We start from the raw sequence: 227897 nt of genomic DNA on the forward strand, positions 1-227897 counted from the left end.
TGTCTTAACGGAAGAGCGACAGCAGCGACTGCGAGGAGGAGTTGGCGATCGACAGCGCCTGGACGCCCAGCTGCTGCTGCGTCTGCAGCGCCTTCAGGCGGGTCGACTCTTCGGTCATGTCCGCATCCACCAGCGTGCCGACACCCTTTTCGATGGAATCGCGCAGGTTGGAGACGAACTCCGACTGGATATCCATGCGGCTCTTGGCAGCGCCGAGGTTCGAGGCAGCGGTCGTCATCAGCCCGATCGCTTCGTCGACGTCCGAGATCATCGTCGAGATCGCCGCGTCGGTGGTCGCGCCGGTCAGCGCCAGCGTCGACACGACGGTGGTGCCGGTGCGTGCGCCGTCCAGGATGCCGTCGGCATTGTCGGTATCGAACAGCTTCGTCTTGGTGGTGTCGACGCCGATGGTACCGACCGAGACCGTGCCGTCAGCGGCGCGGTTGAACGAGGCAACGACATTCTTGGTGCCGGCGGTGATGCCCGTGCCGATCGACAGCCAGTTCTCGCCCGAGAACGAGGCGGAGGACGCGATCGAGGTGAGCTGGCCCTGCAGCTCCTTGATTTCGGACTGGATCTTGGTCTTGTCGACGCCCGGCTCGCGCGCGGCAACCAGCTTGGTCTTGATCTCGTCGACCACGTCGATGGCGGCGGTCATACCGGTGTAAGCGGTGTCGACCTTGGCCTGGCCGAGGCCGAGGGCGTCTTCGACGGCGCCGAGCGCCTTGTTGTCCGAGCGCATGGTCGTGGCGATCGACCAGTAGGCCGCGTTGTCCGACGCCGCACCGACGCGGTAGCCGGTCGAGATGCGGTTCTGGGTCTCGTCGAGGCTGTTGTTGATCGCCGACAGGCTCTGCAGAGCCGTCATTGCCGAAGTATTGGTATTGATCGAGGTCATTGTGTTGTCCCGTAACGCGGAATTTCAAACAGGGGACAGTCCGGGCCGGCCGGTATAACGAAGCGGCATCATGCCCGTGACCGGCGTTCCCTACGCCCGTCACCTCGCTATGACGCTACTTTGCGCCGCCGCCACCTACCCACTACTTAAATTTGATAGTTAACAACATGTGCCGATCTTCGCTTCAAAGTTCATCATGAATCAAGTGCTAAGAGGTGGACTGACCGCCCTGCCCCGAACGCAAAAACGGGCCCGGCCTTGCGGCCGGACCCGTTCGCTTCAGAATGGCTGCGTTCCGGATTAGCGGAACAGCGACATCAGCGACTGCGAGGACGAGTTGGCGATCGACAGTGCCTGGACGCCGAGCTGCTGCTGCGTCTGCAGGGCCTTCAGGCGGGTCGACTCTTCCGTCATGTCCGCATCCACCAGCGTGCCCACGCCCTTCTCGATGGAATCGCGCAGGTTGGAGACGAACTCCGACTGGATATCCATGCGGCTCTGGGCGGCGCCGAGATTGGACGCGGCGGTGGTCATGCTCTTCAGCGCCGTGTCGACATTCGAGATCATCGCGTCGATGACGGTCTCGACGGTCTCGGCGGTCGTGTAGGCGCCATCGACCGCGGCCTGGTCGAGCACCGCAGTGCTGATGTCGATGTCCATGACGTTGCCGGCGATCTGCGTGGCATCGTCACCGATCAGCGCGTCCTTGTTGAGGATGCCGTCATCGGCCGGGGTGCCGGCACCGTCGGTACCGATGAGCTTCACCGCCGATGCGTCGATGGCGATCGTCCCGACCGAGACGGCGCCGGCGCTGCTGCGGTTGAACGAGGCGACGACGTTCTTGGTGACGGCCGCGCCGTCGAAATTCAGCCAGTTCTCACCGGAAAACGAGGCCGATTCGGAGATCGACGTCAGCTGGTTCTTCAGTTCGGCAATCTCGGACTGGATCTTGTTGCGATCGACACCCGGCTCGCGCGCGGCAACCAGCTTGGTCTTGATCTCGTCGACAACGTCGATGGCGGCCTTCATGCCGGTATAGGCCGTGTCGACCTTCGCCTGGCCGAGACCGAGGGCGTCTTCGACGGCGCCGAGCGCCTTGTTGTCCGAGCGCATCGTGGTGGCGATCGACCAGTAGGCGGCGTTGTCCGACGCCGCACCGACGCGGTAGCCGGTGGAGATGCGGTTCTGCGTCTCGTCGAGGTTGTTGTTGATCATCGACAGGCTCTGCAGAGCCGTCATCGCCGACACGTTGGTATTGATCGAGGTCATGATGTGTCCCGTAACGCGGAAAAATGAACAGGGGGACAGTCCGGGTTGGCCGGCATAACGAAACGGCATCATGCCTGTGGCCGGAACTCTGGCAGACCACTTCGCTATACCGTCAGGCTGTCAGCTTATCGCTACGTTTCGCTTAAGTAGAATGGTTAACGCTTTACTTCGGGAGCTTACTGCTACCGCATGGGGAGATGGACAACGTCACGCAGGCGTCTTCCCGGGCCAAACGAAAACGGGCCCGGCCTTGCGGCCGGACCCGTCTGTCTCAGTGTCGAAGTGGCTGCTCTTAGCGGAAGAGCGACAGCAGCGACTGCGAGGAGGAGTTGGCGATGGACAGCGCCTGCACGCCCAGCTGCTGCTGCGTCTGCAGCGCCTTCAGGCGGGTCGACTCTTCGGTCATGTCCGCATCCACCAGCGTGCCGACGCCCTTCTCGATGGAGTCGCGCAGGTTGGAGACAAACTCCGACTGGATATCCATGCGGCTCTTGGCGGCACCGAGGTTCGAAGCACCGGTGGTCATCGACTGGATGGCACCGTCGACGGCCGAGATCATCTCGCTGATGTCGGTGTCGTCGATGTTCGCCGCGGTGATGTCGAGCGTGCTCACCGATACGGTGACAGCGCCGGCGCCCGTGGTGGTGAAGGCGGTGTTCAGGATGCCGTTGTTGGCACCGCCGGCGCCGACCGTGTCGTCACCGAACAGCTTCGTACCGCCGATGACGATGTCGATCGTGCCCACCGACACGGCACCGGCCGCGCTACGGTTGAACGATGCCACGACGCTCTTCGAGGTACCTGCGGCACCGTCGAAGGACAGCCAGTTCTCGCCCGAGAAGGATGCCGAGGTGGCGATCGAGCTCAGCTGACCCTGCAGTTCCTTGAGTTCCGCCTGGATCTTCGACTTGTCGACGCCCGGCTCGCGCGCTGCGACGAGCTTCGACTTCATCTCATCGACGACGTCGATGGCGGCCTTCATGCCGGTATAGGCGGTGTCGACCTTCGCCTGGCCGAGGCCGAGGGCGTCCTCGACGGCGCCGAGCGCCTTGTTGTCCGAGCGCATCGTGGTGGCGATCGACCAGTAGGCGGCGTTGTCCGACGCCGCACCAACGCGGAAGCCGGTCGAGATGCGGTTCTGGGTCTCGTCGAGATTGCTGTTGATCATCGACAGGCTCTGGAGAGCCGTCATTGCCGACACGTTGGTATTGATCGAGGTCATGTTGGTGTCCCGTAACGCGGAAAATGAACAGGGGGGACAGTCCGGGCTGGCCGGGATAGCGAAACGGCTTCATGCCCGTGGCCCAACTGGCCACCTCGCTATGCCCGCAACATGCCAGCGGCTGGCTACCAAGCGCCTAAAAAAGGTGGTTAACATATTCTTTTTCAAAACGAATTTGAAATCGTAGCGGGTTGCAACCATCCTTCCGCCGATAGCTGTCATCCCGACCGGCCCCGCCGGCCGCCCATCTGCGCATGCAAAACGGGCCCGGCCTTGCGGCCGGACCCGTCGGTCTCAGTGTCGAAGTGTCGTGTCTTAGCGGAAGAGCGACAGCAGCGACTGCGAGGAGGAGTTGGCGATCGACAGCGCCTGGACGCCCAGCTGCTGCTGCGTCTGCAGCGCCTTCAGGCGGGTCGACTCTTCGGTCATGTCCGCATCGACCAACGTGCCGACGCCCTTCTCGATGGAATCGCGCAGGTTGGAGACGAACTCCGACTGGATATCCATGCGGCTCTTGGCGGCACCAAGGTTCGAAGCGGCCGTCGTCATCCGCTGCAGGGCATCGTCGACACCGCTGATGTAGGAGTTCAGCGTCGTCACGTCGGCGGCAGCGTCCGTCAGGGCCGAGATGTCAAGGGTCGAGACCTTGAAGCCGCCGGCTGTCGTCTGATCGGCTTGGTAGACACCGGTCGCCGACGAGTACACGCCATCGAGGATGCCCGTACCCGCGGTAGCAGCATCCGTCGCGGCGTCGAACAGCTTGGTCTTCGAGGTGTCGATCTCGATCGTGCCGACCGAGACGGCGCCCGCGCTGTCACGGTTGAAGGAGGCGACGACCGACTTGGTGGCGTTGGCCGGTGCCGTGGAATCGACCGACAGCCAGTTCTCGCCCGAGAAGGATGCAGAGGTCGCGATCGAGGTCAGCTGACCCTGCAACTCGGTGATTTCGGCCTGGATCTTCGTCTTGTCGACGCCCGGCTCGCGGGCCGCGACCAGCTTCGCCTTCATCTCGTCGACGACGTCGATGGCGGCCTTCATGCCGGTGTAAGCGGTGTCGACCTTCGCCTGGCCAAGGCCGAGCGCGTCCTCGACGGCGCCGAGAGCCTTGTTGTCCGAGCGCATCGTGGTGGCGATCGACCAATAGGCGGCGTTGTCGGAGGCGGCACCGACGCGGAAGCCGGTCGAGATGCGGTTCTGGGTCTCGTCGAGATTGCTGTTGATCATCGAGAGGCTCTGGAGAGCCGTCATCGCCGACGTATTGGTGTTGATCGAGGTCATGATGGTGTCCCGTAACGCGGAAAAATGAACAGGGGGACAGTCCGGATCGGCCGGCATAACGAAACGGCATCATGCCCGTGACCAAGAACAAATGGCCACCTCGCTATTCCGTCACCATGCCAGCCGCACGCTACCAAGCCGCTAAGGAAGGTGGTTAACGCTTTCTGTTTCCTGAGAAATCCGGTTGCACGCCTGGCTGGGCCGCGTCGCATCGAGAGACGGCAGCTTCCCTGCCTGCCCGAAGGACGCGCCCTCACCAATGTAAAACGGGCCCGGCCTTGCGGCCGGACCCGTCTGTCTCAGTAGTGGTGGGTGATGTCTTAGCGGAAGAGCGCCAGCAGCGATTCCGAGGAGGAATTGGCGATGGACAGCGCCTGGACGCCCAGCTGCTGCTGCGTCTGCAGCGCCTTCAGGCGGGTCGACTCCTCGGTCATGTCCGCATCGACCAGCGTGCCGACGCCCTTCTCGATGGAGTCGCGCAGGGTCGAGACGAATTCCGACTGGATGTCGACGCGGTTCTTGGCGGCGCCGAGGTTCGAGGCGGCCGTCGTCATCGCCTGCAGCGCCTCGTCCACGTCCGAAATCATGTCGGACACCTGACCATCCGTCGTCGCAGCGGTGATCGTGAAGGTGGAGACGACGGTGCCGTTGGTGCGTCCCACGTCCAGAATGCCATCGGTGTTGTCGGTATCGAACAGCTTGGTCTTGGTGGTGTCGACGCCGATGGTGCTGACCGAAACCGAGGCGTCGGCGGCGCGGTTGAACGAGGACACGATCGTCTTGGTGCCGGCCACGATGCCGGTGCCGATCGACAGCCAGTTCTCGCCCGAGAAAGAGGCCGACGTCGCGATCGAGGTGAGCTGGCCCTGCAACTCGGTGATTTCCGCCTGGATCTTGGTCTTGTCGACGCCCGGCTCGCGGGCTGCGACCAGCTTCGCCTTGATCTCGTCGACAACGTCGATGGCGGCCTTCATGCCGGTATAGGCGGTGTCCAGCTTGGCCTGACCGAGGCCGAGGGCGTCCTCGACGGCGCCGAGCGCCTTGTTGTCCGAGCGCATGGTGGTGGCGATCGACCAGTAGGCGGCGTTGTCGGACGCTGCGTTGACGCGGTAGCCGGTCGAGATGCGGCTCTGCGTCTCGTTGAGGTTGCTGTTGATCATCGACAGGCTCTGGAGAGCCGTCATTGCCGACACATTGGTGTTGATCGAGGTCATGATGATGTCCCGTAACGCGGAAAACTGAATGGGGGGACAGTCCGGGTTGGCCGGCATAGCGAGACGGCATCATGCCCTGCGCTCTCGACCTGCAAGGTGGAACGCATCGCTATGGGGACGACTATCGCGGCAGGCTCCTTCCGAGGCGTTAACGGTAACGCCCCGTTGTCTTTCATGGTTAACGGATGCTTTCAGGCCGCCTCCCCTCGCCGCCCGGATGCACGGTCCTCCAGAACGCAAAAAGCCGCCCCAGGGGGCGGCTTTCGTTCGTCACGCCGGCCTCCCGCGAGGGGCGCCGCCGAAATGTTGCTTCGATCAGTTCTGGAAGAGCTGCAGGATCGCCTGGCTCGAGGAATTGGCGATCGACAGCGCCTGGACGCCGAGCTGCTGCTGCGTCTGCAGCGCCTTCAGCCGGGTCGATTCTTCGGTCATGTCCGCATCCACCAGCGCGCCGATGCCCGACGAAATGGAGTCGGTCAGGCTGGAGACGAAGTTCTGCTGCAGCTCGATGCGTGACTTGGCCGCGCCGAGATTGGCGGCGACATTGGTCATGTCGGTCAGAATCTTGTCCACGACGCGAACCATGGCGTTCACTTCGGCCGGGGTCGTCGCGCTATCGAGTTCGATCACCGTACCGGCCGCGGCCGTGGTCTCGCCCGGCACGTCGATCAGCCGGTAGTTCACGGGAGTGCCGGTTGGCGTGGCGAGCAGCGCGTCGGAATCATAGGTCTTGGTCAGAACGCCGGTGGTCTCGTTATCCGTTCCGATCAGGGTCATCGCCGACACGTCGACGGTGATCGTGCCGATCGAGACCGAGCCGGTGGAGTCGCGGTTGAAGGAGGCGACGATGTCCTTGGAGCCGGCGGCCGCCGCGGCGTCGTTCTGCAGCCAGTTCTCGCCGGAGAACGAGGCGGAGGACGCGATGCTCTGCAGCTGCTTCTTCAGCTCGCTGATTTCCGACTGGATCTTGGTCTTGTCGACACCCGGCTCGCTGGCCGCGACCAGCTTGGCCTTGATCTCGTCGACCACGTCGATGGCGCTTTCCAGCGCGGTATAGGCGATGTCGACCTTGGCAGCGCCGAGACCCAGCGAATCCTCGACTGCCGACAGGGCCTTGTTGTCCGAGCGCATGGTCGTGGCGATCGACCAATAGGCGGCATTGTCCTTGGCTTCGGCGACACGGTAGCCCGTCGAGATGCGGTTCTGGGTCGCATCCATCGACCGGTTGGTCGCCTGCAGCGTCTGCAAGGCCGCCATGGCCGCGATATTGGTATTGATGCTGGTCATGACACTCTACCCTCGGTGCTAACTTCGCCCGCATTCCGCTAAGGCGACGCACGGAGGCCCGCCTGCGCTCGCCCCCATTGGTCGTGAAGGTAGTTTGTTAACCTTAATGGGGAGTTAAGGCTGACGACGCGGCAGGCGGAACGCGCCCGGAAAATCGCGTCGTCAGAAGAAGGATCGGACCAGGGATCCGACCAGCATGTTCCAGCCGTCGATCAGGATGAAGAACAGGATCTTGAACGGCAGCGAGATGATGGTCGGCGGCAGCATCATCATGCCCATCGACATGGTCAGCGTGGCGACGATCATGTCGATCACCAGGAACGGCAGCACGATGAGGAAGCCGATCTCGAAGCCGCGGCGCAGCTCTGAGATCATGAAGGCCGGGATCAGCTCCCGCAGATCGACGTCGCGCTCGTCGGCAGCGCCCTGCTCTTCCGGCTCGACCCGCTCGCGGCTGGTGGCCGCCGCGATGTCGCCGAACAGCGTCAGATCTTCCGGCCGCACCTGCGTCAGCATGAAGTCCTTGAACGGCTCGCTGATCCGGTAGAACGCCTCCTCCTCGGTGATCTCGTTGTTCAGCAGCGGCTGCAGGCCGTCGTTCCAGGCCCGGTCGAAGGTCGGCGCCATGACGAAGAAGGTCATGAACAAGGACAGCGAGATCAGGATCAGGTTGGCCGGCGTCGTCTGCAGGCCGAGACCGGTGCGCAGGATCGACAGCGCGATGACGATGCGCGTGAAGGACGTGACCATGACCAGGAGGCCCGGCGCGATCGACAGGATGGTGACGATGCCGAAGAGCTGGACGATGCGGCCGGAGGCGGTCGAGTCGCCGGCCGGCAGGAGGCTGGCGAGATCGGGCAGTCCCGAGGTCTGGGCGGTCTGTGCGAGCGCCGGTCCGGCAAACAGCAGCGCCGCCAGAAAGAGGAGCGTTCTCATTCGGCGATCATCGTCTGGATGAGGTAGTCGACAACGGCGGGCGAGCGCAGCTTGGCGCGCTGGCGCAGATCCTCGCGCAGGTGCATCAGGCCGCGGGTGCCCTCGACCTGGGACAATTGCACCGAGCGCAGGAAGGCCAGCGTGTCGGCCTCGATCTGGGCGGCCAGCACCTCGGGATCGGCCGAGCCGTCGTCGCGATAGACCAGGGCCGCCTCGACGCGGAGCCAGGTCTGGGGCGGCGAATAGATGTTGGTGAGGACCGGCTTGAGCGGCATCAGCTTGAGCGGCAGCTTGTCCGCGCTCTCGGCCAGATCGCCGGCCTCGATGTCGACGATCTCGGCGCCGGGCGCCTCGGCCGGCGCCGCCGTGGCCGCTGCGGGTTCCGGCGAAGCGAGCATCATGCCCAGCACCGCGCCGCCGCCGCCGCCCACGAGCGTCAGTATCGCCACTGCGATCGCCGTGGGGATCAGGCCCCCTGCCTTTTCGGTCTCTTCGTCCGATGCGCCAATGCTGGCCATGCGCCGAACCCTTCCGCTGTTTCGTCGACGGACGGACCCTCATGGTCCAGCCCTGCCCGACGATCGAGCGTTAACGGTTCAGCCTGTCGCGAGACTTGCCTTGACGGCAGCGTCCCCTACTGGATGGCGACGGCGTCGTAGATCTGCTGTCCCCAGCCGGGCTGCTGGACGTCGGTGATCCGGCCGCGGCCGCCATAGGAAATCCGCGCCTCGGCGATCTTGTCGTAGTTGATCGTGTTGTCCGGCAGGATGTCGCGCGGCCGGATGATGCCGGCGATCGACAGCACGCGCACCTCGAAATTGACCCGCACCTCCTGCTGGCCCGAGATGAACAGATTGCCGTTCGGCAGCTTCTGGCCGACGACCGCGGCAACCGACAGGTCGATGTCCTCGGAGCGCTTGATCTTGCCCTTGCCGGTCATGTCGGAGCTGTTGTCCGAGCCGAGCTGGGCGCCCACCGTCGGCAGCGTGTACTGGCCGAGATTGCCGGCCAGATCGAGGCCGGCGGCGATGCCGGACTTGCGCGAGCGTTCGGAATTGTTGTCGATCGAGGCCTGGTCGCGGATGCGGATCTTGACGGTGACGATGTCACCCTCGCTCAGGGCCCGCGGGTCCTGGTAGAAATCGGCCCGGGCGTCGGACCACAGCGAGTGCGACGTATGCGGCTTGCTGGCCGGGAAGGACGCCGGCTGGGCGATGATCGGCGGATATTCGTAGAGCCCCGCACCGACCGGCGAGAGCGACGGCTCGCGCAGCGCGTCGTTGCCGGCTGTCGAACAGCCGGCGAGTGCCGCGACGGCGAGAAGGATCAAGGGCTTCACGTGCGCTTCTCCGCAACCTGCTCGGCGCCCTGCGTGCTGCCGGCCGACGTCTTGGCGACGATGAGCGAGGCGATCTCGGCGGCCACCTTCGGCTCCATCTCGCTGAGGATGTCGCTCGCCAGGCGCGATTTCAGGCGCACCAGCACCGAGGCGGCATCGCTGCGCGAGACGATCGCAAGCTGCGACGCGGCGGCGACGGAATCCATGTTGGTGTAGATGTCGACGACGATCTTGGAGGCGTCGTCGAGGAAGCGCTGACGCTCGGCGAGCCAGGCGTTGTAGTCCTCGCGCTTGGCCTGCAATTCGTCGATCTGCTCGGAGACCGCCGCTTCCAGTTCGGTCAGCTGCTTCTGCTCGAGGGCATAGCGCGCGTCCTGGGCCTTGTCGGCGATGCTCAGGCAATAGGCCTCGACCTCGGTCGAGGGCTTGGGCGGCGTGATCACCTCCCCCTTCGGCCCGACGACCCGCACTTCCTGCGGCGGCAGTTCGTCCGGCTGCACCGGCTTCTTGGCTTCGACCGCATGGGCGGTACCCGCGGCAAGGGAGACGGTGAGGAACAGGGCGAGGCACCGCCAGCGGGGATGGAAAGCCTGGATCATCATTGCACCACGAGTTCGGCCTGAAGGGCGCCGGCCGTCTTGATCGCCTGCAGGATCGCGATGATCCCGGTCGGCTTGAGTCCGATGCGGTTGAGGCCGCGGACGACTGTTTCGAGATCCGCGCCGCCGACGAAGGCGAAATTGCCGCCATCCTCGCGAGCGTCGATGATGGTCTCCGACGTGACGACCGTCTGGCCGTCCGAGAGCGGGGCCGGCTGCGACACCGACGGCATCTCGCTGATCCGCACCGTCAGATTGCCGTGGGTGACGGCGACGAGGGAGATCTGCACGTCCTTGCCGATGATGACGGTGCCGGTGCGCTCGTCGATCACCACGCGGGCCGGCTGGTCCGGTGCGATCCGCAATTCGCCGATCTCGGCGATGAAGCGGGTGCTGGAGACCTCGGACGGGCGCTTGAGATGCACCGTGCGGAAATCCTCCTCGCGGGCCACCGGCTGGCCCCAGCGGCTGCGGGCATAATCGTTGATCACGTCGACGACGCGAATCGAGGTGCGGAAATCGGGATTGCGCAGCTCGATCGCCAGCTTGCCGTCGTCGTTGAAGCCACCGGGCACCTCGCGCTCGACCAGCGCGCCATTGGGCACGCGGCCGGTGGTCGGCACGCCCTGGGTCAGCTTCTCGCTGTCGCCTTCCGAAGCGAAGCCGCTGACGGCGAGCGAGCCCTGTGCGACGGCATAAATCTCGCCATCGGCGCCGTAGAGCGGCGTCATCACCAGCGTGCCGCCCATCAGCGAGGTGGCGTCGCCGAGCGAGGACACGGTCACGTCGATGCGCGAGCCGGTGCCGATAAAGGCCGGCAGCTCGCTGGTCACGGTGACGGCGGCGACGTTCTTGCTGCGCGAGTTCTGCGAGCGGATGTTGACGCCCATGCGGTCGAGCATCGACTGCATCGACTGTTCGGTGAAGGGCGAGTTGCGCATGGAATCGCCGGTGCCCTGCAGGCCGATGACGAGACCGTAGCCGACGAGCTGGTTGGGGCGCACGCCGCGGATGTCGACGATGTCCTTGATGCGCACGCTGCCGCGGGCACTCGCCGCATCGCCGATGACCGGCGCCGGCAGCGACGGCACGCCGCCGCCCGAGCCCGGATAATCGGCCGCCAGGCTGCTGTTCACCAATGCGGCGACCAGGCCGGCAACGAGGATCAGACGCTTGCGGATCATCCCGATATCCTGATGCTTCCGTCCGCCGACACGATGCCGGAGACGATGATGCCGCTGTCGGCATTGCGGACGCGTATGGTCTCGCCGGCGCCGGCCGAGCGCAGCGCGGTCCCCTGGCCGGTGATGACGAGGCCCGCCTCGCTGTAGACGAGGGTGACGGCGGCTCCGGCGCGCACCAGATCCGGCTCCTTCAGGTCGGACAGGCGGATCGCCTTGCCCGGCAGAAGGGTGCGGCGGGCGACCCGGCCGATCAGCGCGCTGTCATCGACGGCATAGAGCCCGATCTTGTCGTCCTTGACGTAGAAGGCCTTGTGGTTGAGGCCCGGCGCGGTGACGCTCTGGCCGGGATAGATGACCGTCGTGGGCACCGGCAGTTCGAGTTCGGCCGCCAGGGCCCGAACCGGAACCGACAGGATGACGAGGGCCGCGAGCGCCAGCGCCACGGCGTAGAGTACGGCCATGACCCGGCCGGGATCGCGCGTACCGCCGCCCATGATTCAGCGAATCCCCTTCGAGACGACGCTCGCCATCTCGTCGGCGGCCGAGATCACCTTGGAGTTCATCTCGTAGGCGCGCTGGGCCGAGATCAGTTCGGAGATTTCCTTCACCGGATCGACGTTGGAATCTTCCAGATAACCCTGCTGGATGGTGGCGTAGCCCTCGTCGCCCGGCACGCCGGCCGTCGGGGCACCCGATGCGATGGTCTCGCGGAACAGATTGCCGCCCTGCGCGGCAAGGCCGGCGTTGTTGGCGAAGGTGGCGAGGGTCAGCTGGCCGAGCTCTTCCAGATCGGCGGCACCGCCGACGCGGGCGAAGACCTGGCCGCTCTCGTTGACGATGACCTCGCTGGTGTTGGCCGGCACGGTGATCGCCGGATCGACGAGCAGGCCGTCGAGGGTCACGAGCTGGCCGTCGCCATTGGTGTTGAAGGCACCGTCGCGGGTGTAGAGGATCTCGCCGCCCGGGCCCTGGACCTGGAACCAGCCCTCGCCGTTCAGGGCGAGATCGAGCTTGTTGCCGGTCTGGTTGAGCGTGCCCTGGATATGCAGGTTGCGGATGGCCGCGAGCCGCGTACCGAGGCCGAGCTGGGCACCCTCGGGCACCACGCCCTGACCGCCGCGAGCCGCGACGCCCTGGGCGCGCTCGACCTGGTAGAGCAGATCGGTGAACTCGGCACGGGCCCGCTTGAAGCCGGTCGTGTTGATGTTCGCGATGTTGTTGGCAATGACCTCGACATTGGTCTGCTGCGCATTCATGCCGGTCGCGGCGATCGCAAGGGCTCGCATCGGATGCTTCCTTCAGGACGGTGTACCCGGTCCCCATCGATGCGGGGCGCCGTGGAAAGTTTCAGGTGGCGGAGACCGCCGGATCAGATCGCCATCCGCGACAGTTCCATGTAGGCGCTGACCGCCTTGTCGCGGATCGAGACCGCGGTCTGCAGCGTGCGTTCGGCTTCCATGACCGCCTCGACGACGGCCTGGGTGGTCGCCTGGCCGTTGATCCCACGGATCGAGGTGGCCTCGGCGGACTGGACGGTGGTGACGGCGTCCTTGGCGATCTGCGACAGGACGGCGCTGAAATCGGCGCCGGCGCCCTGCGGGGTCGCGGTTGCGCCGGTGGTGGCGAGGCCGGCATCCACGCTGCCGGTCTGGATGCGGGGCAGGCTCGCTCCGATAGCAGGAATCATGGTCAGCTCCTCAGCAGGTCGATGGTCATGTTGATGATTTCACGCGCCTGTTTCACCACCTGGATGTTGGCTTCGTAGGAGCGGTTGGCTTCGCGCATATCGGCCATCTCGACCAGCATCCGCACATTCGGCATCTTCACGTAGCCGTCGGCATTGGCGGCCGGATTGCCGGGATCGCTTTCCAGGATGAACGGCGTGTCGTCGCGGCCGACCTTGTCGACCGAGACCATCTGGGCGCCCGAAACCCGGTCGAGTTCGCTCTGGAAGCTGACCATCTTGCGCTGATACGGGTCGCTGCCGGGCGTCGTGCCGGTGGTCTGCGCATTGGCGATGTTCTCGGAGACGATGCGCATGCGCGTCGATTGCGCCTGCAGGCCGCTGGCGGCGATCTTCAGAGACGAGAGCAGTGGATCGGCCATCGGGTTATCCCTTCGCGGACATGATGAGCATGCGGTGGAACGACTTCACCACCGAGGTGCCGAGGGCGTATTCGCGCGACACTTCGCCGGCCTTCAGCATTTCCTGCGGCAGGCTGACGGAGTTGCCCGAATGCTTGACGCTCCAGGGCATCTCGTTGACGACGTCGGAACCGCCGCCCGCACTGTCCATCGAGGCCAGATGCATGGCCTGCGACCGCGACATGCGCAGCGCCGTGGCGTCGAGCGCCTCGGTGAAGGACGAGAGATCCTTGGAGGTGTAGCCGGGCGTGTCGACATTGGCGACGTTCTCGGCGACCACCGTCTGGCGCTGGGCCAGATAGGCGGTGCGCTGCGATGCGAGCCCGAAGATGTAGAGACTATCCATGACGATCCGCGCTGAAAACTTGCGACGGGTCCAGCCTTAGGACGAGGCGCTTGTCCGAAGCTTGATGGATCGGCAGGAACGACTTGAAATGAAACGGCAGGGGGAAAGTATTGCCCGCAGGAGGCCAGAATCCCGCATCCGCGGCATGGCGCGCGGAGCGGGGCTGGTGCGGGACTTGCGGAGAGGGATCGGAGCGGTCCGCCGGACCGCCCGGATCAGGACGCGCGCGGCTTCAGATGCGCGTCGTGGATGGCGTTTTCCAGACGCTCGACGCCCTCGTCGGGGCAGGCCGGGCTGTCGAAGGAGATGTAGGTGATGTCGACGGCCGCGGTGGCGGCGCCCAGCTCGAGCTGGAAATGCGCGGTCACACCGTCATAGACGAATTCCAGCGCCAGGCAGACGATCGGCACCGTGCCCCACGACACCCGGACATGGCCGGAATTGGCGAAGCGCAGGACACCTGGCTTGAGAAACAGCTCCGCCGAGGAGGTCACGATGTCGGACAGATTGCCGTAGCGCTCCAGTCGCAGGAAGGCGATGTAATCGACCACTTCGACCAGCCGCAGCTCGGCGGCGACTTCCTTGATGCCTTCGGCGAGCGCGCGCTCCCGGGACAAGGTCCTGTGCTTGCGAATATCCAGCATGGCTACGCTGTAGCAACTCCTACCTTGGATCCCGTGCGGGAGTGGAGGAAATAGATGATCTCAGCGATCGCCTTGAAGAACTGGGGCGGAATCATCTGATCGATTTCGACATGATCGTACATCGACCTTGCCAAGAGCTTGTCTTCGATCACCGGAACATCGTTGGCTTCGGCGATTTCACGAATCTTCAACGCGACCAGATCGGCGCCCTTGGCGACGACCATCGGAGCGCCGCCCTCTTCGCGATTGTAGCGCAGCGCGATCGCGTAATGGGTCGGGTTGGCGATCACCAGGGTGGCCAGCGGCACGTCGGCCATCATGCGGCGGCGCACCCGGTCGCGACCGATCTGGCGCTGGCGCGCCTTGATCTGCGGATCGCCCTCGGCCTGCTTGTTCTCGTCCTTGATTTCCTGCTTCGACATCATCAGGTCGCGGCGCCAGTGGAACCGGGTCATGGCCAGGTCGGCGGCGACGAGGACGATGGTGGCGATCGAGATGCCCGACAAGAGCTTCATCGCCATCTGCAGGATCAGCTCGGGCACCAGCACGGGGTCCGCGAACATGGCCTGCATCATCGTCGGGAAGCTCGACACGAGCAACATGCTAACGACGACGCCGATGGTGATGAACTTGAACACCGCCTTGCCGAACTCCGTCAGCCCGCGCAGGCCGAAAATGCGCGTGAAGCCGGATGCCGGCGACACGTTCGACCATTTTGGACGAATGCGCTCGATATTGATCTGGGGCGGATTCTGCAGGACAGAAGAGATGACGCCGCCGGCGACGAAGAGCCCTGCGGCCGGCAGGATGAACCAGACGGCCTCGCGGGCCAGCATGTGCAGGACGTGTAGAGCATCGGCACTCGTATCCAAATCCCACTGGAGCGGGTTCTCGAACGTCGTCTGCAGCGACAGCAGGAGGCGCTGGACGCCCTCACGGGCCTGCAGGGCGATGAACGCCATGATGGCCAGAAGCGAGGCCAGAATAGGCGCTTCCCGCGAAACCGGAAGGTTGCCCTTCTCGACCGCGTCGCTGATCTTCTTCTCGGTCGGGAACTCTGTTTTTGAGGATTTGTCCTCGCTATCCGACACTGGCGATTAAGCTCCGCAGGTGTTGACGTTCAGTGAAGAGAACGGCTTTCCCGGCCGATGACGGGAAAGCCGTGGAGGACACGCGGCGCTTTCGCGCCGCTATGCTTCGGATTCGCCGTGCAGATCCAGCTTGCCCTGGCTCCACAGCTCGAGCGCCGTGCTGGCCACCTGGCGGCGGGCGCGATCGATGTCGGCCGCCGGCTTTTCGTCGCCGCGCTTGAACTCAGCCTCGACCATGCGCCGCGAACGGGCGCTGAGCGAGGACAGTGCGGCCTCCTTCAGCTCTTCGCTCGCGCTCACAAAGGCGGTGATGATCACCTCCGTGTCGATCGCATCGAACAGCACCATGCGGGCGCGCTTGTCGAGCGCCACGATGTCGTCGAAGGCGAAGAGCAGGTTGCGGAGCTTCTCGGCATCCTTCGGCGAGGTCTGGTCGAGCATCACGATCAGGTCGTCGGCATGGCTCTTCGACATGCGGTTGACGATGTCGGCGAGGATCGTGTGGCTGCTCTGCTGCTCGCCCCTGTCCGGCGACGCCAGATAGGCCTGCCGCAGATGGACCTCGAGCAGGCGCTGCACCGGCCGCGTCAGCGACTTCAGCGTCAGCACCCGGCGCATGACGTCATGCCGGAAGGCCGGATCGAATTCGCGGGCGACGGTCGCCGCCGTGTCGGGCCGGATCTTCGACAGGAGCACGGCCACGACATGCGGGTGTTCGCGCGACAGCCGCGGCGCGAGGATCTCGCCCTGCAGCTCGGCGACCGAATCCCAGACATTGCGGGAATCGCGCTCGGCAGCCTTCGCGCCGTCGTCGCCTTCGCCGGGCGACACCGAGAAGATCGTCTCGAATTCTTCTTCCGACAGCGATTCCTTGAGCAGATTGGTCATCTGCTGGGACGGCGCATCCAGCCCCGGCGCCTTCTTGAAGGCGTCCTGGAACTCGTCGACCAGCTCGGCGATCTGTTCGGGCGTGACCGATTGCAGACCGGCCGCGCTTTCCTTCAGAAGCTTGATCTCGCTGGCGGAGAAATGCTTGAGCAACCGGGACGTGCCGGGTGCTCCGAGGGTAAGGAGCAGAACAGCCACGCGGGCCTTGCCGCTTGCCGGCAGTTCCGGAACGTTATCCTGAAAAGCGGCGATCATCGACATGATCGTCAGGCTGCCCGCTGGTTCTTGGCGGCAATGCGCGCGCCCGGCTTGGCGACCTCGGTGAGGGTGACGCCGAAGCGCTGCTCGTCGTTGTCGAGGACGACGATCTCGCCGCGGGCGATGACACGACCGTTGATGATCACGTCGACCGGGTCGCCGACCTTGCTCTCCAGCTTGACCACCGCGCCACGACCCAGGTCGAGCACTTCGGCGACGGTCATGCTGGTCGAGCCGAGCACGATGTGCATCGTGACCTGCAGATCCTTCACCAGGTCCAGATCCATCCGGCCGGTGCCCAGGTCAGCGCTGCTGGTGGCGAAGTTGTCGTCGGTCATGGCGTTTTCGTCCTTGGGTCTTCAGCCGTCCGCATCATGCGGGGGCCGTGTCACACGGGAGTGATCAATCCGATTTAGCCGGCCAGACTGGCGTGAAGCCTGCGATCGGTCCATTCGCCTGCCGGCGGCAGGACGCGATGGACGCGGCCGGCCTCGGCACGGCGCGGCAGCGCGTCCGCCTCGACGATCAGACGCTCGAGCCGGTCGGTGGCGTCGTCGGCTTCGGTAATCCGCAATTCCAGGCGGCGCAGCGTCTCGACGCCCTCGTGCTTCAGCCCGACCACCACTTCGGCGGCGCGGGTGATCGAGGCATCGGCCTGCGCCAGCGAGGCGGAGAGCGCGCTTTCCGAGGAGCGCAGGGTCCGCAGCTCGCGCTGCATGCGGGTGCAGCGGAACGCCGTCACGACCAGCGCCACGACGAGAGCGAAATCAAGCAGATAGGATATCATCAATAAACTCCTCGGCGGGGTCGATGCGCTCTTCGATGCGGACGACGTAGGAATCGCGCGAGCGGCCCATATGGGCGCGGAACAGCGGCTGGTCCTCGCATTCGATGGCGATCAGGCTGTTGGCGCTGACATCCAGCGGAATGGTGTCGCCAACGGCGAAGCCGGCGATCGTTCCCAGGTCGATCTTCTTCTTGGTGACGATGGCACTGAGACGAAGATCGCTCTTGGCGAAGCTTTCCTTGATGGCGTTCGACCAGCTTTCCTCGCGATCCGGCGGCGGCATCTTCGGCGGCTCGCGCAGGAAGCGGAGATGCGGCGCGAAGAGCGCGCCCGGCAGCGCGAAGGTGATGGTCGTCGACAGCGAGGCGACCGTCAGATCGAAGCGGAACAGGATGAACCGGTCGGTCTCGCCGGCGAGCTGCTCGCCGAGTTCGGCCGCGTTGATGATGTTGCCCACCGACAGGCGCAACTCGCCGATCATCTCGAACACCGACAATGCGGAGTCGGCGATGGTCGCCAGCCCCAGCTTGACGATGCTGCGGTCAAGATCGGTCGGCGTGCGCGGCGGGGTTCCCGGCGGTGACGGCTCGGCGGCGAAGAGCGCGGAGATCAGGGCCTCCAGCGCCTCGTGGTCGAGCATCGCATAGCCGGGGCTGCGAAAACGCGGCGACGACAATGGCGCGTACATGGTGCCGTCGTCTTCGGCCTCGTCGAGCTCGGGACCGAAATCCGATTCCACCTCGCGAAGCGTCAGGTCGAGGCTCGCGCCGGCGATCGCGGAGATCTTGGTCGCGGCCGAGGCGGCCCAGGTCTCGGCCATGTGCTTGAGGCGCGGCAGGCGCCGGGGTTCGAATTCGGCGGCATTGCGAAGGCGTTCGCCGACATCCGCACCGCTGATCTGTTCGGTCTGGCTCATCGGATCAGGCTCCACCGCCGATGGTCTCGGTCTCGACCTGGTCGATGGACGGGCGGTCGTAGGCAGAGATGGTCTTGCGGCCGTATTCGAGGGCGACCTGCGGGATGGCGCCGTTCATGTAGGCGATCAGCGTGGAGCGCACGATGACGAAGACGCGGATGTTCTTCTCGCGCACCGACTTCACCTTGGTGGCGACCGGGCCGACCACGCCATAGGAGAAGAAGATGCCGGCGAAGGTGCCGACGAGGGCCGCGCCGATCAGGTGACCGAGCACTTCCGGCGACTGGTCGAGCGCGCCCATGGCCTTGATGACGCCGAGAACGGCGGCGACGATGCCCAGTGCCGGCAGGCCGTCGGCCATGTCCTGGAGCGCGTGCTTGGGCTTGAGCCGGTCCGAGGAGATCGTCTGGATCTCTTCTTCCATCAGCGCCTCGATCTCGTGCGGACGCGCGTTGCCGATGATGATGAGGCGGCAATAGTCGCAGATGAAGTGGACGAGCGACTCGTCCTTCATCAACTCCGGATAGGCCTGGAAGATCGGCGACTCCTTCGGCTCGTCGATATGCGCCTCGACCTCGCCGCGCGACTTGGAGCGCATCTCGCGCATCAGCTGATGCAGGAGTGCCAGCACCTTCAGATAGTCGTTCTGCGTGGGCACCTTGTTGGCGAAGGCTTCCTTGACCGCCTTGCCGGTGTCCTTGACCACCTTGGTGGGGTTGGCGACCAGGAAGGTTCCGATCGAGGACCCGAGAATGATGACGTACTCGAACGGCTGCACGAGAACGCCGAGATGGCCACCCATGGCGACGAAGCCGCCGAGAAGGCAGCTCAAGGTGACGATCAGTCCGACTACAATGCCCATGCGGCCCCCGAATGCGAATGTTGCAGACCACCGGTAGGAAGTACCGCTTGTGCGAGCCTTGCCCCCGCACCAATCCGGCGGCGCTGGCGGCCGGATCGGGCTGGAACGGCGCGTGGCGACAGGCTGGCGCAAGGGTGAGCCCGGATTTTCACGGCATACATTCTTCTACCGGAGGCCCGTATGCCGGCCGCAACCAACCGATCGACCCTCAAACGCCGCGATATGACCGGCGCCATCGTCAGCATGGCCGGACGGGCCCGCATCGAGCGCGTTCTTGACCGGTCGACCCTGTCCGCCGGTTCGGCCGCCATTTCCGGTCTCCTCCAAGACAGTCGGGATATCTGACGATGGAAACTGCTCTTCCAGTCGCCCTGTCGGCGCAGCTCGCCATGTCGAAGCGACTCGACACCATTGCCCACAACGTCGCCAATTCGCGCACGACGGGCTTTCGCGCCGAGGAGATCAAATTCGAGGAGCTGATTTCGCTCAGCGCGCCCGAGCCGGTCTCCTTCGCCTCCGAGGGCACCACCTATTTCTCCACCCGCTCCGGCGAGATGACCCAGACCGGCAATCCGCTGGACATGGCCGTGGACGGCGACGCCTTCTTCGCCTTCCAGGGGCCGAACGGGCCGGTCTACACCCGCGACGGTCGCATGCGGATCAATGCCCAGGGCATGGTCGAGACGATCAGCGGCTATCCGCTCGTCGATGTCGGCGGCGCGCCGCTGCAGGTCGATCCGAATGCTGGCCCGGTGACCATCACCCGCGACGGCATGATCACCCAGAACGGCGCCCAGGGGGGCGCCGTCGGCCTGTTCCAGCTGCCGGCCGGCGCCAAGCTGACGCGCTTCGAGAATTCCGGCCTGATCCCGGATCGCGCCGCCGTGCCGATCGTGGAATTCGCCGATGTCGGCGTGATTCAGGGTTTCCAGGAAGGCTCGAACGTCAATCCGATGCTCGAGATCAGCCGGCTGATCTCGCTGCAGCGCGCCTTCGAGAACGCGTCCAACCTCGTGCAGAGCTCGGAGCGCACGCTGGATGACGCGGTCAAGACGCTTGGGACGAACTCGTGACGGCTGCGCCGACCTCCGGTTCCGGCCAGACCCGGCTCGACGATCATTGCCTGTCGATCACCGGCCACATCATCGACGTCTCGCCGCAGGCCTTCCGCGTCGCGGGCCTGTCGCCCTTCGTGCGGCTGGGCGACCGCATTGCCTGCCCGGGCGATGATGGCGACGCCATCGGCGAAGTGGTGCGCATCGAGCAGGGCAGCCTGACCGTCAAACCCTTCGCCAACCGCTTCGTGCGCGGCGTCAAGGCGCAGGCCCGTCAGATCGGGCCCTTCATGGTCTCGCCCTCGCGCAGCTGGAAAGGCCGCGTTCTCGACGCCTTCGGCCGGCCGACCGACGGCAAGGGGCCGGTAACCGAAGGCGACGATCCGCGCCGCGCCGACGCGCCGCCGCTTCCCGCCATGCAGCGTGGCCGCACCGGCAAGCCGGTCGCCACGGGCGTGCGCGCCCTCGACATCTTCACGCCGCTGGTCCGCGGCCAGCGCATCGGCATCTTCGCCGGCTCCGGCGTCGGCAAGTCGACGCTGATGAGCATGCTGGCCCGCGCCAAGGGCTTCGACACCGTGGTGGTCGCCCTCGTCGGCGAGCGTGGCCGCGAAGTGCGCGAATTCCTCGAAGAGACCATGGCCGGCAATCTGTCCAAGGTCGTGACCATCGTCGCCACCGGCGACGAGAGCCCGATGATGCGGCGCCTGGCGCCGCGCACCGCCACCAGCGTCGCCGAATATTTCCGCGACCGGGGCGACAGCGTCCTCTTGATCGTCGACAGCGTCACCCGCCTCGCCCATGCCGCCCGCGACGTGGCCCTTGCCGCCGGCGAGCCGCCGGTTGCGCGCGGCTATCCGCCGAGCGTCTTCTCAGAACTGCCGCAGCTCCTGGAGCGCGCCGGACCGGGGCTCGAAGGCTCCGGCTCGATCACCGGCATCTTCTCGGTGCTGGTCGATGGCGACGATCACAACGATCCCATCGCCGACGCCATCCGCGGCACGCTGGATGGCCATATCGTGCTGGACCGCGCGATTGCCGAACAAGGCCGGTTCCCGGCGGTGGACGTCCTGAAATCCATCTCGCGCCTTGCCGACCGGGCCTGGAACCCGCAGGAGCGCGAGCTCGTCAGCCGCCTGCGCAGCATGATCTCGCGCTACGAGGACACGCGCGATCTGCGTCTTCTCGGCGGCTATCAGCGGGGCAGCGACCAGACGCTCGACCAGGCCGTCGATCTGGTGCCGCATGTCTACGAGCATCTCGTCCAGCATCCGGAGGAAGGGCCCTGCAAGCAGCCCTTCGAGGATCTGAGCGCGCGGCTGAAGAAGAGCTTCCAGCCTCCCGCTCCCGTCGTCCCCGCGGGTCCGGGCAAGCCCGCCGTCGGCTGATCGGCCCGCTTCTGTGACATTCAGCCATAGCTGAACGATTTGCCTGCGTTCAGTCTTGATTGAACGGCCCGGCGCACGTATCTGCGCCGGATGAACATCGTCCTCGATCCCCAGTCCGTCCCGGCCGACGACGGCAGCGCCGTGCGCGCGCATTTCGTCGACCGCATGGGCCATCATCTCGAAGTGGAAGGCCTGCCGCGGATCGCGGGCCGTCTGTTCGGCTATCTTATCCTTGCGCCCGAACCGGTGAGCTTCGGCGCGCTGGCCGAGACGCTCGGCGTCAGCCGCGGTTCGATCTCGACCAATGCCCGGCTCCTCGAGAGCAAGGGGCTGATCGAGCGGATGGCCGTGCCGGGCGAGCGCCAGGACTTCTTCCGCCTCGCCGAGCGCCCTTATGCGAACATGATGCGCGGCATCATCGCGCGGATGCAGGACATGCTCGCCACCCTTGCCGAGACCGCCGATGCCCTGCCCGGCGATGCCGCCATCGAGCGCGCCCGGCTCGACGAGGCACGCCAGTTCTTCGAAACGTCGGTCTCCGCCTTTGCCGACATCGCCGCGCGCCTCGCCGATCAGCCTGTGCCCGCGCAAACCCCGGACGACCGATGACCAGCACCGACGAAAACCGGACGCAGACACCGGCCGCCGACACCGCGCCCCCCGCCAGGGAACCGAGGTCCTATGCCGGCTGGCTGGCGACCCTCTTCGTTCTCGCCCTCGTGGCGTGGATGGGCTCGGGCTATCTCTACCCCGCCGAGGACACCGCCACGGCGCCGCAGGCGCGCCAGCAGCAGCCCTTCACCGTCGAGGCCTTCGCCTCGACCGCCAAGGCGGTGACCCAGTTCGTCGCCGCCGAGGGGCAGGTCTCGCCCGACCGCATCACCCCGGTGCGTGCCAAGGTCGGCGGCACGGTGGAAGAGGTGCTCGTCGCCAAGGGCGATTTCCTCGAGGAAGGCACACTGATCGCCCGGATCGCGCTCGACGATCGCAGCGCCCAGGTCGCCCAGGCCGAGGCCGAGCTGTCGCGCCGCCAGGGCGAGTACGACCGGGTCTCGGGCCTGGCCGATCGGGGCTATTCGACCGCCGCCGAAGTAGAGGCCGCGCAGGCCGAACTCGCCAGCGCCAAGGCGGCACTGGCAGCGATCCGGCAGACCACCGGCGATACCGAGATCCGCGCGCCGATCACCGGCGTGCTCGACGCCTTCGACCTCGATCTCGGCGAGTTTGTCGCCGCCAGCGCCGAGATCGGCCAGCAGATCGACATCGACCCCCTGACCGTGGACGTGCAGATCGCCCAGCAGAATGTCGGCAAGGTCCGGGTCGGCCAGCCGGCCGCCGTCACCTTCATCACCGGCGAGGCGCGCGAGGGCACGGTGCGCTACATCGCGGCCAATGCCGATACCGCCACCCGGACCTTCCCGGTGGAGGTTGTGGTCGAAAATCCCGACCGCGACATCCCGGCCGGCATTTCGGCGCAGGTCCGCATCCCCACCGGCGAGACGCCGGCGCATTTCATCTCCGCGGCCCTCCTGGCCCTCGGTCCGGACGGCACGCTCGGCGTCAAGGCGGTCGGCGAAGACGACGTCGTCAGCTTCCACCCGATCGAACTGGTGCGCGCCGAGACCGACGGCATCTGGGTGAGCGGACTGCCCGAAGAGCTGCGCATCATCTCGGTTGGCCAGGGTTTTGTCGCGGCCGGCGAGACCGTGCGCGTCGTAGCGCCCGAACCGGGTAAGCCTGGCGAGCCGGAGACGGCGGCGGATCCGCAGGTGGAGCTTCCCGAACCGGCCCCCGACATCGTTGGCGAGACGGTGAGCGAACAGGAACAGGGCAACGGCAGGATCGTGGCGCAGGGCGATGCCGACGCCGACATGCCGGAGGCCGCGACCACCGAAGAGAGCACGGAGACCGCGTCGATCGCCCCGCAGACTGCCGCCGAGATCGAAACGTCGCTGGAGGCCTTGCCGGTGCGGGCGCTGCAGCAGCGACTGCAGACGCTCGGCTATTCGCCCGGCACCGTCGACGGCGTTCTCGGCGCATCGACCCGTGCGGCCATCCGCGCCTATCAGCGCGACAACGGCATGGAGGTGACCGGCGAGGTGACGCCGGCGCTGGCGGGCGCGCTGCTTCTCGACGACGCCGCGGAGACGGCCCGATGAGAGCCCTCATCGACGCCGCCTTCGACCGGTCGCGCACGGTCCTTCTGTTCCTCATCCTGGTGCTGATCGCCGGTGTCGCCGGCTATCAGGCGATCCCGAAGGAATCCTCGCCCGACATCCCGATCCCGGTGATGTATGTCAGCGCGGTGCTGGAAGGCATCTCGCCGGAGGACAGCGAGCGCCTGCTGGTGCGGCCGCTGGAGACCGAGCTGTCGTCGCTCTCAGGCCTCGACGAGATGGAAGCGCACGCCTCCGAGGGCTTCGCCTCGGTGCAGCTGAAGTTCGAGGCGGGCTTCGACGCCGACGAGGCACTGACCGACGTCAAGGACGCCGTCGACCGCGCCAAGCCGAACATGCCGGCCGAGGTCGACGAGCCGGTGGTCACCGAGGTGAACACCTCGCTGTTCCCGATCCTGACCGTCGTCCTGTCGGGGCCGATCCCCGAGCGGTCGCTGGTCAACATCGCCGGCGACCTCAAGGACGATCTGGAAGCCCTGTCGGGCGTTCTGGAGATCGACATCGGCGGCGAGCGCGAAGAGCTGATGGAGGTCCTGATCGACCCCACGGTCTTCGAGACCTACAATCTCTCCTTCGACGAGCTGGTCAGCCAGATCAGCCGCAACAACCGGCTGATCGCCGCCGGCGCGCTCGACACCGGGGCCGGACGCATCGTCCTCAAGGTGCCCGGCCTGATCGAGGACGCGCAGGACGTGCTCGACCTGCCGATCAAGGTCGACGGCTCGACGGTGCTGACCTTCAAGGACGTCGCCATCGCGCGGCGCACCTTCGAGGACCCGGAGGGCTTTGCCCGCATCGACGGCGAGCCGTCGCTGGCCTTGGAAGTGAAGAAGCGCTCCGGCGCCAACATCATCGAGACGGTGGACGCCGTGCGCGAAGTGGTCGCGCGCCAGAAGGAAGCCTGGCCCGAGACGGTGAGCGTGCGCTACCTGCAGGACGAGTCCGAGCAGGTAAAGACCATGCTCGGGGACCTGGAGAACAACGTCATCTCGGCCATCGTCCTGGTGATGATCGTCATCGTCGCGGCGCTCGGCTTCCGCACTTCTGTGCTGGTCGGCCTGTCGATCCCGGGCTCCTTCCTCGCCGGCATCGCGATCCTCTGGCTCGCCGGCTACACGATGAACATCATCGTCCTGTTCTCGCTGATCCTCGTGGTCGGCATGCTGGTCGACGGGGCCATCGTCACCACCGAGCTTGCCGACCGGCGGCTTCTGGAGGGCGCCTCCCCGCGCGACGCCTATCGCCAAGCAGCCAAGCGCATGGCCTGGCCGATCATCGCCTCGACGGTGACGACGCTGGCCGTGTTCCTGCCGCTTCTGTTCTGGAGCGGGATCGTCGGCGAATTCATGAAATTCCTGCCGATCACGGTGATGATCACCCTCGCCGCGTCTTTGTTCATGGCGCTGGTCTTCATCCCCGTCCTCGGCGGTATGATCGGCAAGGCCCAGCCGATGCCGGCGCGCCAGCGCGCGGCCATCGAGGCCGCCGAGACCGGCGACATGTCGCAGATCGGCGGCTGGACCGGCACCTATCTGCGCGTCCTGCGCAGCGCCGTGAAGGCGCCCTTCGCCACGCTCGTCATCGCCACCGTCCTGCTCGTCGGCGCCTTCTACGGCTATTCGCAGCACGGCAAGGGCGTCGAGTTCTTCCCGTCGATCGAGCCGGAATTCGCCCAGGTGCAGATCCGCGCCCGCGACAATTTCTCGATCTTCGAACGCGACGCGCTGGTGCGCCGGGTCGAGAACCGGCTGCTCGGCATGGAGGAGGTGCAGACCGTCTATGCCCGCACGCTCAGCGAGGGCGGCGCCCGCCAGGTCGGCGCCGACGTCATCGGCACCGTCCAGCTCGAGCTCGACGAGTGGGACGAGCGGCGCAAGGCGACCGCGATCTTCGACGACATCCGCGCCCGGGTCGCCGATATTCCCGGCATCACCGTCCAGGTGCAGCAGGAGCAGAACGGCCCGGCCAGCGGCAAGCCGGTCAATCTCAAGCTGCTCGGTCCGTCGCTGGAGACGCTCGCCGACGGCATCGCCACGGCGCGTGGGCTGATGGAGGAGATCGGCGGCTTCACCAACGTCACCGACACACGCCCCCTGCCCGGCGTCGAATGGCAGCTGCAGGTCAACCGCGAGGAGGCCGCGCGCTACGGCGCCGACGTCTCGCTGCTCGGCCAGGCCGTCCGGCTGCTGACCGCCGGGATCGAGGTCTCCAACTATCGGCCCGAGGATGCCGGCGGCGACGGCGAGGTGCCGATCCGTGTGCGCTTCCCAGCCGGCGACCGGACGCTGGAGCGGCTGCAGGATCTGCGGATCCCCACCGCGCAGGGGCTCGTGCCGATCCGCAACTTCGTCTCCTTCAAGCCGGCGCCCAAGGTCGGCACGATCATCCGCATCGACCAGCGCCGGGTCATGGCGGTGGAGGCGGACGTCGCCGAGGGTCTGCTGGTCAACGACCAGATCGTCGCCCTGCGGCAGGCGCTGGAGCAGGCCAGCCTGCCGCCCGGTGTCGATTTCCGCTTCGGCGGCGAGGCGGAGGACCAGGCGGAAGCGATGAGCTTCCTCGCCGGCGCCTTCGGCGCGGCGATCTTCCTGATGTTCCTGGTGCTGGTGACCCAGTTCAACTCGATCTACCAGGCCATCCTGGTGATGAGCGCCATCGTGTTCTCGACGGCCGGGGTATTCTACGGACTGCTCCTCACCGGACGGCCCTTCGGCGTGGTGATGGGCGGCATCGGCGTGATCGCGCTGGCCGGCATCGTGGTCAACAACAACATCGTCCTGATCGACACCTACAACGACCTGCGGCGCTCGGGCCAGCCGCCGCTGGAAGCGCTGTTGCGCACCGGCGCCCAGCGTCTGCGGCCGGTGTTTCTGACCTCGATCACCACCGTTCTGGGGCTGATGCCGATGGTGATCGGCGTCAATATCGACTTCATCCACCGCACCATGGCGTTCGGCGCGCCCTCGACCCAGTGGTGGACGGAACTGTCGAGCGCCATCGCCGGCGGGCTGACCTTTGCCACGGTGCTGACGCTGGTGCTGACCCCGGCCATGCTGATGCTGGGCGAATGCCTGGTCGCCTGGTTCAGGCGCAAGCGCGGCGAGGACGTGCCAAGCCCGCTCATTGGCGATCCGCTGGCCAAGCACGCGCCGGCGCCGGCAAGCGCCGCGCCCGCCCCCGCCTGACGCCGCTTCACCGGTGACGACGCCGCGCGCGGTCGATCCACGCGGCTCCCAGCATGCAGAAAGGCCGGGGACATGCCCCCGGCCTTTCGCTTGTCCGTACTGACCGGCAGGCGGTCAGTCCATCTCGGCAGCCTTGTCGGTGACGACGCTGGTCCAGGCGCCCTCGGGCTCCTTGGTGATCACCGGGTCGGAGCCGCCCGACATCAGGACGCCGACGGTGTTGTCGGCCGCCGCCGTGTCGAGCGCGCCGTCGTCACCGAGGAGCTTGGCGATCTCGCCCATCATGAAGGTCTGGTGCGCCATCGTCTGGGCACCGGTCATGTCGTTGTCGAGAACGATCTCGGCCGCCTCTTCCGGGTTTTCGGCCGCATAGGACCAGCCCTTCATCGACGCCTTCACGAAGCGGGCATAGGCATCCACCATCTCCGGCTTCTGCAGATCCTCCTCGAGGACATAGAGGCCGTCCTCGAGCGTCGCGACGCCCTGGTCGGTGTAGTTGAACACCACCAGTTCCTCGGCCGGGATGCCGGCGTCCAGAACCTGGCCGTATTCGTTGTAAGTCATGGTGGAGATGCAGTCGGCCTGCTTCTGGATCAGCGGGTCGACATTGAAGCCCTGCTTGATGACGGTGACGCCCTCGTCGCCGCCTTCGGTCGACAGGCCGAGTTGCGACATCCAGGACAGGAACGGATATTCGTTGCCCGAGAACCAGACGCCGAGGGTCTTGCCCTTGAAGTCGGCAGGCTTCTCGATGCCGGTCTCCTTGCGACAGGTCAGCATCATGCCCGAGCGCTCGAAGGGCTGGGCGATGTTGACCAGCGCGACGCCCTTTTCGCGGGCGGCCAGCGCCGACGGCATCCAGTCGACGACGATGTCGGCGCCGCCGCCGGCCAGCACCTGGACCGGGGCGATGTCGGGTCCGCCCGGCTTGATGGTGACGTCGAGATCGGCCTCCTCGTAGAAGCCCTTCTCCTTGGCGACGTAATAGCCGGCGAACTGCGCCTGGGTGACCCATTTGAGCTGCAGCGTCAGCGCATCCTGCGCCATTGCAGGCATTGCCAGACCAAGACCTGCCAACGCCACCGTGGCGCCTGCCAGTAGCTTCCTCATGCGCATTCTCCTTTGCTGCTGCGTTGCGTCGCCGCCTAGCCCTTGCGGTAGGACGGATGCCAGAAAGTCGTGATCCGCTCGATGACGGACAGAATGCCATAGGTCAGCGAACCGGCGAGCGCGGCGACCGCGATCTCGGCCCAGACCATGTCGGTGTTCATCCGGCCGATCTCGGCCGAGATGCGAAAGCCCATGCCGACGATCGGCGTGCCGAAGAACTCCGCCACGATTGCACCGATCAGGGCGAGGGTCGAGTTGATCTTCAGCGCGTTGAAGATGAAGGGCATGGCCGCCGGCAGCCGCAGCTTCAGAAGGCTCTGCCAGGGGCCCGCGGCGTAGGTGCGCATCAGGTCGCGCTCCATCGCGCCGGCCGCCGAGAGGCCGGCGACGGTGTTCACCAGCATGGGGAAGAAGGTCATCACCACGACCACGGCGGCCTTGGACGGCCAGTCGAAGCCGAACCACATCACCATGATCGGCGCGACGCCGACGATGGGCAGCGCCGAGACGAGATTGCCGACCGGCAGGAGCCCGCGCTTGAGGAAGGACGAGCGATCCACCAGCACGGCCACGGCGAAGCCGCTGGCACAGCCGATGACGTAGCCCGCCACCACCGCTTTCAGGAAGGTCTGGACGAAGTCGACCCACAGGATCGGCAGCGAGTTGGCGATCCTGACACCGATGTCGGACGGGGCAGGCAGCAGCACGATCGGCACCTGTAGCGCCCGCACCACGAACTCCCAGAGGAACAGCAGCGAGACGCCGAAGACGACCGGAATGAGCACTTGGAGCGCGACGTGCCCTGCCCGCCCCCGCGGTTCGATCGCGGCGAGACTGACGGTCAGCCGCCAGGAGGCGGCCCAGAAGGCGAGGATCGCCAGGATCAGAAGCGGGCCACGCTGGTTCACGCCGAGCAGCGCCAGAGCGGCAATTGCCGCCATCGCCGCAAGGCCGCTAGTCAGGGCGATCGCGCCGGGACCGGGGCCGGCGCCGTTCCGCGCGGCGCTCATGGCCGGGCCCCCATGCGCTTGAGCGACGCCTTTTCGCCGAGCCCGATCAGCCAGACGAGGACGCCCGCCATGATCGCGGCGGCGACGAGCGCCGACCATATCTGGATGGTCTGGCCATAATAGGAGCCGGCCAGAAGCCGCGCGCCGAGACCGGCGACCGCGCCGGTCGGCAGTTCGCCGACGATGGCGCCGACGAGAGCTGCCGCCACGGCCACCTTCATGGAGGTGAACAGGAACGGCATGGAGGCCGGCCAACGCAGCTTGACCAGGGTCTGACGGCGGGTCGCCGAATAGGTGTGCATCAGGTCGATCAACATCGCGTCGGGCGAGCGCAGCCCCTTCACCATGCCGACCGCGACCGGGAAGAAGGACAAATAGGTGGAGATGATCGCCTTGGGCAGAAGGCCGGTCACGCCGACGGAATTGAGGACGACGATCACCATCGGTGCGATGGCGAGGATCGGGATGGTCTGCGAGGCAATGATCCAGGGCATCAGGCTCTTGTCGAGCGTGCGCGAATTGAGGATGCCGACGGCCAAGAGCACGCCCAGGGCGGTGCCGATGAGAAAGCCGAGCAGCGTCGAGGAGAGCGTCACCCAGGCGTGGTAGAGCAGCGAACGCGGCGAGGACGGTTTCACCCCGACCGTGGAGTTCCAGATTTCCACGACGATCTGGTGCGGCGCCGGCAGCACCGGCCGCTCGGCGGACCAGGTGGCGGCGACCGTGTCGAGGGCGCCATAGGCCTCGCCGGCGCGCTCCAGCTTCACCGTCTCGGTCGCCCAGTTCATGCCGATCGCGGCAAAATACCAGATGGCGAGGATTGCCAGGACGACGGTCAGAACCGGCACGGTCCGCCCGTCGCGCATGCGCCGGCCGAGCCGCCGCAGCGGACCGGCATAGCCGATGGCGGCGCCCGGCTCGGCGATAGGTGTCGACGGCGGCGTCATCGGCACCGCTCAGTCATAGCCGTGCCCCGCCCGCAGCCCCTCGCGCACCCGGTGGGCGATGGCGAGGAATTCCGGTGTGTCGCGGATGTCGAGGGGACGGTCCGGGCCGAGATCGCAGTCGATGATCTCGTGAATGCGACCCGGCCGCGGGCTCATCACCACGATCCGTGTCGACAGGAACACTGCCTCGGGGATCGAATGGGTCACGAAGACGACGGTCTTCCGGGTCTTGGCCCAAAGCTTCAGCAGTTCCTCGTTGAGATGGTCGCGGACGATCTCGTCGAGCGCGCCAAAGGGTTCGTCCATCAGGAGGAGGTCCGGGTCGAAGCACAGGGCGCGGGCGATCGAGGCCCGCTGCTGCATGCCGCCGGACAATTGCCAGGGATATTTGCGGCCGAAGCCGGCAAGGCCGACCAGTTCGAGATTGGCGTCGATCCGGCGTTTTCGCTCGGCCCGGTCGAAGCCCATGATTTCCAGCGGCAGTGCGACGTTCTTCTCGATGGTGCGCCAGGGATAGAGCGCCGCGGCCTGGAAGACGTAGCCATAGGCCCGCGCCTGGCGCGCCTGGTCGGGCGTCATGCCGTTGACCGAGATCGATCCGCCGGTCGGCTGCTCCAGATCAGCGATGACCCTGAGCAGCGTGGTCTTGCCGCAGCCGGACGGCCCGATGAAGGAGACGAACTCGCCGCTGTTCACGGTGAGGTCGATGCCCTTCAACGCATGAACCGGCGTGTCGGCGGTCTCGAAGACAAGGTCGAGATTGCGGGCTTCGATGACCGGCGCTGGCGCCGCGGTAGACTGTTCCACCGATCGGGACGTGGTCTGGCTCAAACTGTCAGACCCCGCTCGCCGGAATGCCGGTGCGCTCGATCCTGCGCGGCGCGGTGAGTTCCTTCCAGGTCGACAGCGCCTTGGCCGCGGGCGCGCTCGCGGGACGTTCGACGAAGCGGCCATTGCCCTTTTCGGCCCGCACGTCGCCCTCCTTGTAGGCGAGGCGGCCGCGCGAGAACGTCATCACCGGCAGGCCGGTCAGTTCGATGCCCTCGAAGACGTTGTATTCGATCACCGATTTCTGGGTCTTGGCCGAAATGGTCTTGGTGGCGGCCGGGTCGAAGATCACCAGATCGGCGTCGGCCCCGACGAGGATCGCGCCCTTCTTCGGATAGATGTTGAGGATCTTGGCGATGTTGGTGGAGGTGACGGCGACGAATTCGTTCATCGTCAGCCGGCCGGTGCCGACGCCCTTGGTCCACAGGACCGCCAGCCGGTCTTCGAGGCCGCCGGTGCCGTTGGGGATCTTGGTGAAATCGCCGAGCCCCATGCGCTTCTGCTCGTCGGTGAAGGCGCAATGGTCGGTCGCGACGACCTGCAGCGAGCCGGCGGCGAGGCCCGCCCAGAGCGAATCCTGGTTCTTCTTGTCGCGGAAGGGCGGCGACATCACCCGGCGGGCGGCGTGCTGCCAGTCGGGATGAAAATATTCGCTCTCGTCCAGCACCAGATGCTGGATCAGCGGCTCGCCATAGACCCGCATGCCCTTCTGGCGGGCCCGGCGGATCGCTTCGTGGGCCTGTTCGCAGGAGGTGTGGACCACGTAAAGTGGCACGCCGGCCTGATCGGCGATCATGATGGCGCGGTTGACCGCCTCGCCCTCGACCTCGGGCGGGCGCGAATAGGCGTGGCCCTCCGGCCCATTGTTGCCTTCGGCCAGCAGTTTCTGCTGCAGGAAGGCGACGACGTCGCCGTTCTCGGCATGGACCAGCGGCATGGCGCCAAGCTCGGCACAGCGGGTGAAGGACGCGAACATCTCGTCGTCATTCACCATCAGCGCGCCCTTGTAGGCCATGAAGTGCTTGAAGGTGTTGATGCCGGCCTCGACCACCTTGGGCATCTCGTCGAAATATTTCTGGCCCCACCAGGTCACGCCCATGTGGAAGGAATAGTCGGTGCGGGCCGGGCCGGCCTTCTGGAACCAGGTCTGCAGCGCGTCCAGCGGGCCCTGGTCGGGGGCCGGCAGGCAGAAATCGACGGTCATGGTGGTGCCGCCGGCCAGCGCCGCGGCCGAGCCGGAATCGAAATCGTCGGCCGAATGGGTGCCCATGAAGGGCATTTCCATATGGGTGTGCGGATCGATGCCGCCGGGCATGACGTAGGTGCCTGAGGCGTCGATCACCTCGTCGCCCGACAGGTCCGGTCCGATCGCCGCGATGGTGTCGCCGTCGATCAGGATGTCGGCCTTGTAGGTGAGATCGGCGGTAACGATCGTGCCGCCCTTGATGACGATGGTCATGGTGACTCCTGGCTGGACGATGGAAGAATGGATGGCGCAGCGCCGACGACGCCGGCCAGTTGCAGGAAGATCATCAGGGCCCGGTCGACCTCAGGCATGCGGTCCGGGTCGACACTGCCGATCGGCGTATAGACCTTTTCGCGCGGATAGGTCTGGAGCTTGTCGACCATCAGCTGCGACCGCTCCCGCAATCCGTTCGATGGCGCCGGCTCGACGGGAATGCGGATGGAGATGTCCTTGCCAAGATCGGTGGTGAAGGGAACGACCGTGACGCTGCCCAGATGTTCGGCGAAATGGTCGGCCTGCACGACAAGGGCCGGCCTAGCCTTGCCGTAGTCTCCCTTCCCCGAGACGAGCACGACATCCCCTCTTCTCATTGAGGAAGATCGTCCCACAGATCGGCGACCTCGTCCGACAGGCGATCGATCTCTCCCGACCGGCGATCCGCCGCATTGATCGCCCGGCAGTCCTTGTCCAACTGCGCCTGAAAGGCCGGATCGTTCCAGTTCGGCACCCAGACTTCCACGGGGCGATATCCGCGAGCCAGAAGATCGGCCCGTTCCGCTTCGGTCAGTTCCTTCGGCCTGCCCATGACGACCTCCTGGCGTAGCGCGATCCCGGTCCAGCCTACTCCACGATCCCCGCGGTCTCCACGACTGCGCGCATCAGGACGTTGGCGCCGGACGTCGCCCATTCCTTGGAAATCTCTTCCGCCTCGTTGTGGGACAGGCCGTCGACGCAGGGGCACATGACCATGGCGGTCGGCGCGACGCGGTTGATCCAGCAGGCGTCGTGGCCGGCCCCCGAGACGATGTTACGGTGGGAATAGCCGAGCGCCTCGGCGGCGTCGCGGATGGCCGTCACGCAGGTCTCGTCGAAGGTCACCGGATCGAAATGGCCGACCTCGTCGACGGACACGTCGATGTCGAGCGCGTCGGCGATCAGGTCGATGCCGTCCTCGATGCGCTCGCGCATCGTGTCGAGGGTCTCCTTGGAGGGCGAGCGAATGTCGACGGTGAAGACGCAACGGCCGGGAATGATGTTGCGGGAGTTCGGATGGACGTCGATCTGGCCGATCGTGCCGACGGCGTTCGGCTGGTAATCCATCGCCACCTCATGGACGAGCTCGATGACCCGCGCCATGCCGAGGCCGGCATTGCGCCGCTTGTACATCGGGGTCGAACCGGTGTGGCTCTCCTTGCCGGTCAGGGTGACCTCGAGCCAGTAGAGCCCCTGGCCGTGGGTGACGACGCCGATGTCGATCCCCTCGTCCTCCAGGATCGGCCCCTGCTCGATATGCAGTTCGAAGAACGCCTTCATCTTGCGGCTGCCCACCGGCTCGTCGCCCTGCCAGCCGATGCGTTCGAGTTCGGCGCCGAAGCTCTTGCCGGCAGCGTCCTTGCGGCCCTTGGCCCAGCTCTCTTCCAGAACGCCGGCGAAGACACCCGAGGCCAGCATGGCCGGGGCGAAGCGGGTGCCCTCCTCGTTCGTCCAGTTGGTGACGACGATCGGATGCCGAGTGCGGATGTTGAGGTCGTTGAGCGTGCGCACCAGTTCGAGCCCGGCCAGGACGCCGAGCACACCGTCATACTTGCCGCCGGTCGGCTGGGTATCGAGATGGCTGCCGACATAAACCGGCAGCGCATCGGGATCGGTGCCTTCGCGGCGAGCGAACATGTTGCCCATCGTGTCGAGCCCCATGGTCAGGCCGGCGGCCTCGCACCATGACTTGAACAGCGACCGCCCCTCGGCGTCCTCGTCGGTCAGGGTCTGGCGGTTGTTGCCTCCGGCGACGCCCGGGCCGATCTTCGCCATCTCCATCAGCGAATCCCAGAGGCGATCGCCGTCGATCTGGAGATTGGTGGCTGGGCTCATGGGGTCACTCTTTCGATCTGTTGCGGTGCCGTCAGGCGAGGGTCTTCAGAATGCCGCGCAGCGTCTCGACGATCTCGGCGATCTGGTCCTCGGAGATCATCAGCGGCGGCGACAGGGCGATGATATCGCCGGTGGTGCGGATCAGCAGCCCCTTTTCGTAGGCTTCCAGGAAGGCCGAGAAGGCCCGCTTGGTCGGCTCCCCGGCGATCGGCTCCAGCTCGATGGCGCCGATCAGGCCGATGGTGCGGATGTCGATCACATGGGGCTCGCCCTTCAGCGAATGGATCGCCTCGGCCCAGACCGTCTCCAGCGCCTTCGCCCGTTCGAACAGCCCGTCTTCCTTGTAGGTCTCCAGCGTTGCGAGACCCGCCGCCGCGGCGATCGGGTTGCCGGAATAGGTATAGCCGTGGGCGAATTCGATCAGATGCTCGGCACCGCCCATGAAGGCGTCGTAGATCTCGTCCTTCACATAGACCGCGCCCATCGGGATGACGCCGTTGGTCAGCCCCTTGGCGGTGACCATGATGTCCGGGGTCACGCCGAAATAATCGGCAGCGAAGGCCGTGCCCATGCGCCCGTAGCCGGTGATCACCTCGTCGAAGATGAGCAGGATGCCGTGCTGGTCGCAGATCTCGCGCAGCCGCTTCAGATAGCCCTTGGGCGGCGGCAGGACGCCGGTCGAACCGGCCACCGGCTCGACGATCACCGCGGCGATGGTCGAGGGATCGTGCAGGGTGGCGATGCGCAGGAGGTCGTCGGCCAGTTCGGCGCCATGCTCCGTCTCGCCGCTGGAATAGCCGTTGCGGACCGGATCGTGGGTGTGGCGCATGTGGTCGACGCCGGTCAGGAGCGTACCGAACATCTTGCGGTTGCCGACGATGCCACCGACCGAGATGCCGCCGAAATTGACGCCGTGATAGCCGCGCTCGCGCCCGATCAGGCGGAAACGGGCGCCGTCGCCCTTGGCCCGGTGATAGGCAAGCGCGATCTTCAGCGCGGTCTCGACCGACTCGGAGCCGGAATTGGTGAAGAACACGTGGTCGAGGCCGGACGGCGCGATCGCGGCAAGGCGCGAGGCCAGTTCGAAGGCCTTCGGATGCCCCATCTGGAAGGCCGGCGCATAGTCGAGCTCGGCCGCCTGCTTCTGGATCGCCTCGACGATCCGTGGCCGGCAATGGCCGGCATTGACGCACCACAGGCCGGCGGTGCCATCCAGTACCTGGCGCCCGTCGGACGTGGTGTAGTGCATGTCCTTGGCCGCAACGAACATGCGCGGCGTCTGCTTGAACTGCCGGTTCGCGGTGAACGGCATCCAGAAGGCTTCGAGATTGTTGGGCGCGATCGGTGCGTTCTCGTTCATCGGCTACCGCCTCAATGGGACGGTTCCGAAGCCCGGATCGTCCGAAATCTTGACTAAATGGTCAAAAGCGAGGCTAGAAGGTCGTCAGGAACCGGTCAAGCGTCCTGCTGAAGAACTGCGCAGAATATCGCAGTGCAAAATAGGCGGGCAGACTCCGGTTTGGAGAGGGCGGAACGCGTGGACCAGACAGTCGAGCATTCCGGCGCAGAGCCGCCGCATGGCGACCGCCAGCCGACCCGCATCCAGGCGATCAACCGCGAGATCATCCTGGACGCTGCGCTCGAAGTGTTTTCGGTCAACGGCTTCCGGGGATCGACCGTCGACCAGATCGCCGTGCGGGCGAAGATGTCGAAGCCGAATCTCCTCTATTATTTCCGCCGCAAGCAGGACATCTACCGGGCGGTGCTGGAGCACACGCTGGACGACTGGCTGGCACCGCTGGAAGCGATGAACGCCGACGGCGACCCGATCGAGGAACTGCGCCGCTACATCACCGCCAAGCTGGCCATGTCGGAAGACAATCCGGCCGCCTCGCGCCTGTTCGCCAACGAAGTCCTGGCCGGCGCCCCGGTGGTCGGCGACTTTCTCGCCACCCGGCTCAAGCAGCTCGTCGACGTGAAGGCACGGGTCATCCGGGACTGGGTCGATCGCCGCCAGCTCGCGCCGGTCGATCCGTACCATCTGATCTTCATGATCTGGGCGACGACCCAGCACTATGCCGATTTCGACGTGCAGGTCCGCGCGATCGTCGGCCGTCAGGTCGATGCGCCCGGCTTCCGCGAGCAGACCGCGCAGGCCGTGCTGTCGGTCGTCCTCAACGGCATCCGGCCCAGGGACTGACGCTCACTCGCTGTTGGACAATCTGCGCTCGTCCGACGTTCAGGCGGCGGTGGCGGCAGCGCTGCGCGGGTCGATCACCTCCTGGGTCAGCGCCTCGAATTCATGCGGCCAGCGGTCGGCGATCTCGACCAGCATCTTCGGCAGGTCCGAAGCGGGCCGCGGCCGCGAGAAATAATAGCCCTGCATCTCGCGGCATCCCTCGGCGTAGAGAATGCGCATCTGCTCCGGCGTCTCGATACCCTCGGCGATGACCCGCATGTCGAGGGCGTTGGACAGGCCGATGACCGAACGCACGATGGCGATGTTCTCCGGCCGCGACATGTCGCGCACGAAGGACTGGTCAATCTTGATCTTGTCGAATGGGAAGCGGTTCAGATAGCCGAGCGAGGAATAGCCGGTGCCGAAATCGTCCATTGAGATGGTCAGGCCCATCCGGCGGAATTCCGTCAGGATCGAGAGCACCTTGTCGCCCTCGTCGAGGAACAGGGATTCGGTGACCTCGATCTGCAGTCGCGACGGCTGCAGCCCGGACTTGGCCAGAACGCGCCGCACATCGGCGACGAGGGTCGGGCTCTTGAACTGCACCGCCGAGAGGTTGACCGAGATGGCGAGATCGCTGACCCAGCTCGACGCCTGCTCGCAGGCCGTTTCCAGCGCCCACAGGCCGATCTGCGTGATCAGGCCGGTTTCCTCGGCCAGCGGGATGAAGGTGGAGGGGCTGACGCGGCCGCGTTCCGGGTGGTTCCAGCGCAGCAGGGCCTCGAAGCCGCTGATCGCGCGGCGCCCGGTATCGACGAAGGGCTGGTAGAACAGCTCGAACTGGCCCTCTTCGATCGCCTTCTGCAGGTCGATCTCCAGTTCGCGGCGCTGCTGCAGCTTCTGGCGCATGCTCGGCTGGAACATGCGGTAGCTGCTGCCGGCCGACTGCTTGGCCTGGTAGAGCGCGAGGTCGCAATTCTGCAGCGCGATCGCGGCGTCGAGATCCACGGGACGCTTGCCGCCGGCAACATACAGGGCGCCGACACTGCCGGAGGCGCTGATGTGGCGACCCTCGACCTCGAAGGGCTCATCGAAGCTGGCGACCATCGACCGGGCCAGGTCCTCGGCATCGGCGGCGGAGCGGCCGCCGAGGAGGATGACGGCGAATTCGTTGCCGCCGAGGCGCGCGACCGTCGCCTTCGCGCCGGCCTTCTCGATCAGCCGCGCACCGCACTGGCGCAGGATGGCGTCACCGACGGGATGGCCATAGGTGTCGTTGATGGTCTTGAAGCCGCGAATGTCGATCACCGCGATGGTCAGCGCCTTGCGGCCCTTGCCGAGCGCCTCGTCGAGGATTTCGGCGAAGACGCCGCGATTGGGCAGTTCCGTCAGGGCGTCGTGGCCGGAGAGGTGCTGCAGGCGCCGGGCGATGGCCTCGCGCTCGGTGATGTCCTCGAAGGTGATCAGAAGGCCGTCGCCGGACATGCCGCGACGCTTCACTTCCATGATCTGACCCTCGCCGACTTCCTGGACATGCGACGCGGTGTCGTTCGGGGCGACACGGCCGGTCAGCCGCGCATCGGTGAAGAAGTCGCGGGCGTTGGTGCCGGCCGGGTGGTCGCCGAAGAGTTCGGTGAAGGTCTCGTTGCACAGGATCATGCGCTTCTGGCCGTCCAGCATGCAGAGCGCCTGGGTCATGTTGTTGAGGGCCGCGGTCAGCTGGTCCTGCTGGGTGTTGAGCCGGCCGGCCATCAGGTCGACCTTGTCGAGCATCATCGTCTCGAGCTTCTCGCAATGCTCCTGCATCTGCCGCAGGGCATTCAGAACGTCGCGCACCTCGCTCGGGCCGCGGGCCTCGATCATGTCGCACTCGATACCGCTGGCCAGGTTGCGGGCAAGGCCCGACACCCGCCGCAGCGAGGCGCCGACGGAGCGCGACAGGAAGACGGCAAAGCCCGCCATGCCGATGAGGATCGCGGCCAGGCCGGCGAAATTGCGCAACCGCGCGCTCTCGATGGCGCCGACCGCTTCGGCCTTGGTCTGCACCAGGTCGGCGTTCATCGCCGTGACCGCGCGGTCGAGAACCAGCGCAGTGCTGGCGATCTCGCGAGCCGCCATGCGGGCCGACATGTTGCCGCCTGAGGCTTCCAGCCGGCTCAACGGATACAGGAGCTCGGACAGGATGGCCTGAACCTCGGCGGAGCCGGACTGGGCGAGGGCTGTCTGCACGTCGGCCTTGATCGACGAGATGGTGCGCATCGCCGGCTCCAGCCGGACCTGCGCGTCGTCGCCGCTGGCTGTCCCCTGGGCGCCGAGGCTCTCGGCCAGCGCCACCGTCTTGCCCTTGGCGACCTGGAGCCGCCCCAGCGGATCGATCCCGCCATCGTAGAAATTCTGCGCGAAACCGAGGGACACGGACTGGGAATGATAGGAAAAGGCCGCGAACAGGAGCGCCAGCACCGCGAAGATCGAACTGCCGATAATGAGACGCAAATGGATCGACATACAGCTCATTTCCCAATCGGCTGCCATTTCGGGCAACCGCATTCTCGACGCGCACAAAGCGGTTCTGACAGAAAAATGCTTCGGCTAGGTTACTTCACGGTTACGTGACGACGGGTCGCGCGAATTATTTTTGCCGGTTTTTCAACCTGTGGCTTTGGCTGAATACCGGCCGGCCCGGCGTCCGGAGAACAGGCAGCCTCCAAGAAAGCCGCCTTCCAGTGCATTGTATCCGTGAACTCCGCCGCCGCCGAAGCCGGCGATCTCGCCGGCGGCATACAATCCGGGGATCGGGCGATCGTCCGCCGCGAGCACCCGGCCATCCAGATCCGTATGAAGACCGCCGAGAGTCTTGCGCGTCAGGACGTTCAGGCGGACAGCAATCAGCGGTCCATGGGCGGGATCGAGGATCGCATGGGGCCTGGCGGTCCGGATCAGCCGGTCGCCGAGATACCGGCGGGCGCCGCGCAGCGCGATGATCTGCGCGTCCTTGGAGAAGGGGTTGGCGATCTCGCGATCGCGCGCGACGATCTGGGCTTCCAGATGCGCCCGGTCGAGCTTGGGCTCGCCGGCAATCGCGTTCATGCCGTCCACCAGTTCGTCCAATGTGTCGGCAACGACGAAATCCTCGCCATGCCGCTTGAACGCCTCGACCGGCGGCGGTGCGTTGCGGCCGCGCCGGTTGCGCAGCACGGCGCGCCAGTCCTTGCCGGTCATGTCCGGGTTCTGTTCGGACCCGGACAGCGCGAATTCCTTCTTGATGATCGACTGGGTCAGCACGAACCAGGAATGGCAATGGCCGGTCGACAGGATCCGCTTGAGGGTCGCCAGCGTGTCGAAGCCCGGCAGCGCCGGGGGCTCCATGCGGTTGCCGTGCGCATCGAACCACAGGGACGACGGGCCGGGCAGGATGCGGATGCCGTGCATCGGCCAGATCGGGTCGTGATTGGTGACCCCCTCGGTATAGTGCCACATCCGGTCGCGGTTGATGACGCGGCCGCCGGCCGCCTCGGCGATCTCCAGCATGCGTCCGTCGACATGGGCGGGAACGCCCGAGATCATCTTCTGCGGCGCCGGTCCGAGCCGCGCGACCGGCCAGTTGCGCCGTACCATCTCGTGATTGCCGCCGACCCCGTCTGCCGTCAGCAGGATCGCGCCGGCCTCGATCTCGAAATCGCCGATCACCGCGCGCGACGAGGTTTCTCCGCGGGCCGTCGTGGCCGGCGCGAGGATCTCGCCCGCCACGCCCGTTGCGGTGCCCTCGACGATCCGCAATTCGCTGACCCGGTGGCGGCCATTCAGGATGATGCGCCCGGCGGCCATGTGCGCGCGCACGCGCCGCTCGAAGGGCGCAAGCACGCCGGGACCGGTGCCCCAGGTGATGTGAAAGCGCGGCACGGAATTGCCATGGCCGGTGGCCAGGCTGCCGCCGCGCTCGGCCCAGCCGACGACCGGAAACCAGCGCAGGCCCATCGCATGCAGCCAGGACCGCATCTCGCCGGCAGCGAAGTCCACATAGGCCTCGGCGACGATGCGCGGCCAGTGATCCTCCTCGCGGTCGAAGCCGGCCGAGCCCAGCCAGTCCTGCAGCGCCAGTTCGCGGCTGTCGCGAATGCCGAGGCGGCGCTGCTCGGGGGTGTCCACCATGAACAGGCCCCCGAGCGACCAGAAGGCCTGCCCGCCGAGATGATCGGCGCTCTCCTGATCGACGATGACGACGCGGCGTCCGGCGTCGGCCAGTTCGCTCGCCGCCACCAGTCCGGCCAGACCGGCACCCACGACGACCGCATCGGTGCGTTCGCTCAAATCGGTCCCCTCCCCCCGATGCCGCCCTCCGCCAGCCCGGACATGCCTACCGCCGCCGCCTCCGCGCGACGCCGTGTTGCGTCACTCGGCGGCGTCGGGCAGCACCACCGGCTCGGCGGCGTGCTGCTGGCGCTCCTTCGCCATCGGATTGTTCGGATGGCTCGTCCAGTTGCCGTAGGTGTCGGGGATCGGCCGCTTGGTGCGCGGATCGAAGCCGGTGATCCGCTCCATGGTGATGCAATCCTCGACCGGGCAGACGTCGACGCACAGATTGCAGCCGACGCATTCCTCGTCGATCACCTCGAACTTGCGGATGCCGTCGACCATGCTGGTGATCGCCTGATGCGAGGTGTCCTCGCAGGCGATGTGGCAGCGCCCGCAGGAGATGCACTTGTCCTGGTCGATCCGCGCCTTGGTGACGTAGTTCAGGTTGAGATACTGCCAGTCGGTGACGTTGGGTGCGGCACGGCCGCGGAAATCCTCGATCGAGGCATAGCCCTTCTCGTCCATCCAGTCGGACAGGCCGGAGCTCATCTCCTTCACCACCTTGAAGCCGTAGGTCATGGCCGCTGTGCAGACCTGCACGGTGCCGCAGCCGAGCGCGATGAACTCCGCCGCGTCGCGCCAGGTTGTGATGCCGCCGATGCCCGACATGGGCATTCCGGCCGTCTCGGGATCGCGGGCGATCTCCGCCACCATGTTGAGCGCGATCGGCTTGACCGCCGGGCCGCAATAGCCGCCATGGCTGCCCTTGCCGTCGATGGTCGGGGTCGGGGCGAAATTGTCGAGGTCGATCGAGACGATCGACGAGATGGTGTTGATCAGCGACACGGCGTCGGCGCCGCCCTTCCTGGCCGCCCGGGCCGGGAAGCGGATGTCGGTGATGTTCGGGGTCAGCTTGACGATGACCGGCAGCTTCGAGTGCTGCTTGCACCAGCGCGCGACCATCTCGATATATTCGGGCACCTGACCGACCGCCGCGCCCATGCCGCGCTCGCTCATGCCGTGCGGGCAGCCGAAATTCAGTTCCACGCCGTCGGCGCCGGTCTCCTCGACGAGGGCGAGGATCTTCTGCCAGGGCGCCTCCTCGCAGGGCACCATCAGCGACACGATCATCGCCCGGTCGGGCCAGTTGCGTTTGACCCGCGCGATTTCCTCGAGGTTCGTATCGAGCGCCCGGTCGGTGATCAGCTCGATATTGTTCAGCCCCAGCAGCCGCCGGTCGGGACCATAGATCGCGCCGTAGCGCGGGCCGTTGACATTGACCACCGGCGGGTCCTCGCCGAGGGTCTTCCAGACGACCCCGCCCCAGCCCTGCTCGAAGGCGCGCTGGACGTTGTATTCCTTGTCGGTCGGCGGCGCCGAGGCGAGCCAGAACGGGTTCGGCGAGGAGATGCCGAGAAAGTTCGTCGCGAGATTGGCCATGGCTCGTTCTCCCTAGATCCGACCGGGGGTCAGTGCTTCGACCGCATCGGACATGACACCCGCGATCCGGGCGCCGAGCCCCTTCTCCGCCGCCAGCTCCGCATGAATGCTTTCGGCCGCGACCTTGCCGTCCTCGACCGCCACGACGGTGAGGTCCTCGCCCTCGAAGATGCAGTCGCCGCCGGCCCACACGCCCTTCAGCGACGTGCGCCGCTCGGCATCGACGCGGATGCGGCCGCGCTCCAGCGCGATGCCGTCGCTCTCGTCGTCGAGACCGTCGGGCAGGAAGCTCTGGCCGATCGCCTTGAAGATCTGGTCCGCCTCGATGGTCACCGTCTCGCCGGTGCCCGTCAGCCGCCCGTTCTCGATGGTCGTGCGCTCCAGTTCGATGCCGCGGACATGGCCGCCCTCGGCGAGAATGCGCTTCGGCTGCAGATGGCAGCGGATCTGCACGCCGCGGGTCTGGGCGATCTCCTGCTCGTAGGCCGAGGCGTTCATGGCGTCCTGGCCCCGGCGATAGGCGATGGTCACCTCCTCCGCGCCGAGCGCCTTGGCCTGCACAGCCGCGTCGACAGCGGTCATGCCGCCGCCGATGACGACGACGCGGCGGCCGATCGGCAGGTTGGTGAGATCGGTGGTCTGGCGGAGATCCGCGATCCAGGCGACGGCGTCGGCCGAACCGCTGCTCGTCTCGCCCTCGGCGCCGAGGGCGTTGACGCCGGCCAGCCCGAGCCCGAGGAAGACCGCATCATAGTCGCGGCGCAGATCGGCGAGATGGATGTCGCGGCCGAGCGCCTTGCCGGTCTCCAGCGCGATGCCGCCGATGGAGAGGATGAAGTCCACTTCGCGCTGGGCGAACTGTTCCGTCGCCTTGTAGGCGGCGATGCCATATTCGTTGAGGCCGCCGGGCTTGGGCCGTGCGTCATAGAGCGTGACGTCGTGCCCGTGCAGGGCGAGGCGATGGGCGCAGGAGAGGCCCGCAGGACCGGCGCCGACGACGGCAACGGTCTTGCCGGTCGGCTCGGCGCGGGTGAAGGGATGCTCGCCCGTCTCCATCAGATGGTCGGTCGCATAGCGCTGCAGGAGGCCGATCTTCACCGGCTTGCCCTCGGCCACTTCGCGGACGCAGACCTCTTCGCACAGGGTTTCGGTCGGGCAGACCCGGGCGCACATACCGCCGAGTATGTTCGACGAGAGGATGGTCTTGGCCGCGCCGGTCGGGTTGCCGGCCTGGATCTCGCGGATGAACAGCGGGATGTCGATCGACGTCGGACAGGCCGTCATGCACGGCGCGTCGTAGCAGAAATAGCAACGATCGGCCTCGACCAGCGCCTCGTGCTGCTCGAGCGGCGGATGGATGTCAGAGAAATTGCCCGCCAGCTTGTCGGAAGCGAGGCGCCCTGCGCCGATATCGGGCCGGAACGGTCGGGTTTCGTTCATGCGTCGCATCCCCCTCGAAACCTTCCAGGGAGCCGGCGACGGCGATCTTCCGGCCTTCGACGGCTCGTGGAAGATTAGAATGATGCCAGTTTTTCAAAAGGTCAAATTTTTTATCGTCTGGTCAAAAATTGACCCGATTGCCTCTCGGGCAACAGCGATTATTGCCGCCACTGCCTAGGCAATGACCGCGATCCGATGCGCGCACGCCGAACGACACGTCGTCCCGCCGCGCGTCAGCGTTGCGCCTGGAAAGCCGAAGAGGATTGTGGCCAGGCCCTACTGGCCGGTGGCCGTCTGCAGCGTGCCGCCGAGATTGCGGCCCATATTGCCGACCTGCCGGCCGAACTCTTCGCGCCCGCGCTGGCTGATGAGCGCACCGGGGGCGGTGACCACCGCACCGGCCGCCGAGCCGACGGTCTGGGCCGTGCCGAGGGCCGCCGCGCCCAGGGTCTCGCCAAGAGAGATGCCCTCTTCGCCGATCGCCTGCCCGGCGATCAGCCGCTGGCCGATGAGCCGCACGATCTGCGGGCTCTCGGCGAATTTCGAATGATTGAGGGCCGAGCCCGACTGCAGCGCGGAGAGATCGATCACGTCGACGCCCTTGGCCTCGATGCCGCTGCGATACGGTTCCTGCGACACGTCGATGGCACCGAGGCGCTGGACGCCGCCGGCCAGCCGCCGCGACACCTGCAGGGCGCGGTCGTCGGTTGAGGCGAAGATGGTCAGCTGCGTGCGCTCGGTGTCGATCTCGTCGAGCTGGTGGGAGAAGACATCGACGTCGAGATCGGGCGAGGCGAGGATCACGTTGCGGACCTTGGCCGGCAGCTTGCCGCGGCGGATCGACAGCTGCCGCAGCGCCTCCATGGTCAGCCAGCTTCCCATCGAATGGGCCATCACCGTGACATTGCGCACGCGCGGATCGTCGGCGGCCTTCTCGATGATCTCTTCCAGCGCGTTGCGCGAGAAATTGGCGCTTTCGCGGTCGTAGAGATAGTCGAAGACGCTGCCGTGGGACGGCCAGGAAAACAGGATCGGTGCCGCCGAGGCCGCCGTGTCATGGGCGATCTGGGCAAAGCGGAAGACCGATTCCTCGTAGGTCGTGTTGAAGCCGTGGACGAAGATCAGGACGTCGCCCTGCTTGGTGCCGGCGACCCGGTCGAACCAGCGCTGCGCCGCCGCATCGTCCATCGGCGCCAGTTTCAGCACCGCGAATTCGGTCTGCGGATTGGCCGCGTTGGCGGTGGGATAGGTCAGTTCGCCGGCATTGCGATTGGCGGAGGGCGGGACCGAGACGACGATGTTGTCCACCGACAGGGTGTTGCCGCGATTGCCCGTATAAACGACGCCGGCGACCGGCGACGGCGCGCGCGTTGTGGCGACCAGCATGTCGACCGTGCTGGCGCCGGCGACGGTTCCGGCAATCGGCACCATCGTGCCCAGCGGCCGCCCTGCACAGCCCGCAACGGCGAGAAGCAGGCAGACAAGGAGCGACAGGCCGGGGCGAGGAAGGCTGCAGGTCAGGATCGAAGCCTCCGATGGGCGCGGAACGGGACAGGCCGGCGGGCAACCCGCCTCGCTGGTCATCACGGCGGCACGGCGGCCGACGGCCGGCATCGAAAAGCCGACGTTGCGTTGCCAGTGAACCGCGCCTTCGGCATAGCCGCTCCGGAGGCGAATCTCCAGTCCGGGCCGGCGTCCAGTATGGCGCCGCACTTTCGCTCGCGGAGCCGGCAAGACTGGTGTCGCCCCGGCCTTCCCGTCAAACCCGCCGGAATTTCAGACAATTTTAACGATGCCGGCCGATAGGCCGCCGGGCGCCGTGTCATCTGAACGCCCGGTTAAGAAATTTCGGCGATTTGTCGGGTTTGGGCGCCGGCGATACTGGCCGTGCCCCGACACCCTGCCGAGGCTTGCCGCATGGCATTTCGACCCACCATCACGCGCGCCCAGGCGACACTGGCGCTTCTTGCCCTGGTCACGGTGCTGGGCGCCTGCGCCGGCGGGCCGCGCCTGCGGCCGATGACGGCGCATGAATGCATGACGCGGGTGATGTATTTCGAATCCAACCGCAGCAGCGAAGAGGGCATGATCGCGGTCGGCACCGTGGTGATGAACCGGCTGGAGAGCGGCCGCTACCCCAAGACCGTCTGCGGTGTCGTCGGCCAGAAGAACCAGTTCGCGCCGGGTGTCCTCACCCGCTCGATGGAAAAGGGCAAGGATCTCGCCTCCCGGACCGCCACCAAGGTGCTGAACGGCGCCCGCCACCGCAATGTCGAGAAGGCGATGTTCTTCCACACCGCCGGCATGACCTTCCCCTACACCAACATGCACTACCTCGTCGAAGCGGGCGGCAACGTCTTCTACGAGAAACGCAAGAATGCCCGCCGGCTGAGCGACCCGCCGTTCCGCAATCCCGAGCCTTACGATCCGCGGCGCCCGGCCGCCCAGCCCTCCGCCATGACGACCATGGCCGCGTCCCGGTCGGCGGGCTCCACCAGCGCCGCGCTGGAGCCGATCAGCATCGACGACCTGATCCGCGCCGACCGCTACTGATCGCCGCCTCGCTCGCCTCACAATGGCGCGCCTTTTCCGCGACGGCCCCTTTGCGTACGGATCGCGCATGGGCCATAGCGGGGCCTTGCGTATCCACAGGGGATGCGCAGCGCCTTCTGGAGATCAGCCGTGCCGACGATCCGCTTTTCCGCCAATCTCGGATTCCTGTGGCAGGAGCTTGCCCTGCCCGACGCCATCCGGCGCGCCAGGGACGCCGGCTTCGACGCGGTCGAGTGCCACTTCCCCTATGCGGTCGATCCGGCTGCCGTGAAGGCGGCTCTCGACGAGACCGGCCTGAAGATGCTCGGCCTCAACACCAGCCGCGGCGATCGCGAGGGTGATTTCGGCCTCGCCGCCCTGCCCGACCGGGTCGAGGAAGCCCGTGCCGCCATCGACCAGGCCATCGGCTATGCCAGGGCGATCGGCGCCGGCGCGGTGCATGTCATGGCCGGCAAGTCGCAAGGCGTGGACGGCGCGCAGGCGACGTTCGAGGCCAATCTCGCCTATGCCTGCGAGGCTGCCGGCGACATGACGATCCTCATCGAGCCGATCAACCAGCGCGATGCGCCGGGCTATTTCCTGTCCTATCAGGCGCAGGCCGCCGAGATCGTTTCCCGGGTCGGCAAGCCCAATCTGAAGATCATGTTTGACTGCTATCACGCGCAGATCATCGAGGGTGACCTCCTCAAGCGTTTCGAGCAGCATCTGCCGATGATCGGCCATCTGCAGATCGCAGCCGTCCCCTCGCGCGGCGAGCCGGACGAGGGCGAGATCGCCTATGATCGCCTGCTGCCGGCCATGGCCGACCTCGGCTGGAACGGCCATGTCGGCGCGGAATATCGCCCGCGCACGACAACCGACGCGGGCCTCGGCTGGATGACCGCCTACAAGTCGGCCGCGCGCGGCTGACCTAGTCCCCAAATCACCCGGCTGCCGATTCATTCGCCGCGTGACACCGCGTCACGGGTTGGAACCGGCGCCGGGTTAATGTATACATTGCGTCAGAGGCTGCCCGCGCTGCGGATGCAACCAGAGATCGACGTTCCGGAGACCCCATGACCAACGACATCAAAGCCGGCCCGCTGCGCTCGCGCGCGTGGTTCGACAATCCTTCCAATCCGGACATGACCGCGCTGTATCTCGAGCGCTATCTGAATTTCGGCCTCAGCCAGGAAGAGCTGCAGTCGGGCAAGCCGATCATCGGCATCGCCCAGACCGGCTCCGATCTCAGCCCCTGCAACCGCCATCATCTCGAACTCGCCAAGCGGGTCCGCGAGGGCATTCGCGAGGCCGGCGGCATCGCGCTGGAGTTTCCAGTCCATCCGATCCAGGAGACCGGCAAGCGCCCGACCGCGGGCCTCGACCGCAACCTCGCCTATCTCGGCCTCGTCGAGGTGCTCTACGGCTACCCGCTCGACGGCGTCGTGCTGACCATCGGCTGCGACAAGACCACACCCGCCATGCTGATGGGCGCGGCCACCGTCAACCTGCCGTCGATCGCACTGTCGGTCGGCCCGATGCTGAACGGCTGGTTCCGTGGCGAGCGCACCGGTTCGGGCACCATCGTGTGGAAGGCCCGCGAGATGATGGCCGCCGGCGAGATCGACTATGCCGGCTTCGTCAAGCTGGTCGCCTCCTCGGCGCCGTCGACGGGCTATTGCAACACCATGGGCACGGCCTCGACGATGAACTCGCTGGCCGAAGCGCTGGGCATGCAGCTTCCGGGCTCGGCGGCGATCCCCGCGCCCTATCGCGACCGCCAGGAGGTCGCCTATCTGACCGGCAAGCGCATCGTCGAGATGGTCCATGAGGACCTGAAGCCGACCGACATCATGACCAAGGACGCCTTCATCAACGCGATCCGCGTCAATTCGGCCATCGGCGGCTCGACCAACGCGCCGATCCATCTCAACGGCCTCGCCCGTCACCTCGGCGTCGAGCTGACCATCGACGACTGGCAGACCTATGGCGAGGAAGTGCCGCTGCTGGTCAATCTGCAGCCGGCCGGCGAGTATCTGGCCGAAGACTATTACCATGCCGGCGGCGTGCCGGCGGTGGTCAACCAGCTGATGGAAAGGGGCCTGATCCACGAGGATGCTCCGACCGCCAACGGCAAGACCATCGGCGACAATTGCCGCGGCGCGATCATCGAGGACGAGAACGTCATCCGGCCGATCGACCGGCCGCTGATCGACCATGCCGGCTTCCGCGTCCTGAAGGGCAATCTCTTCGATTCCGCCATCATGAAGCTGTCGGTGATCTCCAAGGAGTTCCGCGACCGCTACCTCTCCAATGCCGAGGACCCGATGGCCTTCGAGGGCAAGGCGATCGTCTTCGACGGGCCGGAGGACTACCACCACCGGATCGACGATCCGGCGACGGCGGTGGACGAGCGCTCGGTCCTGTTCATGCGCGGCGCCGGCCCGATCGGCTATCCGGGCGCGGCGGAAGTCGTGAACATGCGGGCACCCGACTATCTCCTGAAGCGCGGCATCCACTCCCTGCCCTGCATCGGCGATGGCCGGCAGTCCGGCACGTCGGGCAGCCCGTCGATCCTCAACGCCTCGCCCGAGGCGGCGGCCGGCGGCGGTCTCGCCATCCTGAAGACCGGCGACATGGTTCGCATCGATCTGGGCCGCGGCACCGCCAACATCCTGATCTCCGACGAGGAGCTCGCCGCGCGCCACAAGGCGCTCGAGGAAGCCGGCGGTTACGCCTATCCGGCGCACCAGACGCCCTGGCAGGAGATCCAGCGCGGCATCGTCTCGCAGCTCTCCACCGGTGCGGTGCTGGAGCCGGCGATCTCGTATCAGCGCCTCGCCCAGGGCGGCATCGACGGCAAGTCCGCCCCGGTGCCGCGCGACAACCACTGATCTGACGGGGCGGACCGCGCATGACGCGGCCCGCCCTTTTCACACCATCGCCGCGCATCGCTACGCGCACCGAGAGGAACGGGACAGAGCCATGACGAAACGCCTGGACGGCAAGACCGCCGTCTGCACCGCGGCCGGCCAGGGGATCGGCCGCCAGGTGGTCGAGACCTTCCTGAAGGAAGGCGCCACCGTCTATGCAAGCGATCGCGACGCGGAGAAGCTGGAGGGCCTCGACGCCTTCGGCCCGGTCCATACCGCCGCGCTGGACGTCACCGACGGCGAGGCGGTGAAGGCGTATCTCGCCGGCGTGCCGACCCCGGACATCCTGTTCAACTGCGCCGGCTACGTTCACCACGGCACCATTCTCGACTGCGACGACGCGGCCTGGGACTTCTCCTTCGATCTCAATGTCCGCTCGATGCACCGGATGATCACCGGCCTGCTGCCGCGCATGCTCGAGGCGGGCGGCGGTTCGATCGTCAACATCTGCTCGGCCGCCGGCCCGGTCAAAGCCGCCCAGAACCGCTATGTCTACATGGCGACCAAGGCCGCGGTGGCGGGCCTCACGCGCTCGGTCGCGGTCGACTTCGTCGGCAAGGGTATCCGCTGCAACGCCATCTGCCCCGGCACGATCGAATCCCCCTCGCTGGAGGAGCGGATCGCCGATCTCGGCAAGACCATCGGCGGCACCGACAAGGCCAAGGCGATGTTCATCGAGCGCCAGCCCATGGGCCGCCTCGGCAAGCCGTCGGAGATCGCCATGCTGGCGGTCTATCTCGCCTCGGACGAGAGCGCCTTCACGACAGGAACAATGCAGGTGATCGACGGCGGCTGGACGCTCTAGGAGCGCAGCACACGCGACGACACCGAACGACAACAGGGAAGAGGACACGATGCGGATTCTGGTACTGGGCGCCGCCGGCATGGTCGGCCGGCAGCTGATCGAGGCAATCATCGCCGACGACACGCGCCTCGGCGACAAGGTCACGGAGATCGACGCCTTCGACGTCGTCAAGCCGGCCTTCGACAGCCAGGCCGGCGGCATCACCATCGAGTGCAGCGCCGGCAACATCGCCGACGAGGCGACGGTGCGTGCCCTGGTCGACAAGCGGCCCGACATGATCTTCCATCTCGCCGCGATCGTTTCCGGCGAGGCCGAGGCCGAGTTCGAGAAGGGCTACGCCATCAATCTCGACGGCACGCGCTATCTGCTGGAAGCAATCCGCCAGCAGGACGGCGTCTACCGCCCGCGTCTCGTCTTCACCTCCTCGATCGCCGTCTTCGGCGCGCCGTTCGAGGACCCGATCACCGACACCTTCCTGTCGGCCCCGCTGACCAGCTACGGCGCCCAGAAGGCGATCGGCGAGCTGCTGCTCTCGGATTACAGCCGCAAGGGCTTCGTCGACGGCGTCGGCATTCGCCTGCCGACCATCGTCGTGCGCCCGGGCAAGCCGAACAAGGCCGCGTCGGGCTTCTTCTCCGGCATCATCCGCGAGCCGCTGGCCGGCCACGAGGCGATCCTGCCGGTCGACGACAGCGTGCGCCACTGGGTTGCCAGCCCGGCTGCCGCGGTCGGCTTCCTGCTGCATGCCGCGACGATGGACACCGAGACGCTGGGCGCCCGCCGCTGCCTGACCATGCCGGGCCTGTCGATCACCATCGGCGAGATGATCGAGGCGCTGCGCGAGGTCGCCGGTGACGAGGCCGTCGCCCTGATCCGCCGCGAGCCGGACGCCACCATCGAGAAGATCGTCGCCGGCTGGCCGCGTGATTTCGACGCCTCGCGGGCGTCCAAGGTCGGCTTCGTTGCCGACGACAATTTCGCGGACATCATCCGCGCCCATATCGCCGACGAAGCGGCACGCAACGCCGCGGCCTGACCGCCGCGCAGCGCGTCCCCGGCCTTCGCGCAGGAGTGTACATGACGAACCGTCCCAGCATCGGTTTCATCGGCGTCGGCCTGATGGGCCACGGCATGGCCAAGAACATCGTCGAGGCCGGCTACACGCTGACCGTCCTCGCCCATCGCAACCGCGAGCCGATCGAGGATCTGAAGTCCCGTGGCGCCAGTGAGGCCGACAGCGTCGTCGGCGTCGCGAAGGCCGCCGAGATCATCTTCCTCTGCCTGCCGGGCAGTCCGCAGGTGGAAGCCGTCGTCGGCGAGATCCTCGCCGCGAACGGCGCCTGCAGGACGATCATCGATTGCTCGACCGCCAATCCGGTCTCGACGCGGGCGCTGGCCGAGCGCTGCAGCGAGGCCGGCGTCACGCTCATCGACGCGCCGCTGTCCCGCACGCCGAAGGAAGCCTGGGAGGGCACGCTCGACACCATGGTCGGCGCTTCCGAGGCGGATTTCGAGCGGGTGAAGCCGCTTCTGGAGACCTGGGCCGGCAAGATCGTGCGGGTCGGCGACATCGGCGCCGGGCACACGATGAAGCTGCTCAACAACTTCGTCTCGCTCGGCTATGCGGCGCTCTATTCCGAAGCGCTGGCGATCGGCGCCAAGAACGGCATCGATGCCAAGACCTTCCACGGCGTGATCAGCGGCGGCCGGATGGATTCGGGCTTCTACCAGACCTTCATGAAATACGTCGTCGACCGCGACCGCGACGCCCACAAGTTCACGATCCGCAACGCCCACAAGGACATGCGCTACGTGGTGTCGATGGCCGACCAAAGCGGTATTGCCACGCATGTTTCGGCGTCGGTAAAGAACGGCCTCGCCACGGCCGAGGCGATCGGGCGCGGCAGCGACTATCTGCCGATGCTGTCCGACATCGTCTTCGAGCTGAACGGGGTCCCGACGCCCGACGGCTCGAAGAGCTGACGAAGACGACCGGGAGAAGGATCCCCGGCAGATGAACAAGGGAGGCCGGCACTGACGAAACAGGATGCGACGAACGCACCCCATCGCCGTCCTCCCGCCAGCGGCTCGCGGCCCCGGCCGAGCATGCAGGGCGTCGCCAAGATGGCGGCACGCGAGCGGGCCTATCACGAGCTGAAGTACCGGATCCTGGAGGGTCGGCTGCCGCCCGGCACGACGCTCCTGGAGACGGAGGTCGCCAATCTTCTGTCGCTCAGCCGCACGCCGATCCGCGAGGCGCTGATCCGCCTCGAGGAGGAAGGGCTGGTCGAGGTGAAGCCGCGGCACGGGGTCACCGTCCGCGCCCAGTCCCTCGACGATCTGGCGGAAATCTACGAGGTCTTCTCGGCGCTGGAGGTGCAGGCCGCGCGCCTTGCCGCCGTGCGCGGGCTCGAGCCGAGCGAGAGCGAACGGCTGAAATCGCTGATGGACCAGATGGAGAAGGCGACGCGCAGCGACGACATCGAGCGCTGGTCGCAGTTCGACGACGCCTTCCATTCGGATATCGTCTCGCTGTGCGGCAATTCCCGCCTGCAGGCGACCCTGCGGCAATATTGGGAACAGCAGTACCGGGCCCGCATGGCGATCATTCCGCTGCGCATCAAGCCGGTCCAGTCCGACCAGGAACACCGGCAGATCGTCCAGGCGATTCTCGACCGCGACAGCGAGGAAGCCGGGCGTCTGCATCAGCTGCACCGCGACCGCACCGACCGGCAGGCGCTGGAACTGCTGCGCCGGCAGGCCGGCAAGCTCTAGCCCGCCGGGGCCCGCGCCGACGCGCCTCCGCTCGACGCTGGGGAAACCTTCAGGGCCCCGGACCCGGTTTGACCGCCGGAAGGCTTGACCTTGCGCGGCCTTGCCGCTAGTCACAAATCGCAATTCTGGGCGTGGCACTGCCGCGCCTGTTTGTTTTCGCCCATTCAGTAACCGACTGACAAGAAGACGGTCCGGGTCCCGCGGGACACGAGAACCGATCGAACGAACGGAGCTAAAATGTTCGCAGTCATTAAGACCGGTGGCAAGCAGTACCGCGTTGTCCCCAACGACAAGTTCACCATCGAGCGTCTCCCGGGCGCCGCCGGTGATCTCGTGACCTTCAACGAGGTCCTGATGGTCGGTTCGACCATCGGTGCGCCGTTCGTTCAGGGCGCTGCCGTCACGGCCGAGATCGTCGAGCAGACCCGCGGCAAGAAGGTGATCTCCTTCAAGAAGCGTCGCCGCCAGAACTCCAAGCGCACCCGTGGCCACCGTCAGGACCTGACGATGATCCGCATCGCCGAGATCCTGACCGACGGCAAGGCCCCGTCGCAGACCGCCGCCGCGCCGAAGCCGGCCAAGGTCGCTGCGCCCAAGCCGTCCGCCGAGACGACCGACGCCACGCCGGACGTGCCGATGTTCACCGCCCCGACCGGCGGCGAGCAGGACAAGCTGACCAAGATCAAGGGCATCGGCCCGGTCGCCGAGAAGCAGCTCAACGAGCAGGGCATCACCACCTATGCCCAGATCGCGGCCCTGTCCGACGAGGACGTTGCCCGCATCGACGCGAACATGCCGTTCAGCGCCGCGCAGATCGAAGACTGGCGCGCCCAGGCCGGCGAACTGGCGAAGCAGTAATTCCGGGGCCATATCCCCCGCGAGCCCTGACAGGCAAGGAGACCTACGATGGCACATAAAAAAGCAGGCGGCTCTTCGCGCAACGGTCGCGATTCGGAGTCCAAGCGCCTTGGCGTGAAGAAGTTCGGTGGCGAGTCCGTCATTCCGGGCAACATCCTGATCCGTCAGCGCGGCACGCGCTGGCATCCGGGTGCCAATGTCGGCATGGGCAAGGACCATACCCTCTTCGCGAAGGCCGAAGGCAACGTGGCGTTCCAGCACAAGGCGAACGGTCGCACCTACGTGGCCGTCATGCCGAAAGCCGAAGCCGCCGAGTGACCGGAGCTTCAGAGCGCCGGCGTTCCACCGACCCGGCACTCTGAACCCTCCGAACGATCGGACCTTCAGAGCACGACAGGGGAGATGGACCGCCATCTCCCCTTTTCGCGTCTGGAAGGAACGATGCGATGCTTGAGGACACGACCGTCGAACGGGACGGCGAGACGATCGAGACCCGCAGGCTGCTGTTGCGGCCGCTGACGATGGACGATGCCGGCGCGCTGGCGAAGCTGATCAACGACCGCGAGATCGCCCGGATGCTGGCCCGCGTGCCGCATCCCTACGGTCTTGCCGACGCCCGCGCCTTCATCAGCGACCACGCACCGGAAACGGTCTTTGCGCTCTGCCTGAAGGACGGCGGCGACCTCGTCGGCTGCTGCAGCCTGAAGCCGGAAAGCGTGCCGGGCCGGTTCGACATCGGCTACTGGGTCGGCCGCCGGTTCTGGGGCAAGGGTCTTGCCACCGAGGCAGCGCAGGCCGTGATCGATTTCGGATTTGTCGCGCTGAAGGCCGACGCCATCGCCGTCGATTGCCGCGTCGTCAACGAGGCGTCGCGCCGGGTGATCCGCAAATGCGGCTTCCACTTCACCGGCAGCGGCCTCATCGACACGATCAGTTCCGGGCGCGTGGCCAGCGAGCATTTCGTCATGGACCGGCGGTGCTGGACGTCGCTCAAGGCATGGGGTCGGGCATGAGTTGCCGGAAGATCGTCGCGCGCAGGATCGGCGGCGCCCTCACTGGGGCGCTGCTGCTGGCCGGGCTTGCGGCCTGCGGCGACGATCCAGCCGACGTGCCGCCCGCCTCCGTCGCCGACGGCCTGGCGCTGGAGGAGTTCTTCGCGGGGGCGTCCTATTCGAAGGGATCGGTCACCACGGCGCTATTCTTTACCGAGGACTTCACCGCGCGCTTTTCCGGCACGCGCCAGGATGGGCGGCTGCTGCTCGACGAGCAGTTTAGCTTTCCCGATGGCGACCGGCTGCAGCGCTGGGACCTCGGCATGACCAGCCCCGGTCTCTACACCGGCACGGTGCGGACCGAGGGCGACGACGGCGAATTGTCACCGCCGGTGGCCGTCTCCGGCAGGCTGGCGCCGAACGGTGTCGTTCTCGACTATGACGGCTACGCACCGGGCGGCGGCGACACGCTGCTGCACTTTCGCCACCGCATGACGCGACAGTCGGACGGAACGGTCGCCAACCATGTCAGCGTGTCGAAATTCGGCGTGCCGCTGGCCACGTCCGACGTGGCTTTCGCTAAGGACAAGGCTGCGCTCGACGCGCACTGACGCCGCGGGCCGACCGGGTCCGCGCACATGAACCTTCCGGATCGCCTGCCTCTTGGCCGGCGATCCGTTCACAAGTCCCGACCGGCCCGCTAGAAGGGGCCGTCCGCCATACCGACCGCATGCTCAGGAGAGCACAGAGATGAAATTCCTCGACCAGGCCAAGGTCTATGTCCGATCCGGTGACGGCGGTGCCGGCTCGGTGTCGTTCCGCCGCGAGAAATACATCGAGTTCGGCGGGCCGGACGGCGGCGACGGCGGCCGCGGCGGCGATGTGTGGGTGGAGGCCGTCGCCGGCCTCAACACGCTGATCGACTATCGCTACCAGCAGCATTTCAAGGCCAAGACCGGCGGCCACGGCATGGGCCGCAACCGCAATGGCGGCAAGGGCTCGGACATCACGCTGAAGGTGCCGGCCGGCACCCAGATCTTCGCCGAGGACAACGAGACGCTGCTGTTCGACCTGACCGATATCGGCGAGCGTCACTGCATCGCCGCCGGCGGCAATGGCGGCTTCGGCAACGCCTATTTCAAGACCTCGGTGAACCAGGCGCCGCGGCGCGCCAATCCTGGCCAGGAGGGCGAGGAGCTGACGATCTGGCTGCGGCTGAAGCTGATCGCCGATGTCGGCCTCGTCGGCCTGCCCAATGCCGGCAAGTCGACCTTCCTCGCCTCGGTGACGCGGGCCCGGCCGAAGATCGCCGACTATCCCTTCACCACGCTGCATCCCGGCCTCGGCGTTGCCAAGGTCGACGAGGCGGAATTCGTCATCGCCGACATTCCGGGCCTGATCGAGGGCGCCCATGAGGGCGTCGGCATCGGCGACCGCTTCCTCGGCCATGTCGAGCGCACCAGCGTGCTGCTGCATCTGGTCTCGTCCAGCGAGGACGACGTCGCCGGTGCCTACCGCACCGTGCGGCGCGAGCTCGAAGCCTATGAGCACGGCCTCGCGGACAAGCCCGAGCTCGTCGCCCTGTCGAAGGTCGACACGCTGACGCCGGAGGCCCGCGAGGAGAAGCTGGCGGAGCTGCAGGAGGCCGTCGGCTACGCGCCGCTCGCTCTGTCGGCGGTGAGCCGCGAGGGCATGACCGAGGCATTGCGCGAGTTGAAGAGCCGCATCAGCCGCCTCGCCCCCACGGAAGAGGAAGAGCCCGACCGCTTCGCCGTGGCCGCGGCCGAACGCGCCGAGGCGGAAGAGGCCGAGGCCGGGAAGAAGGACGCGGAGTGATGAGCAATCCCCTCCACGGCTACCGGCGGATCGTCATCAAGATCGGTTCGTCGCTGCTCGTGGACCGCGAACGCGGACTGAAGCGGACCTGGCTGGAATCGCTGGGCGAGGACATTGCGCGCCTCGTCAGCGAGGGCCGGGAGATTCTCGTCGTGTCGTCGGGCGCCATCGCGCTCGGCCGCAAGATCCTGAAGATGCCGCGCGGTCCGCTGCGGCTGGAGGAAAGCCAGGCGGCCGCCTCGGTGGGCCAGATCGCCCTGTCGCGCACCTATCTGGAGATCCTCGGCCGCCACGGCATCGAGACCGGGCAGATCCTCTTGACCCTCGGGGACACCGAAGAGCGCCGGCGCTATCTGAATGCCCGCGCCACCATCGCGACGCTGCTGGCCCTCAAGGCCGTGCCGGTCATCAACGAGAACGACACCGTCGCCACCTCCGAGATCCGCTACGGGGACAATGACCGGCTGGCCGCCCGGGTCGCCACGATGATCGACGCCGACATGCTGGTCCTGTTGTCGGATGTCGACGGGCTCTACACGGCGCCGCCGCATCTCGACCCGAACGCCGAGCACATTCCCCTGGTCGATCAGATCACGCCGCAGATCGAGGCCATGGCGGGCTCCGCCGGTTCGGAACTGTCGCGCGGCGGCATGAAGACCAAGATCGACGCGGCGCGGATCGCGACCGGTTCCGGCACCGCCATGATCATCACGGCGGGCAACCGGCTCTATCCCCTGTCGGCCATCGAGACCGGCGAGCGCGCCACGCTGTTTCGCGCGGTCGATACGCCGGTCGGCGCCCGCAAGCGCTGGATCGCCGGCCAGCTCCATGCCACCGGGCGCCTGTTCGTCGATGCCGGCGCCGTCAAGGCGCTGGTCGCTGGCCGCAGCCTGCTGCCGGCGGGCGTCAGCAAGGTCGAGGGCGAGTTTCGCAGGGGCGACACGGTGGCGGTGTACGACAACGCCCGCCGCGAGATCGCCCGTGGCCTCATCGCCTATGATTCCGACGAGGCACGGCTGGTCGCCGGCCTGCGCTCCTCCGAGATCGGTGCGGCGCTGGGCTATGAGGGCCGCGCGGCGATGATCCATCGCGACGACCTCGCCGTCGATCCGGGCGCGGCGGAGACGCCGGGCCAGCAGCTTACCTCGGCCTGAGACAGACGGCGCGAAGGCACGGCGAGAGCGCCTGCCCGTTGCCGCGACGCAGTACAGATTTCGGAGACCACACCCATGCGTGACAGCACCGAGACCGGATCGATCGACACGCTGATGGATGCCATTGGCAAGCGGGCCCGCGCAGCGGCGCGCCGCCTCGCCCTGGCGCCGACGGAGACGAAGAACGCGGCGCTTCTGGCAATGGCCGACGCGCTGGTCGCCTCCACCGACACCATCCTCGCCGAGAATGCCGCCGATCTCGACCGCGCGGCGGAGGCCGGCATGGCCGCCTCCTTCGTCGACCGGCTGACGCTGACGCCCGACCGCATCACCGCAATGGCCGAAGGCCTGCGCGCCATCGCCGCCCTGCCCGACCCGGTCGGTGCGACGGTCGCCGCCTGGGACCGGCCGAACGGCCTGTCGATCGAGCGCGTGCGCACGCCGCTCGGCGTCATCGGCGTCATCTACGAGAGCCGGCCGAACGTGACCGCCGATGCCGGGGCGCTCTGCCTGAAATCCGGCAATGCGGTGATCCTGCGCGGCGGCTCGGATTCGGTCCGCTCTTCGGCCGCGATCCACGCCGCGATGGTCGCCGGGCTCACCGCGGCCGGCTTGCCCGAGGACGCGATCCAGATCGTGCCGTCGACCGACCGCGCGGCCGTCGGCGCCATGCTGCGCGGCCTCGACGGGGCGATCGACGTCATCGTGCCGCGCGGCGGCCGTTCGCTGGTCGGCCGCGTGCAGGACGAGGCGCGGGTGCCGGTCTTCGCGCATCTCGAAGGGCTCTGCCACGTCTATGTCGACCGGGCGGCCAATCTCGACATGGCGCGGGACATCGTCGTCAATTCCAAGATGCGCCGCACCGGCATCTGCGGGTCTGCCGAAACCCTGCTGATCGACCGAACCGTTGCCGACACGCATCTGCTGCCGCTGATGGAAGCTTTGCGCGAGGCCGGCTGCGAGATCCGCGCCACCGACGAGGTGCGCGAGCGCTACCCGACCGCGGAGCCGGCCAGCGAGGCGGACTTCGTCACCGAATATCTCGACGCGATCATTTCCGTCGCGCTGGTCGACGGCGTTGCGGGCGCGATCGACCATATCGAGAGCCATTCCTCTCATCACACCGAAGCGATCGTGACCGACGACGCGGACACGGCGGAGACCTTCTTCGCCGGCATCGATTCGGCTATCCTCCTCCACAACGCCTCGACCCAGTTCGCCGACGGCGGCGAGTTCGGCATGGGCGCGGAGATCGGCATCGCCACCGGCAAGATGCATGCGCGCGGCCCGGTCGGCGTCGAGCAGTTGACCAGCTTCAACTATCGCGTCCACGGCAACGGCCAGACGCGCCCATGAGGCTGGGCGATACCGCCGCCGACGCCCTCAAGGGCGTCGATGCGGCGGCGCTGGCCATGCCACCGGCGCAGCCCGGCATGCGGATCGGCCTGTTCGGCGGCTCGTTCAACCCGCCGCATGAAGGCCATCTGCTGGTCGCCGAGACGGCACGCCGGCGGCTCGGCCTCGACCGGGTCTGGTGGATGGTGACGCCGGGCAATCCGCTGAAGGATCACGGCAAGCTGCGGCCGATCGGCGAACGCCTGGCCGCGGTCCGGGCGCTGGCGCCCGGTCCCCATTCGGTGCCCACCGCCTTCGAGGCGCGCCATCGCATCCGCTATTCGGCCGATACGGTCGCCTTGCTGCGGCGGCGCCATCCGAGCGTGCATTTCGTCTGGATCATGGGCGCCGACAGCCTTGCCAGCTTCCATCGCTGGCAGGACTGGCAGGAGATCGCGACCAGCCTGCCGATCGCCGTGGTCGACCGGCCCGGCTCGACCCTCTCCGTCCTCTCGGCGGTCACGCCCCAGGTGCTGGCACGCTTCCGCCTGCCGGAGACGGCGGCCAGGGCCCTGCCCCTGCGACGGCCACCGGCCTGGGTGTTCCTGCACGGGCCGCGCTCGACCGTCTCCTCCACCTTGCTGCGGCGGCAGAACGGCGACTGAGCCGCCGTTGACGCGTCCGGTCAGGCGTCAAGCAGGCCGTAGCGCTCGCGCAGCAGGAAACGGGCGTTGAGCAGCAGCGCCGCGGTGGACAGGCCGAAGGCCAGCCCCCACCAAAGGCCGACGCCGCCCCATCCCACCATGAAGGCGAGAACATAGGCCACCGGCATGCCGACCAGCCAATAGCTGAACAGCGCGATCAGCATCGGCGTGCGGGTATCTTTCACGCCGCGCAGGATGCCGGCAGCCACGACCTGCAGCGCATCGGCGATCTGGAAGAGCGCGGCGACCACCAGCAGCGGCACGCCATAGGCCAGCACCGCCTCGGCATTGGCGTTGCCCCGATCGAGATAGAGCCCGATCAGTTCCTGCGGCCAGAACCAGAACAGGCATGCGCCGCCGATCGAGATCAGCGTGCCGATGCCCAGCGCCACCGCCGACGCCCGGTCGAGATCGCGGCGGTCACCGCGTCCGAAGGCAAGCCCGACCCGCACCGTGGCGGCGCTCGACAGGCCAAGCGGCACCATGAAGGCGATGGAGGCGATCTGCAGCGCGATGCCATGGGCGGCCAGCGGAATGGTGCCGAGCCAGCCCATCATGATCGAGGAGGCGACGAACAGCCCGACCTCGGCAATGATCGTCGCGCCGATCGGCCAGCCGAGCCGCAGCACCTCGAAGAAGTCCGGCCAGTCCGGCCGCCAGAAGCGGGCGTAGAGCTCGTAGCGCCGCAGACTCGGCGCCATCGCCGTATAGGCGACCAGCAGGCCGGTCATCAGGAGGTTGCTGCCGAGCGTCGCCACGGCCGCGCCGACGATGCCGAGGGCCGGCGCACCAAAATGGCCGAAGATCAGCAGATAGTTCAGCCCGGCATTGACCACGGCGCCGACGAGGATCACCGCCAGGACGAGATAGGCGCGGTTGACGACGGTCAGGTAGGAGCGCAGTCCCAGGACCAGCAGCGCCGGGAACATCGACCATTGGGCGACCCGCATATAGGCCCCTGCGAGGGCCGAGATTTCCGGGTCCTGGCCGAGCGCCACCAGGATCGCCTCGGTGTACCAGAGCGGCAGCATGACGAGCGCGCTGTAGAGCATCAGCACCCAGAGGCCCATGCGGATCGAGCGGCGCACGTCGCGCACGTCTCCGCGGCCCTCCGCGCCGGCCGCCAGCGGCAGCACGGCCTGGGCGAAGCCGGCCCCGAAGATGAAGACGATGAAGAAGGTCTGGGTGGCCAGGACGCCGGCCGCCAGTTCGGTGGCGCCGAGCCAGCCGATCATCACCGTGTCGGTGACGTTCATGGTCATCTGCGCCAGCTGCGCGCCGATCAGCGGCACCGCCAGAACGACCGTCGCGACGGCGTGCTTCAGCCATGACTGCACCGGCCCACGGCCATCGGCCCCGGGCAGCGGCTGCGTTTGCGCGCCGGACCGTTCTGAAACATTCGTCTGCATGACATCACCGCCTGATGCTCGGTGGCCTAGAAGGGTGCGACGGGGAAGTCCAGCGACGCCGTCGCCGCTCGCAGGCCTCCGGCGACATGGCTGCCACGAGGGTGGCGCAGGGCTGGACCGATTATCCCGGATGTCGCCCCTTAAGCCGGGCGGTTCGGCTTTTCAGCGCCGCGGCTTTCCAGTAAGCAACGCTTAGCAAAGGCGTCGATCCCGTGAAATCCTTCAGTTCTCTCCTGACCGGCATTCTGTTGACGGTCCTTGCCGGCAGCGTCTTCGCGGGCATGGATTCCCTCGGCAAGCACCTGACGACGCTCGTACCGGTGCTGCAGGTCATCTGGGGCCGCTATTTCTTCCAGACGCTGATCCTCGGCAGCTATCTCGGCGCCACCACCGGCACCGGCTTCCTGAAAGCCCGCCACCCCTATCTGCAGCTCGTGCGCGGCATGCTGCTCCTGGCGGCGACGATCTGCATGTACAATGCCCTTGCCCGCGTGCCGCTGGCCGATGCGACGGCCGTCCTGTTCTTCACCCCGATCGTCGTCACCATCCTGTCGGTCATCGTCCTGAAGGAGAGCATCGGCATCCACCGGATCGGCGCGATCATCGCCGGCTTCTGCGGCATGCTGCTGATCCTGCGGCCGGGCTTTGCCGGCATCGAGCCGGCGCTGGGCTTCGCCCTGGCGGCATCGGGCTTCAACGCCTGCTATTTGTTGATGACCCGCCGCCTCGCCGGCACCGAGGACGCCGCTTCGACGCAGTTCAATACCACGGCGGCCGGCGCGGTGATCCTCACCCTCGTCATCATTCCCTTCTGGGAGACGCCAGCCCCGGCGACGCTGGCGCTTCTGGTCCTCAGCGGCGTTGCCGGATCGATCGGCCATTTCACCCTGGTCACGGCCTTCTCCCACGCCCCGGCCTCGCTGCTGTCGCCTTTCCTCTATTCGCAGGTGCTGGTTGCCAGCATTCTCAGCGTGGTTCTGTTCGGCGACCCGTTGCAACCGCCGATGATCCTCGGCACCGTGATCCTGGTCGCCAGCGGTCTGTACATCTGGTGGCGCGAGAACCGCTGAACCGGCACGGTTTTGACCCGCGTCGGTGCCGTGCGCGATCCGCAGTTGCTTTCCGCAACCCGTTTCGATTGTATCCAATCATGCCCATGGAGCCTCGGGACCGGCCATGACCGGAAGTCGCCATCGCAATGCCAAGCAGCGGACCGTCGACCGCGTCTATGAGGACGTGCGGGCCGACATCATCCGCGGCCAGCATCCGCCCGGATCGCGGCTGACCGAGGAAATGCTGGCCGAGCGCTACGAGGTGAGCCGCACCCCGGTCCGCGCCGCCCTGCACAAGCTCGCCAGCGACGGTTTCGTCGACATGATCCCGCGGATTGGGGCGCTGATCAAAACCCGCTCGCAGGCCGAACTCGCCGAGATCTACGGCGTCCGTGCACTGCTGGAAGGCACGGCCGCCGGCCTTGCGGCGACCCGGCGCAGCGAGGCCGACCTTGCCCGGCTGACCCATCTGGCCGAGGAAATGGAACGGATCGTCGCCGATCGCGGCCAGATCGAGCGGCTTTCCCGGCTCAACCAGGAGTTCCACCAGGTGATCGCCGCGGCAAGCGGCAACAGCACGTTGGAGGAAGCGGCCCTGCGCCTGATGGGGATCGGCCTCCTGATCCACACCTATGGCAGTTTCCGCAGCCCCGACATCCGGCGTTCCCTCGCCGAGCACCGCGTCCTCATCGACGCGCTGACCGCCGGCGACAGCGACTGGGCCACAGCGGTGATGCGCTCGCACATGCTGGCAACGCGCACGGCCCTGACGACAGCGCGCGATACGACCCTGGAAGCCCCCGAGACATCGCCACCGGCGCGCTAGCTGGTCCCTGGCCGAACGTGCCGCTTTCCGGCTCGTTGGGCCGCACCGGCCGCGCCTTGGGTGCAGTGCAAGATTGACGCATTGGATACAATAGCGATAGCGTGCCGGCGCAAGCTCGGTTCGGGCTGGCGACGGCCGCGGTGGGACGCGGCCGTGGAGGACATGCCCGGGAGGATCGATGAAAGCGCTAGACGGAATCCGTGTGCTCGAAATGGGCCAGCTCATCGCCGGTCCCTTCTGCGGGCAGCTGCTGGCGGATTTCGGCGCCGAGGTCGTGAAGATCGAGCCGCCGCGCGTCGGCGACGCCATGCGCCAGTGGGGCCGCACCGATGCCGAGGGCCATCCGCTGTGGTGGCCGGTGATCGCCCGCAACAAGAAGTCGCTGACCCTCGACCTGCGCAAGCCGGAAGCGCAGGAGCTGGTTCGCGAACTCGTCGCGTCGACCGACATCATCGTCGAGAATTTCCGCGCCGGACGCATGGAGGCCTGGGGCCTCGACTACGAGACGCTGAAGGCGATCAATCCGCGCCTGATCATGGTCCGCATCACCGGCTTCGGCCAGACCGGCCCCTACAGCAGCCGCGCCGGCTTCGCCGCCGTCTGCGAGGCGATGGGCGGCATGCGCTACATCGGCGGCTACCCCGACCGCCCGCCGGTTCGCATCGGCCTGTCGATCGGCGACACGCTGGCCGGCCAGAGCGGCTTCCAGGGCGCGCTGCTGGCGCTGCAGCACCGCCATGTCACCGGCGAAGGCCAGATGGTCGACGCCTCGATCTACGAGGCCGTCCTGTCGGTGATGGAGAGCGTCGTCACCGAATACGACCGCGGCGGCCATGTGCGCGAGCGCTCCGGCAGCTTCCTGCCGGGCATCGCGCCGTCCAACGCCTATCCCACCAAGGACGGCGACACGATCATCATCGGCGCCAATCAGGACAGCCTGTTCCGCCGGCTGACGGCCCTGATGGGCCAGCCGGAGCTCGCCGACGACGCGCGTTTCGCCAATCACCAGGCGCGTGGTCGCAACCAGGCGGAGATCGACGCGATCATCGGCGAATGGACGCAGACGCAGGAGGCGCATCCGCTGGTCGAGCTCCTCGCCGAGGCCGGCGTCCCGGCGGGCCTGACCTATCGCGCACACGACATGCTGGAGGACCCGCACTTCATCGCGCGGGAATCGATCGTGCGGGTCGAGGACGAGACGCTGGGGGCGACCGCCATGCAGAACGTCTTCCCGCGCCTCTCCGCCTCGCCCGGCGCCGTCGAGCGGACCGGGCCGAAGCTCGGCGAACACACCCGGCCCGTGCTGCGCGAATGGCTGGACTACGACGACGCGCGGATCGACGCGCTGGAAGCTGCCGAAATCATCTAGGGAATGCGACCGGACGCGCGACGCGGCAGGGAGCCGGGCGTCGCGCGAACCGGCCAGTGGGAGGAATGTCATTGCCACTCGAATTGCGGATGCCCGCGACGAAGGCTGATGCCGGCTGCCGGTCGGCCCCTGGTGCAAGGCGCACGCGGCGGCCTGCCGCGCATGGCATGGTGGCGCCGCGATGATCGAGCCCATCATCGTCGTCGTCATCCTTCTGGCGATGATCGCCATCGGGGCGCCGATCTTCCTCGCGCTGGGCGCTGCCGGCCTCACCGGCCTCTACATGGCGCGCGGGTCGATGGCCTTCTTCTTCGGCCCGACCTCGCTGTTCGGCCAGCTCAACAGCTTCGAGTTGCTGGCGCTGCCGCTCTTCGTGCTGATGGGCAATTTCCTTGCGGCGACCCCCGTCGGCAAGAACCTCTTCCACGCCGCCGTCGTCTGGCTGCAATGGCTGCGCGGCGGACTGGCGATTGCCACCGTCGGCGCCTCGGCGGTCTTCGGCGCGGTCTCCGGCGTCTCGATCGCCGGCGTCGCGGCGGTCGGCTCCATCGCCGTGCCGGAAATGCTGGCGCGCGGCTACAGCCGGTCGATCGCCGCCGGCAGCGTCGTCAGTGCCGGGGCGCTGGCCATGCTGATCCCGCCAAGCGTGCCGCTGATCATCTACGGCGCGGTCTCCGGCGTGTCGGTGGCCGACCTGTTCATCGGCGGCATCGTGCCGGGCATCGCCCTCGCCCTGGCGCTGTCGGTCTATCTCTACTTCCGGGTGCTGCTGAACCCGGCGGAAGCACCGCGCCAGGCCCATGTCGAATACAGCTGGGGCGACCGCCTGCGCGCCATCGGCGGCATCTGGCACGCCATCCTGCTGATCGCCGTCGTCCTCGGCACGATCTACACGGGTGTCGCCACTCCCTCGGAGGCCGCGGCCTTCGGCGCCGTCGGCGCCTTCCTGATCGCCGCCGTCATCTTCCGCAGTGTCGATGTCCGCGGCACGATGAAGGTGCTGGGCTCCAGCGCCCGCATCTCCGGCGCTATCCTGCTGATCATGGGCTGCGCCCGGATCTTCGGCGACTATCTCAATCTCGTGCGGGTACCCGACGCGATCACCGGCCTTCTGATCGGCACCGAGCTGCCGCCGGAGGTCATCCTCGTCCTGATCATGCTGGCCCTTGTCGGCCTCGGCATGCTGGTCGATGCGGTGTCGCTGATCGTCGTCACCACGCCGATCCTGCTGCCGCTGATCACGACGCTCGGCTACGACCCGCTGTGGTTCGGCATCATCCTGGTGATGAATTTGGAGATCGCGGTCGTCACGCCGCCGGTCGGCCTCAACCTCTACACGCTCAAGGCGGTGGCCCCGATGCTGAAGATCGAGGAGATCGTCCGCAGCGTGGTGCCCTTCGTCATGGTGCAGTTCGTGATGCTCATCATCTTCGTGCTGTTCCCCGCCATCAGCCTCTGGCTGCCCAATCTCATGCGTTGAGTTTCATCAAGGGAGGAAAAGACATGACCATCGACAGACGCAGGCTCATCACCACCACGGGCGCCGTCGCGCTGGCTTCGGCCCTGGGCCTTGGCACCACAAGGCCGGCCGCCGCCGCCCAGAAGCTGACCGGCGTCACCTACCTGCCGCCGTCCTACGCCGATCTCGCCTATGGCTCGCAGGGCCTGGTCGACCGGATCAACGAGAAGGCCGGCGAGACCGTCGCCATCGACTTCTACGATTCCGGCCGCCTGCTGTCGGCCGACGAGCAGCTGCCGGCGCTGCGGTCGGGCACCATCGACTTCATGTTCCACACCACGTCCTACGTCACCCGCTCGCTGCCGATCCTCGGCATCACCGGGCTGCCGGGCGTCGTCGGCGATCTCGCCCGCAATCCCGACCGGCTGAAGCGCGGCTCGCCGCTGTTCCAGCTCATCCAGGACGAGCTGAAGAAGAACGGCCTCACCGTCCTCAGCCTCGGCGGCGGCATCATGGAGCCGGAATATATCTGGAGTACCAAGGACGCGCCGATCCGCAATCTCGACGACATCGAGGGCAAGAAGATCCGCGTCGTCTCCTTCGAGGCGACCAAGGCGATCGAGGATCTGGGCGGCGCTTCGGTGCGCATCCCCTCTTCCGAGCTCTATCTCGCCCTGCAGCGCGGCACCGTCGACGCGGCTGTCGCCAACATCTCGACGATCAACGGCCGCAGCATCCAGGAGCAGGTCGGCCACGTCTACCGCATGCCGCTCACCGGCTTCGCCATCGGCGTGTTTGTCCAGACCGATCGCTGGGAAGCGATGGACCAGGCGGTGCGCGACGCCTTCATGGACGGCGTCGAATGGTTCGACACCCACAGTGCCCAGGTCGCCAACACCGACTATTTCGAGCAGAAGTACTGGCCGGCGTTCCGCGAGCTCGGCATCGAGGAAATCGAGCCCGACCAGGCGGCCGTGGAGCGCTTCAACGAGATCAGCGCCAATGTCCGCGAGAGCTGGGTCTCTGAGGTCGGTGAAGAGGTCGGCCGCCGCGCCATTGCGCTCGCCCACGGCGAAGACGCGTAAGGGGAACCATCATGCTCGCCGTTCCGGTCAGGCTGTTCGAACATTTCGCCAGGCTTCTGCAGGTCCTGGGCCAGGTCGTGCTCGCCTTCATGGCGCTGACGATCACCTATGACGCGACGATGCGCTACATCTTCGCGGCGCCGACCTCCTGGAGCCTGGAGATCAACGCCTTCCTGGTCGTCTATCTGGCGGTCATGACGGCGGCGGACGTGCAGCGGCGCGGCGAGCATATCGGCATCACGCTCCTGCCCGACAGCATGGGCGACAACGGGCGGCGCGTGCTGTCCGCCATCGTCGGCATCGTCGGCTGCGTGTTCTGCGCGATCATCACCTGGCGCGGCGGCCTCATGGCCTACGACGCCTGGGCCTATGGCGAACGCGTCTCGAGCGGCTTCGGCACGCCGATGTGGCTGCCCTACGGAATGCTGCCGATCGGCTTCGGCGCGCTCGGCCTGCAGTTCCTGATCAACACCCTGCAGGGCCCGCCGCCCCGCTCGGACGTGATCCACCACGTCTGAGCCCGATTTCCCTGAGCGGCGGCGGTCTCCGGATCGTCGCCGCTCAGGCCATCATGCCGCGCGCGGCGACCGGCCAGACGGCCTCGACCCAGCCGTCCCGCACCCCGACATACCAGTCGTAGCGATCGACCGTCGGGTCGCAATGCCCCGGCACCAGCCGCAGGCGCTCGCCCACAGACAGCTTCGTGCCCGCCGCACAGGCCAGCTGTCCGTGCTCGTCCGATGCACCGGCATAGGTCACGCCGGGCCGTTCGTGGACCAGCGGCAGCCCGCTCTCGATGGCGATGCCCTTGTGGCCGCAATCCACCACCGCGACACCCTCGCGCGCCGCGCTCATCACAGTCGCCGCGACGAACAGCGACTGGCGAAAGTCCGGCGCCGGGCGGTTGCGGCCGTAATCGGCATCCATGAAGGCGTAGGAGCCGGCCTGCAATTCGGTGAAGACGCCGCTCGCCGCCTCCAGCTCGAAGGTGCCGGTGCCCGCGCCGGTCACCGCCGGGCAGGCGATCCCCTTCGCGGCAAGACCGTCGACGACCGCCCGGGCGGTATCGGCCACCGAAGCGATGGCGGCGCGGCGCGCATCGAGGTCACGCAGATGCTGGGCGCCGCCGTGATAGGCCTGCAGGCCGCCGAAGATCAGTGCGTGACTGCTTGCGATGCGCTCGGCCAGGGCGATGGCGGCGGCCGGCGAGCCGACCCCGGCGCGGTTGGCGCCGACATGGATCTCGACCAGCACCGTCAACCGGCAACTCGCCGCTTCGGCGGCGGCCTCGATGAGGTCGACCACGCCCGTATCGTCGGTGCAGAGCGCGATGTTCGTCATCTTCGACAGCGCCGCGACACGCGCCAGCTTGCGCGGCGCGACGATCTCGTTGGTGATGAGAATGTCGGGAACGCCCGCCCAGGCGAGGATCTCGGCCTCGCCGACCTTCTGCACGCATTGCCCGACGGCACCGCGCTGGGCCTGCCAATGCGCGATGACCGGTGATTTATGGGTCTTGGCGTGGGGCCGCAGGCGGATGCCGGCCTTTGCCGCGAAGGCCGCCATGCGGTCGAGATTGTGTTCCAGCGCGTCGAGGTCGACGAGGAGCGCCGGGGTGTCGACCTCCTCCTCGGCCATGCCCGGCTCGGCCGGCGGGTTCTGCAGCATGCGCGGCGGTCCGTTCCTGTCATCGTCAGACGCCGGAAAGGCCGGCGTGCCTTTCCGGTATTGTCGACGCTCAGGTCGCGGCGGTCCAGTCCGTCAGGTCGAGCTGCACCTTCATCGCCCGGCTGCGGTCGCTGGCCAGATCGAAGGCTTCCACCGCCCGGCCCGCCGGCATCCGGTGGGTGATCAGCGGCGCCAGATCGACGAGCTGGCGCGAGACGAGATCTGCGGCCAGCGCGAATTCCGTGTCGAAGCGGAAAGAGCCGACCATCTCGATCTCCTTGGCGACCAGCGAGGCGAGCGGGAACTCGACCGGGCCACCATTACCGACCGCAACCAGCCGGCCGCGCGGCCGGACGCATTCGACGGCGGTGGTGACGGCGGCCGGGTTGCCCGAACATTCGAACACCACGTCAATGCGGCCCTTGTCCGCCTTCAGCGCGTCGAGCCCGCTGCGGTCGCTGCCGAGATCGATCACCGTGTCGGCGCCGAGCTTGCGGGCGGTCTCCAGCGGTTCGCCGACAACGTCGCAGGCGGTGATGTGCGCCGCCCCGGCGCGGCGGGCCGCGGCCACCGCAAGGCAGCCGATCGGCCCGCAGCCGGAGACGAGCACGCTGGCGCCGAGCAACGGACCGGCCTGACGCGCGGCGTGCAGGCAGACGGCGAAGGGCTCGGCCAGCGCGGCCAGGCCCGTATCGGTCGCCGCGCCCACTGGCACGGCCTGTGCCGCCGGCACCACCAGCACTTCGCGGAACATGCCCTCGACATGCGGGAAGCGCATGGCGCTGCCGCTGAACACCATGTCGAGACAGTGATTGCGCATGTCCCGGCGGCAGTATTCGCAGCTCTCGCAGGGCCGCGACGGATTGATCGCGACCCGGTCGCCGATGGCGAGGCCGGAGACGCCGGCGCCCAGTTCCTCGACGATGCCCGAGGCTTCGTGCCCGAGGATCATCGGCTCCTTGATGCGGATCGTGCCGAAGCCGCCGTGGTGGTAGTAATGCAGGTCGGAACCGCAGATGCCGCCCGACTGGACGCGCAGCCGCACCTCGCCCGCCCCCGGCGCGCCCGGATCGGGGCGCTCCTCGATGCGGAGGTCGTGGGGGCCGTGTGCAACGATCGCTTTCATGGTGTCTCCAGCTTTCGCGGTCTTAGAGGACCGACAGCATGCCGCCGTCGACATAGATGATCTGGCCGTTGACGTAGTCGGAGGCCGAGGATGCCAGGAAGATCGCCGTGCCGACGAGTTCCTCGGGCTGGCCCCAGCGCCCGGCCGGCGTGCGGCTCTTCACCCAGTTGTCGAAATCCTTGTTGGCGACCAGCGCCTCGTTCATGTCGGTCAGCATGTAGCCGGGTCCGATGGCATTGGCCTGGATACCGGACGCGGCCCATTCGGCGGCCATGCCCTGGGTCAGGAGCTTGATGCCGCCCTTGGCGACCGTATACGGGATCACCGTTGCACGGGCGAGCGCGCTGGTCAGCGAACCGATATTGATGATCTTGCCGCGGCCGCGCGGGACCATGCGGCGGGCGGCCTCGCGGCCGATCAGGAAGGCGCTGGTGAGATTGGTGTCGATCACCCGCTGCCAGTCGGCCAGGGCCAGTTCGAGCATCGGCTGGCGATGCTGGATGCCGGCATTGTTGATGACGATGTCGATCTCCAGGCCCTCGGCGTCGAACTTCTCGAAGGCGGCGACCACGGCGGCTTCGCCGGTGACGTCGAAGATCGCCTCGTGGACGGTATGGCCGGCGTCGCGCAGTTCCTTGGCGGCGGCAGCGACCGTCTCGGCATTGCGCCCGTTGAGGATCACCACCGCGCCGGCCTCGGCCAGTCCCTGCGCCATCGCCTTGCCGAGGCCCCGCGAGGAGCCGGTGATCAGCGCCGTGCGGCCTGTCAGGTCGAAGGATGCGGTTTCGGTCATGATGTCTTCCCCTCTAGATTTCACTGATGCGGCGCACGAGATCGGTGCGCTCGAACACGTCGGATTTCAGCTCGACGCCGAGGCCCGGCCCCTCCATCGGGTAGACGTAGCCACCCTCGGTTCTCGGCACCGCGGTCACGAGTTGCGTATACCAGCCGCGATAGAACGCCCTAACGGATTCCTGGATCAGCGTGTTGGGCTGGCTGAATGACATGTGGACGGCGGCGGCGAAGCCGACCGGCCCGATGCAGTCATGCGGCGCGAAGGGCCGGTGCCAGGTCTCGGCCAGCGCCGCGATCTTGCGGCCCTCGGTGAGGCCGCCGGACCAGCACAGATCGACCATCGCCACCGACAGGGCGTCGCGGTCCAGCATGTCCTTGTAGGGCCAGCGCGAGCCGAGGGTCTCGGAGGCGCAGACCCAAACGTCGGTCGAGCGGGCATATTCGGCGAGCGCCTGCGGCGAGTTCATGCGGATCGGATCCTCGAACCACATCGGCTTGTAAGGCTCGAGTTCCTTGGCGATCATCTTGGCGGCCGGCAGGTTCCACAGCGAGTGGAACTCCACCATGATGTCGATCCTGTCGCCGACGGCCTTGCGGATCTTCTCGAAGGGTTCGAGGCCGCGCCGCATCTGCTCTGCGGTCAAATAGAGGCCGCCGGTCTCGTTGGCGATCGGGTCGAAGGGCCAGATCTTCATGGCGTCGATGCCATTGTCGAGGAGGTCCTCGGCCAGCGCGCCGGCATCGGTCATGAAGGCGTCGAGGTCCTCGTAGGGACCGGACGTCTCGCCGAGATTCCAGTTCGACACGGGTCGGATGTTGCTCGAACTGACATAGCGGGTGCCGGCGCAGGTGTTGTAGATGCGCAGACGGTCGCGGCACAGGCCGCCCAGCATCTGGTGCACCGGCTGGTCGCAGAGCTTGCCGAAGATGTCCCACAACGCGATGTCGATCGCCGAGGCAGCGCGGTACTCGACGCCGGTCGAGGATTGCGCCATCGGCAGATGGACCATCTCCTTCGACAGCGCCTCGATGTGCAGCGGATTGCGGCCGATCAGGCGCCCGGCCAGCGTGTCGTGGATGTGGGCCGCGACGGCGCCGGCGCCGTAGAAGGTCTCGCCGAGCCCGATGATCCCCGCATCGGTGTGGACGCGCACCCAGAGGACATTGGCGAATTCCTCGGTCCGCAGCGTCTCGATGGCGGTGATCTTCATGCCGGCCGGTTCCCCCTTTGCGATTCCCCTCGCAAATCCCCGGCTCTTCTTCGGCGGGATGGACGGCCGCGGTCAAGGCGTGCGCCTGTTGCGAAGTGTGTCACGCCGGGCGGATCGCGACGGTGCCATCACCGGCATCGGCGCTCGCGTCGATCGCCACGACATCGCCGTCAGCGATGCCGGCAATGTCGCAGACGACGATGGGGCAGTCCCGGCCGTAGAGGGTGGCGGCGACCATCGCCCCGACGGTGAGGATCGGATCGGCGCGCGCCAGGAGCACTCCATCCGGCCCGGTGCCGCGCCGGATGGATTCGGCGAAGACGGAGGCTGACGACGACGAGCCGCGACCGCAGGGCATGACCAGGATGCGCCCGGTGACGCTGGCACCGCGCGCAGGGTGCGAATGATCGATGATGGCGCCGGTCTCCACGTCGATCCCGCCCCAGAAGCTGAGCGGCTCGGCAAGAACCAGCGCCGTCCCTTCCGCGCGGCCGGCGACGACGATCGTCCCCGCGCGCGTCATGTCCGCGTCCTCACGACCTTGCCGCTGGCGGCGGAGAGGATGCAGTCCTCCAGCGACCCGAAGCCGACCGAGACGCCGATATTGCCGGGTGCGTAATGCGCCCATTTGCCGGAATTGGTCATCACCGCCCCGTCGATGTCGCGCAGGATCGCGGTGACATAGGTGCAGGTGTCGACGACCGGAACGAGGCCGGAGCCCTCCAGTCCCGCCAGCGCCGCGTCGCGGCGCAGCCCGTCCAGGGTCGCGCGGCTGGTGTTGACGTAGATCGGCAGGCCGCGGTCCGGCCGGATTTCGCGCAAGAGCGGCAGCAGCCGGTCCCATTCGCCGCGGGAGAAATGCGGCGTGCCGAGGCAGACCGCGTCGATCGGCGCGCCCTCCGGCACGGTGGAGAGGCGGGCAAGCACCGCGTCGACGGAGGCCGGTGTGATCGCGACGATGCGGTCCGGCTCGTGGCCACCGAAGGCGTCCGCCTGCGTCGGGGCCTCCGGCGTGATGCCGACCGCATGGAACAGGCCGACCGCACCGGCGGAGGCGGCGGCGGCACCGAGGGCCTTCAGTTGATCCTCGTCGCGCGGCGGCGGCAGGCCCTCGATCACCGGCACAAGCTCGCCGGAGGCCGCACCGATGATCAGCCCGACCGCCACATAAAGGGCATCGTCGGGCGTGAGCGACGGCGCAAAGCCCTCGAGGCGAAACAGCACCCGGCCGCGGCGGTGCTCGTCCAGATGCAGGCCATAGGCCGGGGCCCGTCCGGTGATCGCGCAGCACAGATCGATGAAGTCGCCATAACGGTTGGTGCGCGCGCCGATCACCGAATTGGCGAAGACGATGGCATTGGATTCGCCCCAGGCCACCTGCTCGCCGAAGCGCGGCCGGAACAACATCTGATAGGGCGCGCAGGTGAAGGAGGCCTGGCAGCCCAGCGCCTCGTGGGCCTGCATGAGCCGTCGCCGCGGCTGCCGTTCGCCGGCGTCGAGGCGCACGAGCTCGGGATGGATGAGATCGAGCGAGCCGACATTGAGCGTGGTCGGCACTCTCACGCGACCGCCGCCGGCCAGCAGCCGCTCGACGAAATCGAGGCTGACGGCGCCGTGATAGAGGCAGCCATCGACATGGGCGCCGGCAATGTCGAGCAGTGCCTCGGCGCCCACCGACCGGGCGAAGCCGGTCAGGATCTGCATGGCGAAGGCCGCGGCCGCGCCCGCCTCGCCGTTCAGCAGTGCGCGGTCATGGTCGGTGAGGTGCAGGGTCATCGCCCTCCGCCCTGCAAAACGTGGACCGTGGGGGTGGCGCGGCCGATCCGGCGGCCCTTGCGGACATATTGCTTCGCCCGTCGTCCACAGCTCAGTCGCGCGGGATCGCCAGAGTTAAGGATCCGGTTACCGACCCCGTCGATATTGCGGCTCCGGATTCGCGAAGGAGAAACCATGAGTGACACGGCCATGATTGCGGGCGGACAGATCCGTTCGTTCGTCGAGCGCATCGAGCAGATCGAGAGCGAGATCCAGGACCTCAACGACGGCAAGAAGGAAGTCTTCGCCGAGGCCAAGGGCGAGGGTTTCGACGTCAAGGTGATCCGCGAGATCATCAAGCTGCGCAAGCAGGACAAGGACGAGCGGGACGAGCACGAGACGCTGCTCGACCTCTACATGCGGGCGATGGAAGAAGCCCCGTCCGCCGTCGCCGCCTGAGGCGACAAGACCCGATCATCGCAGACGGCGCCGCATCTGGGGCGCCGTCTTGCGTTTCAGGGCCGGCGCGCGGCACCGGCGCCGCCCTCACGCGGCGGCATAGTCCAGGTCGCTGACATGCTCCAGCCAGTCGATGGCGACGCCGTCCAGCGCCTCCTGGATCGACACATGGGTCATCATCGTGTCGGGACCGGCGCCGTGCCAGTGCTTCTCGCCCGGCGGGATCCAGATCACGTCGCCGGCGCGGATCGTCTCGATCGGCCCGCCCTCGGTCTGGAACCGCCCGGCCCCCGCCGTCACATAGAGCGTCTGGCCAAGCGGATGGGTGTGCCAGGCGGTGCGTGCGCCCGGTTCGAAGGTCACCAGGTTGGAGCGCACGCGTGCCGGCTCCGGTGCCTCGATGATGGGGTCCTGCCAGACCGTGCCGGTGAAATAGCTGGCCGGTCCGCGCCGTGTCGGGACCGATCCCCCGCGCCTGATGTCCATGGTCGTCTCCTCCTCGCAGGATCGTCCGGTGCCCTGCGCCGGCCGCACCATGGCACCGCCCGCGGCCCGATGCCAGCCGTCCCGCGCGCCGCGAAGGCCGGGCGCCGGCACGCGGTGAAACCCCATCGCAGCACGGCAATCCCGGACGCTGCATATGCGAACGATACCGGCAACCTTATCGCAACTGTATGTCCCTACGCTGGGTGTTTTCGTCATGGCGACGCATGGGAGACCCGGTGCAGATATTTACGAGGATCATCCGGTTTCGTCGCGAGGAGACCGGCAATGTCGCCGTCGTCTTCGGACTGACGCTGCCGGTCCTCGCGCTCTGCTTTGCGACCGCGGTGGACCTGTCGGGCATCTACGGCGCCAATCGCAGCCTGCAGCAGGCGGCCGACGTCGCCGCCCTCGCCGCCGGCCGGGAGTACGGCCGAACCCAGGACGCGGACTATCTCAAGAGCGTCTCGGAAGCCTTCTTCTTCCACAATGCCGGCGAGGAGACGCGCGGCACCACCCAGTTCAGCTATGACGGCGTGTTTCGCGAGGACGGCCTGACGATCCTCAAGGTCACCGCCCGGCGGCAATTGCCGACCTTCTTCGGCGATGCGCTGATGTGGGTCACCGGCGGCACGCTCGACTGGCGGCAGTTCCCGCTCTACGCCAAGAGCGAGATCGTCGTGCAGAACCGCTCGATCGAGCTGGCGCTGGTGCTCGACAATTCCGGCTCGATGCAGGACCGGCCACGCTCGGGCGGCACCAAGAGCAAGATCGACATCATCAAGGACGCCGCCGAGGACCTCGCCGAGCAGTTCCTGTCGGCCGACAAGGGCTCGACCGAAGAGTTTCCCGTCCAGTTCGCGGTCGTCCCGTTCTCCAGTTCGGTGAATGTCGGCCCGCAATACAAGAATGCCGACTGGATGGACACGCAGGGCCGCTCGCCGATCCATCACGAGAATCTCGACTGGGGCGGCTGGCTGTCCGGCGCGACCAGCGGCGGCTGGGAGTGGATACGGGACAGGGGCTGGGTCTACACCTCGCCCTCCAGTGGCACGCCCCTGGCGCGGTACAACGGGTCCTACTGGACGCGGATCACCACCGGCGAGCCGCTGACCCGGTTCTATGTCTATGACAATGCGCGCTACAAGAGCCAGTTCGGCACCTGGCGGGGCTGCGTCGAGGCGCGGCCGAACGGGTTGGCCGCCACCGACACCGAGCCGGTCAGTTCCAAGCCGGAGACGCTGTTCGTGCCGACCTTCGCGCCGGACGAATACGACGATTCCGCCTATGGCTGGAACGACTATCTCGACAGCGGCAGCGGATCGCCCGACTCGGCCAAGGAGGCGATGGCCGAGCAGGCCAAGGTCGCCAAGTATTTCGACAGCGGCTACTCCATCACGACGCCGAGCAGCAATCGCAGCGACTGGGGTCCGAATTCCACCTGCGCGACGACGCCGATCACGCCGCTGACCAAGACGCTCAAGACGGTGACCGACGCCATCGACGTGATGGACGCCCAGGGCGCCACCAACATTCCGCACGGCCTGGCATGGGGCTGGCGGCTGCTGACGGCGCGCCCACCCTTCACCGAGGGGCGAAGCCACGACGAGCCCGACAATCTGAAGGTGCTGGTGCTGATGACCGACGGCAACAACACCTACAATCTGAACTCCGGCGGGCGGCCGCTGGAAATTCGCGACTACAACCGCTCCACCTACGGCTCTTACGGCTATGGCGCGGCCTATTCCCATGGCAGCAGCACCCGCAAGCCGGGCCGCATCTACGACGGCACCACCGGCAACGCGAAGGATTACAGCGTCGACAGCTATGTCGCCGCCATGGACCAGAACGTCGCCAAGGTCTGCGAGAACGTGAAGGCCGATGGCCGCAAGCCGGGCGGCACGGACGGCATCCTGATCTTCACCATCGCCTTCGACCTGCGCGACGGCGAACCGGTGAAGAAGCTGATGGAAGACTGCGCCTCGAACGGCCTGATCGATGCCAGCGAAAAGCTCTATTACGACGCCCAGAGCCAGGAAGAGCTGGCCGCCGCCTTCCAGTCGATCACCGAACAGATTTCCAGCCTGCGCATCGCCCGCTGACGCGCGGGCACCAGATGGATGCCGTGGCCCGGCCGTTCGGCGGTCAGCGTTCCAGCTGATCCGGCGTTGCGCGGATCGGCACCTCATCCCGCCCGCGCCATGATCGCGGACCTCATCGTTCCTCGCCCCGGAGGCATCGACACATGCTCGCAACGACCCTCGTCCTCCTGAGCTTCGGGCTCGCCCAGCCGGTTGTCGCGCCCGGACCGGTTCCGCTCGCGTCCGGCATCGCGGCCAGCGTCGCCCCCGCCAGCGTCGCCCCGACGGACGAACCGGCCGACGCGTTCCGCCTCGTGCAGCATCGCGGCGACGGGCGTCACCACCGGCGCAGCGGCGACCGAGGCGGCCGTGACGGGATCGACCGCGGCAGTCTCGACGCCGACCGGTATCTCTACGATTTCCGGGACGCGCCGCGCTGGCGTGCCGAGGAGCGCGCACGCCATGACGGCCGCGGACGCGATGGCCGGCGCGACGATGGGCGCCGGGATGGCGACCGGCATCACGACCGCGACAGGCATGATCGCGATCATCGCGACCGGGACGAGGATCGGCGCGATTGGGACTCGGACGGCGACTGGGACTATGGCCGCGGCTTCGACAATGACCGGACCCGCGACGATCAGCGCGGCGACAGCCGCTTTCGCGAACGGCGCGAGCGCTTCGAGGAACGCCGCAAGCGCTGGTAGCCTTTCGCCCGACCGGCGTCAGTCCGGCGCCGACGCTCCGGCGAGACCGGTCTCAGCCAGGACGAAATCCGCCATGGCCGCGATGTCATCGAGGTCGAAGACCGGCAGCGCGCTGTCCGTCACCGGATGATCGGCGGCGATCGCCGCGATGCTTGGTGCGTGGTCCTGCATCGGCCGGCGATCGCGGGCCTCCTGTCGCCGGCACTCGATCTTGGGGTGCGGCTCGCGCTTGTAGCCCTCGACGAGAACCAGGTCGCAGGGCGACAGCCGCGCAACGATGTCGGCAAGGCTCGGCTCGGGCGCACCGCGCAATTCGTGCATCAGCGCCCAGCGCGTGCCGGAGACGATCGCCACCTCACCGGCGCCGGCGCTGCGGTGGCGGAAGGAATCGGTGCCCCCCCGGTCGATCTCGAAGGCATGATGGGCGTGCTTGACCGTCGCGACCCGGAAGCCGCGCGCGGTGATCTCGGTCACCAGCCGCTCCGTCAGGGTCGTCTTGCCGGAGTTCTTCCAGCCGGTGATGCCGAATATGCGCTGTTTCACCTGGCACCCGTCCCTTCGCTGCATCTGTCCCGCCCGGCGGGGTCCCCGCCCTTCTATGCGAGGAAGGAAAGCCCGGTCGAGATGCGAAGCGTCCTGCCGGTTCGCAGCGCGTGCGACGGCGAAGAGACGTTGCCGCCGCTGGACGCTTGGCGATAGATGGAGCGATGTCCGACACCGCGCCCACCTATCTGACCACCCGCGAACTCGCCGATCTCATGCGCATCAAGGAGCGCAAGGTCTACGATCTGGCGGCCAGCGGCGAGGTGCCCTGCATCCGCGTGGTCGGCAAGCTGCTGTTTCCGCGCGAGGAGGTCGCCGCCTGGATGGCCGCCGCGCGCTCCGGCCCGGTGGCGACCGAAACCCGACTGCCGATGATCCTCGCCGGCAGTCACGATCCGCTGCTGGAATGGGCGCTGCGCCAGTCGGGCAGCGGACTGGCCGCCTTCTTCGACGGCAGCTCCGACGGCATCGGCCGGGTGGCCCGGCGCGAGGCGGCGGCCTGTGCCACGCATATCCGGGAAACCGGTGGCGACTGGAATGTCGCCACGGTGCGCGACATGCTGGGCGACGCCCCGGTGGTGCTGATCGAATTCGCCCGCCGCCAATGCGGCCTGATCGTTGCCCCCGGCAATCCGCACGCGATCGAGGCGGTCACCGGTCTGGCACCGCTGCGCTTTGCGCGGCGGCAGCCCGGCGCCGGCGGACAGAAGCTGTTCGAGGCGCTGGCGACGGAAGCCGGGCTCGACCCGGCGGCGCTCGCCGGCCCGCCGGGCGTCGCCAAGACCGAGGACGACGTCGCCCGGCTGGTGCTGGACGGCAAGGCGGATGCGGGCTTCGGGCTGGCGGCGATGGCGGCCCAGTACCGGCTCGGCTTCGTGCAGCTGGCCGAGGACCGCACCGATCTTCTGGTCTGGCGGCAGGCCTTCTTCGAGCCGCCGCTGCAGGCGCTGATGCGGTTTCTGCACACGGCGGAATTCCACGACCGGGCGGCCGAGATGAGCGGCTACGATGTCGCCGCCGCAGGCACCGTGCATTACAACGCGCCCGGCCCCTGACCGGCAGCGATGAAAGCGCGCCGGCCGCTGATGGCCGGCGCGCCCGTGTCAGCTTCGATCGCCGGTCATGTCGGCATTCGGAAAGAACAGCTGCTGGCCATCGACCCTGTAGTTCGCGATGGCGGCCTGCCCCTCGTCTCCGGTCAGCCAGTCGATGAAGGCCTGCCCTGCTTCGGCCTTCACCGCCGGATGCCTGTCCGGGTTCACCAGGATCACGCCATACTGGTTGAACAGTTCCGGGTCGCCCTCGACGACGACCGTGTGATCGCCCTTGTTGCCGAAGGAGATCCAGGTCGCCCGGTCGGTCAGGACGTAGGCGCCCATGCCGATTCCGGTGTTGAGGGTGGCGCCCATGCCCGATCCGGTTTCGCGGTACCACCCGCCGGAGGCGGCGGCGAGGTCGATCCCGGCGTCCTTCCAGAGGCGCAGCTCGGCCTTGTGGGTGCCGCTGTCGTCGCCGCGCGAGGCGAAGGGCGCCTTGGCGGCGGCGATCTTCCCGAGCGCCACCTCGGCGTCCTTCATGCCCGCGACACCGGCGGGATCGGCGGCGGGGCCGACGACGACGAAATCGTTGTACATCACGTCGAAGCGTTCGACGCCGCCGCCGGCCGCGACAAACTTCTCCTCGGCCGGCTTGGCGTGAACGAGCAGCACGTCGCCATCGCCGTTCTCGGCGTTCTTGATCGCCTGGCCGGTCCCGACCGCGACGACGCGAACCTCGATGCCGGATTTTTCGGTGAAGGCCGGCAGGATGGCGTCCAGCAGCCCGGAATTCTGGGTGGAGGTCGTCGACTGGACGACGATGAAGTTCTCCTCGGCCGTCGCCGGAGCGACCATGGCGCCCAGCGCCAGCGTGGCAGCGGCGATGACCCCGATCAGTTGCGTCTTCATGCTTTCCCCTCCTTCGCCGCGAACGGCGTTACAGAACCAGCCCACCGGCGAGAAACTGCCGCGCCGGCTGTGAAACGGGCTCATCGAAAAACCGGTCGACCGGCGTTTGCTCGACGATGCGGCCGCCGTGAACGAAGACGATCTCGGCGGCGAGGCGTCGCGCCTGGCCGATGTCGTGGGTGACCATGACGATCTTGGTGCCGGCCGCCGCGACGCGGCGCAGCAGGCTCTCGATCGCCTGGGTCGCCCCCGGATCGAGGCTCGAGGTCGGCTCGTCCATGAACAGGATGTCGGGCGCGGTCGAGATGGCGCGGACCACCGCCAGACGCTGCTGCTCGCCGCCCGACAGGGTGCGCGCCGGCTGGTTTGCGCGGGCCGCCAGATCGCCCATGGCCAGGAGCGCGGCGACGCGTTCGCGGCGCGCGATGCGCGGCATGCCATGGACCTTCAGCGCGTAGTCGACATTGGCGGCGACGGAGCGGCGCAGCAGCACCGGCCGCTGGAACACCATGGCCTGACGCCGGCGCACCGCCTTGTCGAGCCCCTGACCATTGTAGCGCAACTGCCCGGACGCCGGCGTGATCAGCCCGTGCAGCAGGCGCAGGAGCAGGCTCTTGCCGGCGCCGTTCGGCCCGAGGATCAAGGTCGGACCACCGGCGGCAATGGTCAGCCCGCCAACGTCCAAGAGTGTCCGCCCGCCGGCCCGGAACACAAGGTTCTCGGCCTGCAGCGGCAGGACCGAGGCCTGGGTCGTGCCGGCGGCCGACAGCGCCCGGACCGGTGACAGGTCGGCGTCGCTCGGCTGCAGGGCGATATCGTCACGCATGGGCGGCCTGCGGGCGGCCGGCGCCGATGAGCCCGACCGACGCGTTGATGGCGATGGCGATGATCAGCAGGATCGCGCCGAGGGCGAGGGCCAGCGAGAGATTGCCCTTCGAGGTCTCCAGCGCCACCGCCGTCGTCATCACCCTGGTGACATGGTTGATGTTGCCGCCGACGATGATCACCGCGCCAACCTCCGCGATGGCCCGGCCGAAACCGGCCAGCAGCGCGGTGACCAGGCTGTGCCGCCCGTCCCAGAGCAGGGTCGGCACTGCCGCGAGACGCGAGACGCCGAAGGAGCGAAGCTGCTCGGAATATTCGGCGTCGAGATCCTCGACCACCTGGCGGGTCAAAGCGGCGATGATCGGCACCACCAGGACAACCTGCGCGATGATCATCGCGGTGGGTGTGTAGAGCAGCTGCAGCACGCCGAGCGGTCCGGCATTGGACAGCATCAGATAGACCAGCAGGCCAACCACGACCGGCGGCAGCCCCATCAGGGCGTTCAACAGCACGATGGCGACGCGTCGCAGCGGGAAACGGCCCACGGCGAGGAGCGCGCCGAGCGGCATTCCGACCGCGGCAGCGATCAGAACAGCAGTCAGGGATACCCTCAGCGACAGCAGGACGATGGCCAGCAATTCCGGATCGCCGGACAGGATCAGATGGCCTGCCAGCGCAAATGAGTTCGCGAAATCCTGCATTTTCTCCTGTTTCGTCCGTCCACTCGCGTCGTTTCGGGAGATTATGGCCGGGAACGCCGGCTTCGTCCAGCTTAAGCAATCGTTACCGCATCTGCGTTGTATTCGAACGCAGTTGCGAGACGTGCCCGGGAAGTCGTACGCAACGCAGAGTATACAAACATGAGTATAACAGTCATGTTTAAGCAAGCCGGTCGGCGACATTGCCGCAGGGCCAGAAAACCGTTGTGAATCGGACGATTTGTTGCTCTACTGGAGTGGGAGAACAGCCTTGCAGAACCACAATCTCGCTGTAACGACGGAACCGGCCGAGGCCGAGGCCTTGCGCGCCAACCTCTACAGGTTGCTTGCGCGCCTTCTGGCGCGTCCGGCCGACGAGGCGTTGCTGGCGATGCTGCAGGGCCTGTCGGGCGATGACAGCCCGCTCGGCCGGGGCATCGGCGATCTTGCCGGCGCGGCGCGCGCGATATCGCTCGCCGCCGCCCGCGAGGAATACCAGGAGCTGTTCATCGGTGTCGGGCGCGGCGAGCTCGTGCCCTACGGCTCCTATTACCTCACCGGATTTCTCAACGAAAAGCCGCTGGCGCGGCTGCGCTCCGACATGGTGCCGCTGGGCATCGCCCGCTCCGAGGACAGCCGCGATCCCGAGGATCACGCTGGCGCGCTGATGGAGATGATGGCCGGGCTGATCGACGGCAGCTTCGGGCAGATCCAGCCGCTGGCCGTCCAGAAGGATTTCTTCCGCAAGCATGTCGGCTCCTGGGCCGGGCATTTCTTTGCGGATATGGAGACCAACCGCACGGCGCGGCTCTACCGCCCGGTCGGCACGATCGGCCGGCAGTTCATGGCCATCGAGGAATCGGGCTTCGACATGTAGCCGCACAAATCGCGGGGACGGCGGCACCCCGCAAAAGGAACGAGACCAGGGCACGGCCCTTCGACCACGGAGAAACGAGATGAGCGACAAGAGCACGGGAACGAAGGGCGGCACCCAGGCCGATCGCCGGGCTTTCCTGAAGTTCGCAGGGCTGGGCGGCGTTGCCGGCGGCGCCGCGCTGGTCACCGGCGCGCCCGCCGAAGCGGCGATCACCGAGGACGACACGACGGGCGCGGGCTACCGCGAAACCGATCATGTCAGGACATTCTACAAGTCGGCACGGTTCTAACCCACCCGCCAGTCAAACGGATCGCGGGCGGCCGCACATCAAGGATCGGAGGCAGATATGCTCAGGAAAAAGGCAAACGGCGCGGCGCGGAGCAACCGGATGGCGTCGGCGCTGTCGGAGCTGGGGACGGCCGCGGTTGATCGCCGGACCTTCCTGAAGCGCTCGGGCCTGACCATCGGCGGCGCCGCGGCCGTGGCGACGCTGTCCGGCGGCATGGTGCGCCGCGCCGAGGCCGCGGGCGAGACCGCGACCGGCGAGATGGAGATCCGCAAGTCGGTCTGCACCCATTGCTCGGTCGGCTGCACGGTGCTGGCGGAAGTGTCGAACGGCGTCTGGGTCGGCCAGGAGCCGGGCTTCGATTCCCCGTTCAATCTCGGCGCCCACTGCGCCAAGGGCGCGTCGGTGCGCGAGCACGCCCATGGCGAACGCCGCCTGAAATACCCGATGAAGCTCGTCGGCGGAAAATGGCAGCGCATCAGCTGGGACGAGGCGATCAACGAGATCGGCGACAAGATGCTGGAGGTCCGCGAGGCCGCCGGTCCCGATTCCGTCTACTGGCTCGGCTCGGCCAAGCATTCCAACGAGCAGTCCTACCTGATCCGCAAGTTCGCCGCCTATTGGGGCACGAACAACATCGACCATCAGGCCCGGATCTGTCACTCCACCACGGTCGCAGGTGTTGCCAACACCTGGGGCTACGGCGCGATGACCAACTCCTACAACGACATCCACAATTCCCGGGCGATCTTCCTGATCGGCGGCAACCCGGCCGAGGCGCATCCGGTCTCGCTGCTGCATCTGTTGAAGGCCAAGGAAGAGAACAACGCCCCGCTGATCGTCTGCGACCCGCGCTTCACGCGCACCGCGGCCCATGCCGACGAGTATGTGCGGTTCCGGCCGGGCACCGACGTCGCGCTGATCTGGGGCATTCTCTACCACATCTTCGAGAATGGCTGGGAAGACAAGGAATTCATCAACAGCCGCGTCTGGGGCATGGACCAGATCCGCACCGAGGTCGCGCGCTGGACGCCCGACGAGGTTGAGCGGGTCACCGGCGTTCCGGGCTCGCAGCTCCAGCGCGTCGCGCGGACCATGGCCGAGAGCCGTCCGGCGACGCTGATCTGGTGCATGGGCGGCACCCAGCACACCAACGGCAACAACAACACCCGCGCCTACTGCATCCTGCAGCTCGCCCTTGGCAACATGGGCAAGGCTGGCGGCGGCACCAACATCTTCCGCGGCCATGACAATGTGCAGGGCGCGACCGATCTGGGCGTCCTCGCCGACACGCTGCCGGGCTATTACGGCCTGACCGCCGGCTCCTGGGCGCACTGGGCCCGGGTCTGGGAAGAGGAACTCGACTGGCTCAAGGGCCGATTTGCCGTGATGCCGGGCGCCGGCGACGAGGGCAAGGACCGCCTGATGATGAACGAGACCGGCATCCCGGTCTCGCGCTGGATCGACGGTGTTCTTGAGGCCAGGGAAAACCTCGAGCAGCCGGACAACACCAAGGTCATGGTGTTCTGGGGCCATGCGCCGAACTCGCAGACCCGCCTGCCGGAAATGCAGAAGGCGATGGGCATGCTGGAGATGCTGGTCGTCATCGACCCGTATCCGACCATGACCGCCGTCCTGCAGGACCGCACCGACGGGGTCTATCTGCTGCCGGCCTCCACGCAGTTCGAGACCTCCGGCTCGGTGACCGCATCCAACCGGTCGCTGCAGTGGCGCGAGAAGGTGGTCGAGCCGCTGTTCGAGTCCCTGCCCGACCACACGATCATGCACAAATTCGCCGAGAAGTTCGGCTTCGCGGACCGCATGTTCCGCAACATCGAGGTCAAGGACGGCGAGCCGGTCGTCGAGGACATCACCCGCGAGTTCAACCGCGGCATGTGGACGATCGGCTATACCGGCCAGTCGCCAGAGCGCCTCAAGTCCCACATGCAGAACCAGCACACCTTCGACCGCACCACGCTTCGCGGCGTCGGCGGCGCGCATGACGGCGAGTTCTACGGCATGCCCTGGCCGTGCTGGGGCACCGCCGAGATGAAGCACAGCGGCTCGGCCAATCTCTACGACACCTCGATCCCGGTGGCGCAGGGCGGCATGGGCTTCCGCGCCCGCTTCGGCGTCGAGCGTGACGGCGACAACCTCCTGGCCGAAGGCTCCTGGCCGGTCGGCTCGGAGATCGAGGACGGCTATCCCGAGTTCACCTTCGCGATGCTCAAGGAGCTCGGCTGGGACAAGGATCTGACGCCCTACGAGCGCCGCTACATCGATTATGTGGCCGGCTTTGCCGACCAGCGTCCGAGCCAGGGCGACGACGTCGGCGAGCAGTCGCAGACCGGCGAGATCGATTCCGACTACGACGAGAAGGTCGGCGGCGTGAACTGGAAGACCGACCTGTCGGGCGGCATCCAGCGCGTGGCGATCGCCCATGGCTGCGCCCCCTACGGCAACGCCAAGGCCCGCGCCGTGGTCTGGACCTTCCCCGATCCGGTGCCGATCCATCGCGAGCCGCTCTACACGCCGCGCCGCGATCTGGTGACGGATTATCCGACCTATGAGGACAAGACCTTCTGGCGCGTGCCGACGGCCTACGCGTCGATCCAGAAGAACGACTATTCCAAGGACTTCCCGATGATCATGACGTCGGGGCGTCTGGTGGAATACGAGGGCGGCGGCGACGAGACCCGCTCCAATCCGTGGCTCGCCGAGCTGCAGCAGGACATGTTCGTCGAGATCAACCCGTCGGACGCCAACGATCTCGGTCTTCGCGACCGCGACACGGTGTGGCTGCACAGCCCGGAAGGCGGCAAGATCCGCATCATGGCGATGGTCACCGAACGCGTCGGTCGCGGCGTGGTGTTCACGCCCTTCCACTTCGGCGGCTACTTCCAGGGCAACGATCTCCGCGGGAAATATCCCGATGGCGCCGATCCCTACGTGCTCGGCGAAGCCTGCAACACGGCACAGACATACGGCTACGATTCGGTGACGCAGATGCAGGAAACCAAGACCACGCTCTGCCGGATCGAACGGGCGTAAGGGAGGATCAGACCAATGGCACGAATGAAGTTCCTCTGCGACGCCGAGCGCTGCATCGAATGCAACGCCTGCGTGACCGCCTGCAAGAACGAGCACGAGGTTCCGTGGGGCGTGAACCGCCGGCGCGTCGTCACCATCAATGACGGCAAGCCGGGCGAGCGGTCGATCTCGGTCGCCTGCATGCACTGCTCGGACGCACCCTGCATGGCGGTCTGCCCGGTGGACTGCTTCTACCAGACCTCCGACGGCGTGGTTCTCCACTCCAAGGACCTGTGCATCGGCTGCGGCTATTGCTTCTACGCCTGCCCCTTCGGCGCGCCGCAATATCCGCAGGCCTCGAATTTCGGTTCGCGCGGCAAGATGGACAAGTGCACCTTCTGCGCCGGCGGTCCGGAAGAGGACAATTCGGCGGTGGAGTTCCAGAAATACGGCCGCAACCGTCTGGCCGAGGGCAAGCTGCCGCTGTGTGCCGAGATGTGCTCGACCAAGGCGCTTCTCGCCGGTGACGGCGACACGGTGTCGTCGATCTATCGCGAGCGTGTCGTGGCCCGCGGCTTCGGCGCCGGCGCCTGGGGCTGGGGCACCGCCTACGACCAGAAGCTGGGCGGCTGACTCTGCCGCGCATGCAATTCCGGCGGACGGCTCCGGCCGTCCGCCGCCCGACCATGACCGGTGGCGCTCCGCGTTGCCCATTCCCGCCGCATCTTTCACCCGAACGGGGATAGAGGACATGCCTAGCCTCAGAGCGTCTCTCGCTGTCTTGTCACGCTCCGCCCCGCTACGGCGTCTTGCAGCTCTCGTGCCGGTCCTCGCCATCGCCGTCCTGATGCTGTTCGCCGCAGCCGGCACCGGCCAGGCCCAGAGCTCGGTCCGGCCACCGGACAACGCCTCCCCGACCGGCGGCGCCGTCCCCGGCGACGCGCTCGGCACCACCTCCGACGCCGAGATCTGGCGATCGGTGCGCCAGGGCATTTCCGGCGGCGTCTCGATCCCCGACAAGAAGGCCTCGGTGCTGGTGCAGTCCGAGGGCGAGTCTTGGCGCCTGCTGCGCAACGGCCCGATGTTCGATTATCTCGGACTGGCGATGATCGGCATGCTGGTCCTGCTGGCCGTGTTCTTCGCCGTTCGCGGCCGCATCCGCGTCCAGCACGGCCTTGCCGGCGTGACCATCAAGCGCTTCGGTCTGATCGAGCGCACCGCCCATTGGGTGATGGCGCTGTCCTTCATCATCCTCGCCATCAGCGGGCTGAACATCTCCTACGGCCGCGAGCTGATCATGCCGCTGATCGGCAAGGAGCTCTTCGGCCCGATGTCCGGCTTCCTGAAGATGTCGCACAACTACGTCGCCTTCGCCTTCATGGCCGGGCTGGTGGTCGCCTTCGTCCTGTGGATCGTCCACAACCTCCCCTCGCGCGCCGACTTCGTCTGGCTGATGAAGGGCGGCGGCTTCTTCTCCAAGGGCGCGCATCCGCCAGCCTGGAAGTTCAACGCCGGACAGAAGGTCATCTTCTGGCTGGTGATGATCGGCGGCCTGTCGCTCAGCGTCTCGGGCTGGGCCCTGCTGTTCCCGTTCGAGCACGGTTTCTTCGGCGACACCTTCACCGCCCTTGCCGGCATCGGCCTCGACGTGCCGGCCTGGCTCGGCCTGCCGCAGCCGCCCTATTCGGTGATCCAGGAGCAGCAGTTCAACACCATCTGGCACGCCGTCATGGCGGTGTTCATGGTCTGCGTGATCTTCGGCCACATCTATATCGGCACGATCGGCATGGAAGGCGCCTTCGATGCCATGGGCAGCGGCGACGTCGACGTGAACTGGGCGCGCGAGCATCATGCGCTCTGGGTGGACGAGGTCCTGAAGAAGGACGGCCGCCCCGAGGCCGGGGCGCATCCCGCACCCGCGGAATAGCGGCCGGCGTGACGCGATCATGCGCCCCGCTTTGAGACTGGCGGCGCTCGCCGCCGCGGCCATCCTCGCGATGCTGTCGAACCTGGCCGGCGCAGAGGTGCTGCCGGAGCGGCTGGTCGGCCACGGCGGCCCGGTGAAGGCGGTCGCGCTGTCCGATGACGGCGCCCGCGCGCTGACCGCCTCCTTCGACTATTCGATCATCCTCTGGGACATGACCGGCCCGGATGGCACCGTCTCCGCCCGGCTCGCCGGCCACGACGCGGCGGTCAACGACGTCGCCTTCGTTCCCGGCACGGACAAGGCGGTCTCGGTCTCCGACGACGGCTCCTTCGCCATCTGGGATCTTGCGACCGGCGACCTCGAACAGCGGATCGCCGATACGCCGGTTAAGGTGCTCGACGTCGCCGTCAGCCCGGACGGCCGCTTTGCCGCCGCAGCCCGCTGGGACGGCACGGCGCGGATCTTCGACATTGCGGAGGGCCGCGAGATCGCGCGCGCCGAGGGCCATCAGGGCAATGTCAACGCGGTCGCCTTCTCGCTGGACGGACGGCAATTGTTCACAGCCGGCTATGACGGCGCGATCCGCGCATGGCCGCTCGACGACGGCCGCATCGCCGGTTCGTCGCGGGTGCTCTACACCCATGGCTGGGGCGTCAACGTCATCACCCCCCTGCCCGGCGGCACCCTGCTCGCCTTCGGCAGCCAGAACGGCGTGACCGGTCTCGTCGACCTCCCGACGCTGGAAACCGTGGAACTGGCCGCGAAAGAGAACCCGGTGCTGTCGATCGCCGCGTCACCGCGGGCCGGATGGTTTGCCACCGGCAGCGCCGACGGGCGCATCCGGGTCTTCGACATCGACACCGGCACGCTGGTCGAGGAATATGGCGACGTTTACGGCCCGGTCTGGGGCCTGTCCTTCACGCCGGACGGCAAGGAGCTGTACCGGGTCGGGCTCGACGATTTCGCCATTCGCTGGCAGGTCTCGCCGCGCCAGCGCATGGAGGCGATCCAGTCGGTCTATCCGCGGCGGTTCCAGGCGCATGGCACCGACGATCCCGGCGAAAGCGAGTTCCTGCGCAAATGCTCGGTCTGCCATACGCTGACGCCGGATGACGGCAACCGCGCCGGGCCGACGCTGTTCGGCCTGTTCGGGCGCAAGGCCGGCACCGTCGAAGGCTATGCCTATTCGGAGGCGCTGACGGAATCGGATATCGTCTGGACCGAGGACACGGTATCACAGCTGTTCGACCATGGGCCCGACGTCGTCACGCCGGGCACGAAAATGCCGGTGCAGCGGCTGAAGAGCGTCGAACGGCGCGACGCGCTGATCGCCTATCTGAAGCGGGCGACCGCAACCGACGCCGAAACGCCGCCGCCGAGCGGGCGATCGGCACCAGAACCGGGGGAGACCACACCACAATGAAGGCATTCCTGCTAAGCGTGGCCATCGTGCTGCTCATCGGGCTGGGCGTCGGCCTCCTGCTCAACACCGAGCTGGAACAATCGGCGAGCGAAGCCTATTCGACCGAGAACGTCCGGCTGCAATAGCTCCGATCGACGACGCACGCACGCACGCGTCGCGGGATGCGGCGGCACGGTGCCTTCACACGCCCGGTGCGAGACGGATCATCACGCGGAGCGCCGCCGGCGGCACCGCGACAGCAAGGAACAGGACCGATGAGCGAAGAAGCCTTCAACATGTCACTGCGCAAGTTTCTCAAGCAGGTCGGCGTGACCTCGCAGCGCGAGATCGAGGAACTGGTGCGCTCCGGCAAGGCCGGCTCCGGCCCGCTGAAGGTGCGCATGCATCTGACCGCCGAGGGTGAGCCGCTGGACCATGTCGTCGAGGGTGAAATCCAGCTGCCGTGACGCTCAGCCAGATCGACATCGCGCCCCTGGCGGACCCTGAATTCCCGCCTGCCTTCACCGGTCACCCGGTGGCTGCGGGCGTCGACCCCTTCGCGGCGGCGATCGACGCCGCTCGCGCGCAATCCCATGGCGCGGGCGACCTGTTCTGGAGCCGCGACACGGACTGCGCGGCGGCCGCGCTGATCCTGGAGCCGGACGTCGCGCTCGCCAAGGCCGCGCAGATGCTGCCGCTCCTGATGGTGGCGATCGGCGACGCGCTGGGCGGCATCGGACCGCCCAATCTGGCGCTGACCTTCCGCTGGCCCGGCACGATCCTGGCCAATGGCGCGACCGTCGGCGCCGCGCGCCTGCATGTTCCAGAACCGCGCGATCCGGCCGGGATTCCCGACCACATGGTCGTCGGCTACGCGCTGACCATCGAGGCGTCGCGGAACGGTCCCGCCGAACCGGGCCACGATCTGGCCGCGACCGCCCTGATGGAAGAAGGCTGCGGCGAACTCGACCGAACCCTCATCGTCGAGGCGGTGGCGCGGCATTTCCTGTCGTGGATCGACGGGTGGACCCATGACGGGTTCCGCGCCGCGCATCAGAGCTGGACGTCCCGCGCCGATGCGATGGGCGAAACCGTGGACATCGTCCTCGGCGCCGTCCGGCATTCCGGCACCATGATCGGCCTCGACGACGCCGGCGGGGCCCTGTTGAAGACCGATGGGCGCACGGTGCTGCTGCCCCTGACCGATGCCGCAACCGGAGCCGATTCCTGATGCAGATGCCTGCGAAACCCCTCGCGCCACAGGGCCGTGTCGTCTGGAAATCCGCCGGCCTGCATCTGACCCACAAGCTGGACAATGGCTGGCTCGCGGTCACGCCGGATTTCCTGCGCGCCTACTACACCCGGCCGGAAATCCATCCGATCGAGGAAAGCTGCGACAACGAGCATCGGCTGTTCGAGCGGCTGATGGAGACGCCCGACGCGACGGTCACCGAGGCCGATCTGGCGGCGCTCGCCGATGCCGACACGGCGGACAATTACCGCATGCTGCTGGCCTATCGCGACCATCTCCTGCGGCACGGTTCCATCGAGGCCGGCTATCTCGCCCTGTTCCGCCCGGAGGCGCCGCGCGTGCCGCCGGTCTTCATCGAACAGCTGGTGCATCTGATCCTCGGCGGGCTTCTGGCCGAGGAGACCGACCCCTTCGTCCTGCGCGCCGCCGAATTGTTCTTCCGCGACCAGATGGCGACGACCGGCGACGGCCAGCTGACGCTGGCCGACGCGGAAGTGGTCGAGATGTATTCCGAATCCGGCGGCCTTGGCGGGCTGGGTTCGCTGCTGGCCGAAGCCGGCACGCCGATGCGCGAAGTCTCGCTCGACGTGCTCAGCGAGGAGAATTGCGAGACCTATTGGGGCCGGGCCGACCAGTTCAATTTCGCCCTCGATTTCCGCTTCACCCAGCCGGGGCAGGATGCGCTGGCGCGGGTGATCGAGCGCTGGGTCGCGCATTTCCTGCACCTGCCGGTGCGGGTCCAGGCGATGCAGTCGATCACCGACCAGCACTGGTCCTGGCATGTCGGGCTCGACGCCGAGGCAACGCAGATCCTGAACGGGCTCTATGAGGGCGAAGCGGTCGACGAGGACCGCATCGGCCGGATCGCCGCGCTGTTCCGCATGGAATTCAAGGACGACAACCGGATCCTGCCGACCATGCGGGGCAAGCCGGCCTATCTCGGCGTGGCGGTGAACCCCACCGGTCTCATCCGGCTCAAGCCCCAGAACCTTCTGACCAATCTGCCCCTCACCTCCGGCGTCCAATGATCAAGGAATCGACATGACGACTTCATCACACAGCGTCGCGAACTCACCCTGGATGCGCCTCGTGGCGCTGGTCTTCGCGATCGCCCTCGCCGCCCTCGCCTTCCTCGTCTACGCCCAGACCGAAGAATGGGTGGCCGGTGTCGAGGAGCGGGGCGAGGAGCTCGGCACGCTGCGGGTCGATCCCGACGTCGCGGCCTGCGTGGACAAGCGCTTCGCCGACATCGACGGCATGGTCCAGCAGGATCTGATCACCGCCGAAGCCGCCGAGAAGTCACGCGCCGACGCGCGCTCCCTCTGCTACCAGCGCAACTGATCCTCAATCGGTCGTCAGGAAGTCGTCAACGGACAGGCCGCGCCGGCCGGCTTCCAGATAGTCGTCGGTGGTGCGGACCTTGGGCCGCTGGGCGATGGCGAAGGGGTCGCCGCCGTCGGCCGCCAGGGCTTCCAGCCGGCAGCTCTCGCACATGCTCAGAAGCGCCACCCGTTCCTCGGTCTGGAACATCCAGTGCTTGCCGCCGAGCGTTTCCCTGACCCGGTCGAGCATGCCGCGCGCGGCGAAGGGCTTGCCGCAGCAGGTGCATTCGGCCGGCTCGTCCTCGTTCAGCGTCACCGGCTGCATCACGGTCGGCGCCAGATTGTAGCGCGCATCGAGCGTGATCGCGGTTTCCGGACAGGTCGCGGCACAGATGCCGCACTGGACGCAGGCCGCTTCCACGAAGCGCAGTTCGGGCTTGCCTGGCGTGTCGCGCAGGGCGTCGGCTGGACAGGCCGAGACGCAGGCCATGCAGAGCGTGCAGCGTTCCTTGTCGACGAGAATATTGCCGTAGGGCGCCGAGGCCGGCAGGCGGATCAGATCGTCGGCCGGGCCTGAACCGGCGGCCGCGGCGATGGCGATGCCGGCGCGCGCCACCTCGCGCTTGCCGCCGACGGGCGCGAACGCCGTGCGGGCGATCTCGGCAGCTTCCTGCCGGTCGTAGAGCAGCGCCTCGACGATTTCCGGGTCGCGCTCGGCGATGATCCGCACCCGGTCGGGCGCATGGCCGAGCCCGGCGAGCAGCGCCTCGGTCAGCGCGATTTCCTCGTGCAGCGCGTGCAACTCTCCCGATTTGCGCGGATCGGCCAGGACCACCAGCGAGCGGAAGCCGGCGGCCAGCGCCGCGACAATCAGGTCGTGGCCGAGCGCCGTCGTCGAATGCATTTCCACCGGAATGACATTGGCCGGCAGGCCGCGGCCAAAGCGCGCCATGGCGTTGATCAGCGACGCGCCATGCTCGCGCTCATGCAACATCAGCACGGGCGCCTCGCCGCCGGCAGCCAGATAGGTGCGGGCCAGCGTCTGCACCCGCTCGATCGACTGGGCACGGGCCGGATAGTCGTAGGAGACCGCGCCGGTCGGGCAATGGGCGGCGCAATTGCCGCAGCCGCCGCAGATCGCCGTGTCGATCAGGATGTTGTCGCCGTCGGGCGAGATCGCGCCGGGCGGGCAATTGTCGATGCACTTGGTGCAGCCGGTCTTCTTCGACCGCTCATGGGCGCAGATCGACGCGTCGTAGCTGACATAGATCGGCTTTTCGAACTCGCCCTCGTAGCCGCTGGCGTCGAAGACGCTCCGCATGACCGCCGCCGGATCGGCGGGATCGGCGCGGAAATAGCCGTCGCGACCGGTCGGGCGGGCGAAGAGCGGCGCGTTGCCGCTCATGTCGAAGAGGACGCTGCAGGACGATTTGGCGCCGTTGCGCGGCAGCGCGAATTGAGGCTCGCCGCGCGACGACGGCAGCATGGCGGCGTAACCGTCGACGACGATGTCGAAACCGCCGAGCGTGCCGGTGGCCGAGACCACCCGGCCGCGGAAGACCGGGAAGTCGAGCACTTCGGGCAGCAGGATGTCGTCGGCATCGGTCAAGAGCAGCGTGACCGACAGCGTGCGGTTGAGCAGCGCCGCGGCGTCCAGCGCCGCCTGCCCCCGGCCGGTCACCAGGCACAGCCCGTCGCTCTCGATGGCGCGAAGGCGGGCCGGGGCCACCGGCAGCGAGGCCGCGCCGATCAGCGCCGCCATCTTCGGCGCGATCGACGCCTTGTCGGCGGTCCATCCGGCCATTTCGCGAATGTTGACGAAGGCGGAAACCTCGCGGCCCTTCTCCTCGGCGATCTCGGCGAAGAGCGGGCTCTCCTGGGTACAGGCCACGACCACGGGCGCGTCGCCCTCCATGGCGCCCTCGAAGGTGCCGATCTGGCTGCGGCACAGATGCGTGTGAACCGGCAGGTCCACGCCACCGAGGGCACGGCCGATCGCCCTGCCGTCCACCTGCATGGTCTTCTCGCAGTTGCAGACCAGAATCCGTTGGCTCGTCGCGCTCATGACTTCTCCCTTTGTCGATGAGGAATAACACGTTACGCTGTTTATGGCGGGTGAAAAACGAGCTCGCGGACTGCGAAAGGTGCGCCAATTTGGCCCGTGAACTGACGATCATGCTGGGTGTTCTGGCCGAGCGGCGCCGATCCGTCTCGCGCTGGGCGAAGGAGTACTGGATCCCGGTGGGAATCGCCCCGGCATCCGGCGGCCTGACCACCGGCGACGTGATGCTCAGCGACGACGAGCGGACGCGCTATTTCATGGGCGTGCATGCGCTCACCTGCCATGCGGCCGATACCGAGGCGTATGTGCACAATTTCAACAGCCAGGTGCCGGCGCTGTTCATCGTGCTGCGCCGCTCCCCCTCGGAGGACGGCCACCCGCTGCCGTGGTTCGTCCACAGCGTCACCGCCTCGCCCTATCTCGCGCAGGATTACGACGACAGCGGCGAGGATATCGTCGAGCGCGTCCCGATGCCGCCGGACATTACCGAGACGCTCAAGGACTTCGTGAACCGCTATCACCAGGAGGAGGAATTCAAGAAGCGCCGGCGCGACAAGCTGGATCTAGAGGACCACAAATTCGGCAAGGACCCGATCTTCCTGCAGCGCGAGAAGCCGGCCGGAGGCAATCTCGATGGCTGATGGCACGGGCGAAAACGACAGCTTCCTGTCGCGCTGGTCGCGCCGCAAGCGCGAGGTCGAGGCGGCCGAAGCCGCCGAGGCGGCGGAGGCGCAGACGCCCGACGTCGTCGATCCCGAGGCCGTTGCTCGCGAGGCCGAGGAGCTCGAACAGAACCGGCTGGCGGCGGAAACGGTCGACATCGATTCCATGAAGGCCGGCGACGATTTCGGCCTGTTCATGAAGCGCGGCGTGCCGGAGCTCCTGCGCCGCAAGGCGCTGCGCAAGCTGTGGCGGTCCAATCCGGTCTTCGCCAATCTCGACGGGCTGAACGATTACGACGAGGATTTCCGCAATCCCGCCCACAATCGCTACACCTCGCTGTGGCAGCTCGGACGCGGCTTTCTGAGCACCGAGGAGCAGAGCACCCAGCAGGCGACCGGCCGCCTGACACGGCCGGAGCCCGAAGCGGATGCCGTGTCGGCCGAGGCGGAGGATCAGGACGAAGCGGGCGCAGTCGCGGACAGTGCGGCAGATGCGCCTGAAGACGCCGCCGTGGCCGAAGACTTGGCGGCCGCGCCGCCGACCGCCGTCGCCGAAGCGGGCCCGCAGACTGCCGACGACGAGCCCCTGATCACGGAGGAGACGGGCGTGCCGATCGCCGTTGCCCCGGCTTCCGTGCCGGAGCCCGAGCCGGTCGAGAGCCCGGCAGCGCCACAGCCTCCAGCGCGGCGCGTGTCGATCCGCCAGCGCCTGCAGGGTTAGTCCGACGGCGAATCAGAGATTCGGATCGGCCAGATGATTGCGGAGCATCTCCTTGTAGGTGGCCGCCATCTCTTCGATATAGACCTCGTGATCTTCCACTTCCCGCACCTTGTTGCCGACGAAGGCGTTGTAGCGGGCCGCCGCGTAGAGAAACGCCATGTGGATGTCGGTCGCCAGAACCTTCTGGTTGGCGCGGTTGGCCACGTCGATGAAGCGGTCCGCCAGCTTCAGGAAGGCGTCCGGATCGAGCGTCGGCGGCGTGCCTGCGGCGCGGCGCTGCTTGCGGTTCCCCTGGGATTCCAAGTCGTCGGGCCTCCGTTCGCGCTGTGAGGTCCGCGCCGATCCGCTCCGGGATCGCGATTGGCCAGGAGCGGCATTTGCCGTAAGAGACGCGGGACCCAATTCATAGCAGCGAGAGACCCTTTGGCAATCGACAAGGCAGACATCCTGGAGCAGCTCAAGCGGGTGAAGGGACCGGATCTCACCGGCAACATCGTCGATCTCGGGCTGGTCTCCGACATCTTCGTCGCCGACGGCAAGGTGTTCTTCTCCCTGACCATTCCGGCCGACCGGGCGGAAGAGCTGGAGCCGCTGCGCGCCGCCGCCGAGAAGGCCGCGTCCGGCGTTCCGGGCGTCGAGAAGGCGACCGTCGCGCTGACCGCCGAAGCGACCAAATCCTCGGCTCGTCCGGTACGGCCCGCACCGAGCCCGGCGCAGGCCGCCGCCGTGCCGCCGCCGATGGCTGCGCGCGCACCGCAGCCTCCCAAGGCGCCCGAGAAGGCCGGCGTGCCGGGCATCGGCGCAATCATCGCAGTCGCCTCGGGCAAGGGCGGCGTCGGCAAGTCCACCACCTCTGTCAATCTCGCCCTCGGCCTGCAGGCGAACGGCCTGAAGGTCGGCATCATGGACGCCGACATCTACGGCCCGTCCATGCCGCGCCTCCTGCACATCTCCGGCCGTCCGCAGAACGTCTCGGGCCGGATCATCCGGCCGATGGAAGGCTACGGCCTGAAGGTCATGTCGATGGGTTTCCTCGTCGACGAGGAAACCCCGATGATCTGGCGCGGGCCGATGGTCATCTCGGCGCTGACGCAGATGCTGCGCGAGGTCGAATGGGGCGAACTCGACGTGCTCGTCGTCGACATGCCGCCGGGCACCGGCGACGCCCAGCTCACCATGGCGCAGAACGTGCCGCTGGCCGGCGCGGTCATCGTCTCGACGCCGCAGGACCTGGCGCTGATCGATGCGCGCAAGGGTCTTGCCATGTTCCGCAAGGTGGACGTGCCGATCCTCGGCATCGTCGAGAACATGAGCTATTTCGTCTGCCCCGATTGCGGCGGGCGGCACGACATCTTCGGCCATGGCGGCGCCCGCAAGGAAGCCGAGCGCATCGGCGTGCCCTTCCTCGGCGAAGTGCCGCTGGACATGCAGATCCGCTCGACCTCGGACGGTGGCACGCCCATCGTCATGTCCGAGCCGGACAGCGTGCACGCGAAGACCTATCGGGAGATCGCCCGGACCGCCTGGGAACGGGTCGGCGAGGAGCGCCGGATGGTCAGCGCGCCGTCAATCGTCTTCGAATAGGCGGCCCGTTCAGCAAGCGGCAGCCCGGTGATCAGCGCTCCGGGCCGCCGTCGATCCTGCGATCTTTGCCGTCTCAGAACAGGCTGGCATAGGGGATGAAGCCGACCGTATCGCCCGGCGCGACGGCGACGACGTCCTCGCCCAGTTCGACCAAACCGTCGGTGTCGACCAGCGACGACAGGAGGCCCGCCCCCTCGCGCGGGAACTTCTGCACCTCCAGCGTGCCGTCGGCAGCGCGGCAGAGGCTCGCGCGGACATATTCGCGCCGGCCGAGCTTCTTCCTGTAGGCGAAGGCCGCCCGCACCGGCGTCGCCACCGTGGCTTCGGGCTCCGCCCCGGCCAGCGCCAGGATCGCCGGTCGGGCGACATGGGCGAAGGTCACGAAGCTCGCCACCGGATTGCCCGGCAGGCCGATCAGCGGCGTGCCGTCGATCACCCCCATCGCCACCGGACGGCCCGGCTTGATGGCGATGCGCCAGAACACCATCCGGCCCGTGCCCTCGACCGCGTCCTTGACGAAATCCGCCTCGCCGGTCGAGACGCCGCCCGAGGTCAGGACCAGATCGTGGTCCCTCGCCGCCGCGCGCAAGGTCGCCGCGATCGCGTCGCGGTCATCCGGCAGGATGTTGAGGTCAGAGACCGCGCAGCCGAGGCGTCGCAGCATCGCCATCAGCATGAAGCGGTTGGAATCGAAGAGCTGCGACGAAGCGCGTTCGGCGCCCGGCGCGACGATCTCGTTGCCGGTGGAGAAGATCGCCACCCGCACCGGACGGCGAACCGTCAGCTCCACCTGCCCCAGCGCCGCGGCCATGGCGATGTCCTGCGGCCGCAACCGGCGCCCCGAGCGCAGCACGATGGCGCCTGTCGCGACATCCTCGCCCGCCGGCCGCATGTTGGCCCCCGGCTTCAGGCCGGCAGGCAGCAGCACCGCCCCGTCGGGCTCGACGCGCACATCCTCCTGCATGAAGACGGTATCGGCGCCGCCCGGCATCGGCGCGCCGGTGAAGATGCGCGCGGCCTCGCCGGGCGGGACGTCCTCATTGGAACGCGAGCCGGCCTGGACGCGGCCAGAGACGGAAAAGCGACGCTCGTTCTCCTGCGGCAGATCGGCGCTGCGGATGGCGTAGCCGTCGACGGCGGAGTTGGCGAAGGGCGGCAGCGGCATCGGCGCGACGAGATCGGCGGCGAGGATGCGGCCATCGGCCTCGGCCAGCGGCACGGCCTCGATGCCGGCCAGCGGCTGCAACCGGGCGGTGATCAGCGCCACGGTCTCGTCGACGGTCATCATCGACCCGCCGAATGCGAAGCAATCGTCCGAAAGTTGCGCCATCCCCGCACCCGTTCATCGCATCGTTCGCCGCGGTGACCGCGCGACCGGTCCGGTCCCTATATGAGCGCCGGATCACATTCTACCCTTGCACGACACGCCGGACGCCCGCACACCATCGGAAGCGCCGCCCCATGCACCAGCCTATCGACAGGACCCCCATGTCAGACACCGACGATCGGCCGACCGTTGCGACCATCATGCCGGAGCCCGGCAATCCGCGCCTGACCGAGCGCGTCACCGGCCTCGACCAAACCGGAGCGCAGGTGGCCGTCTCGGTGCCGGTCGAGCGGGCGCTGACGCTCTATCTCAACGCCCAGGAGATCGTCACGATGATGACGATCAACGACTATCCGGAATATCTGGCGCTCGGCTATCTCCTCAACCAGAACATGCTGAAGCCCGACGATGTCGTCACCGGCGTCGATTATGACGACGATCTCGAGGTCGTGGTGGTGCGCACCGAGCGCGGCACCAATTACGAGGAGAAGCTGAAGAAGCGGACCCTGACCTCGGGCTGCGCGCAGGGCACCGCCTTCGGCGACCTGATGGAAGCGCTGGACGAGATCGAACTGCCGGCCGCCAGCCTGCACACGTCCTGGCTCTACGAACTGGCGAAAACGATCAACACCACCCCGTCGCTCTATCTGGAAGCCGGCGCCATCCATGGCTGCGTCCTCTGCGTGAAGGGCCGGCCGCTCTGCTACATGGAGGATGTCGGCCGCCACAACGCGGTCGACAAGATCGCCGGCTGGATGTTCCGCCACGGGGTCGATCCGGCCGACAAGATCCTCTACACGACCGGCCGCCTGACCTCGGAAATGACCATCAAGACCGTGCGGATGGGCATTCCCATCCTGGTGTCGCGGTCGGGCTTCACCGCCTGGGGCGTGGCGCTGGCGCGGCAGGTCGGGCTGACGCTGATCGGCCGGGCCAAGGGCAAGCGCTTCGTGGCGTTGTCGGGCGCCGAGCGCATCGTCTTCGACCAGGATCTCGCGACGGTGGACGATGAACCGAAGCGCAACAGACGCAAGGGCGCAGACCATGACAACTGACAATGCCGCGCCGGTCGGCGTGATCCTCGCAGGTGGCCTTGCCCGGCGCATGGGCGGCGGCGATAAGCCGATGCGGACCATCGCCGGCCGACCGATCCTCGCCCATGTGATCGACCGCTTCGCGCCGCAATGCGACGGGGTGATCCTCAACGCCAATGGCGATCCGGAGCGGTTCTCCGGCTTCGACCTGCCGGTGGTGCCGGACAATGTCGAGGGCCATCCCGGCCCCCTCGCCGGCATCCTCGCGGCGCTCGACTGGACGGCGGAACACCGGCCCGATGCGGCGTGGGTCGTCAGCGTCGCCGGCGACTGCCCGTTCCTGCCGCGCGATCTGGTGGCGCGGCTCAGTGCAGCGCGCGATACCGAGGCCGCCGACCTTGCGGTCGCCGCGTCGAGCGAGCGCACCCATCCGCCCATCGGCCTGTGGAAGGTCACCCTGCGCGGCGCCCTTCGCGAGGCGCTGGTCGGCGAGGAACTGCGCAAGATCGACCGCTGGACCGCGCGCTACCGGCTGGCGACCGTCTCCTGGCCGGCCGAACCGGTCGACCCGTTCTTCAATGCCAATACGGTCGAAGATCTCGCCGACGCCGAGGCGCTGGCGCGGCAGATCGCCGACTGAGCTCAGGCCGGCCGGAAGCCGGCTTCCTCCAGCGCGTCCCGCACCGCCGGCGAGGCGAGCGCGGCAAGAAACGCCTGCACCGCGGGCCGGTCCCGCCGCGCCGTCACCAGAGCGAAATCGTAGGATTCCTCGGCCAGCGGCAGAAAGCCGAGACCGGCCGCTTTCGCCACCGGCGCGATGGTCACGCCCCAGTCCGCCCGGCCCTGCGCTACGGCCGCAGCGACCGCATTGTGGGATTTCGGCTGGTTCCAGTAACCATCCGGCCGGGCTGTGCCCAGCAGCCGGTCGATCAGGATGCGCGTGCCGGCGCCCTGGTTGCGGTTGACCATCAGGCACTCCGGATCGGCCAGCGCCGCCGCGACCGCATCCTCTGCCGAGCGGCCGGCAAAACGCGGATCGCCGTCCCGGAAGACGATGCCCTGCATGCGCCGCCAGCCGGGCACGAGTTCCAGCCCCTCGGTGAGGAAGGGCGCGTTGTAGCTGTCGGTGCGCGGGTCGAAGAGATGGATCGGCGCCAGGTCGCATTCGCCGCGCTTGGCCGCGGCGAGCCCGCCCAGACTGCCCACCGCGAGCGTACGCACCGCCCGCCCCTCGTCTGCCAGCGGCGCCAGCACCCGATCGAGCCCGGTGCAATGGCTGCCGATGATGACGAGATCGGGGATGCGCAGCGACGGGGTGAACAGGGTGACGGACGCCTCGGTCCCGGCCGGCAGATGATCGGCCAGCGCCTCGATGCGCAGGAAGCCGTCGGCCTGGGTGAAGGAGGTGATCGCACCCGAGCCCTTGCCGGTGGGATAGGCGATCAGCTCGCCCTCGCCCTGGACCAGCGACACCATGGCGAATTCGGTGCGGCCGAGTTCGGAAGCTATACGCAGCGGGACACGCGCCGTCACCTGCGTCTCGGTCCGCGGCAGCAGGCCGCCCATGCGGCGCAGGACCGGCGCGACCATGTCGTGGAAGGTGAACATCGCCGAGGTCGGAAACCCCGGCAGGATGACCACCGGCTTGCCGTCGCAGACGGCGAGGCACAGGGGTTTGCCCGGCTTCAGCGCCACGCCGTGGGCGACAATGCCCGGCGCGCCGAGGCGATCGATGATGCGGTGGCTGACATCGCCGGCGCCCTTGGAGGTGCCGCCCGACAGGACCACCATGTCATTGTCCGCAAGCGCTGCCCGCAGCACGGCCTCGAGCCCGGCCTCGTCGTCGGGAAAGGCGCCGAGACGCGCCACCTCCCCGCCATTCTCGCTGATCGCCGCCGCGACGATCGCACCATTGGTGTCGTAGACCGAGGCCGGCCCGAGCCGCTCGCCCGGCTGCACCAGTTCGTCGCCGGTCGACAGCACCGCCACGCGGACCCGGCGTGTCACCGCGATCTCGGCGATGCCGCAGGCGGCCAGCATGCCGATCTCGCGCGAGCCCATCACGGTGCCGGCGCGCAGCAGCAATTCGCCGGCGGCCATGTCCGAACCGGCATGGGAGACGAACTGGCCCGGCGCCGCCGGACGCCGGATCTCCACGCCGCTGTCGCCGTCCGGTTCGGTATGCTCGACCATCACGACCGCGTCGGCGCCGCGCGGCACGACGCCGCCGGTGGCGATCGGCGTCGCCGTGCCGGGCGCGACCGGCAGGGTCGGCGCGACGCCGCAGGCCAGTGTTTCGGCATTCAGGGAAAGCCGCACGGGCCGCCCCTGCCCGCTCGCCGCGACATCCGCGGCACGCAGGGCAAAGCCGTCGACATTCGCGCGGTCGAAGGGTGGCACGTCGATGGGCGAGAGGATGTCGGTCGCCGAGACGCGTCCCAGCGCGTCCGCCAGCGCGACGGTCTCGTACGGCAGCGGCCGCGGAAACAGCTCCGCCTCGAAGCGCTGCAACGCCTCTTCCCGCGACAGGATCGACAAGAATTGCTGCTGGTCGAGGCCCGTCGTCGCCGTCTCGGCGGCCGCGTTGCGGGGATCGGTGGTCATGGCACCTCGTGGAGGAGTGAGCCGGACAGCATGGTGCCGGCGGCATGGCCTTCGCTGGAGGCCGGCACGAGGCACCAGGCATCGGCGGCGGCCATCTCGGCGAGCGGCAGGGCGCCGCAGGCGAGCGGCGTCCAGTCATCGTCCGAGCGTTTCAGGAGAGCGAGTTCCACCATGCCGATGGCCGAGGATATCTTGTGGGTCAGCCGGCGCGCAACCGTCGGCCGCGGACGGGCACCGGCAAGGCGCGCCAGCAGCGTCTCCCCGAGCGCAAGCCACACGGCCATGGCCTGATCCGGCTGTCCCGGCAGCGCCACGACCGGCACCCGGCCGATCCGGCCAACGGCTGCGGTCCGCCCGGGGCGGAGCGCGAGCCCGTGGGCGTGAAGCGCGCCAGCTTGGGTGAGCGCCGCAGGCGTTGCGTCGTCGCGGCCGGCGCCGGTACCGCCGATGACGATTACCAGATCGGCCGCTCCCGTCATGGCGGCGGCGATGGACGCCGCGTCGCGCTCGGTCGTCACCCGCATCGTCTCGGCCCCTGCCGCCACCGCCCGTGCGGCAATCAGGTCGGCCGTTAGTCGGACGCCGTCGCAGGAGAGATCGACGAGCCGCAGGCGCGGCCGGCGGACCGGCAGGCTCGCAAGGCCGAGGGCCCGCGCACAGGCGATATCGAACGCCGAGATGCGCTGCCCCGGCAGCAACAGGCCGGCACCCGCGGCGATATCGTCGCCGGTGCGCCGCACGCCCTCGCCGGGTATGGCCTCGCAGGTCACCTGCGCGAAGGGGCCGTCCACCTCCACCCATTCGGCGTCCACGACGCAGTCGCAGCCCTCCGGCATCGGCGCGCCGACCGCGATCCGGCTCGGCGGCATGGCCAGCATCGCCGGCGCATAGGACGAAGCGCCGACGAGATCGGCGGAGGCCAGCGCCCAGCCATCCAGCGCCGCCTCGTCGCGGTCCGGCACGGCGCGCGGCGCTGGCACCGCCTTGGCCACGATCAGCCCTGACGCGTCGGCAAGCGCCATGTCGACAGGTGCAACGGCCTCCACGCCATCCAGCAGCCATGCCGTGACGGTCTCGACATCGGCCAGCGATCCGCCCGGTCCATGAACCGTCATGCGCCGTGACCGCGGGAGGCTGCGCGCAGGCCGGCCCGCGCGCGACGGCCTGTCGGCTGGCCGGCGGGCAAGCGAGTGCAGGCGCGCGTCGGCGGCGGGGTGTGGAGGGAGATCATCGGATATGGCACGTCGTTGTCATGTCGCGGCGGCCGCCGCCTGCGACGAGATTACCGTCTTTGCCGGGTCGGGCAAACCCGAGAACCGCGCGGGGCTCTGCATCTTGCACTGCACAACAGGCGGTGCGCCCCTCCCTTGTTTCCGCTATGGCGGTCGTGCAGTCTCGTCCGAAACCCATTCACGCCGCTGCCCAGCACTCGGTGCGCGCGCGTCTGTCAGCCAAGCCAGGTGACGCATGACTCCAGAAACGACCGCCGCCCTTCGTGGCACCGGTGACCGTCAGGCCGTGCGGCAGCGCTACGGCGAGGACGAGGCCATTGTGGTGAAGGATCTGGCCGCCCGGATCAGCCTGAGCGAGGCCGACCGCGCCGCCATCAGTGCCGCCGGCGCCGATATCGTCCGGCGGGTGCGCCGCGAGACCTCGCCCAGCATGATGGAGAGCTTCCTCGCCGAATACGGCCTGTCCACCGAGGAAGGCGTCGGCCTGATGTGCCTCGCCGAGGCGCTGTTGCGCGTGCCCGATGCCGAGACCGTCGACGAACTGATCCAGGACAAGATCGAGCCCTCCGACTGGGGCGCGCATCTCGGCCACTCGTCCTCCTCGCTGGTCAATGCCTCGACCTGGGCGCTGATGCTGACCGGGCGGATCCTCGACGACGATCCGAGCCGCCCTGCCGCGGCCCTGCGCGGTCTCGTGCGCCGGGTCGGCGAGCCGGTCGTGCGCCGCGCCGTCGCCCAGTCCATGCGGCTTCTGGGACGGCAGTTCGTGCTCGGCCAGACCATCGAGGAAGGCATGCGCAATGCCCGCGAGCGTGAGCGCCAGGGCTATACCTATTCCTACGACATGCTCGGCGAGGCCGCCCGGACCGAGGCCGACGCGCTGCGCTACCTCAAATCCTATTCCGATGCGATCGCCTCCATCGCCAAAGCCGCCAAGGGCGACGTGCGCTCCAATCCCGGCATCTCGGTCAAGCTGTCGGCGCTGCATCCGCGCTACGAGACCACCCACCGCGACACGGTGATGGCGACGCTGGTGCCGCGGGCGCTGGAACTCGCCCGGCAGGCGGCGAAGGCCAATATCGGCTTCAACATCGACGCGGAGGAGCAGGACCGGCTGGATCTGTCGCTCGACATCATCGAGGCGGTGCTGTCGGATGAGAGCCTGAAGGGCTGGGATGGCTTCGGCGTCGTCGTCCAGGCCTATGGCCGTCGCGCCGTGCCGGTCATCGAATATCTCGACACGCTGGCGCGCCGGCTCGACCGGCGGATCATGGTGCGGCTGGTCAAGGGCGCCTACTGGGACACCGAGATCAAGCTCGCCCAAGAGATGGGCACCCATACCTTCCCGGTCTTCACCCGCAAGGTGAACACCGATCTCAGCTACATGGCCTGCGCCCAGATGCTGCTCGACCGGCGCGACCGCATCTACCCGCAATTCGCCACCCACAACGCCCATACCTGCGCCGCCATCCTGAAGATGGCCGGCAATGATCGCGACAGCTTCGAATTCCAACGCCTGCACGGCATGGGCGAATCGCTGCACGACATCGTCCACCGCCAGAACGACACGCGCTGCCGCATCTATGCGCCGGTCGGGGCACATCGCGACCTTCTCGCCTATCTGGTGCGGCGGCTCCTGGAGAACGGCGCCAACAGCTCCTTCGTCAACCAGATCGTCAACGAGGCCATCGCGCCGGAAGACATTGCCCGCGACCCGCTGTCCGAGGTCGAGGCATTGGGCGAGGCCATCGCCAATCCGACCATCCGCACCCCGGCCGAACTCTTCGCACCCGAACGGCGGAACTCGAAGGGCTTCCGGGTCAACGAACCCGCCTCGATCACCCCGCTGATCGAGGCCCGGCAGGCCTTTGCCGACGCGGTCTGGACCGCCCGGCCGATGCTGGCCGACGATCTTCCGGTCTCCGGCGAAGGCCGCGCGGCCACCTCGCCGGCCGATCCGGGCCGCCGGGTTGGCACGGTGCATGAGGCGTGCGTCGAGGACGTCCACCGGGCGCTCGCCGCCGCCGAGGCGGGCTTTGCCGCCTGGTCGGCCGTTCCCGTGGCCGAGCGCGCCGCGACCCTGCGCGCCATCGCCGACCTCTACGAAGCCAACATCGCCGAGCTGACCGTGATCGCCACCCGCGAGGCCGGCAAGACGCTGTCCGACGGCATCGCCGAGATCCGCGAGGCGGTGGATTTCCTGCGCTATTACGCCGACGAGGCCGAGCGGCTGGAGATCGAGGAGCCCGGCACGCCGCGCGGCATCTTCGTCTGCATCAGCCCGTGGAACTTCCCGCTGGCGATCTTCACCGGCCAGATCGCAGCGGCGCTGGCCGCCGGCAACGCGGTCCTCGCCAAGCCGGCCGAGCAGACGCCGCTGATCGCCACCCGCGCGGTCGAGCTGATGCGCGAGGCCGGCCTTCCCGCCGCAGCGCTGCAATTGCTGCCCGGCGACGGTCCGAATGTCGGCGGCCCGCTGACCTCCGACAGGCGGATCGCCGGCGTCTGCTTCACCGGCTCCACCGAAGTGGCGCAGATCATCCACAAGGCGCTGGCCGCCAATGCCGGCCCCGATGCGGTGCTGATCGCCGAGACCGGCGGGCTGAACGCCATGATCGTCGATTCCACCGCCCTTACCGAACAGGCAGTGCGCGACATCTTGATCGCCTCGTTCCAGAGCGCCGGCCAGCGCTGCTCGGCGCTGCGCATGCTCTACGTGCAGGAAGACGCCCGCGACCGGCTGCTGCACATGCTGGAGGGGGCGATGGACGCCCTCCTCGTGGGCGATCCCTGGCGGATCGACACCGACGTGTCGCCGGTGATCGATGCCGACGCCCGCGACGACATCACCGGCTATATCGCAAGCCGCAAGGCCGCCGGTCAGGTACTGAAGACCCTGCCGGTGCCGCAGGACGGCCTCTACGCCGCGCCCTCGGTGGTCAGCGTCGGCGGCATCGACGACCTCGAACGCGAAGTGTTCGGGCCGGTGCTGCATGTGGCGACCTTCAAGGCCCGCGAGATCGACGGCGTCGTCGACGCCATCAATGCGCGTGGCTACGGCCTGACCTTCGGCCTGCACACGCGAATCGACGACCGGGTGCAGCAGATCGTCGAGCGTATCCAGGTCGGCAACACCTATGTGAACCGCAACCAGATCGGCGCCATCGTCGGCTCGCAGCCCTTCGGCGGCGAAGGCCTGTCGGGCACCGGGCCGAAGGCCGGCGGGCCGTTCTACGTTGCCCGCTTCCGCCGGACCGAGCCCGCCGAGGACCTGCCCGCCCCCGCAGCGCCGGCGATTCCTGCCGCGACGGTCGCCGAGGCCATCGCCAGGCTCGACGCCCGCAACTGGGCGGCCCGCGGCGACCGCGTGTCGGTGCTGCGCCGGGCGCTGTCCGGCAAGGGCGGCATCATCCGCCGCGCCTGCTCGGCGGTCGGGGCCTTCGATCCGGGTCCCTTCACCCTGCCGGGGCCGACGGGCGAGAGCAACCGGCTGAGCCTCTATCCGAGGGGCACAGTCCTCTGTCTCGGCCCGACGGCGGAGATCGCCCTGGCGCAGGCCGTCCAGGCGCTGTCCGCCGGCTGTGCAGCGATCATCGTGGCGCCCGGCGCCGAAGCCCTTGCCGGGCCGGTGATCGCCGCCGGTGCGCCGCTCGCCGTGTTCGACGGCACGCTGGCACCGGGAGACCTCGAACATCTTGACGGCATCAACGTGGTCGCCGCCGCCGGACGCTCGGACTGGACCCGCGCGCTGCGCAACGCGCTGGCCGCCCGCGCCGGGGCGATCATTCCGCTGGAGACGGCGATCATCGGCCCGAGCCGCTATGTCGTCGAACGGCATCTCTGCATCGACACGACGGCGGCCGGCGGCAATGCCAGCCTGCTCGCCGCTGCCGAATAGGTCTTTCGACGCAACCGGCGCGGCGACACCCTGTCGCCCGCCGCCCTATCTGCCCGGAACGCCCCGCCCCCCCTGTCGGCGACAGGCAGTCTCCGGTGCCATGGAACGGCCTTCGGCCGTCAGACGAGGAAATGCCCGTGAACCAGTTTTCGCCCCTGCGCCGCGCCTCCGGGCGCCTGACCTTCCGCGCTGTCGATCGCGCGTCCCAGGCCATCGGCCGGGTCCTCGATCTCGACGAGGATGTCGCCGGCCGGATCTTCACCCGCTTCGACGCCGGGCGCATCGTCGCCGAGGCCGAGGCGCTGGACCGGGACGCGGCGCGCCTCGCCGGGCCGCTGGCCGGTCTTCTCGTGGCGATCAAGGATCTCTTCGACGAGGAGGGCGAGGTCACGACCGTCGGCTCCGTCCACTTCGCGGGCAACGCTGCGGCAACGCGCGACGCCGTCGCCGTGGCGCGGCTGCGGGCCGCCGGGGCCATCGGCTGCGGGCGCACCAACATGTCGGAATTCGCCTATTCCGGCGTTGGCCTCAACCCGCATTACGGCACGCCGGGCAACAGCCACGATGCCGAGCGTATTCCGGGCGGTTCGACCTCGGGCGGCGCGATCGCGGTGGCCTTCGGCATTGCCGATTTCGCGCTGGGCTCCGACACCGGCGGTTCGGTGCGCATCCCCGCCGCCTTCAACGCGCTGGCCGGTTTCAAGCCGACCCAGGCGGCCGTCCCGCTCGACGGCGCCTCGCCGCTGTCGGGCACCTATGACAGCGTCGGCCCGCTGGCGCTCGACATCGCCACCTGCGCGGCGGTCCACGCGGTGCTGTCCGGCGAAGACCGGCCGGCCCCGTCCACAGGCGACAAGCCGCTGCGGCTCGGCGTGATGCGCACGCTCCTGACCGACGACATGGACAAGCAGGTCAAGGCCGATTTCGAGGCCGCGCTCAAGGCGCTGCGCGACGAAGGCATCGAACTGGTCGATGTGGAACTGGCCGAGATCGCCCAGGCGGGCGCGGTGAACCGCATCCTCGTCGCCAGCGAAGCCCACGCCATCCATCGCGGCTATCTCGACGCGCTGGAGACGGCCGGCGATCCCCGCGTCCTCAAGCGCATCCGGGCCGCCGAGAGCTTCGGCTCCGGCGAGGCCGCCGCGGCCCGGCAGACCCGCGCCGAGGCGATCGTCGCCTTTGCCGATCTCGCCGATGGCTTCGACGCGATCATCGCGCCGACCGTGCCCATCGTGCCGCCGCTGATCGAAGAGGTCGAGGACGATTTCGACCGGCTCAACGCGCTGGTCCTGCGCAACCCGTCGACCATCAACTTCCTCGACGGCTGCGCCGCGACGGTGCCGATGCACCGCTCCGGCGAGTTGCCGACCGGCCTGATGATCTTCGCACCCGGCGGACGCGACTGGCATGTGCTCGACGTGGCCGAAGAGGTCGAGGCCATCGTCGGCGACCGCTGAATTCGTCGCGGCGATCGGTTCGTTCCGCCCGGTCGCCGCGTCTTCAGTCGAGAACGTTGCGGATGGCGCGCAGGAAGATGCGGGCGCCGAGCCCGATCAGTTCGTCCGGGAAGTCGTATTGCGGCGTATGCAGGCCGGGATGGTCTTCGCCCGATCCCAGCAGGAACATCGCCGAACGGGCCGTCGTGCCGAACCGTCCGAAATCCTCCGAGGCGCGCATGGGCAGAAGGCTGGTGTCGTGGGGCACGCCCTCCTCGTCGAGCGCCCGGCGCAGGATGGCCGTCGCCTGGCCGTCATTGACACAATGGGCGAAGATGTCGTCGTAGCGGATCGCGACACCGAGGCCGGACCTCTCCGCAGCGCCCCGCACCAGCGCCTCGGCGCGGGCGACCAGATCGCCCATGCGGGCGTCGGTGAGGGTCCGCAATGTCGCCCAGAGCTCGGCCGAAGCCGGCGCGATGCCGGCTTCGCGTTCGCCCATCGACGCATGGGTGATCGTCACCAGCGAAAAATCCGCGTCGAGAGCGCCGCCGCGGCCGAGCGCCGTCAAGCCGGGCATGAGCTCGCAGAGCGCGGTCATCGGCGAGCGCCCCTGATCGGGCGAGGAGGCATGGGCCGTGGTGCCCGACAGCGTGACCTGCAGGCTGCGAGAGGCACAGTTCGCCGGCCCCTCGATCAGCGCCGCCCGGCCGCGGGCGATGCCCGGCATGTTGTGCAGGGCGATGGCGATGTCCGGCGCGATGGCGTCGAAGGCCGGGTCGGCCAGCACTGCCGCCGCGCCGCTACCGTCTTCCTCGGCCGGCTGGAACAGCAGGACCGCGCGCCCTTGGCCGGGACGTTGCCGGCCAAGGGCCAGCGCAACGCCGGCCAGCGTCGCCATATGGCCGTCATGGCCGCAAAGATGCGAAATTCCCGGCCGCATCGAGCGCCAGGCACGGTCCGACTTCTGCTCGATCGGCAGGGCGTCGAGCTCGGCACGCACCATCAGCGTCGGCCCCGGCCGACCGCTGTCATAGACCGCGGCGACGCCGTGGCCACCCAGCCCCGTCACCAGCCTGTCGGGCCTGGTTTCGCCGAGGAAGGCGGCCACCCGGCGCGCCGTCTCGGCTTCCTCGCCGGAGACCTCCGGTTCCCGGTGCAGCGCGTGGCGCAGGTCGCGCAGCACGCCGAGATCGGCGGCGGACAGGCGCCGCTCGGCGGCGTTCTCCATCACCCGTCCCTCAGCTGTTGCGGGCGTTGCCGCGCAGGGTCGGCAGGCCGATGCCCGTCGCCCCGAAGCCGCCGTCGACGCCGAGGATCTGGCCGGTGATGTAGCTCGCCCGTTCGCTGCAGAGGAAGAAGATCGCCTCGGCGATTTCCTCTTCGAGGCCGTAGCGGTTCAGCGGGACCGTGTCGTGGTAGTCGGCGCGGATGGCGGGGCTGTGCACCGCCTTGGCCATGGCCGTGTCGACCGGCCCCGGCGCCACCGCATTGACGCGGATGCCGAGCCCCGCCAGCTCCACCGCCTGCTGCTTGGTCAGATGGGCCAGCCCGGCCTTGCTGGTGCCGTAGGCGACGCGCAACGTCGAGGCGCGCATGCCGGAGATCGAGGTGATGTTGACGACACTGCCGCCGCCGGTCTCGGCCATGATCGGCGCGGCCTTCTGGGTGCACAGGAACGGGCCGCCGAGATTGACCGCCAGCGAGCGCTGCCAGTCCTCGAAGGAGGTCTCGAGCATCGGCTTGAAGACGGCGATACCGGCATTGTTGACGAGGGAGTCGAGCCGGCCGAAGCGCTGGATCACCGCGTCGAGCGCGGCGGCCACTTCATCGGGGTCGGCGACATCGCAGGTCACGGCGAGGGTGCGGTCCGGCTGGCCGATCTCCGCGACCGCGGCCTTGAGCGTCTCGCCGTCGATGTCGAGCAGTGCGACCTGCCAGCCTTCGGCCAGAAACCGCCTGGCGGTCGCCAGCCCGATGCCGCGTCCCGCGCCCGTGATCAACGCGACATTGTCCTGATGCTGCACGCTCTGCCCTCCCCGGATCAAAATTCCAAGGCAGACATACCGTTGCGGCGCGTCCATGGCGAGGGCTGGCGACGCCGCCCGGCCGAAACCCGCACCGCGCGCGGTTTGCGGCGTCAGCGGTCAGGAATGTTGGGTGAGAGAGGCCGCCTAGCGGCCCTGGGCCATCTGCTTGGGCCATTCGACGCGATCGCAGCCCCAGCGGGCGTCCTCGTGTTCGAGCCCGGCCTTGGCGTAGAGACTGTCGATGCTCTCGACGAGCGACTGCTCGATCGCTTCTGCTTCGGTGATGTGGCCGCGCTCCAAAGCGCTCACGATCTCGGATGCCAGCATGTCACGATCTTTCGTTTGTTACTCGTGTGCCAACGCGGCACATGCCGGCCGGTTCCGAAGAAATGCTCCGTTTGGTCATGTCACGTGCCGCTGCGGCATCCGGCCGCAGCCGGCCCCGGTTCCGACAACTCCCGGGCGAAGGCTTCAGCCAAGGCCGTAGGCCACTCCGTCGCGGCCCGGATCGGCGGCGCCCTCCAGCGTGCCGTCGGGGCGAATACCGACGGCGTGGACCCAGCCAATCGTGTGTCCGTAGGGATTGCGGATCACCTCGTAGCCCTCGCTCTCCAGTTCGCGGGCGACGGAGCGCCGGATGCGATTGGAGACGTCGATGGGATTGCCGGTCGAGGAAAAGCGCGGCGCGGCCACGGCTTCGCCCACGGACATGCCGAAATCGACGACGTTGAGGATGGTCTGCAGGACGCCCATGACGATCTGGGTGCCACCTGGCGCCCCGAGCACCAGTTCGGGCCGGTCCCCATCGAAGACGATGGTCGGGCACATGGCACTGAAGCGCGACTTGCCGGGCGCGATGCTGCCGGCCCGGCCGGGGCGCGGGTCGAAGACGCCCATGCAGCCATTGTAGAGAAAGCCCAGCCCGTCGGTGATGACGCCCGACGGCATGCCCAGCGAATGGGTCATGGAGACGCAATTGCCGTCCCCGTCGACCACCGACAGATGGGTCGTGTTGACCGGCACCGCGTTCGGCGCCTGCAGCCGCGGCACCTCGGCGCGCACGCCGGCGCGGATCTCGCCGGCCAGTTCGCGCGCATAGGCCTTGTCGGTCAGATGCCCCAGCGGCACGTTGAGGAAGCGGGGATCGCCGACATGGCGGTCCTTGTCGATGGTAGCGCGCTTCATCGCCTCGCAGACGGTGCGGATGTAGTCCGGCGAATTGTGCCCGAGCGCGGCGAGGTCAAAATTCTCCAGGATGTTCAGCATCTCCACCAGCATCACGCCGCCGCCCGGCGGCTGGTTGGTGGTGATGCGGCGGCCGCGATAGCTGGCGGTCAGCGGTGCGTTGCGCTGCGGGGCATAGTCGCTGAGATCGTCACCCGACAGCAGCGCGCCGTTGGCGGCCATGTCGGCGGCGATGCTGGCGCCGATCTCGCCGGTGTAGAAATCCTCGGCGCCGTGTTCGGCGATCCGCCGCAGGGTCGCGGCGTAGTCGGGATTGCGGATCGGCTCGCCGACCGTCAGCGGCGTGCCGTCGGGGCGGCAGTAGAGCGCGCGCCCGGTGGCGCTGAAGGCGAGGCGCTCGGCCGTCGCCGCGCGGCCCATCTTGGTGCCCTCCATGAAGAAGGTGTACATGGCCGGGCGCACGAAATAGCCGTTCTCAGCCCAGTCGATCGCCGGCTGCAGGATGGTCTCCCAGGGCAGGCGGCCATGGGCCCGGTGCACCTCTTCATAGGCGCGCAGGGCGGCCGGAACGCAGATCGCGCCATAGCCGAGATCGTTGACCCTGTCCTTCAGGACGAAGCCGAAGCCGTCGCGCGTCTCGCCTTCGACGCGGTCTTCCCACATGTCCGGGCGGGCGGCCTTCGGCGCCGGGGCATGGAAGTCGAGATATTCGTGCAGCCCCTTCCCCGGCATGTAGAGGCCGAGACTGCCGAAGCCGGCGATGCCGCACATCAGCGGATCGACGACCGTCTGGGCCAGCGCGCAGGCGATTGCCGCGTCGACGGCATTGCCGCCCCTCTCCAGCATCTCGATGCCGGATTCGGCCGCTTCGGGCTGCGGACAGACGACCATCGCCTGAGACTGCATGCTGTTGCTCCTGTCGGGGATCGGAAAGGTCAGAGACGCACGAGGTGGCGCGGCCGGCCCCATTCGCCGGCATCGGCAACCGCGCGGGAGACGTCCTCGCGCAGCATCAGCCCGTCGGCGACGAGCGCCTCTGCGGCCTGGCGGATGGCCGCGACATAGCCGTCGGCCGTGCCGTAGCGGGCGAGGACCGAGCGCCGGGGGTCGCCCGTCTGGCCGCGTTCGTCCTCACTGTCGGGAAACGGGATATAGCTGCCGGTGATGCCGACCATGGCGCCATGGCCGACGTCGCGGCGACGCACGCTCCAGCCGGTATAGGTGCCGAGCGGCGCCTGGACCATCGGCGCGCGGATGCCGGCCAGATCGTTGCCATCGCCGTCGACGGCCGGCACCTGCACCGGGTAGCACTCGCCGGCCAGGATCTCCGGCGGCTCGTTGGCGATCATCCCGGCATTGATGTCGGGTCCGAAGTCGAGCCGTTCCAGCTTGCTCGGGCCACGCGGCAGGGCGACGCCGGGAATATGCGGGAACGCCGCCCGCCACATGTCCTCGGCGACCAGCGTGCCGTCGGCGCGCGCCGGAATGCGGCTTGCCGGTGGCGGCGTGCCCTCGCTCGCCCAGGCGTCGAGATTGTCGAGCCCGGCGCGAAACAGCATCGAGGTGGCGACGACGTTGAAGCATTCCTGCGCCAGCCCCTTGGCGGGCGCGGTGACGAGGGGCGAGGCGTAGTGCTGGGAGCTCGCCCACAGATACACCCGGACATTGTCCGGCTGGGCTAAGTCGCGGCCCTTGGTGTCGGTGTGCACCAGCGAGGCCCGGCGGTGCCAGTATTCGCAGGCGGTGTCCGTATGGATGACCAGCGGATCGGTGTCCGGCCGCTTGAGGATCGCGTCCTCGCAGCCCGAATAGTGATCGGTGGACATCGCATAGGAGAAGGGAAAGCGATCGGCCGGCGAGAAATGGTTCTCGTGTTCCTGGCCCGGCAGCAGCACCAGATTGGCGAAACGGTGGTTCATCCACATCTTGCCGGCCCCGGCGACATGCGGCATCACGCCGTCGAAGACCTTGCGGTTCTGCGCGTCGGCGTTGAAGCCGAGATACAGGAAGTCGCGGATGCAGCGCCCGGTCTGGGAGCGGCCCCAGGCATAGGCCTTCTCGACCCCGATGCCGTTGTCGCGCAGGGGATTGGCCTGCCCGCTGGCGGTCGCCTCCCCGTGCTTCAGGAAGCTGACGAAGTCGCGCACGGCGACATGGCCGACGCCGAGAACCAGCGGGTCGCGGGCCTCGTAGACGATCTCGTAGATCCATCCGGTCTCGAAGCCGTCCGGCAGGAAGACATGGCTGTCGGAGGCGATGATCGCCTCTTCCATGCCCTGATTGTCGACGCCGCCGCCGCGCTCGGTGCGGGCAAACGCCCAGGCATCGGCCGGGATCTCCTCGCGCACGCTGTGGGCGTAGCGCCGGCGGGTCAGCCGCGCGGTGCGGGTGTCGAGCGAGACGGTGGGATAGCTGCGCGTCGAGACCAGCGAACTCAGGGGGAACACCCGCGTGCCGGGCTCCACCGCGATGAACTCCGAGCGGGTCCGGCCGGTGATCGGACGGCCGTTCTCGCTCGCCACCGGTGCGTCGAGCAGCATGCGGCCATTGCCCGGCAACAAATCGCCCTGCCAGGCGAGCCAGCCGACCGAATAGCCGCGCCGCATCAGGAAGCCGTTGCCGGCATCGGCGCGGCTGCGCGGGTCGTTGGTGGACGGGGCGTCGTTGAAGAACTGCAGCGCGCGCTTGTTGCCGCGATTGCCGTAGTCGAAGAACAGCCGGCGATTGCCGCGCGACAGATCGACCGGCTTGAGGATGCAGAAATCGGCCTCGAAGACCACCCGGCCCTCGGCATCGACGGGGGCAAGGCCGATATCGGTCACGACGCGCTGGGCCTCGGCCGCGGGATCGACCCGGAAGATCACCCGGCCGGACAACCGCTCGTAGGGACCTGCGGCGCCGAAGCTCTCGCCCTCGGCGAAGAGGCAGCGCTCGTCCAGCCGGTAATCGATCTCGGAATCCATATGCGGTCCCCTCAGCCTGCCGCGCGTGCGGGATGCGCCGCGGCGCCGAAATTGTTCGGGTGGTGACAGCGAAAGACCGGGTCGATGCCGGCAGGGTTCGGATCGACCTCGGCGCACAGCGCGTCGGCCTTGGGGCAGCGCGGATGGAAGGCGCAGCCGGAGGGCGGATTGACCGGGCTGGGGAACTCGGCCTCGAGGCCGAGTTCGGGCAGTCGGGCGCCGGCGCGCGGCGGCAGCACCGCCTTCAGGAGGGCATCGCTATAGGGATGGCATGGCCGCTCGAAGATGGCGTCGGCATCGCCGCGCTCGACGATCTGGCCGAGATACATCACCGCCACCTCGTCGGCGAGGTGGTGCACCACGGCCAGGTTGTGGCTGATCAGGATCATCGTCAGGTTCAATTCCTGCTTCAGCCGGTGCAGGAGATTGAGGATCTGGCTCTGCACCGAAACGTCGAGGGCCGATGTCGGCTCGTCACAGATCAGGATCTCCGGCTCGCCGATCAGCGCCCGGGCGATCGCGACGCGCTGGCGCTGGCCGCCGGAGAGCTGGCTGGGATAAGCCTCGACCAGATGCCGCGGCAGCCCGACCTCGCCGGCCATCTCGTGGACGCGCGCGCGCCGCGAGGCGGCCGTGCCCTCGCCGCGCACCTTCAGCGGCGCGCCGATGATCGCCTCGACGGACATGCGCGGATTGAGCGAGGAATAGGGATCCTGGAACACCGGCTGGATCAGCCGGGCCCGGGCAAGACGCTCGTATTCCTGGATCGGCCGGCCGGACACGAGCACGGTGCCCGCGGTCGGGTCCTCGATGCCGAGAAGGATGCGGGCGAGCGTGCTCTTGCCGCAGCCCGATTCGCCGACGAGGCCAAGCGTGCGGCCGCGGTCGACGCTGAGATCGATGCCGCGCAGGGCCCGCAGGGTCGCCTTCTTGCGGAAGGCGCCGCCGACGGCATAGTCACGCGTGACGCCGCGCATGCTGAGAACGGTCTCGCTCATGAGCTTGCCTCCGACTGCCGTGTCCAGGCTTCGGGATCGCGTCCGCTGCCGTCGGTCGGCAGGACGCAGCGCATCAGATGGCCGTCGCCGGCGTCGCGCAGCGCGATCGGCCCTTCGGCGCAGGGCGCATGGGCATAGGGACAGCGCTCCAGGAAGCCGCAGCGCGTCAGGTCGCCGGTCTGGCGTGGCACGACGCCCGGAATGAAGCCCAGCGTCTCGCCGCGCCGGGTCTCGCCCGGCACCGGGATCGAGCGCATCAGCCCCTCGGTATAGGGGTGCAGCGGGCGGGCGAGCACCTCGTCGCAGGTCCCCGCCTCGACGACCTCGCCGCCATACATGACAACAATGCGGTCGGCCATGCCGGCGACGACGCCGAGATCGTGGGTGATCAGGATCAGGCCGATACCGGTCTCGCGCTGGATGTCGCGCAACAGCCGCAGGATCTGGGCCTGGATGGTCACGTCGAGAGCGGTGGTCGGCTCGTCCGCGATGATCAGTTCGGGCTCGCACAGCAGCGCCATGGCGATCATCACGCGCTGGCGCAGGCCGCCGGAGAGCTGGTGCGGATACTGGTTCAGCCGCTCCTCGGGCGACGGGATGCCGACCTTGCGCAGGAGCTCCAGCGAGCGTTCGCGGGCGGCGCTGCGCGAGACCTTGCGGTGCTGCCTCAGGATCTCGGCCATCTGGTCGCCGATCCGGTAGCAGGGATCGAGGGCCGTCATCGGATCCTGGAAGATCATGGCGATGCGGTCACCGCGCAATTTGCGCCAGCGCCGCGGCGAGGCCTCACTCAGGGATTCGCCGTTGAGGTCGATGCGGTCGGACGTCAGCTTCGCCTGGCGCGGCAGGAGGCCCATGATGGCCAGCGCCGTCAGGCTCTTGCCGCAGCCCGATTCCCCGACGATGGCAACGGTCTCGCCCTTGGCGACGCTGATGTCGATGCCGCGGACGGGGCGCAGCACGGCGTCGCGCACGGGAATCTCGACCTTGAGGCCGGACACTTCGAGGATGGGGGCGGTCATGCTCATGCCTTGCCCTCCGGCGTCGTGACATCGCGCAGGGCATCGCCGACGAGGTTGATCGCGAAGATCAGCAGCACCAGCGCGGCGCCCGGCACGGCGATCATCCATGGGCGGAACAGGAGCTGGCTCTTGGCCTCGGCCACCATCAGCCCCCAGGACACGTTCGGCGGCTGGACGCCGAGGCCGAGGAAGGACAGCGCCGCCTCCAGAAGGATGGCGTGGGCGAGCTCGATCGAGGCGACGACGATCAGCGGCCCCATGATGTTGGGCAGGATTTCCCGGATCAGGATGCGGGTGGTGGAGCTGCCGATGGTGCGCGCCGAGGTGATGTATTCGCGCGAGGCCAGCTGCTGGGTGGCGCTGCGCATGACGATGGCGAAGCGATCCCAGAGCAGAAGCCCGATCACCATGACCAGCAGCGACAAAGAGCTGCCGACCAGCGCCACGACGACCAGCGCGACGAGGACGACCGGCAGCGTCAGGCGGATGGTGATGATGAAATTGACCACCAGATCGACCCAGCCGCCCCAGTAACCGGCGGCGACGCCCATGGCGGTGCCGATGGTGCCGGAGATGAGAATGGTCAGGAAGCCGATCATCAGCGAGATGCGCGCGCCGAACAGGAGGCGCGTGAGGTAGTCGCGGCCGAGCCCGTCGGTGCCCAGCGGATGCGCCCAGCTGCCGCCCTCGGCCCAGACCGGCGCGACGAAGCGCTGGCCGAGATCCTGGATCGACGGATCGTAGGGCGTCAGCCACGGCGCGAAGATGGCGGCCAGGAAGATGACGAGGATGATCAGCCCGCCGACCCAGAAGCTGCCATGCCGAAGGGCGCGGCCGACGGCCACGCGGGTCGGCGAGACCGCGATCTGGAGAGACGGAGCGTGGGTGACTGGGGGCATGGAACTCACGAGATGCGGATCCGCGGATCGAGGGCCGCGTTGAGGAGGTCGGCGACGAGGGTCAGGATCGCGTAGGCAACGGCGATCAGCAGCAGGATCGCCTGGATCACCTCGATGTCGGCGCGCTGGATGGACTCCCAGGCGAGATGGCCGATGCCCTTGAGGGAGAAGATCGTCTCGATGACGATCGAGCCGCCCAGCATGAAGCCGAGCTGGACCGCGGCGAGCGAGACCACCGGCACGATGGCGTGGCGCAGGCCATGGCGCACCACGACCCGCCAGGGTGTCAGGCCATAGGCACGGGCCGTGCGCACATGGTCGGCCTGCATCACGTCGAGCATGCCGGAGCGGGTCAGGCGCATGATCGCCGGCGTGGCGTAATAGCCGAGCGCGACCGAGGGCATGATGAAATGCGCCCAGGTGGAATCGCCGGAGATCGGCAGCCAGCGCAGATAGACGCCGAAGAGGTACATCAGGCCAAGCGCGAAGAGGAAAGACGGCAGCGCCTGGCCGGCGACCGCCAGCCACAGCGAGATGCGGTCGATCACCGTGTTGGGGCGCAGCGCCGCCAGAACGCCGAGCGGAATGGAGAGCGCCAGCGCGAAGGTCAGCGCCAGGACGCCCAAAGTCGCGGTGACCGGCACGTGCTCGGCCAGGACATCCACCACGTCCATGCGCAGGTAATAGGAGCGGCCGAAATCGCCCTGCAGGAGGCGACCGATCCAGTCGAGATACTGCAGGATCAGCGGTCGGTCGAAGCCGAAGAGTTCACGCACCGCCGCGATGTCGCTGGCCGAAGCCCCCTCGCCGGCCATCGCCGCCGCGGGATCGCCGGACATGTGGACGAGCAGGAAGGCGATCACCGAGGTGACCGCCACCACGAGAAACGTCACCAGCAGGCGTTTGAGAATGAAGAAGAGCATTGAGCCTCGGGTCGGTGGCCGGGGAGCCTGACGCTCCCCGGCGGACGCTGGTTATTTCCACTTGGCGAGATAGAAATGCGCCATCTCGTCGGGGGTCACCGGATAGTCCAGGTCCTTGTTGAAGGCGTAGGTCCGGCCATAGATGAAGAGCGGGATGTAATAGGCTTCATCCGCGATCTTCTTGAGCGCCTTGGAGTAGAGCGCCTTGCGGGCCTCGGTATCCGTGGTCGTTTCGGCTTCCGTCAGCCAGTCGCGTACTTCCTCGTCGCGGGCGTAGTCGTCCGGCCCGAACTGGAAGTAGTAGCCGGTCGAGGCCGAGGCATCGAGCATGCCGTTGGAACCGAAGGTCAGATGCGCGATCTGGGTCTCGTCGCCGGCGATCAGCGGACGCAGGGCCCGCCACTGCAGGAACTGCAGGTCACCCTTGATGCCGACGGCGCGCAGATAGTTCAGCACCGCTTCCGAATAGGGCCGGTCCCGATAGGCGTGGAACGGAACCTCGAAGCCATCGGGGTAGCCCGCCTCGGCCAGCAGCGCCTTGGCCTTCTCCGGATCGTAGGGGTACTGCGTGACGTCGGTCTCGCAGCCGAACTGCACCGACACGCACATGGATTTCTGAACCGTCGAGCCTTCGCCGACGAGGTTCTCGGTGATCGCCTCGCGGTCGATGGCATGGGCGATGGCCTGACGCACGCGGATGTCCGTCATCGGCGTCTCGCCGGTGCGGCCGGCAGCGTCGAGCGCCAGGAACGACATGCGCATGGTCGGCGCCGAGACGACGGTGAGGTTGTCCATGTCGTTGAGCATGCCGGCATTCTCGGGCGGCACGCCCCAGATCCAGTCGACGCCGCCGGTGACGACCTCGGCGATCTGGGTCTCCGGGTCCTTGATGGTCCGGTAGATGATCTTGCCGATGGACGGCTTGCCCTTCGGGCTGCCCTCGAAATAATCCGGGTTGAGCTCCAGGGTCAGCGACTGGCCGGCCTGGTAGTCGGTCAGCTTGTAGGGCCCGGTGCAGACCGGGTTGACGGCGCCCCAGTCGCGGCGCGTCGTGCCATCGGCACCCGGCACTTCCGGCGCGCTGTCATAATGGCCGGCCGGATAGATCGGTGAGGTGCCGGACAGATATTCGAAGGCCGCCGGCGTCGGCGCCTTGGCGTGGATGCGGACCTTGTGGTCGTCCACCACCTCGACATTGTCGATCCAGTCGACGATCACGCGGATCTTCATGTCGCTGTCGGGCGCGGCGACATGGTTCAGCGTGTCGGCCACGTCCTGGGCGTCGAAATCGGTGCCGTCGTGGAACTTGACGCCTTCGCGCAGGTCCATCTCCAGCGTCTTGTCGTCGACCCATTGCCAGCTCGTCGCCAGCAGCGGCTGGTACTCGTTGGTCTCCGGGTCGCGGTGGATGAGGCTGTCGCACTGGGCGTAGGCGGTGATCAGCGCCTCGCGCTGGTTGCCGTAATAGAGGTCGGGCGTATCCATCTCGGTGGATGTCGCCCAGACGAAGGTGTCGTTGTCCTTGCCGGCCAAGGCCGGCGAGGCCGCGAGCGTCATCGCGCAGGCGGCCATCAGGGTATTCCTCAGCGTCTTCATCGTGCTTCCCTCTCCTGGTTTCCTCATCGCGGCTGGCTCGCCGTCATCGGCAGTTCGACCAGCGACCCGCCGGTTCCGCCTCGAACGATCGTCAAAAGGGGCGGTCGCCCGTGCGGCAGCTGCACGTAATGATCGCAGTCCGCACCGGCGATCGAAAGGCGGATGCGACTTCCGGCGCCGAACGTCCACGACGTCGGCAGCAGCGCGAAGCGCATCCGCGCCGGCTTGCCGGGCACCATCGGGGCGGCGCTGGCCCGGCTGAAGTCGCGATAGGGCCAGGACCAGTCCTGATCGGCCGGTGCCGGCATCTCGTGCCGGTGCAGGGCCCGCAGCACGCCCTCGGTGACGTAGCGAACGGTGCCGTCGGCCTCGACCTCCGACAGATAGACGTGGATCACCGCATCGCCCTCGCTGGAGGCGATGGACAGGTCGACCACCGGATGGCCGGACATGCGCGCGGCGGCTTCGAGCGGCGCGCTGGTATAGGACTGCATCGCCGCGTCGCGGCCCTGCCAGTCGGCGTAATAGTCGGTGGTGTTGAGGGCGGCGAGGCGCTCATGGCGCGTGTCGTTGCCGGTGCCGACGGTATAGTCCACCTGGTAGGCGTCCTCGCCGGCGACGCCTCTTGCGGACGCCAGACGACCGCCGTCGTCCAGATGCAGGACCTGCCGCTGCTGATGCGGCGGCCATGCGTCGGCGGCCTGCCAGACTTCGTCATGCATGGAGAAATAGTGGATCGGTGCCTCGTCCTTCAGCCCGGTGTCGAGGCCCATCAGATATTCGTCGAAGAACCGCAGCACTTCGGCCAGGACGTCGAAGTCCGGAGCGGTGTGGTCGCGCCAGGGCGACACATTGGTGCGGGCGCCATGGTCCCACGGACCCAGTAGCAGATGCTGCCGGCGATTGGGGAGCGAGCGGTAGCGGGCGATGGCGCCATTGGCGAAGCCGGCCCCGTCCATCCAGCCCGAAATCGAGTAGATCGCCACGTCCGGCGCGATGTCGGCGGCGTAATGGTAGGGGCTGAAGGAGTGCGCCCCGAAGGACGGATCGTAGGGCAGCCGGTCGTCGGCGAAGGGAAACTCGCCGATGAAGTCCGGCATGTGGAAATTGCCGAGATGTTCGCGCACCGCTGCGCGGCAGAGCGTGCCGTCGCCGTCCTCGTCCACCGGCTGCGGGCCGGCGAAGTCGGGATTGTCGAAATAGGGCTGGTTCGCCAGCACGTCGCGGCGGTCATGGTCGAGCCCGACCATGATGTCGTCGTAGCTCGCCGCCAGCTTGTTCAGAAGGACGCCGCCCGGATAGAGGTGATCGACCCAGGTGTTCCAGACCGCAAAGAGCGGCGCGATCGCCTTGACCGCCGGATGGCCGGTACTGGCGAGGAAACAGGCGGCAGCGCCGAGATAGGAAATCCCGGTCGAGCCGATGGTGCCGTCCGACCAGGGCTGCGCGACGATCCAGTCGGCGATCTCGCGGAAATCCTCGCGCTCGGCGGGCGAGCGGAAACTGTCGCGGGTGCCGAAGCTGGCGCCGGTGCCGCGCACGTCGACCACCACCACCGCATAGCCGCGCGGCACGAAGGCGTCGCGGTAGCGCGCCGCGTTGGGGCTGGGCTCGGTGTCGGCGGAGGCCCCGTCGCGCAGCGCAAACCGGCGGTAATAGGGCGTCAGGATCAGGATGGTGGGGAGGCGGTCCGGCCGTCCGGGCCCTTCCGGCAGGTAGATGTCGGCGGCGATCCGGCAGCCATCGCGCATCTCGATATAGCAGGCGGCCGGCCGGGCCGGCAGCGCGAACTGCGCGGGGCGCTCGTCCCGATAGCGCGACGGCGGCTTTCGCCAGGCGTCACCTTTCGTATCGCTATCAGACATCGGAACTCCGTACGCGCCTCTCAGGGTGGTCAGCGTACGGGGCCTGTGCCATGCGTCAATTTCGATCTTCGCAAGATCTCATGCGCAAAGCGAATGGAGTGAACCGGTGAATCTGAAGGGTCTGGAAGCCTTGCGCGCCTTCATGGAGGGCGGTTCGCTGAACGGGGCCGCCGAACGTCTGCACCGCACGCAGCCCCAGGTCAGCCGGCTTCTGGCCGCGCTGGAGGACGAGGTCGGCTTCGCGCTGTTCACTCGCACGAAGCGCCGGCTGGTGCCAACCACCGAGGCGCGCGAATTCTACAGCCATGTGGAGCACGCGCTTTACAGCCTCGACGACGCCATGCATGCCGCGCAGCGGGTCAAGGCGCGCCAGCGCCGGCATGTGCGCATCCTGACCGCGCCGAACATCACCGGCGCGCTTCTGGGCGACGCCATCGCCACCATGACGGCGGAAGACCCCGGCTTCACCGCCGCCATCGATTCGCGCTCGCGCCTCGACATCGAGAAATGGCTCGGCCGCGAACAGTTCGATCTCGGCATCACCGTTCTGCCGATGGACAATGACGCCATCGACATCGAGCCGATCGCCTCGATCCGCGCCGTCGCCGTGATGCGCCACGATCACCCGCTGGCCGGACGCCGCCGGATCCATGCCGAGGATCTGCGGGACCTGCCGCTGATCGCCAACGCGCCGCGCACCGTCATGCGGCAATCGCTGGACGCCGCGTTCCGCAAGATCGACGCCACGCCGACGATCCGGCTGGAAACGCCCAACGGCATTGTCGCCTGCGAACTCGCCGGTCTCGGCGTCGGCGTCGCGGTCGCCGACGGCTTCGTCGCCCGCTCCAGCCTCAAGCCGGGCATGGTGATCCGCCCGTTCGAGCCGGCAATCGAACTGCATTACGTGTTCATCCTGCCGAAATGGCAGGCGCGCACGCCGACGATCAACCGGCTGACCTCGCTCGTGCGGTCCGCGGCGATCGAGGAAGCCGCGCTCGCCAACCAGCAATGGCTCGAATCCGAAGATAAGCCGGCCTGACCTTCATGCGCGGGGCGCAAGCTCACTTGTGTTTTTGGCATTTGACGCGGGAGCGCCCCGTGGCGAGGCTTCGCGCGAAGTCGAGGAGGAGATCTGCCCGTGAGTCGTGACGCCGCCATCGCCCTTGCCCAGGAATCGTTCGATTCCGGTCGTTTCCGCGCCGAACTCGCACGCCGCGTGGCGATGCCGACCGAGAGCCAGAACCCGGACCGGCGGGCGGAACTGCTGCGCTATCTCGAAGAGGAGATGACCCCGGCGCTGGAGAAGCTGGGCTTCACCACCGAGATCGTCACCGACGACAGCGCACCGGGCCCGTTCCTGATCGCCGAGCGCATGGAAGACCCGGCCCTGCCGACTGTGTTCGGCTACGGCCATGGCGACGTCATCCGCGGTCTCGATGCCGAATGGGAAGACGGCCTGTCGCCCTGGACGGTGACCGATCGCGGCGATCGCTGGTACGGCCGCGGCGTCGTCGACAACAAGGGCCAGCACGGTATCAATCTCGCCGCGCTGGAAGCGGTGCTGGAAAGCCGCGGCCGCCTCGGCTTCAACGCCAAATACCTGATCGAGATGGGCGAGGAAGTCGGCTCGCCTGGCCTGCATGCGGTCTGCGAGAGATACCGCGACCGGCTGAAGGCCGACGTCCTGATCGCCTCCGACGGCCCGCGCCTGTCGGCCGACCGGCCCACAATCTTTCTCGGCTCGCGCGGCGGCGTGAATTTCGACATCTGGATCGACGCCCGCGAGGGCGGCCGGCATTCGGGCAATTGGGGCGGACTCCTCTCCAACCCGGCGGTGCAGCTCTCCCACGCCATCGCCAGCCTGGTCGGGCCGACCGGCCAGATCCGCATTCCCGAGATGGTGCCGACCCATGTGCCGGACGCGGTGCGCCGGGTGCTGGCCGATTGCGACATCACCGCCGGCGACGAAGGCAAGATTATCGAGCGAGACTGGGGCGAGCCGGGCCTGACGCCCTCGGAGCGGGTCTTCGGCTGGTGCGCCCTGGAAGTCCTGGCTTTCGAAGCCGGCAATCCGAAGACACCGGTCAATGCCATCCCGCCGCGGGCCTGGGCCCGGATGCAGCTGCGCTACGTCGTCGGCATCGATCCGCAGGCGGTGATGCCGGCGATCCGCCGCCATCTCGACCGGCAGGGTCTCGGCATGGTGCAGATCGGCCTGACCAGCGACGGCATCTTCAAGGCGACGCGCCTCGATCCCGACGACGCCTGGGTCGGCTGGGCGGTGGATTCCATCGCCAAGACGACCGGCTCCAGGCCGGCGATCCTGCCCAATCTTGGCGGCTCGCTGCCCAACGATGCCTTCTCCGAAGTCCTGGGCATGCGCACCATCTGGGTGCCGCATTCCTATCCGGGCTGCTCCCAGCATGCGCCGAACGAGCACGTGCCCACCGGCATCGTGCGCGAGGGCCTGGCGATGATGGCCGGTCTCTATTGGGACCTCGGCGAGAACGCACCCGCCGTCGAACGGTAGGACGTCACGAAACAGGGCCGGGAGCCTGCTGCCCGGCCCTGCCTCCTTCGCATGTCAGCGCGGATACGGGGCGCTCAGCCCCATTTGGTCAGCGAAGCGGCCAGTTCGGGATGGTCCCGCGCCTTGTCGGCGAGCGACAGGCCCTCGGCCGCCGCGTCCCAGGCCTGGCGGATGGCGCGCACGCCGGCGGCCGGCCCCATCGGATGGCCATGGATGCCGCCACCGCCGAGATACATCAGGTCGAGCGTGCGGCCGGTGCGCTCATAGGTCTCGACCGCCTGGCCGCCCCACTGGCCCGAACAGACCACGGGCAGCGGCCGGTCGGCCTCGGAAAAGATCGGCGTCATGCAGTCTTCGAAGGAGCGCACGAAGCTCTCGTCCGGCTCCCAGTATTTCGCCTGGATGCCGTTGATCTGGAACTGGTCGACGCCGAGCAGCCGCCAGATCTTCTGATAGACCCTGAATTCGAGACCGAGGCCCGGATGGCGGGTCAGAATGTCCCAGCCATTGCGGTGGGCATGCAGGCACAGCGCCGAGCGCTTGCGCAGGAAGCTCATGCCGCCATAGCCGATGGAGTTGATGTTGACGACGGCGGCATTGCCGCCGGCCTCGACCACGCGGTCGTGGTTGCGCATCATCGTGTCCGGATCGGCCGACGAAATGCCGAAGGCGTACATCACCCGCTTGCCGGTCTTCTGCTCGTGATTGCGGATCACCGGCATGATGGCCGCGATGCGCTGCTCGAGCGGCGAATAGGCCGGGCTCATCAGCTTCTCGTCGTCCTTGATGAAATCGACGCCGGCGGCGCAGAGATCGGCGACGACCGCGGCGGTCTCGTCCGGGAGAAGCCCAAGCGACGGCTTGATGATCGAGGCGATCATCGGCCCCGTCTCCACGCCCATCAGGCGGCGCGAGCCGTCGATGCCGAATTGCGGTCCGGGATGGCACGCCCAGGCCTGCGGCAGGTCAATGTCCATCACGCGGATGCCGGTAACGCCCTTGACCGCGAAGACGCCGCCGATGGTGATGGTCATCAGCGCGGCGATGTCGGTGCCGACGGCCTCCAGCGGATAGGCAATGGTGACGTCGGCGCGGCGATACGGCCCCTGCCCTGCCGGATCGGGAATCGACGGGACGGCCAGCGGCTCGAGCGGCGTGACCTGCTCGACGCGGGCGGCGCAGCGGGCGCGCACGGCCTCGGTCTCGGTCGGCAGTTCGGTGAAGGTGCCGGTCGACTGGTCCGACGCGATCTTGGCCGCCATCGCCTCGACGTCGCCGGCGCATTCGATGCGATAGGTCACCCTGATCATGTCGTCCGCCATCGCATTATCCTTCTTGTCGCACGCCATCTCAAATACTCATCATACCTGTTGACATAGTAATGACGATCTCTCAAGCTTCGGGCCGATCTAGGGAGGAGGGCATCCGCACCGGGTGCCACGAATGATCGGGAGGAGCCTTTCATGCTGTTGAACCGTCGTATTCTCATTTCCGCGCTGGCTGGCGCTGCCAGCCTGATCGCGATGCCGGCATTCGCCCAGGACAAGGGCCTGATTGCCATCATCACGCCGAGCCATGACAACCCGTTCTTCAAGGCCGAGGCCGTCGGCGCCGAAAAGCGCGCCCAGGAACTCGGCTACGAGACCCTCGTCCTCGTCCATGACGACGACCCGAACAAGCAGTCGGAAATGTACGACACGGCGATCGCCCGCGGCGCCAAGGCGATCATTCTCGACAATGCCGGCGCCGACGCCTCCGTCGCGCCCGTACGCCGCGCCAAGGAAGCCGGCATCCCGTCCTTCCTGATCGACCGCGAGATCAAGGAAAGCGGCATCGCCGTCAGCCAGATCGTCTCCAACAATTACCAGGGCGCGCAGCTCGGTGCGGAGAAGTTCGTCGAGCTGATGGGCGAGGCCGGCAATTACGTCGAGCTGCTCGGCCGCGAAGCCGACACCAATGCCGGCATCCGCTCCTCGGGCTATCACGACATCATCGACCAGTATCCGGACATGAAGATGGTGGCGCAGCAGTCCGCCAACTGGTCGCAGACCGAAGCCTACGAGAAGATGGAAACCATCCTCCAGGCCAATCCGGACATCCAGGGCGTCATCTCCGGCAATGACACCATGGCGATGGGCGCCTGGGCGGCGCTGGAAGCCGCGGGCCGCACCGACGTCATCCTCGTCGGCTTCGACGGTTCCAACGACGTGCGCGACTCGATCAAGAAGGGCGGCATCAAGGCCACCGTGCTGCAGCCAGCCTATCGCCAGGCCCAGCTCGCCGTCGAGCAGGCCGACCAGTACCTGACCACGGGCTCCACCGGCCAGCCGGAGAAGCAGCTCATGGACTGTGTGCTGATCGACGAGAGCAACGCCGACAAGCTCGAGACCTTCGCGCTCGCCGACTGACGCTCCCCGTCTCCCAAGACACGCTCGTGCCTGGCCATCGTGCCAGGCACATCACCTTTCGGGGGCAGGACTGCCATGCGCAACAGAACCATCCGCACCACCATTCTCGCCGCCTCGGTCCTCTGCCTCTGCGGCTTCACCATCGTCTGGGACTCCGAGAAGACCGCCGGTGAAGGCGCGGTCGCCGCCACCGACGAGACCCGCATGGCGACCTATGCCGAAGAGGCATGGGAGCCGAAGGTCATGCCGGAGATCGCCAGCCACGTCGTGCCGCTGACCGATCTGCGCGCCGCCATGGCCAGCGATCCCGACGCCGCCGGCGAACAATACGGCTTCCCCCGCGACGGCGAGACCAGCCCGTGGAACTTCGCCGTCTCCGGCGAGGGCAAGATCGTCGAAGCCAAGCTGAAGAGCCGCGCCGCCAAGCTGCAGGTCGATACCGACAGCGACGGCAAGGGCGACGTCACGGTCCAGCTCGGCCCGATCATCCGCGGCACGGCGCTGCGCGACGCCATGCCGTTCATCGTTTTCACCGATTTCCGCGACCAGATCGAATTCGCCAAGCTCGCCAATGCGCTGAACGCCGTCGCCCATTCGCGGCTGACGCTTCCCGAGGGCGACGTGGTCGGCCAGACCGCCCGCTTCGAGGGCGTCATCGCGCTGAAGGGCGACGCGCAATCGGTCGAGCTGGTCCCGACCCAGCTCCAGATCGGAGAGTGAGATGGCCGACGCTGCCCATCCGATCGGCCTGTCGATCCGCAACGGCCTGAAGGTCTATCCCGGCACGGTCGCCCTCAAGGACGTTGATTTCGACCTCCATATGGGCGCCGTGAACGTGCTGGTCGGCGAGAACGGCGCCGGCAAGTCGACGATGATGAAGGTCATCGCCGGCGTCGAGCAGCTGACCCAGGGCACCATCCTGATGAATGGCGAGGAACGGGTGTTCCGCTCAACCGACGAGGCCGCCCGCCACGGCATCGGCATCGTCTTCCAGGAGCTCAACCTCTTCCCCAACCTGTCGGTCAGCGACAACATCTTCATCGCCCGCGAAAAGACTCGCGCCGGCGTCGATATCGACATGACCGCGCAGCGCGAGGAAACCCGCCGCCTCCTGCGCCGGCTGGAGCACGACATCGACCCCGACACGCTGGTCGGCGACCTCAAGGTCGGCCAGCAGCAGATCGTCGAGATCGCCAAGAGCCTGGCGCAGGACGCCCGCATCCTGATCCTCGACGAGCCGACCTCGGCGCTGTCGGCCTCCGAGGTCGAGATCCTGTTCCGGGTCATCGCCGATTTGAAGGCCAACGGCGTCGGCATCGTCTACATCTCGCACCGGCTGGAAGAGCTGATCCGCGTCGGCGACTACATCACCGTCCTGCGCGACGGCGCCATCACCGGCGCCCGCTCGATGGACGGCGTCGACGTGCCCTGGATCGTGCGCAACATGATCGGCGAGGCCTCGAAGGATTTCGCCAAGGAGGTCGAGCACGATTACGGCGCCGAGATCTTCCGGGCCGAGCATATCTCGCTGCCCAACAAGAGCGGCGGCCTGGCCGTCGACGACGTCTCCTTCTCGCTGCGTGAGGGCGAGATCCTCGGCGTCTACGGCCTTATGGGCGCCGGGCGCTCGGAACTGCTCGAATGCATCATCGGGCAGCAGCGCGACTATGCCGGCTCCTTCTTCATGCGCGGCGAGCACCTGGCCAAGCGCGGCGTCTCCGACCGGATCGCCCGCGGCCTCGCCCTCATTCCCGAGGACCGCAAGCAGGACGGGCTCGTGCAGATCCTGTCGATCCGCGAGAACATGACGCTCTCCAGCCTCGGCGCCTTCACCCGCGGCATCCACATGTCGCTGAAGCGCGAGGCCGAGACCGTCGCCGACTTCATCCGCCGCATGACCATCAAGATCGCCTCCCCCGAGCACGAGGTCTCCTCGCTGTCGGGCGGCAACCAGCAGAAGGTCGTCATCTCCAAGGCGCTGATGACCGACCCCAAGATCCTGCTCATGGACGAGCCGTCCCGCGGCATCGACATCGGCGCCAAGGCCGAGGTGTTCCGCGTCATGCGCAAGCTGGCCGCCGACGGCCTCGGCATCGTCTTCGTCACCTCGGACCTCGAAGAGGTGATGTCGCTGTCCGACCGGATCCTGGTGATGTCGAACGGCCGGGTGACCGGCGAGTTCAGCAAGGACGAGGCGACCGAAACGGCGCTCGTCGAGGCTTCGGCAATGGGGCACGCCCCCGACCACGCGCCCAGTTCCGCCTTCAAGGAGGCCTCGTGATGACCGCCCAGACCGCCACCGCCGTTCCCCGCCGGGAGATGGACAGCACCTCGATGCTGCTCGTCATCCTGAAGGCGCGCACTTTCATCGCGCTGATCCTCGTCTTCGTCTTCTTCGCCTTCGCCGCGCCGAACTTCCTGTCGACGGCGAACATGGTCATCATGTCGAAGCACGTCGCGCTCAACGCCTTCCTCGCCATCGGCATGACATTCGTCATCGTCTCCGGCGGCATCGATCTGTCGGTCGGCTCGATCGTCGGCCTGTGCGGCATGGTCGCCGGCTGGCTGATCCTCAACGGCATCGATCTGGGGCTCGGTTGGTCGATCCAGTTCAACACGATCGAGATCTGTCTCCTGGTCATCGTCGTCGGCGTGGCCGTCGGGGCGATCAACGGGATCCTCATAACCAAGCTCAACGTCGCGCCCTTCATCGCGACTTTGGGCACGCTCTATGTCGCGCGCGGCGCCGCCATGCTGTCCTCGGACGGCCGGACCTTCCCCAACCTCAACGGCAACGCCGAATACGGCTCGGACACCTTCCGGATGATCGGTGCCGGCGACTTCCTCGGCATTCCGATCTCGATCTGGATGCTGATCGTGGTGGGTTGCGTCGCCGCCTACATCGCCAAGCGCACGCCGCTCGGCCGCTACATCTACGCGGTCGGCGGCAACGAGAAGGCCGCGGCCCTGTCGGGCGTGAAGGTCAACCGGGTCAAGTATTTCGTCTACATGTTCTCGGGCTTCTGCGCCGCGCTGGTGGGCATCATCATCGCCTCGCAGCTCGTCGCCGCCCATCCGGCCACCGGTGACACCTTCGAGCTCAACGCCATCGCCGCGGCGGTGCTGGGCGGCACGTCCATGTCGGGCGGTCGCGGCAAGATCGGCGGCACCATCATCGGCGCCTTCGTCATCGGCGTCCTGTCGGACGGCCTCGTGATGATGGGCGTCTCGGCCTTCTGGCAGACCGTGATCAAGGGTCTCGTCATCATCGCCGCCGTGGTCATCGACCAGGCCCAGCAGCGCGTCCAGAGCCGCGTCGCCCTGCAGGCCCAGGCGGCCCTCGGCAAGTAAGGAGAGTACCCCATGAAAGGCGCATTGATCGGCTGCGGCTTCTTTGCACAGAACCAGCTGCATGCCTGGCGCGACATCGACGGCGCGGAGATCGTGGCGCTCTGCGACCGCGATCCCGAGCGGCTCGCCGCCACCGCCGAGACCTTCGGCATCACCCGCACCTACACCGACGCCGCGGCGATGTTCGCGGCCGAGGAGCTGGACTTCGTCGACATCGCGACGACCGTCCAGAGCCACCGGCCGCTGGTCGAAATGGCCGCCGGCGCCGGCTGCCATGTCATCTGCCAGAAGCCCTTCGCCGAGACGATGGACGACGCCCGCGCCATGGTGGCCGCCGTCGAGGCCGCCGGCCGCACGCTGATGGTGCACGAGAACTTCCGCTGGCAGTCGGCCGTGCGCAAGGCGATCGAGACCGTGCGCAGCGGTGCCATCGGCACGCCCTTCTTCGGCCGCGTCGCCTTCCGTTCGGGCTACGACGTCTATTCCGGCCAGCCCTATCTGGCGGAAGGCAAGCGCTTCATCATCGAGGATCTGGGCATCCACATCCTCGACATCTCGCGGGCGCTGTTCGGTGACGTCGAGCGCATCGCGGCGACCACGAAGCGGGTCAATCCGAAGATTAAAGGCGAGGACGTGGCCACCATGCTGCTCGCCCACGAAGGCGGGGTGACCTCCGTCGTCGACTGCTCCTATGCCACCCGCCGCACGCCGGAGACCTTCCCGCAGTCGCTGCTGGAGATCGACGGCACCGAGGGCACGCTGCGGCTCGGCGCCGGCTACAGCCTGGTCGTCCAGACCGGCGGCGAGGAGACGGTGACCGACGTGTCGCCGCCCGTCCTGCCCTGGGCCGAGCGTCCCTGGCACAACATCCAGGAGAGCGTGCGGATCATCCAGCAGCACTTCGTCGCCTGCATCAACGCCGGCACCCAGCCGGAAACCTCGGGCGCCGACAATCTGAAGACCCTGGCGCTGGTCCAGGCCGCCTACCGCTCGGCCGAGACCGGCGAGACGGTGAGGCTGTCCGACATATGAGCGATCCGGTCGAACTCTACGGCACGGACCAGCCGCTCGAAACGGCGCGTCCCGTCGAGCTCGGCCCCGTCGCCTTCGCATTTCGCAACGGCGCGATCTCCCACCTCACCGTGGGAGGCCGCGAACTCCTGCGGCACGTGGCGTTCCTCGCCCGCGACCGGGACTGGGGCACGCTGTTTCCGGAGGCCGGTCCGGTGCGCGAGAGCCGCGAGGGCGATGCGCTCGTGCTCAACTGCGCCCTCGCCTTCACCAACCCGCCGGGGCGGCTCGACGTGGACCTGACCATCCGTGTCCGGCCGGACGGGCTGGATTTCGATGCGGTGGGCAAGGCGAGCGGCCGGTTCGAGACCAACCGTACCGGCTTCACGGTCCTCCACCCGATCACCGGCCAGGCCGGGGCGCCCGTCACCGTCACTCATACCGACGGACAGGTCGAGGAGGGCCATTTTCCCGAGCGCATCGCGCCGTGGCAGCCCTTCATGGACATGGCCGGCATCACCCATCGCGTCGGCGACAAGGAATGCCGCTGCCGTTTCGAGGGCGACGCCTTCGAGATGGAGGACCAGCGCCAGTGGGGTGACGCCTCCTTCAAGACCTACAACCGGCCGATCGCCCTGCCCTGGCCCTACGACATCGCCGATGGCGAGGAACTGCGCCAAGCCGTGCGCCTGACATGGTCGGACGTCCCGGCAGCCGCGCCGAAACCCGCCGCGCCGCCGGCCGCCGGAACGACGTTCCCGCAAACGGCCATTCTGGTCACCGCCGACCATGCCCGTCAGGCCGTTTCCAGCCCCGGCGATCTCGACGCGGTCCGGCCGCAGCGCCTGCTCTGCCATGTCGACGCCAGCCTCGGCGACGTTCCCGGGCAGTTCGCCGCCCATGCCGCCCTGCAGGCCGCCGCGCCCTCCCATGGTTTCGACCTGGAGATGATCGCCGATTTCGGCGGCGATGCGGATGTCGATCCCGACCCGATCCTCGCCGGCTATGCCGACGCCATGCGCGCGGCGGGCTTTGCGCCGGCCAGCGTCATGGTCTGCCCGTCCGTCGACCGGCAATCGACGCCGCCCGGATCGACCTGGCCGCCCTGCCCGCCGCTCGACGCGATCCATGCCGCTGCACGCCGCCGGTTCGACGTGCCGCTGATGGGCGGCGGCATGGCGAGCTTCTTTCCCGAGCTGAACCGCAAGCGCCCGCCCGTGGAGATGCTCGACTTCGTCGCCCATTCGCTGTGCCCGATCGTCCACGACGCCGGCGACCGCGCCGTGATGGAGACACTGGAAGCCGTCGCCCACATCACCGCCTCGGCGCGGGCGATCATCGGCGATCGCGACTACCGCATCGGCCCGTCGACCATCGCCATGCGGCAGAACCCTTATGGCGCCCGCACCATCCCGAACCCGGATCGCCGCCGCGTCGCCATGGCCGACGACGATCCGCGCCATGCCGGCCGGTTTGCCGCCGCCTATGCGGTGGGGCTCGCCACCGCGCTGGCCCCGGCGGGGATCTCGGTCTGGACGCCGGCCGAACTCTATGGACCGCGCGGCCTCTTCGCGCCCGATGGCAGCCGCCTGCCCCTGACCGAAGCGATCGCGGCGCTGGCGGCTTGCGCCGGGATGGCGGTGGTGGCGAGCGAAGTGTACACACAACGCGCCCATCTTGCCCTGTCGGGTGCCGTGTTCGACGCAAACCTCACATTAGAACCCTTCGAAGACTTGCCACCTTTTGGTTGGAAGGTAAGAGACGACGTCGGCGCAACGCTGCGGCAGGGCGGCGCGACGAGATCGAAGAGGTAAAGCGGTGTTCCAGCTCGATTCAGGCCAGGAGGGCGAAAAGATCGTCCGGCGCAAGCTCTCGGATCAGGTGCTGGACAAATTGCGCCACATGATCCGGTCGCGCGAATTGCGCGCCGGCGACTACATGCCCTCCGAGCGCGCCCTGATGGAGCGCTTCGGCGTCGGCCGACCGGCGGTGCGCGAAGCGCTGCAATCGCTGCACAATGCCGGCCTGATCACCATCAGCCATGGCGAGCGCAGCCGGGTCAACGAGATCACGGCCGGCACGGTTCTCGACCAGACCGACGAGATTGCCCGCCTGCTGCTCAACGCGGTGCCGTCGAACCTGGAGCATCTGAAACAGGCGCGGCGCATGTTCGAGCTCGGCATCGTCCGGGTGGCCGCCGAGAACGCCACCGACGCCGATGTCGCGGAACTGCGCGAACTGGTGCAGCGCCAGCGTTCGCTCCTCGGCGGCGACCCGGTGCCGTTCATCGAGGTCGACATGGCGTTCCACACGCGCATCGCCGACATCGTCGCCAACCCGATCATCTCGGCCGTCTCGGTCGCCATGCTGCGCTGGCTGTTCCAGTACCACACCTCGCTGCTGCACTGGTCGAACAACGAGGAGATCACCCTGACCGAGCACGACTGCATCGTCGACGTGATCGCCGCGCACGATCCCGACAAGGCGGTGGAGACCATGCGCGGCCATCTCAACCGGTCGCTCGACTTCTACAGCTTCGGCGACGGCGAGACGCCGCCGCGCTGATCGTCCGGGCCCAGTGACTGCGGTTCAGCCGCGCGGGCCGCCGCCGTCCCTGATCCAGCCGAAGAAATCCTCCGAGCCCATCTGGCCGCCCTTCAGGGCAATCTGCAGCCCGTCATGGGCGCCCTTGCCATAGGCGGTGGACAGCGACGCGCCCGGAATCGTCGGGGCACAGGCGACCAGCGCATCGAGACCCAGTTGCCGCATGCCATGACCCGACGTGTCGCCGCCTGAAATGATGGCGCGGCGGATCCCGGTCTCGCCGAGCGTCCGGTCGAGGATCCGGCCCAGAGCCTCGCCGATGCGCCGGTTGGCGATCTCGATGGTCAGGCCGCTCTGCGAAACCGTCGACCGGAAGGCCCCTACCGCCTTGTCCTGGTTGCCGAGCGCCGAATGGACCAGCGGGCTGGCGCCATTTGCGGCCGCCGCGCAGGCCGCCGCGACGAGCCGGTCTTCCTCCGCCGCCAGTTCCGCCGGCGAACCGCAGACGCGCGTTGCGTCGAAGGGCAGCAGCGCGAAGCCGTTGGCGCCGGCCCAGGTGAGTTGCGCGCCGGTCATCGACGAGACCGATCCCGAGATCACGGCGATCCGGTCGACGCGCCCGGCGCTGCCGGCCGGTTCGGCCGAAGCGATCAGGCCGATCTCCAGCCAGTGGCGCAGAAGCGCGAATTCGATGCCCTGGCTGCCGACCACGAAGCCGAGCCGGTCGCGGTTTTCCCACAAGAGCCGCCCTGCCGCCGTCTCGCTCGCCGGCTCCATCGAATCGATCGACAGGAGCCGCGCGCCGTCGCGCAGGGCCGCCTCCAGCCGCGGCTGGGGACCGGACCACAGGGCCTCCAGGTCGATCAGCGCCGAGGGCAGCGACGTCTGCTCGGCCAGATGCTTCAGGAGATCGGCCTCGTGCATCGGCGTGACCGGATGGTCCGACATCACCGGGTGCCGGTCGAGGCGGTAGACACCGTCGAAGGTGCCGGCGAAGAGATGGCCGAAGGCCTGGTAGCGACGCATCTGCGGCGCGGCGGTCAGGATCGGCACCGCGGCGGCCGGACGAATGGCGAGGCCGAGATCGATCGCCTTGCCGATATTGCCGGTCTGCGGCGAGGAATCGAAAGTCGAGCAGACTTTGTAGTGCAGCAGCGGCGCACCGAGATCGTGCAGGAACTGCAGCGGCGCCGGCATGTGCTCCGCCATCCACTCCGGGCCGTGGCTGCGCGCGGTGGACGCGATGCCGATCGCCCGGCACGTACTGAAGCGGGCGAGCAGTTCGGCGTCCGGCACGTCGCTGAACAGAACGGTCGGCACGCCCGCAAAGGCCAGCGCTTCCATCACGGCGGCCGATCCGGTGAAGTCGTCGCCGTACCACGTCACCCAGGGCGTGACGGGTTCTGTCTCTTGCATGAAGCTACCTCGAAGGCCCGTGGCGGGCGTTGACATTTCGGTCCTATTATTATCTCATCATACCAGTTTAGGAAAGGTCCCGTCGGACCTCGGAGGAGTGTAGGCAATGACCACTGTGGCGCTGTTCGGCGCAGGCGGCAAAATGGGTGTCCGTCTTTCCCGCAATCTGGCGAAATCGGATTTCGACGTCCGCCATATCGAGGTCGACCCGAAGGGCCAGGAGCGCCTGAAGGATGCGATCGGCGTCGATTGCGTCGACCAGGAGACCGGACTGGACGGCGCCGACGTGGTGATCCTCGCCGTGCCGGACACGGTGATCGGCAAGGTCGCGTCGCTGGTGGTCCCGAAGGTCGCGCCGGGCACGATCGTCGTCGTGCTCGATGCCGCGGCGCCCTTCGCCGGCCATCTGCCCGAGCGGGCCGACATCACCTATTTCGTCACCCATCCCTGCCATCCGCCGATCTTCCACAACGAAGAGACCGAGGCAGGCCGCAAGGACCATTTCGGCGGCGTCGCGGCCCAGCAGGGCGTCGTCAACGCGCTGATGCAGGGACCGCAGGAGCATTACGAGATCGGCGACAAGGTCGCCCGCGCCATCTACGCGCCGGTGGCCCGCACCTATCAGGTGACCGTCGAGCAGATGGCCTATCTGGAGCCGGGCCTGTCGGAGACGGTCTGCGCCTCGCTGCTGGTGGTCATGCGCGAAGCCATGGACGAAGTGGTCAAGAAGGGCGTGCCGCATGATTGCGCCCGCGACTTCCTGCTCGGCCACATGAACATCCTCGGCGCGGTGATCTTCGACGAGGTCGACGGCGTGTTCTCCGACGCCTGCAACAAGGCCATCGAATTCGGTAAGCCGATGCTGATGCGCGACGACTGGAAGCGCGTCTTCGACCGCGACGAGATCGCCGCAAGCATCCAGCGCATCACCTGAAGCACGACGCTTCATCGACATGACAGGAAACGGGCGCGTCGCAGGACGCGCCCGTTTCGTTTGCGAACGACGCCGCCCGCGCTTCGTCTGCCGTCTAGCCCGGCGGCATCTCGGCGAAGCTCTTGAGGCCCGGACCGACCCGGTCCCATTGCTGGGCGCGGGCCGCATAGGTCACCATGCCCGGATGGAAGCAGCTCGGGTCGTCGAGACTGCCGACATGGATCGCGATCATTTCGGGCATCGCCTCGAACGTGACGAAAACGGGCGAGCCGCAAATCGGGCAGAAGGCGTTGTGCTTGACGTTGCCGCTGTCACCGGCGACCGGCCAGGACTTCAACTCACCCTGGACGATCAGGTCCTCGCGCCGGTCGAGAACCACGTAGGACGCATGGCCGGTGCCGCTGCGCTGCTGGCATTGGCGGCACTGGCAATGAAGCGCGGCGATCGGTACGCCGGCCTTTTCGTAGCGGATCGCGCCACAGGCGCATCCGCCGGTATAGGCTTCAGACATCTTCCGTATCCTCGAAAAGCGCAGCGCTCCGCGCCGCGTCAGGCGGCCCTTGCCCTGCCGGACAGATCGAAGCCCCGGCCCGTTTCCAGATAGGATTTCAGGCTGGACAGGACGAGCGGCCAACCCTTGCTGACCCCGGCGGCCATGCCGCTGCCGACCTGCAGGTCGTCATGGCTGACACTCAGCCGAACGCCGTGATCGTTCGGCTCGATCTGGAATGTCACCCGGCTGTAGCTGTCCGGGTCGGATGCCTGGGACGCACCGGTCCAGGTCATGACCAGACGGTGTGGCGGCGCGCTCTCGACCACCTTGCCGACGATCTCCACCGGCCGCTCGTCATTGTCGCGGACATGTCGCCAGGTCGAACCCGGGGTCCAGTCCGAGACATTCTCGTGTCCCCAGTAGAGCCGCGCGACATCCGGCCGGGTGATCGCCTCGAAAACCTTCTCCGGCGTCGAAGCGATGTAGGTGATGTAGACAAAACTGGTCCTGTCCTGCGTCATTTCCGTTCTCCTTCGAGTTCGTTCTTCAGGTCGTGCAACAGGGTGAGCCGGTGCGTTTCGAACTTGCGCACCCAGCGCTCGTAGATGTCGTGCAGCGGCACCGGGTTGATGAAGTGCCGCTTCTCCCGCCCGCGTTTGACGGTGCTCACGAGATTGGCCGCCTCCAGAATTCCCAGATGCTGCGTGGCGGACTGGCGGGCCATGTCGAGATTCAGGCAGAGCTGCCCGAGGGTCTGGCCATTCTCTTCGCAAAGGCGGTCCAGCAGCTTTCGGCGGGTCGGATCGCCGAGCGCCTTGAAGACCTTGTCATCGTCCATCGATCTCATTTCCATGCTGACGGCCCATGATATGCAGGTTTCTGCCTGCATGTAAAGACAGGCAGGCTGATACCTGCATGCCGCGGCACCCCGCCTTGTCGGGTGTGTCACGGAAAGGCAACGCTCGCAGCCATTCTGCGACCGGCAATGTCGCACGAGGCGGGACGGCAACAGGTCCTGCCCGGTCGGCGTGAAGGGATTGGTGAACCGTCTTTGCCGAAATCGCCGTGCTTGTGGTACCGCTGCGCCAGATAGATCGAGGGCGCTTCCCATTCGGCCCGGATCGGCAGACTGCGAGCAGCATGACCCCTCTCTGGCAATCCCTCTTCGCCAATCTGGCGCTTGTTTCGATTCTCGTGCTCGCATGGGATTTCGTCACCGAATGGACGACCCGGCTGTCGCCGAAGATCCAGTCCCTCTTGCTCGGGCTGATCCTCGGCATCGGCGCCGTCGTCTCCATGGCCTCGGCGCAGCCGCTGATCGCCGGCTTCGTGATCGATCTGCGCGCGCCGCTGGTCGCCGCCGCCGGCTTCTTCGGCGGGCTACCGGCCGTCATCATCCCCGGCGTCGCTGCCCTGTTCTACCGCGTGTATCTGGGCGGCGCGGGCGCCATGGCCGGCGTCGCGGACATCGTCATCACCATCGTCGTCGGACTGGCCGCCTATTGGTGGACACGCACGCGTCCGCGCACGATCAGCGTCATCCTGGTCTTCGGCCTGGCAGTGGCCTTCGGGCGGCTGGTGGCGTTCCTGGCGATCCCGGCCGATCTGCGGCTGTCGCTTCTCGCCCGCACCGGCGTACCCTTGCTGGTGCTGACCTTCATCAGCGCCGTGCTCATCGCGGTCGTCCTGCAATGGCAGGCGCGCCGGCGCGAACTGTCGGCGACCAACGCCATCTACCGCGCCATGGTGCGGGAGCTTCCGGACTGCCTCAATGTGAAGGACGTCGACGGGCGGTTCATCGCCGCAAACCCGGCCACCGCCACGATGATGCGGGTTCGCGGCGCCGCCGACCTGATCGGCAAGACCGATTTCGATTTCTACCCGCCCGAACTGGCGACGCGTTTCCGGGCCGACGAGGTCGCCATGCTGGAGAGCGGCAAGGCGATCCGGACCGACCAGATGACCGTGTTCCCGGACGATTCCGAGGGCTGGCTCAACACGCTGAAGGCGCCGTTCCGCGATCATAAGGGCCGGATCGTCGGCATCATCACCTATAATCGCGACGTCACCGAGCAGAAGCGCAATGCCGCGGTGAAGAACGAGTTCATCGCCACGATCAGCCACGAACTGCGCACGCCGCTGACCTCGATCCGCGGCTCGCTCGGCCTGATCACCGCCGGTGTCACCGGCGAATTGCCGCCCAAGGCCGCCCACATGGTCGAGATCGCCCACAACAACAGCGAACGGCTGGTGCTGCTGATCAACGACATTCTCGATCTTGAGAAGCTGGAATCCGGCAAGATGCCGTTCGACCTGCAGCGCACGCGCTTGCGCCCCCTCCTGGAGCAGGCGATCGCCGCCAGTTCGAGCTACATGCCCGAGCGCCGCGTGACCATCCGGCTCGTCGACGAGGCGCCCGACATCGAGGCGAAGACCGACACCAACCGCCTGCACCAGGTCTTCGCCAATTTCCTCTCCAACGCGGTCAAGTTCTCGCCGGTCGACGGGACCGTCACCGTGACGATCGCGCGGCTCGGCGAGGACTGGGTGCGCATGTCGGTCTCCGACCAGGGCCAGGGCATCCCCGAATCCTTCCGCAAGCGCATTTTCGGCAAGTTCGAGCAGGCCGACGCCACCGACAATCGCCAGAAGGGCGGCACGGGGCTTGGCCTCAGCATCGCCAAGACGATCGTCGAGAAGCTGGGCGGCAAGATCGGCTTCGATACCGGCGACAGCGGCACGACCTTCCATGTCGACCTGCCCGAACTGGTCGCCCGGCAGAACGATCCGGCCGGTGTCATCGATCATCGCCCCCGTGTTCTCGTCTGCGAGGACGAGCGGGATATCGCCGAGATCGTGGCCGCCCATCTCGACGCGCAGGGGTTTGCCAGCGACATCGCCCCGGGCATCGCCACGGCGCGGACGCTTCTGTCGAACTTCGAATATGTTGCGGTCACGCTCGACATCCGGCTGGCCGGGGACAGCGGCATCGAGCTCTTCCACGAGATCCGCCGGTCGCCGCGCAATCCCGATCTGCCGGTTCTGGTCATCTCGGCCGTGGCCGACGAGACCCGCGAAGCGCTGAACGGATCGGCCGTCGGCATCATCGACTGGCTGGCCAAGCCGATCGACACGGCCAAGCTGCGGGCCGCGCTGGACCGCGTGGCGATCCGCTCGCCCGAGAGCCGGCCGCGCATCCTGCATGTCGAGGACAATCGCGACGTCACCGAAGTGCTCGCCGGCGGGCTGGGCGGGGATGTCTGCGTCACCTCCGCCCGCACGCTGGAGGCGGCGCGCGAACTGGTGGCGCGGCAGCCCTTCGAGCTGGTCATCCTCGACATCAACCTGCCGGACGGCTCCGGCCTCGATTTGTTGCCGGACCTGTCGTCGGATGTCGCGGTGATCATCTTCTCGGCCGACGAGGTCGATCCGAACCTGCCACGCCGCGTCAATGCGACCCTGACCAAGACCCGCTCCTCGGAGCTCGACGTGGCGCGGCTGGTGCGCAGCTACCTGCCAGGCGGGCCGCAATCCGGCGGCGCCTGATCGCCGCGGGGCTGCGGGGCCGTACGCCCCGCCGGCTGCGTTCTAGGCCCTGAGCCTTCCCGGCTCCGGGGCTTCGCTCTCGCCGCTCGCCAAGGACAGGATCGACGCCACGATGCGGGTTTCGGTCACCCGCGACTTCACCAGGACCTCGTCGACCCGGTCGTCGTCGATCATCACGTCGGCGGCCGACAGGACGAGGGTCGGCACGCGCCCGCCGTCGGTGCGGCTGAGCTCGTCGAGAAACGCCAGTCCGTGGCCGTCGGGCAGCGTCAGGTCGAGCACGGCGAAGTCGAAATGCCGGTCCCTGAGCGCCTGCCGCGCCTCGGCGAGGCTGCCGGCGCTGACGAGTTCCACCTTGCCGCGCAGCATCGCCGACAGGATCTCGACGAAGTCGCCGTCGTCCTCCAGATGCAGGCCGACCGGCAGGCCGCGCGGCCCGTCATACGCGGCTTCCGCCTCCGACCGTCCGGGCGGCAGGGCCGCCGGCTCGGCGGGCTGGCACGGCATGTCGATCCAGAACCGCGCGCCCGCCCCCGGGACATTGGCGAAGTCGATCGTCCCGCCCATCGTCTCGATGATCTGGCGTGTGATGTGCAGGCCGAGCCCGGTGCCGCCCTTCTCGCGGGTGGCCGAGGAATCGGCCTGGGTGAAGCGGTCGAAGATGCGCGACTGGAACTCGGCGGGGATGCCGGTGCCATGGTCCGTGACCGAGATCCGGATCGCGCCGTCGATCGGCTCGATGGCCACGTCGATGACGCCGCCTTGCGGCGAGAATTTCGCGGCGTTGGACAGGAGATTGGCCAGGACCTGCTGGAAGCGGGCCGGATCGACCGGGATCCACGCCTCTCCCTCGCCCGTCGCGGTGAACGCGACGGAGACGCCGAAGCGCTCGAAATAGGGCTGGTTGGCTTCGATCGCCTGGGTGACCGCCGCGTTCGGATCGACGAGGACGGTCTCGAAGGCCATCATCCCGGCGGTGATCTTCTCCAGGTCGAGAATGTCGTTGATCAGCGCGACCAGCCGCTCGCAATTGGCGACTGCGATGGTCAGGAGACGCGTCGCCGCCGGCGGAACGTCCTTGGCCATCACGCCCTGGATCAGGCCGAGCGAGCCGCGGATCGAGGTCAGCGGCGTGCGCAGTTCATGGCTGACCGTGGCGACGAACTCGTTCTTCAAACGGTCCATCTCCTTGCGGTCGTTGATGTCCTGGACGTGGGAGACGAGATAGGCCTGGCCGTCGTGGTCATGCACCAGCGACACGCTGAACAGGCACCATAGCGCGCGGCCGTCGCGATGCAGGAAGCGCTTCTCGACCTGGTAGGTCGGCAGCGTCTGGGCGATCATCTGCGCCATCTGCTCGTGGTCGATCCCGACGTCGTCGGGATGGGTCACGGCGACCAGATCGCGCTCCAGAAGCTCGTCCTCGCTGTAGCCCAGGAAGGCGCAGAGCGCCTGGTTGACCCTGATCCAGCCGCCGTTCAGATCGAGCATGGCCATGCCCACCGGCGCGTCGCGCAGCGCCAGACGCACCCGCTCCTCGCTGGAGCGCAGGGCCGCCTCGGCGGTTTTCAGCTCGGTGATCTCCGACTGCGTGCCGATCACCCGCATCGGCTTGCCGGCCTTGTCGCGCTCGATGACGATGGAATCCGAACGCAGCCAGATCCAGACATTGTCCTTGCGGCGGATCCGGTATTCCGCTTCCGACCGGAATGTCGCGGTGTCGTAATAGGCGTCCTCGACCGCCTTGAGGGCCGGCAGATCCTCGGGATGGATGCGGGCCAGCCATTCGGCCCGCGGCTCAATGTCGTCGTTGGGCGAGAAGCCCAGCATCTGTTTCCAGGTGTCGGAGACGAAGGACTGCCCGCGACGGAAGTCGATGTCGAAGACGCCGATGCCGGCCCCTTCGAGCGCATGGTTCCAGCGGCGCTCGTTCGCCTCCAGCGCTTCGACCGCCAGACGCTGCGCCGTCACGTCCCGGATGATCAGCGTATGGCGCAGGTCGCCGGATTCGGTCGACCAGTCGTTGCGCTGCACGTCGAGATACAGGCGCTTGCCGGCCTTGCTGCGGGTCCTGATGACCACCGGCGAATCCGACGCGGGCTCGCCCTCGCCGACCGCCGTGGCGAGCGTGACGGCGGTGATGGCGTCGTAGCTGAGGATGGTCTCCACGTGCCGGTCGCGGATCTCGTCGGCGGTGTGACCGAAGATCGCCTCCACGGCGCGGTTGACCGACAGGATATGGCCGGCGCTGTCGAGGACGATGAAGCCGACCACGGCGGTGTCGACGATCGCGCGGTTCTCGCGTTCGCGCGCGGCGATGGCGTGGGTCTTCATCTCGACGGTGTTGCGGATCGATTCCTCGCGGCGGGCGTGGGAGTACAAGAGCGCGCCGAACAGCACCGTCAGCAGCATGCCGCCGACCAGGATCAGCGTCGCCTCGTTGCTGGCGACGCTCGCCTCGAAATCGGGCGTGCTCTGCCAGGAGACCGTCCATTGCTGCCCCATGACCGGCAGCACCTTCTTCACCCGGTAGGCCGGCTCGTGCCCCTCGGACCCGGAGGCCTTGCTGGAATAGATCAGCTGTTCGGGATCGGCCGTGCCGCCGTCATAGACACTGAGATCGACGCCGACGCCCTGGCTTGCGGTGAGATTGTCCATGAACAGCGGCGCGATGAAGGGCGCATAGACCCAGCCGAGAAAGGCGCGGCGCCGCTCGGTGATGCTGCGCAGCGGCCGGCCATTGGCATAGAGCGGGCGCAGCAGCAGGAAGCCGGCGCTCTTTGTGGTGTCCTGCACCAGGAAAATCCGGCGGGTGATCACCGCTTCGCCGGTGTCGCGGGCACGCACCGCGGCCTCGTAGCGATTGGTTTCGAAGGCGATGTTGAGCCCGAGGGCCTTCAGGTTGCGATCGCGCGGTTCGATATATTTGATGACGAACCTTGCCGGTGCCGGCGTGTCGGGATGCACCTGCATCGGCCCCACCCCGTCGCGGAACGCCTGGTCGAGGAAGCTCTGCAGGCCGCCCAGGCCGACCGGCTGGATGAAGCCGATGCCGTTGATGCCGGGCAGGTTCTCCTCGATGTTCAGGGCCTCGACGAAGGTCTCCCACTCCTGCGCGGTGGTCGATGCGGAGGCCAGGAACAGGCCCGAACCGCCGTCGAGGCTCTGCTTGTAGGAGGAGATGCGGTGCAACAGCGCCTGAAGGCTGTCTTCGGCCAGCACCGCGAAGGACGCCTGGTTCTTCTGTTCGGAAATCTCCGTCGTCATCTTCCAGGCGTAGAGGGTCAGGGCGAGCGGAACGATCAGCGCCAGCAGCGACGGGGCGGTGAAACGCGTGACCGGCTGCCCCGACCAGCGCAGGCTCCAGTTCCGCCAGGGCGCGACCAGCGCGAGCGGCAGGACGATCAGCACGCCGGCGACATCGCCGAACCACCATGTGAACCAGTTGCGGGCCAGCGCCTCCGGGGCAACGAGGCCGGCGACATAAAGCGAGCCAACGCCGATCGAGGCGGCGACGAGGCACGGCAGCGGCCCGGCGCACAGCGCGAAGAGGAGCAGATCGCGGCGGCTCGACAGATTGACCGGCACGCCGAAGACTTTGCGCACGAGGCCGGCCGCGACCAGCGCCTGAATGGTCGAACCGACCGCGATCGCGACCGCGACGGCGATGCCGATCGCCGCGATCCCGTCCGGCGCGGCCGCATGACCGGCGCTCAGATTGACGATCAGCGAGCCGAGCAGCACCCCCGGCCAGAGCCCGGCTCCGTAGAGCAGCAGCGCCGCCACGGCGATACCCGAGGCGGGCCACAGAACCGTCGCGTAGCCCGGCGGCACGGCGAGGAGCAGCCCCAGCCAGCCCGCCAGGCCATAGAGAATGATCACGATCGCCAGACGGATCGGATAGAGCTGGGTAAGACGGTGCAGGCCGGTCATGACAGTATCCCCGCGCACCGGACGGCAAGTGTCGACCGGGCAATGCTAGGCGAGCATTCCGTCTTTCCTTTGAGAATAGCTTAAGCTGACGCGACGAGATTGCGCCCTGCGACAAGTCGGCAGTCCCCTACCCTATCCGTCGGCACGATCGGCCGTGTTCCGGCAGACCGGTCAGCGGTCCAGGTAGCTGCGGGCCTCGCCGGCCAGCGCCATCGGATCGAACGGCTTGGGGATCACGCCGAGGGCGCCGAGACCCAGAAAGCGCTCGACATCGGCCGATTGCGTGCGGGCGGTCATGAAGACCACCGGCACCTCGGCGGTGCGCGCGTCTTCGCGCAGGCGTCGCAATGTCTCGGGTCCGTCCATGCCCGGCATCATCACGTCGAGCAGCACGAGATCGGGCACCCATTCGCTGGCCACCGCCAGGGCTTCGGCGCCCGAACTCGCGCCGCGGACCTCGAAGCTCGGCTCCAGTTCGAGACACATCACGGCGATTTCCCGGATGTCAGCCTCGTCGTCGACATGGAGAATGCGATGGGTCGTCATGGATATCTTCCTGTCCTGACAGTCTCCGGTACGGCGCATGTCCGGCCTCTCGCGAGGGCTGCGGACGGCACCCTGCCCGCAATGGCACGAAAGCGCCGCGATGTCGAAAAGCGGGTTGGCGGCGCAACGCTCTTATTCGTAACCATCTGGATTCAAAGCGCTATCAATCCATCCTTAACGCCGATCCCGGACTATCCGGCGCAACACCCACCCTTGGGCAATGTCCAAGGTGCAGGCAAATGGACGGATAGCATATGGACCGCGACATCGGCCTCGCCGTCGTAGACGACGACCCGCTCTTCCTCGACTATGTCTCCAATCTTCTTGCCCTGCAGGGCGGGATGCGGGTCACCTGTCTGGAATCGGAAACCGCGCTGTTCGACACCCTCGGCACCGAGCCGTTCGACTGCATCCTCATGGATTACGACCTCGGACAGAACAACGGCCTGTCCGTTGCCGAACGCGTCAACGCCATGCTGTCGGACCCGCCTCCCATCGTCATGCTGACCGGCGGCGGCAGCGAACGGACCGCGGTCAAGGCCTTCCGCAGCGGCTTCAGCGACTATGTCTCGAAGCGGGACCTGAAGGTCACCGAGCTGGTCGGCGCCGTGCGCGGCGCGGTCGACCGGCACGAGGCGGCCCAGGGCGCCCGGGCCAGGACCGAAGCGCTGCAGGAACGGCTGGAATTCAACGCCACCACCGGCCTCTACGACCAGCGCTTCATGCAGGCGCGGCTGGCCGACTTCACCGCCCCCGGCGCCGCCCGGCGCTTCGCGGTCATCGTCATCGACATCCATGAACTCGCCACCGTGCGCGCCGAGCTCGGCTACATGGCCGGCCAGCGGCTGTCGAACGCCTTCGCCGCCGAATTGCGCGGCCAACTGTCCGCTGGCGACATCGCCGGCCATCTCGGCGAGAACGGCTTCGTCATCATCGTCGACCGGCCGGCGGCGCTGGCGGATGTAGACACCATGGTCCAGCGCCTGCGCCAGGCGCTGACCCGGGGCTTCACCCTCGACCGGGCGCAGGTCCATCTCGCGCCGCAGATCGGCGTCGCGCTCCACCCGGACGCCGGGACCAGGGGCGACGGCCTGATCGCCGCAGCGCGTCCTGCGCCCACCGGCGAAGCCGCGACCGTGACGGCCTTTTCGGCCACGCCGACCGCCGGCGACGCGGAGGCTGTCCCGGCCACACGGGCGACCCAGTCGGGCCAGACGCCGATCACCCAGGCGACGGAGCGTCGCAAGGAGCGACGCCAGCGCGTGCTGCGACAGGCCAAGATCCTGATCAACGGCCGCAGCACCATCATCGACTGCAATGTCCGCGACCTGACCGCATCGGGCGCCCGGCTGAGGGTCGACAGCTATTTTGCCGTGCCGGCGGAATTCGACCTCGCCATCGTGGGAACCGGGATCACCCGCCGGGTGACCACGCGCTGGCAGATCGGCCGCGACATCGGCGTCGAATTCGTGGCGGGCGCCGCATGAGCGCTCCGCAGCCCGACACCGCCGCCATCGAGGCCCGGCTGCTGCGCCTGCGCGAACAATTCGCCGCGCGCGCCGCCACGCATGTCGCGATGCTCGACGCGCTGGCCGGACGGCTCGCCGACGAAGGCGCGCCCGCCGATCGCGAGGAAGTGCGGCGCATCGCCCATTCGCTGGCCGGTGCCGGCGGGACCTTCGGCTTCGCCGTCATCTCGAAAAGCGCCGCCGAGCTGGAAGACTTCATTGCCGCCGATCCCGATGACGCGGCACTTGCCGCGCGCATTCGCGGTACCGTCGCGGCCATCCGCGACAATCTTGCCGCAGACGGGCTCGCAGCCGGTGAACCGGCAGAAGGAGACGGCGCATGACCGCCCAGGCAGCCCCCCTCGCCGTTTCCGACCTCGACACCGCCATGCGCAGGCAGGATGAAGGCCCGGCGCGCCAGATCGTCTGCGCCTTTGCCGATGATGGCCGTATCTCCGGCCTGCTGCTGGCCCTGTCCGGCCTCGGCTATGAGGCCGTTGACGGCCGCTCCGGCGTGCCGGACGGCTGCCTCGCCGCGGTCGTGTGCGGCGCTTACGATCCCGATCTGGCGCTGAGCCGTGTCCTGAAGAACCGGGTGCGGGTGGTGCTGGCCGACGCGGCGCCGTCCTTCGCCCGGCGGCTCGCCGTGGCGCGAGCCGGCATCGAAGCGATCATCGCCACGCCCGTCGACACGGTCGAACTCGGCGCGTGGCTGTCGGATTTCGAGACCAGCGGCGACCGCCAGCAGCGCCTCTCGATCCTCATCGTCGACGACGACGAACTGATTGCCGAAAGCTACGCGCTGGCGCTGGAAGCGGCCGGCATGGACGCACGGGTGGTGACCTATCCCGCCGACGCGCTGCGGCACATCGCCGAGGTCACGCCCGATCTCGTGCTGCTCGACATGCACATGCCGGGCGCCAGCGGCCTCGAACTGGCGCAGATCATCCGCCAGTCGCGCCAGACCCTGCCCCTGCCGATCGTCTTCCTGTCGGCCGAGCGCGATATCGCCGCGCAGACGCAGGCCCGCCAGATCGGCGGCGACGATTTTATCCGCAAGCCGGTGGACCTCGCCCATCTCGCGGCCACCGTGCGAATGCGGGCCGAGCGGGCGCTGGCGCTGCGCCAGATCATGGAGCGCGACAGCCTGACCGGCCTGTTGAACCATGCCCGGTTCAAGGAGCGGGTGACGCTGGAACTGGAGCGCTCGCGGCGCACCGGCGCACCGCTGACCGTGGCGCTGATCGACATCGACCATTTCAAGCAGGTCAACGACACCCATGGCCACCAGACCGGCGACCGGGTGATCCAGGCTCTGTCGCAATGTCTCGTCGGCGGACTGCGGCGCACCGACGTGGTGGCCCGCTATGGCGGCGAGGAATTCGGCCTGCTGCTGCTCGACACGCCGGTCGCGGCGGCGCAAGCCGTGCTCGACCGGATCCGCCTGCGGTTCTCGCAGATCGGCCATGCCGGCGACGACACCTTGTTCCGGGCGACCTTCAGCGGCGGCATCGCGGGCACCCGCGAGGGAACCGACAGCACGGCGATGATCGCCGCGGCGGACGCGGCGCTCTACGGCGCCAAGCGCGCCGGGCGCAACCGCATCACCGGCGCCTGACCGCGGCGCTGCCGGCAAGGTTCGCCGGCGCCGACTTCGCTTTGCAGGCCTCGCAGCCTGCTGCGCCGGGCCGTCTGCGCTCGAAACAACCCTGACGCGCTTTCGTCATTCCCGAAGGTCATCCAGACTGATTGTTCGCCGGACTTCATGGGGGAACCGGCGCGATCCGTCTGGGAGGACATCATGAAACTGCTCGTCAACGCCGCGGCCGGCCTGATCGCCGGCCTTTTCGCCGTCACGGGACAGGCACACGCCTTTCCCGATCGGCCGATCTCGATCATCGTGCCCTGGGCGGCCGGCGGCGGCACCGATGCCGTGGTGCGCACCTTCGCCGCCGGCTTCCAGGAAGAGCTCGGCGTGCCGGTCAACGTCATCAACCGCACCGGTGGCGGCGGCATCACCGGCCACTCGGCCATCATCAATGCCGAGGCCGATGGCTACACGCTCGGCGCCGCCAGCCCGGAGATCGGCCTCTACCGCACCCTCGGGACGGCCGACATCTCGCTCGACGATCTCGACCTGTTCTCGCGCCTGGCGATCATCCCGGCCGGCGTCACCGTGGCGGCGGATTCGCCCTTCGAGACGCTGGAGCAACTGATCGCGGCGGTTCGCAGCGAGCCGGCGGGAAGCTACTCGTCCTCGGGAACGGGCGTCGGCGGGTCCTGGCATGTGGCCGCGGGCGGGCTTCTGGCAGCGGCCGACATCGACCCGCAGAAGCTGAAATGGGTGCCGAGCCAGGGCGGCGCACCGGCCTTGATGGAGGTCATGTCCGGCGGCATCACGATGTTTACCGGATCGCCGGTCGAGGCGTTGAGCCTCCTCGAGGCTGGCCGCGTGCGCACCCTCGCGGTGATGCTGGACGAGCGTTCCGAGACCTTCCCGGATGCGCCGACCGTCAGGGAGGCGATCGGCAAGGACTGGTCCTATGCCAACTGGTTCGCGCTGGTCGCGCCCAAGGGGATCGACGCCGAGGCCCGCGACATCCTCTATCAGGCCGCCGCCCGCGCCAATGCCCGTCCCGAGGTCCAGTCGTCGCTGAAGGAACGGGGCATCACGCCGGTCTGGGATGGGCCCGGCGAGTTCGACGCCTTCGCGGCGGATTTCACCGCCAAGGCGAAATCGGTCCTCGAAGGCCTGGGCCTGGCCAAGAACTGACGCCCTGAGCCGTCACCGGTCCCGGCCGGGCGACTGGCCGGGATCGCCCGGACGGCAGCCATGGGCGCGCCGGGCTGAGCGGGACTGGGACGGCAGCGCCGGCGTGACGGAGGCGCGCCACGCCCGGATTGTCGTCGGGCGGAACGAAAACGCGGATGCGTCTTTTTGAGCGGCGCTCCGTAACTTCGTGTCCCGCCGCCTGACGACAGTCCTTCATGCCCTTCGATCATCTGCGCGAACTCGGCCGCATCCCGAACCCCGGGACGATGACGCCTCGCGCCATCCTTGCCTGGGGTGGCGCCGCGATGGTCGTCGGCTGGGCTCTCGCGATCCTCGTCGCCCTCTCGATGATGTGAGCCGGCCGGCGGCGGTCAGACCGCGCGGGCGGTCAGGAACAGCATGCCCGAATAGCCACTGCGGATCTCCGCCTCGACGATGCCGATCCGCTCGGTCCGGATGTCCGTCGCCAGCGGCGCGAAGACGTCGAGAATGTCTTCCTCCGAGACGTTGAGGACCGGAAACGGCCGGCCGGCCACGGCATAGCCCGACGAGCCGACGAGGAACGCCGCGATCAGGCTGCCACCGGGCTTCACGCAGCGGGCGAAGCGGTTGCAGGCCAGATCGAACTCGCTGCGCTTCTCGGTGATGGATTCGGCGCAGAAGAACATGGTGGCCGCGTCCCATGTGCGTTCCGGCAGATCATAGACCGATCCGCGCCGGACCTCGGCAGCCGCGCGCAGCATCGGCAGCGGATCGTCGGGCAAGGACAGTTCCGGCTCATAGGCGGCCTGCGCCACCTTCCAGAAATGCTGCCATTGCGGGCGCAGGGTCGTCGCCGCCAGTTCGGCCTGCAGCCAGCCGACATTGCTCTCGGCATATTCCCAGGCCGTGATCCGCCTTGCCCGCGGCGCCGCGCACATCAGCGGAAAGAGGTTTGGCCCGGTGCCCACATCGACGATGTCGAGCTTTCCGCCCAGGGGCTCGGCGCGCTTGAAGGCAGCGCAGGCGGACCGGATGACCGCCTCGTCATCGGCGTGCGGCTCGCCGTAATAGTGATTGAAATAATATTCCGGGTCGAAGTCCGACCAGCTGTAGCTGGCGTTTCCGGCCGGCCCGTCCCTGTCTGGCGTCACACTCTTCTCCACGGCTCGTCGATCCTGGCATGGCAGGCGCCGGCGCTCTCGCACCGCAGGCGCTGCCCCTGCCGACCAGCCCTTAGCCGAGGCTGCCGTTCGATTGAAGCAGATTGCTCGCCTCGTCGAACTGCAGGGCCACGCTCGAGGAATTATACGAGCCGATGAAGGCGATGAGTTCCTCGGCCGGCAGCGGCCTCGAGAAGAAGTAGCCCTGCAGGTGATCGCTGCCCCAGAAGCGCATGGTGACGCTGTCCGTCACGGTTTCGACGCCCTCGGCAACCACTTCCATGCCTAGCGCATGGCCGAGGCGGATGACCGCCTGCACCACGGTCTGGGCCGATCCTGCCTGGGAGATCGCGCTGACGAAGCTGCGGTCGATCTTCAGCTTGTCGAAGCGGTACTCGACCAGATAGCTCAGGCTGGAGAAGCCGGTGCCGAAATCGTCCAGCGCGATCTGGAACCCGAGGTCCCGGATCGCCTGCAGCGTCGCCATGATGCGGGGCGAGGGTTCGAGCAGCAGTCCTTCGGTGATTTCCAGCGTGACCATCGTCGGGGAGACGCCGGTCTCGGCGATCAGCTCCTGCAGCCGGATTTCCAGATCGCTCTGGTAGAACTGGGCCGGCGACAGGTTGATCGTGACTTCGATATCCGGCCAGAGCGCGGCCGAGGTCATGGCGCGTTTCAGGACCCAGTCGCCGAGCTTCGACATCAGGCCGATCTCTTCGGCGATCGGAATGAAGACGCTGGGGCTGATCATGCCCTTGACCGGATGCTTCCACCGCAGCAGCGCCTCGACGGCGACGATCCGGTTGGAGCGGGCTGAGATGATCGGCTGGTAATGCAGGTCGAACTGTTCGCCGTTCAGCGCCTCGAGAAGATCCATCTCGATCTCGCGCTTCTGGCGCAGGCTTGCCGCCATCTGGGTCGTGAACCAGGCCGCATGGCCGCGGCCGAGACGCTTGGCTTCGTAGAGCGCGATGTCGGCATGGCGCATCAGGTCCTCGATGGAGGTCCCGTGCTCCGGGAACTGCGCGAGGCCCAGCGAGGCGGTGACGGTGATCTCGTGACCTTCGATCAGCAAGGGCTGCTGGAACGCCTCGACGACCAGCGAGGCCAGCGGCTTGGCGAAGCTGACACCCTTGCGCGACCGGAAGATCGCAAATTCGTCGCCGCCGAAGCGGGCGAGGAAATCGTGCGGCCCCAGATGCTGGCGCAGTCGCTCGCCGAACGCCTTGATCAGCCCGTCGCCGATATGATGGCCGAGCGTATCGTTGATGTCCTTGAAGCGGTCGACGTCGAGATAGCCGATGGTCATGCTGCCGCCCCGGCCCCGCTCCTGGAGCCCGTCGAGGGCCTGATTGGCGGCGAAGACGAAGGCCGGCCGGTTAGGCAGCTTGGACAGGGAATCGTGGGCGGCCTCGTAGCGGGCGGCGGCTTCGCGGGCCGACAGCTCGTTCGATGCCCGGATCAGCCGGCGCAGCATGACGGCGCACAAAAGGCTGAGGCCGATCACGGCAACGGCGACCAGCGGCAGCACGATCGTCAGGAGCGGCTGGCCCGGTCGCTTCGTGGTCCAGTTCAGATATCCGGTGGAGCGATTGTCGTCGGTGACGAAGGCCTCCGAGATGGTCGCGGCCCCGGTGCGCTTAGCCGCCGTGAAGGTGATATCCGGAATCAGCAGGAACTGGCTGAGCTGCTGCAGGAAGTCGGCGTCGATCCAGTCCACGCTCAGGAGGACGTAAGGCGGCTGGCGCAACAGCGTCATGTCGACATTCGGGACGATCGTGATGGCGGTCACGATGGCCGGTTTCTCGTCGACGGTCAGGATCGCGCCTTGCCAGGACGCGACGCCCAGCACCTTCTTGAGCACCTCGTAGTGCTTCTGGCGCTCGGAGAAGAAGTCGTCGCGCTCCGCCAGGCCGGCATTGCCGCCGGTGCGAGTCGCCGTCAGCACCTGCAGGACTTCCTGCCGCCGCGCCTCGAAGGCATCGGGCTCCTGCCGCCCCTGGTCGCGATAGGCGTAGACCGGCTCGTTCTGGGAATCGACGATGTAGACCTCGTCGTGCCCGTAGGTCTCGGTCAGGAAGATGCCGAAATTGCTGTCGATGAAACCGAGATCGGGCGTATCGACGATCAATCGGACGGCATCGTCCCACCAGGCGACGCTCTTCTGCTGGTCGAGGGTCCGGGCAACGCTCTGGTTCAGCGCATTCTCGATCCTGGCCCTTTCGGCCTGAACCTCGGTGCGGTTCGCCTTGATGCCCGTATACACGATGACACAGATCAACAGGGCGCTGGCCACGGCCACGGTGCCGCCGACGACCTGCGCGAGGCGACGCAGATTGGGCCGGGGGCGAGCCTCACTTTTCTTCGGGATGTCACGCATCTCAATCTCGCTTTCCCCTTTGGCTTAGGGGCGAAGCGCTAAGAATAGTTGAAGGAATGGTGGGTTAGGCTGATTCCCATCCGGCACAGTCCTCGCCCGAGGAGCCGCCGCCGCCACAAAGGATGGACCCGCCCATGCCGCTCGACATGGCCGCCGCGGCGTTCGGAAGCTGGGTCCCTTCACTGGTGGCCGACAGCCTCCGGCGCAGTGGCGAAACGCAACAGCCGAGCGAAGGCGTCATTGCGGCGCATCGCGGATTCCTCGCGGCCAACGAGCCCCGTGTCGCGAATCTTGAGATCCTCGCCGCCTATCTGGCGCCGGGGGCCACGCTGCGGGAGGCGCCTGTCGCGCCCGAAGCCGCCGATCAGCACGGCGTTGTGCCATCCCTGCCGGACGCTCTCGCCGATCTCCTCGCCCTCACCCGCTCCGGCCTGGCCTCGGCCGACGAGGCGGTGCAGCTCTTCGCGATGCTGCGCCCCTTCACCATGGGCAATGGCCGCGTCGCCCGCGCCCTGTGGCTGTGGCGCACGATCCGCGAGCCCGGCATGAGTGCCGAAGCGCTCGCGGTCCTGTCGTTTCCGCCAGCGCCGGCGTCAGCCGACGGAGACAGTGCCCCGACGCTGACGGTTTACGTCGGCCATCCGAAGGGTCAGTGCGTGTAGGCCACCCAGACATTGGGTTCCGAATAGGTGCCGCGCTGGCGTTCGACGTCGATGGCGACCGGCACCAGCCCGCCGGCCAGCGTATAGTCGCCCGAGGTCTCGAACCGCCGCCCCGCCCAGGTTTCCCAGAAGGCGATATGCTCGCTGACGACCATGGACCGTTCGCAGGGGTGAACCACCCGGCCGCCTTGCGCGAGATGGCTGCGCAGCCAGGGATCGAAGCAACGACCGCGCTCGTCCTGCCAGCCGATATAATCGGCCATGGACGCATGGGGATGGATTGTCTTGGCGGAGGGGCGCACCGGCGCGATCATCCGCTCGAAGCCATTGGCCTCGGCGATCCGGTGCAGCTCGCCGATCATCCGGAAGGCGTAGCCCTTGCCGCGCTCGGCGACCGGCACCGAGATGGCCAAAGCGCCAAGAACATTGGCCTGGCTGCGGCGGCCCGTCCCGCCGGTCTCGACCAGCCAGTCCCAGCCTTCCGCCGGGAGTTCGGACAGATCGCCCGCGAACGCCACCGGCACGCAATTGGCCAGCGCGACCGGGCGGCCCGTCGCCTCGTCGACGAGGCAGAGCTGCAGGTCGGCATGGTCTTCCAGCAGCCTGTCGTAATGTTCACGATGGGCCCGTGTATGGTTCAGGAAGCCCAGCGGGCCCCAGACGGCATCCTCGACCTCGACCGCCTGCCGGCGCAGCACATCGCTGTCCGCCCGTGTCCGTACAACGAGTTCACTCAATGCCATGCCGTTTTCCGCCCGTTAACCATTCGCTCAAGTTCTAATCAAATCTTAATGATTCAGGCCAGCTTGAAATACCGTGGGATCGCTCCAGCCGACTGTGCCGACGAAAGCTGATGCGAGGCCGTCCAGACCGGACGCATCGGCGGTGATGGCGAGGATGACTGCGGGATGCGAAAGGCGGTTCCGCGGAGCCTTCGGAGGCCTACATCCCGCAGACGCCACCGCGCTCCTCGCGGAACCCAGTTGCAAACGATTTGCACTTGCAAAAGTGGGAATTGGCAGGCAGCGTGCACCGACCGACAGAGATTGGAGACCCCATGCCGTTCGTTCGAACGACGATCCTCGCCGCCTTCGCCGCAGCGCTCCTGGCGACGGGCGCCACAGCGCAGGAGCGGCTCAAGGTCGTGACAACCTTCACGATCCTGTCCGACATCGCGCAGAACGTGGCCGGCGAGCATGCGGATGTGGTGTCCATCACCAAGCCCGGCGCCGAGATCCACGGCTACCAGCCGACGCCGCAGGACATCGTGCGGGCCAGCGGCGCCGACCTGATCCTGTGGAACGGCCTCAATCTGGAGCGCTGGTTCGAGCAGTTCGTCGCCAATCTCGGCGACATGCCCTCGGCCACCCTGAGCGACGGCATTGCGCCGATCTCCATCGCCGAGGGCGATTACGAGGGCCTGGCCAATCCACATGCCTGGATGGGGCTGGAGAACGCGATGGTCTATGTCGACAACATCAGCGACGCCCTCGCCACAAACGACCCGGACCATGCCGACGCCTACCGGGCGAATGCCGAGCGCTACAAGCAGCAGATCACGGAGACGATCGCGCCGCTGCGCGACCGGATCGCCGCCATCCCGGAAGACCGGCGCTGGCTGGTCACCTGCGAGGGCGCGTTCAGCTATCTCGCCCGCGACTTCGGCATGAAGGAGCTGTATCTGTGGCCCATCAACGCCGACCAGACCGGCACGCCGCAACAGGTGCGCAAGGTGATCGACGCGGTGCGCGAGAACGACATTCCCGCCGTCTTCTGCGAGAGCACCGTCAGTTCCGCACCGGCCGAACAGGTGGCGCGCGAGACCGGCTCGACCTTCGGCGGCGTCCTCTACGTGGATTCGCTGTCCGGGCCGGACGGGCCGGTGCCGACCTATCTCGATCTCCTGCGGACCGACGCCGAGACGATTGCCGACGGCCTGGCAGTGGACAGCCAGTAACCGCCTCTCCATCTACGGTGGCAAGCCGCGGCGACCTTCGCACGACGGCTTCCCCATCCGAGCAGCCAAGGGATCTGACAGGCACCCCATGACCATCACGCGCGAGACGTCTGACGTAGCGGACGACCGGCCGGCCGGCAGCACTGCGACCGGCGACGGCATCTCGGCGCACAACGTGACCGTGACCTATCGCAACGGCCATACCGCGCTGCACGACGCGACCTTCCAGATCCCGCGCGGCACGATCACCGCCCTGGTCGGCGTCAACGGCGCCGGCAAGTCCACCCTGTTCAAGGCGATCATGGGCTTCGTGCCGGCGGCGCGCGGCGAGATCACCCTGCTCGGCCGTTCGGTGAAGCAGGCGCTGCGCGAGAACCTCGTCGCCTATGTGCCGCAGTCGGAAGAGGTGGACTGGGCGTTCCCGGTCCTCGTCGAGGACGTGGTGATGATGGGCCGCTACGGCCATATGGGCTTCCTGCGCCGCCCCGCCGCGGCCGACCGCGCCGCCGTCGACCAGGCGCTCTCGCGGGTCGGCATGCAGGATCTGCGGCACCGCCAGATCGGCGAGCTCTCCGGCGGCCAGCGCAAGCGGGTCTTCCTCGCGCGGGCCCTGGCGCAGGACGGCCAGGTGATCCTCCTCGACGAGCCCTTCACCGGCGTCGACGTGAAGACCGAGGAACAGATCGTCGCCCTCTTGCGCGAGTTGAAGGCCGAAGGCCGGGTGATGCTGGTCTCTACCCACAATCTCGGCTCGGTGCCGGAATTCTGCGACCGGGTCGTGCTGGTCAAGGGCACGGTGCTGGCCTACGGGCCGACCGCGGCGATCTTCACCCGGCGCAATCTGGAGCGCGCCTTCGGCGGCGTGCTGCGCCACGTGACGCTGGCGGGCGCCGCCCTGCACGACGACGACGATCCGCGCGAACTGTCGATCATCACCGACGACGAGCGCGCCTTCGTCCATTACGGCGAGCCGCGCGCCACAGCCGCGCCGGCCAGGACGTCCGGCAAGGCCCCGCAGGACGGGGAGCGGCGATGATCACCACGCTGCTCGAGCCGTTCCAGTACAGCTACATGACCAACGCCATGTGGGTCTCGGCCCTCGTCGGCGGCGTCTGCGCCTTCCTCTCGGCCTATCTGATGCTGAAGGGCTGGTCGCTGATCGGCGACGCGCTCAGCCATTCGGTCGTGCCGGGCGTTGCCGGCGCCTTCATGCTCGGCCTGCCCTTCTCCCTCGGCGCCTTCATCGCAGGCGGGCTGGCGGCCGGCGCCATGCTGTTCCTGTCGGGGCGCTCGGGCCTGAAGATCGACGTCATCATCGGCATCATCTTCACCTCCTTCTTCGGGCTCGGCCTGTTCATGGTGTCGATCAGCCCGGTCTCGGTGTCGATCCAGACCATCGTCATGGGCAACATCCTCGCCATCACGCCTGAGGACACGCTGCAACTGGCGATCATCGGCCTCGTCTGCCTCGTCGTGCTCCTCGCCAAGTGGAAGGATCTGATGGTCACCTTCTTCGACGAGAACCATGCGCGCTCGATCGGCCTGCGCCCGGATCTCCTGAAGGTATTGTTCTTCATGCTCCTGTCGGCGGCGATCGTCGCTGCGATGGTGACCGTCGGCGCCTTCCTCGTCATCGCCATGGTGGTGACGCCCGGCGCCACCGCCTATCTCCTGTCGGACCGGTTTCCGCGGCTGATCGGCCTGTCCGTCGCCATCGGCGCCGTCACCAGCTTCGTCGGCGCCTATCTCAGCTACTTCCTCGACGGGGCGACCGGCGGCGTGATCGTCACGCTGCAGACGGTGATCTTCCTCGTCGCCTTCGTCTTTGCGCCCAAGCACGGGCTGATCGCCGCCCGGCGCAAGACCGCCGCTGCGCTCGCCACGCCGCGGCCGGATGCCATCCGGGAGGAAGCGGCATGAGCCTCGAGCAGCTTCTCCTGCCGTTCCAGTTCCCGTTCATGCAGAACGCCTTCTGGATCGTCCTGATGGTCGGGCCGCCGACCGCCCTCCTCTCCTGCTTTCTTGTCCTCAAGGGCTGGGCGCTGATGGGCGATGCGGTCAGCCACGCCACGCTGCCGGGCGTCGTCCTCGCCTGGGTGCTCAACATCCCGCTGATCGTCGGCGCCTTCGTCGCCGGCATGACCTGCGCACTGCTCACCGGCTATCTCTCGCACAACAGCCGGGTGAAGCAGGATACGGTGATGGGCGTGGTCTTCTCCGGCATGTTCGGGGTCGGCATCATCCTCTACACCTCGATCCACACCAACGAGCATCTCGACCATGTCCTGTTCGGCAACATGCTGGGGATCGGCGCCAAGGACCTCGTGACCTCCGGGATCATCGCCCTGGTCGTCTCGGCGCTGCTGCTCCTGAAATGGAAGGACCTGCTGCTCCATGCCTTCGACCCGGCGCAGGCCCAGGCCTCGGGCCTGAACACCGGTCTCCTGCACTACGGATTGCTTGCCAGCCTGTCTCTGACCATCGTCGCGACCCTGACCTCGGTCGGGCTGATCCTTGCCGTGGCGCTCTTGGTGACGCCGGGTGCCATCGCCTTCCTGCTGGTGCGCAGCTTCGGACGGATGCTGGTCGTCTCGGTCGCGGTCTGCGTGTCGGCGATGCTCATCGGCACCTATCTCAGCTTCTTCCTCGACAGCGCGCCGGCGGCAACGATCGTGCTGGTGCTGACGGCGATCTTCATCGCCGCCTTCGTCAACCGACTGCGCACGACCCGCCGGCACTCGCGCCGCGCCCGCGAGGACGCGCCCGCCATGCTGGCTCCCACCGCAGCGGAGTGACGCGGGCCGGAATCTAGGCATCCCCGGCCCGGCAACGCCGGACCGGTGATTTCTGCCGCCTGAGGTCAAGCCCGTCCGCGCCGCCAGAAGCGGCTGAGCGCAAGATCGAGCGCCAGCATCACGATCAGCGACAGGCCGACCAGCGGAAACAGCACACCGCCGAACGCGAGGATCGCCAGCAGTCCCGCAAAGACCCAGGGCGACGCCGTGGCCGATCCTGCGATCGCTGACGGATGAAGGAAAAGCGGCTCGGACGCGCTGCGCGCGGGACCGCGAGACGGCGCCGTGGCGCGGCCTCGCGATCCTTCGTCAGGCGCAGTCCGCAGGCTGCGTTCGGAGGGGTGCGGCTAGTGCTGGTGCGGCTCGGCGCCGTCGCCCATGGCGCCGTGTCCGCCCGCATCGGCCGGCATGTCGCCGGCTCCGTGCGACATCGCGGCGCCGCCATGCGCGCCGTGGTCCATGGCGCCCGGCGCCCGGGCGCCGATGCCCTCGACCGCCAGCTCCATCTCGACCGGTCCGGCCTTTTCGAACCGCAGGGTCAGCGGCACGCGGCTGCCTTCGGTGAGCGGCTCCGTCAGGTTCATGAGCATGAGGTGATAGGCGCCGGGCTCCAGCGCGACCGTGGCGCCGGCGGGCACCGCGACGCCGTCTTCGAGCCGGCGCATCTTCATGACGTCGCCGTCCATTTCCATCGTGTGGATCTGGACCTCGCCGGCGATTGGCGTTGCGCCGCCAAGCAGCCGATCGTCCGACGGGCCGTGGTTCTCGATGACCATGTAGCCGCCGCCGACGGCGGCGTTGGGCGGCGTGGCACGGCTCCACGGATGGGCGATGGTGATGTCGCCGACCTTGTAGTCATGGGCGGAAGCGGCCGACAGCAGGCCGAGCGTGAGAGCTGCTGCGGCAGCCAGCGTGATGCGAAGGGACATGGAAGTCTCCATTTGAACAGGACAGGCAGGGCCGCGAAGGAGTCGGGCCGTTTGTTCAGACGGAGAGAAGTGGTGGGCCGCGTTGCAAAGCGAGCCCCGGCGGCGGCGCGCGCGGGCCGAGGGCGGCGGCTGACGGCGTCCAGGCCACGACCGCGTCGGTGGCGCTGGCCGAAAGCGCGTAGGAGGCGAGATCGGCCATCGCCGGCAGGGCCGGGCTCTGGCCGCATCCGGCCGCGGAGGGGCAATCGACGCAGCAATCGTGCCCGGATGGGTCACCCGCCGGAACCGACCGCGTCTCGAAGCCGTCGCCGACGCAGATGACGGTCACGCCTGCTGCGGCGGACGCGTCCATCCTGGCGCAGGCAAAACCCGATACCGCCGCCTGACCCAGGAGAAGCTGGGTCAGGATCAGCATGGCCGCGAGGGCCGCGGATCGGTCCGCAAGGAAGCGCCGGAGCGTCGTCATGCCCGGCAGATATCACGCGATCCGCGGCAAGGGTAGCTGCCGGAGCCGGCTTTCGTCGGTGCAGACCGGGGGCGGATGCCTGTGCTCAATCGTCGAATTCCTCGTGGCTGTCCTTGGTGCCGAGCTTCCAGTAGCCGCTGGATTTCAGCCAATGCCTGGGATGGCCCCAGACGTCCGTCACATGGGCGCGGACGGCCTTTGCCACGCGGCTTTCCGCCGCGATCCAGACGAAGCCCTCGCCCTCCGGCAGCGACAGATCGGCCAGCGCCGCGAGAACCGGCGCGGGGTCGGAGGCGGCCGCAAGAGGCCGGTGCACCCAGAGCGGCCGATGCGCGGCCCGGGTCGCAAGCGCCTGCTCTTCTTCCGGGCCTTCGACCGCGACCAGCGTGGTGACCGGCGTGCCCGGCGCGAACTCTTCCAGCCGCCGGCCGATCGCCGGCAGCGCGGTCTCGTCGCCGACCATCAGCCACCAGTCGAAATCATGCGGCACGATGGACGATCCGCGCGGCCCCCCGATCTGCAGGCGATCCCCCTCCTTCGCCGAGCGCGCCCAGAGCGTGGCCGGGCCGCCGTCATGCAGCGCGAAATCGAGGACCAGCGACTGCGTCTGCGCATCGTAGCGGCGCGGGGTGTAGTCGCGCATCGCCGGCTCGCCGTCGGGCTGCGGAATGAACAGCTTCACATGGTCGTCGGCGGACGGGCTGTGAAACCCCTCCAGCTCCTCACCGGTCAGGGTCATGCGGAGCATGCCCGGCGTCGGATATTCGACCCGGCTGACCTCAAGGTCCCGTCGCCGCAATTCATGGCGAACGCGAATGATCTCGTGCTTCATGCGGCACTGCTTCCCTGTCTGTCATTGCGGCGGCGGGCCTCGTCGCCCCAGCCCGCCCAGCCGGCACGGCGCCATGGCCACCGCCCGATCTTCCGGGCCGCCATAGCCCGGACTAAACATGATTTCAATTCTCAGGTTATGTGGAAGTGTTGCGGAAACTTGCCGGCCCGCGCCCGGCTCCCAAGGCGCCACTAATCTTGACAATGATTTTCATATTATCCACTCAGCCCTGTCGGCCCGCCGTCCGGCAGACTCGCAAAGGATCAGACATGTCCGCATTCCAGCCCGTTTCGGCCCGCTCTGGGGCGCCATCGTCTCGCCGCCCCCGCCTCTTGTCGTACCTGGTGGCGGCCTGGTGCGCCCTGGCGCTGTCCATGGCGCCGGCGCTCGCCCAGGAGCCGGCATCCGGCGAGATGACGGTCTCGACCTATCGCGGCGACGTCGTCATTCCGGCCGAGCCGAAGACGGTCGTCGTCTTCGACATGGCGTCTATCGATACGCTCGACGCGCTGGACGTTCCCATGGCCGGCCTGCCGGCCGCGCCGTTCCCGGACTATCTCGCCGATTATGCCGGCGACGCCACGCCGAAGGTCGGCTCGATCTTCGAGCCCGATTTCGAGGCGGTCGCCGCCCTCGCCCCCGACCTGATCATCGCCGGCGGGCGCTCCAGCGAACAGACCGAGGCGCTGGCACGGATCGCGCCGACCATCGACATGACCGTCGATGCCGGCAATCTCCTCGCCAGTGCCTTCGAGCGGATCACCACGCTCGGCGCCATCTTCGGCAAGGCCGACCTGGCGGAGCAGCGGATCGCGGATCTGCAGGGCCGGATCGCGGCGCTGAAGGAGACGTCGGCCGGCGTCGGCACCGGCCTCATCGTCATGACCACCGGCAACCGCATCAGCGCCTTCGGCGCCGGCTCGCGTTTCGGGCTGTTGCACGCCGAGTTCGGCGTCACGCCGGCGGACCCGGGCCTCGAGGCCGCCAATCACGGCGAAGCGGTCTCCTTCGAATATATCGCCGATACCGATCCGGACTGGCTGTTCGTGATCGACCGCGACGCCGCCATCGGCCAGGGCGCCGCGGCGGCGCTTCTGCAGAACGAACTGGTCGAGAACACCAAGGCGTGGCGTTCTGACCATGTCGTCTATCTGAACCCGGCCACCTGGTATCTCACCGCCCCGGGCCTGACCGCGCTCGAGACCAATGTCGAGCAACTGACGGCGCGCTTCGACAAGGGCTCCTGACGCGAAGGGGCCCCGCCCCGACGCACGCTCCTTTTGCGCCCTGCCCCGTCCCGCGCCGGCAGCAACCACGACCGCCATGTCCCATTCCCGCATCATCGCTGGCCTGATCGCCACGATCGTCCTCCTGGCTCTCGCCAGCGTCTTTGTCGGCGCCGGCGCATTGTCGGCAGGCACGCTCGTGGCCGGAGGACTGGACGCGGATGGCCTGCGGCTGCTGCTGGTCAGCCGGATTCCCCGCACGCTCGCGGCGCTGCTCGCCGGGGCCGGCCTCGCCGTCGCCGGCCTGATCATGCAGATGCTGTCGTCGAACCGCTTCGTCGAACCGTCGACCGTCGGCACGACGGAATCGGCGAGCCTCGGCCTCCTCGCGGTGACGATCCTCGCCCCCGGCCTCCCGGTCTTCGGCAAGATGCTGATCGCCGCCGGATTCGCGCTGGCCGGCACGGCGCTGTTCATGGCGATCATCGCCCGGCTGCGGCTGCGCTCCGGCATGCTGGTGCCGCTGGTCGGGCTGATCCTGTCGGGCATCATCGGGGCCGGAGCGAGTTTCCTCGCCTATCGCTTCGATCTGCTGCAGTCGCTCGGCGCCTGGGTGAGCGGCGATTTTTCGATGGTGCTGCGCGGCCGCTACGAACTCCTCTGGATCGCCTTCGGCCTGACGATCCTGGCGGTCTTGGCCGCCGACCGCTTCACCCTCGCCGGCCTCGGCCGCGACGTGGCGACCAATCTGGGGCTTTCCTACGAGCGCGTTCTGGCGCTCGGCCTCGTCGTCGTCTCCCTCGTCGCCGCCGTCACTATCGTGTCGGTGGGCAGCATCCCCTTTGTCGGCCTCGTCGTGCCGAACCTCGTCTCCATGCTCGTCGGCGACAATGGCCGGCGCACGGTGCCCTATGTCGCCCTGTCGGGCGCGGCGCTGGTGCTGGCCTGCGACCTCGTCGGGCGGCTGGTGCGGGCGCCCTACGAGATCCCGGCCGGCACGATCATGGGCGTTCTCGGCGCCTGCGTGTTCCTGGCGATCATCTTCCGCCGGAGGCCGAGCCTTGGTTGACCTCGGCGCCACCCACGGTCGCACCGGGACCGCCCGCGCGACGACGCCGCCCCGGCGGAGCGACCGACCCGAACGCCTGACCCTCCTCGTTCTGGCGGCGCTGGCAATCCTCGCCTGCGTCCTCTTCCTGACGCTCGGGGCGCGCGGCAACTGGTCGTTCGTGCTGCCGTTCCGCGGCGCCAAGCTGGCGGCGATGCTGCTCGTCGCCCACGCCATCGCGACGTCGACCGTGGTGTTCCAGACGATCGCCGGCAACCGCATCCTGACGCCGTCGATCATGGGCTTCGACGCCCTCTACCGGCTGATCCAGACGCTGCTCGTGTTCCTGACCGGTGCCGCCACCACGGCGGCGATCGCTCCCACCGCGCTGTTTGCCGGCGAGCTCCTGGTCATGGTGCTGTTCGCCTGCGGCCTCTACGGAACGCTGATCGGCGCCGGCACGCGCGACATTCACCGGCTGCTCCTGATCGGCGTCGTTCTGGGCATCCTGTTCCATTCCACCGCCGGTCTCATGCAGCGACTGATCGACCCGAACGACTTCATCGTCCTGCAGGACCGGCTCTTCGCCAGCTTCAACACCATCGAGACCGGCCTTCTGGGCGTCGCCGCCGTGCTGATCGGGGGCGCCAGCCTTGCCCTGTGGCGCATGACCCCGACACTCGACGTCCTGTCGCTTGGCCGCGACCGCGCCATCTCGCTGGGCATCGCCCATCGCCGCGCCGTCATGCTGGTCCTTGCCACGGTGGCGGTGCTGGTGTCGGTCTCAACGGCGCTGGTCGGCCCGGTCACCTTCTTCGGCCTGCTCGTCGCCAGCCTGGCGGTCAGCCTCGTCGGCGCGCGCAGCCATCGCCTGACGATGACAGCGGCCTCGCTGATCGCGATCATCTGCCTCGTCGGCGGCCAGACGGTGCTCGAACACGTCCTGCATTTCGACACGGCCTTAGGGATCGTCGTCGAGTTCGCCGGCGGCCTCGTCTTCCTCGCCCTCATCCTGAAGAAAGGCATCGCATGATCGAGGCCGAGCACCTGACCAAGCGCTACGATCGCGCCCTGGTGGTCGATGGCGTCAGCCTGTCGCTTCCGGCGGGCGGTGTGACGGCGATCATCGGACCGAACGGCGCCGGCAAGTCGACGCTCCTGTCGATGATCGCGCGGCTCCTGCCGATGGATGGCGGCCGCGTCCTCGTGGACGGCCTCGACGTCACCCGCACCAAGGGCGACGAACTCGCCAAGCGGCTCGCCATCCTGCGGCAGGAGAACGGGCTGTCGGTGCGGCTGACCGTGCGCGATCTCGTCGGTTTCGGCCGCTTTCCCCATTCGAAGGGACGCATGGGCGCCGCCGACCACGCCAAGGTGGCCGAGGCGATCACCTATCTCGATTTGTCGGATCTGGCCGAGCGCTATCTCGACGAACTCAGCGGTGGCCAGCGCCAACGGGCTTTCGTCGCCATGGTGCTGGCGCAGGACACCGGCACCATCCTTCTCGACGAGCCGCTGAACAATCTCGACATCCGCCATGCGGTGGCGATGATGCGGCTGATCCGCCGCGCCGCGGACGAACTGGGCAAGACGATCGTCGTCGTCCTGCACGACATCAATTTCGCCAGCGCCTATGCCGACCGCATCGTCGCCATGTGCGATGGCAAGGTCGCCCATGAGGGCCCCGTCGCGGCGGTGATCACCGAAGAGGTGGTCGAGGCGGTGTTCGGCCTGCCGGTGATGATCCGCGAGATCGAGGGCCAGCGCACCTGCCTGTTCCGGCGCTGAGGCACCAGCTGCCGAAACGGCGACGGCCCGCCACCCCGAAGGATGGCAGGCCGCGTTCGGTGACGGGACAGGCTTATCCCGCGTGCCGGCTGGCTGACGCTCAGGCGCCCTTCTGCCAGGCGAATTTCTGGAACGGCTTGTCGACCGGGGTCTGCGCCAGGTGGTTGGTGTAGTTCGACATCACCTTCTGCGAATAGCCGAGCACCACTTCGAGAATGTTGCGCTTGGTGAAGCCGGCATCGAGGAACGCCTGCACCTTCGCGTCATCGACATTGCCGTGATCGCGCACCACGCTGAGGGTGAAGTCGCGCAGCGCCTCGAGCCGGGCGTTGGGCAGCGGCGTCTCGTTGCGCAGCGCCTCGGTGATGGCATCGTCGACGCCCATCGCCTTGGCGATGCCGGTATGGGCCGGGACGCAGTAATGGCAGTTGTTCTCGACGTTCACCGTCTGCCAGACGACGGTGGTCTCGTCCTTGTCGAAGCTGGAGTTCAGGAACAGCTCGTGGACCTGCTGATAGGCGTCCAGCAGACCCGGGGCCTCGGCCATGACCGCATGCAGGCCGGGGACCATCCCGAAGGCCTTCTGGGACTTGGCAAGCAGCGGCTTGCTGTCGTCCGGCGCGGTATTTTCGTCGTGCAGGGTAAAGTCGGTCATGATCGCTTCCTGATGTCGGTGCCGGACGGATGTCCGGAATGTCTGCGGGTCCGAGGGGACGGTCCGTGTTCCGGCCGCCGTTCGATGAGCGGGAAGCTAATCATCTTGAGCGATCGCTCAAGTAGCGAATTGAGCAATCACTCAAACTTGAAGACGGAGGAGCCCGGCGGTACAGACAGGCTGTCTTGCGCGACCTACATTGGACGACATGAAACGCAGCCGTCCCAATGCCCGGCCCTACGACCGCGACGCCGCCCTCGATGCCGCCCTCAGACTGTTCTGGGCGAAGGGTTATCACGCGACGTCGCTGAAGGATCTGGAAGCCGCGCTGACGATGAAGCCTGGCAGCATCTATGCCGCCTTCCAGAGCAAGGAGGCGTTGTTCCTGGCGGCGCTGGAGCGCTATTTCCTGCGCAACCGCGCCGGCCTCGCCGCGCGGCTGGCGGCGGCGCCGACGCCGATCGCCGGCCTGACCGACTATCTGCGCGCGCTGGGGCGCGGCGAACTCGGCGAGGACCCGGTCCATGCCTGCATGCTGGTCAAGACGCTGCTCGACGCAACGCCCAACGATCCGGCGATCGCCAATGCGGCGCGGCACTATCTCGACCTGATGCGCGCCGAGATCGCCGCCGCCTTCGAACGCGCCAGGACGGTCGGCGAGATCCCGGACGATGCCGATGCCGAACGGCTGGCGACGCGATTCCAGTCCGACGTTACCGCCCTGCGCATCGAGGCGCATCGCGGCACCGACCGGGCGGCGCTGGCGCAGCTCGCCGACGGCATGGCGGCGGATATCGCCCGCCAATGTCAGCCGGCCTGACCGGCGGACGCCGCCTCCCCCATTTTAAACCCGACCCGCAACGACAGATTGGCAATCGACATGACAGACGGTCTGCAGGCGATCTATTTCGCCGACCCCATGTGCTCCTGGTGCTGGGGCTTCGCACCGACGATCGAGACGATCCGCAAGACCTATGGCGACGCCTTGCCGGTCCGGGTGGTGATGGGCGGCCTGAGGCCGGGCACCGAAGAGCCGATGACGGCGCAGTCCAAGGCGGAAATCCGCAATCACTGGCAGCATGTGCATGAGCGCTCGGGCCAGGCCTTCGACTTCGACTTCTTCGAGCGGGACGGCTTCGTCTACGACACCGATCCGGCCGCGCGGGCCGTCGTGGCGGTCCGGGCCGAGAACCCCGAGCTGGAATTGCCCTTCCTCGAGCGCGTCCAGCGCGCCTTCTACGCCGAGAACCGCGACGTCACGCAGGCGGAGACCCTGGCCGATCTCGCCGAGGAGATGGGCCTGGAGCGCGAGCCGTTCCTGATGCGGCTCGAATCCGAGGCGGTGCGCGATGCCACGCGCCTCGACTACGCCACCTCGCGCAATGCCGGCGTGCAGGGCTTCCCGACGCTGGTCGTCGGACCGAATGCCGAAGGCACCTACACGATGCTGACCCACGGCTATCGCGGGGCGGACGAGCTGATGCCGCTGGTGGCGAAGGTGCTGGAGGCGCACGCCGCCAGCTAATTCTTCTCTTTGCAGGAACCCGGCGGCCATACAGAGCCGCCGGGTGTGCATCGGTGTTCCGCGCTATTTCGCGGCGGGCGCGATCTTGTCCTGCGTCTTCGTGTCGAAGTCGGACGCGTCATGGCGCTCGTGGAGCTGGCTCGACGGCTCGCCCATGACGCGGTTGACCATCCGGCCGCGCTTGACCGCCGGGCGGGCATAGACCGCCTCGGTCCAGCGCTGGACGTTCTTGTAGTCCTGCACCTGCAGGAACTCGCCCGCATCGTAGAGCAGCCCCTTGGCCAGCGCCCCGTACCAGGGCCAGATCGCCATGTCGGCGATGGTGTATTCGGGCCCCGCGACGAACTCGTTGTCGGCCAGCCGGCGATCGAGCACGTCGAGCTGGCGCTTCACTTCCATGGCGTAGCGATTGATCGGGTATTCGTACTTGACCGGCGCATAGGCATAGAAATGCCCGAAGCCGCCGCCCAGGAACGGCGCCGAGCCCATCTGCCACTGCAGCCAGGACAGGCACTCGGCCCGCGCGGCCGGGCTGGTGGGCAGAAAGGCGCCGAACTTCTCGGCCAGATAGATGAGGATCGCGCCGGATTCGAACACGCGGATCGGCTCCGGTCCGCTGCGGTCGTTGAGCGCCGGGATCTTGGAGTTCGGGTTGACCTCGACGAAGCCGCTGGAGAACTGGTCGCCCTCGCCGATCTGGATCAGCCAGGCGTCGTATTCGGCGCCGCTGTGGCCGGCCGCCAGAAGCTCTTCCAGCATGACCGTCACCTTCACGCCGTTCGGCGTGGCCAGGGAATAGAGCTGCAGCGGATGCTTGCCGACCGGCAGCTCCTTGTCATGAGTCGGGCCGGCAATGGGGCGGTTGATGCTGGCGAACTTGCCGCCGCTTTCCTTGTCCCAGGTCCAGACGGCGGGCGGCGTGTAGTCGGCATTGTCGGTCATCGACATCTCCATTTTCGAATTTTGCGTGTGAAGGGCGACCGGGTCCGGTGGCTGGCGGCGAATGTCGGCCGCGCCGACGTGCCGTTTTCGGGAAAACCGCGACGGATCCCGGGAACGGGTCCTTGCGCCTTGCAGCTCACTATAGGTGCGCGGCCGCGCGGCTCAAGCCGGCGACGCCGGCTGCGACGGCAACGGAGCGTCACCGTCGGGCAGACAGCGGCACCGCTCGCCCGCCGGCACGAAGGCCTCCGCGATGGCGCCAGCGCACGCAAAAGGGGCCAGGAAGTCTCCTCCCCGGCCCTGTCCATGATGGGTTCTTTGATGCGGCGAGCCCTGTGCCCGCCGCCCTGGTGATCAGAACTCGATGCGGGCCGAGACGCCGAAGGATCGGCCGGGGCTGCGCAGCGGCACGACGGTGGAGAACTCCTGGCCGTAGGTGGCGCGGTCGGAATAGGTCTCGTCGAAGATGTTGTCGACCTTGGCGCGCAGCGTGACGTTGCTGAGCTGCGGCGGGACGTACTCAACGAACGCGTTGACGACCGCGTAGCTTTCCAGCGGGCGCACACCGGCCGGATCGGCGCCGTTCTTGGCCGGCGCGTCTTCCTCCAGCGCGAACTCGGCATCGGCGCCGAAGGTCAGGCCGTATTCATCGACCCGCTGGACCAGGGCGAGGGTGAAGATCTCGCCCATCGGCACGGTGAAGTAGTTGCCGACATAGGAGTCCACGCCGTTGCCGTCCATTTCGGTGGTCACGCTGGTGAAGCCGCCGCGCACATTGCCGGTGCCCCAGTCATAGCCAGCCGTCAGGTCGAAACCGGTGCTGGTGAAGTCGTGGGTCAGCGACGGGCCGCCGCGATAATCCGGCGTGCGGCCGTTCTCGATGTCGGTGCGGAAGAGCTGACCGTCGAGCATGAAGCCGGCATAGCGGAATTCGAAGCCCGCAAAGCCGTTGTCGCCGCGCACCGGGTCGATGTCGGTGTAGACCCAGGCCGGGTTCTGGATGAAGGTCTCGGCCAGGACGATGCCGCCGAAGACGCTGGAAACGCCGGCCTTCAGGGCGAAATGGTCGGTCAGGGCATATTTCACCGAAGCGTTGCCGCTGGCGCCGGTGTTGCGCTGGTCGCCGCCGTTGGTGCCGGTGAAGACCTGGTGGTCGATACGGCCACCGAAGGAGAGCGACAGCTTGTCCGTCGGGTCGAGACGGGCCTGCGCGAAGGCGCCGATATTGTCGGCCTTCTCACCGGTCGAGTAGGTCGCGTCGTAGAAATCCGCGGTCTCGCGATAGACGTCCACACCGGCGTTCACCGATCCCATCTCGAGATGGAATTCGTTGGCGAAGGTGGCGTTGAAGCTCTCGGCCTTGGCCTCGTAGCGGGCCTTGTTGCCGCTGGGCACGCCGCCGAGCAGGATGTCTTCCTCGGTTTCCAGATTGGTCGTGCTGTAGGCCAGCGTCACCTTCGGGTCGAACCAGCCGGTGGCCTGCGTGTTCTCGTAGGAGAAGACGACATTCTGGCGGTCGAGATCGTAGATGCGCGTATCGGGAACCGGACGGCCGCCGATGATCGAGCCGATATTGGCGCGATAGGGACGCACGCCGTCGTCGGTCACCCGCTCGTAGCTGAACTCGAAGCGATCGCCGGACAGGCCCTCATAGGCCACCTTGCCGAGGCCGCTGACGAGGCCGGCGCCGGTGCCGGTCACGGTGCGGCCGTCGCCATCCTCGTAATCGTCGCCGTCGACGCGGTTCAGGAAGCCGAGCACCTCGAAGCCGTTCGAGCGGGCATAGCCGGCGCCGAGCGTGCTGAAGGTGTCGCCATTGGTCTGGAAGCCGCCCTCGACATAGCCGCCCCAGTTGCGTCCGTCGCGCAGCAGGTCGTCGACATCGACGGTCTCGTAGGCGATCGCGCCGGCCAGTGCGCCCGGACCGGCGTCGGCGGCGGCAACGCCGGCATCGACGCGGGCCGCCTTGAGGAGCCGCGGATCGATGACGTTCGTGGCGTTGTGGTGGAACAGCTTGTTGTTCTGGCGCGCCCCGTCGATCGACACGGCAAGGTTGGTCTCTTCGATGCCGTGGACGTAGACCTTCTGGTTGGTCGCGATGGTGCCGCCGACCGACACAGCGGGCTCGCGGCGGAAGAGGTCCTGGACCGTCTGCGGGCGGAAGGTCTCGATCTCGGTGTAGTCGACGACCGCGACGGTGTTGCCGTCCTCGATGGATTCCTCGCTGCCGCCGGAACCGGCCACGACAACTTCGCCGAGCATGACCGTTCCGGCCTCACCGGTGGCGGCGGTGGCCTGCGTATAATCGCGTGCCGGCGATTGCGCGAAAGCCGTGCCGGCCGCGAAGACACAGATGACGGGACTTACCGTCAGGAGAAGCATGCGGCGCAGCGAGGTCGTCGCCCGGTCGTCGGTCATCGATCATTTTCCTTTACTCGAACCATGGAAACACGCGCTCGGCACCGTGGCGGACAAGTTGCGTGTGAGAAGATGCGTTACGAAACATGACTCGTAGAATCAACTTTGTATATTGCCGTTGCGACCGCGACACCGCGACTGTGGCAAAACTGCACTGACTCTGGAATCGCTTTAAGAAAGGGCTTTGAGACCGCCAGTCCGGCACTGGCCACTTCTCACGGGCCGCCATTGCGGCGCATTCCCGCCCTGCGATCGCCACACTGTCTTCCCGGCTGAGTTGCGGCCGAGGTCCCATCTCCTCCTCCTTCGCGGTCCGCCACTACAAAACATGATTCTTTTGATCATGTTTATTGTCACGGGGCGGGAAGCCGGTTAGGCAACGCCACGCAATCGGGCGGCACGCGGGTGCGGTCCGGACGCTTGCCCGGAGAGGAACGATGGCTCAGCGCGACAGAATGGTCGGTGACGGAACGGATTCGGACCGCCGTCCGCAATCCGGCCCCGTGCCGGTGATCGTCGCCCGTGCACCGGATGATGCCGCTCGCCCGATCGGCGCCGAATCGGTATGGCGGCGCCCGGCGGCCTATGGCCCGAGGCTTGCCCCGACCCTCGAGCCGAGCTGGACCGTGGCGGAACGCGCCGCGTTCCGCGCCTTTGCCAATTGCTATCTGCGCGAGATCGATGCCGGCCGTTTCGTCGCACGCGACGGCCCCGCGCCCTCCTTCATCGAGTGGCGCCTGACGGGTCAGCGCCGGCGCCTGCGTGCCGCCCTCGCCTATCGTTCGCTCTGCGGGGCGCATGAATTCGGCCTCGTCCAGGCCGCCGATCTCGCGGATGGGCGCTTCCGCTCGATCAGCTGGCTGACCGGTATCCAGCTGATGATCGCCGAGGCGAGCGAGCGCAATGGCGGCGCGCTGGCCGGCAGCGCCAACAGCGCCGCGCTGCTCTCCCGGGTGATCCAGAGCATCCGGGCGATCGACGCCAACCTGACGCGCGCCCGGACCACCGTCCCCGGCCACGATTTTCTCGCGACGGAGCAGTCGCTGGTCTATGGCCACTGGCTGCACCCGACGCCGAAGAGCATGGAGGGCATCACGCCCTGGCAGCGGGAGATCTACGCGCCCGAAGCCGGCGGCCGCTTCCAGCTCGTCGCCTTCGCGGTCGATCGGCACCATGTGCGCGAGGACCATGCCTATGGTCCGAAACCCACCGAGATCGCCGCCAGGCTGGCCGGTGACGACCTGGCCAGATGCGGACTGGGCGACCGGGAGGCCGTCCTCCTCATGCACCCGCTGCAGGCGGAATATCTGCAGCTTTCCCCCCATGTCGCGGCGGCGCGGCGGGACGGCATCCTGCGGCCGCTGGGCCCCGTGGGGCCCGACTTCTTCGCCACCTCCTCGATGCGGACGGTCTGCTCGGCCGATGCCGGCTACCAGCTGAAATTCTCGCTGCCGGTGCAGATCACCAATTCGGTGCGGCGCAACGGCCTAGAGGAGATGAAGGCGGGCGTCGCCATGGCCCGCTGGCTGAAGCGGCAGGGCACCGGTGCCGAGGCCGGCGGCCTGTCGTTCCTGCCCGACCCGGCCTGGGTGACGGTGGAACTGCCCGGCCAGACCGACACCGGTTTCGAGACCATCTACCGCGAGACCGTCGCCGCGGATGCGGAGCCGCCGGTGATGGTCGCGGCGCTGACGGCCGCGCCGGTCCGGCCGCGCCCGTCGATGCTGAAAGGCCTGATCGCGCGGCTCGCCGCACGTGATGGTGCGACGCCGCAGGCCACCGCGGCCCGCTGGTTCGACGCCTATCTGAAGTCCAGCGTGGAGCCGGTCGTCGGCTTTTTCGACCGCACCGGCATCGCGCTGGAGGCGCATCAGCAGAACTGCCTCCTGCGCCTCGCCGACGGCTGGCCGGTGGGCCTCGTCTATCGCGACAATCAGGGCTTCTACCTGTCGGAGGCCGAACGGCCGGCGCTTGCCGCCGACTTCCCGGAGGCGATGGGGATCGACGGGCTGTTCTTCCGCGAGGAGGAGATCGTCGGGCGCCTCACCTACTACCTCTTGGTCAACCAGGTCTTCTCGGTCATCGCCCGGCTCGGCGAGGACGGGCTTCTGCCGGAAGACGCCGCCCTCGGGCAGTTGCGCCAGACCCTCTCCACGCTCGCTGGCCGCACGTCGCGCGGCGGCCGCCGCTTCTGCGACACCGCCCTTGCGGCGCCTGACCTGGTGCTCAAGGCCAATCTCGGCCTGCGGCTGGCCGATACCGACGAGCTCGCAAGCCCCACCGGCGCCGGGGTCTACACGCGCTGGCCCAATCCCCTCATCGCGCCGGGCCCGACCCGGCCGCAACGGCTGGCCTCATGACACTCGTTCTCGATCTTCCCGGCCCTGACGGCGCCGCGCCCCGCGTCCTGGCGCAGCTCGTGTCGGCAGCCCTCTACGAGGGTTTGTTGGCCGTCGAAGCCGAGGGCGCCGCGGGTCCCGACGGCCGCCGGACCGTGCGCCTCGGCGCCGCCGGTCTCGTCATCGACGCGGAGCTCTATACCGGCGCCTTCGGCCGGCCGCGTGTCGTGCCGGGCACCGTGCGGCTGAACGGCCTGCCGGCGCCCGCCGATGCCGCGGCATCGATCATCGCGGCGCTGGTGCCCGAGCCGGTGCGCCGGACGCGCCTCCAGGACGAGTTCGCCCGTACGGCCAGCGGCCTCGCCCACGCCATTCGTGTCGCTCCCGCAAATCGCCGCGAGCTCGACTTCGCCCGGCTCGATTCGGCGATCTACGAAGGCCATCCCTACCACCCCGCCTTCCGGGGCCGGCTGGGTTTCAACGACGCCGACGACATGCGGTTCGGGCCGGAAGCCAAGGCCGGGTTCCAGCTTCGCTGGCTGCTCGTCCGCGACGACCGGCTGCACCGCAGCGGACCGGATGTGCGCGGGCCGGACGGTTGGGCGCAGCTGGCCGGGCCGGTGGTGGCCGCGATGGCGCTGGACCGCGTCGGCGCTGAGGCGGCGCCGCAGTGGCAGCTGATGCCGGTTCATCCCTGGCAATGGCGCGCGAAGACCGCCGCCATCGTCGCCCCGGCGATCGCGCTCGGCGAGGTCCACGACCTCGGCGTGGCCGGCGAAAGCTACCGCGCCACCCAGTCGCTGCGCACGCTGATCAATCTGGACCGTCCCGACGCACCCCACCTCAAGCTGCCGCTCGCGGTGGTGAACACCTCCGTCGCCCGCACGCTCGACCCTCACTGGGCGCTGGCCGGTCCCGCCATCTCCGACTGGCTGGCGACGCTGGTGGCGAATGACCGCTGGCTGAGCGATGGCAATCGTCTGGCCGTATTGAAGGAAACCCGGGCGGTCGTCTTCGACCGGAACGGCACCGAAGCCGAACACACCGGCGCGATCTGGCGCGACAACCCGGCCGCCAGGCTGACGCCCGGCGAAGAGGCGGTGCCGCTCAACGCCCTCTTCGCGGTCGAGGCCGATGGCGACCCGTTCGTTGCGCCGTGGATTCGTCGCTACGGCTGCGCCGGCTTCGTCACGCAGCTCATCGAGGTGGTCGTACGACCGCTGGTTCACCTGCTTCTGGCCTACGGCCTGGCATCCGAGGCGCATGGCCAGAACCTGGTGCTGATCCATCGCGACGGATGGCCGGTGCGGATCGCCCTGCGCGACTTCTCCGACAATCTGGAATGGGTGCCGGACTTCCTGCGCGGCGCACCGCCCCTGCCCGATTTCGCGGCGATCGACCCGCTGTTCGCCGACCGCACGCCCAACCGCTTCTACTGGATGCAGGACGTGGAGGAGCTGCGCTGGCTGTTCACCGACGCCGTGCTGGTCTTCTCGCTCGCCGATTTCGCCTTCCTGATGGAGCGACGCTACGGCCACACCCAGAAGGCCTTCTTCGACCAGATCCTGTGCCTCGTCACCAACCACGCCAAGGCCCTGAAGCTGGAGCACCGGGCCGACCAGCTCGGGCTGCATGCACCGACGGTGGTCACCGACCGGCTGCTCTCCGCCAAGCTCGGACACGCCGCCGAAGGCCCGCTGGTCGTGCCCAATTCCCTTGCCCGCAAGCCCTGGAAGGCCCTGGCATGATCCGTTTCGATGACCGCGATTACGATTTCGCCGCGCTGCTCGCGCTTGCCGCGCAGATGCAGCGCGACGGCCGGCTGGGCAGTTCGTTGCACGGCACCCACGCCGTCTGCCTGACCGATCCGGCCGAACTGATGGCGGCGTTCCTGCTGATCCGGCAGGAGGGTGGCAGCGTCATGCCGCTGCACCCGGCGACGCCAGCAACGGCGGCCCGGCGCATCGCGCTCAGCGCCTGCTGTGACACGCTGACCTTCGGCCGTGCGCCGGTCGAGGCGCTGGAGCCCGACGCCCGCCAGCGCGAATTCGGCCATCGCCTGATCCAGACGAGCTCCGGCACGACGGGCGAGGCGAAGATCATCGCCCGGACCTTCGAGGACATCGAGGCCGAGATCGAATCCTATGTCGGCTTCTTCGAGGGCGCTCACGACAAGGTGCCGGTGGTGGCCTGCCCGATCAGCCATTCCTATGGCCTGATCTGCGGCCTCCTGGCCGGTGTCGCGCGCGGCGTGACCCCGCTGGTGCTGTCGCCGGACAATCCGAAATACGTCCTGTCCCGCATGGCCGAGATGGAGCGCCCCCTCCTCTACGCCGCGCCCGCCTTCCTCAACGTGGCGGCCCGCTTCCTGAAGCCGGGCGAGACCATGCATGCGGCGATGACCTCCGGCACGCTGTTGCCGGCGCCCTGGTTCGAGGCGATCCGCGCGAAAACCGGCACGCTGTTCCAGCAATATGGCTGCTCGGAAGCCGGCGTCGTCGCCGTCAGCGAGGATCTCGTCGCGGCGAACGAGATGGGCCGGCCGCTGCCCCATCACCGGGTGCAGGCAGGCACCGCGGCGGAACCGGCGGAGATCATCGTCGACACGCCCTGGGGCACCGTCGGCACCCGCGATCTCGGCCATCTGCGCGACGACGGCGTTCTCGTCTTCGACGCGCGTCTCGACGACACGATCATCGTCTCGGGCCTCAACGTCTATCCGCGCGAGGTCGAGGACGTGGTCATGGCCATGCCGGGCATCGACGACGCCGTGGTGTTCGGCCTGGACGACGCGTTTTCCGGCGGGCGCGTCGCGCTCGTCTACACCGGCGCGGGCGACGTCACCGAGGCTGCCATCGCGCAATGGTGCGGCGCGCAGCTCGCCGGCCACCAGCGCCCGCGCGAGATGCGCCGCGCCGCCGCGATCCCGCGCGGCGGCACCGGCAAGATCAGCCGCCGCGAGATCCGCAGCCTCTACACCGAAGACCGACTCTAGAGATCATCATGGACCAGCCAGCAGCACCTTCCCTTCTCGACACCGTCCGCATGGTCCTCGCCGAGGAGATCCGGCATCCCGGCATGGAACGCTTCGCCCTTGCCGCCCGGCTGCGCGAGGATCTGGGGATCGATTCCGTCATCCTGATGGAGCTTCTGGTGCGGCTGGAAACCGGCCACGGTTTCGAGGTGCCGAAGACCGCGCTCGACAGCGCCCGGCTGATCACCATCGGCGATCTCCTCGCCCAGTTCGGCCCCGACCAGGCCGGCACGGATCTCGCGCCGCGACCGCGGCCGGCGATCGATCCGGCGGCCGGGCGCGCCGAGGCCCGGGCGGCGGCCGGCGTGCATGGCGAAATGCCCATGGACATCAAGGTTCATTGCTATGTGAGCTGTCTCTGCGACGGGCTGAAGCGCCGCGACGGGATCGACCACCGCCCCTTCTACGCGGCCATCCCGGATTCGCCCTTCGCTCTCGATGACCGGATGCGGATCCGCTACCACGCGGCCGGCATGACCCATGGCGATTTCCGCGACTGGTTCGCCTCGCTCTACGGCGCCACGATCACGCCGGTCGCGGATGCCGACACGCTGCTCACCGCCGCGGAGTACCCGGTCAATGGCATCGACACGATGGTGATGGTCGACCTCCACCGCCTGCCGGAGCGCGAGAACCCGTTCGACCGCGATCCCTTCCCCCATTACGCGCTGCTGGCGCCCCATGACGAGCCGGGCAAGCTGCTCATGCGGGATGTCGATTTTCGATGGGAAGGGCCGATCGCGGCCGACCGGCTGGCCGCCGCCATGGCCAGCCCGCATGTCTCGGGCGGCTTCCTGATCGACCATCGCGATAGCCGTCCACCCGAACCGGCGGCGCTGGCGGCCTTCTTCCGGTCGGTGATCCGGCTCGACGTGAACCCCTTCGCGACCGGGCTCAGACGCGTGCTCGCCGCCCATGCCGGCGCCCGCGCGACGCGGCCGCTGGCGGATCTGCCGGAGGCCGTCGCCGAACTGCCGATCCTGGTGATCCGCAAATATGCCTATGAGCATGTCATCGCCTATTTCTGGCGCACGCTCGGCCGGGACACGGCGAGCTTCGACTTCTGGGCCGACGAGATCGAGCGGCTGGTGCAGGGCTATCGCAGCGCGCATTTCGAATGCGCCAAGCTGGCCGCCGGCCAGGCGCCCGTCGACACGACCCAGCTGGAACGGCTGATCACCGGCCTGGAAGCGCTGGAAGGGGCGATCAAGGCGGAGATCCTGCGCTGCACGAGCGAGCTCGAACAGGCGGCCTGAGCACCTCCCGCGGGGCCCCCGCCGCGAGGGCCATTGACAGAACGGGCCGGCTCCGGCCGTCTGTCTCCGACGCCAGACCGCCAGCCTCACCGCTCCGGTTCGGCGTCGGGGGACGGCATGGGGAGGTCGGCGTGATGACGAGAGATTGCCAGGCACGGCCGCCCGGGCCGGCGCGCCGGTCCGCATAGGCGCGGGCATGTTCGACCTTCCGAGCCTCACGCTCACCTATCTCCTGTGCGAATGGGCCGTCCGCCTGGTGATGATCGTGGTCATTCCCCTGCGACGGCCGCCGGAATCGGCGCGCAGCTGGCTGCTCCTGGTCCTGTTCCTGCCGATCCCGGCCCTGATCCTCTACCGCCTGATCGGCCGGGCCAGTTTTCCGGCCTGGCGCACCGCGCGCTTTGCCGCGACGGCGCCGGAACGCGCCCAGGTGGCGCGCGACCTGCCTGTCCCCGCCCACGCCCCGGACCGGCTGTCGCGGCTTGCCGAGGCGCTCGGCGGCTTTCCGGCTTGTGACGGCAACCGGGTCGACCTCTTCACCGATTACGACGCGACGATCGACGCCATGGTGGCGGCCATCGACGGCGCCCGCACGCAGGTCCACCTCCTCACCTATATCTTCGCCGACGACCGGACCGGCACGAAGATCGCCGACGCGCTGGGTCGGGCCCTCGCCCGTGGTGTAGCCGTCCGGGTGCTGATCGACGCGCTCGGGTCGCGGCCCTGGGCCGGGCGCAGCCTGCCGATGCTGAACGCCCGCGGCGTCGACGCCCGGCTCGCCCTGCCGGTGCGCTTCGCGGCGCTGCGGCGCACGCGCAGCGATCTTCGCAATCACCGCAAGCTCTGCCTGGTCGACGGCGAGATCGCCTTTGTCGGCTCGCAGAACATCGTCGACCGCGACTTCAAGCCGGGTATCCGCAACGATGAACTGGTCGGCCGGGTGCAAGGCCCCGCCACCGCCGCGCTGGAGGCGGTCTTTGCCGGCGACTGGTATCTGGAGACCGAGACGCGGCTCTCCCCCCTGCCCGTCGCAGCTGCTGCCGGCGATGCCGTCCTGCAGGCAATGCCGAGCGGGCCGGATTTCGGCGTTCCGGGCTATGAAAGGCTGCTGATTGAACTCGTCCACGGTGCCGAACGCCGGGTCGCGATCGTGTCGCCCTACCTCATTCCCGACGAGGCGCTGCTGACCGCCCTTAAGAACGGCGTCACCCGCGGCGTGGAGATCAATCTGATCGTCTCGCAGGTCGTAGACCAGCGGCTCGTCAGCCTCGCCCAGCGATCCTATTACGACGAGCTTCTGGCGGCCGGCGTTCGCCTCTTCCGCTATCGCGACCATCTGCTGCACGCCAAGAACGTCTCGATCGACGGGCGGGTGGGCGTCATCGGCTCCAGCAACACCGACGTGCGCTCCTTCATGCTGAATGCCGAGATCAGCCTTATCCTGCATGGCGAGGAAGCCAGCAGGCGTCTGGACGCCGCCCAGCGCCACTACATCGCGCACAGCGACCCGCTGACGCTCGAGGACTGGCGGGCACGCCCGCGCGGCACACGGCTGCTGGAAAATCTCGCCCGGTTGGTCAGCCCGCTCCTGTAGCGCCATCGGCCGAAGCGGCGCTCCGGCCCGCGCGGCGCCCGGCGTTACGCCGTGGCCGCCACGTCCTCTTCGGCGACCGCGTCGCCCCAGGGCGAGACGATCTCGGTGGCGCCCCAGTTGGTCGCCCCCTGTCGCGCCACGCCGGTGGGACAGGCGAAGGCATAGGGAAAGACCGTCCGCGGCACGGTCTCGACCCGGTGGGTTCGCCGCAGCGCCGCGAGATCGGCGTCCGGGATCGCCTCGTCGGCGATCACCATGTCGCCGCCCGACACGTCGATGCGCGGCGCGTGGAAGGCGGCGTCGAGGTCGCCTCCGGTCAGCATGTGGCGGGCAAGCTGGAACACGGCCGGCAGGATCTTGCGTCCGCCCGAGGCGCCGAGGGCAAACCGCGTGTCTCCGCTTTCGCCGAGGATCGGGCAGACATTCATCAGGCAGCGCTTGCCGCCGGCGAGCGCGTTCGGCCCGCCCTGTTCGGGATCGAACCACATGATGCCGTTGTTCAGAAGCAGTCCGGTCGAGGGCGAAACCACCCGCGACCCGAAGACCGACAGCAGCGTCTGGGTCATCGCCACCATGTTGCCGTGCCGGTCGACGATGGAGAAATGCGTCGTCGAGCCGGGCGCGGCCCGGCTGTCGTGGTCGCCCATCCGGGCCAGGCGATCCGCATAGGCCCCGGACAGCGCATCCGCCGTCGCCGCCAGTTCGTCGCCGGGCCCGGCGAAGGATCCCGCCGCGTAGCGCGCAAAGGCATCGGCCAGCGTCGGCCCCGCCGTCAGCTCGGGCGTCGCATGCAGCCGGCCGCCCGGCGCCGCGAAGGAGAGCGGCGTCTGGATTTCTGCGCGATAGGCGGCGAGATCCGCATAGGCCAGCGATCCGCCCTTGTCGGCGACGTCGCGGGCGAGTTCGCGGGCCACGTCGCCCTCGTGCATCTCGCGCGGCCCGTTGCGGGCGATCGCATCCAGCGTGTCGGCCATCCGGCCCATGGCCAGGCGGATGTCGGTCAGCGCCGTCCAGCCGCCGACCGGCGGCCAGACGCCATCCTCCAGGAACAGCGCCGCGGCATCCGGATCACGCGCCAGCGACCGCGCCGCCGAAGCGATCATCAGCCCGGCGTACCAGTCGATTTTCAGCCCCTCGCGGGCCATCGCCGCCGCCGGCTGGACGAGATCGTGCCAGGGCATGCGCCCCCAGCGGGCATGGGCGATGCCGATGCCGTCGACGACACCCGGCACCGCCACCGCCGTCGCGCCCTCGATATTGCGGTCGCCGACCACCCGCTTCCAGGGAAAGAGGTCACTCGCCCGGCCCTCCCCGGCCAGCGGAAACGCCGCCGGGTCGAGCCCGGCCGGGGCGCGCATGCCGTAATAGACCGCATAGGGTTTCGCCTCGTCGGCGCGCCACACCATCATCGCACCGCCGCCGGCCGGGCCGCTCATCCACGGCTCCAGCACCCCCATGCCGAAGGAGACGGCGGTCGCCGCGTCGAGGGCATCGCCGCCGGCCGCCAGGATCTCTGCGCCGAGTTCGGCGACCCGGCGATGCTGGGCCGCGACGATGCCGGTCTGCGACATCCGGGCCGGCTTGCTGACGATCTGGGAGCGGGAGAAATTGGTCATGGACGTCCCCGGATACGGGTGAGTGGGTGCATGGGACGGACGGGACGGCCGCGGTGTTCCGGCCGCGACCGTTCGGCAGCGGGCGCCGGTCAGCCGACGCCGTTGGCGGCGTCGAGCAAGGGCGGGATGATCTCGGCCTCCAGCCGTTCGCGGGTCCAGGCGGTGCCGCTGACCGAGCAATGGATCGCCCCGCCGGTCTGCGGATCGCGGCCGACGGCCACGGCAACGCCGAGCTCGTTCATCTGCACCTCGTTCTCGGCGATGGAGTAGCCGGTCTCGGCCGCCGCCTCGACGAGGGCGCCGACGGCGCCGCGGTCCATCACCGTCGCAGGCGTGAACCGCCGCATCGGCCATTCCTCGACGCAGCGGCGGCGGGTCTCGGCGCCGAGGCGCGACAGCATCACCCGGCCGCTCGACGTGTTCAGTGCCGGCACCCGGCGCCCGACGATGGAGGCGCCGAAGCTCGTGCGGGCGCTGGGCAGGCGGACGATGTAGACGATGTCGGGGCCGTCGATGCGCGAGAAATTGATGGTTTCGCCCAGCGACTGATGCAGGTCGATCAGCTTGGGCATCGCCGTGTGGACAAGCTCCTGCGACCAGAAATAGGCGTTGGCGAGCTCGGTCATCCGGATCGACGGACTGTAGCGCCGGGTGGTCGGGTCCTTGTCGAGATAGCCCAGACGGGTGAAGGTGGTGACCAGACGCTGAACGCTGCTGCGGTCAAGCCCGGTCGCCTCGGACAATTCGGTCAGGCCCATGCGCGAACGCTCGGGCGCAAAGGCCTCCAGAAGGGTCATCGCCTTGCCGAGCGAGGCAACGAAGTGGCCGTCCTTCTGAACTTCCCGGTCTGCCGCCATGCTGCGCTGCACACTATTTGATCAATTCGGAGTGTTGACTGAATCGTAGCCGTGTTCCTACGATACCACAATCCGCAAACGGTTATCGGCATGCGATAACGGGCGGAGATGTCCCGACCCCCGAGCCCTACCCTTCGGAGACGCATTGATGTCCTTCTTCTCTGCCGCTTCCACCTTCCGACCAACCCGGATGATCCGATCCGCCCTGCTCGCCTCCGTCGTCGCCATGACGGGCCTCGCCGGCGGCCCCGCCGCCGCCCAGGAAATCCGCGCCGTGATGCATTCGGGCATCCGCGTCCTCGATCCCGTGATCACCACCGCGCACATCACGCGCAACCACGGCTACATGATCTACGACACGCTTCTGGGCATGGACGAGAGCCTGAAGCCGCAGCCGCAGATGGCCAGTTGGGAGATCTCCGACGACAAGCTCACCTACACTTTCACCCTGCGCGACGGCCTGAAATGGCATGACGGGGAACCGGTGACGGCGGCCGACGTCGTCGCCTCGCTGAAGCGCTGGGGCGAGCGCGACGGCGGCGCCCAGATGATGTTCAAATATGTCGCCAGCCTCGAGGCCAAGGACGACAAGACGGCCGTCCTGACCCTGTCCGAGCCGTTCTCCTACGTTCTCGAACTGATCGCCAAGCCGTCGGGCCTGCCGTCCTTCATCATGCCGGAACGCGTCGCTAAGACGCCCTCAGGCGAGGCGATCACCGACTATACCGGTTCCGGTCCGTTCACCTTCGTCGAGGCCGAGTTCGAACCTGGCGTGCGCGCCGTCTACGACAAGAACCCCGACTATGTGCCGCGCGACGAGGCGCCGAGCTGGACCGCCGGCGGCAAGGTGGTGAATGTCGACCGCGTGACCTGGGTGGTCATGCCGGACGCGCAGACCGCGGTGAACGCCATCAATGGCGGCGAGATCGACTATATCGAGCAGACGCCGACCGATCTCCTGCCGCTGCTGCAGGGCAATCCCGAGCTGACGGTGATGACCCTCGCCGATTACGGCTACCAGACCATGGGCCGGCTCAACTGGCTCTACCCGCCCTTCGACAATGTCGAGATCCGGCGTGCCGCCATGGCGGCGCTCGGCCAGGAGCCGATCCTTGCCGCGCTGGTCGGCAATCCGGAATACCAGGACACCTGCGGCTCGATGTATGGCTGCAACACGCCCTTCGCGACCGAGGCCGGCGACGAGCTGATCATGAAGGGTCCGCAGCCCGAGGTCGCCAAGAAGATGCTCGACGAGGCCGGCTATGACGGCACGCCAGTCGTCCTGATGCAGCCGACCGATGTCGGCTCCGTCGGCCCGCAGCCGGTGGTCGCCGCCCAGCTCCTGCGCCAGGCCGGCTTCACCGTCGACATGCAGCCGATGGACTGGCAGACCCTCGTGACCCGGCGCGCCAGCCAGGCCGCGCCTGCGGATGGCGGCTGGAACATGTTCTTCACCAACTGGATCATCCCGGAGGTGTGGAGCCCGCTCAACAACCCGATGCTGAACGGCGGTGGCAAGGAAGCGGCCTGGTTCGGCTGGCCGGACGATCCGAAGCTGGAGGAACTGCGCGTCGCCTTCGCCAAGGCCGGCGACGAGCCCGAGCGCAAGAAGATCGCCGAGGACATCCAGGCCCACGCCTATGACGTCGTCAACTACATCCCGGTCGGCGAGTACCGGATCCCGACGACGATTTCCAACAAGCTGACCGATGTCATGAAGATGCCGGTTCCGGTGTTCTGGAACGTCCAGAAGACCGACTGACGCCATGCCCGTGACGCCGCGTCGCTGACGGCGCGGCGTCACCCGTTCCCTTCTGCAGCGTCCTGCGCCGCGAGGCTCGACCCATGCTCGCCTACATCTTCCGCCGCGTCCTGGCCTCCGTGCCGGTGCTGATCGTCGTGGCGCTGTTCGTCTTCCTCTTGTTGCGGCTGACGCCCGGCGACCCGGCCGCGATCATCGCCGGCGACATGGCGACCCCCGAACAGCTCGCCCAGATCCGCCAGAGCCTCGGCCTCAACGAGCCGCTGGTGACCCAGTTCATCACCTGGAGCGGCCAGCTCCTGAGCGGCGATTTCGGCCGCTCGCTGATCTCGCGCACGCCGGTCCTGACCCTGATCGGCCAGCGACTGGAGCCGACCCTCAGCCTCGCCCTCGTGACCATGGCGATCACGCTTCTCCTGTCGATCCCGATGGGCGTCCTCGCCGCCTGGCGCCACGGCACGCTCACCGACAACGTCATCATGGCGATCTCGGTGCTGGGCTTCTCGATCCCGGTCTTCGTCACCGGCTACATCTTCATCCAGATCTTCGCCATCGACCTGAAACTTCTCCCGGTCCAGGGCTTCAAGAGCATCTTCGACGGCGTCGGGCCGTTCCTGGCGCGCATCTTCCTGCCGGCCTTCACCCTGGCGACGATCTACATCGCGCTGATTGCCCGCATGACCCGCGCCGCGATGCTGGACGTTCTCGACGAGGATTATGTGCGCACCGCCCGGGCCAAGGGCCTGTCGGAGCGGATCGTCCTGTTCCGCCATGCCCTGCGCAACGCCGCCGTGCCGATCCTCACCGTCGTCGGCACCGGTTTCGCGCTGATGATCTCCGGCGTCGTCGTCACCGAAAGCGTCTTCAACATTCCGGGCCTCGGGCGGCTCACCGTCGATGCCATCCTTGCCCGCGACTACCCGGTGATCCAGGCGCTGATCCTCCTGACCAGCGGCATCTACGTGGTGATCAACCTCCTGATCGACATCTCCTACGCGTTCATGGACCCGAGGATCCGATACTGATGGCGAGGAGAGACACCCTGCCCCCGATTGCCGAGCCGGTCATCAAGCGCCGATTCCTGCCGCGGATCGAACTGGCGGATCTGCGCTTCGCGCCGACCCTCGCCGCGATCTGCCTGGCGGTCATCGTCATCGGCGCGCTTTTGGCGCCGGTCATCGCGCCCTTCGACCCGATCGCCATGAACCCGATGGAGCGGCTGGCGGGCGCCAGCGCCACCCATCCCTTCGGCACCGACGCCTACGGCCGCGACGTCTTCTCGCGCACCCTCTACGGCGCTCGCGTCTCGCTGATCGTCGGCATCGGCGCGGCCCTAGTGGCGGTGCTGATCGGCCTGCCGCTCGGCCTGATCTCGGGCTTCTTCCGCTGGCTCGACGCCATCCTGATGCGGATCATGGACGGGCTGATGGCGATCCCCAGCGTGCTCCTCGCCATCGCCATCGTGTCGCTGGCCGGCTCCAGCCTCTGGACCGTGCTCATCGCCATCACCATTCCGGAGATCCCGCGCGTCGTGCGGCTGGTGCGCTCGGTCGTCCTGTCGGCGCGCGAGGAGCCCTATGTCGAGGCCGCCATCGCGGTCGGCTCCAGCCTGCCGAAGATCATGTGGCGGCACCTGACGCCCAACACCATCGCGCCGCTGATCGTCCAGGGCACCTATGTCTGCGCCTCGGCGATCCTGACCGAGGCGATCCTGTCGTTCCTGGGCGCCGGCATCGGCACCGAGACGCCGTCCTGGGGCAACATCATGTCGGAAGGCCGGCTCTACTTCCAGCTCAAGCCGTCGCTGATCTTCTGGCCGGGCCTGTTCCTGTCGCTCGCCATCCTGTCGATCAACATTCTCGGCGACACCGCCCGCGACGTCATGGACCCGCGCCTCGGCAAGAAGAGGGAGGCCTGATGAGCGACCACGCCCACCCCGCCGCCGCGAGCACCGGCGACGTCCTCGTCGTCGAGGATCTCGTCGTCACCACACGCGGCCGCAAGCCGGCCCCGATCCTCGACGGTATCTCGCTGCGCGTCGGCGCCGGCGAGACCGTCTGCCTCGTCGGCGAAAGCGGCTCCGGCAAGTCGGTGACGTCGCTGGCCACGATGGGGCTGTTGCCGAAGGGGGCGCTCACCGCCCGCTCGGGCCGTATCCTCGTCGAGGGCGAGGATGTGCTGACCGCCAGCCCGGCGCGGCTGCGCCAGCTGCGCGCCACCCGCATGTCAATGATCTTCCAGGAGCCGATGACCGCGCTCAACCCGGTGATGACCGTCGAGAGCCAGCTCGAGGAAGTGCTGAGCGCCCATGCCAGCATGAGCACCGCCGATCGCCGCACCCGCATCCGCGACATCCTCTCGCTCGTTCATCTGCCGGATGTGGAGCGCATGTGCCGCTCCTATCCGCACCAGCTCTCGGGCGGCCAGCGCCAGCGGGTGATGATCGCCATGGCGCTCGTCCTCGAACCGAAGCTGCTGATCGCCGACGAGCCGACGACGGCCCTCGACGTGACCACCCAGAAGCAGATCCTGAAGCTGATCCGCGAGATCCAGGAACGCCTCGGCACCTCGGTCCTGTTCATCACCCACGACATGGGCGTCGTCGCCGACATCGCCGACCGGGTCTACGTCATGCGGGCCGGCGAGATCGTCGAATCCGGGCCGATCGAGGCGATCCTCACCGCCCCGACCAAGCCCTATACCCGCAACCTCCTGACCGCCGTGCCGGCGCTGCGCCCGCGCGACGCCCGCCCCGCGGCCTCCCGCGAGATCGTGCTGGAGACCAGCGAACTCGGCATGACCTACAGCCAGGGCTCGCTGTTCCGCAAACGCGAGGGCACCGTCGCGGCCAAGGACGTCAACCTGATCCTCGGGCGCGGCCGGACCCTCGGCATCGTCGGCGAGAGCGGCTCCGGCAAGTCCACCGTGGCGCGCTGCGTCATGCGGCTGATCGAGCCCACCGCCGGCAGCATCCGTCTGCGCGGCTCCGACATTTCGGGCCTGTCACGCCGGGCTCTGCGGCCGTGGCGCAAGCGCATCCAGATGATCTTCCAGGACCCCAACCGCTCGCTCAATCCGCGGCTGACGGTGGGCGACAGCATCACCGAGGGGCCGATCAACTACGGCACCCCGCCCGGCGAGGCGCGCGAGCAGGCCAAGACGCTGCTGGAACTCGTCGGCCTTCCCAAGGACGCCATCGACCGCCATCCGCACCAGTTCTCCGGCGGCCAGCGCCAGCGCATCGCCATCGCCCGGGCGCTCGCCATGGAGCCGGACGTCCTCGTCGCCGACGAGGCGGTGTCGGCCCTCGACGTGTCGGTGCAGGCGCAGGTCCTCGACCTTCTCGACGACATCCAGGCGCGGCTCGGCGTTGCCCTCCTGTTCATCACCCACGACCTGCGTGTCGCCGCGCAGATCTGCGACGAGGTGGTGGTGATGCAGCGCGGCCGCGTGGTGGAATACGGCCCGACCGCCGAGGTGCTGGGCAATCCGCGCGAGGCCTATACGCGCGAACTGATCGACGCGGCGCCCGGCCGCTACTGGGACTTTCCGAATTTCCGCCCGCTGCCCGGCGCCGCGGGCTTCAGGGACACGACCGTGCCGGCATGACAGACGACAGCACAGGAACGCCCGCCCCGCGCATCGCGGTCGGCGGGTTCATGCACGAGACCAATACGTTCGCGCCGACCAGAGCGGACTACGCCGCCTTCGAGCATGGTGGTGGCTGGCCGGCGCTGGCGGAGGGCCCGGGGATGATCGCGGCGACGCGCGACGTCAACATGGGCATCTGCGGCTTCGTCACCGAAGCCGAGCGACGCGGCTGGCACCTCGTGCCGACGCTGTGGTGCGCAGCGGTGCCGTCCGCCCATGTCACCGAAGACGCCTATGAGGCGATCGCCGCCCGCATCGTCGCGGCGATCGAGGCCGCACTGCCGCTCGACGCGGTCTATCTCGATCTCCACGGCGCCATGGTCTGCACCCATCTCGACGATGGCGAAGGCGAACTGCTGGCGCGGGTGCGCCGGGTCATCGGCCCCGACGTGCCGCTGGTCGCCAGTCTCGACCTGCACGGCAACGTCACGCCGCAGATGGTCGCCGAGGCCGATCTCTTCGTCGCCTACCGCACCTATCCCCATGTCGACATGGCCGAGACCGGACGCCGCACCGCCGAACATCTGGTCCCGCTGCTCGCCGGCCGGCGCCACGCCAAAGCGTTCCGGCAGATCCCCTTCCTGATCCCCATCGCCTGGCAATCGACCACCATGGAGCCGAACGCCACGCTCTATGGCGCCCTGCCGGAGATGGAGACGGGCGGGGTCGCCAGCGTCTCCTATCTCTGCGGCTTCCCGGCCGCCGACTTTCCCGATTGCGGCCCGTCCGTCCTCGCCTATGGCGCCGATCAGGCGGCGGCCGATGCCGCCGCAAACGCCCTGGCCGCCAGGGTCGTCGCAGCCCGTTCCGCCTATGCTGGCAAGTCGTTTGCGCCGCTGGACGGGGTGCGCGAGGCGATGCGGATCGCGGCAAGCGCCACGCATCCGGTCGTCATTGCCGACACCCAGGACAATCCCGGCGCCGGCGGCGATTCCAACACCACCGGCATGCTGAAGGCGCTGGTCGAAGCCGACGCGCAGCGCGCCGCGATCGGGGTGATCTTCGATCCGAAGGCAGCGGCCGCCGCCCATGCGGCGGGCGTCGGGGCGACGACCGAGATCACCCTCAGCGGCGCCGACGGCGTTGCCGGCGACACGCCCTTTACCGGCACCTTCGAGGTCACCGCCCTGTCCGACGGCGACCTGATCGCCTCCGGCGCCTTCTATGGCGGCGCGCGCATGCGGCTCGGCCCCTCCGCCTGTCTGAAGATCGGCGGCGTGCGCGTCGTCGTCGCCTCGGCCAAGGCGCAGATGGCCGACCGCGAGATGTATCGCTTCGTCGGGATCGAACCGGAGAAGGAGGCGATCCTCGTCAACAAGAGTTCGGTGCATTTCCGCGCCGATTTCGCGCCGATCGCCGAGACGATCCTGACCTGCACGGCGCCGGGGCCCATGCCCCTGTCGCCGGCCGACCTGCCCTTCCGCCGGCTGCGGCCCGGCATCGACCTGTCGCCCACCGGCCCGGTGTTCGATCCCGCCGAATCCCATCCGTCGTAGTGCCTGCGGCCGCCTTGCCGCGCCCGCGAAACGAGGAAACCCGACCATGACCATCATTCCCGAGATCAAGAGTTTTGCCGAAGACCTGACGGCGATCCGCCACGATTTGCACGCCCATCCGGAGATCGGCTTCGAGGAAAAGCGCACCGCCGCCATCGTCGCCGCGGCGCTGAAGAGCTACGGCGTCGACGAGATCCACGAGGGCATCGGCGGCACCGGCGTCGTCGGCATCCTCAGGGGCACCGGCGGCGACGGCCGGACGATCGGCCTGCGCGCCGACATGGACGCCCTGCCAATGGAGGAGTTCACCAACCTTCCCTACCGCTCGACCAATCCCGGCCGCTTCCATGGCTGCGGCCATGACGGCCACACCACCATGCTGCTCGGCGCGGCGCGCTATCTCGCCGCAAATCGCGGCTTCAAGGGCACCGCGATGTTCGTCTTCCAGCCCGCCGAGGAAGGGCTGGGCGGCGCCCGCGCGATGATCGCCGACCGCCTGTTCGAGCGCTTCCCCTGCGACGAGATCTACGGCCTGCACAACATGCCCGATCTGGAGCTGGGCGAGGTCGCCGTCTTCCCGGGCAAGGCGATGGCCGGCGCCAAGTTCTTCGACATCCAGATCAAGGCGCGCGGCAGCCATGCCGCCATGCCGCACAATTCCAAGGACCCGATCGTCATCGCCATGACGCTCGGCCAGAGCCTGCAGTCGATCGTCAGCCGCAACGTCAATCCGCTGAAGCCGGCGGTGCTGTCGATCACCAAGTTCGCCGCGGGCTCGGCCTACAACGTCATCCCCGAAGAGGCCGATCTCGGTGGCACGATCCGCTACTTCCACGACGATGTCGGCGAGCTCGTCGCCAGCCGCATCCGGGAGATCGCCGCCGGTTTCGCGGCGAGCTACGACTGCGAGATCGTGGTCGACATCCGCGACGTCTTCTCGGTGCTGGAGAACCACGAGGCCGAGACCGAGGCGCTGCGCGAAGTCGCCGTCGAGATCGTCGGCGAAGACAAGGTCTTCACCGATCCGCGACCGACCATGGGCAGCGAGGATTTCGCCGACATGCTGCACGCGGTCCCCGGCTCCTATTGCTGGGTCGGCCATGGCGGCACCATGCCGCTGCACAATCCCGGCTTCATCCTCGACGACGGCATCCTGCCGATCGGCTCCAGCCTTCTGGCGCGCATCGTCGAGAAGCGGCTGGCGGCCTGACCGGCCGGTTCGAGACCTCAGGAAAGCGAGAGTGACGATGGACGTGACCAAGATCCCGCTGGATGCGGAACAGATGCTGAGCGGCCTGAGGCGCTGGGTCGAATGCGAGAGCCCGACCTATGACAAGCCGTCGGTCGACCGGATGATGGCGCTGGCCGCCGAGGACATGCAGGCCATGGGCTTCGAGGTGGAGACCATTCCCGGCCCCGAGGGGCTCGGCAATTGCGTGCGCGGCGCGTTTCCGCATCCCAGGGCCGGCGAACCCGGCATCCTGATCATCGGCCATCTCGACACGGTGCATCCGCTCGGCACGCTGGAGAAGCTGCCGTTCCGGCGCGAGGGCGACATCTGCTGGGGCCCCGGCATCTGCGACATGAAGGGCGGCAACTACATCGCCATCAGCGCCGTCAAGGCGCTGGCCGAGATGGGCGTCGAGACGCCGTTGCCGGTGCATGTCCTGCTGACCTCCGACGAGGAGATCGGCACGCCCGGCACCCGCGCGCTGATCGAGGCCGAGGCCGCCAAGCACCGCTACATCCTGGTGCCGGAGCCGGCCTGGGCCCGCAACACGGTGGTCACCGGCCGCTACGCCATCGCCCGCTACCACCTGACCGCCATGGGGCGCCCGAGTCATGCCGGCGCGGCGCTGAAGGCCGGCCAGTCGGCGGTGAAGATGATGGCGCGGCAGCTCATCGCCATCGAAGACATGACGGACGAGGACTGCACCTTCTCGGTCTCCGTCATGCATGGCGGCCAGTGGGTCAATTGCGTGCCGACCGTCGCGCGGGCCGAGTGCCTCTCCATGGCCAAGCGCCAGGAAGACCTCGACCGGGGCACCGAGAACATCCTCGCCTTCGACAGGCGCGAGGCCGACGGCACCGGCTTCTTCGTCGAGAAGAGCGTCGTGCGCCCGGTCTGGGAAGCCAGCGAAGGCACGATGGAGCTCTACGAACGCGTCCGGCGGATCGGCAACGAGCTGGGCTTCGACCTTGCCCATGCCAGCGAGGGCGGCGGCTCGGACGGCAATTTCACCGGCGCCATGGGCCTGCCGACGCTGGACGGCCTCGGCGTGGTCGGCGCCGACGTCCATACGCTGAACGAGCATATCGAGGTGTCGAGCCTGGTGTCGCGCGGCCGGCTTCTGGGCGGCCTTCTGGCCGAACTCGGCGCCTGATGCGACGCCCCGCGGGAGGCCTGCGCCGGTGACATCCGGCGGGGCACATCAACAGGCGGACGGCGAGACGCTTTCGCCCTTCGACCGGCCGGGCCATCTGCGCGCGCCGGAGGCGGTGTCCGGAATCTGCGCCATGGACGCGACGGCGTTGATGGCCGCAATGCGTGCCGGGCGCCTGTCCTCGGTGGAGGTCGTCACCGCCTTCCTCGACCGGATCGACGCGCTCAACCCGACCTACAACGCCATCATCTCCCGGCGTCCGCGGGATGCGGTGCTCGCCGACGCGGCGGCCGCCGACCAGGCGCTGGCCAGCGGCGCGGAAACCGGACCGCTGCACGGCCTGCCCATCGCCATCAAGGATCTGTCGCCGACAAAGGGGCTGACCACCACCTTCGGCTCGCCGATCTACCGCGACCACGTGCCCGATTGCGACGGCCTCTCGACGGCGCGCATCCGGGCGGCCGGTGCGATCATCGTCGGCAAGACCAACACGCCGGAATTCGGCCTCGGCTCCCACACCTTCAACGAAGTCTTCGGCGCGACCGGCAACGCCTTTGCGCCGAAGCGCAGCGCCGGCGGCTCCAGCGGCGGTGCGGCCGTCGCCATCGCGACGCGCATGCTGCCGCTGGCCGACGGTTCGGACATGGGCGGCTCGCTTCGCAATCCCGCCGCCTTCAACAATGTCTACGGCCTGCGCCCCTCCTTCGGCCGGGTACCGAGCCTGCCGGCCGGCAATGTCTTCGAGGCGGCGCTCGCCACCGACGGGCCGATGGCGCGCACCGCTGACGATCTCGCCTTGTTGCTCGCCGTCCAGGCGGGCGCCGATCCGCGCCAGCCGCTGTCGGGAGGGCTTCCCGACCTCGATGCTTCGACGCGCGACGAGGACGCGCCTGTACGGATCGGCTGGCTGGGAAATTTCGACGGCCATCTCGCCATGGAGCCGGGCATTCTCGACACCAATCGCGCGGCGCTTGAGCGCATTCCGGGCGCCGTAGTCGAGGCGGCGGCTTTGGGCTTCGACGCCGAGCGCCTGTGGCAGAGCTTCGTCATTCAGCGCCATGTGGCGGTCGCGGCCCGCTATGGCCCGCTCCATGCCGATCCGGCGACGCGCGATCTATTGAAACCGGAAATGGTCTGGGAGATCGAGAACGGCCTGCGTCTGTCGGCCCTGGCCGTCGAGGCCGCCCGCGAGTTGCGGACCGCCTGGCATCTGCGCCTCGTCGACCTCTTCGCCCGCTTCGACCTCCTGGCCCTTCCGGCCGCGCAGGTCTGGCCGTTCCCGATCGGCGAACGCTGGCCGCAGGCCATCGATGGCCGGGCGATGGACAGCTATCACCGCTGGATGGAATGCGTGGCGCCCGCCACCCTCTCCGGCTGCCCCGTCCTCGCGCTGCCGGCCGGCTTTCGCGGCGGGCTGTCCACCGGCGTCCAGATCATCGCCCCTTTGGGCCGCGAAGCCGATCTCCTCGCCCCGGCACGGCGGGTCGAGCGCGCGAGCTGAGCCCTGCGGCGCCGTCGATTCCCGCTTCCTTCGCCATTGCCGGCGGGCGGTTCACTCCGCGTCGCGCTGGGCGATCCAGTCGTGGTCGGGGTGGTTCTCGAACCGCCACTGGCGGCGGGGGCCGGCCATGACGTTGAGATAGTACATCTTGTAGCCATGGGGCGCGCCGCAGGGATGGTGCCCCTTCGGCACGAGGACGACGTCGCCGTCATGGACGGTCATGGTCTCGTCGAGGCTGCCGTCGTCGGTGAAGACCCGCTGGAAGCCGAAGCCCTGCGGCGGATCGAGCCGGTGGTAATAGGTCTCTTCCAGATAGGTCATGCGCGGAAAATCGTCCTCGTCATGCCGGTGCGGCGGATAGGACGACCAGTTGCCCGCCGGCGTGTAGACCTCGGTCACCAGCAGGCTGTCGGCGACGTCGCGTTCTTCCATGGCGATGGCGTGCACCTTGCGGGTGTTGGCCCCCTTGCCCTTGACGATGGTCGGGATGCCCTGCGGGCCGATCACCCGCGCGGCATGGCCACCCTTGCCCGGGGCGCGGCAGACCGCCAGCGTCAGCGGCGTCGTCGCCGTGACCTGCCAGCGCGAGCCGTTCGGCACATAGACCGCGTGGGGCGGCACCAGCTCGAAGACCGACATGCGCGCGCCGAGTTCGCCGAACTCCTGGTCGCCGGCACTGACCTCGCCCTTGCCCTCCAGGAGAACGAGGATGGCTTCCTCGTCGCCGGTCTCCGCCGATGCCATCTCGCCGGCTTCCAGCCGATGCAGCGCGAAGCCGACATAGGACCAGCCGGCATCGGCCGGGGTGATGTCGTGAACCAGGCCATGTCGGCCGTTCGGGCGACGAAGAAGGTCGGGCATCGTGATCCTCCGCAATGCTGTTGATCGTCCGCAGGGCACGCCCCGCGAACCGGGTCCGCCTGGTCAGTCCGCGGCAAGGCCGGTTTCGGCGGCCAGCGTCTTCAGGGTCTTCAGGCCGAGGCTCTGATATTCGACCGGATTGCGGACCTCCGGGTCCTGCTCGGCCTCGATGACGATCCAGCCGTCGTAGCCATGCTCCGCCAGGACCGCGAGGCAGGGGCCGAAATCGACCCCGCCCTCCGCGTCACCCGGCACGGTGAAGACACCGCGGCGCACGCCCTCCAGAAACGACAGGCCGTCGCGGCGCACATCCGCCATCACGGCCGGCCGCACGTTCTTGGCGTGGAAATGCGCCACGCGATCGACATGCCGGGCGAGATAGGGCGCCGGATCGACCCCGTTGCCGCCGAAATAAAAATGCCCGGCATCGAACAGCAGCTTGGTCGCCGGCCCGGTATGCGCCATGAACAGGTCGAGCTCGGCCGGCGTTTCGACGACCGTGCCCATGTGGTGATGATAGACCAGCGGCACGCCCTCGGCGGCGCAATGGGCCGCGACCGTCTCCACCCGCGCGCCGAACTCCGCCCATTGATCCGGATTCAGCACCGGCGAGGCCGCGAGCCCGACGGCGTCATTGCCGTGGATCGCGTTGGAGGTCTCGCAGGCGATGCAGACGGTGCAGCCCATCGCCTTCAGCCGGTCGAGATGCGGCTGGATCAGCGCGATCTCCTGCTCAGCCGAATGGACGAGGAGATTGAGCGAATACCAGGCCGAGACGAAGGCGAGGCCGTGCGGCTGAAGGACCGCCCGCAAGTCGGCCGGGTCCCAGGGAAATTTGTGGCCGTTCTCGATGCCGTCGAAGCCGATCGCGGCGGCCTCACCGAGGCACTGGTCGAGCGGGATATGGGCGCCGAGGCTCTGGTCGTCGTCGTTCGACCAGGCGATGGGGTTCGTGCCGAAGCGGATCATGGGCAGTTTTCCGGTCAGGGGATCGAGGGCAAACGGGGCGGCGGCCGGTCAGCCGCCGGCGCGCATCCGCAATTGCGCTTCATAGGCCTTGCGGGCGGCTTCCACCGCCGGGCGGGCCGAGACCTCCGGCACCGCCACGTCCCACCAATGGCCGCCCGGCCCGGTGCTCGGATAGGGGTCGGTGTCGATCACCAGCACCACCGGACCGTCTGCCTCGCCCGCCGCCGCCAGTGCGACTTCCAGCTCGGCGATGGAGGTGACATGGGAGGCGGTGGCGCCCATCGAGGCGGCGTGGGCGGCGAAGTCGATCCGCGACGGGTTCACGTGATGGGCGTGTTCGAGGAGATTGTTGAACTCGGCCCCGCCGGTGCTCATCTGCAGCCGGTTGATGCAGCCATAGCCGCGATTGTCGGTGACGACGACAGTGAACTTGATCCCCAGCATCGCCGCCGTGGCGAGCTCGGAATTGGCCATCATGTAGCTGCCGTCGCCGATCATGCAGATCACGTCGCGATCGGGCTCGGCCATCTTGATGCCCATGGCCCCGGCGATCTCGTAGCCCATGCAGGAGAAGCCGTATTCCATGTGGTAGGCGCCAGGGCGCGGCGCCTTCCACAGCGTGTGGAGTTCGCCGGGCATGGTGCCGGCGGCGCACATGACGACGGTATCGATGCCGCTGGCCCGCTGCACCGCGCCGATCACCTGCTGGTCGGTCGGCAGGGCATTGCTGTCGTTCGGCGCCGCGGTCAGCGGATCGACGGCGGCGAACCAGTCGCGTTTCAGGGCCGCATCGGGCGCGACGAATGCATGGTCGCCCAACGCTGCGCCGAGCGCTTCCAGCCCGACCAGCGCATCGCAGCACAGCGGTTCGGCGCCGTGCTTCATGGCGTCATAGGCCGCAACGTTCAGGCTGACGAGCCGGCGCCCGGGATTGCGGAAGAGGTTCCACGAGCCGGTGGTGAAATCCTGGAAGCGCGTGCCGACGCCGAGGACCAGATCGGCCTCGGCGCAGATCGCGTTGGCCGACGCCGCCCCGGTCACGCCGACCGGGCCGAAATTGAGATCGTGGTCCCAGGCGAGCGCCGACTTGCCGGCCTGGCTCTCGACCACCGGAATCCGGTGCCGGCGCGCGAAGGCTTCCAGGGCGTCGCAGGCACCGGCGTAATGCACGCCGCCGCCGGCGACGATCACCGGCTTTTCGGCGCGGCGCAGGAGTTCCGCGACACGTTCCAGCTCGACCGGGTCGGGGTGCGGCCGGCGGGTCCGCCAGACCCGCGGCTCGAAGAAGGCAGCCGGATAGTCGTAGGCCTCGGCCTGCACGTCCTGGCAGAAGGCGAGGCACACCGGGCCGCATTCGGCCGGATCGGTCATCACCCGGAAGGCCCGCGGCAAGGCGGTCAGAAGCTGTTCGGGCCGCATGATGCGGTCGAAATAGCGGGTCACCGGCCGGAAGCAGTCATTCACCGTCACGGTGCCGTCGCCGAAATCCTCGACCTGCTGCAGCACCGGATCGGGGCCGCGATTGGCGAAGACGTCTCCGGGCAGGAGCAGCAGCGGCAGCCGGTTCACATGGGCGAGCGCCGCGGCGGTCACCATGTTGGTGGCGCCCGGCCCGATGGAGGAGGTCACCGCCATGGTCCGCCGGCGCTGCAGCTGCTTGGCATAGGCGATGGCCGCATGGCACATCGTCTGCTCGTTGTGGCCGCGCAGCGTCCGGATCTGGTCCTTTTCGGCATGCAGCGCCTCGCCGAGCCCGGCGACGTTGCCGTGGCCGAAGATCGCCCACACCCCGGCGATGAACGGCTCGCCGTCCTCGGTCATCTGGGCGGTGAGATATTTCACCAGAGCCTGCGCCGCTGTCAGACGGATCGTCGTCATGCCGCTTTCTCCCCTGCCCGGCGTGCGTCGTCCCACAGGGCGCACAGCCTGCTGTATCGTTCCGCCATCTGGCGCACCGCCGCCTCGGGCGTGATGTCGCCGGTCATGTAGGCCTTCGCCGCGTCGGCGAAGATCGTCCGGCCGACGGCAAAGCCCTTCACCAGGTCGAAGCGTGCGGCGACGGAGAAGCTCTCGATGAGCGCCGCCTCGGAGGCTTCGAGACCCAGGACGACGATGCCGCGCACATTGGGATCGTTGTCCCGGATCGCCGCGCAGGCCTTCTGCCAGCCGGCCTCGCTGGTCATCGGCTCCAGCTTCCACCAGTCGGGATAGACGCCGAGATCGTAGAACCGCCGGATCACCGTCGCCGCGGTGTCGTCGTCCACCGGCCCGACCTTGGAGGGAATGATCTCCAGCAGGAATTCCAGCCGGTTGCGCCGGCAGGTGTTGTAGAGGCGCAGGATGGTCTCCTCCTGGGCGCGCCACAGATGGGGGGCGTCGTTGGGATGGCAGAAGCACAGGCATTTCACCACGTGCTCGCTCGGCCATTCCGACAGGCCGCCGAAATCCGAGCCGATTTCCGGCTCCAACGACAAGGGCCGCGATCCCGGCCATTCGACCGGCCGGCCGATCCACAGGCCGCGACCGGCGGCGCGGTAGAGCGCCTGCCGCCCCAGCCGGCCGTCGCACAGAATGCCGTGGCCGGGCGCACCGTCCTGGACCCGCAGCGCCGCGTCGAGGCAGAGCTGCTTGAAGGCGCCGATCCGGTCGGGCGTCGCCCCCTCCAGTTCCTCGAACTGCATGCGGTGATCGAAGGCGAAGACGCGCATGGTGGACCAATCGGTCTTGCGGGTCGTCGACCAGTGGATCTGCTCCAGCTCCGCATCCTTGCGCAGCGCTTCCTTCTCCTTCAGGACGCCGCGCTTCAGGAAGAACTGCAGTTCCTGCCAGCTCGGATAGGCCGGCGTGCAGCCATGGCGCGACACGGCGAAGGCGCCGCAGGCATTGGCGTAGGTCAGGGCCGTCGGCCAGGACTCGCCGTCGAGCCAGCCTTTCAGGAGGCCGGAGATGAAGCCGTCGCCGGCGCCCAGCACGTTGAACACCTCGATGGGGAAGCCGGGCCCGGCCTGCCCCTCGTCGAGACTGTTGCGGATCGGGCCCTCGAAGGCGACCGCGCCAGCCGCGCCGCGCTTGCAGACCAGCGTCGCGCCGGTGACCACGCGGACCGCCCGCAGCGCCGCGATGGTGTCCGTGGTGCCGCCGGCAATGTGAAACTCTTCCTCCGTGCCGACGATCAGGTCGAAGAGATGCAGGGTGGATTGCAGCTTCGCCGTGACCGCCGCGGAGGCGATGAAGCGTTCCTCGCCGGCGCCGTGGCCGGCAAGGCCCCACAGATTGGGGCGATAGTCGATGTCGAGCGCGGTGCGGGCGCCATTGGCGCGGGCAAGCTCCAGCGCCTTCAGCACCGCCGCCTCGGTGCGCGGATTGCTGAGATGGGTGCCGGTGACGACGACGGCCCGCGCCCTGGCGATGAGCGCCTCGTCGATGTCGTCCTCGCACAGCGCCATGTCGGCGCAGTTCTCGCGATAGAAGATCAGCGGAAACTGCTCGTCGTCGCGAATGCCGAGGATGACCAGTGCCGTCAGCCGGTCGGGGTCGGTGACGACGCCCGTCGTGTCGACGCCCTCGCGCTGCAGTTCCTCGCGCAGGAACCGGCCCATATGCTCGTCGCCGACGCGGGTGATCAGCGCCGAGCGCAGGCCCAAACGGGCCGTGCCGGTGGCCATGTTGGTGGGCGAGCCACCAACATATTTCTCGAAGCTGCGCATGTCCTCGAGCCGGCCGCCCACCTGTGCGCCATAGAGGTCGACGGAGGACCGGCCAATGGTGATGAGATCGAGATCCTTCGCCGCCATCACACGGTTCCTCCGAGCGAGCCCTGCAGGGTTGCCAGTTCCTGGCCGCCGGCCATCAGGTCCTGCAGCTCGTTGGCGGTGATCTCGCCGCGCGGCGCGGTACCCAGCGTGCGGCCGCGGTTGAGGACGGTGAAGCGGTCGCCCACCGCCATGGCGTGGCGGACATTGTGGGTGATGAAGACGACGCCGATGCCCTGGTCGCGGACCTTCTCGATGGTCGCCAGGACGTTGGAGGTCTGGCGCACGCCAAGCGCCGAGGTCGGCTCGTCGAGGATCAGCACCTTGGCGCCGAAATACACCGCGCGGGAGATCGCCACCGTCTGGCGCTCGCCGCCCGACAGGGTGCCGACGGCCTGATCGGGACCGCGCAGAGCGATGCCCATCTTGCGCATCTCCTCGATGGTCACCGCATTGGCCGTCTCGATGTCCATGCGCTTGAACAGCCAGCTTCCCTTGGTGGGCTCGCGGCCCATGAAGAAGTTGCGGGTCACCGACATCAGCGGGATCATGGCGAGATCCTGGAAGACCGTCGCGATGCCGGCCTCCATGGCGTCGCGCGGGCTGTCGAAGGACATCGGCTGGCCTTCGAAGTAGATCTCGCCCTTGGTCGGCTTGTGGACCCCGGACATGGTCTTGATGAAGGTCGACTTGCCGGCGCCGTTGTCGCCGAGAAGGCAGTGGCACTCGCCGGGCAGGACGTCGAAGCTGACGCCGGCCAGGGCGATGATGTTGCCGAAGTGCTTCTCGATGTTTTCCATGTGAACGATGGGCTTGGTCATGTCAGCGCTCCCCGGTCACTTGCTTGCGGATGTAGTTGTTGAAGAGCACCGCCACGAGCAGCATGCCGCCCAGGAAGATCTGGAACCAGTCCTGGTCGAAGCTCGTGTAGGTCAGGCCGATGGTGACCATGCCGAAGATGATCGCGCCGAAGAAGGCGCCGATCGCCGAGCCGTAGCCGCCGGTCAGGAGGCAGCCGCCGATGACCGCCGCGATGATCGCCTCGAACTCCTTCATGAAGCCGCGGCGGGCGTCGGTGGAGCCGGCGTCCATCACCGTGATGATGGCGACGAGGGCACCGCAGCAGGCGGCGAACATGAACAGCGAGATCTTCACCTTGCGCACCGGAACGCCGGAATTGGAGGCCGCGACCTTGTCGCCGCCGGCGGCAAAGATCCAGTTGCCCTGCGGCGTGCGGGTGAGGACATAGGTCGCCAGCAGCGCCAGGCCGACGAACCAGAGGATCTCGACCGGAATGCCCGGCACCTTGGGCGTGCCGTTGTTGAAGGTGTCGATGATCCCGGTCTCGGCCATCCAGGCGAACAGGCCGGTGAAGGCGTCGCCGGAAAAGATCGGCATCAGCCAGTCGCTTTCCACCGAGTCGCGGACGCCGCGCAGCTGCGTCGAGCCGCCGGTGGCGATCTTCAGGCCGACCAGCGAGGCGCCGCGCAGGATGAACAGGAAGGCCAGGGTCACGATGAAGGAGGGCAGCCCGGTCTTCAGGACGATGGTGCCGTTGACCGAGCCGATCGCGGCCGCGACCATGAAGGTGATCGGGATCGCCAGGATCAGCGGCAGGCCGAGCGTCACCGTGCAGGCCGCGAAGATCAGGCCGGCAAAGGCGACCATGGAGCCGATCGACAGGTCGAACTCGCCGCCGATCATCAGCATCGCCGCGCCGATCGCCAGGATGCCGAGCTGGGCGGCCGGGGTCATGAAATTCATGATCCCCGACAGGGTGAACATGGAGCTGTCGGCGGTGACCATGAAGAACACCGTGACGACGACCAGACCGGCGATGGCGCCGAGCTCCGGCCGCTTCATCAGCCGGGCCCCGAAACTCTCCCGCTTGAGGCGCTCGTCGGCGACCACCTGGGGTGTGTCAGACATCGTTTCTCCTCCTTCTGGACAAGGCTTCGCCGTGGCCGCGAGGCCGGCATGCCGGGTCGAAGATGCTTCGGGTCGTCGTTCCGCCGGATGCGGGCTGCCGTGCGGACGGACCGCCGGGCATGGCGCGGCGTGCGCGCAGGCACCTTGGACGGCGGATCGGCCGGCAAGGTCGGGAAGCGGTCCCAAGACCCCTTCCCTCACCGGGGCTGCGGGTTCACCGCAGTCCCGGCGTCGTGATCGGACCCTGAGGCCTAGCGGATGCCCTGCGCCGACAGTTCGACGACCTGGCCGGCCTTGTCCTGCGTGACGAGGTTCGGACCCGACGGCACGTTGCCGCCCGGGACCAGACCGTATTTCGAGTTGAGCGCCAGGAAGGTCTCCGGCAGGTAGCCCTGCAGGAACTGCTGCTGGTCGATGGCGAAGGTGGCCTTGCCCTCGGCGACAGCCTCCAGGAAGGTCGCCGACAGATCGAAGGTCGCGATCTTGACGTCGCCGGTCCGGCCGACGGCCTCGACGGCCTTCAGGGCCGGCTCGCCGACGAGCGAGGCGCCCAGCCCCAGCACGGTGTCGATATCCGGGTTCGAGGTCAGCGCAGCCTGGATCTTCGACTGGACTTCGGCCGGATCGTTCTGGGTCGGGACGACCTCGACCTGCCCGCCGAAGCCCTCGGCAAAGCCCTCGCAGCGCTGGTCGAGGGAGACGTTGCCGACTTCCTGATTGACGCAGATCGCGACCTTGCCGCCATCCTTGGCGAGCTGCTCGCCGGCCGCCTTGCCGGCGGTGAACTCGTCCTGCCCGACATGCAGCAGCGCGCCGAGCCCCTTGGAGGCGTCGGAGCCCGAATTCATGGAGATGACCGGGATGCCGGCCTGCACGGCCCGCTCGATCGAGGGTCCTAGCGCGTCGGCGTCGGGGATCGACACCACCAGCCCGTCCGGCTCCTGATTGACCGCGGCGTCGATGAGCTGGCTCATCTGCACCATGTCGAAGGTCTCGGGCGCCCGGTAGTCGACCTCGGCGCCGCTATCCTTGGCGGCCTGGTCGACGCCGTTCTTGACCACCGACCAGAACGGGTCGTTGGCCTGGCCGTGCGAGACCACGATGATCTGCTGGGCGAAGGCCGGGCCGGTGAAGGCGATGGCCGCGGCCGCGATGGTCGATTTCAGGAAATTGTTCATGGATCCTCCCGTTGAGCACATGCGGGTTCTCCCGCATTTGGAACCGGCCGAAACCGGGTTCAGGTCGTTCCACCGGCCCTCACTCCCGAGCGCTTTTTGGAACAATTATTCTATTAAGGCCCTCGCGGCGGTCGGAGTCAAGCCTTTTCCTTACGTAATCCGCCAATGGCCACGGCCAGCGCCGTGACGAGCGCCAACCCGGCATTGGGCGCACGGAAGCCGCCGACCTCCACCTCCCGTGCAATCAGGAGGTTTTCCGCAACATCGGCGAGCGGGCAGGTCGTGGTGTCGCTCATCGCCAGAACCGGGATGCCGCGCTCCGAGACCCGCTTGGCGAGCGTCAGGGTCTCCTGCGAAAACGGCGCGAAGGTCACCGCGAACAGCGCATCGTCCGGCCCGATCGCATGGTCGCTCTCGATCTGCCCGGTGGTGTGGTGCAGCATCGAGGCCACGCCCATCTTGTCGAGGAGATAGGCGAGATAGACCACCACCGCGAAGGCGCGCCGCAGGCCCACCAGATGGATCGTGCGGGCCCCGGCCAGCCGCTCCGCTACCGCCTGCAATTGCTGGGCATCCAGCTCTTTCGACATGTCCATCAGGGATTTGATGCCGGCCTCGGCAAAATCCGCGGCCAGGCGCCCGGCGCCCGATGCGCCCTCCGCCCGCAGCCGCGTCAGGCGTTCGGTGTAGTCCGGTCGCATCTGCGCGTATTCGGCCCGAAACAGCGCCTGCATCTCGGAATAGCCGGAGAGGCCGAGGGTCTGGCAGAAGCGCATGAAGGCCGAAGGCGGGACCTCGGCCAGTTGCGCCATATCGGCGACCGTGGAGACGGCGACGCGATCGAGATTGGCGCGCAGGCAGATGGCGCATTGCTTCAGCCGCTTGGGCAGCGTGCCGTCGATCCTGTCGAGGCTGGCGAGCAATTCGGCGACAGTGGCCGGCGCCCGGGGCACCCCCTCGGCAGAACTGTTCATCTCGCTCTCCTGACTTGACTCCCGCCCGCTGCGAGCGCATCCCTTTATGGAATTTATATTCCAATCGGCGGGAGGAGTCGATGGTGGTGGGTCTTGGTCTCATCGGGACCGGCTTCATGGGGAAGGCCCATGCGCTGGCCTATGGGGCGGCACGCGCGGTGTTCGGCGACGTGCCGGCGGTCCGCATGGCATGCCTGTGCGACGCCGAGCCCGCACGCGCAAGGGCGTTCGCCGATCAGTTCGGCTTCGCGGCGGCGACGTCGGACTGGCGGGCCGTCATTGCCGACCCGGCGGTCGATCTCGTCTCGATCACCACGCCCAATGCCCTGCACCGCGACATGGCCCTCGCGGCGATCGCGGCGGGCAAGGCCGTCCATTGCGAAAAGCCGCTGGCGCTGACGCTGGCCGACGCACAGGCCATGGCAAAGGCCGCCGACGCAGCCGGGGTCACCACGCTCGTCGGCTACAATTATGTCCACAACCCCGCCTTCACCCATGCCTGCCGGCTGATCGCCGAAGGCGTCATCGGCAAGCCGGTCCATTTCCGCGGCTGGGTGGACGAGGATTACCAGGCCGATGGCGATCTCGCCTGGACATGGCGCGCCCGGCGGGCCGATGCCGGCCTCGGCGCGCTGGGCGATCTCGGCTGCCATCTCGTCTCCATGGCTGTCGCGCTGATGGGGCCGATCGCGAGCCTGATCGCCGACACCCAGATCGTCCATGCGACGCGGCCCATGCTCGACGGCTCCGGCGACGCCGCCGTCGAGAACGAGGACACGGCCTCGGCCATCCTGCGCTTCGCCAGCGGGGCGCAAGGGACGCTCTGCACATCGCGCGTCGCCTGGGGCCGCAAGAACCGCCTCGACTGGGAGGTGCACGGCACGCGCGGCACGCTCCTCTTCAGCCAGGAGCGGCTGAACGAATTGCAGCTCTACGTGAACGAGGGCCCGGCCGCTCGCCAGGGCTTCCGCACCATCCTCACCGGTCCCGCGCACGCGCCCTACGGCGCCTTCTGCCCGGCGCCCGGACACCAGCTCGGCTTCGGCGACCTCAAGACGATCGAGGCGGCCAGCATGCTGCGCGCCATAGCCGGCGGCCCGCCGGCCCAGCCGAACTTCACCGACGCCCTCGCCTACGAGGCCGTCATCCACGCCATCGACGACGCCAGCCGGACCGGCCAGCGCGTCACGCTCCAGACCTCCTGAGGACATTGCCATGAAAGTCGCACTCTTCGGCGCCGGCCGCATCGGCAAGGTACATGCCGCCTCGATCCGCATGGATCGACGCTGCGAACTCGTCGCCGTCACCGACGTGATGAGCGATGCCGCCGACGCACTGGCGGCCGAGTACGGCATCGCCGCGCGGCAGGCCGACGACATCCTCGCCGACGCCAGCATCGACGCCATCCTCGTCGCCTCCTCCACCAATACCCATGCGGACCTGATCGAGAGAGGCATCGCGGCCGGCAAGTCGGTGTTCTGCGAAAAACCGATCGACCTCGATCTGCAACGCGCGCTCCGGGTCAAGAAGGCCGTCGCCGCCGCTGGCCGGCCGGTGATGATGGGCTTCAACCGGCGGTTCGATCCGAACTTCTCGGCCCTGCGCGACGCCTTCGTCGCCGGCGAGATCGGCAAGGGCGAGTTGCTGGCGGTGACCTCCTACGATCCGGCGCCGCCGCCCGTTTCCTACATCAAGGTCTCCGGCGGCCTCTTCCGGGACATGATGATCCACGATTTCGACATGTGTGCCTGGCTGTTCGGCATGCCCGAGACGGTGACGGCGACGGGCTCCTGCCTCGTCGACAAGGCGATCGGCGCGGCCGGCGACATCGACACGGCCGTTGTGGTGCTCGGCTATGCGGACGGCCGCATCGCGACGATCCGCAATTCGCGCCGAGCCGTCTATGGCTACGATCAGCGGGTGGAAATGCTCGGCTCGGACGGCATGCTCGAGGCGCAGAACGTCGCCGAGAACACCGTCGCCAAGTCCACCACGGCCGGCGTCGTGTCGGCCAAGCCGGTCTATTTCTTCCTCGAACGCTACATGCGCGCCTATGCGATCGAATGGTCGCGCTTCGTCGACAGCGTCGTCGACGGCGCGCCGCTGGCGGCCACCGTCGATGATGGCGTCAACGCCCTCGCCCTGGCGGAAGCCGCCAACATCTCCTTTGCCGAAAACCGCCGCGTCGTCATCACCGCGGCGATGACCGGCCATTGACCGCGACGCGGCAGGACAGGATCGCGACATGACCCGTGGACCGTTTCAACTGGCCGCCTGCGCCGAAATGATCTGGCGGGACCGGCCGATGGAATGGCGGCTGCAGCGCCTGACCGAACGCGGCCTCGCCGTCGGCCTGTGGAACTGGCCGGACCATGATCTGGCCATGCTGGAGCGTTCGGGCGCGTCCTTCTCGATCATGAACGGCTATCTGCGCGGCCGCCTTGCCGACGACGAGGGCGCGGCCGAACTCCTCGCCACCGCCCGCGAGACCGCCCATGTCGGCAAGCGGCTCGGCGTCGCGCGCCTCAATTTGCACGGCACGGGGCTCGGCGATGGCGGCCTGCCGGTGGTGCCCAGCGAGACGATGACCGGGGCCATGTGGCTGAAAGCCCGCGACACGCTGGCGAGGATCGCCGACCTCGCCGACGAGATGGACGTCGTCTTCACGCTGGAAAATCTCAACCTGCCGGTCGATCACCCCGGCGTTCCCTTTGCCCGGGCGCAGGACACGCTGGCGCTGGTCGCGGCCATCGACCGGCCGGGCCTGCGGCTGAACCTCGACCTCTATCATGCCCAGATCGGCGAGGGGAATCTGGTCGAACTCTGCCGCAGCGCCCTGCCCTATATCGGCGAAATCCAGGTGGCCGACGTGCCCGGCCGCATGGAGCCCGGCACCGGCGAGATCGCCTATGACCGTATCGCGCGTGCCCTCGCCGCCATGGGCTATCGCGGACCGGTGACGATGGAGGCCTTTGCCAGCGGCGATCCCGACGCCGCCCTCGACGCCTTCGAGCGCGCTTTCACCCTCTGATCAGGCGAAGCGACGGGCGCCGGCAACGCACGCGACCACCAGGGCCGAAGCCCCGATCATCGTCCAGGCCACCGGTTCGCCCAGGAGCAGGCCGGCCAGCGCCAGGCCGAAGAAGGGCTGCAGCAACTGCAATTGCCCGACGCCGGCGACCCCGCCGAGCGCCAGGCCGCGATACCAGAAGACGAAGCCGACCAGCATCGAGAAGACCGACACATAGGCAAGACCCGCCCAGGCCGGTGCGGCGATGTCCGCGAAACTCGCCGGCCATGTGAGAGCGGCAATCGCCGCCATCACCGGAAGGGCGAAGACGAGGGCCCAGGAGATCACCTGCCAGCCGCCGAGGCGGCGGGACAGCGCGGCGCCCTCGGCATAGCCGAGCCCGCACAGAACGATCGCCGCGATCATCAGGAGATCTCCCGCCAGCGAGGCCGCACCGTCCTGTGCGAGGGCAAAGCCCGCCACCACCGCAGCCCCGGCCACCGAGAACAGCCAGAAGGCCGGCCGCGGCCGCTCGCCGCCGCGCAGCACCGCGAAGATCGCGGTCATCAGCGGCAGCAGGCCGATGAAGACGATCGAATGGGCCGCCGTTACATGCTGGAGCGCCAGCGCCGTCAGCAGCGGAAAGCCGACCACCACGCCCGCGGCGACGATGACCAGCGGCGCGACATCGCCGATGGCGGGCCGCCTCTGGCGGAGCAGGAGCAGCAACAGCGTGGCGAGGATGGCGGCGATGGCCGCCCGGGTCGAGGTCAGGAACAAGGGCGTGAACCCGCCGACGGCAACGCGCGTCGCCGGCAGCGAGCCGCTGAAGATGATGACGCCGAGGAGCCCGCTGCCCCAGCCCGCTGTCGTTCGATCCATGAAAAAGCTCCGCCCCGTCGCATCGCTCCTTCTAGGCCCGCACGGTCTGGCGCCGGTAGCGACAATCCCCTACAATTTCGCCGAACTGTATGGGTACCGGAGGCCGCACACTTGGGCGTTTCCCCACACGCGGCTGGGCCCGGAACGACCCGCACCGCGGCGCTGATGGACGAGATCCGGCGGCGCCTGGCGAGCCGCAGCCTGGTGGCCGGCGAGAAGCTGCCATCGGTGCGCGCCTTCGCCCGCACCATGGGCGTCTCGCCCTCGACCGTCGTCGAGGCCTATGACCGGCTGGCCGCCGAGGGGCTGATCCGGTCGCGGCCGGGCTCCGGCTTCTATGCGGCGGCCGGCGCGGCGCCGCCCCTGGCGCTGGCCGAGATCGCGCCGCGGGCCGAACGCGACATCGACCCGCTGTGGGTTTCGCGCCAGTCGCTGGACGCCCACCCCGACACGTTGCGCCCCGGTTGCGGCTGGCTGCCGGCGGACTGGATGCCGAACGAAGCGGTGCGGCGCGCCTTGCGCAGGCTCGCCCGGGCCGACGACGCCGTCCTGTCGGACTATGGCGGCACCCGCGGTTCGCTGCCGCTGCGCCAGCATCTGGTCCGGCAATTCGCGGCGGAGGGCATCGCGGCCGGGGCCGAGCAGATCCTGCTCACCGGATCGGGCACCCAGGCGCTCGACCTTCTGTGCCGGTTCTTCCTGCAGCCGGGCAACACCGTACTTCTCGACGATCCCTGCTACTTCAATTTCCAGGCGCTAATGCGCGCCCATCGCGTGCGGATCGTCAGCGTGCCGCAGACACCAAGCGGGCCGGATCCGGCGGCCTTCGCGGCCGTGGTCGCGGCCCATCGCCCGAGGCTCTATGTCACCAATTCGGCGATCCACAACCCGACCGGCGCGACGCTCTCGCCGCAGATCGCCCACCGGATCCTGACTCTTGCGGCGGCTGAGGACATGATCATCGTCGAGGACGACATCTTCGCCGATTTCGAACCCGAGCCCTCGCCGCGTCTCGCCGCGCTGGACGGGCTCGACCGGGTGGTCCGGATCGGCAGCTTCTCCAAGACCCTCTCGGCCTCGGTGCGATGCGGCTATATCGCGGCGCGGCCCGACTGGATCGACGGGCTGGTGGACCTTCAGGTCGCGACGCATTTCGGCAGTGCCAGTCCGGTCGCCGCCGGGATCGTCCATGCCGCGCTCAGCGATGGCAGCTATCGCAAGCATATGAGCGCGCTGCGGGCCCGCCTTGCCCGGCGGCAGAAGCAGACGATCGCGGCGCTCGGCGTCCTCGGTATCACACCCTGGACTCTCCCCCGCGGCGGCTTTGCGCTGTGGTGCCGGCTGCCGGACGGAGCGGACGCCACCGAACTTGCGCGGCACGCCCTGCGGGACGGAGTGCTGCTGGCCCCCGGCAATGTCTTCAGCGTCGCCCGAACCGCCCCCGACATGATGCGCATCAACGTCGCGCAGATGGAAGACAAGGTGATCGCGGTGCTCAAAACGTCGCTCGCAAGCGGGCGCTGAGCACGCGGCGGAGCAACTCCCGGCCCTCCCAGTGACGCGGCTGCCAGCCTCTCGTCGGTGACCCCCTGTGCATCTTCTCGTCCCGCGCTGTCCGGACGCCCAGAATCGTCTACGGTCGAGCCGCCAGACGCCAACGACGGACCCTTCCCGATGATCTGTGAAGAACGCGACTGCCATATTCGGCCGGGCAAGCTAGGCGCCTTCGCCGCCTGCTGCCTCATCGAGCGCCAGTACACGCGGATCCTCGTCGCCACAGACGTCTCGCCGCTGCAATGACCGACTTTCCCGTTTCCACCGCCGATGGCGCCGTCCTCAAGGCCAGCCGCGAGGGCGCCGGCGCGCCGCTCGTCCTCGTCAGCGGGCTCGGTGGCACGGCCGGATTCTGGGCGCCGGTCGCAGCAAGACTGCGCGACCGATTCGAGATCCTCACCTTCGACCAGCGCGGCATCGGCGCCTCGACGCGGGGCACGGCCGCAACGGACATCGCACAACTGGCCGATGACGTTCAGGCGGTGCTCGACGCCGCCGGGATCGAGGCTGCGACCATCGTCGGCCACTCGACCGGCGGCTGCATCGCCCAGAGCCTGGCGGCACGGGCACCGGAGCGGGTAACCGGCCTCGGGCTCAGCGCCACATGGCTGCGGCCCAGCCGCTACATGACGGCCCTGTTCCGGACCCGCCTCGACCTGTTGCGCAACGACCCCGTCGCCTACACCGCCACGGCGACGCTGATCTCCTATGCGCCGGAATGGCTGGAGGCCAACTGGTCGGCCTATGAGCGGGCGGTGGCGAAGGCCCCCACAAGCGAAACGGCCCGGCAGATCGTCGCCGAGCGGATCGAGGCATTGCTCGCCTTCGACGGCAGCGCATCGGTGTCGCAACTGACGATGCCCGCGATGATCATCGGCGCCGCCGACGACATGATCGTGCCGGCCTTCCTGCAGCGCGATCTGGCGACGGCACTGCCCGCAGCCCCCCTGACCCTTCTGCCCGAGGGCGGCCATTTCTTCCCGGTGTCCCGCACCGACGCCTTCGTGACTGCCGTCGGGGACTGGGCCGCCGGCCTTCGATGACCCGGCACGCGCCCAGCGTCCTGCCCGGCTTTCGGACGCGGCATCGTTTTCTTGCGTGCAGAATGGCAGAACGGGAGGGCGATGGCCGCGCCAACCCGCGTGACGGTGCGGAGCATCCGGCTCGCACGACCCGACACACGAAGGCAGGAATGTCATGCTGATCAAAGACCACAATGACGGCGTCCTCGAGAAATGGCGCGACGGCGTCATGACCCAGATGCGGGTGTCCGCCGCGACCGGCGCCCACCAGATCTGCGTCTTCGAGCAATGGTGCGAAAAGGGCCTCGGCGCGCCGACGCATCATCATGCGGTCGAGGAGATCCTCGAGGTCATGGGCGGCACCGCGGAGATCCACGTGGGCGGCGAGACCGTGGTCGTGACGGCCAACCAGTCGGTGCTGATTCCGGCCGGGGCCCGGCATGGCTTCCGCAATGTCGGCGACGACATCCTGCATGTGCGCGCCACCATCGCCTCGCCGATCTTCGAGGGACGCTACGAGGACGAGAGCGAGCAGACGCGCCGCTGGGTTCCCGAATTCTGAACACCTGCGGCGCCGCCGGGCGCCGCCATTCCCTGCCCTCTGCGATGCGCGCCCCGCATCGCGACGATGATCGGACGTCACCATGAGCATTGAAAAAGTCGCCATCGCCGGTGCCGGCATCATCGGCGCATCCTGGGCGATCGTCTATGCGCGCAGCGGCCTGCAGGTCGCGATCTACGACCACAGCGCCGAGGGCCGGGCGGCCCTGCCCGGCCGGCTGGCCGACGCGATCGCCATTTCCGACGCGCTGCTGCGGCCCGGCGAGACGGTTGCTCAGGTGACCGCCCGCATCACGATCCACGACAATCTCGCCGACGCCGTGGCCGATGCCGATTTCGTCCACGAATGCATCGTCGAGAAGCTCGACGCCAAGGTGGCGATCTTCGCCGAGCTCGACCGCCTGGCCGGCCCGGACGCGATCCTCGCCACCACCACGTCGAGCTTCCCGGTGTCGAAATTCGCCTCGGATCTCGCCTGCCGCGAGCGCTGCATCGTCGTTCACCCGGCGACCCCGCCGCATCTCCTGCCGGTGACCGAAATCTGCCCGGCGCCCTTCACCCGGGCCGACGTGACCGACGCGACCTTCCGCTTCATGGAGGCCTGCGGCCAGACGCCGGTGCATATCAAGCGCGAGATCCCGAGCTTCGTTCTCAACCGCATGCAGGCGGCGCTGGTCGTCGAGATGTTCCGCTGCCTCAACGAGGATCTGATCTCGCCCGAGGACATCGACAAGATCATCAGCCAGGGCTTCGGCCTGCGCTGGGCGTTTCTCGGCCCCTTCGAGGGCGTCGACCTCAACGCCAAGGGCGGCATTCGCCAGTATCTGGAAAATTTCGGTTTCCTGTTCAACGAGATGGCCAATGAGCTGGGCTTCGCCGACGTGGTGACGGACAAATCCATCGACGCGCTCGAGACCTATGCCCGCAACAAGATCCCGCTGGACAAGCTGCAGGAGAAGGTCGCCTGGCGCGACCAGTCGATCATCGCGCTGCGCGGGCTGAAGGATGCCCGCGGCACGGTCGACAGGGGTTGAGAATGGCAGCCCCGGACATGCGGCGCATCGGCCTCATCGGCTACGGCGCCGCCGGCCGTTCCTGCGCGGCGCTGCTCGCCGCCGACGCGGATTGCCGGGTCATGGTCCTGACCCGCCGGCCCCCGTCGGACGGCATTCCGGAGCACGTGGCCTTCGCGGCCGATCTCGACGCCCTGATCACCTGGAAGCCCGACGCGATCATCGAAGCCGCCTCGGCGGAGGCCTTCGCCGAGATGGTCCCGCACTGCCTCGACAGCGGCATCGACGTCGTCCCCGCCTCCGTCGGCGCCCTGCAGTCGCCGGAGATGGCCGCGCGCATCCGCGCGACATGCGCGCACAGCGGGGCGCGGCTGATCATCCCGGCCGGCGCCGTTGGCGGGCTCGACTACATCGCCGCTGCCGCCCTGACCGGCGACATCGCCGTGACCTACACCTCCCGCAAGCCGCCCGCCGCCTGGGCTGGCGAGCTCACGGCGCTGGACCTCGCCGAGACCGCCCGCACCGAGCCGGTCACGCTGTTCGAGGGCAGCGCGCCGGAAGCGGCGAAGCTCTATCCCAAAAACCTCAATGCCGGGTTGACGATCGCGCTGGCCGCCGGTTTCGAGCGCACGCGGGTGCGGGTCGTCGCCGACCCCGGGGTCACCCGCAACACCCACGAGATCGCGATCACCGGCGCGGCCGGCGACGCCCTCCTGCGGTTCGAGAACCGCGCCTCGCCGGACAATCCCAAGACCTCCGCGATCACCGCCCTCAGCCTCGTCGCCACGGCCCTGCGCCGCTACGCGCCCGTCGGCACCTGACGACCAGTGGCATCTGAGCCGGGGCGCCGGCTGCCATGCAATCAGGAGATGCGCCTTATTTGACGTTACGTAAGATGGGAGTAGACTGACGCTGACAGGATATTCAGCGAGTTTGCCATGAAAACCGTGTTCCAGTCGCAGCTCGAAGACAGGGAAGCCCTTGAGGGGGTTCTCAATCTGCACAACCCCACCGGATCGCAGGAGATGCCGGCGGCGTCTCCCGGCTTCGAAGAGGCGGCGATGCGGCTGAAGGCGGGCAAGACGAATCTCGAAGCACCGATCGCGGCCGAGGCGATCGTCATGCTCCACGGCTACCCGTCCCTGCTCATCCAGAATGGCGATTACCTTGAACCGGAAAGCCAGACCTGGCGGACGCGCCTCTCTCCCTATCGCGACAAGATCCACCACGTTATCGCCAACACCGGACGCGTCGACCTGGTCAACCATCCCGACTACAAATGGGTCGGCACCGCATGGCGGGTTGATACCGACGTCTTCATCACCAATCGACACGTCGCCAGCATCTTCGCGCAGGCCCGCAACGGGGGCTTCGAGATCACCCGCGGGATCGAGGCGAAGGTCGATCTGGCCGAGGAGCATCTCTCCACCGCGCAGATGGAGCTGTTCGTCAACGCGATCCTGCACATCGAAGATGTGGGCGACAGCGCGATCGACATGGCGGTGCTGCGCGTCGACGCCGCGGCGATCGCCGGAATGGGCGACCCGCTGCAACTGTCCGCGGGCGGCGCCGACGAGGGTTTCATCGGAGTCGTCGGCTATCCCGCACGCGACCCACGCAATCCTGGAGACGCGATGGCGCGCATCTTTGGGGATATTTACAACGTCAAGCGTCTGGCCCCTGGTCGCATCATGGATTTCGGGCAGGCGCCGGATGTCTTCACCCACAATTGCACGACGCTCGGCGGAAACTCCGGCTCGGTCGTCTTCGACATCGAGAGCGGCCTTGCCATCGGCCTGCACTTTGCCGGCAGCGCCCTGACCGCCAATTACGCGGCCAAGGCCGACGCCATTCATCGCGTGCTGCGCAAGACCAGCGTGGCCGTGCCGGCCTTCCAGACGAGGGCCGATCCCACCGGTCGACGCGGTGTCTCCGAAGCCGAGGCCGAAGCCGGGACCTTCGAGGGCCGCGACGGCTACCGTCCGGATTTCCTGGGAACCGGACCGCTGGCCGTGCCGCTGCCGCAGCTCAACCCGTTGCAGCAGCAGAAGGTCGCCAAGACCGAGAGCGGCGAAACCGTCCTCGCCTATCGACACTTCTCGGTCGTGATGAACCGCAAGCGTCGGCTGGCCTTCTTCGCCGCCGCCAATATCGATGGCGACACGCTCCGCCGTCCCCGCCGCGTCTCGAAGTTCCACCTCGACCCGCGGCTTGCCGAGACAGACCAGGCCGGCGAGGAACTCTACGCGTCGAACCCCTTCGACCGGGGGCATCTGATTCGGCGGCTCGATCCGACCTGGGGCGACAAGGCGGAAGCCGAGGAAGCCAATCGCGACTCGATGTTCTTTCCCAACATCGCGCCCCAGCACAAGAATCTGAACCAGAAGATCTGGCTGGCGCTGGAGGAGCACATTCTCGACGAGACCGACGCGCGCGACGCCAAGGTCTCGGTCTTCGTCGGCTGCGTCTTCGGCGGCTGCGATCCGGTGCACAAGCCGTCCGGCATCAAGGTGCCCATGGCGTTCTGGAAGCTCGTCGTGTCCCGCGGCAGGGTGCGGCGCGGACGCGGCAGCGAGACATGTCTGCAGGCGCAGGCGTTCATGCTGTTCCAGGATCATCTGGTCAGCGAGAGCGACCTGGAAATCGTTTTCGGATCCGGCTTCGAAACCCATCAGGTGACGGTCGGCGCGCTCGAACGGATCACCGGCCTCGACTTCCATGTCCTGCGCGATGCCGACACCTTCGCCATGCCGCCGCAGGAGCGAACGCGCCGCCTCGACGAAGCCGTCTCGGCCACCTCACCGCTCGCCATCGTGGCCGACGAGATGAAGCCGCTCGGGTCGCTGCAGGACATCGTGGCCGGTTGAACGGCCATGAGCGCCGGCATCCCCGGATCGGGCACGATTGATATTTCGGGCACCGCGCGCATCCTCGACGTGCGGGTGGATGTGGGCGACCGTCGCGACTTCCTCTACAGCCCGCCGCTCATCCCGCTGCGGCCGAGCGTGCAGCCCGGCGACCACGGCTGGTGGCGACCGACGCGGGTGCGCGACCAGGGAATGGACCCTTCCTGCACGGGCCATGCGCTGGCCTCGATCGTCGACCATCTGCGGGCGCGTGACCTCGACACCGATGGTGCACAGGGCGACGCCTCCCTCGACCACCCCTGGGCGAGCGCCCGGATGCTGTACAGCGTGGCGCGCTATCACGACGATTTCGACGGCGAGAATTACCGGGGATCGTCCGTCCGCGGCGTTCTGAAAGGGTTCTTCTACAACGGCGTGTGCTCGATCAATGTCGAGCGCGGGGTCGAGAGCGTCGACGGAAGCTACGACTGGCACATGACGCGCGCGATCCTGGAGAGTGCGCGCAAGATGCAGCTCGGGTCGTATTTCCGGGTGCGCCCGCGACTGTCCGACCTCCATGTCGCACTCAACGATGTCGGTCTCGTCCTTGCCTCCGCCGATATCCATGACGGCTGGGCCGCGCCGGGCGGACAGATCCCCTACCGCGCGCGCCAGGGGATCGCGAAGAAGGGCCGGCACGCCTTCGTCCTCGTCGGCTACGACCAGAATGGCTTCATTCTGCAGAATTCCTGGGGCTCAAGCTGGGGCGCCAATGGCCTCGCCCACTGGAGCTACGAGGACTGGGCCGAGAACATCGTCGATCTGTGGGTCCTGCGGCTCGGCGCCCCGCTTTCGGCAGCCGGTGGCTCGCACGATCGGCCGAGCGTCGCCCGCAACGCGCTCGCGCTGATGGGGCGAACCGGGTTCGAGCGCGCGCCGACCTCGGCCGATGCCGCACCTTCGCGGCTCGAACTCATCGGCCATGTGGTGCCGCTGGCCAAGGGACGACTGGACCGTTTCGGCAGCTACCACACCGACAGGCAGACGCTGCTCGAGACGGTCCGCATCATCCGCGACGGCAAGCGCCGCTACCGGCATGTGCTGATCCATGCCATGGAACTGCAGGCCGGCGAGATCGCCACGGCGACCCTGATCCGCGACATGTCCGCGTCGCTGAAGGAGCGCGGCTGCTACCCGATCTTCATCCTGCTCGAAAACGTCCTGTCGGCGGAAATCTATGCGTCCTGCGCGCGGATCGTCCAAAGGCTCAACGAGCGGGCCGGTCTGGCGACGACGCCGGAAAAGGATCACGAGATCGAAGGCCAGGCCTCGCTCGTTCCTTATCGCCTGATCGAGGAGATCCAAGAGAGCACAGCGCAGTCGATCCGCGGCTTCGATGCCGAAGATGGCGGATGGCGCCTCGGCGAAGCCGGCGAGCTTCTGCACCACATGTTCGCGTTCCAGCGCGAGCGGCACGAGGCCGGCGACATCTCCTATCACCTGTCCGGCCATGGCTTCGGTGCGCTCTTCATCGCCGCGATCCTCGGCCACCGCGACATCTTCGAAACGGCCCCGGTCATCTCCAGTGCCAATTTCCTCGCTCCGATGCTGACGATCGAACAGTTTCGCAAGGCGATCCTGCCGACCATCTCGCATCCGAAGGACCTGCCCGTTCGGCGTCATTCCCGGTGCCCCGAGCTGGTGGTGGAGACGGCGCGGATCTTCACCCTTAACGACGACATGATGACCGCCGATCGCTGCCTCGACGGCTATGGCGCGTCCTGGCCACGGCTCTGGTCGCGGGCCAGCCGGATTGCCGCCGAACGCAGCCACCCGGACGTCGCCCGACAAACGAGGGCATCGGAGCCGTTTCTCGCCTTCCGTTCCGCCGCCACGCAGCTTGCGACCCGCGAGAGAGACCTGCGGATCGAGGATGTTCCCGTCTCGCCCGGTGCAGAGGAATCGCGGCCGCTCCGCCACCTGCTTCTCGACCGGCGCCTCGACTATTTCCGAACGATCGTCCCCTCCGATGGATGATCCGCCGTTCCATTGTGCAGATCCGGCCTCCTGCGGACGGGCGCCCCGCAGGCGTCGGGCACGTCCGGCAGGAAGGCGCGGCTGCCGTCGCTACCCGCATGACGGATCAGCCGGCGCCGGCCGGCACGCTTTTCGGTGAGGAAACGCAGAAGGGGAGAATGGTGATGACGCAGATCCGGACGCTTCTCGGCAAATGGCGCGAACGCGGCGCACCCGCCGATGACGAAATGGCGGAGTTTTCCATCGTCGCGCAATCGGGTGCGGTGGACGGCCTCGACGCCGCGCTGCAAGCGGCCTTCGGCGATGTCGCCTTCACGCTGCGGCCGGCCTTCTCCGGCGTCGTAGGCGAAGAGACGGGGCACCGGTTCTTCATCCTGAGCTTTCCCGATCTCGCCGTGCGCGGCAACGAGGCGATCGCCTTCGAAACGGCGCGCGCCCTGGCGGAGCTGCCGGAGGTCGCGTCGGCTCGCCCCGTACTGATAGACTCGCTCGTCGGCGAGGCGATGGTGGCGCGCGAGATCGCCACGGAATCGATCTTCAGCTTCTGTTCCACCGACGATCCGGGTCCCGCGGAACATGGCTGGGCCCCCTACAGCCTCGGCGTGCTCGCGGCGTGGAACAAGACGCGCGGCGACGGCGTCACCGTGGCCTCGATCGACACCGGCTACAGCGACCACGACGAACTTGCGGATGTGATCACCACCACCAAGCCGCATCTCAATCTGGTGGAAGGCGGCGCCGATGCGCGCGACCGCTTCTCGACCAGCGGCCTGATGTCCAATCCCGGCCACGGCACCCTCGTCGCCAGCGTCGTGGCCAGTCGCGGCACGATCAATCCCGACGCGACAACGAACGGCCCGAACAGCGTCACCGGGGCCGCACCCGACGCCAAGATCCTGCCCATCCGGGCGATCCGCTCGGTCATCGACATCCGACAGTCTCGTATTCCGGCGGCGATCGAGCACGCGATCGCCACCGATTGCGACGTCATCATCATGGCGCTTGGCAGCCCGTTCCCGATCGAATCCGTCGAGGTGGCGCTGCGGGCCGCGGTGCGCCGCGGCATGGTGGTCGTCTGCGCCGCCGGCAATTGCGTCGGCGCGGTCATCTTCCCGGCCCGCTTCGCGCCGCAGGGTCTGACCACGGCGGTCGCGGCGGTCGATTACCAGTACATGCCGTGGGAGAAGACCTCGTCCGGCGATACCGTCACGGTCAGCGCCTTCGGCGAAGCCGTCTGGGGCGCGCGGAAGAGCCGGGCCAATGGCGCGAACAACTTCGTTGAACCGGCGCAGGGCACGACCCTCGCCAGTTCGCTGACGGCCGGCGTCGCGGCGCTCTGGGTCGCCGCCAATGGTGGCCGGGCGGCGCTCAAGGCCAAGGCGGACGCCGCCGGTGTCACGGTCCAGAAGCTCTTCAACGATGCGCTCGTCGCCACCGCCTACCGTCCTGCCGGCTGGGCTCGCGGCATGGGGGCCGGCCTCGTCAATGCCGGCGCCATGGTCAGCCATGCCATTCCGGCGGGGCTGGAGCTGGTCGCCGATGTGCCGCTGGCAGTCGACCACGTGACGCCGCTGCGGCGGTTCCTCTCGCCGACGATCGGCGAGACCGAATCGATCGCCGGGCTGGAAGCCGCCACCATGCCCGAGGAACTGGCAGCGGAAGTGCTGTGGCGCTTCCATCATGCCAATGCGCGCCGGCGCTTTACCGCGACCGCGCCGCACCGGGAATCGCTCGCGCTGGAGGCGGTGCCGCCGCCGTCGCGGGAAACCCCGGCTCTTCTGGCCCGGCTGGCGGAAAAGCCGTCCCTGCGCGCATTGCTCCGATAGCAGCGGACGCAAATCCCCGGCGGCGCATGGGCGATCACCGCGACCTGTTCATTTTGGGTCGTTGTCTGGCACGGGCTTTGCAGGGGAAAGCGGAGCGCCGGGCCGTCCCGCGGCCCGGCCCGACCGGCGGGATCTGTTGCACTCCCCCTGCAACGGCCTCACCGTTGCATCTCGTCCCCTCCTCAACCCGCTTTGCAGGTGTTTCCTTGTCCTCAACCCTCAGCTTCGAACGCGTCGGCCACGGCCCGCTGTCGATCACCATCCGCCAGGCCGTCATTGCCGGCTGGACCGGCCGCGACCGCGCTGCGGTCGATCACCACATCGCCGAACTCGCCGCCATCGGCGTCCCGCCCCCGTCCGAAGTCCCGCTGTTCTACCGGATCAGCGCGCAGCTTCTCACCAGCGAGACGGTGATCCAGGTGGTCGATGCCACCTCGTCGGGCGAGGTCGAGCCGCTGCTGATCGACGACGGCGAAAGCCTGTATCTGGGTCTCGGCTCCGATCACACCGACCGCGAACTGGAAAGCCATTCGGTGGCCCTGTCCAAGCAGGTCTGCGCCAAGCCGGTGGCGACGACGCTCTGGGACTATGGCGAGGTTCGCGACCATCTCGACGACATCCTCCTGCGGTCCTTGGTGCGCGACGATCCGGCGGCGGAGTGGACGGCCTATCAGGATGGAGGCGTGGCGAAGATCCGGCCGCTGGACCAGCTGATCGCGGCGTGCCCCTTCGCGGCCGGCGACGGGCGGCTGGAACCCGGCACGGCGATGATGTGCGGCACGCTGGGCGTCCTGTCGGGCGGGGTGCGTCCGGCCCGGTTCTTCCGGATGGAGATGCACGACCCGGTCCTCGATCGCACGCTCGTCCATGAATACGAGACCGCCAGCCTGCCCGCGGTAAAATAGGCGCGAGGCTGGCGGCTCCGTATGGGGCGCCAGCCCTCCGTTAGCCGCCGCGTTCCGCCGCCTCCACAGCGCGGCCACGCCTCCGACCATGGGCACACGGGTGCCTCGTGCGTTGCCCGCACGCCCGTATGGCGGCGATGATTCTGCCTCGCCCTGCAGGCCTCCCGCGGCATCCACAGCCTCACGCTACGTCAGGCTCCGCGGCGAAGGCATGCCTCCAGACGGCGGCGCAATGGCCTCCGCGGCCGCCCCTCAATTGGGCAGTCTGCAAGAATTTGCGCCAGTGACTGGCGTATATTTCAGCGCTGACAGGGGTTTACACTGAATTCAATTAACAATTGAATGCTGCTCATTGAAAGACGTTGCGGCGAGGGTGAACCCAGTTGACGCATGCAGGGGCCGCAAGGCCAGACAGTCGGAAGGCAGGCGCACCGCTTCGCATCGGGATGCTGACGCCGTCCTCCAACACCGTTCTCGAACCCTATACGGCCGAGATCCTGCGCCCCTTCGGCGCCGAGGCGAGCGTGCATTTCGGCCGCTTCAGGGTCACCGAGATTTCCATGTCGCAGGGCTCGCAGGCCCAGTTCGACCTCGCCCCGGTCCTCGATGCGGCGCGCCTTCTGGCCGACGCCCGCGTCGACGTCATCGCCTGGAACGGCACTTCGTCGGCCTGGCTCGGACTGGAGCGCGACGTCGAGCTGTGCCGCGAGATCGAAGCGGCGACCGGCATCGCCGCCACGACCACCATGCTGGCCTATGACCGGATGTTCCGGGCGGCGGGCGTCACGCGCATCGCTCTGGTGACGCCGTATCTCGGCGAGGTTCAGGAGCGGATCGTCGCCAATTACGCCCGTCAGGGCATCACGGTCGTCGCCGAACGGCACCTGGGAGACCGCGGCAATTTCTCGTTCTGCGAATATACGCCCGAGGCCATCGCCGACTGCGTGCGCGGCGTGGCGGCGGCAAAGCCGCAGATGATCGCCATCGTCTGCACGAATTTTCGCGGCGCGCCGGTCGTCGCCGCGCTCGAGCGCGAATGCGGCATCCCGATCATCGACTCGGTTGCCATCACCGCCTTTGCCACGGCCCGCCTCGTCGGCCTCGACACCGCACGGATCACCGGCTGGGGCCGGCTGTTCCCGGAGTTTTCCCAGATGACAGACCTGCGGCCAACGCAGGCTTTCGCGACAGGCGTCCCGTCCGCTTCGGGCCCTGACACATCCCCTGCCGGACAGCCGGCATCAACGGAGAGTGCAACATGAAGATCAAAACCCTGCTTCTTGCCGCCGCCTGCACGGCAGCCCTTGCGGCGCCCGCCCTGTCGCAGACCATCAGCCTGAAGGTGATGGGCCAGCCCTCGTCCACCGGCCTCATCCAGAAGAACTACGAAGCCCCCTTCTTCGAGAACATGGCGGAGAAGACCGGCCTCGACGTCAGCGCCACCTACACGCCGGTCGACGTCACCGGCGTCAAGGACACCGAGCAGCTGCGGCTTCTCAAGAGCGGCCTCTTCGACATCATCTCCCTGCGCATGTCCCAGGTCTCGCGCGACGAGCCGACCATTCTCGGCCTCGACCTCGTCGGCCAGAACCCGGACTACGCCACCGCCAAGAAGGCCGTCGACGCCTTCAGCCCAGTCGTCGACAAGCAGCTGCAGGAGAAGTTCAACACCAAGCTCCTCGGCGTCTGGCCGTTCGGGCCGCAGGTGCTGTTCTGCCAGCCCGACATCGCCAAGCTGTCCGATCTCAGCGGCAACAAGGTCCGCGTCTACGACCAGAGCCTGGCCAATTTCGTGTCCTCGGTCGGCGGAACGCCGGTGCCGCTCGGCTTCTCGGAAGTGCAGCAGTCGCTCGCCCGCGGCGTGATCGACTGTGCGATCACCGGCCCGAGCTCGGCCAACACCGCCGGCTGGCCCGAGGAAACCAGCAACATGCTGCCGATCGCCTTCCAGATCGCGGTGCAGGGCTACGGCATCAACCTCGACACCTGGAACAAGTTCTCCCCGGAAGACCAGGAGAAGCTGCAGGCGGCCTTCGACGGTCTCGTCTCGGAAATCTGGGCCTATTCGGAAGAGATCTTCGAGGACGCCGTGAACTGCAATGTCGGTGAGGAGCCCTGCGAGACGGTGAAGTCCTACGATCTCAAGCTGATCCCGGTCTCCGAGGAAGACAAGGCGACGATGCAGAGCGCACTGCGCGACATCTCGTTCCCGGGCTGGAAGGAGATCTGCGACAAGGTCAACCCGACCTGCTCGGAAGACTGGCAGAAGACCGTGGGCAAGGCGCTCGGCTTCTAGTCTCCCCTCGCCAACAGACCGGGCGGCCCGTCGGCCGCCCGGCACCCTGCAGCGATTTCACCCGCTGCACTCACGAACGGGGACGGCTCCATGCATCACTTCGCCAGATTCGCCAGCTGGGTCTTCGGCCTGTCGCTTGTCGCGCTGTCCTTCTTCGTGGCGGCCGAGACCGTCGCCCGCAAGCTGTTCAACTTCTCCTTCGAAGGCGCCGACGAACTGGGGGGCTACGTCCTCGCCATCGGATCGTCGCTGGCCTTCACGGTCGCCCTGGTCGACCGGGCGCATGTGCGCATCGATTTCCTGCATCGCCGGCTGCCGGCAACGATCCGGTCCATCCTCGACTGGCTGTCGATCGTCTCGCTCGCCCTGTTCGGCCTCTTCCTCGTCTATGTCGGCCGCTTCGTCATCGCCGACACCATCGCCTATGGCAGCGTCGCGCCGACGCCCTGGGCGACGCCGATGATCTATCCGCAGGCCGGCTGGTTCGCCGGCTACGTGCTCTTCGCCTTCGTCGCCGTCGGCCTCGCCCTCTACGCCACCTACCTCCTCCTGCGGGGCCGCCTCGACGCCTTGTCGGAGGCCTTCGATCCGAAGGGGGTGGAGGACGAGATCAAGGAGGAGCTGGACAATGTCCATGCGCGCTGACCGCCTGCCCCGTCCTTCCCTGACCGTTCCGGATTCCCGCCCATGACCGTCTCCGCCGTCCTCATCGGGTTCGTCGCCATGCTGGCCCTGCTCCTGGCCAGCGTGCCCGTGGCCGTCATCATGGTCGTCACAGGCGTCGTCGGCGGCACGCTGCTGTTCGGCTGGCCGCTGGTCCAGTCCATGGGGCCGGTCGCCTGGGGCGTGCAGAACGAGAACGTCCTGACCGCGATCCCGCTGTTCATCCTGCTCGGCGAACTGCTTCTGCGCGGCGGCCTCGCCGACCGGATGTACACCGCCCTCGCCGTCTGGTTCGTCCGGCTGCCGGGCGGGCTGCTGCACACCAATATCGGCTCCTGCGCGCTGTTCGCCGCGACCTCCGGCTCGTCCGTCGCCACCGCCGCGACCATCGGCACGGTGTCGCTGCCCAATCTCGACAAGCGCGGCTACAAGCCCAGCCGGTCGCTGGGCTCGCTGGCCGCCGGCGGCACGCTGGGCATCCTCATCCCGCCCAGCGTCAACCTCCTGGTCTACGGCTCGCTCGCCGAAACCTCGATCGGCCAGCTGTTCATCGCCGGCATCGTGCCCGGCGTCCTGCTGACCCTCAGCTTCATGATCTTCATCGCCGTCCAGAGCCTGATCGAGGAACACGGCTCCACCGTCGAGCGCGAGCCGCTGCTGCCCCTGCGCGAACGCCTCGCCCTCGCCCGCCATCTGATCCCGCCGCTGATCATCTTCCTGGTCGTCATGGGCTCGATCTATGCCGGCATCGCCACGCCGACGGAATCGGCGGCGCTGGCCGTCGTCGTGGCCATCGGCTTCATCTGGCGCGAGGGCCAGCTGAACTGGCAGGTGATCGACATCTGCTTCCGCCAGTCGGCCAAGACCACCGGCATGATCCTCCTGATCATCACCGCAGCCTTCATGCTCAACGTCACGCTGGCCCTTGGCGGCGCGGCCCAGGCCATGACCCAGTGGGTCGCCTCCTTCGGGCTGTCGGCGACCGGGCTCCTGCTCATCCTGATCGTCTTCTACCTCTTCCTCGGCATGTTCATGGACGTCCTGTCGATGCAGGTCCTCACCATCCCGATCGCCCTGCCGGTGGTCACCGCCGTCGGCGTCGATCCGATCTGGTTCGGCATCTTCGTCGTTCTGATGTGCGAGCTCGGCATGATCACCCCGCCGGTGGGCATGAACCTCTATGTCGTGCAGGGCGTGCGAAAGGACGGTGGTCCCTTCACGGACGTGGTCTATGGCGCATTCCCCTACGCGCTGATCATGATCGCCTTCACCATCCTTCTCATCTTCGCGCCGGACATCGTCCTCTGGCTGCCGCGCAACATGGCGGGTTGAGCGCAATGACCATCTCGGCACCCACGGCTTGGCGCCTCGACGCCTCGGCGCTGGTCGAACAGTACCGGCAGGGCGCGAGCGACCCGGTGACGATCGTCGATCTGTGCCTTGCCCGGATCGCCCGCATCGATCCGTCGCTGAACGCCTTCGTCTGCCTGTCGCCGACGGCGCGGGAGGAGGCCGCCGCCTCGGCCGCGCGCTGGCGAAGCGGTGCGCCCATCGGCCCCCTCGACGGCGTGCCGGTCGCCGTGAAGGACAATCTCGTGGTGAAGGGCATGCCCGCCACCTTCGGCAGCCGGCTCTATGCCGGCACCATCGCGCCGCGGGACGAGCTGCCGATCCGGCGTCTCCGGGAAGCCGGTGCGATCGTCATCGGCAAGACGAACACGCCGGAATTCGCCGTCGAGGGCTACACCTCCAACGACCTCTTCGGCGTCACCCGCAATCCGTGGGCGCCGGCGCTGACGCCGGGCGGCTCCAGCGGCGGATCGGTGGCGGCCGTCGCCGCCGGGCTCGTGCCGGTGGCGATTGGCACCGATGGCGGCGGATCGACCCGGCGCCCGGCCGCCTATACGGGTCTCCTCGGCGTCAAACCCGGCATCGGCCACGTACCCCGCGCCGACGGGCTGCCGCAGGTGCTCTTGGATTTCGAGGTGGTCGGCACCTTCACCCGCTCGGCGCGGGACGCGGCGCTGCTCGACAACGTCCTTTCCGGCCCCGACCGCGCCGACCCGGCCTCGCGCTGTCCGCCAGACGCGCCGGCCGCCGATCGCCCGCTCCGCATCCTTTCGGTCGAACGGATCGACGCCAATCCCTGCGACCTGGAGATCGTGACCGCCCTGCACGCTGCGGCGGACGCATTCGCCGCGCTGGGTCATCGGGTCACGCGCAGCGAGCTGCCCTTCGACAACTCCGGTCTCGCCGCGATCTGGTCGTCGATCGCCGAGATCGGCCTGAGGCGCCTTCTGGCCGTCGAGCCCGACTTCGCGGACAAGGTGAACCCCAAATATGTCGCCATGGCCCGCCGCGGCGCGGAACGGTCGGCAAGCGACCTCCTGGCCATTCTCGAAACGGTGGCGGCCCTGCGGCGGCAGGTCTCGGAAGGCTTTGCGGATTTCGACCTGATCCTGATGCCGTCCTGCGCCGCCATGCCCTGGGCGGCCGACACGCCCTTCCCGGACAGGATCGACGGCCACACGGTCGGGCCGCGTGGACATGCCGTCTATACGGGCTGGGTCAATGCCGCCGGGCTTCCGGCCATCGCCCTGCCCTGCCCGGTCCCGCCCGGCACCCTGCCGATCGGCGTCCAGCTGATCGGCGATCGCGGCGCGGAACCGACGCTTCTGGCGCTCGCCGCCGCCTATGAGGAACGCTGTCCATGGGACGATCGCTGGCCGGACATCGCCGCATCCTGACCGTCGCCGGAAGCGGCGTCGACGAAGGCCGTGCGCACCGGGCCGAGGCCGGAAATCCAGCCTTCGATCGCCGTGCCGGGCGCAACGAAGGGCAGGCCGGACAGGGTTCCGGTGGTCACGATCTGCCCCAGCTGCAGGCCGCCGCAATGATCGCCGACCATCCGGGCAAAGGCCAGGAAGACGGAGAAGGCGTCGCCGCCCGGCACCTTCTGCCGGCCGGTCACCACGTCGCGGCCGTCGAAGGTCAGGCGCACCTCCGGCTCGGTGAGATCGAGCGCCGCGTCGTCGGACTCAGTCCCGAAGACGAGGCCGCCATTGCTCTGGTTGTCGGCCAGCTTGGCCAGCGGCGCGGCGTCCATGAACCTGTCGATGCGGCCGTCGACGATCTCGATCACCGCCAGCGGCGTCACGCAGTCCCGGGCCAGGGTCTCGAAATCGGCCGCGTCGAAGGGCGGCAGGGGGCGATCGAGACGAAAGCCGATCTCCAGCTCGACGCCGCAGGCACCGAGTTCACCGGTCGAGAAGCTGGCACCAGAGGCGCGCAGGCCACCCTTGAGCACCGGCGCCGCGATCACCGGATCGGCGACGCGCTTGCGCCCGGTCTTCCAGGCGGCGGCCGGACCGAAGGCCTCGCAGACCAGCCGCTGGACGCCATAGGCGCCCTCGGGGCCGATCATGCCGGCCAGACGGTCGGCCTCATCGCGCGGCATCGGGGCGTGCGAACGCCGGGCCGTGATCAGGGCCGTCGCCAGCGCCTCGACGGGCGTCGTGTCATCGGCCATCAACGTGCGACTCCCGGCCGGACGGGCCGCAACGGGCGGAATGATGGGCTGGCTGACAGCATGCACAGTTCTCCGAAAGAGCGATGCGCCTACATAGAACCGATCATGCCGGTCGAGAAAGTCCCCCGTTGAGCCCGAACCCCAGCGCCGCCGCCAGTCCTGCCCGCGCCTTCGGCGACAAGCCCCGCAAGGCGCGCATCCGCCGCCATTCGCTGCACCAGGAAGTCGCCGAGACCCTTCGCCAGATGATCATCCATGGCGAGCTGATGCCGGGCGAGAAGGTCCCGGTGGCGAGCCTGTCGGACAGCCTCGGCGTGTCGCCGACCCCCTTGCGGGAAGCCTTGAAGGTGCTGGCCGAGGAACGGCTGGTGGTGATCGAGGTGAACCGGGGGGCCAGGGTCTCCTCCTATACGGCCGAGGAGGCGATCAAGCTGTTCGAGGTCATCGCGGCCGTCGAAAGCCTCGCCGCCGAGCTCGCGACGCGGCGGATGAGCGAGGCGGAAATCGCCGAGATCGAGGCCGTGCATGCGGCCATGACCGCGGCCTTCCATGCCGACGACAAGGACGTCTACTTCGACCTGAACTCGACCATCCACCAGATGCTGGTGACGGCGAGCGGTAACGAGGAACTGCAATTCGTCCACGAACGGCTCATGCTGCGAGCCCAGCGCGGCCGCTATATGGCCATTCTCGACGCCGACCGCTGGCTGCAGGCCTTCGAGGAACACGAGGCCCTGATGGCGGCACTCCGCATCCGCGACAGCGCCGGGGCCGCCGCGATCTGGCGCGTCCACCTCCTCAACACCGGCAAGACCCTCGGCGACGTCCTGCGCCAGTAGCGCGGCGCCCTGCCCACACGACGGGTCGCCACCGCGCGCCCTGCGTCGGGCAGCCGCTTCAGCGATCCGATCGATGTCGCCGCGGCTCAGGCCGCGACGAGATGCCCGTCGCCGCAATCCTGCAGCATCAGCCGCGACGGCTCGTCGCCGACGCGACGCACCGGGCTCGGGATATCGTGGTCCAGCCGCGGAAAGGCATGGCGCCGCTTGGCGGGATCCGGCACCGGGACCGCCTCGATCAACCGCTGCGTATAGGGATGCTGCGGATTGCCGAACACCTGGCCCCGGGTGCCGATCTCGACGATCTGGCCGAGATACATCACCGCCACGCGATCGGAGATGTTCTCCACCACGGCCATGTCGTGCGAAATGAAGAGATAGGCGATGCCGAACTCGTCCTGCAGTTCCCGCAGCAATTCCAGCACCCGCGCCTGCACCGACACGTCGAGCGCCGAGACGCTTTCGTCGGCGACGATCAGTTTCGGCCGCAGCGCCAGGGCGCGGGCGATACAGACGCGCTGGCGCTGGCCACCGGAAAATTCGTGCGGATAGCGGCGCATGTCCGACGCAGACAGGCCCACCCGCTCGAACAGGCCGGCGGTGCGGTCATGCCGCTCGGGGCCCTCGGCGATATTGTGGATGAGCATCGGCTCGGCGACGAGGTCCCCGACCGTCATGCGGGGATCGAGCGAGGCGAACGGGTCCTGGAAGATCATCTGGACATCGCGGCGCAGGGCCTTGGTCTCCCGGCGCGTCAGACCGGCCATATTGCGGCCGCCAACGACGATGTCGCCCGAATACGGCACCAGCCCCGCCAGCGCCTTGGCGGTCGTCGACTTGCCGCAGCCCGATTCCCCGACGAGGGACAAGGTCTCGCGATCTCCGACCGAGAAGCTGATCCCCTCCACCGCATGGACGCGCCGGTCGACCCGGCCGAAGAACCCGCCATGGATGTCGAAGCGCACGGAGAGATCGCGGACATCGACCAGCGGCGCCGGAGCCGCGGACGGTTCGGCGACGGGCGGCGCGACGCGGGCGGCCGCACGGTCGCGGCCCTGGCCCATGCGCGGCACGGCGGCCAGGAGTTCGCGCGTATAGGCCGCCTGCGGGTCGGCGAAGATCGTTGCCGCGGCCCCCGTCTCGACCATGCGGCCGTGGCGCATGATCACGACGCGGTCGGCCATCTCGGCGACGACGCCCATGTCGTGTGTGATCAGGATGATCGCCGTGCCGAGATCGCGCTGCAGATCACGCAGCAGCTCCAGCACCTCCCCCTGCACGGTGACGTCGAGCGCCGTCGTCGGCTCGTCGGCGATCAGCACGTCGGGGCGCAGGGCCAGCGCCATCGCGATCATCACGCGCTGGCGCATGCCGCCGGACAGTTCGTGCGGATGCTGGGCAAGGCGGCTGGCGGCCTCGGGAATGCGGACGGCATCGAGGGCGGCAATGGCACGGCGGCGCGCCTCGCTTCGACCGACACTCTCATGGGCCTCGATCGCCTCGATCAACTGCCGGCCGATGGTCAGCACCGGGTTGAGCGAGGTCATCGGCTCCTGGAAGATCATCGCGACGCGCTTGCCGCGCACCCGGCGCATCTCGCCCTCGCCCAGCTGCGCCAGGTCGGTGTCGCCCAGCCGGATCCGGCCGGAAGCGATCCGCGCGCCCGGCTTCGGCAGCAGCCCCATGATCGCCAGCGACGTCATCGACTTGCCGGACCCGGATTCGCCGGCAATGCAGAGCGTCTCGCCGCGGGCGAGTTCGAAGGAAAAGTCCGAGACCACGGGCCTCGGCCCGGTCTCGCCGCCGACCTCGACGGTCAGTTCCTCGACCCGCAGGATGGCACCGTCCCGCGGCGGCGTCGCGCCGCCGCGGGTGTTCTCGACAGGCTGCCTCATTCGAAGACGCAGCGCGGAAAGTAGAAGGAGACGACCCAGTTCGGCATGTCGACGATCTCCGAAATCCGCAGATCCCCGCAGGTCGAGACCAGCATGTAGGCGTCGACCGGATCCATCTGGTAGCGTGCCGAGAGAAGATCGACCATCTGCGCGACGGCCATCTTCGCCCCGGCCATGAGGTCCGGCCCGATCCCGGTCGTCACCTCGTAGCCCTTGGCGTCGAGATGCCGCGTCACCGGTCCCGCGGTGGTGAAACGCGGCATCTGCAGCCGCGCATCCTTGATCAGATCGAGCGTCAGCACCGTGTTCATCGGGCTTTCGATCGCCGTGCCGCAGACTTCGCCGTCACCCTGCGCCGCATGGGTGTCGCCGACCGAGAACAGCGCCCCGGCCACCTCGACCGGCAGGTAGAGCACCGTGCCGGCCGACAGATCCCGGATGTCGAGATTGCCGCCCATGCGCCGGGGCGGCACGACCGAGTGGAGGCCCGGCTCGGCCGGCGCGCAGCCGATCGTTCCGGCGAAGGGCTTCAGCGGCACCTTCCCCTCCTTGCCGAACAGAGCTGGCTCGAGGGTCGCCGGATCGTATTTCCAGATGGTGAGCGCCGGATCCTTGAAGTCGTCCGCCAGCAGGCCGAAGCCCGGAATGTTGGCGGTCCAGCCGAAGCCCGAGGGCTTGAAGGACTCGATGGTGATCTTCAGGGCATCGCCCGGCTCGGCACCCTCGACGAAGATCGGCCCGGTCACCGGGTTGATCTTGCCGAAATCCAGCGTCTCGACATCGGCGACGGTGGATCCGGCGGTCAACTGACCGCCGGAGGAATCGAGGCATTCGAATTCGATCGTCGAGCCGGGGGCCACCGTCTGGGCCGGCTGGAACGTGTTGTCCCAGCCGAAATGATGGTGGCGACTGTGGATCGTGTAGTCGCAGTTACTGCACATCGTTCACATACACGTAGTCGTAGTTGATCGGGATATGGACCGGGTCGACATAGAGATTGTCGGCACCGCCCATGCGCGGCGACTTCATGGTGAAGCGCTGTTCGTTGAAGACCGGCACCCACGGCGCGTCGGCCATGATGTCGGTGTAGATCTTCGACCACATCTGCGACCGCTCTTCCTGGCGCGCCGGATCGACGATCGAGTCGGCCTCGGTCGCCCGTTTGTCGAGCTCCTCGTTGCAGTACCACGACCAGTTCCAGCCGCCCGGCACGGCGCCGGCGCAGCCCAGGATCGGGCCGTAGAAGTTGGACGGATCCGGGAAGTCGGCGATCCAGGCCATGCCGCCGGACCAGATCATCGGCGCGGCGTCCTTCTCGCCGCCGGCGGCGATGACATTCGCCTGGGCCAGCGACTGGATCTCGGCACGAATGCCGATCTGCGACAGATCCTGCTGGATCGCCTGGGCGATGCGCGGGTTCGGGTCGGTGTTCATGACGAAGAGCTCGGTGTCGAACCCGTCCGGGAAGCCGGCCTCGGCGAGCTTGGCCTTCGCCGCGTCCACGTCGTAGGCGTAGCCCTCGTAGCTTTCGTCATAGCCGGGCATCGAGGGCGGCAGCGGCTGGTTGGCCGGCAGCGCCCGGTTGTTGATCATCTGGACGACGCGGTCCTTGTTGATCGCCATGTTGACCGCTTCGCGAACACCCTTCTGGTCGAAGGGCGGGATCTCGACGTTCATCGTGATGTAGCCGGTCTGCAGCTGGCCGCCCTCGACGACGCGGGCCTTCTGCTCGGGGTCGGCCATGACCTCCTGGAACTTCGCCGGCGGGATACCGTCGCCGGGAATGTCGACCTCGCCGCTCTGCAGACGCAGCAGCGCGACGATCGGCTCCTGGCCGATCTCGAAGGTGATCTGGTCGAGATAGGGCAGGCCGTCGCGCCAGTAATCCTCGTTCCGGGTGAACACGACGCGCTGCCCGAGCGCCCATTCGCCGAGCTTGAAGGCGCCGGTGCCCACGGGGTTCTTGCCGAAATCGGCGCCGTGCTCGGCCACCGCTTCCTCGGGAACGACCGAGGCGAAGTTCAGCGCCATCACGTGCAGGAAGGTGGCATCGGGCCGCGACAGCTTGATCTCGACCGTCGTCGGATCGACCACCGTGACGCCGGACAGGCTGTCGGCCTCGCCGGCGGCCACGGCCTCGTAGCCGTCGATCATGCCGAAGAAGCCGGCGCCGGGGCTCTGCGTCGCGGGAGCGGTCACGCGGTCGAGCGAGAACTTGACGTCCTCGGCGGTCATCTCGCGACCATTGTGGAACTTGACGCCCGAGCGGAGCTTGAAGGTAAAGGTCTGCCCGTCCTCGGAAATCTCGTAGCTTTCGGCAAGGCCCGGCCGCAGCTCGGTGGTGCCCGGCACGTAATCCATGAGCCCGTCGAACAGGCTCTTGATCATCGACCAGTTCTGCCAGTCATAACCGATCGCCGGATCGAGCGTGGCGACGTCGTCCTTGTAGGTGATGACGATGTTGCCGCCCTGCTTGGCGTCAGGGTCCGGCGTGGTGGCATCGGCGGCGGGCGCCGTCGCGGCGTCCTGCGCCATGGCCGGCGCTGCCGCCAGCATGAATCCGAGCGCCGATGCGGCGACGGTCGTGGTGAGCCAGGCTTTCATGCGGTCTTCCTTTCCTTCAGGGGTCACTGGAGCTTGATCCGGGGATCGATGAACGGAGAGACGAGATCGGCGAGCAGATTGCCGAGCACGATGGCGCAGGCCGAGACCAGCGTGACGCCCATGATGATCGGGATGTCGACGCGCTGGATCGCCTGCCAGGCGAGCTGGCCGATCCCGGGCCAGCCGAAGACGCTCTCCACGACGACGATGCCGCTCATGAACAGGCCGATGTCGATGCCGATCATCGCGATCACGGGCAGGATCGCATTGGGCAGGGCATGCCGGAACAGCACGGTGTAGCGGGCGAGGCCCTTGGCCCGCGCCGTGCGGATGTAGTCCTGGCGCAGGACATCGATCATCGAGGACCGCATCATCCGCGAGTACCAGCCGGCCCCCA

General features: G+C 67.8%; 206 protein-coding genes and 1 pseudogene (1 of these 207 running past the window's edge). 110 read left to right on the forward strand and 97 right to left on the reverse strand.

Annotated elements, in window-relative coordinates; translation table 11 throughout:
- Positions 1-4: 4 nt before the first annotated feature.
- The 23 genes from ACEQX1_RS19350 to motA form a co-directional block, all read right to left on the reverse strand.
- On the reverse strand, positions 5-898 hold the full coding sequence (locus ACEQX1_RS19350; protein WP_370197442.1) for a flagellin: 894 nt from the start codon (positions 896-898) through the stop codon (positions 5-7).
- Between the two features lie 300 nt (positions 899-1198).
- Complete coding sequence (locus ACEQX1_RS19355; RefSeq protein WP_228239740.1) at positions 1199-2167, reverse strand: flagellin; 969 nt, start codon at positions 2165-2167, stop codon at positions 1199-1201.
- Between the two features lie 292 nt (positions 2168-2459).
- On the reverse strand, positions 2460-3389 hold the full coding sequence (locus ACEQX1_RS19360) for a flagellin (protein ID WP_228239739.1): 930 nt from the start codon (positions 3387-3389) through the stop codon (positions 2460-2462).
- A gap of 315 nt (positions 3390-3704) precedes the next feature.
- On the reverse strand, positions 3705-4667 hold the full coding sequence (locus tag ACEQX1_RS19365) for a flagellin (RefSeq protein ID WP_370197445.1): 963 nt from the start codon (positions 4665-4667) through the stop codon (positions 3705-3707).
- Positions 4668-4987: 320 nt separating this feature from the next.
- The gene (locus ACEQX1_RS19370; RefSeq protein WP_370197447.1) at positions 4988-5881 is read right to left on the reverse strand and encodes a flagellin; all 894 of its coding nucleotides are present in this window, start codon (positions 5879-5881) and stop codon (positions 4988-4990) included.
- A gap of 315 nt (positions 5882-6196) precedes the next feature.
- A complete protein-coding gene (locus ACEQX1_RS19375) occupies positions 6197-7168 on the reverse strand; it encodes a flagellin (RefSeq protein WP_024350318.1) in 972 nt (323 codons plus the stop codon).
- A gap of 162 nt (positions 7169-7330) precedes the next feature.
- Entirely contained in the window at positions 7331-8104 is a 774-nt protein-coding gene (gene fliP, locus ACEQX1_RS19380; RefSeq protein WP_024350317.1) for a flagellar type III secretion system pore protein FliP, read from the reverse strand.
- Positions 8101-8622: a flagellar basal body-associated FliL family protein gene (locus ACEQX1_RS19385; RefSeq protein WP_370197450.1), complete on the reverse strand. Its 522-nt coding sequence runs from the start codon at positions 8620-8622 to the stop codon at positions 8101-8103. The genes fliP and ACEQX1_RS19385 overlap by 4 nt, the downstream gene beginning before the upstream one ends.
- 116 nt (positions 8623-8738) lie before the next feature.
- The gene (gene flgH, locus ACEQX1_RS19390; protein ID WP_009210349.1) at positions 8739-9443 is read right to left on the reverse strand and encodes a flagellar basal body L-ring protein FlgH; all 705 of its coding nucleotides are present in this window, start codon (positions 9441-9443) and stop codon (positions 8739-8741) included.
- Entirely contained in the window at positions 9440-10042 is a 603-nt protein-coding gene (locus tag ACEQX1_RS19395) for a MotE family protein (protein ID WP_155898448.1), read from the reverse strand. Before ACEQX1_RS19395 ends, flgH begins: the two co-directional genes overlap by 4 nt.
- Positions 10042-11226, reverse strand: coding sequence for a flagellar basal body P-ring protein FlgI (flgI, locus tag ACEQX1_RS19400; RefSeq protein WP_230784673.1), 1185 nt, complete (start codon positions 11224-11226; stop codon positions 10042-10044). Before flgI ends, ACEQX1_RS19395 begins: the two co-directional genes overlap by 1 nt.
- Complete coding sequence (flgA, locus tag ACEQX1_RS19405; protein ID WP_024350313.1) at positions 11223-11720, reverse strand: flagellar basal body P-ring formation chaperone FlgA; 498 nt, start codon at positions 11718-11720, stop codon at positions 11223-11225. Before flgA ends, flgI begins: the two co-directional genes overlap by 4 nt.
- Positions 11721-11723: 3 nt before the next feature.
- A complete protein-coding gene (gene flgG, locus ACEQX1_RS19410) occupies positions 11724-12512 on the reverse strand; it encodes a flagellar basal-body rod protein FlgG (protein WP_024350312.1) in 789 nt (262 codons plus the stop codon).
- 83 nt (positions 12513-12595) lie between these two features.
- Entirely contained in the window at positions 12596-12913 is a 318-nt protein-coding gene (locus ACEQX1_RS19415) for a flagellar hook-basal body complex protein FliE (RefSeq protein WP_024350311.1), read from the reverse strand.
- A 2-nt stretch (positions 12914-12915) separates the two neighbouring features.
- Positions 12916-13332, reverse strand: coding sequence for a flagellar basal body rod protein FlgC (flgC, locus tag ACEQX1_RS19420; RefSeq protein WP_009210354.1), 417 nt, complete (start codon positions 13330-13332; stop codon positions 12916-12918).
- 4 nt (positions 13333-13336) lie between these two features.
- Complete coding sequence (flgB, locus tag ACEQX1_RS19425; RefSeq protein ID WP_230784674.1) at positions 13337-13717, reverse strand: flagellar basal body rod protein FlgB; 381 nt, start codon at positions 13715-13717, stop codon at positions 13337-13339.
- Positions 13718-13932: 215 nt separating this feature from the next.
- A complete protein-coding gene (locus ACEQX1_RS19430; protein ID WP_228239723.1) occupies positions 13933-14334 on the reverse strand; it encodes a hypothetical protein in 402 nt (133 codons plus the stop codon).
- Between the two features lie 29 nt (positions 14335-14363).
- Positions 14364-15452: a flagellar biosynthesis protein FlhB gene (flhB, locus tag ACEQX1_RS19435; protein WP_024350308.1), complete on the reverse strand. Its 1089-nt coding sequence runs from the start codon at positions 15450-15452 to the stop codon at positions 14364-14366.
- Between the two features lie 99 nt (positions 15453-15551).
- Entirely contained in the window at positions 15552-16595 is a 1044-nt protein-coding gene (locus ACEQX1_RS19440; RefSeq protein WP_024350307.1) for a FliG C-terminal domain-containing protein, read from the reverse strand.
- A gap of 11 nt (positions 16596-16606) precedes the next feature.
- The gene (gene fliN / locus ACEQX1_RS19445; protein WP_024350306.1) at positions 16607-16936 is read right to left on the reverse strand and encodes a flagellar motor switch protein FliN; all 330 of its coding nucleotides are present in this window, start codon (positions 16934-16936) and stop codon (positions 16607-16609) included.
- Positions 16937-17010: 74 nt separating this feature from the next.
- On the reverse strand, positions 17011-17385 hold the full coding sequence (locus ACEQX1_RS19450) for a hypothetical protein (RefSeq protein WP_370197453.1): 375 nt from the start codon (positions 17383-17385) through the stop codon (positions 17011-17013).
- Positions 17366-18301, reverse strand: coding sequence for a FliM/FliN family flagellar motor switch protein (locus ACEQX1_RS19455; protein WP_024350304.1), 936 nt, complete (start codon positions 18299-18301; stop codon positions 17366-17368). Before ACEQX1_RS19455 ends, ACEQX1_RS19450 begins: the two co-directional genes overlap by 20 nt.
- Positions 18302-18305: 4 nt before the next feature.
- A complete protein-coding gene (gene motA, locus ACEQX1_RS19460) occupies positions 18306-19163 on the reverse strand; it encodes a flagellar motor stator protein MotA (RefSeq protein ID WP_024350303.1) in 858 nt (285 codons plus the stop codon).
- A 180-nt stretch (positions 19164-19343) separates the two neighbouring features.
- Here motA and ACEQX1_RS19465 point away from each other — a divergent pair, with 180 nt between their 5' ends.
- The 6 genes from ACEQX1_RS19465 to ACEQX1_RS19490 all read left to right on the forward strand — a co-directional run bounded on the left by ACEQX1_RS19465 (position 19344) and on the right by ACEQX1_RS19490 (position 26968).
- On the forward strand, positions 19344-19508 hold the full coding sequence (locus ACEQX1_RS19465) for a hypothetical protein (protein ID WP_370192669.1): 165 nt from the start codon (positions 19344-19346) through the stop codon (positions 19506-19508).
- 2 nt (positions 19509-19510) lie between these two features.
- Positions 19511-20236: a flagellar basal-body rod protein FlgF gene (gene flgF / locus ACEQX1_RS19470; RefSeq protein ID WP_370197456.1), complete on the forward strand. Its 726-nt coding sequence runs from the start codon at positions 19511-19513 to the stop codon at positions 20234-20236.
- Positions 20233-21606: a flagellar protein export ATPase FliI gene (gene fliI, locus ACEQX1_RS19475; protein ID WP_370192667.1), complete on the forward strand. Its 1374-nt coding sequence runs from the start codon at positions 20233-20235 to the stop codon at positions 21604-21606. The genes flgF and fliI overlap by 4 nt, the downstream gene beginning before the upstream one ends.
- A 90-nt stretch (positions 21607-21696) precedes the next feature.
- A complete protein-coding gene (locus ACEQX1_RS19480) occupies positions 21697-22215 on the forward strand; it encodes a GbsR/MarR family transcriptional regulator (RefSeq protein ID WP_370192666.1) in 519 nt (172 codons plus the stop codon).
- Positions 22212-23765, forward strand: coding sequence for an efflux RND transporter periplasmic adaptor subunit (locus tag ACEQX1_RS19485; RefSeq protein ID WP_370197458.1), 1554 nt, complete (start codon positions 22212-22214; stop codon positions 23763-23765). The genes ACEQX1_RS19480 and ACEQX1_RS19485 overlap by 4 nt, the downstream gene beginning before the upstream one ends.
- Positions 23762-26968 carry an efflux RND transporter permease subunit gene (locus tag ACEQX1_RS19490; protein WP_370197460.1) on the forward strand — a complete coding sequence of 1069 codons (3207 nt, stop codon included), beginning with the start codon at positions 23762-23764 and terminating at the stop codon, positions 26966-26968. Before ACEQX1_RS19485 ends, ACEQX1_RS19490 begins: the two co-directional genes overlap by 4 nt.
- Positions 26969-27082: 114 nt before the next feature.
- Here ACEQX1_RS19490 and ACEQX1_RS19495 read toward each other — a convergent pair whose 3' ends face one another.
- From ACEQX1_RS19495 to ACEQX1_RS19535, 9 genes are all read right to left on the reverse strand, one after another.
- Positions 27083-28078, reverse strand: coding sequence for an ABC transporter substrate-binding protein (locus ACEQX1_RS19495; protein ID WP_024350298.1), 996 nt, complete (start codon positions 28076-28078; stop codon positions 27083-27085).
- Positions 28079-28113: 35 nt separating this feature from the next.
- A complete protein-coding gene (locus ACEQX1_RS19500) occupies positions 28114-29019 on the reverse strand; it encodes an ABC transporter permease (protein ID WP_228239736.1) in 906 nt (301 codons plus the stop codon).
- Positions 29020-29084: 65 nt separating this feature from the next.
- Positions 29085-30035, reverse strand: a complete 951-nt coding sequence (locus ACEQX1_RS19505) for an ABC transporter permease (protein ID WP_370197462.1) — start codon at positions 30033-30035, stop codon at positions 29085-29087.
- 9 nt (positions 30036-30044) lie between these two features.
- Positions 30045-30842, reverse strand: a complete 798-nt coding sequence (locus tag ACEQX1_RS19510; protein WP_370194113.1) for an ABC transporter ATP-binding protein — start codon at positions 30840-30842, stop codon at positions 30045-30047.
- Between the two features lie 28 nt (positions 30843-30870).
- On the reverse strand, positions 30871-32322 hold the full coding sequence (hydA, locus tag ACEQX1_RS19515) for a dihydropyrimidinase (RefSeq protein ID WP_228239716.1): 1452 nt from the start codon (positions 32320-32322) through the stop codon (positions 30871-30873).
- Entirely contained in the window at positions 32319-32699 is a 381-nt protein-coding gene (locus tag ACEQX1_RS19520) for a type II toxin-antitoxin system PemK/MazF family toxin (RefSeq protein WP_370194111.1), read from the reverse strand. The genes hydA and ACEQX1_RS19520 overlap by 4 nt, the downstream gene beginning before the upstream one ends.
- The gene (locus ACEQX1_RS19525) at positions 32696-32914 is read right to left on the reverse strand and encodes an antitoxin MazE-like protein (RefSeq protein ID WP_370194110.1); all 219 of its coding nucleotides are present in this window, start codon (positions 32912-32914) and stop codon (positions 32696-32698) included. The genes ACEQX1_RS19520 and ACEQX1_RS19525 overlap by 4 nt, the downstream gene beginning before the upstream one ends.
- A 35-nt stretch (positions 32915-32949) precedes the next feature.
- Positions 32950-34197, reverse strand: a complete 1248-nt coding sequence (locus ACEQX1_RS19530) for a Zn-dependent hydrolase (RefSeq protein WP_370194109.1) — start codon at positions 34195-34197, stop codon at positions 32950-32952.
- Positions 34198-34228: 31 nt separating this feature from the next.
- Positions 34229-35557, reverse strand: coding sequence for an aspartate aminotransferase family protein (locus tag ACEQX1_RS19535; protein ID WP_370197465.1), 1329 nt, complete (start codon positions 35555-35557; stop codon positions 34229-34231).
- A gap of 177 nt (positions 35558-35734) precedes the next feature.
- Between ACEQX1_RS19535 and ACEQX1_RS19540 the strand changes: the two genes are divergently transcribed.
- Positions 35735-36397, forward strand: coding sequence for a TetR family transcriptional regulator C-terminal domain-containing protein (locus ACEQX1_RS19540; RefSeq protein WP_370194107.1), 663 nt, complete (start codon positions 35735-35737; stop codon positions 36395-36397).
- Between the two features lie 39 nt (positions 36398-36436).
- On the opposite strand, the gene ACEQX1_RS19545 is transcribed toward ACEQX1_RS19540, so the two are convergent.
- The 4 genes from ACEQX1_RS19545 to ACEQX1_RS19560 form a co-directional block, all read right to left on the reverse strand.
- Positions 36437-38881: a putative bifunctional diguanylate cyclase/phosphodiesterase gene (locus tag ACEQX1_RS19545; protein ID WP_370197467.1), complete on the reverse strand. Its 2445-nt coding sequence runs from the start codon at positions 38879-38881 to the stop codon at positions 36437-36439.
- Positions 38882-39022: 141 nt separating this feature from the next.
- Positions 39023-40684: an FAD-binding dehydrogenase gene (locus ACEQX1_RS19550; RefSeq protein WP_370197469.1), complete on the reverse strand. Its 1662-nt coding sequence runs from the start codon at positions 40682-40684 to the stop codon at positions 39023-39025.
- Positions 40685-40765: 81 nt separating this feature from the next.
- Positions 40766-42109, reverse strand: a complete 1344-nt coding sequence (gene preA, locus ACEQX1_RS19555; protein WP_228239709.1) for an NAD-dependent dihydropyrimidine dehydrogenase subunit PreA — start codon at positions 42107-42109, stop codon at positions 40766-40768.
- A 12-nt stretch (positions 42110-42121) separates the two neighbouring features.
- A complete protein-coding gene (locus tag ACEQX1_RS19560; protein ID WP_370193443.1) occupies positions 42122-43558 on the reverse strand; it encodes an NAD(P)-dependent oxidoreductase in 1437 nt (478 codons plus the stop codon).
- Here ACEQX1_RS19560 and ACEQX1_RS19565 point away from each other — a divergent pair.
- Positions 43548-43727, forward strand: a complete 180-nt coding sequence (locus tag ACEQX1_RS19565; protein ID WP_024350285.1) for a hypothetical protein — start codon at positions 43548-43550, stop codon at positions 43725-43727. The genes ACEQX1_RS19560 and ACEQX1_RS19565 overlap by 11 nt on opposite strands.
- 98 nt (positions 43728-43825) lie before the next feature.
- Here the strand turns inward: ACEQX1_RS19565 and ACEQX1_RS19570 are convergent, their stop codons facing one another.
- On the reverse strand, positions 43826-44980 hold the full coding sequence (locus ACEQX1_RS19570; protein ID WP_370193483.1) for an alpha/beta hydrolase: 1155 nt from the start codon (positions 44978-44980) through the stop codon (positions 43826-43828).
- A 588-nt stretch (positions 44981-45568) separates the two neighbouring features.
- Between ACEQX1_RS19570 and ACEQX1_RS19575 the strand changes: the two are divergent.
- The 15 genes and pseudogenes from ACEQX1_RS19575 to ACEQX1_RS19645 all read left to right on the forward strand — a co-directional run.
- A pseudogene (locus ACEQX1_RS19575) lies at positions 45569-45991 on the forward strand (cell wall hydrolase); the annotation flags it as partial.
- A 213-nt stretch (positions 45992-46204) separates the two neighbouring features.
- Entirely contained in the window at positions 46205-47011 is an 807-nt protein-coding gene (locus ACEQX1_RS19580) for a hydroxypyruvate isomerase family protein (protein WP_370193444.1), read from the forward strand.
- 146 nt (positions 47012-47157) lie between these two features.
- A complete protein-coding gene (locus tag ACEQX1_RS19585; protein ID WP_277021009.1) occupies positions 47158-48975 on the forward strand; it encodes an IlvD/Edd family dehydratase in 1818 nt (605 codons plus the stop codon).
- Positions 48976-49066: 91 nt separating this feature from the next.
- On the forward strand, positions 49067-49819 hold the full coding sequence (locus ACEQX1_RS19590; protein WP_370193446.1) for an SDR family oxidoreductase: 753 nt from the start codon (positions 49067-49069) through the stop codon (positions 49817-49819).
- A 49-nt stretch (positions 49820-49868) separates the two neighbouring features.
- On the forward strand, positions 49869-50855 hold the full coding sequence (gene denD, locus ACEQX1_RS19595) for a D-erythronate dehydrogenase (RefSeq protein ID WP_370193447.1): 987 nt from the start codon (positions 49869-49871) through the stop codon (positions 50853-50855).
- 41 nt (positions 50856-50896) lie between these two features.
- Positions 50897-51802: an NAD(P)-dependent oxidoreductase gene (locus tag ACEQX1_RS19600; protein WP_370193448.1), complete on the forward strand. Its 906-nt coding sequence runs from the start codon at positions 50897-50899 to the stop codon at positions 51800-51802.
- A gap of 141 nt (positions 51803-51943) precedes the next feature.
- Positions 51944-52594, forward strand: a complete 651-nt coding sequence (locus ACEQX1_RS19605) for a GntR family transcriptional regulator (protein WP_244495407.1) — start codon at positions 51944-51946, stop codon at positions 52592-52594.
- Positions 52595-52831: 237 nt separating this feature from the next.
- Positions 52832-53452 carry a 50S ribosomal protein L21 gene (locus ACEQX1_RS19610; protein WP_009210386.1) on the forward strand — a complete coding sequence of 207 codons (621 nt, stop codon included), beginning with the start codon at positions 52832-52834 and terminating at the stop codon, positions 53450-53452.
- Positions 53453-53500: 48 nt separating this feature from the next.
- Positions 53501-53770, forward strand: coding sequence for a 50S ribosomal protein L27 (gene rpmA / locus ACEQX1_RS19615; RefSeq protein WP_024350276.1), 270 nt, complete (start codon positions 53501-53503; stop codon positions 53768-53770).
- A gap of 128 nt (positions 53771-53898) precedes the next feature.
- Positions 53899-54465, forward strand: a complete 567-nt coding sequence (locus ACEQX1_RS19620; RefSeq protein WP_370193449.1) for a GNAT family N-acetyltransferase — start codon at positions 53899-53901, stop codon at positions 54463-54465.
- Positions 54462-55055 carry a DUF3833 family protein gene (locus ACEQX1_RS19625; protein ID WP_370193450.1) on the forward strand — a complete coding sequence of 198 codons (594 nt, stop codon included), beginning with the start codon at positions 54462-54464 and terminating at the stop codon, positions 55053-55055. Before ACEQX1_RS19620 ends, ACEQX1_RS19625 begins: the two co-directional genes overlap by 4 nt.
- A 139-nt stretch (positions 55056-55194) precedes the next feature.
- Positions 55195-56280: a GTPase ObgE gene (gene obgE / locus ACEQX1_RS19630; protein WP_188075647.1), complete on the forward strand. Its 1086-nt coding sequence runs from the start codon at positions 55195-55197 to the stop codon at positions 56278-56280.
- Positions 56280-57434: a glutamate 5-kinase gene (gene proB, locus ACEQX1_RS19635; RefSeq protein WP_370193452.1), complete on the forward strand. Its 1155-nt coding sequence runs from the start codon at positions 56280-56282 to the stop codon at positions 57432-57434. The genes obgE and proB overlap by 1 nt, the downstream gene beginning before the upstream one ends.
- Before the next feature lie 75 nt (positions 57435-57509).
- Positions 57510-58790 carry a glutamate-5-semialdehyde dehydrogenase gene (locus tag ACEQX1_RS19640; RefSeq protein ID WP_370197472.1) on the forward strand — a complete coding sequence of 427 codons (1281 nt, stop codon included), beginning with the start codon at positions 57510-57512 and terminating at the stop codon, positions 58788-58790.
- Positions 58787-59434 carry a nicotinate-nucleotide adenylyltransferase gene (locus ACEQX1_RS19645; protein ID WP_370193454.1) on the forward strand — a complete coding sequence of 216 codons (648 nt, stop codon included), beginning with the start codon at positions 58787-58789 and terminating at the stop codon, positions 59432-59434. Before ACEQX1_RS19640 ends, ACEQX1_RS19645 begins: the two co-directional genes overlap by 4 nt.
- A gap of 20 nt (positions 59435-59454) precedes the next feature.
- Here the strand turns inward: ACEQX1_RS19645 and ACEQX1_RS19650 are convergent, their stop codons facing one another.
- On the reverse strand, positions 59455-60882 hold the full coding sequence (locus ACEQX1_RS19650) for an MATE family efflux transporter (protein WP_370193455.1): 1428 nt from the start codon (positions 60880-60882) through the stop codon (positions 59455-59457).
- 212 nt (positions 60883-61094) lie between these two features.
- Between ACEQX1_RS19650 and ACEQX1_RS19655 the strand changes: the two genes are divergently transcribed.
- From ACEQX1_RS19655 to ACEQX1_RS19680, 6 genes are all read left to right on the forward strand, one after another.
- Positions 61095-61952, forward strand: coding sequence for a DMT family transporter (locus ACEQX1_RS19655; protein ID WP_187390814.1), 858 nt, complete (start codon positions 61095-61097; stop codon positions 61950-61952).
- A 106-nt stretch (positions 61953-62058) separates the two neighbouring features.
- Positions 62059-62760, forward strand: a complete 702-nt coding sequence (locus ACEQX1_RS19660; protein ID WP_370193456.1) for a GntR family transcriptional regulator — start codon at positions 62059-62061, stop codon at positions 62758-62760.
- Positions 62761-62938: 178 nt separating this feature from the next.
- Positions 62939-64129 (forward strand): CaiB/BaiF CoA transferase family protein, encoded by a 1191-nt coding sequence (locus ACEQX1_RS19665; RefSeq protein WP_370193457.1) that lies wholly within the window; start codon positions 62939-62941, stop codon positions 64127-64129.
- Between the two features lie 181 nt (positions 64130-64310).
- Positions 64311-65609, forward strand: coding sequence for a TRAP transporter large permease (locus ACEQX1_RS19670; RefSeq protein WP_370197474.1), 1299 nt, complete (start codon positions 64311-64313; stop codon positions 65607-65609).
- 23 nt (positions 65610-65632) lie between these two features.
- A complete protein-coding gene (locus ACEQX1_RS19675; RefSeq protein ID WP_370193459.1) occupies positions 65633-66673 on the forward strand; it encodes a TRAP transporter substrate-binding protein in 1041 nt (346 codons plus the stop codon).
- 11 nt (positions 66674-66684) lie between these two features.
- Positions 66685-67191 (forward strand): TRAP transporter small permease, encoded by a 507-nt coding sequence (locus ACEQX1_RS19680; RefSeq protein ID WP_187390876.1) that lies wholly within the window; start codon positions 66685-66687, stop codon positions 67189-67191.
- 43 nt (positions 67192-67234) lie between these two features.
- Here the strand turns inward: ACEQX1_RS19680 and ACEQX1_RS19685 are convergent, their stop codons facing one another.
- The 6 genes from ACEQX1_RS19685 to ACEQX1_RS19710 form a co-directional block, all read right to left on the reverse strand.
- On the reverse strand, positions 67235-68341 hold the full coding sequence (locus ACEQX1_RS19685; RefSeq protein ID WP_370193460.1) for a DSD1 family PLP-dependent enzyme: 1107 nt from the start codon (positions 68339-68341) through the stop codon (positions 67235-67237).
- A gap of 70 nt (positions 68342-68411) precedes the next feature.
- A complete protein-coding gene (locus tag ACEQX1_RS19690) occupies positions 68412-69467 on the reverse strand; it encodes an L-idonate 5-dehydrogenase (protein ID WP_370193461.1) in 1056 nt (351 codons plus the stop codon).
- Between the two features lie 22 nt (positions 69468-69489).
- The gene (locus tag ACEQX1_RS19695; RefSeq protein ID WP_024350260.1) at positions 69490-70260 is read right to left on the reverse strand and encodes an SDR family oxidoreductase; all 771 of its coding nucleotides are present in this window, start codon (positions 70258-70260) and stop codon (positions 69490-69492) included.
- A 13-nt stretch (positions 70261-70273) separates the two neighbouring features.
- A complete protein-coding gene (locus ACEQX1_RS19700; RefSeq protein ID WP_370193462.1) occupies positions 70274-71473 on the reverse strand; it encodes a mandelate racemase/muconate lactonizing enzyme family protein in 1200 nt (399 codons plus the stop codon).
- 100 nt (positions 71474-71573) lie between these two features.
- Positions 71574-71996, reverse strand: coding sequence for an aconitase X swivel domain-containing protein (locus tag ACEQX1_RS19705; RefSeq protein ID WP_370193463.1), 423 nt, complete (start codon positions 71994-71996; stop codon positions 71574-71576).
- Positions 71993-73249 (reverse strand): aconitase X, encoded by a 1257-nt coding sequence (locus ACEQX1_RS19710; RefSeq protein WP_370197476.1) that lies wholly within the window; start codon positions 73247-73249, stop codon positions 71993-71995. Before ACEQX1_RS19710 ends, ACEQX1_RS19705 begins: the two co-directional genes overlap by 4 nt.
- A gap of 174 nt (positions 73250-73423) precedes the next feature.
- On the opposite strand from ACEQX1_RS19710, the gene ACEQX1_RS19715 reads away from it, so the two are divergent.
- Complete coding sequence (locus tag ACEQX1_RS19715; protein ID WP_024350256.1) at positions 73424-73687, forward strand: DUF2312 domain-containing protein; 264 nt, start codon at positions 73424-73426, stop codon at positions 73685-73687.
- An 87-nt stretch (positions 73688-73774) separates the two neighbouring features.
- Here ACEQX1_RS19715 and ACEQX1_RS19720 read toward each other — a convergent pair whose 3' ends face one another.
- A complete protein-coding gene (locus ACEQX1_RS19720) occupies positions 73775-74173 on the reverse strand; it encodes a cupin domain-containing protein (RefSeq protein ID WP_370193465.1) in 399 nt (132 codons plus the stop codon).
- Positions 74174-74409: 236 nt separating this feature from the next.
- On the opposite strand from ACEQX1_RS19720, the gene ACEQX1_RS19725 reads away from it, so the two are divergent.
- Together ACEQX1_RS19725 and ACEQX1_RS19730 are read left to right on the forward strand one after the other, a co-directional pair.
- Positions 74410-76272, forward strand: coding sequence for a pilus assembly protein TadG-related protein (locus tag ACEQX1_RS19725; RefSeq protein ID WP_370193466.1), 1863 nt, complete (start codon positions 74410-74412; stop codon positions 76270-76272).
- A gap of 143 nt (positions 76273-76415) precedes the next feature.
- A complete protein-coding gene (locus ACEQX1_RS19730; RefSeq protein ID WP_370193467.1) occupies positions 76416-76958 on the forward strand; it encodes a hypothetical protein in 543 nt (180 codons plus the stop codon).
- A gap of 18 nt (positions 76959-76976) precedes the next feature.
- On the opposite strand, the gene mobB is transcribed toward ACEQX1_RS19730, so the two are convergent.
- On the reverse strand, positions 76977-77525 hold the full coding sequence (gene mobB / locus ACEQX1_RS19735; protein ID WP_370193468.1) for a molybdopterin-guanine dinucleotide biosynthesis protein B: 549 nt from the start codon (positions 77523-77525) through the stop codon (positions 76977-76979).
- Positions 77526-77665: 140 nt separating this feature from the next.
- On the opposite strand from mobB, the gene ACEQX1_RS19740 reads away from it, so the two are divergent.
- Positions 77666-78556, forward strand: coding sequence for a substrate-binding domain-containing protein (locus ACEQX1_RS19740; protein ID WP_370193469.1), 891 nt, complete (start codon positions 77666-77668; stop codon positions 78554-78556).
- A gap of 48 nt (positions 78557-78604) precedes the next feature.
- Here the strand turns inward: ACEQX1_RS19740 and ACEQX1_RS19745 are convergent, their stop codons facing one another.
- From ACEQX1_RS19745 to ACEQX1_RS19755, 3 genes are read right to left on the reverse strand one after another with little or no spacing between them, the layout of a single operon-like run.
- A complete protein-coding gene (locus ACEQX1_RS19745) occupies positions 78605-79447 on the reverse strand; it encodes a substrate-binding domain-containing protein (RefSeq protein ID WP_370197478.1) in 843 nt (280 codons plus the stop codon).
- A gap of 28 nt (positions 79448-79475) precedes the next feature.
- A complete protein-coding gene (locus ACEQX1_RS19750; protein WP_370197480.1) occupies positions 79476-80273 on the reverse strand; it encodes an ATP-binding cassette domain-containing protein in 798 nt (265 codons plus the stop codon).
- Entirely contained in the window at positions 80266-80973 is a 708-nt protein-coding gene (locus tag ACEQX1_RS19755; protein WP_024350248.1) for an ABC transporter permease, read from the reverse strand. The genes ACEQX1_RS19750 and ACEQX1_RS19755 overlap by 8 nt, the downstream gene beginning before the upstream one ends.
- A 268-nt stretch (positions 80974-81241) precedes the next feature.
- On the opposite strand from ACEQX1_RS19755, the gene ACEQX1_RS19760 reads away from it, so the two are divergent.
- The 11 genes from ACEQX1_RS19760 (at position 81242) to ACEQX1_RS19810 (ending at position 91085) form a co-directional block, all read left to right on the forward strand.
- Positions 81242-81847 carry a molecular chaperone gene (locus tag ACEQX1_RS19760; protein WP_370193472.1) on the forward strand — a complete coding sequence of 202 codons (606 nt, stop codon included), beginning with the start codon at positions 81242-81244 and terminating at the stop codon, positions 81845-81847.
- Between the two features lie 79 nt (positions 81848-81926).
- Entirely contained in the window at positions 81927-82136 is a 210-nt protein-coding gene (locus tag ACEQX1_RS19765) for a twin-arginine translocation signal domain-containing protein (RefSeq protein WP_024350246.1), read from the forward strand.
- 57 nt (positions 82137-82193) lie between these two features.
- Positions 82194-85184, forward strand: a complete 2991-nt coding sequence (locus ACEQX1_RS19770; RefSeq protein WP_370193473.1) for a formate dehydrogenase subunit alpha — start codon at positions 82194-82196, stop codon at positions 85182-85184.
- Between the two features lie 15 nt (positions 85185-85199).
- A complete protein-coding gene (fdh3B, locus tag ACEQX1_RS19775; RefSeq protein ID WP_009210417.1) occupies positions 85200-85796 on the forward strand; it encodes a formate dehydrogenase FDH3 subunit beta in 597 nt (198 codons plus the stop codon).
- A 187-nt stretch (positions 85797-85983) separates the two neighbouring features.
- Positions 85984-87090, forward strand: a complete 1107-nt coding sequence (locus ACEQX1_RS19780) for a formate dehydrogenase subunit gamma (protein ID WP_370197482.1) — start codon at positions 85984-85986, stop codon at positions 87088-87090.
- 19 nt (positions 87091-87109) lie between these two features.
- Positions 87110-88513, forward strand: a complete 1404-nt coding sequence (locus ACEQX1_RS19785; protein WP_370193476.1) for a c-type cytochrome — start codon at positions 87110-87112, stop codon at positions 88511-88513.
- Positions 88510-88638: a hypothetical protein gene (locus ACEQX1_RS19790; RefSeq protein WP_280137472.1), complete on the forward strand. Its 129-nt coding sequence runs from the start codon at positions 88510-88512 to the stop codon at positions 88636-88638. Before ACEQX1_RS19785 ends, ACEQX1_RS19790 begins: the two co-directional genes overlap by 4 nt.
- A 129-nt stretch (positions 88639-88767) precedes the next feature.
- The gene (locus ACEQX1_RS19795; protein WP_009210420.1) at positions 88768-88959 is read left to right on the forward strand and encodes a DUF6494 family protein; all 192 of its coding nucleotides are present in this window, start codon (positions 88768-88770) and stop codon (positions 88957-88959) included.
- Complete coding sequence (locus tag ACEQX1_RS19800; RefSeq protein WP_370197484.1) at positions 88956-89723, forward strand: biotin/lipoate--protein ligase family protein; 768 nt, start codon at positions 88956-88958, stop codon at positions 89721-89723. Before ACEQX1_RS19795 ends, ACEQX1_RS19800 begins: the two co-directional genes overlap by 4 nt.
- Entirely contained in the window at positions 89723-90772 is a 1050-nt protein-coding gene (locus ACEQX1_RS19805) for a DUF6352 family protein (protein WP_370193478.1), read from the forward strand. Before ACEQX1_RS19800 ends, ACEQX1_RS19805 begins: the two co-directional genes overlap by 1 nt.
- 13 nt (positions 90773-90785) lie before the next feature.
- Positions 90786-91085 (forward strand): hypothetical protein, encoded by a 300-nt coding sequence (locus tag ACEQX1_RS19810; protein ID WP_370193479.1) that lies wholly within the window; start codon positions 90786-90788, stop codon positions 91083-91085.
- A 3-nt stretch (positions 91086-91088) separates the two neighbouring features.
- On the opposite strand, the gene ACEQX1_RS19815 is transcribed toward ACEQX1_RS19810, so the two are convergent.
- On the reverse strand, positions 91089-93131 hold the full coding sequence (locus tag ACEQX1_RS19815) for a 4Fe-4S binding protein (RefSeq protein ID WP_370193480.1): 2043 nt from the start codon (positions 93129-93131) through the stop codon (positions 91089-91091).
- Positions 93132-93220: 89 nt separating this feature from the next.
- On the opposite strand from ACEQX1_RS19815, the gene ACEQX1_RS19820 reads away from it, so the two are divergent.
- Positions 93221-93769 carry a DUF3305 domain-containing protein gene (locus ACEQX1_RS19820; RefSeq protein WP_228239673.1) on the forward strand — a complete coding sequence of 183 codons (549 nt, stop codon included), beginning with the start codon at positions 93221-93223 and terminating at the stop codon, positions 93767-93769.
- Positions 93762-94511 carry a DUF3306 domain-containing protein gene (locus ACEQX1_RS19825; protein ID WP_370193481.1) on the forward strand — a complete coding sequence of 250 codons (750 nt, stop codon included), beginning with the start codon at positions 93762-93764 and terminating at the stop codon, positions 94509-94511. The genes ACEQX1_RS19820 and ACEQX1_RS19825 overlap by 8 nt, the downstream gene beginning before the upstream one ends.
- 12 nt (positions 94512-94523) lie before the next feature.
- Here ACEQX1_RS19825 and ACEQX1_RS19830 read toward each other — a convergent pair whose 3' ends face one another.
- Complete coding sequence (locus tag ACEQX1_RS19830) at positions 94524-94814, reverse strand: DUF3144 domain-containing protein (protein ID WP_024350236.1); 291 nt, start codon at positions 94812-94814, stop codon at positions 94524-94526.
- Positions 94815-94934: 120 nt separating this feature from the next.
- Between ACEQX1_RS19830 and ACEQX1_RS19835 the strand changes: the two genes are divergently transcribed.
- Entirely contained in the window at positions 94935-96095 is a 1161-nt protein-coding gene (locus ACEQX1_RS19835; protein ID WP_370197486.1) for a P-loop NTPase, read from the forward strand.
- Positions 96096-96168: 73 nt separating this feature from the next.
- Here ACEQX1_RS19835 and glp read toward each other — a convergent pair whose 3' ends face one another.
- A complete protein-coding gene (gene glp, locus ACEQX1_RS19840) occupies positions 96169-97425 on the reverse strand; it encodes a gephyrin-like molybdotransferase Glp (protein WP_370197488.1) in 1257 nt (418 codons plus the stop codon).
- Positions 97426-97583: 158 nt separating this feature from the next.
- Here glp and ACEQX1_RS19845 point away from each other — a divergent pair, with 158 nt between their 5' ends.
- Complete coding sequence (locus ACEQX1_RS19845; protein WP_370195664.1) at positions 97584-98477, forward strand: formate dehydrogenase accessory sulfurtransferase FdhD; 894 nt, start codon at positions 97584-97586, stop codon at positions 98475-98477.
- Positions 98467-99096: a molybdenum cofactor guanylyltransferase MobA gene (gene mobA, locus ACEQX1_RS19850; protein WP_370197490.1), complete on the forward strand. Its 630-nt coding sequence runs from the start codon at positions 98467-98469 to the stop codon at positions 99094-99096. Before ACEQX1_RS19845 ends, mobA begins: the two co-directional genes overlap by 11 nt.
- A gap of 2 nt (positions 99097-99098) precedes the next feature.
- Here the strand turns inward: mobA and ACEQX1_RS19855 are convergent, their stop codons facing one another.
- Both ACEQX1_RS19855 and ACEQX1_RS19860 read right to left on the reverse strand, forming a co-directional pair.
- Positions 99099-101060, reverse strand: a complete 1962-nt coding sequence (locus ACEQX1_RS19855; RefSeq protein ID WP_370195662.1) for a molybdopterin biosynthesis protein — start codon at positions 101058-101060, stop codon at positions 99099-99101.
- Positions 101057-102175, reverse strand: coding sequence for a molybdopterin-binding protein (locus ACEQX1_RS19860; RefSeq protein ID WP_370195661.1), 1119 nt, complete (start codon positions 102173-102175; stop codon positions 101057-101059). Before ACEQX1_RS19860 ends, ACEQX1_RS19855 begins: the two co-directional genes overlap by 4 nt.
- A 352-nt stretch (positions 102176-102527) precedes the next feature.
- Between ACEQX1_RS19860 and putA the strand changes: the two genes are divergently transcribed.
- Complete coding sequence (gene putA, locus ACEQX1_RS19865) at positions 102528-106190, forward strand: bifunctional proline dehydrogenase/L-glutamate gamma-semialdehyde dehydrogenase PutA (protein ID WP_370197492.1); 3663 nt, start codon at positions 102528-102530, stop codon at positions 106188-106190.
- Positions 106191-106321: 131 nt separating this feature from the next.
- Positions 106322-107647 (forward strand): amidase, encoded by a 1326-nt coding sequence (locus ACEQX1_RS19870; protein WP_370197494.1) that lies wholly within the window; start codon positions 106322-106324, stop codon positions 107645-107647.
- Between the two features lie 43 nt (positions 107648-107690).
- On the opposite strand, the gene ACEQX1_RS19875 is transcribed toward ACEQX1_RS19870, so the two are convergent.
- The 11 genes from ACEQX1_RS19875 to ACEQX1_RS19925 all read right to left on the reverse strand — a co-directional run bounded on the left by ACEQX1_RS19875 (position 107691) and on the right by ACEQX1_RS19925 (position 121107).
- Complete coding sequence (locus tag ACEQX1_RS19875; RefSeq protein WP_370195658.1) at positions 107691-108857, reverse strand: amidohydrolase; 1167 nt, start codon at positions 108855-108857, stop codon at positions 107691-107693.
- Positions 108858-108867: 10 nt separating this feature from the next.
- A complete protein-coding gene (locus tag ACEQX1_RS19880) occupies positions 108868-109653 on the reverse strand; it encodes an SDR family NAD(P)-dependent oxidoreductase (RefSeq protein ID WP_370195657.1) in 786 nt (261 codons plus the stop codon).
- Positions 109654-109800: 147 nt separating this feature from the next.
- Complete coding sequence (locus ACEQX1_RS19885) at positions 109801-109983, reverse strand: hypothetical protein (protein ID WP_370195656.1); 183 nt, start codon at positions 109981-109983, stop codon at positions 109801-109803.
- 144 nt (positions 109984-110127) lie between these two features.
- Positions 110128-111747, reverse strand: a complete 1620-nt coding sequence (gene ggt / locus ACEQX1_RS19890) for a gamma-glutamyltransferase (protein WP_370195655.1) — start codon at positions 111745-111747, stop codon at positions 110128-110130.
- Between the two features lie 29 nt (positions 111748-111776).
- On the reverse strand, positions 111777-113804 hold the full coding sequence (locus ACEQX1_RS19895) for an alpha/beta hydrolase domain-containing protein (RefSeq protein ID WP_370197496.1): 2028 nt from the start codon (positions 113802-113804) through the stop codon (positions 111777-111779).
- 11 nt (positions 113805-113815) lie between these two features.
- The gene (locus tag ACEQX1_RS19900; RefSeq protein WP_187390787.1) at positions 113816-114802 is read right to left on the reverse strand and encodes an ABC transporter ATP-binding protein; all 987 of its coding nucleotides are present in this window, start codon (positions 114800-114802) and stop codon (positions 113816-113818) included.
- The gene (locus ACEQX1_RS19905; protein ID WP_370192912.1) at positions 114799-115830 is read right to left on the reverse strand and encodes an ABC transporter ATP-binding protein; all 1032 of its coding nucleotides are present in this window, start codon (positions 115828-115830) and stop codon (positions 114799-114801) included. The genes ACEQX1_RS19900 and ACEQX1_RS19905 overlap by 4 nt, the downstream gene beginning before the upstream one ends.
- Positions 115827-116723, reverse strand: coding sequence for an ABC transporter permease (locus ACEQX1_RS19910; protein WP_370192910.1), 897 nt, complete (start codon positions 116721-116723; stop codon positions 115827-115829). Before ACEQX1_RS19910 ends, ACEQX1_RS19905 begins: the two co-directional genes overlap by 4 nt.
- Positions 116724-116728: 5 nt before the next feature.
- Positions 116729-117646, reverse strand: coding sequence for an ABC transporter permease (locus ACEQX1_RS19915; RefSeq protein WP_009210442.1), 918 nt, complete (start codon positions 117644-117646; stop codon positions 116729-116731).
- A gap of 51 nt (positions 117647-117697) precedes the next feature.
- Positions 117698-119242: an ABC transporter substrate-binding protein gene (locus ACEQX1_RS19920; protein WP_370192906.1), complete on the reverse strand. Its 1545-nt coding sequence runs from the start codon at positions 119240-119242 to the stop codon at positions 117698-117700.
- A gap of 23 nt (positions 119243-119265) precedes the next feature.
- Complete coding sequence (locus ACEQX1_RS19925; protein WP_370192905.1) at positions 119266-121107, reverse strand: CocE/NonD family hydrolase; 1842 nt, start codon at positions 121105-121107, stop codon at positions 119266-119268.
- 106 nt (positions 121108-121213) lie between these two features.
- On the opposite strand from ACEQX1_RS19925, the gene ACEQX1_RS19930 reads away from it, so the two are divergent.
- Together ACEQX1_RS19930 and ACEQX1_RS19935 are read left to right on the forward strand one after the other, a co-directional pair.
- Entirely contained in the window at positions 121214-122146 is a 933-nt protein-coding gene (locus ACEQX1_RS19930; protein WP_228239653.1) for a LysR family transcriptional regulator, read from the forward strand.
- A 99-nt stretch (positions 122147-122245) separates the two neighbouring features.
- On the forward strand, positions 122246-123637 hold the full coding sequence (locus ACEQX1_RS19935) for a M20 family metallopeptidase (RefSeq protein ID WP_370192902.1): 1392 nt from the start codon (positions 122246-122248) through the stop codon (positions 123635-123637).
- A 74-nt stretch (positions 123638-123711) separates the two neighbouring features.
- Here the strand turns inward: ACEQX1_RS19935 and oiaX are convergent, their stop codons facing one another.
- Positions 123712-124947 carry a 3-oxo-isoapionate-4-phosphate decarboxylase OiaX gene (gene oiaX / locus ACEQX1_RS19940; RefSeq protein ID WP_370192914.1) on the reverse strand — a complete coding sequence of 412 codons (1236 nt, stop codon included), beginning with the start codon at positions 124945-124947 and terminating at the stop codon, positions 123712-123714.
- A 153-nt stretch (positions 124948-125100) separates the two neighbouring features.
- Here oiaX and ACEQX1_RS19945 point away from each other — a divergent pair, with 153 nt between their 5' ends.
- From ACEQX1_RS19945 to nanR, 7 genes are all read left to right on the forward strand, one after another.
- Positions 125101-126045 (forward strand): D-ribose ABC transporter substrate-binding protein, encoded by a 945-nt coding sequence (locus tag ACEQX1_RS19945; RefSeq protein ID WP_024350213.1) that lies wholly within the window; start codon positions 125101-125103, stop codon positions 126043-126045.
- Positions 126046-126120: 75 nt separating this feature from the next.
- Entirely contained in the window at positions 126121-126765 is a 645-nt protein-coding gene (locus tag ACEQX1_RS19950; RefSeq protein WP_370192382.1) for a DUF2291 family protein, read from the forward strand.
- A 1-nt stretch (position 126766) separates the two neighbouring features.
- A complete protein-coding gene (locus ACEQX1_RS19955; RefSeq protein WP_370192381.1) occupies positions 126767-128326 on the forward strand; it encodes a sugar ABC transporter ATP-binding protein in 1560 nt (519 codons plus the stop codon).
- Positions 128326-129396 (forward strand): ABC transporter permease, encoded by a 1071-nt coding sequence (locus ACEQX1_RS19960; RefSeq protein ID WP_370197499.1) that lies wholly within the window; start codon positions 128326-128328, stop codon positions 129394-129396. The genes ACEQX1_RS19955 and ACEQX1_RS19960 overlap by 1 nt, the downstream gene beginning before the upstream one ends.
- 12 nt (positions 129397-129408) lie before the next feature.
- Positions 129409-130428, forward strand: coding sequence for a Gfo/Idh/MocA family protein (locus ACEQX1_RS19965; RefSeq protein WP_370192379.1), 1020 nt, complete (start codon positions 129409-129411; stop codon positions 130426-130428).
- A complete protein-coding gene (locus tag ACEQX1_RS19970) occupies positions 130425-132221 on the forward strand; it encodes a hypothetical protein (RefSeq protein WP_370197501.1) in 1797 nt (598 codons plus the stop codon). Before ACEQX1_RS19965 ends, ACEQX1_RS19970 begins: the two co-directional genes overlap by 4 nt.
- A 4-nt stretch (positions 132222-132225) precedes the next feature.
- Positions 132226-132972 carry a transcriptional regulator NanR gene (gene nanR, locus ACEQX1_RS19975; protein ID WP_024350207.1) on the forward strand — a complete coding sequence of 249 codons (747 nt, stop codon included), beginning with the start codon at positions 132226-132228 and terminating at the stop codon, positions 132970-132972.
- Positions 132973-132996: 24 nt separating this feature from the next.
- Here nanR and ACEQX1_RS19980 read toward each other — a convergent pair whose 3' ends face one another.
- Positions 132997-134367, reverse strand: coding sequence for a four-carbon acid sugar kinase family protein (locus ACEQX1_RS19980; protein ID WP_370197504.1), 1371 nt, complete (start codon positions 134365-134367; stop codon positions 132997-132999).
- Positions 134368-134473: 106 nt separating this feature from the next.
- On the opposite strand from ACEQX1_RS19980, the gene ACEQX1_RS19985 reads away from it, so the two are divergent.
- The gene (locus ACEQX1_RS19985; RefSeq protein WP_024350205.1) at positions 134474-135301 is read left to right on the forward strand and encodes a phosphogluconate dehydrogenase C-terminal domain-containing protein; all 828 of its coding nucleotides are present in this window, start codon (positions 134474-134476) and stop codon (positions 135299-135301) included.
- A gap of 94 nt (positions 135302-135395) precedes the next feature.
- Here ACEQX1_RS19985 and ACEQX1_RS19990 read toward each other — a convergent pair whose 3' ends face one another.
- Genes ACEQX1_RS19990 through ACEQX1_RS20000 form a run of 3 tightly spaced genes read right to left on the reverse strand, consistent with a single transcriptional unit; the run spans position 135396 to position 136632 of the window.
- Positions 135396-135812, reverse strand: coding sequence for a GFA family protein (locus tag ACEQX1_RS19990; protein ID WP_024350204.1), 417 nt, complete (start codon positions 135810-135812; stop codon positions 135396-135398).
- Between the two features lie 38 nt (positions 135813-135850).
- Complete coding sequence (locus ACEQX1_RS19995) at positions 135851-136315, reverse strand: SRPBCC family protein (RefSeq protein WP_370192375.1); 465 nt, start codon at positions 136313-136315, stop codon at positions 135851-135853.
- Positions 136312-136632 carry a helix-turn-helix transcriptional regulator gene (locus ACEQX1_RS20000; RefSeq protein WP_210310115.1) on the reverse strand — a complete coding sequence of 107 codons (321 nt, stop codon included), beginning with the start codon at positions 136630-136632 and terminating at the stop codon, positions 136312-136314. The genes ACEQX1_RS19995 and ACEQX1_RS20000 overlap by 4 nt, the downstream gene beginning before the upstream one ends.
- Before the next feature lie 302 nt (positions 136633-136934).
- Here ACEQX1_RS20000 and ACEQX1_RS20005 point away from each other — a divergent pair, with 302 nt between their 5' ends.
- Positions 136935-139340, forward strand: coding sequence for an ATP-binding protein (locus ACEQX1_RS20005; RefSeq protein WP_370192374.1), 2406 nt, complete (start codon positions 136935-136937; stop codon positions 139338-139340).
- 42 nt (positions 139341-139382) lie between these two features.
- On the opposite strand, the gene ACEQX1_RS20010 is transcribed toward ACEQX1_RS20005, so the two are convergent.
- On the reverse strand, positions 139383-143273 hold the full coding sequence (locus ACEQX1_RS20010; RefSeq protein ID WP_370197506.1) for a PAS domain S-box protein: 3891 nt from the start codon (positions 143271-143273) through the stop codon (positions 139383-139385).
- Positions 143274-143444: 171 nt separating this feature from the next.
- A complete protein-coding gene (locus tag ACEQX1_RS20015) occupies positions 143445-143819 on the reverse strand; it encodes a response regulator (protein ID WP_187390770.1) in 375 nt (124 codons plus the stop codon).
- A gap of 254 nt (positions 143820-144073) precedes the next feature.
- Here ACEQX1_RS20015 and ACEQX1_RS20020 point away from each other — a divergent pair, with 254 nt between their 5' ends.
- From ACEQX1_RS20020 to ACEQX1_RS20040, 5 genes are all read left to right on the forward strand, one after another.
- Positions 144074-145306, forward strand: coding sequence for a response regulator (locus ACEQX1_RS20020; RefSeq protein WP_370192372.1), 1233 nt, complete (start codon positions 144074-144076; stop codon positions 145304-145306).
- Positions 145303-145671 carry an Hpt domain-containing protein gene (locus ACEQX1_RS20025; protein WP_370192371.1) on the forward strand — a complete coding sequence of 123 codons (369 nt, stop codon included), beginning with the start codon at positions 145303-145305 and terminating at the stop codon, positions 145669-145671. Before ACEQX1_RS20020 ends, ACEQX1_RS20025 begins: the two co-directional genes overlap by 4 nt.
- Positions 145668-146945, forward strand: coding sequence for a diguanylate cyclase (locus ACEQX1_RS20030; protein WP_370197508.1), 1278 nt, complete (start codon positions 145668-145670; stop codon positions 146943-146945). Before ACEQX1_RS20025 ends, ACEQX1_RS20030 begins: the two co-directional genes overlap by 4 nt.
- A 183-nt stretch (positions 146946-147128) precedes the next feature.
- The gene (locus tag ACEQX1_RS20035; protein WP_370192369.1) at positions 147129-148100 is read left to right on the forward strand and encodes a tripartite tricarboxylate transporter substrate binding protein; all 972 of its coding nucleotides are present in this window, start codon (positions 147129-147131) and stop codon (positions 148098-148100) included.
- Positions 148101-148315: 215 nt separating this feature from the next.
- Positions 148316-148456: a hypothetical protein gene (locus tag ACEQX1_RS20040; protein WP_187390765.1), complete on the forward strand. Its 141-nt coding sequence runs from the start codon at positions 148316-148318 to the stop codon at positions 148454-148456.
- Between the two features lie 15 nt (positions 148457-148471).
- Here ACEQX1_RS20040 and ACEQX1_RS20045 read toward each other — a convergent pair whose 3' ends face one another.
- Entirely contained in the window at positions 148472-149233 is a 762-nt protein-coding gene (locus tag ACEQX1_RS20045; protein ID WP_370192368.1) for a hypothetical protein, read from the reverse strand.
- An 82-nt stretch (positions 149234-149315) separates the two neighbouring features.
- Complete coding sequence (locus ACEQX1_RS20050; RefSeq protein WP_370192367.1) at positions 149316-151622, reverse strand: EAL domain-containing protein; 2307 nt, start codon at positions 151620-151622, stop codon at positions 149316-149318.
- Positions 151623-151756: 134 nt separating this feature from the next.
- Between ACEQX1_RS20050 and ACEQX1_RS20055 the strand changes: the two genes are divergently transcribed.
- Complete coding sequence (locus ACEQX1_RS20055; protein WP_370192365.1) at positions 151757-152284, forward strand: hypothetical protein; 528 nt, start codon at positions 151757-151759, stop codon at positions 152282-152284.
- Here ACEQX1_RS20055 and ACEQX1_RS20060 read toward each other — a convergent pair.
- A complete protein-coding gene (locus ACEQX1_RS20060) occupies positions 152272-153027 on the reverse strand; it encodes a transferase (RefSeq protein WP_370192363.1) in 756 nt (251 codons plus the stop codon). The two genes, ACEQX1_RS20055 and ACEQX1_RS20060, sit on opposite strands and share 13 nt — an antisense overlap.
- 314 nt (positions 153028-153341) lie before the next feature.
- Here ACEQX1_RS20060 and ACEQX1_RS20065 point away from each other — a divergent pair, with 314 nt between their 5' ends.
- The 4 genes from ACEQX1_RS20065 (at position 153342) to ACEQX1_RS20080 (ending at position 157036) form a co-directional block, all read left to right on the forward strand.
- On the forward strand, positions 153342-154241 hold the full coding sequence (locus ACEQX1_RS20065) for a metal ABC transporter substrate-binding protein (RefSeq protein WP_024350190.1): 900 nt from the start codon (positions 153342-153344) through the stop codon (positions 154239-154241).
- Between the two features lie 88 nt (positions 154242-154329).
- Positions 154330-155277, forward strand: a complete 948-nt coding sequence (locus tag ACEQX1_RS20070) for a manganese/iron ABC transporter ATP-binding protein (RefSeq protein WP_370192362.1) — start codon at positions 154330-154332, stop codon at positions 155275-155277.
- Positions 155274-156161, forward strand: a complete 888-nt coding sequence (locus tag ACEQX1_RS20075) for a metal ABC transporter permease (RefSeq protein ID WP_370192361.1) — start codon at positions 155274-155276, stop codon at positions 156159-156161. The genes ACEQX1_RS20070 and ACEQX1_RS20075 overlap by 4 nt, the downstream gene beginning before the upstream one ends.
- Positions 156158-157036 (forward strand): metal ABC transporter permease, encoded by an 879-nt coding sequence (locus ACEQX1_RS20080; RefSeq protein ID WP_370197510.1) that lies wholly within the window; start codon positions 156158-156160, stop codon positions 157034-157036. Before ACEQX1_RS20075 ends, ACEQX1_RS20080 begins: the two co-directional genes overlap by 4 nt.
- A gap of 347 nt (positions 157037-157383) precedes the next feature.
- Here ACEQX1_RS20080 and ACEQX1_RS20085 read toward each other — a convergent pair whose 3' ends face one another.
- The 3 genes from ACEQX1_RS20085 to ACEQX1_RS20095 all read right to left on the reverse strand — a co-directional run bounded on the left by ACEQX1_RS20085 (position 157384) and on the right by ACEQX1_RS20095 (position 159263).
- Positions 157384-157965 carry a copper chaperone PCu(A)C gene (locus tag ACEQX1_RS20085; RefSeq protein ID WP_370197512.1) on the reverse strand — a complete coding sequence of 194 codons (582 nt, stop codon included), beginning with the start codon at positions 157963-157965 and terminating at the stop codon, positions 157384-157386.
- Between the two features lie 55 nt (positions 157966-158020).
- Entirely contained in the window at positions 158021-158431 is a 411-nt protein-coding gene (locus ACEQX1_RS20090; protein ID WP_370192357.1) for a hypothetical protein, read from the reverse strand.
- Between the two features lie 85 nt (positions 158432-158516).
- Positions 158517-159263, reverse strand: coding sequence for a siderophore-interacting protein (locus ACEQX1_RS20095; RefSeq protein WP_370192356.1), 747 nt, complete (start codon positions 159261-159263; stop codon positions 158517-158519).
- Positions 159264-159637: 374 nt separating this feature from the next.
- Between ACEQX1_RS20095 and ACEQX1_RS20100 the strand changes: the two genes are divergently transcribed.
- The 4 genes from ACEQX1_RS20100 (at position 159638) to ACEQX1_RS20115 (ending at position 163325) form a co-directional block, all read left to right on the forward strand.
- Positions 159638-160510: a siderophore ABC transporter substrate-binding protein gene (locus tag ACEQX1_RS20100; RefSeq protein WP_370192385.1), complete on the forward strand. Its 873-nt coding sequence runs from the start codon at positions 159638-159640 to the stop codon at positions 160508-160510.
- A 76-nt stretch (positions 160511-160586) separates the two neighbouring features.
- Positions 160587-161558, forward strand: a complete 972-nt coding sequence (locus tag ACEQX1_RS20105; protein ID WP_370197514.1) for an ABC transporter permease — start codon at positions 160587-160589, stop codon at positions 161556-161558.
- Entirely contained in the window at positions 161551-162570 is a 1020-nt protein-coding gene (locus tag ACEQX1_RS20110) for an iron chelate uptake ABC transporter family permease subunit (protein WP_370197516.1), read from the forward strand. The genes ACEQX1_RS20105 and ACEQX1_RS20110 overlap by 8 nt, the downstream gene beginning before the upstream one ends.
- Complete coding sequence (locus ACEQX1_RS20115; protein WP_370197518.1) at positions 162567-163325, forward strand: ABC transporter ATP-binding protein; 759 nt, start codon at positions 162567-162569, stop codon at positions 163323-163325. Before ACEQX1_RS20110 ends, ACEQX1_RS20115 begins: the two co-directional genes overlap by 4 nt.
- Before the next feature lie 100 nt (positions 163326-163425).
- Here ACEQX1_RS20115 and ACEQX1_RS20120 read toward each other — a convergent pair whose 3' ends face one another.
- On the reverse strand, positions 163426-163980 hold the full coding sequence (locus ACEQX1_RS20120) for a carboxymuconolactone decarboxylase family protein (protein WP_370197520.1): 555 nt from the start codon (positions 163978-163980) through the stop codon (positions 163426-163428).
- A gap of 208 nt (positions 163981-164188) precedes the next feature.
- Here ACEQX1_RS20120 and ACEQX1_RS20125 point away from each other — a divergent pair, with 208 nt between their 5' ends.
- Positions 164189-164800, forward strand: a complete 612-nt coding sequence (locus ACEQX1_RS20125; RefSeq protein WP_370197522.1) for a TetR/AcrR family transcriptional regulator — start codon at positions 164189-164191, stop codon at positions 164798-164800.
- A 60-nt stretch (positions 164801-164860) separates the two neighbouring features.
- Positions 164861-165505, forward strand: coding sequence for a DsbA family protein (locus ACEQX1_RS20130; protein ID WP_370196112.1), 645 nt, complete (start codon positions 164861-164863; stop codon positions 165503-165505).
- A gap of 63 nt (positions 165506-165568) precedes the next feature.
- Here ACEQX1_RS20130 and yghU read toward each other — a convergent pair whose 3' ends face one another.
- On the reverse strand, positions 165569-166447 hold the full coding sequence (yghU, locus tag ACEQX1_RS20135; protein WP_370197524.1) for a glutathione-dependent disulfide-bond oxidoreductase: 879 nt from the start codon (positions 166445-166447) through the stop codon (positions 165569-165571).
- A 354-nt stretch (positions 166448-166801) separates the two neighbouring features.
- Positions 166802-168865 carry a TonB-dependent receptor domain-containing protein gene (locus ACEQX1_RS20140; RefSeq protein ID WP_370196114.1) on the reverse strand — a complete coding sequence of 688 codons (2064 nt, stop codon included), beginning with the start codon at positions 168863-168865 and terminating at the stop codon, positions 166802-166804.
- Between the two features lie 437 nt (positions 168866-169302).
- Here ACEQX1_RS20140 and ACEQX1_RS20145 point away from each other — a divergent pair, with 437 nt between their 5' ends.
- From ACEQX1_RS20145 to cls, 5 genes are all read left to right on the forward strand, one after another.
- Complete coding sequence (locus tag ACEQX1_RS20145) at positions 169303-171225, forward strand: IucA/IucC family siderophore biosynthesis protein (protein ID WP_370196115.1); 1923 nt, start codon at positions 169303-169305, stop codon at positions 171223-171225.
- Entirely contained in the window at positions 171222-172952 is a 1731-nt protein-coding gene (locus tag ACEQX1_RS20150) for an IucA/IucC family siderophore biosynthesis protein (protein WP_370196117.1), read from the forward strand. The genes ACEQX1_RS20145 and ACEQX1_RS20150 overlap by 4 nt, the downstream gene beginning before the upstream one ends.
- Positions 172949-174199: an AMP-binding protein gene (locus ACEQX1_RS20155; protein WP_370196118.1), complete on the forward strand. Its 1251-nt coding sequence runs from the start codon at positions 172949-172951 to the stop codon at positions 174197-174199. The genes ACEQX1_RS20150 and ACEQX1_RS20155 overlap by 4 nt, the downstream gene beginning before the upstream one ends.
- Before the next feature lie 8 nt (positions 174200-174207).
- Positions 174208-175494, forward strand: a complete 1287-nt coding sequence (locus ACEQX1_RS20160; protein WP_370196119.1) for a DUF6005 family protein — start codon at positions 174208-174210, stop codon at positions 175492-175494.
- Between the two features lie 196 nt (positions 175495-175690).
- Positions 175691-177088, forward strand: coding sequence for a cardiolipin synthase (cls, locus tag ACEQX1_RS20165; protein WP_370196120.1), 1398 nt, complete (start codon positions 175691-175693; stop codon positions 177086-177088).
- A gap of 44 nt (positions 177089-177132) precedes the next feature.
- Here the strand turns inward: cls and ACEQX1_RS20170 are convergent, their stop codons facing one another.
- Positions 177133-178704, reverse strand: a complete 1572-nt coding sequence (locus tag ACEQX1_RS20170) for a gamma-glutamyltransferase (RefSeq protein ID WP_370197526.1) — start codon at positions 178702-178704, stop codon at positions 177133-177135.
- 89 nt (positions 178705-178793) lie between these two features.
- Complete coding sequence (locus ACEQX1_RS20175; RefSeq protein ID WP_210310117.1) at positions 178794-179561, reverse strand: IclR family transcriptional regulator; 768 nt, start codon at positions 179559-179561, stop codon at positions 178794-178796.
- Between the two features lie 190 nt (positions 179562-179751).
- Between ACEQX1_RS20175 and ACEQX1_RS20180 the strand changes: the two genes are divergently transcribed.
- The 8 genes from ACEQX1_RS20180 (at position 179752) to ACEQX1_RS20215 (ending at position 190355) form a co-directional block, all read left to right on the forward strand.
- Entirely contained in the window at positions 179752-181323 is a 1572-nt protein-coding gene (locus tag ACEQX1_RS20180; RefSeq protein ID WP_370196122.1) for an ABC transporter substrate-binding protein, read from the forward strand.
- 83 nt (positions 181324-181406) lie between these two features.
- On the forward strand, positions 181407-182348 hold the full coding sequence (locus ACEQX1_RS20185; protein WP_370197528.1) for an ABC transporter permease: 942 nt from the start codon (positions 181407-181409) through the stop codon (positions 182346-182348).
- On the forward strand, positions 182348-183241 hold the full coding sequence (locus ACEQX1_RS20190; RefSeq protein ID WP_024350166.1) for an ABC transporter permease: 894 nt from the start codon (positions 182348-182350) through the stop codon (positions 183239-183241). Before ACEQX1_RS20185 ends, ACEQX1_RS20190 begins: the two co-directional genes overlap by 1 nt.
- Positions 183241-184932 (forward strand): ABC transporter ATP-binding protein, encoded by a 1692-nt coding sequence (locus tag ACEQX1_RS20195; protein ID WP_370197530.1) that lies wholly within the window; start codon positions 183241-183243, stop codon positions 184930-184932. Before ACEQX1_RS20190 ends, ACEQX1_RS20195 begins: the two co-directional genes overlap by 1 nt.
- Positions 184929-186470, forward strand: a complete 1542-nt coding sequence (locus tag ACEQX1_RS20200; RefSeq protein ID WP_370197532.1) for a M81 family metallopeptidase — start codon at positions 184929-184931, stop codon at positions 186468-186470. The genes ACEQX1_RS20195 and ACEQX1_RS20200 overlap by 4 nt, the downstream gene beginning before the upstream one ends.
- A gap of 46 nt (positions 186471-186516) precedes the next feature.
- Positions 186517-187680, forward strand: a complete 1164-nt coding sequence (locus tag ACEQX1_RS20205) for a M20 aminoacylase family protein (RefSeq protein WP_370196130.1) — start codon at positions 186517-186519, stop codon at positions 187678-187680.
- 37 nt (positions 187681-187717) lie between these two features.
- Positions 187718-188854, forward strand: a complete 1137-nt coding sequence (locus ACEQX1_RS20210; RefSeq protein ID WP_370196135.1) for a M20/M25/M40 family metallo-hydrolase — start codon at positions 187718-187720, stop codon at positions 188852-188854.
- A 28-nt stretch (positions 188855-188882) separates the two neighbouring features.
- The gene (locus tag ACEQX1_RS20215; protein WP_370196131.1) at positions 188883-190355 is read left to right on the forward strand and encodes an amidase; all 1473 of its coding nucleotides are present in this window, start codon (positions 188883-188885) and stop codon (positions 190353-190355) included.
- 51 nt (positions 190356-190406) lie between these two features.
- Here the strand turns inward: ACEQX1_RS20215 and iolB are convergent, their stop codons facing one another.
- The 8 genes from iolB to ACEQX1_RS20255 form a co-directional block, all read right to left on the reverse strand.
- Entirely contained in the window at positions 190407-191216 is an 810-nt protein-coding gene (gene iolB, locus ACEQX1_RS20220) for a 5-deoxy-glucuronate isomerase (RefSeq protein ID WP_370197534.1), read from the reverse strand.
- Positions 191217-191279: 63 nt separating this feature from the next.
- On the reverse strand, positions 191280-192185 hold the full coding sequence (gene iolE / locus ACEQX1_RS20225; protein WP_370197536.1) for a myo-inosose-2 dehydratase: 906 nt from the start codon (positions 192183-192185) through the stop codon (positions 191280-191282).
- Between the two features lie 48 nt (positions 192186-192233).
- A complete protein-coding gene (gene iolD, locus ACEQX1_RS20230; RefSeq protein WP_370197538.1) occupies positions 192234-194063 on the reverse strand; it encodes a 3D-(3,5/4)-trihydroxycyclohexane-1,2-dione acylhydrolase (decyclizing) in 1830 nt (609 codons plus the stop codon).
- Positions 194060-195979, reverse strand: a complete 1920-nt coding sequence (gene iolC, locus ACEQX1_RS20235; RefSeq protein WP_370197540.1) for a 5-dehydro-2-deoxygluconokinase — start codon at positions 195977-195979, stop codon at positions 194060-194062. Before iolC ends, iolD begins: the two co-directional genes overlap by 4 nt.
- On the reverse strand, positions 195979-196758 hold the full coding sequence (locus ACEQX1_RS20240) for an ATP-binding cassette domain-containing protein (RefSeq protein WP_228239607.1): 780 nt from the start codon (positions 196756-196758) through the stop codon (positions 195979-195981). The genes iolC and ACEQX1_RS20240 overlap by 1 nt, the downstream gene beginning before the upstream one ends.
- Before the next feature lies 1 nt (position 196759).
- Complete coding sequence (locus tag ACEQX1_RS20245; RefSeq protein WP_024350156.1) at positions 196760-197866, reverse strand: ABC transporter permease; 1107 nt, start codon at positions 197864-197866, stop codon at positions 196760-196762.
- Between the two features lie 251 nt (positions 197867-198117).
- Positions 198118-199044, reverse strand: coding sequence for a sugar ABC transporter substrate-binding protein (locus tag ACEQX1_RS20250; RefSeq protein ID WP_370197543.1), 927 nt, complete (start codon positions 199042-199044; stop codon positions 198118-198120).
- Positions 199045-199181: 137 nt separating this feature from the next.
- Positions 199182-200018, reverse strand: coding sequence for a MurR/RpiR family transcriptional regulator (locus tag ACEQX1_RS20255; protein WP_370194070.1), 837 nt, complete (start codon positions 200016-200018; stop codon positions 199182-199184).
- Between the two features lie 80 nt (positions 200019-200098).
- On the opposite strand from ACEQX1_RS20255, the gene ACEQX1_RS20260 reads away from it, so the two are divergent.
- The 3 genes from ACEQX1_RS20260 to ACEQX1_RS20270 are packed head-to-tail and all read left to right on the forward strand — an operon-like array spanning position 200099 to position 203049.
- Positions 200099-201223, forward strand: a complete 1125-nt coding sequence (locus ACEQX1_RS20260; protein WP_370194071.1) for a Gfo/Idh/MocA family protein — start codon at positions 200099-200101, stop codon at positions 201221-201223.
- Positions 201224-201233: 10 nt separating this feature from the next.
- A complete protein-coding gene (gene iolG, locus ACEQX1_RS20265) occupies positions 201234-202235 on the forward strand; it encodes an inositol 2-dehydrogenase (RefSeq protein ID WP_370194072.1) in 1002 nt (333 codons plus the stop codon).
- A gap of 28 nt (positions 202236-202263) precedes the next feature.
- Positions 202264-203049 (forward strand): TIM barrel protein, encoded by a 786-nt coding sequence (locus ACEQX1_RS20270; protein WP_370194073.1) that lies wholly within the window; start codon positions 202264-202266, stop codon positions 203047-203049.
- On the opposite strand, the gene ACEQX1_RS20275 is transcribed toward ACEQX1_RS20270, so the two are convergent.
- A complete protein-coding gene (locus ACEQX1_RS20275; RefSeq protein WP_370197545.1) occupies positions 203050-203910 on the reverse strand; it encodes a DMT family transporter in 861 nt (286 codons plus the stop codon).
- Between the two features lie 165 nt (positions 203911-204075).
- On the opposite strand from ACEQX1_RS20275, the gene ACEQX1_RS20280 reads away from it, so the two are divergent.
- From ACEQX1_RS20280 to ACEQX1_RS20350, 15 genes are all read left to right on the forward strand, one after another.
- Entirely contained in the window at positions 204076-205434 is a 1359-nt protein-coding gene (locus ACEQX1_RS20280) for a PLP-dependent aminotransferase family protein (RefSeq protein WP_370194078.1), read from the forward strand.
- Positions 205435-205584: 150 nt separating this feature from the next.
- Positions 205585-205710, forward strand: a complete 126-nt coding sequence (locus ACEQX1_RS20285; protein ID WP_370194075.1) for a hypothetical protein — start codon at positions 205585-205587, stop codon at positions 205708-205710.
- Positions 205707-206507 carry an alpha/beta fold hydrolase gene (locus ACEQX1_RS20290; protein WP_370194076.1) on the forward strand — a complete coding sequence of 267 codons (801 nt, stop codon included), beginning with the start codon at positions 205707-205709 and terminating at the stop codon, positions 206505-206507. Before ACEQX1_RS20285 ends, ACEQX1_RS20290 begins: the two co-directional genes overlap by 4 nt.
- Before the next feature lie 154 nt (positions 206508-206661).
- A complete protein-coding gene (locus ACEQX1_RS20295; RefSeq protein ID WP_370194077.1) occupies positions 206662-207048 on the forward strand; it encodes a cupin domain-containing protein in 387 nt (128 codons plus the stop codon).
- Between the two features lie 82 nt (positions 207049-207130).
- Positions 207131-208081, forward strand: a complete 951-nt coding sequence (locus ACEQX1_RS20300) for a 3-hydroxyacyl-CoA dehydrogenase (RefSeq protein ID WP_370197547.1) — start codon at positions 207131-207133, stop codon at positions 208079-208081.
- Between the two features lie 2 nt (positions 208082-208083).
- On the forward strand, positions 208084-208881 hold the full coding sequence (locus tag ACEQX1_RS20305; RefSeq protein WP_370194009.1) for an aspartate dehydrogenase: 798 nt from the start codon (positions 208084-208086) through the stop codon (positions 208879-208881).
- Positions 208882-208998: 117 nt separating this feature from the next.
- Positions 208999-210927, forward strand: a complete 1929-nt coding sequence (locus ACEQX1_RS20310; RefSeq protein ID WP_370197549.1) for a DNA/RNA non-specific endonuclease — start codon at positions 208999-209001, stop codon at positions 210925-210927.
- A 6-nt stretch (positions 210928-210933) separates the two neighbouring features.
- Complete coding sequence (locus ACEQX1_RS20315; RefSeq protein WP_370194011.1) at positions 210934-212943, forward strand: hypothetical protein; 2010 nt, start codon at positions 210934-210936, stop codon at positions 212941-212943.
- Positions 212944-213107: 164 nt separating this feature from the next.
- The gene (locus tag ACEQX1_RS20320) at positions 213108-214769 is read left to right on the forward strand and encodes a S8 family serine peptidase (protein WP_370197551.1); all 1662 of its coding nucleotides are present in this window, start codon (positions 213108-213110) and stop codon (positions 214767-214769) included.
- Positions 214770-214975: 206 nt separating this feature from the next.
- On the forward strand, positions 214976-215674 hold the full coding sequence (locus tag ACEQX1_RS20325) for a DUF2848 domain-containing protein (RefSeq protein ID WP_370197553.1): 699 nt from the start codon (positions 214976-214978) through the stop codon (positions 215672-215674).
- A 446-nt stretch (positions 215675-216120) separates the two neighbouring features.
- Complete coding sequence (locus tag ACEQX1_RS20330; RefSeq protein ID WP_370197555.1) at positions 216121-216936, forward strand: Asp/Glu/hydantoin racemase; 816 nt, start codon at positions 216121-216123, stop codon at positions 216934-216936.
- Positions 216933-217970, forward strand: coding sequence for a TRAP transporter substrate-binding protein (locus ACEQX1_RS20335; protein ID WP_188075756.1), 1038 nt, complete (start codon positions 216933-216935; stop codon positions 217968-217970). Before ACEQX1_RS20330 ends, ACEQX1_RS20335 begins: the two co-directional genes overlap by 4 nt.
- Positions 217971-218060: 90 nt before the next feature.
- Positions 218061-218615: a TRAP transporter small permease subunit gene (locus ACEQX1_RS20340; protein WP_024350133.1), complete on the forward strand. Its 555-nt coding sequence runs from the start codon at positions 218061-218063 to the stop codon at positions 218613-218615.
- A gap of 42 nt (positions 218616-218657) precedes the next feature.
- Positions 218658-219965 carry a TRAP transporter large permease gene (locus ACEQX1_RS20345; RefSeq protein WP_024350132.1) on the forward strand — a complete coding sequence of 436 codons (1308 nt, stop codon included), beginning with the start codon at positions 218658-218660 and terminating at the stop codon, positions 219963-219965.
- A 5-nt stretch (positions 219966-219970) separates the two neighbouring features.
- A complete protein-coding gene (locus ACEQX1_RS20350) occupies positions 219971-221380 on the forward strand; it encodes an amidase (protein WP_370193621.1) in 1410 nt (469 codons plus the stop codon).
- On the opposite strand, the gene ACEQX1_RS20355 is transcribed toward ACEQX1_RS20350, so the two are convergent.
- The gene (locus ACEQX1_RS20355; protein ID WP_370193620.1) at positions 221326-222162 is read right to left on the reverse strand and encodes a hypothetical protein; all 837 of its coding nucleotides are present in this window, start codon (positions 222160-222162) and stop codon (positions 221326-221328) included. The two genes, ACEQX1_RS20350 and ACEQX1_RS20355, sit on opposite strands and share 55 nt — an antisense overlap.
- 128 nt (positions 222163-222290) lie before the next feature.
- On the opposite strand from ACEQX1_RS20355, the gene ACEQX1_RS20360 reads away from it, so the two are divergent.
- Entirely contained in the window at positions 222291-223001 is a 711-nt protein-coding gene (locus ACEQX1_RS20360) for a GntR family transcriptional regulator (protein ID WP_188075761.1), read from the forward strand.
- Positions 223002-223087: 86 nt separating this feature from the next.
- On the opposite strand, the gene ACEQX1_RS20365 is transcribed toward ACEQX1_RS20360, so the two are convergent.
- The 4 genes in view from ACEQX1_RS20365 to ACEQX1_RS20380 are tightly spaced (at most 23 nt apart) and all read right to left on the reverse strand, a layout consistent with a single transcriptional unit that may run on beyond the window.
- Positions 223088-224896 (reverse strand): ABC transporter ATP-binding protein, encoded by a 1809-nt coding sequence (locus ACEQX1_RS20365; RefSeq protein ID WP_370197558.1) that lies wholly within the window; start codon positions 224894-224896, stop codon positions 223088-223090.
- A complete protein-coding gene (locus tag ACEQX1_RS20370) occupies positions 224893-225837 on the reverse strand; it encodes an acetamidase/formamidase family protein (protein WP_370197560.1) in 945 nt (314 codons plus the stop codon). The genes ACEQX1_RS20365 and ACEQX1_RS20370 overlap by 4 nt, the downstream gene beginning before the upstream one ends.
- Entirely contained in the window at positions 225827-227500 is a 1674-nt protein-coding gene (locus tag ACEQX1_RS20375) for an ABC transporter substrate-binding protein (RefSeq protein ID WP_370197562.1), read from the reverse strand. Before ACEQX1_RS20375 ends, ACEQX1_RS20370 begins: the two co-directional genes overlap by 11 nt.
- Before the next feature lie 23 nt (positions 227501-227523).
- Positions 227524-227897 carry the final stretch of an ABC transporter permease gene (locus ACEQX1_RS20380; RefSeq protein WP_024350125.1) on the reverse strand. It continues 547 nt past the right edge of the window, so 374 of the gene's 921 nt are visible here — the last part of the coding sequence; the start codon falls outside the window, past its right edge; the stop codon is at positions 227524-227526.

Source organism: Aurantimonas sp., assembly GCF_964217435.1.
GTDB lineage: Bacteria > Pseudomonadota > Alphaproteobacteria > Rhizobiales > Rhizobiaceae > Aurantimonas > Aurantimonas coralicida.

Bases quoted from the DNA above. Each gene is read 5' to 3' on its own strand.
- ACEQX1_RS19795 (WP_009210420.1), top strand. From the start codon at position 88,768: ATGAGCGAAGAAGCCTTCAACATGTCACTGCGCAAGTTTCTCAAGCAG.
- ACEQX1_RS19750 (WP_370197480.1), bottom strand. From the start codon at position 80,273: ATGCGTGACGATATCGCCCTGCAGCCGAGCGACGCCGACCTGTCACCG.
- fliP (WP_024350317.1), bottom strand. From the start codon at position 8,104: ATGAGAACGCTCCTCTTTCTGGCGGCGCTGCTGTTTGCCGGACCGGCG.
- ACEQX1_RS20035 (WP_370192369.1), top strand. From the start codon at position 147,129: ATGAAACTGCTCGTCAACGCCGCGGCCGGCCTGATCGCCGGCCTTTTC.
- ACEQX1_RS20120 (WP_370197520.1), bottom strand. From the start codon at position 163,980: ATGACCGACTTTACCCTGCACGACGAAAATACCGCGCCGGACGACAGC.
- ACEQX1_RS19525 (WP_370194110.1), bottom strand. From the start codon at position 32,914: ATGGGCAGGCCGAAGGAACTGACCGAAGCGGAACGGGCCGATCTTCTG.
- ACEQX1_RS19370 (WP_370197447.1), bottom strand. From the start codon at position 5,881: ATGACCTCGATCAACACCAATGTGTCGGCAATGACGGCTCTCCAGAGC.
- preA (WP_228239709.1), bottom strand. From the start codon at position 42,109: ATGGCCAATCTCGCGACGAACTTTCTCGGCATCTCCTCGCCGAACCCG.
- ACEQX1_RS20300 (WP_370197547.1), top strand. From the start codon at position 207,131: ATGAGCATTGAAAAAGTCGCCATCGCCGGTGCCGGCATCATCGGCGCA.
- ACEQX1_RS20285 (WP_370194075.1), top strand. From the start codon at position 205,585: ATGATCTGTGAAGAACGCGACTGCCATATTCGGCCGGGCAAGCTAGGC.
- ACEQX1_RS19535 (WP_370197465.1), bottom strand. From the start codon at position 35,557: ATGAACGAGAACGCACCGATCGCGCCCAACAATCTCGAAGCCTTCTGG.
- ACEQX1_RS19895 (WP_370197496.1), bottom strand. From the start codon at position 113,804: ATGGATTCCGAGATCGATTACCGGCTGGACGAGCGCTGCCTCTTCGCC.
- ACEQX1_RS19920 (WP_370192906.1), bottom strand. From the start codon at position 119,242: ATGAAGACGCTGAGGAATACCCTGATGGCCGCCTGCGCGATGACGCTC.
- ACEQX1_RS19570 (WP_370193483.1), bottom strand. From the start codon at position 44,980: ATGGTGCCGATTGCCGGAACCGTCGCCGGCGCCAGCACGGTCGACATG.
- ACEQX1_RS20200 (WP_370197532.1), top strand. From the start codon at position 184,929: ATGACAGACGACAGCACAGGAACGCCCGCCCCGCGCATCGCGGTCGGC.
- ACEQX1_RS19610 (WP_009210386.1), top strand. From the start codon at position 52,832: ATGTTCGCAGTCATTAAGACCGGTGGCAAGCAGTACCGCGTTGTCCCC.
- ACEQX1_RS19905 (WP_370192912.1), bottom strand. From the start codon at position 115,830: ATGAGCATGACCGCCCCCATCCTCGAAGTGTCCGGCCTCAAGGTCGAG.
- ACEQX1_RS20305 (WP_370194009.1), top strand. From the start codon at position 208,084: ATGGCAGCCCCGGACATGCGGCGCATCGGCCTCATCGGCTACGGCGCC.
- ACEQX1_RS20375 (WP_370197562.1), bottom strand. From the start codon at position 227,500: ATGAAAGCCTGGCTCACCACGACCGTCGCCGCATCGGCGCTCGGATTC.
- ACEQX1_RS19715 (WP_024350256.1), top strand. From the start codon at position 73,424: ATGAGTGACACGGCCATGATTGCGGGCGGACAGATCCGTTCGTTCGTC.
- ACEQX1_RS19910 (WP_370192910.1), bottom strand. From the start codon at position 116,723: ATGCCCCCAGTCACCCACGCTCCGTCTCTCCAGATCGCGGTCTCGCCG.
- proB (WP_370193452.1), top strand. From the start codon at position 56,280: ATGAGCAATCCCCTCCACGGCTACCGGCGGATCGTCATCAAGATCGGT.
- ACEQX1_RS19705 (WP_370193463.1), bottom strand. From the start codon at position 71,996: ATGACGCGCGCGGGGACGATCGTCGTCGCCGGCCGCGCGGAAGGGACG.
- iolC (WP_370197540.1), bottom strand. From the start codon at position 195,979: ATGGCGGCGAAGGATCTCGATCTCATCACCATTGGCCGGTCCTCCGTC.
- ACEQX1_RS19925 (WP_370192905.1), bottom strand. From the start codon at position 121,107: ATGTCTGATAGCGATACGAAAGGTGACGCCTGGCGAAAGCCGCCGTCG.
- ACEQX1_RS19985 (WP_024350205.1), top strand. From the start codon at position 134,474: ATGACCACTGTGGCGCTGTTCGGCGCAGGCGGCAAAATGGGTGTCCGT.
- ACEQX1_RS19415 (WP_024350311.1), bottom strand. From the start codon at position 12,913: ATGATTCCTGCTATCGGAGCGAGCCTGCCCCGCATCCAGACCGGCAGC.
- ACEQX1_RS19375 (WP_024350318.1), bottom strand. From the start codon at position 7,168: ATGACCAGCATCAATACCAATATCGCGGCCATGGCGGCCTTGCAGACG.
- motA (WP_024350303.1), bottom strand. From the start codon at position 19,163: ATGGGCATTGTAGTCGGACTGATCGTCACCTTGAGCTGCCTTCTCGGC.
- ACEQX1_RS20250 (WP_370197543.1), bottom strand. From the start codon at position 199,044: ATGAACAATTTCCTGAAATCGACCATCGCGGCCGCGGCCATCGCCTTC.
- ACEQX1_RS19620 (WP_370193449.1), top strand. From the start codon at position 53,899: ATGCTTGAGGACACGACCGTCGAACGGGACGGCGAGACGATCGAGACC.
- flgF (WP_370197456.1), top strand. From the start codon at position 19,511: ATGGAAACTGCTCTTCCAGTCGCCCTGTCGGCGCAGCTCGCCATGTCG.
- ACEQX1_RS19790 (WP_280137472.1), top strand. From the start codon at position 88,510: ATGAAGGCATTCCTGCTAAGCGTGGCCATCGTGCTGCTCATCGGGCTG.
- ACEQX1_RS20105 (WP_370197514.1), top strand. From the start codon at position 160,587: ATGTCCCATTCCCGCATCATCGCTGGCCTGATCGCCACGATCGTCCTC.
- fdh3B (WP_009210417.1), top strand. From the start codon at position 85,200: ATGGCACGAATGAAGTTCCTCTGCGACGCCGAGCGCTGCATCGAATGC.
- ACEQX1_RS19695 (WP_024350260.1), bottom strand. From the start codon at position 70,260: ATGACCGAAACCGCATCCTTCGACCTGACAGGCCGCACGGCGCTGATC.
- ACEQX1_RS19495 (WP_024350298.1), bottom strand. From the start codon at position 28,078: ATGAGGAAGCTACTGGCAGGCGCCACGGTGGCGTTGGCAGGTCTTGGT.
- ACEQX1_RS19965 (WP_370192379.1), top strand. From the start codon at position 129,409: ATGAAAGGCGCATTGATCGGCTGCGGCTTCTTTGCACAGAACCAGCTG.
- ACEQX1_RS19720 (WP_370193465.1), bottom strand. From the start codon at position 74,173: ATGGACATCAGGCGCGGGGGATCGGTCCCGACACGGCGCGGACCGGCC.
- ACEQX1_RS20020 (WP_370192372.1), top strand. From the start codon at position 144,074: ATGGACCGCGACATCGGCCTCGCCGTCGTAGACGACGACCCGCTCTTC.
- flgA (WP_024350313.1), bottom strand. From the start codon at position 11,720: ATGGGCGGCGGTACGCGCGATCCCGGCCGGGTCATGGCCGTACTCTAC.
- ACEQX1_RS20335 (WP_188075756.1), top strand. From the start codon at position 216,933: ATGAAGATCAAAACCCTGCTTCTTGCCGCCGCCTGCACGGCAGCCCTT.
- ACEQX1_RS20130 (WP_370196112.1), top strand. From the start codon at position 164,861: ATGACAGACGGTCTGCAGGCGATCTATTTCGCCGACCCCATGTGCTCC.
- ACEQX1_RS19605 (WP_244495407.1), top strand. From the start codon at position 51,944: ATGGCGGCACGCGAGCGGGCCTATCACGAGCTGAAGTACCGGATCCTG.
- ACEQX1_RS19350 (WP_370197442.1), bottom strand. From the start codon at position 898: ATGACCTCGATCAATACCAATACTTCGGCAATGACGGCTCTGCAGAGC.
- ggt (WP_370195655.1), bottom strand. From the start codon at position 111,747: ATGCAGTCTCAGGCGATGGTCGTCTGTCCGCAGCCCGAAGCGGCCGAA.
- ACEQX1_RS19505 (WP_370197462.1), bottom strand. From the start codon at position 30,035: ATGACGCCGCCGTCGACACCTATCGCCGAGCCGGGCGCCGCCATCGGC.
- iolB (WP_370197534.1), bottom strand. From the start codon at position 191,216: ATGCCCGACCTTCTTCGTCGCCCGAACGGCCGACATGGCCTGGTTCAC.
- ACEQX1_RS19740 (WP_370193469.1), top strand. From the start codon at position 77,666: ATGTCCGACACCGCGCCCACCTATCTGACCACCCGCGAACTCGCCGAT.
- ACEQX1_RS19960 (WP_370197499.1), top strand. From the start codon at position 128,326: ATGACCGCCCAGACCGCCACCGCCGTTCCCCGCCGGGAGATGGACAGC.
- ACEQX1_RS20255 (WP_370194070.1), bottom strand. From the start codon at position 200,018: ATGAACAGTTCTGCCGAGGGGGTGCCCCGGGCGCCGGCCACTGTCGCC.
- ACEQX1_RS20370 (WP_370197560.1), bottom strand. From the start codon at position 225,837: ATGTGCAGTAACTGCGACTACACGATCCACAGTCGCCACCATCATTTC.
- ACEQX1_RS19640 (WP_370197472.1), top strand. From the start codon at position 57,510: ATGCGTGACAGCACCGAGACCGGATCGATCGACACGCTGATGGATGCC.
- ACEQX1_RS19950 (WP_370192382.1), top strand. From the start codon at position 126,121: ATGCGCAACAGAACCATCCGCACCACCATTCTCGCCGCCTCGGTCCTC.
- ACEQX1_RS19945 (WP_024350213.1), top strand. From the start codon at position 125,101: ATGCTGTTGAACCGTCGTATTCTCATTTCCGCGCTGGCTGGCGCTGCC.
- yghU (WP_370197524.1), bottom strand. From the start codon at position 166,447: ATGACCGACAATGCCGACTACACGCCGCCCGCCGTCTGGACCTGGGAC.
- ACEQX1_RS19665 (WP_370193457.1), top strand. From the start codon at position 62,939: ATGAAAGCGCTAGACGGAATCCGTGTGCTCGAAATGGGCCAGCTCATC.
- ACEQX1_RS19600 (WP_370193448.1), top strand. From the start codon at position 50,897: ATGACGAACCGTCCCAGCATCGGTTTCATCGGCGTCGGCCTGATGGGC.
- ACEQX1_RS20055 (WP_370192365.1), top strand. From the start codon at position 151,757: ATGCCGCTCGACATGGCCGCCGCGGCGTTCGGAAGCTGGGTCCCTTCA.
- ACEQX1_RS19660 (WP_370193456.1), top strand. From the start codon at position 62,059: ATGACCGGAAGTCGCCATCGCAATGCCAAGCAGCGGACCGTCGACCGC.
- ACEQX1_RS19770 (WP_370193473.1), top strand. From the start codon at position 82,194: ATGCTCAGGAAAAAGGCAAACGGCGCGGCGCGGAGCAACCGGATGGCG.
- ACEQX1_RS20075 (WP_370192361.1), top strand. From the start codon at position 155,274: ATGATCACCACGCTGCTCGAGCCGTTCCAGTACAGCTACATGACCAAC.
- ACEQX1_RS19875 (WP_370195658.1), bottom strand. From the start codon at position 108,857: ATGGAGAACGCCGCCGAGCGGCGCCTGTCCGCCGCCGATCTCGGCGTG.
- ACEQX1_RS19480 (WP_370192666.1), top strand. From the start codon at position 21,697: ATGAACATCGTCCTCGATCCCCAGTCCGTCCCGGCCGACGACGGCAGC.
- ACEQX1_RS20260 (WP_370194071.1), top strand. From the start codon at position 200,099: ATGGTGGTGGGTCTTGGTCTCATCGGGACCGGCTTCATGGGGAAGGCC.
- ACEQX1_RS20155 (WP_370196118.1), top strand. From the start codon at position 172,949: ATGATCCGTTTCGATGACCGCGATTACGATTTCGCCGCGCTGCTCGCG.
- ACEQX1_RS19385 (WP_370197450.1), bottom strand. From the start codon at position 8,622: ATGGCCAGCATTGGCGCATCGGACGAAGAGACCGAAAAGGCAGGGGGC.
- rpmA (WP_024350276.1), top strand. From the start codon at position 53,501: ATGGCACATAAAAAAGCAGGCGGCTCTTCGCGCAACGGTCGCGATTCG.
- hydA (WP_228239716.1), bottom strand. From the start codon at position 32,322: ATGACCATCGTCATCAAGGGCGGCACGATCGTTACCGCCGATCTCACC.
- ACEQX1_RS19670 (WP_370197474.1), top strand. From the start codon at position 64,311: ATGATCGAGCCCATCATCGTCGTCGTCATCCTTCTGGCGATGATCGCC.
- ACEQX1_RS20070 (WP_370192362.1), top strand. From the start codon at position 154,330: ATGACCATCACGCGCGAGACGTCTGACGTAGCGGACGACCGGCCGGCC.
- ACEQX1_RS19625 (WP_370193450.1), top strand. From the start codon at position 54,462: ATGAGTTGCCGGAAGATCGTCGCGCGCAGGATCGGCGGCGCCCTCACT.
- ACEQX1_RS19730 (WP_370193467.1), top strand. From the start codon at position 76,416: ATGCTCGCAACGACCCTCGTCCTCCTGAGCTTCGGGCTCGCCCAGCCG.
- denD (WP_370193447.1), top strand. From the start codon at position 49,869: ATGCGGATTCTGGTACTGGGCGCCGCCGGCATGGTCGGCCGGCAGCTG.
- ACEQX1_RS20145 (WP_370196115.1), top strand. From the start codon at position 169,303: ATGGCTCAGCGCGACAGAATGGTCGGTGACGGAACGGATTCGGACCGC.
- putA (WP_370197492.1), top strand. From the start codon at position 102,528: ATGACTCCAGAAACGACCGCCGCCCTTCGTGGCACCGGTGACCGTCAG.
- ACEQX1_RS19955 (WP_370192381.1), top strand. From the start codon at position 126,767: ATGGCCGACGCTGCCCATCCGATCGGCCTGTCGATCCGCAACGGCCTG.
- ACEQX1_RS19970 (WP_370197501.1), top strand. From the start codon at position 130,425: ATGAGCGATCCGGTCGAACTCTACGGCACGGACCAGCCGCTCGAAACG.
- ACEQX1_RS20060 (WP_370192363.1), bottom strand. From the start codon at position 153,027: ATGGCATTGAGTGAACTCGTTGTACGGACACGGGCGGACAGCGATGTG.
- ACEQX1_RS20275 (WP_370197545.1), bottom strand. From the start codon at position 203,910: ATGGATCGAACGACAGCGGGCTGGGGCAGCGGGCTCCTCGGCGTCATC.
- ACEQX1_RS20320 (WP_370197551.1), top strand. From the start codon at position 213,108: ATGACGCAGATCCGGACGCTTCTCGGCAAATGGCGCGAACGCGGCGCA.
- ACEQX1_RS20195 (WP_370197530.1), top strand. From the start codon at position 183,241: ATGAGCGACCACGCCCACCCCGCCGCCGCGAGCACCGGCGACGTCCTC.
- glp (WP_370197488.1), bottom strand. From the start codon at position 97,425: ATGGCGCAACTTTCGGACGATTGCTTCGCATTCGGCGGGTCGATGATG.
- flgI (WP_230784673.1), bottom strand. From the start codon at position 11,226: ATGATCCGCAAGCGTCTGATCCTCGTTGCCGGCCTGGTCGCCGCATTG.
- ACEQX1_RS19825 (WP_370193481.1), top strand. From the start codon at position 93,762: ATGGCTGATGGCACGGGCGAAAACGACAGCTTCCTGTCGCGCTGGTCG.
- ACEQX1_RS20340 (WP_024350133.1), top strand. From the start codon at position 218,061: ATGCATCACTTCGCCAGATTCGCCAGCTGGGTCTTCGGCCTGTCGCTT.
- ACEQX1_RS19490 (WP_370197460.1), top strand. From the start codon at position 23,762: ATGAGAGCCCTCATCGACGCCGCCTTCGACCGGTCGCGCACGGTCCTT.
- iolG (WP_370194072.1), top strand. From the start codon at position 201,234: ATGAAAGTCGCACTCTTCGGCGCCGGCCGCATCGGCAAGGTACATGCC.
- ACEQX1_RS19860 (WP_370195661.1), bottom strand. From the start codon at position 102,175: ATGACGGTTCATGGACCGGGCGGATCGCTGGCCGATGTCGAGACCGTC.
- ACEQX1_RS20345 (WP_024350132.1), top strand. From the start codon at position 218,658: ATGACCGTCTCCGCCGTCCTCATCGGGTTCGTCGCCATGCTGGCCCTG.
- ACEQX1_RS20350 (WP_370193621.1), top strand. From the start codon at position 219,971: ATGACCATCTCGGCACCCACGGCTTGGCGCCTCGACGCCTCGGCGCTG.
- ACEQX1_RS20150 (WP_370196117.1), top strand. From the start codon at position 171,222: ATGACACTCGTTCTCGATCTTCCCGGCCCTGACGGCGCCGCGCCCCGC.
- ACEQX1_RS20140 (WP_370196114.1), bottom strand. From the start codon at position 168,865: ATGACCGACGACCGGGCGACGACCTCGCTGCGCCGCATGCTTCTCCTG.
- ACEQX1_RS20315 (WP_370194011.1), top strand. From the start codon at position 210,934: ATGAGCGCCGGCATCCCCGGATCGGGCACGATTGATATTTCGGGCACC.
- ACEQX1_RS20160 (WP_370196119.1), top strand. From the start codon at position 174,208: ATGGACCAGCCAGCAGCACCTTCCCTTCTCGACACCGTCCGCATGGTC.
- ACEQX1_RS20095 (WP_370192356.1), bottom strand. From the start codon at position 159,263: ATGAAGCACGAGATCATTCGCGTTCGCCATGAATTGCGGCGACGGGAC.
- ACEQX1_RS19395 (WP_155898448.1), bottom strand. From the start codon at position 10,042: ATGATCCAGGCTTTCCATCCCCGCTGGCGGTGCCTCGCCCTGTTCCTC.
- ACEQX1_RS19700 (WP_370193462.1), bottom strand. From the start codon at position 71,473: ATGAAGATCACCGCCATCGAGACGCTGCGGACCGAGGAATTCGCCAAT.
- flgC (WP_009210354.1), bottom strand. From the start codon at position 13,332: ATGGCCGATCCACTGCTCTCGTCTCTGAAGATCGCCGCCAGCGGCCTG.
- ACEQX1_RS20030 (WP_370197508.1), top strand. From the start codon at position 145,668: ATGACCGCCCAGGCAGCCCCCCTCGCCGTTTCCGACCTCGACACCGCC.
- ACEQX1_RS19980 (WP_370197504.1), bottom strand. From the start codon at position 134,367: ATGCAAGAGACAGAACCCGTCACGCCCTGGGTGACGTGGTACGGCGAC.
- ACEQX1_RS19680 (WP_187390876.1), top strand. From the start codon at position 66,685: ATGCTCGCCGTTCCGGTCAGGCTGTTCGAACATTTCGCCAGGCTTCTG.
- ACEQX1_RS19810 (WP_370193479.1), top strand. From the start codon at position 90,786: ATGACGACTTCATCACACAGCGTCGCGAACTCACCCTGGATGCGCCTC.
- ACEQX1_RS19915 (WP_009210442.1), bottom strand. From the start codon at position 117,646: ATGCTCTTCTTCATTCTCAAACGCCTGCTGGTGACGTTTCTCGTGGTG.
- ACEQX1_RS19360 (WP_228239739.1), bottom strand. From the start codon at position 3,389: ATGACCTCGATCAATACCAACGTGTCGGCAATGACGGCTCTCCAGAGC.
- ACEQX1_RS19465 (WP_370192669.1), top strand. From the start codon at position 19,344: ATGCCGGCCGCAACCAACCGATCGACCCTCAAACGCCGCGATATGACC.
- ACEQX1_RS20330 (WP_370197555.1), top strand. From the start codon at position 216,121: ATGCTGACGCCGTCCTCCAACACCGTTCTCGAACCCTATACGGCCGAG.
- oiaX (WP_370192914.1), bottom strand. From the start codon at position 124,947: ATGATCAGGGTGACCTATCGCATCGAATGCGCCGGCGACGTCGAGGCG.
- ACEQX1_RS20010 (WP_370197506.1), bottom strand. From the start codon at position 143,273: ATGACCGGCCTGCACCGTCTTACCCAGCTCTATCCGATCCGTCTGGCG.
- ACEQX1_RS19855 (WP_370195662.1), bottom strand. From the start codon at position 101,060: ATGACCACCGATCCCCGCAACGCGGCCGCCGAGACGGCGACGACGGGC.
- ACEQX1_RS19455 (WP_024350304.1), bottom strand. From the start codon at position 18,301: ATGAGCCAGACCGAACAGATCAGCGGTGCGGATGTCGGCGAACGCCTT.
- ACEQX1_RS19815 (WP_370193480.1), bottom strand. From the start codon at position 93,131: ATGAGCGCGACGAGCCAACGGATTCTGGTCTGCAACTGCGAGAAGACC.
- ACEQX1_RS19690 (WP_370193461.1), bottom strand. From the start codon at position 69,467: ATGAAAGCGATCGTTGCACACGGCCCCCACGACCTCCGCATCGAGGAG.
- ACEQX1_RS20185 (WP_370197528.1), top strand. From the start codon at position 181,407: ATGCTCGCCTACATCTTCCGCCGCGTCCTGGCCTCCGTGCCGGTGCTG.
- fliN (WP_024350306.1), bottom strand. From the start codon at position 16,936: ATGACCGACGACAACTTCGCCACCAGCAGCGCTGACCTGGGCACCGGC.
- ACEQX1_RS19805 (WP_370193478.1), top strand. From the start codon at position 89,723: ATGCAGATGCCTGCGAAACCCCTCGCGCCACAGGGCCGTGTCGTCTGG.
- ACEQX1_RS19580 (WP_370193444.1), top strand. From the start codon at position 46,205: ATGCGCAGCGCCTTCTGGAGATCAGCCGTGCCGACGATCCGCTTTTCC.
- ACEQX1_RS19590 (WP_370193446.1), top strand. From the start codon at position 49,067: ATGACGAAACGCCTGGACGGCAAGACCGCCGTCTGCACCGCGGCCGGC.
- ACEQX1_RS20365 (WP_370197558.1), bottom strand. From the start codon at position 224,896: ATGAGGCAGCCTGTCGAGAACACCCGCGGCGGCGCGACGCCGCCGCGG.
- ACEQX1_RS19500 (WP_228239736.1), bottom strand. From the start codon at position 29,019: ATGGCGGCAATTGCCGCTCTGGCGCTGCTCGGCGTGAACCAGCGTGGC.
- ACEQX1_RS19885 (WP_370195656.1), bottom strand. From the start codon at position 109,983: ATGCTGGCATCCGAGATCGTGAGCGCTTTGGAGCGCGGCCACATCACC.
- mobA (WP_370197490.1), top strand. From the start codon at position 98,467: ATGACAACTGACAATGCCGCGCCGGTCGGCGTGATCCTCGCAGGTGGC.
- ACEQX1_RS19440 (WP_024350307.1), bottom strand. From the start codon at position 16,595: ATGATCGCCGCTTTTCAGGATAACGTTCCGGAACTGCCGGCAAGCGGC.
- ACEQX1_RS20080 (WP_370197510.1), top strand. From the start codon at position 156,158: ATGAGCCTCGAGCAGCTTCTCCTGCCGTTCCAGTTCCCGTTCATGCAG.
- ACEQX1_RS19675 (WP_370193459.1), top strand. From the start codon at position 65,633: ATGACCATCGACAGACGCAGGCTCATCACCACCACGGGCGCCGTCGCG.
- ACEQX1_RS19685 (WP_370193460.1), bottom strand. From the start codon at position 68,341: ATGCTGCAGAACCCGCCGGCCGAGCCGGGCATGGCCGAGGAGGAGGTC.
- ACEQX1_RS19645 (WP_370193454.1), top strand. From the start codon at position 58,787: ATGAGGCTGGGCGATACCGCCGCCGACGCCCTCAAGGGCGTCGATGCG.
- ACEQX1_RS19995 (WP_370192375.1), bottom strand. From the start codon at position 136,315: ATGACGCAGGACAGGACCAGTTTTGTCTACATCACCTACATCGCTTCG.
- ACEQX1_RS19450 (WP_370197453.1), bottom strand. From the start codon at position 17,385: ATGATATCCTATCTGCTTGATTTCGCTCTCGTCGTGGCGCTGGTCGTG.
- ACEQX1_RS19365 (WP_370197445.1), bottom strand. From the start codon at position 4,667: ATGACCTCGATCAACACCAATACGTCGGCGATGACGGCTCTCCAGAGC.
- ACEQX1_RS19845 (WP_370195664.1), top strand. From the start codon at position 97,584: ATGTCAGACACCGACGATCGGCCGACCGTTGCGACCATCATGCCGGAG.
- ACEQX1_RS19870 (WP_370197494.1), top strand. From the start codon at position 106,322: ATGCCCGTGAACCAGTTTTCGCCCCTGCGCCGCGCCTCCGGGCGCCTG.
- mobB (WP_370193468.1), bottom strand. From the start codon at position 77,525: ATGCAGCGAAGGGACGGGTGCCAGGTGAAACAGCGCATATTCGGCATC.
- ACEQX1_RS19900 (WP_187390787.1), bottom strand. From the start codon at position 114,802: ATGAGCGAGACCGTTCTCAGCATGCGCGGCGTCACGCGTGACTATGCC.
- ACEQX1_RS19485 (WP_370197458.1), top strand. From the start codon at position 22,212: ATGACCAGCACCGACGAAAACCGGACGCAGACACCGGCCGCCGACACC.
- ACEQX1_RS20005 (WP_370192374.1), top strand. From the start codon at position 136,935: ATGACCCCTCTCTGGCAATCCCTCTTCGCCAATCTGGCGCTTGTTTCG.
- ACEQX1_RS19765 (WP_024350246.1), top strand. From the start codon at position 81,927: ATGAGCGACAAGAGCACGGGAACGAAGGGCGGCACCCAGGCCGATCGC.
- ACEQX1_RS20040 (WP_187390765.1), top strand. From the start codon at position 148,316: ATGCCCTTCGATCATCTGCGCGAACTCGGCCGCATCCCGAACCCCGGG.
- ACEQX1_RS20170 (WP_370197526.1), bottom strand. From the start codon at position 178,704: ATGACCAATTTCTCCCGCTCCCAGATCGTCAGCAAGCCGGCCCGGATG.
- ACEQX1_RS20025 (WP_370192371.1), top strand. From the start codon at position 145,303: ATGAGCGCTCCGCAGCCCGACACCGCCGCCATCGAGGCCCGGCTGCTG.
- ACEQX1_RS20310 (WP_370197549.1), top strand. From the start codon at position 208,999: ATGAAAACCGTGTTCCAGTCGCAGCTCGAAGACAGGGAAGCCCTTGAG.
- ACEQX1_RS20050 (WP_370192367.1), bottom strand. From the start codon at position 151,622: ATGCGTGACATCCCGAAGAAAAGTGAGGCTCGCCCCCGGCCCAATCTG.
- ACEQX1_RS20175 (WP_210310117.1), bottom strand. From the start codon at position 179,561: ATGGCGGCAGACCGGGAAGTTCAGAAGGACGGCCACTTCGTTGCCTCG.
- ACEQX1_RS19650 (WP_370193455.1), bottom strand. From the start codon at position 60,882: ATGCAGACGAATGTTTCAGAACGGTCCGGCGCGCAAACGCAGCCGCTG.
- ACEQX1_RS20210 (WP_370196135.1), top strand. From the start codon at position 187,718: ATGGACGTGACCAAGATCCCGCTGGATGCGGAACAGATGCTGAGCGGC.
- ACEQX1_RS20245 (WP_024350156.1), bottom strand. From the start codon at position 197,866: ATGTCTGACACACCCCAGGTGGTCGCCGACGAGCGCCTCAAGCGGGAG.
- ACEQX1_RS19545 (WP_370197467.1), bottom strand. From the start codon at position 38,881: ATGTCGATCCATTTGCGTCTCATTATCGGCAGTTCGATCTTCGCGGTG.
- ACEQX1_RS20065 (WP_024350190.1), top strand. From the start codon at position 153,342: ATGCCGTTCGTTCGAACGACGATCCTCGCCGCCTTCGCCGCAGCGCTC.
- ACEQX1_RS20000 (WP_210310115.1), bottom strand. From the start codon at position 136,632: ATGGACGATGACAAGGTCTTCAAGGCGCTCGGCGATCCGACCCGCCGA.
- ACEQX1_RS19585 (WP_277021009.1), top strand. From the start codon at position 47,158: ATGACCAACGACATCAAAGCCGGCCCGCTGCGCTCGCGCGCGTGGTTC.
- ACEQX1_RS19785 (WP_370193476.1), top strand. From the start codon at position 87,110: ATGCGCCCCGCTTTGAGACTGGCGGCGCTCGCCGCCGCGGCCATCCTC.
- ACEQX1_RS19355 (WP_228239740.1), bottom strand. From the start codon at position 2,167: ATGACCTCGATCAATACCAACGTGTCGGCGATGACGGCTCTGCAGAGC.
- ACEQX1_RS20240 (WP_228239607.1), bottom strand. From the start codon at position 196,758: ATGACCAAGCCCATCGTTCACATGGAAAACATCGAGAAGCACTTCGGC.
- ACEQX1_RS19755 (WP_024350248.1), bottom strand. From the start codon at position 80,973: ATGCAGGATTTCGCGAACTCATTTGCGCTGGCAGGCCATCTGATCCTG.
- ACEQX1_RS19710 (WP_370197476.1), bottom strand. From the start codon at position 73,249: ATGACCCTGCACCTCACCGACCATGACCGCGCACTGCTGAACGGCGAG.
- flgG (WP_024350312.1), bottom strand. From the start codon at position 12,512: ATGCGAGCCCTTGCGATCGCCGCGACCGGCATGAATGCGCAGCAGACC.
- ACEQX1_RS20290 (WP_370194076.1), top strand. From the start codon at position 205,707: ATGACCGACTTTCCCGTTTCCACCGCCGATGGCGCCGTCCTCAAGGCC.
- ACEQX1_RS19520 (WP_370194111.1), bottom strand. From the start codon at position 32,699: ATGAGAAGAGGGGATGTCGTGCTCGTCTCGGGGAAGGGAGACTACGGC.
- ACEQX1_RS20205 (WP_370196130.1), top strand. From the start codon at position 186,517: ATGACCATCATTCCCGAGATCAAGAGTTTTGCCGAAGACCTGACGGCG.
- ACEQX1_RS20295 (WP_370194077.1), top strand. From the start codon at position 206,662: ATGCTGATCAAAGACCACAATGACGGCGTCCTCGAGAAATGGCGCGAC.
- ACEQX1_RS19565 (WP_024350285.1), top strand. From the start codon at position 43,548: ATGCGTCGCATCCCCCTCGAAACCTTCCAGGGAGCCGGCGACGGCGAT.
- ACEQX1_RS20085 (WP_370197512.1), bottom strand. From the start codon at position 157,965: ATGTCCCTTCGCATCACGCTGGCTGCCGCAGCAGCTCTCACGCTCGGC.
- ACEQX1_RS20125 (WP_370197522.1), top strand. From the start codon at position 164,189: ATGAAACGCAGCCGTCCCAATGCCCGGCCCTACGACCGCGACGCCGCC.
- ACEQX1_RS20115 (WP_370197518.1), top strand. From the start codon at position 162,567: ATGATCGAGGCCGAGCACCTGACCAAGCGCTACGATCGCGCCCTGGTG.
- ACEQX1_RS20270 (WP_370194073.1), top strand. From the start codon at position 202,264: ATGACCCGTGGACCGTTTCAACTGGCCGCCTGCGCCGAAATGATCTGG.
- ACEQX1_RS20180 (WP_370196122.1), top strand. From the start codon at position 179,752: ATGATCCGATCCGCCCTGCTCGCCTCCGTCGTCGCCATGACGGGCCTC.
- flgB (WP_230784674.1), bottom strand. From the start codon at position 13,717: ATGGATAGTCTCTACATCTTCGGGCTCGCATCGCAGCGCACCGCCTAT.
- ACEQX1_RS20015 (WP_187390770.1), bottom strand. From the start codon at position 143,819: ATGACGACCCATCGCATTCTCCATGTCGACGACGAGGCTGACATCCGG.
- iolD (WP_370197538.1), bottom strand. From the start codon at position 194,063: ATGACGACGATCCGTCTGACAGCGGCGCAGGCTCTGGTGAAATATCTC.
- ACEQX1_RS20090 (WP_370192357.1), bottom strand. From the start codon at position 158,431: ATGACGACGCTCCGGCGCTTCCTTGCGGACCGATCCGCGGCCCTCGCG.
- ACEQX1_RS19745 (WP_370197478.1), bottom strand. From the start codon at position 79,447: ATGAAGACGCAACTGATCGGGGTCATCGCCGCTGCCACGCTGGCGCTG.
- ACEQX1_RS20355 (WP_370193620.1), bottom strand. From the start codon at position 222,162: ATGGCCGATGACACGACGCCCGTCGAGGCGCTGGCGACGGCCCTGATC.
- ACEQX1_RS20280 (WP_370194078.1), top strand. From the start codon at position 204,076: ATGGACGAGATCCGGCGGCGCCTGGCGAGCCGCAGCCTGGTGGCCGGC.
- ACEQX1_RS19560 (WP_370193443.1), bottom strand. From the start codon at position 43,558: ATGCGACGCATGAACGAAACCCGACCGTTCCGGCCCGATATCGGCGCA.
- ACEQX1_RS20190 (WP_024350166.1), top strand. From the start codon at position 182,348: ATGGCGAGGAGAGACACCCTGCCCCCGATTGCCGAGCCGGTCATCAAG.
- cls (WP_370196120.1), top strand. From the start codon at position 175,691: ATGTTCGACCTTCCGAGCCTCACGCTCACCTATCTCCTGTGCGAATGG.
- ACEQX1_RS19530 (WP_370194109.1), bottom strand. From the start codon at position 34,197: ATGAGCCCAGCCACCAATCTCCAGATCGACGGCGATCGCCTCTGGGAT.
- obgE (WP_188075647.1), top strand. From the start codon at position 55,195: ATGAAATTCCTCGACCAGGCCAAGGTCTATGTCCGATCCGGTGACGGC.
- iolE (WP_370197536.1), bottom strand. From the start codon at position 192,185: ATGATCCGCTTCGGCACGAACCCCATCGCCTGGTCGAACGACGACGAC.
- ACEQX1_RS20100 (WP_370192385.1), top strand. From the start codon at position 159,638: ATGGCGCCGGCGCTCGCCCAGGAGCCGGCATCCGGCGAGATGACGGTC.
- ACEQX1_RS19990 (WP_024350204.1), bottom strand. From the start codon at position 135,812: ATGTCTGAAGCCTATACCGGCGGATGCGCCTGTGGCGCGATCCGCTAC.